Source organism: Streptomyces sp. NPDC087428, assembly GCF_044744085.1.
Taxonomy (GTDB): domain Bacteria; phylum Actinomycetota; class Actinomycetes; order Streptomycetales; family Streptomycetaceae; genus Streptomyces.
Window position 1 is genome coordinate 1 of sequence record NZ_JBIUXR010000016.1, and the last position, 224,976, is coordinate 224,976.

Annotated in this window: 191 protein-coding genes and 4 pseudogenes; 87 read left to right on the forward strand and 108 right to left on the reverse strand. The window is 70.9% G+C overall.

Annotation, left to right across the window (positions count from 1 at the left end):
- Together ACIO3R_RS30325 and ACIO3R_RS30330 are read right to left on the reverse strand one after the other, a co-directional pair.
- Positions 1 to 388, reverse strand: a 388-nt coding sequence (locus ACIO3R_RS30325; protein ID WP_402110168.1) for a transposase, incomplete at its 3' end; no start/stop codon positions are given.
- 386 nt (positions 389 to 774) lie between these two features.
- A pseudogene (locus ACIO3R_RS30330) lies at positions 775 to 876 on the reverse strand (3-hydroxyacyl-CoA dehydrogenase family protein); the annotation flags it as partial.
- Here ACIO3R_RS30330 and ACIO3R_RS30335 point away from each other — a divergent pair.
- The gene (locus ACIO3R_RS30335; protein ID WP_402110169.1) at positions 872 to 3,316 is read left to right on the forward strand and encodes a beta galactosidase jelly roll domain-containing protein; all 2,445 of its coding nucleotides are present in this window, start codon (positions 872 to 874) and stop codon (positions 3,314 to 3,316) included. The pseudogene ACIO3R_RS30330 and the gene ACIO3R_RS30335 overlap by 5 nt on opposite strands.
- Before the next feature lie 65 nt (positions 3,317 to 3,381).
- On the opposite strand, the gene ACIO3R_RS30340 is transcribed toward ACIO3R_RS30335, so the two are convergent.
- The 5 genes from ACIO3R_RS30340 to ACIO3R_RS30360 form a co-directional block, all read right to left on the reverse strand.
- Positions 3,382 to 3,876: an FBP domain-containing protein gene (locus tag ACIO3R_RS30340; RefSeq protein ID WP_385041865.1), complete on the reverse strand. Its 495-nt coding sequence runs from the start codon at positions 3,874 to 3,876 to the stop codon at positions 3,382 to 3,384.
- A gap of 50 nt (positions 3,877 to 3,926) precedes the next feature.
- Positions 3,927 to 4,436 carry an NUDIX hydrolase gene (locus tag ACIO3R_RS30345; protein ID WP_402110171.1) on the reverse strand — a complete coding sequence of 170 codons (510 nt, stop codon included), beginning with the start codon at positions 4,434 to 4,436 and terminating at the stop codon, positions 3,927 to 3,929.
- 87 nt (positions 4,437 to 4,523) lie between these two features.
- Positions 4,524 to 5,423, reverse strand: a complete 900-nt coding sequence (locus tag ACIO3R_RS30350) for a hypothetical protein (protein WP_385041869.1) — start codon at positions 5,421 to 5,423, stop codon at positions 4,524 to 4,526.
- The gene (locus tag ACIO3R_RS30355) at positions 5,420 to 6,433 is read right to left on the reverse strand and encodes an SPFH domain-containing protein (protein WP_402110173.1); all 1,014 of its coding nucleotides are present in this window, start codon (positions 6,431 to 6,433) and stop codon (positions 5,420 to 5,422) included. Before ACIO3R_RS30355 ends, ACIO3R_RS30350 begins: the two co-directional genes overlap by 4 nt.
- Positions 6,434 to 6,682: 249 nt before the next feature.
- Positions 6,683 to 7,312, reverse strand: a complete 630-nt coding sequence (locus ACIO3R_RS30360; RefSeq protein WP_385040795.1) for a TetR/AcrR family transcriptional regulator — start codon at positions 7,310 to 7,312, stop codon at positions 6,683 to 6,685.
- Positions 7,313 to 7,477: 165 nt separating this feature from the next.
- On the opposite strand from ACIO3R_RS30360, the gene ACIO3R_RS30365 reads away from it, so the two are divergent.
- Together ACIO3R_RS30365 and ACIO3R_RS30370 are read left to right on the forward strand one after the other, a co-directional pair.
- Positions 7,478 to 8,308: a phosphatase PAP2 family protein gene (locus ACIO3R_RS30365; protein WP_385040793.1), complete on the forward strand. Its 831-nt coding sequence runs from the start codon at positions 7,478 to 7,480 to the stop codon at positions 8,306 to 8,308.
- On the forward strand, positions 8,305 to 9,255 hold the full coding sequence (locus ACIO3R_RS30370; protein ID WP_385040791.1) for a hypothetical protein: 951 nt from the start codon (positions 8,305 to 8,307) through the stop codon (positions 9,253 to 9,255). The genes ACIO3R_RS30365 and ACIO3R_RS30370 overlap by 4 nt, the downstream gene beginning before the upstream one ends.
- Before the next feature lie 61 nt (positions 9,256 to 9,316).
- On the opposite strand, the gene ACIO3R_RS30375 is transcribed toward ACIO3R_RS30370, so the two are convergent.
- Together ACIO3R_RS30375 and ACIO3R_RS30380 are read right to left on the reverse strand one after the other, a co-directional pair.
- Positions 9,317 to 9,868 carry a PadR family transcriptional regulator gene (locus ACIO3R_RS30375; protein ID WP_402110176.1) on the reverse strand — a complete coding sequence of 184 codons (552 nt, stop codon included), beginning with the start codon at positions 9,866 to 9,868 and terminating at the stop codon, positions 9,317 to 9,319.
- 65 nt (positions 9,869 to 9,933) lie between these two features.
- Entirely contained in the window at positions 9,934 to 11,949 is a 2,016-nt protein-coding gene (locus tag ACIO3R_RS30380) for an FAD-dependent oxidoreductase (RefSeq protein WP_402110178.1), read from the reverse strand.
- A gap of 235 nt (positions 11,950 to 12,184) precedes the next feature.
- Here ACIO3R_RS30380 and ACIO3R_RS30385 point away from each other — a divergent pair, with 235 nt between their 5' ends.
- The gene (locus tag ACIO3R_RS30385; protein WP_385040783.1) at positions 12,185 to 12,709 is read left to right on the forward strand and encodes a DoxX family membrane protein; all 525 of its coding nucleotides are present in this window, start codon (positions 12,185 to 12,187) and stop codon (positions 12,707 to 12,709) included.
- Positions 12,710 to 12,739: 30 nt separating this feature from the next.
- Here ACIO3R_RS30385 and ACIO3R_RS30390 read toward each other — a convergent pair whose 3' ends face one another.
- Positions 12,740 to 14,386, reverse strand: coding sequence for an FAD-dependent oxidoreductase (locus ACIO3R_RS30390; protein WP_402110180.1), 1,647 nt, complete (start codon positions 14,384 to 14,386; stop codon positions 12,740 to 12,742).
- 28 nt (positions 14,387 to 14,414) lie between these two features.
- Positions 14,415 to 15,335 carry a diiron oxygenase gene (locus tag ACIO3R_RS30395; protein WP_402110181.1) on the reverse strand — a complete coding sequence of 307 codons (921 nt, stop codon included), beginning with the start codon at positions 15,333 to 15,335 and terminating at the stop codon, positions 14,415 to 14,417.
- Between the two features lie 511 nt (positions 15,336 to 15,846).
- Here ACIO3R_RS30395 and ACIO3R_RS30400 point away from each other — a divergent pair.
- Together ACIO3R_RS30400 and ACIO3R_RS30405 are read left to right on the forward strand one after the other, a co-directional pair.
- A complete protein-coding gene (locus ACIO3R_RS30400) occupies positions 15,847 to 16,380 on the forward strand; it encodes an EF-hand domain-containing protein (RefSeq protein ID WP_402110183.1) in 534 nt (177 codons plus the stop codon).
- Between the two features lie 220 nt (positions 16,381 to 16,600).
- Entirely contained in the window at positions 16,601 to 17,497 is an 897-nt protein-coding gene (locus tag ACIO3R_RS30405; protein WP_402110185.1) for a class I SAM-dependent methyltransferase, read from the forward strand.
- 42 nt (positions 17,498 to 17,539) lie between these two features.
- Here ACIO3R_RS30405 and ACIO3R_RS30410 read toward each other — a convergent pair whose 3' ends face one another.
- The 6 genes from ACIO3R_RS30410 to ACIO3R_RS30435 form a co-directional block, all read right to left on the reverse strand.
- Positions 17,540 to 18,628, reverse strand: coding sequence for an alcohol dehydrogenase catalytic domain-containing protein (locus ACIO3R_RS30410; protein ID WP_385032693.1), 1,089 nt, complete (start codon positions 18,626 to 18,628; stop codon positions 17,540 to 17,542).
- A 2-nt stretch (positions 18,629 to 18,630) separates the two neighbouring features.
- Positions 18,631 to 20,034, reverse strand: coding sequence for an aldehyde dehydrogenase family protein (locus ACIO3R_RS30415; protein WP_402110187.1), 1,404 nt, complete (start codon positions 20,032 to 20,034; stop codon positions 18,631 to 18,633).
- Positions 20,035 to 20,042: 8 nt separating this feature from the next.
- Entirely contained in the window at positions 20,043 to 20,801 is a 759-nt protein-coding gene (locus tag ACIO3R_RS30420; RefSeq protein WP_402110189.1) for a (5-formylfuran-3-yl)methyl phosphate synthase, read from the reverse strand.
- Positions 20,802 to 21,027: 226 nt separating this feature from the next.
- On the reverse strand, positions 21,028 to 22,362 hold the full coding sequence (locus ACIO3R_RS30425; RefSeq protein WP_402110191.1) for an ABC transporter substrate-binding protein: 1,335 nt from the start codon (positions 22,360 to 22,362) through the stop codon (positions 21,028 to 21,030).
- 65 nt (positions 22,363 to 22,427) lie between these two features.
- A complete protein-coding gene (locus ACIO3R_RS30430) occupies positions 22,428 to 23,408 on the reverse strand; it encodes a carbohydrate ABC transporter permease (protein ID WP_402110192.1) in 981 nt (326 codons plus the stop codon).
- A gap of 3 nt (positions 23,409 to 23,411) precedes the next feature.
- Positions 23,412 to 24,338 carry a carbohydrate ABC transporter permease gene (locus ACIO3R_RS30435; RefSeq protein WP_385032678.1) on the reverse strand — a complete coding sequence of 309 codons (927 nt, stop codon included), beginning with the start codon at positions 24,336 to 24,338 and terminating at the stop codon, positions 23,412 to 23,414.
- 272 nt (positions 24,339 to 24,610) lie between these two features.
- Here ACIO3R_RS30435 and ACIO3R_RS30440 point away from each other — a divergent pair, with 272 nt between their 5' ends.
- The gene (locus ACIO3R_RS30440) at positions 24,611 to 25,615 is read left to right on the forward strand and encodes a LacI family DNA-binding transcriptional regulator (protein ID WP_385032705.1); all 1,005 of its coding nucleotides are present in this window, start codon (positions 24,611 to 24,613) and stop codon (positions 25,613 to 25,615) included.
- Between the two features lie 67 nt (positions 25,616 to 25,682).
- Here the strand turns inward: ACIO3R_RS30440 and ACIO3R_RS30445 are convergent, their stop codons facing one another.
- A complete protein-coding gene (locus ACIO3R_RS30445; RefSeq protein WP_385032675.1) occupies positions 25,683 to 26,678 on the reverse strand; it encodes a LacI family DNA-binding transcriptional regulator in 996 nt (331 codons plus the stop codon).
- Between the two features lie 419 nt (positions 26,679 to 27,097).
- Between ACIO3R_RS30445 and ACIO3R_RS30450 the strand changes: the two genes are divergently transcribed.
- Positions 27,098 to 28,549 carry an RICIN domain-containing protein gene (locus tag ACIO3R_RS30450; protein WP_402110194.1) on the forward strand — a complete coding sequence of 484 codons (1,452 nt, stop codon included), beginning with the start codon at positions 27,098 to 27,100 and terminating at the stop codon, positions 28,547 to 28,549.
- 171 nt (positions 28,550 to 28,720) lie between these two features.
- Positions 28,721 to 30,736 carry a glycoside hydrolase gene (locus ACIO3R_RS30455; RefSeq protein WP_402110196.1) on the forward strand — a complete coding sequence of 672 codons (2,016 nt, stop codon included), beginning with the start codon at positions 28,721 to 28,723 and terminating at the stop codon, positions 30,734 to 30,736.
- A gap of 90 nt (positions 30,737 to 30,826) precedes the next feature.
- On the opposite strand, the gene ACIO3R_RS30460 is transcribed toward ACIO3R_RS30455, so the two are convergent.
- The 4 genes from ACIO3R_RS30460 to ACIO3R_RS30475 form a co-directional block, all read right to left on the reverse strand.
- Positions 30,827 to 32,578: a beta-galactosidase family protein gene (locus tag ACIO3R_RS30460; protein WP_402110198.1), complete on the reverse strand. Its 1,752-nt coding sequence runs from the start codon at positions 32,576 to 32,578 to the stop codon at positions 30,827 to 30,829.
- Positions 32,579 to 32,837: 259 nt separating this feature from the next.
- The gene (locus ACIO3R_RS30465; protein ID WP_385032914.1) at positions 32,838 to 33,743 is read right to left on the reverse strand and encodes a geranyl diphosphate 2-C-methyltransferase; all 906 of its coding nucleotides are present in this window, start codon (positions 33,741 to 33,743) and stop codon (positions 32,838 to 32,840) included.
- A gap of 16 nt (positions 33,744 to 33,759) precedes the next feature.
- Positions 33,760 to 35,067: a family 2 encapsulin nanocompartment cargo protein terpene cyclase gene (locus tag ACIO3R_RS30470; protein ID WP_402110200.1), complete on the reverse strand. Its 1,308-nt coding sequence runs from the start codon at positions 35,065 to 35,067 to the stop codon at positions 33,760 to 33,762.
- 113 nt (positions 35,068 to 35,180) lie between these two features.
- Positions 35,181 to 36,593, reverse strand: coding sequence for a family 2B encapsulin nanocompartment shell protein (locus ACIO3R_RS30475; protein ID WP_402110202.1), 1,413 nt, complete (start codon positions 36,591 to 36,593; stop codon positions 35,181 to 35,183).
- A gap of 472 nt (positions 36,594 to 37,065) precedes the next feature.
- On the opposite strand from ACIO3R_RS30475, the gene ACIO3R_RS30480 reads away from it, so the two are divergent.
- Positions 37,066 to 38,094 carry a terpene cyclase gene (locus ACIO3R_RS30480; RefSeq protein ID WP_385032905.1) on the forward strand — a complete coding sequence of 343 codons (1,029 nt, stop codon included), beginning with the start codon at positions 37,066 to 37,068 and terminating at the stop codon, positions 38,092 to 38,094.
- A gap of 40 nt (positions 38,095 to 38,134) precedes the next feature.
- Here ACIO3R_RS30480 and ACIO3R_RS30485 read toward each other — a convergent pair whose 3' ends face one another.
- From ACIO3R_RS30485 to ACIO3R_RS30510, 6 genes are all read right to left on the reverse strand, one after another.
- Positions 38,135 to 39,370 carry a cytochrome P450 gene (locus ACIO3R_RS30485; protein ID WP_402110205.1) on the reverse strand — a complete coding sequence of 412 codons (1,236 nt, stop codon included), beginning with the start codon at positions 39,368 to 39,370 and terminating at the stop codon, positions 38,135 to 38,137.
- The gene (locus ACIO3R_RS30490) at positions 39,367 to 39,975 is read right to left on the reverse strand and encodes an ATP/GTP-binding protein (protein WP_385032899.1); all 609 of its coding nucleotides are present in this window, start codon (positions 39,973 to 39,975) and stop codon (positions 39,367 to 39,369) included. Before ACIO3R_RS30490 ends, ACIO3R_RS30485 begins: the two co-directional genes overlap by 4 nt.
- Positions 39,956 to 40,324: a DUF742 domain-containing protein gene (locus tag ACIO3R_RS30495; protein ID WP_385032896.1), complete on the reverse strand. Its 369-nt coding sequence runs from the start codon at positions 40,322 to 40,324 to the stop codon at positions 39,956 to 39,958. Before ACIO3R_RS30495 ends, ACIO3R_RS30490 begins: the two co-directional genes overlap by 20 nt.
- Positions 40,321 to 40,728, reverse strand: coding sequence for a roadblock/LC7 domain-containing protein (locus tag ACIO3R_RS30500; RefSeq protein WP_363026414.1), 408 nt, complete (start codon positions 40,726 to 40,728; stop codon positions 40,321 to 40,323). The genes ACIO3R_RS30495 and ACIO3R_RS30500 overlap by 4 nt, the downstream gene beginning before the upstream one ends.
- Positions 40,725 to 42,440: an ATP-binding protein gene (locus tag ACIO3R_RS30505; RefSeq protein ID WP_402110207.1), complete on the reverse strand. Its 1,716-nt coding sequence runs from the start codon at positions 42,438 to 42,440 to the stop codon at positions 40,725 to 40,727. The genes ACIO3R_RS30500 and ACIO3R_RS30505 overlap by 4 nt, the downstream gene beginning before the upstream one ends.
- Before the next feature lie 864 nt (positions 42,441 to 43,304).
- Entirely contained in the window at positions 43,305 to 43,610 is a 306-nt protein-coding gene (locus tag ACIO3R_RS30510; protein ID WP_402110209.1) for a hypothetical protein, read from the reverse strand.
- Positions 43,611 to 43,837: 227 nt separating this feature from the next.
- Here ACIO3R_RS30510 and ACIO3R_RS30515 point away from each other — a divergent pair, with 227 nt between their 5' ends.
- Entirely contained in the window at positions 43,838 to 44,011 is a 174-nt protein-coding gene (locus ACIO3R_RS30515; protein ID WP_402110211.1) for a tyrosine-type recombinase/integrase, read from the forward strand.
- A gap of 678 nt (positions 44,012 to 44,689) precedes the next feature.
- Here ACIO3R_RS30515 and ACIO3R_RS30520 read toward each other — a convergent pair.
- A complete protein-coding gene (locus ACIO3R_RS30520) occupies positions 44,690 to 45,007 on the reverse strand; it encodes a hypothetical protein (RefSeq protein ID WP_402110362.1) in 318 nt (105 codons plus the stop codon).
- On the opposite strand from ACIO3R_RS30520, the gene ACIO3R_RS30525 reads away from it, so the two are divergent.
- From ACIO3R_RS30525 to htpG, 4 genes are all read left to right on the forward strand, one after another.
- Positions 44,972 to 45,439 carry a carboxyl transferase domain-containing protein gene (locus ACIO3R_RS30525; protein ID WP_402110212.1) on the forward strand — a complete coding sequence of 156 codons (468 nt, stop codon included), beginning with the start codon at positions 44,972 to 44,974 and terminating at the stop codon, positions 45,437 to 45,439. The genes ACIO3R_RS30520 and ACIO3R_RS30525 overlap by 36 nt on opposite strands.
- 148 nt (positions 45,440 to 45,587) lie before the next feature.
- A complete protein-coding gene (locus ACIO3R_RS30530; protein WP_402110214.1) occupies positions 45,588 to 45,824 on the forward strand; it encodes a DUF5988 family protein in 237 nt (78 codons plus the stop codon).
- 81 nt (positions 45,825 to 45,905) lie between these two features.
- Entirely contained in the window at positions 45,906 to 46,079 is a 174-nt protein-coding gene (locus ACIO3R_RS30535; RefSeq protein ID WP_402110215.1) for a hypothetical protein, read from the forward strand.
- A 174-nt stretch (positions 46,080 to 46,253) separates the two neighbouring features.
- Positions 46,254 to 48,083, forward strand: a complete 1,830-nt coding sequence (gene htpG / locus ACIO3R_RS30540) for a molecular chaperone HtpG (RefSeq protein ID WP_402110217.1) — start codon at positions 46,254 to 46,256, stop codon at positions 48,081 to 48,083.
- Positions 48,084 to 48,223: 140 nt separating this feature from the next.
- Here htpG and ACIO3R_RS30545 read toward each other — a convergent pair whose 3' ends face one another.
- The 5 genes from ACIO3R_RS30545 to ACIO3R_RS30565 all read right to left on the reverse strand — a co-directional run bounded on the left by ACIO3R_RS30545 (position 48,224) and on the right by ACIO3R_RS30565 (position 52,279).
- Positions 48,224 to 48,418 carry a hypothetical protein gene (locus ACIO3R_RS30545; RefSeq protein ID WP_402110219.1) on the reverse strand — a complete coding sequence of 65 codons (195 nt, stop codon included), beginning with the start codon at positions 48,416 to 48,418 and terminating at the stop codon, positions 48,224 to 48,226.
- A gap of 176 nt (positions 48,419 to 48,594) precedes the next feature.
- A complete protein-coding gene (locus ACIO3R_RS30550) occupies positions 48,595 to 49,257 on the reverse strand; it encodes a LuxR C-terminal-related transcriptional regulator (protein ID WP_402110221.1) in 663 nt (220 codons plus the stop codon).
- The gene (locus ACIO3R_RS30555; RefSeq protein WP_402110223.1) at positions 49,242 to 50,567 is read right to left on the reverse strand and encodes a sensor histidine kinase; all 1,326 of its coding nucleotides are present in this window, start codon (positions 50,565 to 50,567) and stop codon (positions 49,242 to 49,244) included. Before ACIO3R_RS30555 ends, ACIO3R_RS30550 begins: the two co-directional genes overlap by 16 nt.
- Positions 50,568 to 50,741: 174 nt before the next feature.
- Entirely contained in the window at positions 50,742 to 51,431 is a 690-nt protein-coding gene (locus ACIO3R_RS30560; protein ID WP_402110225.1) for a 4'-phosphopantetheinyl transferase, read from the reverse strand.
- Positions 51,428 to 52,279 (reverse strand): metallophosphoesterase family protein, encoded by an 852-nt coding sequence (locus ACIO3R_RS30565; protein WP_402110226.1) that lies wholly within the window; start codon positions 52,277 to 52,279, stop codon positions 51,428 to 51,430. Before ACIO3R_RS30565 ends, ACIO3R_RS30560 begins: the two co-directional genes overlap by 4 nt.
- Positions 52,280 to 52,509: 230 nt before the next feature.
- Between ACIO3R_RS30565 and ACIO3R_RS30570 the strand changes: the two genes are divergently transcribed.
- The gene (locus tag ACIO3R_RS30570) at positions 52,510 to 52,824 is read left to right on the forward strand and encodes a hypothetical protein (RefSeq protein ID WP_402110228.1); all 315 of its coding nucleotides are present in this window, start codon (positions 52,510 to 52,512) and stop codon (positions 52,822 to 52,824) included.
- Positions 52,825 to 52,973: 149 nt separating this feature from the next.
- On the opposite strand, the gene ACIO3R_RS30575 is transcribed toward ACIO3R_RS30570, so the two are convergent.
- The 3 genes and pseudogenes from ACIO3R_RS30575 to ACIO3R_RS30585 form a co-directional block, all read right to left on the reverse strand.
- Entirely contained in the window at positions 52,974 to 54,986 is a 2,013-nt protein-coding gene (locus tag ACIO3R_RS30575; protein WP_402110229.1) for an MMPL family transporter, read from the reverse strand.
- Positions 54,987 to 55,114: 128 nt separating this feature from the next.
- Positions 55,115 to 55,561 (reverse strand): hypothetical protein, encoded by a 447-nt coding sequence (locus ACIO3R_RS30580; protein ID WP_402110231.1) that lies wholly within the window; start codon positions 55,559 to 55,561, stop codon positions 55,115 to 55,117.
- Between the two features lie 125 nt (positions 55,562 to 55,686).
- Positions 55,687 to 56,223: pseudogene (locus ACIO3R_RS30585) on the reverse strand (dihydrofolate reductase family protein); the annotation flags it as partial.
- A 222-nt stretch (positions 56,224 to 56,445) separates the two neighbouring features.
- Between ACIO3R_RS30585 and panD the strand changes: the two are divergent.
- Genes panD through ACIO3R_RS30600 form a run of 3 tightly spaced genes read left to right on the forward strand, consistent with a single transcriptional unit; the run spans position 56,446 to position 57,962 of the window.
- Complete coding sequence (gene panD, locus ACIO3R_RS30590; RefSeq protein WP_402110232.1) at positions 56,446 to 56,871, forward strand: aspartate 1-decarboxylase; 426 nt, start codon at positions 56,446 to 56,448, stop codon at positions 56,869 to 56,871.
- Between the two features lie 30 nt (positions 56,872 to 56,901).
- A complete protein-coding gene (locus ACIO3R_RS30595; protein ID WP_385032852.1) occupies positions 56,902 to 57,264 on the forward strand; it encodes a GNAT family N-acetyltransferase in 363 nt (120 codons plus the stop codon).
- A 38-nt stretch (positions 57,265 to 57,302) separates the two neighbouring features.
- Entirely contained in the window at positions 57,303 to 57,962 is a 660-nt protein-coding gene (locus ACIO3R_RS30600; protein WP_402110233.1) for an arylsulfatase, read from the forward strand.
- 554 nt (positions 57,963 to 58,516) lie between these two features.
- On the opposite strand, the gene ACIO3R_RS30605 is transcribed toward ACIO3R_RS30600, so the two are convergent.
- From ACIO3R_RS30605 to ACIO3R_RS30615, 3 genes are all read right to left on the reverse strand, one after another.
- Positions 58,517 to 59,314, reverse strand: a complete 798-nt coding sequence (locus ACIO3R_RS30605; RefSeq protein WP_402110234.1) for a family 1 encapsulin nanocompartment shell protein — start codon at positions 59,312 to 59,314, stop codon at positions 58,517 to 58,519.
- Positions 59,314 to 60,384, reverse strand: coding sequence for a Dyp-type peroxidase (locus ACIO3R_RS30610; RefSeq protein WP_402110236.1), 1,071 nt, complete (start codon positions 60,382 to 60,384; stop codon positions 59,314 to 59,316). Before ACIO3R_RS30610 ends, ACIO3R_RS30605 begins: the two co-directional genes overlap by 1 nt.
- A 189-nt stretch (positions 60,385 to 60,573) precedes the next feature.
- Positions 60,574 to 61,329 carry an MgtC/SapB family protein gene (locus ACIO3R_RS30615; protein WP_385032840.1) on the reverse strand — a complete coding sequence of 252 codons (756 nt, stop codon included), beginning with the start codon at positions 61,327 to 61,329 and terminating at the stop codon, positions 60,574 to 60,576.
- A gap of 419 nt (positions 61,330 to 61,748) precedes the next feature.
- Here ACIO3R_RS30615 and ACIO3R_RS30620 point away from each other — a divergent pair, with 419 nt between their 5' ends.
- Positions 61,749 to 62,444 (forward strand): type 1 glutamine amidotransferase domain-containing protein, encoded by a 696-nt coding sequence (locus tag ACIO3R_RS30620; RefSeq protein ID WP_385032837.1) that lies wholly within the window; start codon positions 61,749 to 61,751, stop codon positions 62,442 to 62,444.
- A gap of 132 nt (positions 62,445 to 62,576) precedes the next feature.
- A complete protein-coding gene (locus tag ACIO3R_RS30625) occupies positions 62,577 to 64,241 on the forward strand; it encodes a sigma-70 family RNA polymerase sigma factor (RefSeq protein WP_402110238.1) in 1,665 nt (554 codons plus the stop codon).
- A 128-nt stretch (positions 64,242 to 64,369) separates the two neighbouring features.
- Here ACIO3R_RS30625 and ACIO3R_RS30630 read toward each other — a convergent pair whose 3' ends face one another.
- Positions 64,370 to 66,196, reverse strand: a complete 1,827-nt coding sequence (locus ACIO3R_RS30630) for an ABC transporter substrate-binding protein (RefSeq protein WP_385032831.1) — start codon at positions 66,194 to 66,196, stop codon at positions 64,370 to 64,372.
- A 179-nt stretch (positions 66,197 to 66,375) separates the two neighbouring features.
- Here ACIO3R_RS30630 and ACIO3R_RS30635 point away from each other — a divergent pair, with 179 nt between their 5' ends.
- The 4 genes from ACIO3R_RS30635 to ACIO3R_RS30650 are packed head-to-tail and all read left to right on the forward strand — an operon-like array spanning position 66,376 to position 72,869.
- Positions 66,376 to 68,385: a hydantoinase/oxoprolinase family protein gene (locus ACIO3R_RS30635; RefSeq protein WP_402110240.1), complete on the forward strand. Its 2,010-nt coding sequence runs from the start codon at positions 66,376 to 66,378 to the stop codon at positions 68,383 to 68,385.
- Positions 68,386 to 68,388: 3 nt separating this feature from the next.
- Positions 68,389 to 70,038: a hydantoinase B/oxoprolinase family protein gene (locus ACIO3R_RS30640; RefSeq protein ID WP_402110242.1), complete on the forward strand. Its 1,650-nt coding sequence runs from the start codon at positions 68,389 to 68,391 to the stop codon at positions 70,036 to 70,038.
- Between the two features lie 55 nt (positions 70,039 to 70,093).
- Complete coding sequence (locus ACIO3R_RS30645) at positions 70,094 to 71,434, forward strand: MFS transporter (protein WP_402110244.1); 1,341 nt, start codon at positions 70,094 to 70,096, stop codon at positions 71,432 to 71,434.
- 49 nt (positions 71,435 to 71,483) lie between these two features.
- Positions 71,484 to 72,869: an NAD(P)/FAD-dependent oxidoreductase gene (locus ACIO3R_RS30650; protein ID WP_402110246.1), complete on the forward strand. Its 1,386-nt coding sequence runs from the start codon at positions 71,484 to 71,486 to the stop codon at positions 72,867 to 72,869.
- 58 nt (positions 72,870 to 72,927) lie between these two features.
- Here ACIO3R_RS30650 and gndA read toward each other — a convergent pair whose 3' ends face one another.
- The 5 genes from gndA to ACIO3R_RS30675 form a co-directional block, all read right to left on the reverse strand.
- Positions 72,928 to 74,367 carry an NADP-dependent phosphogluconate dehydrogenase gene (gene gndA, locus ACIO3R_RS30655; protein ID WP_402110247.1) on the reverse strand — a complete coding sequence of 480 codons (1,440 nt, stop codon included), beginning with the start codon at positions 74,365 to 74,367 and terminating at the stop codon, positions 72,928 to 72,930.
- A gap of 471 nt (positions 74,368 to 74,838) precedes the next feature.
- Complete coding sequence (locus ACIO3R_RS30660; RefSeq protein ID WP_402110248.1) at positions 74,839 to 76,197, reverse strand: GH1 family beta-glucosidase; 1,359 nt, start codon at positions 76,195 to 76,197, stop codon at positions 74,839 to 74,841.
- A gap of 20 nt (positions 76,198 to 76,217) precedes the next feature.
- Positions 76,218 to 77,126 carry a carbohydrate ABC transporter permease gene (locus tag ACIO3R_RS30665; protein ID WP_402110250.1) on the reverse strand — a complete coding sequence of 303 codons (909 nt, stop codon included), beginning with the start codon at positions 77,124 to 77,126 and terminating at the stop codon, positions 76,218 to 76,220.
- On the reverse strand, positions 77,119 to 78,129 hold the full coding sequence (locus ACIO3R_RS30670; RefSeq protein WP_402110251.1) for a carbohydrate ABC transporter permease: 1,011 nt from the start codon (positions 78,127 to 78,129) through the stop codon (positions 77,119 to 77,121). The genes ACIO3R_RS30665 and ACIO3R_RS30670 overlap by 8 nt, the downstream gene beginning before the upstream one ends.
- Positions 78,130 to 78,138: 9 nt before the next feature.
- Entirely contained in the window at positions 78,139 to 79,452 is a 1,314-nt protein-coding gene (locus ACIO3R_RS30675; protein WP_402110252.1) for an ABC transporter substrate-binding protein, read from the reverse strand.
- A gap of 145 nt (positions 79,453 to 79,597) precedes the next feature.
- On the opposite strand from ACIO3R_RS30675, the gene ACIO3R_RS30680 reads away from it, so the two are divergent.
- Positions 79,598 to 80,956, forward strand: a complete 1,359-nt coding sequence (locus tag ACIO3R_RS30680; protein WP_385038454.1) for an ROK family protein — start codon at positions 79,598 to 79,600, stop codon at positions 80,954 to 80,956.
- Between the two features lie 74 nt (positions 80,957 to 81,030).
- Here the strand turns inward: ACIO3R_RS30680 and ACIO3R_RS30685 are convergent, their stop codons facing one another.
- The 3 genes from ACIO3R_RS30685 to ACIO3R_RS30695 form a co-directional block, all read right to left on the reverse strand.
- A complete protein-coding gene (locus ACIO3R_RS30685) occupies positions 81,031 to 81,594 on the reverse strand; it encodes a hypothetical protein (protein WP_402110254.1) in 564 nt (187 codons plus the stop codon).
- A 120-nt stretch (positions 81,595 to 81,714) separates the two neighbouring features.
- The gene (locus tag ACIO3R_RS30690; RefSeq protein ID WP_385038460.1) at positions 81,715 to 82,824 is read right to left on the reverse strand and encodes a LacI family DNA-binding transcriptional regulator; all 1,110 of its coding nucleotides are present in this window, start codon (positions 82,822 to 82,824) and stop codon (positions 81,715 to 81,717) included.
- Positions 82,825 to 82,832: 8 nt separating this feature from the next.
- Positions 82,833 to 85,352 (reverse strand): glycoside hydrolase family 3 C-terminal domain-containing protein, encoded by a 2,520-nt coding sequence (locus tag ACIO3R_RS30695; protein ID WP_402110257.1) that lies wholly within the window; start codon positions 85,350 to 85,352, stop codon positions 82,833 to 82,835.
- Between the two features lie 209 nt (positions 85,353 to 85,561).
- Here ACIO3R_RS30695 and ACIO3R_RS30700 point away from each other — a divergent pair, with 209 nt between their 5' ends.
- Positions 85,562 to 86,860 carry a transglycosylase family protein gene (locus tag ACIO3R_RS30700; protein WP_402110259.1) on the forward strand — a complete coding sequence of 433 codons (1,299 nt, stop codon included), beginning with the start codon at positions 85,562 to 85,564 and terminating at the stop codon, positions 86,858 to 86,860.
- Here ACIO3R_RS30700 and ACIO3R_RS30705 read toward each other — a convergent pair.
- Entirely contained in the window at positions 86,830 to 88,143 is a 1,314-nt protein-coding gene (locus tag ACIO3R_RS30705) for a DMT family transporter (protein WP_402110260.1), read from the reverse strand. The genes ACIO3R_RS30700 and ACIO3R_RS30705 overlap by 31 nt on opposite strands.
- A 223-nt stretch (positions 88,144 to 88,366) precedes the next feature.
- Between ACIO3R_RS30705 and ACIO3R_RS30710 the strand changes: the two genes are divergently transcribed.
- From ACIO3R_RS30710 to ACIO3R_RS30720, 3 genes are all read left to right on the forward strand, one after another.
- Positions 88,367 to 89,068: a (2Fe-2S)-binding protein gene (locus tag ACIO3R_RS30710; RefSeq protein ID WP_402110262.1), complete on the forward strand. Its 702-nt coding sequence runs from the start codon at positions 88,367 to 88,369 to the stop codon at positions 89,066 to 89,068.
- A 208-nt stretch (positions 89,069 to 89,276) separates the two neighbouring features.
- On the forward strand, positions 89,277 to 91,958 hold the full coding sequence (locus ACIO3R_RS30715) for a PA14 domain-containing protein (RefSeq protein WP_402110265.1): 2,682 nt from the start codon (positions 89,277 to 89,279) through the stop codon (positions 91,956 to 91,958).
- A 129-nt stretch (positions 91,959 to 92,087) separates the two neighbouring features.
- Complete coding sequence (locus ACIO3R_RS30720) at positions 92,088 to 94,439, forward strand: GH92 family glycosyl hydrolase (protein WP_402110267.1); 2,352 nt, start codon at positions 92,088 to 92,090, stop codon at positions 94,437 to 94,439.
- A 73-nt stretch (positions 94,440 to 94,512) separates the two neighbouring features.
- Here ACIO3R_RS30720 and ACIO3R_RS30725 read toward each other — a convergent pair whose 3' ends face one another.
- Complete coding sequence (locus ACIO3R_RS30725) at positions 94,513 to 94,845, reverse strand: STAS domain-containing protein (protein ID WP_385038404.1); 333 nt, start codon at positions 94,843 to 94,845, stop codon at positions 94,513 to 94,515.
- A gap of 339 nt (positions 94,846 to 95,184) precedes the next feature.
- Positions 95,185 to 95,682 carry a MarR family transcriptional regulator gene (locus tag ACIO3R_RS30730; RefSeq protein WP_363024709.1) on the reverse strand — a complete coding sequence of 166 codons (498 nt, stop codon included), beginning with the start codon at positions 95,680 to 95,682 and terminating at the stop codon, positions 95,185 to 95,187.
- Between the two features lie 80 nt (positions 95,683 to 95,762).
- Between ACIO3R_RS30730 and ACIO3R_RS30735 the strand changes: the two genes are divergently transcribed.
- A complete protein-coding gene (locus ACIO3R_RS30735; RefSeq protein WP_385038407.1) occupies positions 95,763 to 96,938 on the forward strand; it encodes a PP2C family protein-serine/threonine phosphatase in 1,176 nt (391 codons plus the stop codon).
- Between the two features lie 53 nt (positions 96,939 to 96,991).
- Here ACIO3R_RS30735 and ACIO3R_RS30740 read toward each other — a convergent pair whose 3' ends face one another.
- The 5 genes from ACIO3R_RS30740 to ACIO3R_RS30760 all read right to left on the reverse strand — a co-directional run bounded on the left by ACIO3R_RS30740 (position 96,992) and on the right by ACIO3R_RS30760 (position 101,919).
- Positions 96,992 to 97,447: an ATP-binding protein gene (locus ACIO3R_RS30740; RefSeq protein WP_385038410.1), complete on the reverse strand. Its 456-nt coding sequence runs from the start codon at positions 97,445 to 97,447 to the stop codon at positions 96,992 to 96,994.
- 102 nt (positions 97,448 to 97,549) lie between these two features.
- On the reverse strand, positions 97,550 to 97,993 hold the full coding sequence (locus ACIO3R_RS30745; protein ID WP_024492202.1) for a response regulator: 444 nt from the start codon (positions 97,991 to 97,993) through the stop codon (positions 97,550 to 97,552).
- Positions 97,990 to 99,606: a CHASE3 domain-containing protein gene (locus tag ACIO3R_RS30750; protein ID WP_385038414.1), complete on the reverse strand. Its 1,617-nt coding sequence runs from the start codon at positions 99,604 to 99,606 to the stop codon at positions 97,990 to 97,992. Before ACIO3R_RS30750 ends, ACIO3R_RS30745 begins: the two co-directional genes overlap by 4 nt.
- Positions 99,596 to 100,864, reverse strand: coding sequence for a PP2C family protein-serine/threonine phosphatase (locus ACIO3R_RS30755; RefSeq protein ID WP_402110268.1), 1,269 nt, complete (start codon positions 100,862 to 100,864; stop codon positions 99,596 to 99,598). Before ACIO3R_RS30755 ends, ACIO3R_RS30750 begins: the two co-directional genes overlap by 11 nt.
- A gap of 152 nt (positions 100,865 to 101,016) precedes the next feature.
- On the reverse strand, positions 101,017 to 101,919 hold the full coding sequence (locus ACIO3R_RS30760; protein WP_402110269.1) for an RNA polymerase sigma factor SigF: 903 nt from the start codon (positions 101,917 to 101,919) through the stop codon (positions 101,017 to 101,019).
- A 302-nt stretch (positions 101,920 to 102,221) separates the two neighbouring features.
- Between ACIO3R_RS30760 and ACIO3R_RS30765 the strand changes: the two genes are divergently transcribed.
- The gene (locus tag ACIO3R_RS30765; protein WP_402110270.1) at positions 102,222 to 103,721 is read left to right on the forward strand and encodes an SDR family NAD(P)-dependent oxidoreductase; all 1,500 of its coding nucleotides are present in this window, start codon (positions 102,222 to 102,224) and stop codon (positions 103,719 to 103,721) included.
- A 350-nt stretch (positions 103,722 to 104,071) separates the two neighbouring features.
- Complete coding sequence (locus ACIO3R_RS30770; protein WP_363024699.1) at positions 104,072 to 104,248, forward strand: hypothetical protein; 177 nt, start codon at positions 104,072 to 104,074, stop codon at positions 104,246 to 104,248.
- Between the two features lie 80 nt (positions 104,249 to 104,328).
- Here the strand turns inward: ACIO3R_RS30770 and ACIO3R_RS30775 are convergent, their stop codons facing one another.
- Positions 104,329 to 104,703, reverse strand: a complete 375-nt coding sequence (locus ACIO3R_RS30775; RefSeq protein WP_385038425.1) for a fluoride efflux transporter FluC — start codon at positions 104,701 to 104,703, stop codon at positions 104,329 to 104,331.
- Positions 104,700 to 105,170, reverse strand: coding sequence for a fluoride efflux transporter FluC (locus tag ACIO3R_RS30780; protein ID WP_385038428.1), 471 nt, complete (start codon positions 105,168 to 105,170; stop codon positions 104,700 to 104,702). The genes ACIO3R_RS30775 and ACIO3R_RS30780 overlap by 4 nt, the downstream gene beginning before the upstream one ends.
- A 200-nt stretch (positions 105,171 to 105,370) precedes the next feature.
- On the opposite strand from ACIO3R_RS30780, the gene ACIO3R_RS30785 reads away from it, so the two are divergent.
- The 10 genes from ACIO3R_RS30785 (at position 105,371) to ACIO3R_RS30830 (ending at position 115,984) form a co-directional block, all read left to right on the forward strand.
- Positions 105,371 to 106,336 (forward strand): urea transporter, encoded by a 966-nt coding sequence (locus tag ACIO3R_RS30785; protein ID WP_385038431.1) that lies wholly within the window; start codon positions 105,371 to 105,373, stop codon positions 106,334 to 106,336.
- Positions 106,337 to 106,398: 62 nt separating this feature from the next.
- Positions 106,399 to 106,704, forward strand: coding sequence for an urease subunit gamma (locus tag ACIO3R_RS30790; protein ID WP_207315632.1), 306 nt, complete (start codon positions 106,399 to 106,401; stop codon positions 106,702 to 106,704).
- Between the two features lie 5 nt (positions 106,705 to 106,709).
- Positions 106,710 to 107,564, forward strand: coding sequence for a sirohydrochlorin chelatase (locus ACIO3R_RS30795; protein ID WP_385038433.1), 855 nt, complete (start codon positions 106,710 to 106,712; stop codon positions 107,562 to 107,564).
- Positions 107,561 to 108,013 carry an urease subunit beta gene (locus ACIO3R_RS30800; RefSeq protein WP_402110271.1) on the forward strand — a complete coding sequence of 151 codons (453 nt, stop codon included), beginning with the start codon at positions 107,561 to 107,563 and terminating at the stop codon, positions 108,011 to 108,013. The genes ACIO3R_RS30795 and ACIO3R_RS30800 overlap by 4 nt, the downstream gene beginning before the upstream one ends.
- Complete coding sequence (gene ureC, locus ACIO3R_RS30805; protein ID WP_385038438.1) at positions 108,013 to 109,737, forward strand: urease subunit alpha; 1,725 nt, start codon at positions 108,013 to 108,015, stop codon at positions 109,735 to 109,737. Before ACIO3R_RS30800 ends, ureC begins: the two co-directional genes overlap by 1 nt.
- Before the next feature lie 5 nt (positions 109,738 to 109,742).
- On the forward strand, positions 109,743 to 110,489 hold the full coding sequence (locus ACIO3R_RS30810) for an urease accessory protein UreF (protein ID WP_402110272.1): 747 nt from the start codon (positions 109,743 to 109,745) through the stop codon (positions 110,487 to 110,489).
- Positions 110,490 to 110,520: 31 nt separating this feature from the next.
- Entirely contained in the window at positions 110,521 to 111,141 is a 621-nt protein-coding gene (ureG, locus tag ACIO3R_RS30815) for an urease accessory protein UreG (protein WP_385040448.1), read from the forward strand.
- Position 111,142: 1 nt separating this feature from the next.
- Complete coding sequence (locus tag ACIO3R_RS30820) at positions 111,143 to 112,102, forward strand: urease accessory protein UreD (RefSeq protein ID WP_385352375.1); 960 nt, start codon at positions 111,143 to 111,145, stop codon at positions 112,100 to 112,102.
- 35 nt (positions 112,103 to 112,137) lie between these two features.
- Positions 112,138 to 113,487 carry an ammonium transporter gene (locus ACIO3R_RS30825; RefSeq protein ID WP_385040443.1) on the forward strand — a complete coding sequence of 450 codons (1,350 nt, stop codon included), beginning with the start codon at positions 112,138 to 112,140 and terminating at the stop codon, positions 113,485 to 113,487.
- 142 nt (positions 113,488 to 113,629) lie between these two features.
- A complete protein-coding gene (locus tag ACIO3R_RS30830; protein WP_402110274.1) occupies positions 113,630 to 115,984 on the forward strand; it encodes an alpha-L-fucosidase in 2,355 nt (784 codons plus the stop codon).
- On the opposite strand, the gene ACIO3R_RS30835 is transcribed toward ACIO3R_RS30830, so the two are convergent.
- Both ACIO3R_RS30835 and ACIO3R_RS30840 read right to left on the reverse strand, forming a co-directional pair.
- Complete coding sequence (locus tag ACIO3R_RS30835) at positions 115,962 to 117,398, reverse strand: lipase maturation factor family protein (protein WP_385040437.1); 1,437 nt, start codon at positions 117,396 to 117,398, stop codon at positions 115,962 to 115,964. The genes ACIO3R_RS30830 and ACIO3R_RS30835 overlap by 23 nt on opposite strands.
- A gap of 36 nt (positions 117,399 to 117,434) precedes the next feature.
- On the reverse strand, positions 117,435 to 117,959 hold the full coding sequence (locus tag ACIO3R_RS30840) for a DUF1990 family protein (protein ID WP_385040435.1): 525 nt from the start codon (positions 117,957 to 117,959) through the stop codon (positions 117,435 to 117,437).
- 262 nt (positions 117,960 to 118,221) lie between these two features.
- Between ACIO3R_RS30840 and ACIO3R_RS30845 the strand changes: the two genes are divergently transcribed.
- Complete coding sequence (locus ACIO3R_RS30845) at positions 118,222 to 119,397, forward strand: DUF6777 domain-containing protein (protein WP_402110277.1); 1,176 nt, start codon at positions 118,222 to 118,224, stop codon at positions 119,395 to 119,397.
- Positions 119,398 to 119,612: 215 nt separating this feature from the next.
- Positions 119,613 to 120,665: a chitinase gene (locus ACIO3R_RS30850; protein WP_385040430.1), complete on the forward strand. Its 1,053-nt coding sequence runs from the start codon at positions 119,613 to 119,615 to the stop codon at positions 120,663 to 120,665.
- A 76-nt stretch (positions 120,666 to 120,741) separates the two neighbouring features.
- On the opposite strand, the gene ACIO3R_RS30855 is transcribed toward ACIO3R_RS30850, so the two are convergent.
- A complete protein-coding gene (locus ACIO3R_RS30855; RefSeq protein ID WP_385036081.1) occupies positions 120,742 to 122,109 on the reverse strand; it encodes an FAD-dependent oxidoreductase in 1,368 nt (455 codons plus the stop codon).
- Between the two features lie 275 nt (positions 122,110 to 122,384).
- Between ACIO3R_RS30855 and ACIO3R_RS30860 the strand changes: the two genes are divergently transcribed.
- The 10 genes from ACIO3R_RS30860 to ACIO3R_RS30905 all read left to right on the forward strand — a co-directional run bounded on the left by ACIO3R_RS30860 (position 122,385) and on the right by ACIO3R_RS30905 (position 133,068).
- Positions 122,385 to 124,451: a SpoIIE family protein phosphatase gene (locus ACIO3R_RS30860; RefSeq protein WP_402110278.1), complete on the forward strand. Its 2,067-nt coding sequence runs from the start codon at positions 122,385 to 122,387 to the stop codon at positions 124,449 to 124,451.
- A 144-nt stretch (positions 124,452 to 124,595) separates the two neighbouring features.
- A complete protein-coding gene (locus tag ACIO3R_RS30865; RefSeq protein WP_385036083.1) occupies positions 124,596 to 125,978 on the forward strand; it encodes a wax ester/triacylglycerol synthase family O-acyltransferase in 1,383 nt (460 codons plus the stop codon).
- A 169-nt stretch (positions 125,979 to 126,147) separates the two neighbouring features.
- A complete protein-coding gene (locus ACIO3R_RS30870) occupies positions 126,148 to 127,131 on the forward strand; it encodes an aldo/keto reductase (RefSeq protein WP_385036084.1) in 984 nt (327 codons plus the stop codon).
- A 1-nt stretch (position 127,132) separates the two neighbouring features.
- Entirely contained in the window at positions 127,133 to 127,444 is a 312-nt protein-coding gene (locus ACIO3R_RS30875; RefSeq protein ID WP_385036085.1) for an L-rhamnose mutarotase, read from the forward strand.
- Between the two features lies 1 nt (position 127,445).
- Positions 127,446 to 128,303 carry an amidohydrolase family protein gene (locus ACIO3R_RS30880; RefSeq protein WP_385036086.1) on the forward strand — a complete coding sequence of 286 codons (858 nt, stop codon included), beginning with the start codon at positions 127,446 to 127,448 and terminating at the stop codon, positions 128,301 to 128,303.
- Positions 128,304 to 128,336: 33 nt separating this feature from the next.
- Complete coding sequence (locus ACIO3R_RS30885; protein WP_402110281.1) at positions 128,337 to 129,197, forward strand: Fpg/Nei family DNA glycosylase; 861 nt, start codon at positions 128,337 to 128,339, stop codon at positions 129,195 to 129,197.
- 26 nt (positions 129,198 to 129,223) lie between these two features.
- A complete protein-coding gene (locus tag ACIO3R_RS30890; protein WP_402110282.1) occupies positions 129,224 to 129,976 on the forward strand; it encodes a LytR/AlgR family response regulator transcription factor in 753 nt (250 codons plus the stop codon).
- A 64-nt stretch (positions 129,977 to 130,040) separates the two neighbouring features.
- A complete protein-coding gene (locus tag ACIO3R_RS30895) occupies positions 130,041 to 130,403 on the forward strand; it encodes a hypothetical protein (RefSeq protein ID WP_385036089.1) in 363 nt (120 codons plus the stop codon).
- Positions 130,400 to 131,881 carry a cation acetate symporter gene (locus tag ACIO3R_RS30900; RefSeq protein WP_385036090.1) on the forward strand — a complete coding sequence of 494 codons (1,482 nt, stop codon included), beginning with the start codon at positions 130,400 to 130,402 and terminating at the stop codon, positions 131,879 to 131,881. The genes ACIO3R_RS30895 and ACIO3R_RS30900 overlap by 4 nt, the downstream gene beginning before the upstream one ends.
- Positions 131,878 to 133,068, forward strand: a complete 1,191-nt coding sequence (locus tag ACIO3R_RS30905; RefSeq protein WP_385036091.1) for a sensor histidine kinase — start codon at positions 131,878 to 131,880, stop codon at positions 133,066 to 133,068. Before ACIO3R_RS30900 ends, ACIO3R_RS30905 begins: the two co-directional genes overlap by 4 nt.
- A gap of 46 nt (positions 133,069 to 133,114) precedes the next feature.
- Here the strand turns inward: ACIO3R_RS30905 and ACIO3R_RS30910 are convergent, their stop codons facing one another.
- Positions 133,115 to 133,630, reverse strand: coding sequence for a hypothetical protein (locus ACIO3R_RS30910; protein WP_385036092.1), 516 nt, complete (start codon positions 133,628 to 133,630; stop codon positions 133,115 to 133,117).
- A gap of 124 nt (positions 133,631 to 133,754) precedes the next feature.
- Between ACIO3R_RS30910 and ACIO3R_RS30915 the strand changes: the two genes are divergently transcribed.
- On the forward strand, positions 133,755 to 133,952 hold the full coding sequence (locus ACIO3R_RS30915; protein WP_385036093.1) for a zf-HC2 domain-containing protein: 198 nt from the start codon (positions 133,755 to 133,757) through the stop codon (positions 133,950 to 133,952).
- Here the strand turns inward: ACIO3R_RS30915 and ACIO3R_RS30920 are convergent.
- Complete coding sequence (locus ACIO3R_RS30920; protein ID WP_402110285.1) at positions 133,886 to 134,455, reverse strand: sigma-70 family RNA polymerase sigma factor; 570 nt, start codon at positions 134,453 to 134,455, stop codon at positions 133,886 to 133,888. The two genes, ACIO3R_RS30915 and ACIO3R_RS30920, sit on opposite strands and share 67 nt — an antisense overlap.
- A 190-nt stretch (positions 134,456 to 134,645) precedes the next feature.
- Positions 134,646 to 135,107: a universal stress protein gene (locus tag ACIO3R_RS30925; RefSeq protein WP_385036095.1), complete on the reverse strand. Its 462-nt coding sequence runs from the start codon at positions 135,105 to 135,107 to the stop codon at positions 134,646 to 134,648.
- Between the two features lie 165 nt (positions 135,108 to 135,272).
- Here ACIO3R_RS30925 and ACIO3R_RS30930 point away from each other — a divergent pair, with 165 nt between their 5' ends.
- Positions 135,273 to 136,115, forward strand: a complete 843-nt coding sequence (locus ACIO3R_RS30930; RefSeq protein WP_385036096.1) for a polysaccharide deacetylase family protein — start codon at positions 135,273 to 135,275, stop codon at positions 136,113 to 136,115.
- A 49-nt stretch (positions 136,116 to 136,164) separates the two neighbouring features.
- Here the strand turns inward: ACIO3R_RS30930 and ACIO3R_RS30935 are convergent, their stop codons facing one another.
- On the reverse strand, positions 136,165 to 136,824 hold the full coding sequence (locus tag ACIO3R_RS30935) for a class F sortase (RefSeq protein WP_385036097.1): 660 nt from the start codon (positions 136,822 to 136,824) through the stop codon (positions 136,165 to 136,167).
- Positions 136,825 to 137,138: 314 nt separating this feature from the next.
- On the opposite strand from ACIO3R_RS30935, the gene ACIO3R_RS30940 reads away from it, so the two are divergent.
- Positions 137,139 to 137,825: a hypothetical protein gene (locus ACIO3R_RS30940; RefSeq protein WP_385036098.1), complete on the forward strand. Its 687-nt coding sequence runs from the start codon at positions 137,139 to 137,141 to the stop codon at positions 137,823 to 137,825.
- Between the two features lie 92 nt (positions 137,826 to 137,917).
- Here the strand turns inward: ACIO3R_RS30940 and ACIO3R_RS30945 are convergent, their stop codons facing one another.
- Both ACIO3R_RS30945 and ACIO3R_RS30950 read right to left on the reverse strand, forming a co-directional pair.
- A complete protein-coding gene (locus ACIO3R_RS30945) occupies positions 137,918 to 138,472 on the reverse strand; it encodes a hypothetical protein (protein ID WP_385036099.1) in 555 nt (184 codons plus the stop codon).
- A 155-nt stretch (positions 138,473 to 138,627) separates the two neighbouring features.
- The gene (locus ACIO3R_RS30950) at positions 138,628 to 139,395 is read right to left on the reverse strand and encodes a hypothetical protein (protein ID WP_402110286.1); all 768 of its coding nucleotides are present in this window, start codon (positions 139,393 to 139,395) and stop codon (positions 138,628 to 138,630) included.
- 1,297 nt (positions 139,396 to 140,692) lie between these two features.
- Here ACIO3R_RS30950 and ACIO3R_RS30955 point away from each other — a divergent pair.
- Positions 140,693 to 141,511, forward strand: a complete 819-nt coding sequence (locus tag ACIO3R_RS30955) for an SAM-dependent methyltransferase (RefSeq protein WP_402110288.1) — start codon at positions 140,693 to 140,695, stop codon at positions 141,509 to 141,511.
- The gene (locus ACIO3R_RS30960) at positions 141,508 to 143,682 is read left to right on the forward strand and encodes a putative bifunctional diguanylate cyclase/phosphodiesterase (protein WP_385036102.1); all 2,175 of its coding nucleotides are present in this window, start codon (positions 141,508 to 141,510) and stop codon (positions 143,680 to 143,682) included. Before ACIO3R_RS30955 ends, ACIO3R_RS30960 begins: the two co-directional genes overlap by 4 nt.
- 19 nt (positions 143,683 to 143,701) lie before the next feature.
- On the opposite strand, the gene ACIO3R_RS30965 is transcribed toward ACIO3R_RS30960, so the two are convergent.
- Entirely contained in the window at positions 143,702 to 144,619 is a 918-nt protein-coding gene (locus ACIO3R_RS30965; protein WP_385036103.1) for a LysR family transcriptional regulator, read from the reverse strand.
- Positions 144,620 to 144,714: 95 nt separating this feature from the next.
- Here ACIO3R_RS30965 and ACIO3R_RS30970 point away from each other — a divergent pair, with 95 nt between their 5' ends.
- Genes ACIO3R_RS30970 through ACIO3R_RS30980 form a run of 3 tightly spaced genes read left to right on the forward strand, consistent with a single transcriptional unit; the run spans position 144,715 to position 148,116 of the window.
- A complete protein-coding gene (locus ACIO3R_RS30970; RefSeq protein ID WP_402110290.1) occupies positions 144,715 to 145,422 on the forward strand; it encodes a succinate dehydrogenase in 708 nt (235 codons plus the stop codon).
- A 1-nt stretch (position 145,423) separates the two neighbouring features.
- A complete protein-coding gene (locus ACIO3R_RS30975) occupies positions 145,424 to 147,373 on the forward strand; it encodes a fumarate reductase/succinate dehydrogenase flavoprotein subunit (RefSeq protein ID WP_385036105.1) in 1,950 nt (649 codons plus the stop codon).
- Positions 147,370 to 148,116 carry a succinate dehydrogenase/fumarate reductase iron-sulfur subunit gene (locus ACIO3R_RS30980; protein WP_123464940.1) on the forward strand — a complete coding sequence of 249 codons (747 nt, stop codon included), beginning with the start codon at positions 147,370 to 147,372 and terminating at the stop codon, positions 148,114 to 148,116. Before ACIO3R_RS30975 ends, ACIO3R_RS30980 begins: the two co-directional genes overlap by 4 nt.
- 64 nt (positions 148,117 to 148,180) lie before the next feature.
- Here the strand turns inward: ACIO3R_RS30980 and ACIO3R_RS30985 are convergent, their stop codons facing one another.
- On the reverse strand, positions 148,181 to 149,950 hold the full coding sequence (locus tag ACIO3R_RS30985) for a glycosyl hydrolase family 18 protein (protein ID WP_385041326.1): 1,770 nt from the start codon (positions 149,948 to 149,950) through the stop codon (positions 148,181 to 148,183).
- Positions 149,951 to 150,199: 249 nt separating this feature from the next.
- Positions 150,200 to 152,659, reverse strand: a complete 2,460-nt coding sequence (locus ACIO3R_RS30990; protein ID WP_402110292.1) for an ABC transporter — start codon at positions 152,657 to 152,659, stop codon at positions 150,200 to 150,202.
- Between the two features lie 214 nt (positions 152,660 to 152,873).
- Here ACIO3R_RS30990 and ACIO3R_RS30995 point away from each other — a divergent pair, with 214 nt between their 5' ends.
- A complete protein-coding gene (locus tag ACIO3R_RS30995) occupies positions 152,874 to 153,362 on the forward strand; it encodes a hypothetical protein (protein ID WP_402110293.1) in 489 nt (162 codons plus the stop codon).
- A gap of 40 nt (positions 153,363 to 153,402) precedes the next feature.
- Here ACIO3R_RS30995 and ACIO3R_RS31000 read toward each other — a convergent pair whose 3' ends face one another.
- Positions 153,403 to 153,618, reverse strand: coding sequence for a dodecin (locus ACIO3R_RS31000; RefSeq protein ID WP_385352327.1), 216 nt, complete (start codon positions 153,616 to 153,618; stop codon positions 153,403 to 153,405).
- Between the two features lie 200 nt (positions 153,619 to 153,818).
- Here ACIO3R_RS31000 and ACIO3R_RS31005 point away from each other — a divergent pair, with 200 nt between their 5' ends.
- From ACIO3R_RS31005 to ACIO3R_RS31015, 3 genes are all read left to right on the forward strand, one after another.
- Positions 153,819 to 155,075, forward strand: a complete 1,257-nt coding sequence (locus ACIO3R_RS31005; RefSeq protein WP_402110294.1) for an extracellular solute-binding protein — start codon at positions 153,819 to 153,821, stop codon at positions 155,073 to 155,075.
- Positions 155,076 to 155,246: 171 nt separating this feature from the next.
- Positions 155,247 to 156,080, forward strand: coding sequence for a GNAT family N-acetyltransferase (locus tag ACIO3R_RS31010; protein ID WP_402110295.1), 834 nt, complete (start codon positions 155,247 to 155,249; stop codon positions 156,078 to 156,080).
- On the forward strand, positions 156,077 to 156,976 hold the full coding sequence (locus tag ACIO3R_RS31015) for a lysophospholipid acyltransferase family protein (protein WP_402110297.1): 900 nt from the start codon (positions 156,077 to 156,079) through the stop codon (positions 156,974 to 156,976). The genes ACIO3R_RS31010 and ACIO3R_RS31015 overlap by 4 nt, the downstream gene beginning before the upstream one ends.
- Here the strand turns inward: ACIO3R_RS31015 and egtD are convergent.
- From egtD to egtA, 4 genes are read right to left on the reverse strand one after another with little or no spacing between them, the layout of a single operon-like run.
- Positions 156,919 to 157,881 (reverse strand): L-histidine N(alpha)-methyltransferase, encoded by a 963-nt coding sequence (gene egtD / locus ACIO3R_RS31020; protein ID WP_402110299.1) that lies wholly within the window; start codon positions 157,879 to 157,881, stop codon positions 156,919 to 156,921. The two genes, ACIO3R_RS31015 and egtD, sit on opposite strands and share 58 nt — an antisense overlap.
- Entirely contained in the window at positions 157,878 to 158,633 is a 756-nt protein-coding gene (gene egtC / locus ACIO3R_RS31025) for an ergothioneine biosynthesis protein EgtC (RefSeq protein ID WP_402110301.1), read from the reverse strand. The genes egtD and egtC overlap by 4 nt, the downstream gene beginning before the upstream one ends.
- Complete coding sequence (gene egtB / locus ACIO3R_RS31030; protein WP_402110303.1) at positions 158,633 to 159,982, reverse strand: ergothioneine biosynthesis protein EgtB; 1,350 nt, start codon at positions 159,980 to 159,982, stop codon at positions 158,633 to 158,635. The genes egtC and egtB overlap by 1 nt, the downstream gene beginning before the upstream one ends.
- A complete protein-coding gene (gene egtA / locus ACIO3R_RS31035) occupies positions 159,979 to 161,295 on the reverse strand; it encodes an ergothioneine biosynthesis glutamate--cysteine ligase EgtA (protein ID WP_385041224.1) in 1,317 nt (438 codons plus the stop codon). The genes egtB and egtA overlap by 4 nt, the downstream gene beginning before the upstream one ends.
- Positions 161,296 to 161,442: 147 nt before the next feature.
- Between egtA and ACIO3R_RS31040 the strand changes: the two are divergent.
- A pseudogene (locus ACIO3R_RS31040) lies at positions 161,443 to 162,286 on the forward strand (TIGR02452 family protein).
- A 122-nt stretch (positions 162,287 to 162,408) separates the two neighbouring features.
- On the opposite strand, the gene ACIO3R_RS31045 reads toward ACIO3R_RS31040, so the two are convergent.
- Positions 162,409 to 162,876 (reverse strand): type II toxin-antitoxin system PemK/MazF family toxin, encoded by a 468-nt coding sequence (locus ACIO3R_RS31045; protein ID WP_385041230.1) that lies wholly within the window; start codon positions 162,874 to 162,876, stop codon positions 162,409 to 162,411.
- Between the two features lie 201 nt (positions 162,877 to 163,077).
- Here ACIO3R_RS31045 and ACIO3R_RS31050 point away from each other — a divergent pair, with 201 nt between their 5' ends.
- On the forward strand, positions 163,078 to 164,097 hold the full coding sequence (locus ACIO3R_RS31050; protein WP_402110305.1) for a LacI family DNA-binding transcriptional regulator: 1,020 nt from the start codon (positions 163,078 to 163,080) through the stop codon (positions 164,095 to 164,097).
- Positions 164,098 to 164,155: 58 nt separating this feature from the next.
- Entirely contained in the window at positions 164,156 to 164,434 is a 279-nt protein-coding gene (locus ACIO3R_RS31055) for a hypothetical protein (RefSeq protein ID WP_385041236.1), read from the forward strand.
- Positions 164,435 to 164,513: 79 nt separating this feature from the next.
- On the opposite strand, the gene trxA is transcribed toward ACIO3R_RS31055, so the two are convergent.
- Positions 164,514 to 164,885, reverse strand: a complete 372-nt coding sequence (gene trxA, locus ACIO3R_RS31060) for a thioredoxin (RefSeq protein ID WP_363024598.1) — start codon at positions 164,883 to 164,885, stop codon at positions 164,514 to 164,516.
- A gap of 117 nt (positions 164,886 to 165,002) precedes the next feature.
- On the opposite strand from trxA, the gene ACIO3R_RS31065 reads away from it, so the two are divergent.
- A complete protein-coding gene (locus ACIO3R_RS31065) occupies positions 165,003 to 166,445 on the forward strand; it encodes a dihydrolipoyl dehydrogenase family protein (RefSeq protein WP_402110307.1) in 1,443 nt (480 codons plus the stop codon).
- Positions 166,446 to 166,561: 116 nt separating this feature from the next.
- Here ACIO3R_RS31065 and ACIO3R_RS31070 read toward each other — a convergent pair.
- Together ACIO3R_RS31070 and ACIO3R_RS31075 are read right to left on the reverse strand one after the other, a co-directional pair.
- A pseudogene (locus ACIO3R_RS31070) lies at positions 166,562 to 167,443 on the reverse strand (family 16 glycosylhydrolase); the annotation flags it as partial.
- A 194-nt stretch (positions 167,444 to 167,637) separates the two neighbouring features.
- Complete coding sequence (locus ACIO3R_RS31075; RefSeq protein ID WP_402110309.1) at positions 167,638 to 168,231, reverse strand: histidine phosphatase family protein; 594 nt, start codon at positions 168,229 to 168,231, stop codon at positions 167,638 to 167,640.
- A 262-nt stretch (positions 168,232 to 168,493) separates the two neighbouring features.
- Between ACIO3R_RS31075 and ACIO3R_RS31080 the strand changes: the two genes are divergently transcribed.
- Both ACIO3R_RS31080 and ACIO3R_RS31085 read left to right on the forward strand, forming a co-directional pair.
- Positions 168,494 to 168,709, forward strand: coding sequence for a CbtB-domain containing protein (locus tag ACIO3R_RS31080; RefSeq protein ID WP_362964241.1), 216 nt, complete (start codon positions 168,494 to 168,496; stop codon positions 168,707 to 168,709).
- 29 nt (positions 168,710 to 168,738) lie between these two features.
- Entirely contained in the window at positions 168,739 to 169,509 is a 771-nt protein-coding gene (locus ACIO3R_RS31085; protein WP_402110310.1) for a CbtA family protein, read from the forward strand.
- A 106-nt stretch (positions 169,510 to 169,615) separates the two neighbouring features.
- Here the strand turns inward: ACIO3R_RS31085 and ACIO3R_RS31090 are convergent, their stop codons facing one another.
- Positions 169,616 to 170,122: a GNAT family N-acetyltransferase gene (locus tag ACIO3R_RS31090; RefSeq protein ID WP_385031309.1), complete on the reverse strand. Its 507-nt coding sequence runs from the start codon at positions 170,120 to 170,122 to the stop codon at positions 169,616 to 169,618.
- 111 nt (positions 170,123 to 170,233) lie between these two features.
- On the reverse strand, positions 170,234 to 170,590 hold the full coding sequence (locus tag ACIO3R_RS31095) for a tetratricopeptide repeat protein (RefSeq protein WP_385031312.1): 357 nt from the start codon (positions 170,588 to 170,590) through the stop codon (positions 170,234 to 170,236).
- A 141-nt stretch (positions 170,591 to 170,731) separates the two neighbouring features.
- On the opposite strand from ACIO3R_RS31095, the gene ACIO3R_RS31100 reads away from it, so the two are divergent.
- Both ACIO3R_RS31100 and cas2e read left to right on the forward strand, forming a co-directional pair.
- The gene (locus tag ACIO3R_RS31100) at positions 170,732 to 171,697 is read left to right on the forward strand and encodes a pirin family protein (protein WP_402110312.1); all 966 of its coding nucleotides are present in this window, start codon (positions 170,732 to 170,734) and stop codon (positions 171,695 to 171,697) included.
- Positions 171,698 to 171,741: 44 nt separating this feature from the next.
- Positions 171,742 to 171,993 (forward strand): type I-E CRISPR-associated endoribonuclease Cas2e, encoded by a 252-nt coding sequence (cas2e, locus tag ACIO3R_RS31105; protein WP_402110358.1) that lies wholly within the window; start codon positions 171,742 to 171,744, stop codon positions 171,991 to 171,993.
- A 259-nt stretch (positions 171,994 to 172,252) separates the two neighbouring features.
- On the opposite strand, the gene ACIO3R_RS31110 is transcribed toward cas2e, so the two are convergent.
- Positions 172,253 to 172,471, reverse strand: coding sequence for a ferredoxin (locus ACIO3R_RS31110; RefSeq protein WP_385031318.1), 219 nt, complete (start codon positions 172,469 to 172,471; stop codon positions 172,253 to 172,255).
- A gap of 5 nt (positions 172,472 to 172,476) precedes the next feature.
- On the reverse strand, positions 172,477 to 173,667 hold the full coding sequence (locus ACIO3R_RS31115; protein ID WP_402110313.1) for a cytochrome P450: 1,191 nt from the start codon (positions 173,665 to 173,667) through the stop codon (positions 172,477 to 172,479).
- 112 nt (positions 173,668 to 173,779) lie between these two features.
- On the opposite strand from ACIO3R_RS31115, the gene ACIO3R_RS31120 reads away from it, so the two are divergent.
- On the forward strand, positions 173,780 to 174,379 hold the full coding sequence (locus ACIO3R_RS31120; protein ID WP_385031324.1) for a TetR/AcrR family transcriptional regulator: 600 nt from the start codon (positions 173,780 to 173,782) through the stop codon (positions 174,377 to 174,379).
- A 531-nt stretch (positions 174,380 to 174,910) separates the two neighbouring features.
- Here ACIO3R_RS31120 and ACIO3R_RS31125 read toward each other — a convergent pair.
- The 15 genes from ACIO3R_RS31125 to ACIO3R_RS31195 all read right to left on the reverse strand — a co-directional run bounded on the left by ACIO3R_RS31125 (position 174,911) and on the right by ACIO3R_RS31195 (position 190,741).
- Entirely contained in the window at positions 174,911 to 175,738 is an 828-nt protein-coding gene (locus ACIO3R_RS31125; RefSeq protein WP_402110314.1) for a lipase family protein, read from the reverse strand.
- A 364-nt stretch (positions 175,739 to 176,102) separates the two neighbouring features.
- Entirely contained in the window at positions 176,103 to 176,660 is a 558-nt protein-coding gene (ssuE, locus tag ACIO3R_RS31130; protein ID WP_385031330.1) for an NADPH-dependent FMN reductase, read from the reverse strand.
- Between the two features lie 88 nt (positions 176,661 to 176,748).
- Positions 176,749 to 177,516, reverse strand: coding sequence for an alpha/beta hydrolase (locus tag ACIO3R_RS31135; RefSeq protein WP_402110316.1), 768 nt, complete (start codon positions 177,514 to 177,516; stop codon positions 176,749 to 176,751).
- A 1-nt stretch (position 177,517) separates the two neighbouring features.
- Positions 177,518 to 178,570 (reverse strand): LLM class flavin-dependent oxidoreductase, encoded by a 1,053-nt coding sequence (locus ACIO3R_RS31140; RefSeq protein WP_402110318.1) that lies wholly within the window; start codon positions 178,568 to 178,570, stop codon positions 177,518 to 177,520.
- A gap of 92 nt (positions 178,571 to 178,662) precedes the next feature.
- Positions 178,663 to 180,003, reverse strand: coding sequence for an LLM class flavin-dependent oxidoreductase (locus ACIO3R_RS31145; RefSeq protein ID WP_385031338.1), 1,341 nt, complete (start codon positions 180,001 to 180,003; stop codon positions 178,663 to 178,665).
- Between the two features lie 72 nt (positions 180,004 to 180,075).
- A complete protein-coding gene (locus ACIO3R_RS31150) occupies positions 180,076 to 180,945 on the reverse strand; it encodes an ABC transporter ATP-binding protein (protein ID WP_402110321.1) in 870 nt (289 codons plus the stop codon).
- A complete protein-coding gene (locus ACIO3R_RS31155; RefSeq protein WP_402110323.1) occupies positions 180,942 to 181,832 on the reverse strand; it encodes an ABC transporter ATP-binding protein in 891 nt (296 codons plus the stop codon). The genes ACIO3R_RS31150 and ACIO3R_RS31155 overlap by 4 nt, the downstream gene beginning before the upstream one ends.
- Positions 181,829 to 182,719 (reverse strand): ABC transporter permease, encoded by an 891-nt coding sequence (locus ACIO3R_RS31160; protein ID WP_402110325.1) that lies wholly within the window; start codon positions 182,717 to 182,719, stop codon positions 181,829 to 181,831. The genes ACIO3R_RS31155 and ACIO3R_RS31160 overlap by 4 nt, the downstream gene beginning before the upstream one ends.
- Positions 182,720 to 182,721: 2 nt before the next feature.
- Entirely contained in the window at positions 182,722 to 183,750 is a 1,029-nt protein-coding gene (locus ACIO3R_RS31165) for an ABC transporter permease (protein ID WP_385031347.1), read from the reverse strand.
- Between the two features lie 52 nt (positions 183,751 to 183,802).
- On the reverse strand, positions 183,803 to 185,377 hold the full coding sequence (locus ACIO3R_RS31170; protein ID WP_402110327.1) for an ABC transporter substrate-binding protein: 1,575 nt from the start codon (positions 185,375 to 185,377) through the stop codon (positions 183,803 to 183,805).
- Between the two features lie 555 nt (positions 185,378 to 185,932).
- Positions 185,933 to 186,796 (reverse strand): DsbA family protein, encoded by an 864-nt coding sequence (locus ACIO3R_RS31175; protein WP_402110360.1) that lies wholly within the window; start codon positions 186,794 to 186,796, stop codon positions 185,933 to 185,935.
- 53 nt (positions 186,797 to 186,849) lie between these two features.
- Positions 186,850 to 187,284 carry an RrF2 family transcriptional regulator gene (locus ACIO3R_RS31180; protein WP_402110328.1) on the reverse strand — a complete coding sequence of 145 codons (435 nt, stop codon included), beginning with the start codon at positions 187,282 to 187,284 and terminating at the stop codon, positions 186,850 to 186,852.
- Positions 187,285 to 187,405: 121 nt separating this feature from the next.
- Positions 187,406 to 188,050, reverse strand: a complete 645-nt coding sequence (locus ACIO3R_RS31185) for a response regulator (RefSeq protein ID WP_402110329.1) — start codon at positions 188,048 to 188,050, stop codon at positions 187,406 to 187,408.
- A gap of 4 nt (positions 188,051 to 188,054) precedes the next feature.
- Positions 188,055 to 189,440: a sensor histidine kinase gene (locus ACIO3R_RS31190; protein WP_402110331.1), complete on the reverse strand. Its 1,386-nt coding sequence runs from the start codon at positions 189,438 to 189,440 to the stop codon at positions 188,055 to 188,057.
- Between the two features lie 71 nt (positions 189,441 to 189,511).
- A complete protein-coding gene (locus tag ACIO3R_RS31195) occupies positions 189,512 to 190,741 on the reverse strand; it encodes a Clp protease N-terminal domain-containing protein (RefSeq protein WP_402110332.1) in 1,230 nt (409 codons plus the stop codon).
- 257 nt (positions 190,742 to 190,998) lie between these two features.
- On the opposite strand from ACIO3R_RS31195, the gene ACIO3R_RS31200 reads away from it, so the two are divergent.
- Positions 190,999 to 191,505 carry a cupin domain-containing protein gene (locus tag ACIO3R_RS31200; protein ID WP_385031365.1) on the forward strand — a complete coding sequence of 169 codons (507 nt, stop codon included), beginning with the start codon at positions 190,999 to 191,001 and terminating at the stop codon, positions 191,503 to 191,505.
- 197 nt (positions 191,506 to 191,702) lie between these two features.
- Here the strand turns inward: ACIO3R_RS31200 and ACIO3R_RS31205 are convergent, their stop codons facing one another.
- Together ACIO3R_RS31205 and ACIO3R_RS31210 are read right to left on the reverse strand one after the other, a co-directional pair.
- Complete coding sequence (locus ACIO3R_RS31205; RefSeq protein WP_402110334.1) at positions 191,703 to 194,510, reverse strand: molybdopterin-dependent oxidoreductase; 2,808 nt, start codon at positions 194,508 to 194,510, stop codon at positions 191,703 to 191,705.
- On the reverse strand, positions 194,507 to 195,331 hold the full coding sequence (locus ACIO3R_RS31210; protein WP_402110335.1) for an FAD binding domain-containing protein: 825 nt from the start codon (positions 195,329 to 195,331) through the stop codon (positions 194,507 to 194,509). The genes ACIO3R_RS31205 and ACIO3R_RS31210 overlap by 4 nt, the downstream gene beginning before the upstream one ends.
- 780 nt (positions 195,332 to 196,111) lie before the next feature.
- Between ACIO3R_RS31210 and ACIO3R_RS31215 the strand changes: the two genes are divergently transcribed.
- The 3 genes from ACIO3R_RS31215 to ACIO3R_RS31225 all read left to right on the forward strand — a co-directional run bounded on the left by ACIO3R_RS31215 (position 196,112) and on the right by ACIO3R_RS31225 (position 198,080).
- On the forward strand, positions 196,112 to 197,125 hold the full coding sequence (locus ACIO3R_RS31215; RefSeq protein WP_402110337.1) for an L-histidine N(alpha)-methyltransferase: 1,014 nt from the start codon (positions 196,112 to 196,114) through the stop codon (positions 197,123 to 197,125).
- Between the two features lie 63 nt (positions 197,126 to 197,188).
- Positions 197,189 to 197,830 carry a HemK2/MTQ2 family protein methyltransferase gene (locus ACIO3R_RS31220; RefSeq protein WP_402110339.1) on the forward strand — a complete coding sequence of 214 codons (642 nt, stop codon included), beginning with the start codon at positions 197,189 to 197,191 and terminating at the stop codon, positions 197,828 to 197,830.
- Positions 197,802 to 198,080, forward strand: a complete 279-nt coding sequence (locus ACIO3R_RS31225; RefSeq protein ID WP_402110340.1) for a CDGSH iron-sulfur domain-containing protein — start codon at positions 197,802 to 197,804, stop codon at positions 198,078 to 198,080. Before ACIO3R_RS31220 ends, ACIO3R_RS31225 begins: the two co-directional genes overlap by 29 nt.
- On the opposite strand, the gene ACIO3R_RS31230 is transcribed toward ACIO3R_RS31225, so the two are convergent.
- The 5 genes from ACIO3R_RS31230 to ACIO3R_RS31250 form a co-directional block, all read right to left on the reverse strand.
- A complete protein-coding gene (locus ACIO3R_RS31230) occupies positions 198,066 to 199,103 on the reverse strand; it encodes an iron-containing redox enzyme family protein (protein WP_385031383.1) in 1,038 nt (345 codons plus the stop codon). The genes ACIO3R_RS31225 and ACIO3R_RS31230 overlap by 15 nt on opposite strands.
- A 136-nt stretch (positions 199,104 to 199,239) precedes the next feature.
- Complete coding sequence (locus ACIO3R_RS31235; protein ID WP_402110343.1) at positions 199,240 to 202,152, reverse strand: AAA family ATPase; 2,913 nt, start codon at positions 202,150 to 202,152, stop codon at positions 199,240 to 199,242.
- A 103-nt stretch (positions 202,153 to 202,255) separates the two neighbouring features.
- The gene (locus ACIO3R_RS31240) at positions 202,256 to 202,489 is read right to left on the reverse strand and encodes a hypothetical protein (protein WP_385353611.1); all 234 of its coding nucleotides are present in this window, start codon (positions 202,487 to 202,489) and stop codon (positions 202,256 to 202,258) included.
- Positions 202,490 to 202,605: 116 nt separating this feature from the next.
- On the reverse strand, positions 202,606 to 205,707 hold the full coding sequence (locus ACIO3R_RS31245; RefSeq protein ID WP_402110345.1) for a type 2 lanthipeptide synthetase LanM family protein: 3,102 nt from the start codon (positions 205,705 to 205,707) through the stop codon (positions 202,606 to 202,608).
- Positions 205,708 to 205,936: 229 nt separating this feature from the next.
- Positions 205,937 to 206,677, reverse strand: a complete 741-nt coding sequence (locus ACIO3R_RS31250; RefSeq protein ID WP_385031398.1) for a Type 1 glutamine amidotransferase-like domain-containing protein — start codon at positions 206,675 to 206,677, stop codon at positions 205,937 to 205,939.
- 312 nt (positions 206,678 to 206,989) lie between these two features.
- Between ACIO3R_RS31250 and ACIO3R_RS31255 the strand changes: the two genes are divergently transcribed.
- The gene (locus tag ACIO3R_RS31255; RefSeq protein ID WP_402110347.1) at positions 206,990 to 207,985 is read left to right on the forward strand and encodes a LuxR C-terminal-related transcriptional regulator; all 996 of its coding nucleotides are present in this window, start codon (positions 206,990 to 206,992) and stop codon (positions 207,983 to 207,985) included.
- Between the two features lie 59 nt (positions 207,986 to 208,044).
- Here the strand turns inward: ACIO3R_RS31255 and ACIO3R_RS31260 are convergent, their stop codons facing one another.
- The gene (locus ACIO3R_RS31260) at positions 208,045 to 216,873 is read right to left on the reverse strand and encodes an amino acid adenylation domain-containing protein (RefSeq protein ID WP_402110349.1); all 8,829 of its coding nucleotides are present in this window, start codon (positions 216,871 to 216,873) and stop codon (positions 208,045 to 208,047) included.
- 395 nt (positions 216,874 to 217,268) lie between these two features.
- Here ACIO3R_RS31260 and ACIO3R_RS31265 point away from each other — a divergent pair, with 395 nt between their 5' ends.
- The 6 genes from ACIO3R_RS31265 (at position 217,269) to sbnB (ending at position 223,348) form a co-directional block, all read left to right on the forward strand.
- A complete protein-coding gene (locus ACIO3R_RS31265; RefSeq protein ID WP_385031410.1) occupies positions 217,269 to 217,739 on the forward strand; it encodes a cobalamin B12-binding domain-containing protein in 471 nt (156 codons plus the stop codon).
- A complete protein-coding gene (locus ACIO3R_RS31270) occupies positions 217,726 to 219,039 on the forward strand; it encodes a methylaspartate mutase (protein WP_402110351.1) in 1,314 nt (437 codons plus the stop codon). The genes ACIO3R_RS31265 and ACIO3R_RS31270 overlap by 14 nt, the downstream gene beginning before the upstream one ends.
- Positions 219,040 to 219,112: 73 nt before the next feature.
- The gene (locus tag ACIO3R_RS31275; protein ID WP_385031416.1) at positions 219,113 to 220,129 is read left to right on the forward strand and encodes an asparagine synthetase A; all 1,017 of its coding nucleotides are present in this window, start codon (positions 219,113 to 219,115) and stop codon (positions 220,127 to 220,129) included.
- Complete coding sequence (locus ACIO3R_RS31280) at positions 220,126 to 221,346, forward strand: glutamate synthase-related protein (RefSeq protein WP_385031420.1); 1,221 nt, start codon at positions 220,126 to 220,128, stop codon at positions 221,344 to 221,346. Before ACIO3R_RS31275 ends, ACIO3R_RS31280 begins: the two co-directional genes overlap by 4 nt.
- The gene (gene sbnA / locus ACIO3R_RS31285; RefSeq protein WP_385031423.1) at positions 221,343 to 222,290 is read left to right on the forward strand and encodes a 2,3-diaminopropionate biosynthesis protein SbnA; all 948 of its coding nucleotides are present in this window, start codon (positions 221,343 to 221,345) and stop codon (positions 222,288 to 222,290) included. The genes ACIO3R_RS31280 and sbnA overlap by 4 nt, the downstream gene beginning before the upstream one ends.
- Positions 222,291 to 222,340: 50 nt before the next feature.
- Positions 222,341 to 223,348, forward strand: coding sequence for a 2,3-diaminopropionate biosynthesis protein SbnB (sbnB, locus tag ACIO3R_RS31290; RefSeq protein WP_402110354.1), 1,008 nt, complete (start codon positions 222,341 to 222,343; stop codon positions 223,346 to 223,348).
- A 487-nt stretch (positions 223,349 to 223,835) separates the two neighbouring features.
- On the opposite strand, the gene ACIO3R_RS31295 is transcribed toward sbnB, so the two are convergent.
- Positions 223,836 to 224,976, reverse strand: a 1,141-nt coding sequence (locus ACIO3R_RS31295; protein WP_402110356.1) for an alpha/beta fold hydrolase, incomplete at its 5' end; no start/stop codon positions are given.

A 224,976-nucleotide genomic window follows, 5' to 3' on the forward strand; every position in this document is an offset into this window, starting at 1 on the left:
GGCGGTCAGCGCGGTCGCCTTCGGCGAGACGGTCGCGGAAGTCGGCCAGCACGCTGTGATGGAACCCGGGATCGTCCAGTTCCATCGCCATGGCGTACTTGAAGTCGATGCGACAGCGGACTGCCTCGGCGGCCTGCCGGTCCGACAGGCCGAGCAGGAACTGCAGCACACAGACGGTGGCCAGTTGAGCAGGCGAGAGCCCCGGGCGCCCATCCCGTGGGTACCAGTCGGCGAAGTCCTCGTCGCTCCACAGCCCATCGAGGCGGTCGCGTACCCATATCGCCGTCGTACCGCCCGGATTGCTCGCCCGCGCGATCCGCGCGGTCAGAGAAGGGACTTGCTCACCGGAACGGGGGCGAAGGGACAACGGGCACCTCGACAGCTGCATCGGTCGGCGGAACTACCCGAGCATGCCCGTTGATCATGCTGCTGCACCGAGGAATTCCAAGATCCCCGACAGAGTCAAGCTAGTCGTTTTCGGTCTCGTAAGGCGTAGGTCCGGGGTCCGAGTCGCTAGGGACTTTTCAGGGACTTTCAGCTCTGTCGGAGGGACATCCGAGGGAGCTTTCGCAGTACAAGCAGGGAAGGCTGCGACAGCGCTGAAAGGCCCAGAGCTTCGGGCCCGCCCATCCGCGCCGTCGCTCCGTAGCGCTCCGGCACGGCGTCGGATCGGCAGTAGAAGACGAGGCTCTTCGGGGCCGCGCACGGTCCTGACCTCGGGAAACGTGCCTCCACGGGCCCGGCGGCTTCAGCGCCGGGCCCGCGTACGGACTGTCAGGCGTACGGGTAGAAGCCCGAGCCCGTCTTGCGCCCGAGCCGGCCCGCGTCCACCATCCGCTGGAGCAGCGGGGGAGCGGCGTACAGGGGCTCCTTGTACAACTCCTACATGGAGTACGGCGGGACGAACTGGGGATGGACCGGCGACCCCGGCTCCGGGTTCACCTCCTACGACTACGGCGCCGCGATCTCCGAGAACCGCGCCGTCACCCCCAAGCTCGCCGTCCAGAAGGAATTCGGCTACCTGCAGAACGCCGTGAAGCCGATCGCCTCCGCCGACGCCGTCACCGCCCCGCCGGTCACCGTCACGGGCGGCGGCCCCGTCAAGGCCCAGCAGCGCCTGTCCACCGAGCACGCGGGCGACACGTCCGTATCGGGCAACGGCATGCGGCTGATCACGCTGCGGCATCCCGATTCCAACGACACCTCGACCAGCCGCGTCACCTTCCCGCTGGACCTGGCAGACCCTCCCGGACCGCCGGAGGACGCCACCTACCGGTGGAACGACTCGGACACCGGAGCGCTGAAGTTCACCGGCTCCTGGGAGCACGCCACCGGCGAATCCTGGACCGGCGGGGACTACCGGAACGACGAGACGTTCTCCGCCACGGCCGGCGACAGCGTCGAGGTCGCCTTCGACGGGCCGGCCGTGCGCTGGATCGGACCGGACTCCTCCAACCACGGCACCGCTGACGTGTACATCGACGGCGTCAAGAAGGCGACCGTCGACAGCTACGCCGCGTCCCCCGAATTCCGGCGTGTGCAGTACGAGGCGAACGGTCTCGGCGACGGATCACACACCCTCAAGATCGTCGCCACCGGCGAGAAGGGCACATCCGCCTCTCAGGGAACGTTCGTCTCCGTCGACGCCATCGACACGAACCCGAGCGCGGGAACGCCCACGGGCGACACCGCCTACCCGCGCGTCCCGCAGAAGCCGGACACCGCGATCACCGTGGACGGGCGTGACGCCGAGACCCTGGTGGCGGACTACGCCTTCGGAACGCACCGGCTCGTCTACTCCACCTCCCAGGTGCTCACCCGGCTGAACGCCGGACGCGATCTCCTCGTCCTGGACGGGGCGAAGGGCACGGACGGCGAGACCGTCCTGCGCTACCCGAACAAGCCCGAGGTCACCGCACTCGACGGCACCCCGGTGGAGAGCACCTGGGATCCGGAGCGCAAGGATCTGCGGCTCAACTACGTGCACGGCGACACCCGGACGGTACGTATCACCGGCGGCGGCAGCGAACTCACCGTCGTGATCCTTGACCGTGACGCCGTCGCGGACACCTGGCAGCTCGACGCCGGGAACAGCGATGTGCTGGTCCTCGGCCCGGAACTCGCCCGTACCGCCAGGCTCACCGGATCCCGGCTCGATCTGACGGGTGACACCCGCCGGGCCGGCCGGCTGAGGGTCTTCGCTCCCACCGGCGTGGACGTCCTCACCTGGAACGGCCGCCCGCTGCCTGCGAGCCGGGACAAGGCCGGAGCGCTCGTCGCGGATCTGCCGGGTCCCGCGGCCGTGTCGCTGCCGGCACTGAACACCTGGCGCACCGCGGCCTCGGATCCCGAACGTGCGACCGGATTCGACGATTCGGGCTGGACGAAGGCGGACCGGACCACGGCCGCGAACCCGATGCACGGGCCGGGCGCGGCATCCGGCGTCGTCCTCGACACGGACGAGTACGGATTCCACGAGGGCGACACCTGGTACCGGGGCCATTACACGCCCACCGCCGCGGGCAGCACCGTCAAGGTCACGGTGAAGACCGGCACGGCGGGTCACGCCCTCGTCTGGCTGAACGGCCGCTACCTCGGAGCCCAGGGCGACGGAACCGCCACCCACGCCGTTCCGGCGGGATTGACCGAGCCCGGCAAGCCCGCCGTGCTGGCGGTCCTCGTGCGGAACATGGGCCAGTACGAGGACTGGAGTTCCGACGGCCGGTCCAAGGGAGGACGGGGTCTGGCCGACGTCGAGGTCGCCGGAGCCGGCAAGGTCGACTGGCGGATCCAGGGCGCCGCCGGCGGGCCGAAGCCCGTCGACACCGCTCGCGGGCTCTACAACAACGGAGGCCTGTACGGAGAGCGCATGGGCTGGCATCTGCCGGGCGCACCGGAGTCGTCATGGGCGCGGACGGGCTCGCTCAAGAGCGGCCGCCCGGGTGTCCAGTGGTATCGCACCACGGTCCGGCTCGACCTGCCCAAGGGCTCGGACACGGCGGTCGGTCTGCGGATCAACGACGACGGGGGCACGGCGGACAAGTACCGTGTCCAGATCTTCGTCAACGGCTGGAACACCGGTCAGTTCGTCAACAATGTCGGTCCTCAGCGGGAGTTCGTCATCCCGTCCGGCTTCCTGAAGGCCGACGGCGACAACACCGTCGCGCTGGCGGTCACCGCCGAACAGAGCGGTGTCGGACCCGACTCGGTCGAGCTGGTGAACCAGGGCACCGTACGAGGCGGTGTCCCCGCCGGGCGGAACGCCTCACCGGACTACAAAGCGGTCTTCGGCAAGCGCACCGCGCGCGACGGCTGACCGTCGGTCCGGGCCCCGTGCCCGCCCGGCATCCGGACCGCCGGGCGGGCACGGGTGTCCGCCTCTCAGCCGAAGAGCTTGGCCACGAACGCGGAGAGGTTGGCCGTGGTGCGGGCGATCTGCTCCTCCAACGTCAGTGACTCCTTGAAGCGGGCGCCCGAGGGCACGGCCTTCTTCCCCCGCACGTAGAGCGAGCAGGCCAGGTCGGTGCACATGTACAAGCCGACCGAATTGCCCTCGCGCCCCGCCGGTCCGGCCTTGCGGGCGGTCATCAGCGAGACCCCGCTGCCCGGGTGCGTGGTCAGGCAGAGCGAGCACATGCTGCGGTGCAGAAAGCCGCGCTGCTGGGAGGGGAAGCGCAGCGTGATGCCCGCGGGCTGTCCGTCGTGCTCGGTGACGATGTAGCTGCGCCCGGGAGCGGAGAGATCACGCCAGCCGAGGAAGTCCAGGTCCTCCCACGGCAGCTCCTCGAGATCCCGGGGGAGCGGCAGGCGCTTGGCCTCCCCCTTGGAGCAATTGATGAACGATGCGCGGATGTCCTGTTCGGTCACGGCCTTCATGTGACCGACGCTAACTCTGCCTATGACCCCTAGGCAAATGAATAAATGATTTAGGGTTTCACCTTTGTATCCTCGGGCAGTACGGAGAGCCGGTGGGCCGGCGGGTGCTCGATGCCGAGGTCGGGGCGCCAGGCCGCGAGGATCTGTGCCGAGGGGTCGAACAGCGGGGTCGGCAGCGCCTCGGGCCGGACCCACTGCCAGGCGCTGATGAGATGGGGTTCGGTCACCTGCGGGCTGCCGGAGTCAACCGTGACCAGGGCGGCCATCGATACCCGGTTGATCCCGCCGACCACGTCGTGCAGCATCGCGAAGACGCCCATGTCGCGCTCGGTGACCGCGAGCCCCGTCTCCTCGCGGAGCTCCCGCACGGCCGCCGCCGCGATGGACTCGTGCGTCGGATCGACCTTCCCGCCGGGCAGCTCCCAGGTGCCGCTGTGGTGCCGGCCGAGCAGGATGCGCCCCTGTGTGTCCTGCACGATCACGCCCACGCCCAGCGCGGCCTGGGCCAGTGGCGGTTCTGAGTTGCGGGCGGGGACCTGCGACGCCGCAGCGCTGTTCATGACGCTCCTCGTGATGATCGGTGACCGGTGGTCCGGTACGGGCGTCGAGCCTACGGCGCGCCACGGGGAGGGCTGCCCCGGCGGCGGTCACACGGTCAGCCGCAGTGACGTGGGTGAGATGCCGAGCCGCACGGTCTGCCCCCACGTCAGCTCCAGCGCGTCCGCCTCCATGCCGTCACCGAAGACCACCACCCGGTCGGACTCCACGGTCAGCCGCAGCCCCTGCCCGAGTCCCAGCTCGCCCGAGACCAGCGAGGTGCCGGTGACCGGCGACGGCCAGGCCTCCCTGACGAACCAGAGCAGCCGGGAGTCCGTGGGGCCCGGCAGGGCGAGCGGGCTGCGACGCTCCTGCCACACGGAGCGCAGCCAGCCGGTGGCGCCGGTGCCGGTACCGACCAGGACCCCGGAGGAGGCCTGCGGTTCGGCGGGGGAGTCCGCCGTGTCCGGGCCGAGCCGGTAGCGGGCCGTCTGGTGTCCGGACGGGCCGAGGTAGATCTCGTTGAGGGCCAGCAGCCGCTGGGTGTCGTCGGCCACCGCCTCGACCATGGTGAGCTCGTCCGCCGTGCCGCCCGGCGTCACGGCCGCCCGCAGCAGCGCGGCCGCGTCGGCGGGCCGGTGGCGGACCAGCACTCCGGGATTGCGGCCGGGATCGGTGTCGATGCCGACGACCGGCTGGCCGGAGAGGTACTTGGCGGCGTTGGCGACCAGGCCGTCCTGGCCGACGACGACCACCACGTCCTCGGGTGCGAACAGGAACCGGTCCAGGTCCTGGCGCTCCACCCGCGACTGGCGCCACTGCAGCGGAACGGCCGCCGCCACATCGGCGAGCGCCTGCCGGCTCCGCTCGTGGCGCCGGGCGACCTCCTCGATGGACCGGCCCCGGCTCGTCAGGAAGAACGCCGCCTGGCCGTGGGTGCCGTGCCGGGCGAGCAACTCCTCGTACTCGGTGGTGCGGTGCACCAGAACAGCTCTCGGGGCCAGGCTCATGCCCGGGTCTCCGGGGTGGGCCGGCCGAGCTTGGTGAGCAGGCCGGTGAGGACATCGGGCGAGAGGGTGAGGCTGTCGATGCGCGGCAGGTTCTCCGCGAGCCGGGTGGCCGCCAGCGCGTGCAGGGTGACGGCCTCCGCCTCTCCGTGCACCCGCAGCCAGGCCGCCTGGGACTCGGCGCGGGCCGCGCCGATCTCGCGCGCCGATTCGGCCTCGGCACGGGCGAGGCGCACCTTGCGCGCCGCCTCGGCCTCGGCGCGTACGCCGTCGGCCGCCGCGTTCTCCTCCGCCTCGCGCCGGGTGTTGGTGCCGCGCTGCTCGACCAACTGCTCCTCGCGGCGCGCGAGTTCGATCTGACTGGCGAGCTCGTTCTCGGCGATGGTCCGCTCGCGCTCGACGGCCACGGCCCGCCGTTCGTACGTCGCCCGGTCGGCCTCCTGCTGGATCTGCTCGCGGGCGGGGGTGCGCAGGGCCCGCTCCACCTCGGCCTCGGGCCGGATGGCGACGACGCGTACCGCCACGACCTCGATCCCGGTCGCGGGCAGCCGGGGCTCGTCGGCCAGGCCCGCGGCGACGCGTTCGCGTACCGCGGCGACGCCGTCGACCAGCGCACCGGCCAGCGGGGTGCGGGCCAGCACGTCCAGGGTGTGCTGCTGGGCCGTCTCCGTGAGCAGCGTCGCGATCTGTTCCAGCGGTGCGCCGCGCCAGACGCCGGAGTCCGGGTCGACGGAGAAGTCCAGGCGCGCGGCCGCCTCGGCCGGATCGCTGATGCGGTACGTCACGGTGGCCTGCACGGTCACGTCCTGGAAGTCGGCCGTACGGGCGTGGAAGGCCATGGCCAGCTCACGGTCGTTGACCGGCACCTCGGAGAGCGCGGCACTGAGCGACCGGTACCAGAAGCTCAGTCCCGCTCCGTCGTGGGCGAGCCGGCCGCGCTTGTGGTGGCGGATGTGAGCGGTGGGCGCGGAACGCAGATGGCGCCAGCCGAAGCGCCTGGTGATGTCGGCCATGAGAGGACCCCCTTGTTTTCGTCATTGAGACGATAATGGGGACGATAGCGGGGATCGCACCATATCGTCAAGAGGACGAGAAGGGTTGGGTGCGCGGGGGTGACGGATACCGGCGGAGCGGGCGCACGAAAACGGGCGGCCGGTGACCTCCGAAGAAGTCACCGGCCGCCCGGACGGTGCGCCGCCCCCGTCCCCACGGTGCGGCGCGGGCGGGCCGTCGTCATCCGCTGGGACGACGGCCCACGTCTGTCAGGACCCGGACGCCGTGGCGTCCAGTCCGAGTGCGGGAAAGACCGCGCCCTCCACGAAGCGGACGAGGAAGGTCTCATCCGCGTAGGCCCCTTCGAGCAGGGGCCGGGCGCGCATCACGCCCAGCAGCTGCGCGGAGACGAACTCCACGGCGGGGTTGTCCGCCGCCACCTCGCCTCGCTCCACGCCGCGTCCGACCATGGCGTCCAGCGCCGCCAGCTCCGGCAGGATCAGCGCTTCGCGCAGCGCGCACAGCAGCTCCGGACTCTGGAGCGCGGCGTGACTCAGGGCCAGCATCAGCGGGGTGTCGCGTCCGGAACCCTCACCGATGGCCTTCGCCGCCTCGCGCAGGTCTCCCGCCAGGGTGCCCGTGTCGATCCTCGGCAGCAGTCCGCGCCGGGTGCCGTGCAGGGCGGCGACGACCAGCTCCGGCTTGGAACCCCACTGACGGTAGAGCGTCGACTTGCCGCAGCGCGACCTGGAGGCGACACCCTCCATGGTGAGTGACTCGTAGCCGCTCTCCCTGAGCATGTCGAGGACGGCCGTGTAGAGCTCCTGTGCCCGCTCCGGCGTGATCTTCGAGCGGCGTGGCGCGGGGGCCGTCTCCTGCTCGGTTTCCTGCGACGACATGCGCGTTCCCTCTCTGCGACTCTGCGACGAGGTCCATCGATACGCCAGTGTACCGATACGCAAGTGTTCCGATACGTTCGCGTATCGGTACACTGGCGTATCGATACGGCATGGACCGGTCCATGCCGCCGTAACACCGCTTCGTCAGCAAAGGGGCACCGGGTGATGTTCGCCGGTAGCAGGCCCGCAGATCGGGAGCCGGACAGTTCTGCCCGACCGCCCCTCGTCCGCGAGCTGCTTCTCGTCGTAGGACTCTTCGTGATCTACAAGTTCGGCCGCCAGGCGGCCAACGGTCACGTCGATGAGGCGTTCCACAACGCCGGACGGGTCTGGGACCTCGAACGCGCCGTGCCCCTGCCCGGCGAGGGAGCCGTACAGGGCCTGCTGCTCCACAACGAGACGCTGATCCACCTGGCGAACACCTACTACGCGACCGTGCACTTCCCGGCCACCCTGCTCTTCCTCGGCTATCTCTACTGGCGCCGCCCCCGGCACTACATCTGGTCGCGGCGCGTCCTCGCCGCACTCACCGGCGCCGCGCTCGCCCTGCACCTGGTCTTCCCGCTCGCCCCGCCGCGGCTGCTCGCCGCGACCGGGCTGGTGGACACCGGGCAGGTGTACGGGCCGACGGTGTACGGGGCGACGCCCGCCACCGACTCGATGGCGAACCAGTTCGCGGCGATGCCCTCACTGCACTTCGGCTGGGCGGTCATGGTGGGTGTCGGCCTGGTCGTCGCGACCCGCTCCCGGTGGCGCTGGCTGTGGCTGCTGCACCCGGCGATCACCCTGTTCGTCATAGTCGGCACCGCCAACCACTACTGGCTCGACTCGATCGTGGTGGCCGCACTGCTCGCGGTCGCTCTCGCCGCCCTGCGCCTCCCGCGCGCGGAACCGGTCCGGGCGCACATCCCCTGGCCGGCCGCCACCGGCTACTCCACCCCCGCACAGGCCAACGGCCGCTCCCCGTCCTACGCCCCGTCCGGAGCCGGACGATGAACGCCACCCTGATCGCCGTCGCGCTGTCCCTGGTCTCCGCCGCCGCCTACGCGTCGGCCGCGGTGGCACAGGCACGGCTCGCCGGGCGCACCGCACCCGGGACGGGGACGCTCCGGCTGCTCGGGCGCGGCGCATGGTGGTCGGCCGTCGGGCTGAACGCCGGCGGCGCGCTGCTGCACGTCGCCGCGTTGAACTACGGCCCGCTCACCCTCGTCCAGCCGCTCGGCGCCCTCACCCTGGTGGCAGCCGTCCCGCTGGGCGCCCGCGCGGCCGGACGCCGCGTCTCCACGACCGAATGGCGCGGCACCCTGCTCACCCTGCTCGGCCTCGGCGCCCTGCTGATGACCGCGGGCGGTTCCGCCCCGCACGAGACCCTCACCCTGGTCGAGGCCCTGGCCGTCGGCGCCGGAACCATGGCGGTCGTCGCGGGCCTCAGCCGGCCGGGCGCCCGCCCGGGGCTGCGGCACGCGGCGGCCTCCGGCATCACCTCCGGTGTAGCCTCCGCGCTCACCCAGACGCTGACCGTCGCCGTCACCGACCACACCACGGGCCCGCTGTTCACCTGGCGCCTGGTGGTCGTCGCCGTGCTCGTGTCGGCGTTCGCGATGGGCGGGCTGCTCCTCTCCCAGACCGCCTACCGCGGCGGCCTCGGCGCACCGCTCGCCGTCGTCACCCTCGCCAATCCGGTCGCCGCGGCGGCCATCGGCCTGGCCCTGCTCGGGGAACGCCTCCAGGGCGGGACGATCAGCCTCGTCCCGGCGCTGCTGGGCGCGGCCGCCGCGGTACGCGGAGTGTTCCTGCTCAGCCGCGCACAGGCCGGCACGGCACCCGCCGCCGCTGCGGCCACGCCCGCTCCCGCCGCACCGTCGCGCGTCGTCATCAGGAGCCCGCGCGCCCTCCGCCCGCAACACGGACACCTCCGGCGGATCAGGGCCGGCCGGTCCTGAACCGGATCCTCAGGCTCCCGCCCCGTCCTGAAGCATGAGGCGAGGCTCCCGCCCGGTCCGCCTACTCCGGCTCGGGCGCCGCCGGCACGGCGTCATCGGCCAGCGCGCGGGTCAGCCAGCCGATCCAGAAGTTCTCCAGATCGATGCCTCCCCGCAGCACCAGATGCCGCAGCCGGTCCTCGGCCGCGGTGCGCTCCGGCGGGAAGTCCCGTTCCTCGATCGCCAGGTACTCCGCGAGCTGCCGCCGGTGCAGCGCCAGATGCCGGCGCAGCTCCGCGTCCAGGCCGGGCGCTCCGACGACCGCCGCCGCCCGCATCCGCAGCAGCAGCGGGTCGCGCACCTGTCTCGGGTCCTCCGGGCGGGCCACCCAGGCGGACAGCGCCTCGCGGCCCGCCGGCAGCACCTCGTACTCCTTCTTCTGCCCCCGCGCGGACTGCGCCGGCACGAGCGCCCTGATCTGCCCGGCCTGCTCCAGCTTTCCCAGCTCCCGGTAGATCTGCTGGTGCGTGGCCGACCAGAAGTAGCCGATCGACCGGTCGAACCTGCGGGTCAGCTCCAGCCCCGAAGAAGGCTTTTCGAGCAGGGCGGTGAGGATCGCGTGCGGGAGTGACATGGGGTGCATCCTAAGGACGGCCGGGCGGGCGGGCCCGCGGCCGCGGGCCGTCGAGAGGCGCCTGCTCAGAGCGCGGCGGCGAGTTCCGTGCCCTGGCGGATCGCCCTCTTGGCGTCCAGCTCGGCCGCGACATCCGCGCCGCCGATCAGATGCGCGGGACGGCCCGCGGCGAGCAGTTCCTCGTACAGGTCCCGCCGGGGCTCCTGGCCCGCGCACAGCACCACCGTGTCCACCGGCAGCAACCGCTGCTCGCCGTCGACCGTGACATGCAGACCGGCGTCGTCGATCAGGTCGTAACCCACGCCCGCCAGCATGGTGACGCCGCGGTGCCGGAGTTCGGTGCGGTGGATCCACCCAGTGGTTCTGCCGAGCCCCGCACCGACCTTGCTCGCCTTGCGCTGGAGCAGATGGACCGTGCGCGGCGGCTCCGGGCGCTCGGCGGTGCCCAGTCCGCCCCGCTCCCGGTACTCGGTGTCGACACCCCACTGCCGGAAGAACACCTCGGGGTCCAGGCTCGCGCCGTCCCCGCCGTCGGTCAGGAACTCGGCCACGTCGAAACCGATCCCGCCCGCCCCGACGAGGGCGACGCGGTCGCCCACCGGCGCCCCGTGGCGCAGGACGTCGAGGTAGCTCACGACGCTCGGGTGGCCGACGCCCGGGATCGCGGGGGTGCGGGGAGCGACCCCGGTGGCCAGGACGATCTCGTCGAAGCCGTCGAGCTGCCCAGAGGTGGCCGGGGCACCGAGCCGGAGCTCGACCTTCTCCTCCGCCAGCCGGGTGCGGAAGTAGCGCAGCGTCTCGTTGAACTCCTCCTTGCCGGGCACCCGGCGCGCCACATCGAGCTGCCCGCCGATCTCGTCGGCCGCGTCGAAGAGCGTCACCTCGTGACCGCGCTCGGCCGCCGTCACCGCACACGCCAGCCCGGCGGGACCGGCACCGACGACCGCGATCCGCTTGCGGGTCCTCGTCGGTGACAGCGTGAGCTCCGTCTCGTGGCAGGCCCGCGGATTGACCAGACACGAGGTGACCTGGCCGCTGAAGATGTGGTCCAGGCAGGCCTGATTGCAGCCGATACAGGTGTTGATGGCGTCCGCGCGGCCCTCGCTCGCCTTCACGACGAAGTCCGGATCGGCGAGGAACGGCCGGGCCATCGACACCATGTCCGCGCGCCCCGCCGCCAGGATCTCCTCCGCGACCTCCGGGGTGTTGATCCGGTTGCTCGTCACCAGCGGCACGGAGACGGCGCCGCGCACCTTCTCGGTGACCCAGGTGAAGGCGCCGCGCGGCACCGACGTCGCGATGGTGGGGATACGGGCCTCGTGCCAGCCGATGCCGGTGTTGATGATCGTCGCCCCGGCCGCCTCGATCTCCTGGGCGAGCCGCACGACCTCCGGCAGCGACGATCCGCCGGGCACCAGGTCCAGCATCGAGAGCCGGTAGATCAGGATGAAGTCGCTGCCGACCCGCTCACGGACCCGGCGCACGATCTCGACGGGGAAGCGGATGCGGTTGTCGTAACCGCCGCCCCACCGGTCGTCGCGGTGGTTGGTCGCCGAGGCGATGAACTCATTGATCAAGTAGCCCTCGGAGCCCATGATCTCGACGCCGTCGTACCCCGCGCGCCGCGCCAGCACGGCCGCCGTGACGAAGTCCTCGACGGTCGACTCGACCTCGTCGTCGGTGAGCGCGTGCGGGGTGAACGCACTGATCGGGGCCTTGACCGCGCTCGGTGCCACCAGGCCGGGGTGGTGGGCGTAACGCCCGAAGTGCAGGATCTGCATGGCGATCCGGCCGCCCGCCGCATGCACGGCCGAGGTCACCCGCGCATGCTGCGCCGCCTCCGCCTCTGTGGTCATCTTCGCGCCCCCGGGGAACGTGCAGCCCTGTTCGTTCGGCGCGATGCCCCCGGTGACCATGAGGCCCACGCCGCCCCGGGCGCGGGCGGCGTAGAACGCGGCCATGCGCTCGAAGCCGTTCTCGACCTCCTCCAGGCCGATGTGCATCGATCCCATCAGGACCCGGTTCGGGAGGGTGGTGAACCCGAGGTCGAGCGGGCTCAGCAGATGCGGGTACGGGCTCATGCGGCGGCTCCTCGCGCAGTGTCTTCGCACCAGTTCTAGAGCACCGCGACGCCATTGTGCAACAAGTTGCACAATGGCGTACGTCGCACTGCGCCACGCGTCACGCCCCGTCCGGCCACGCGGACGGCGTAACAACGTGCCGCTCGGGGCCGCGGCGGCGCGGAGAGTGGACACGTAGCGCACCGCACCCGGGCCCCCTCGTTCGCAGCGGGCCCCGAACCCTCCCGGAGACCCCATGGGCAGCGTGAACCGTCGTGACCTCGGCCTGCTCCTGCTGCGCGTCGGAACCGGCGCGGTGCTGGCCGCGCACGGCAGCCAGAAACTGGCCGGCTGGTTCGGCGGCGGAGGCATCGAGGGAACCACCGCCGCGATGGAGGCCATGGGCTTCCACCCGCCGAAGCACAGCGCGGTCGCGGCCGGAGTCGGCGAGGCCGGCGGCGGCGTCCTGCTGGCCCTGGGCCTGGCCACACCGGCGGCCGGAGCGGCGGCCGCCGGTGCCATGGCGGGAGCCGTGGCCGTCCACGCGCCCGCCGGATTCTTCGCGCAGGGCGGCGGTTACGAGTATCCGGCCTTCCTCGGCTTCACCGCTGCGGCGATCGGCCTGATCGGCCCCGGCCGCTACTCCGTCGACCAGGCCACCTGCCACCTGTTCAACCGGCCCTGGACGGTGGCTCTGGCCTTCGCGGGCGGTGCGGTGGCGGCCGCTGCCGTCGTCGGCAAGCGGGCCAGGGCGCAGGTCCCGGCTCCGGAGGAATTCTGATCCCGCACGATCCGTCGTCGGCAGGCCCGGTCAGTCCGGCGGTCGCCGGCGGCCGCCCTTCGCCGCCGCGACCAGCGCGGGCACCGTGGCGAGTCTGACCCGTGGACGGCCCTGCTCGCGGCCGCCCGCCAGTTCGGCCCGGTCGATGGCCGCCTGGCCCCGGGCGTCGACGACGTCGAGGCCGCGCCTCCGGACGAGACGGTGGAACGCCCTGGGCGGGGGCGCGGGGGAGGGCAGCACCCCTGCGACGGCATCGTCCAGGAGAGCGCCGACGGTCTCGGCGGCGCAGGTACGGTTGGCCCCGATGCCGCCCGACGGGCCGCGCTTGATCCAGCCGACGACGTACGTGGCCGGCAGGCCCGTGACCCGGCCGCCCTCGTGCGGGACGGTACCGGTCGCCTCGTCGAAGGGCAGTCCCGGCACCGGCAGACCCCGGTACCCGATCGCCCGCAGGAACAGGCCCGCCGCGATCTCCTGCTCGCCCTCGCCCGCCGTCACCCGCACCGCCTCGACGCGGTCATGGCCGAGCACCTCCACCGGGGCCGAGTGGAAACGGAACACGATGCGCCGTCCCGCGGCCGGAGGGAGCGACCAGTCGACCGCCTCCCGGCGCGCGTTCCTCAGCAGCGCGGCCTTCTCGCCCGGTGCGGCGCCGTCGACCGCCGCACCCGTCCTCGGATCGCTGTCGTCCACGACCAGTTCCACACCCGGCAGATGGGCGAGGGCGAGCAGCTCGGAGGACGTGCAGGCCGCGTGCTCGGGGCCGCGTCGCCCCAGCAGCACGACCTCGCGCACCTTCGAGTCCCGCAGGGCCGCCAGCGCGTGATCGGCGATGTCCGTGTCCGCCAGGGCGGCCGGATCCGTGACGAGGATGCGCGCGACGTCGAGCGCGACGTTGCCGTTCCCGGCGACGACCACCCGCTCCGCCGTCAGGGCCACGGTATCCGCCGGTGCCTCGGGGTGGGCGTTGTACCAGGACACGAACGAGGTGGCCGAGATACTGGCCGGCAAGTCCTCGCCCGGCACACCGAGCCGCCGGTCGGTGGAGGCGCCGACCGCGTATATCACCGCGTCATGGTGGGCGGCGAGCTCCTGCGCGGTGAGGTCCCTGCCCACCTCGACGCCCAGGGCCATCCGCACCCGGGGGTGCGAGTGGAACCGTGCGAACGTCTCGCCGGCCTTCCTTGTCGCGGGATGGTCGGGCGCGACGCCGTACCGGACGAGTCCGCCGGCCACCGGCAGCCGGTCGACCAGGGTCACCTCGGCGTTGGTGTGCAGCAGCAGATCCTCGGCGGCGTACATCCCGGCCGGTCCGGTGCCGACGACCGCCACCCGTATCGGCGCGAAGTCGGACGGCAGGCTGCGCGGGAACGACGGCTCGCCCCAGGCATGGAAGTTCGGCCCGGCCACCGGCTCCGGCTCCCGGTCCTCGAAGTAGGCGGCATTGATCGCGGCGTACTCCTGCTGCGCCCCGAAGAGGCTGTCCACCGGGAAGACAGCGTCGACCGGGCAGGCATCCGCGCAGGCTCCGCAGTCGATGCAGGTCGCCGGGTCGACGTACAGCATCTCGGTGCTGCCGAAGGCCTGTTCCTCCGGCGTCGGGTGAATGCAGTTGACGGGGCACACGGCGACACAGGTGGCGTCGCTGCAGCAGGTCTGGGTGATGGCGTAGGTCATCTCGTCAGCTCGGGTCGGTGGGTCCGGGTCAGATCAGTGAGGCGCGCTTGTAGAAGAACAGGGCCGGCTTGGTGAGGAGCCGGGCCGAGGCGAGGAACTCCATCAGACCCGAACAGCTGGACCGCATCAGGGACTTGTGGTGCTCGTTGGTCCCGGCCTCGGCGCGGGCGCGCTCGCCGTCCAGCCCGGCGTTCGCGTAGACGTCCCGGTTCACCATGCTGGTGACGATGTAGTACGAGGCGATCGCGACCACGAGGGAGTTGATGTGCCGGCGCACCGGACCCGCGTTCCGCAGGCGCCTGCGGGTCTCGTCACGGGCGAACTTCATGTGCCGTGACTCCTCCACCACATGGATGTTGTTGATGGTGCGGACGAACGGCGCGACGCGCTCGTCCCGCATCCAGTCGCGCTGCATCACGTCGAGCACCTCCTCGGCGACGAGGATCGCGGCGTACGCGGCCTCGCCGAAGGCAAGTGTCTTGAAAGCCCTGCCCAGTTCGACCACCGCGCGGCGCGGCCGGTAGGCCGGGGCGCCGAGCTTCGCGGCGCCGCGGGCGAACATGATGGAGTGCCGGCACTCGTCGGCGACCTCGGTGAGCGCCCACTGGAACCGCGGATCGGTCGGGTCCTCCGCGTACATGTCGCGCAGCACCATCTGCTGCAGGATCATCTCGAACCAGATGCCCGTGCTGGCGACCGACGCGGCCTCCTGGCGGGTCAGCGCCTTGCGCTGGGCATCGGTCAACTCCTGCCAGTACGCGGTCCCGTAGAGCGTGCTCCACTCCGGGCTCGCACCATGGTGGTCCGTGTCCAGGGGGGTGTTCCAGTCCACCTCGGTGGCCGGGTCGTACGACAGCTTCGCGGCCGAGTCGAGCAGACGCCGGGCGACGTCCTGTTCGGCGCGCCGTTCCTGGTTCCGGTCCTCCGGGCGAACCGTGCTGCTTGCCATGCTGCGGCTCCTTGAATCGAGAGAGATCGACCCGACGCCGCCCGGCCCGTGTCTCATTCCGTGCCCACGCGATGAGACAGGTGGCCGCCGAACGCCGCCCTCGCTTGTTAGACGTCACGTCTAGCAAGCTGTTAGACGGAAGGTATAGCAAGAGCGGGCGGGGGCCTACCCCCGTGCGGGAAATCCGTACGGTCTCTCCACGCCGTGGCAGCACCGCGGCCGCGGCTCCGCTCGCCCGCACGGGTGGTCGGGCGGGCGGGCCGGTGGCTGGGGTGCCACCCCTCGCCTGCGTCGACGTGCCGTCGGTTCGCGGCACACTTCACCGCGGTGAAATGCACCCGTTCAGGTGAATCCTGATGGATGTTTCGTGCAGGGATGAGCGTCGGCCGGATAGTAAAGGGACGGCCGGAGTCCGGAGTCCGGATCGGGCCGGTAAGTGCGGTGACCGATCATTCATTGATTCCTTTTGTGCCACCCGGCAAGGCGTGGCCAAAAGAAAGGTGGCGGGGCTGTGCGCGTAGAGGCGACCCATCGGGTCAGGCTCGTCTTCACCCTGTTCGACGCCGACGGAAACGGTGTCCTCGAAGCCGACGACTTCGAACTCATGGCAAGCCGTGTCGTCGAGGCGGCACTCGATTCCGACGACGCGGCGAAGGAGGCGATGGTGGCCGCCTTCCGGCGCTACTGGTCGACCCTGCGCGCCGAACTGGACGCCGACGGCGACGGCAGGATCACCTACGACGAGTACGCCGCCTGCGTCCTGTCACCGGAGCGTTTCGACCTGACGATCAGCGAGTTCGCCGAGTCCCTCGCCGCGCTCGGCGACCCGGACGGGGACGGGCTCATCGAGCGGCCCCTCTTCATGGCGCTGATGACCGCGATCGGTTTCGGGCGCCCGAACATCGACGCACTCTTCGACGCGTTCGAACCCTCGGATGCCGATCAGGTCGAGGTCGCGACCTGGGTCATCGGCATCAAGGACTACTACAGCCCGGACAAGGCGGGAATTCCGGGTGACCACCTCGTCGGCAGCGCGGCAGTCTGAAACACGGACCCTTTCCCAAAAGGAATCCGTGACGGATTGACGTACCGCACTCGGTCGGAATCCTCCGGAATCCGCCGGAATTCGCCGGGCGGCTGGAATTCTTCAGCCGGTCGGAATTCGCTCCATCGGTGCACCGCGGGGCCGGAATGCGCATTTCTCGCTCTTCGTGGTCCCGGCTCGTCTCACGTGCGTGGTCCCCAGCTCGGCTCAAGAAGGGCACGTGGTCGGCATGGCGCAACGGGACACCGGGGTGGAGGAGGGGGTCGGCCTGACCGCCCTCCTGGTCGCCGCGGCACGGGCGATCGAGACCCACCGCGACGACTCCCTCGCGCGGGACGTCTTCGCGGAGCACTTCGTGCTCGCCGCACCGGCGTCCGCGGGCTGGCCGGTCCGTATCCAACAGGCTCCCGACGGGGACGCGAACCCGCTGTGGGGGCGGTTCGCGCGCTACTTCGGTCTGCGGACGAGGGTCCTCGACGACTACCTCCTCCGGTCGGTGCGCGCGGGCGCCCGCCAAGTGGTCCTGCTCGGAGCCGGGTTGGACTCCCGAGCGTTCCGGCTCGACTGGCCTCCCGGCTGCGTGATCTACGAGATCGACCGGGAAGGCGTGCTGGCGTTCAAGCACGGGGTGCTCGACGGGCTGTCGGCCGCCCCCAAGGCGGCACGCGTGCCCATCCCGGTCGATCTGCGCGCCGACTGGGCCGGGGCGCTGACCGACGCCGGGTTCGACACGGCCGCACCGACTGTCTGGCTCGCCGAGGGACTGCTGTTCTACCTGCCCAACGCCGCCGAGACCTACCTCATCGACACGGTGGACGGATTGAGCGCGGGAGGAAGCGCCCTGGCCTTCGAGGTCAAACTCGACAAGGACCTGCTGGAATACCGCGACAGCCCCCTCTACACCTCGACGACACAGCAGATCGGCATCGACCTGCTCAACCTGTTCGACAGAGAGCCGCGGCCCGACTCCGCCGGCCATCTGGCGGACCAGGGCTGGTCCCTATCGGTCCACACCCCCTTCGACTTCACTCGCCACCACGGACGCGGTCCGCTGCCCGAGCGGAACGACGCCCTGGCGGGCAATCGGTGGGCGTTCGCGAACAAGCCACACCCGTGACCCCGCCACCGGCCGGCCCGGTCCCTCTCCTCCGCCCCTTCCCTACGGAATCAGGACCGGTTTGACCACGCGGCCCGCGTCACAGTCGCGCTCGGCCTCATTGATGTCGACGAGCGGGTACGTCCGGATCAGCTGGTCGAAGGGGAACCGCCCGGCCTGCCACAGCCGGGTCAGCCTCGGGATCAACAGCCGCGGCACCGCGTCCCCCTCGCAGATGTGGGAGATCCTGCGACCCCGGTCCAGCGACCCCGGTTCGATCGGCAGAGCGGTGCGGAGCCGTGCCACCAGCCCGAGATGGCCGGTCGGGCGCAGGGACCGGAGCGCTTCGTCGACCAGCGGTGCGGAACCCGTGGTGTCCAGCGCGTACTGCGCGCCGCCGTCGGTCCGGCCCACGATACGGTCGGCCAGCCCGGCGGACCCGGTGCGCAGCGGGATCGCGCCGAACCACTCGGCGAGGGCCAGCCGTTCGGGGAACCGGTCGACGGCCACGGTCACCGCCCCGGCGGCGGTGGCCGCCATCACCGCGGCGAGACCCACCGCCCCGGCGCCGAAGACCGCGAGGGTGTCGCCGGGGCCGACCCGGAAGGAGTTGAGGACTGCTCCGGCGCCGGTGAGGAAGCCGCAGCCGAGCGGGCCCAGCAGTTCCAGGGGCAGCGAGGGGTCGACCCGGACGGCGTTGCGGGCCGGCACCATCGCGTACTCGGCGAACGACGACTGGCCGAACCAGCGCGGTGCCAGCCCGCCCCCGCCCACGTCCTTGAACCGCGCCGCGTGCTCCGTGCGCCCGCCGAAGAGGTTGAGCGAGGCGAAGGAGTCGCAGTAGGCGGGGGCCGCGCCCAGGCAGGTCCGGCAGTGGCCGCAGGAGTCGAAGCCCAGCACGACATGGTCACCGATGCCCAGGCCGGTGTCCGGGCCACCCGTCTCCACCACCACCCCGGCGCCCTCGTGGCCCAGCACCGCAGGCAGCGGTGAGCGCCCCGCCGAACGCCGTACCGCGAGATCGGTCCGGCACATCCCGCAGCCCGCGATCCTGACCAGGACCTCGCCCTCGGCCGGCCCCGCGTTCAGGACCACCTCCTCGACGGCGAACGGGCTCTCGTACGCACGCAGGACCGCCGCGTCGAACTTCATCGTCAGACCTCCCGCGGACGGTGCACGACGAACGGCCTGAGGTTTCCGTAGAGCCCCCACGGCCCGCCCGCGACGCCGACCCCGCTCTCCTTGACGCCCGCGAAGGGCTGGGCGAGGGACAGTTCCGCGTGGTGGTTGATCCACGCCGTTCCGCACTCCAGCCGGTCGGCCACTGCCTCGGCCCGGTCGACATCGGTCCCCCAGACCGAGCCGCCCAGCCCGTAACAGGTGTCGTTGGCCGCCTCGACGGCTTCGTCGAGGCTCCCGTACGGCAGCACCGGCAGGACGGGGCCGAACTGCTCCTCCGTCACCACCGGACTGTCGGACGGGACATCGGCCAGGATCGTCGGGGCAAAGAAATAGCCCGGCCGGTCCAGCCGGTGGCCACCGGCGACAGGCCGGCCGCCGTCCGCCAGGGCCTGGGCCGTGAGGTGCTCGACCCGGGCCAGCTGGGCGGCGTTGTTGACCGGCCCCAGCCGCGTGCCCGGGTCGAGCCCGGCTCCCACGACGGCGGACTTCGCGTACTGCGCGAGCGCCTCGGCCACGGAGGAGCAGAGCCGGGCCGGGGCGTAGACGCGCTTGACCGCCATGCAGACCTGCCCGCAGTTGCGGAACGCCGCCCAGAACAGCCGCTCCGCGATCCGCTCCACCTCCACGTCGTCCAGCAGGATGGCGGCGTCGTTGCCGCCCAGCTCCAGCGTGACCCGGGCGAGCGAGGCCGCCGCTCCCTCGGCGACGGCCCGACCGGTGGGTACCGAACCGGTGAAGGTCACATGGCGGATCCCCGGATGGGACGCGAGGCGGGAGCCGAGGGGTTCACGGCCGGTGACGACCGTCAGTACGCCCTCGGGGAGGGCGGCGGAGACGACGGACGCCAGCAACCGGGTGGCAAGGGGGGTGAACGGGGATGGTTTTAGCACCACCGTGTTGCCGGCGGCGAGCGCGGGAGCGAACTTCGCCGAGGCGAGCTGGAGGGGGAAGTTCCACGGGACGATCGCGGCGACCGGCCCGAGCGACCGCCAGCGGATCTCGCTGCGGACCGGCCGGCCGTCCGTGATCGGCCGGGGCCCGGGGGCCGGCTCCGCGAAGTGGCGCAGGCGGGCCGCCGTGCGGGCGATCTCCGCGTACGACTCGGCCAGAGGCTTCCCCTGTTCGCGGGTGAGCAGGGGTGCGAGGCCGGCCCCGGCGGCCTCCACGGCGTCGGCGGCCGCGAGCAGTGCGGTGACGCGGGCGGCGGGGTCGGTCCGCCAGCTCCGCCAGGCCTCGTGGGCCCGGCCGACAACGGCGTCCAACTCGCCCGGCTGCTGGTCGGGGGCGTCGTCGAAGGCCTCGCCCGTCGCCGGATCGATGACGGTGAAGCGCCCGCCGCGCGTGTGGGGCGCGCGGCAGGGCCGGCAGTTCGGCATACCGGCGGTCAGCCCGCGGCAGCGGGAGCGGTCGCGGCGTGCTCCCGGGCCTGCCGGTCCATCTCGGCCCGGAAGGCGGCCACCAGCTGCGGCCGGATCCTCCCGGCGTTGCGGTCGCCCCTCTCGCAGACCGCCCCGCGCACCCCCACGATGTCGGTGCCGATGCGGGTCAGCGCGCCGAGGTCCGCAGCCTTGACGCTGCCCGCGAGGGCGGCGAGCAGACCGGCCGCGTGCGCCAGCCGGACGAACTCCGCGCAGCCGTCGGGCGGAACGTGGTCGAACAACCGGGTCCCGTCCTTGACCGCGGTGTCGAGCATCACCGCGTCGGAGCCGGAGCGACGGGCGATGTCGGGCAGCGCGAGCGGGCTGACACAGCCGATCCGGTGGGCGTCGGCGTACCCCGAGGCGACGACGAACGCGTCCGGCCGGTAGTCCTTCACCGCCCGGACGACCCCTCGCATGACGTCGACAGCCTGCTCGGGCGTCGTGCATCCGTAGAGGCCGACCTTGATGTACGTGGCCCCGGAGACAGCCGCACCGAGTGCCGCCTGCGCCACCGTGCCGGGCTTGTACGGCACGTCCCCCACGGTGGCGGAGACCGGCTTGTCCGCCGGGACCACATCGCGGATCTCCCTGATGACCCAAGGGAAGTTCGCGCCGAGCGACCCCTCGTCGGGCTTCTTGACATCGACGATGTCGAGGTGCTCCGCCGCCTTCGCGCAGTCGAGGGCCTCCTCGACACCGTCCGGGGAGATGAGAAGCAACAACGTGGATTCCTTCCACCGCAGGTCCACCGGCCCAGGGGCCGGCGTGCGGAGCCGTGGATCACTTGCCGTCCGCTCATCATCGCGGCGGGCCGTCGTCCCCGGCAGGGCGTGCGGAGTCAGAACGGGTCACTGCCCCGGCCCGGCCACGCGCCGCAGGCCGCCGTCCACGCCGGTCCGGACCAGGTGCGCGGCCGCGAGACGAGATCACGGCCGCCGCACCCGTGGGCTACTTGCCGACGTTGAAACCCTGATCGCTGCCGTATTTGGCCGTCTTCTTCTGCCAGTCCTCAAGTCCCTTGCCCAGAGGCGTCGATGAGACGTACGCCTTCCCGACGGTGTCGTTGAAGACGGAGTTCGCGTACACCTGGTACGGCAGGTACGACCAGCCGGTGCCGACATCGGCGGCCGAGTCCGCGAAGATCTTGTTGGCCTTCTGGCCGTCGAAGTAGGGGAACGGGGTCTCCAGGAACGCCTTCGACTCCAGGTCGGCCTTCGTGGCGGGGAAGGCGCCCTCGGCGACGCGGGCCGAGGCGCCGGCGCCGGTGGTGGCGTACTTGATGAAGGCGTAGGCCAGTTCCTTGTTCTTGGCGGCCTTCGGCACGGCGAGGGAGCTGCCGCCGTTCTCCGCGCTGGACGTGTCGCCCTTGGTCCACTGCGGGAGCGGGGCCACCCGCCAGTCTCCCGACGCCGACGAGACGCCCGAGGTGAAGTTGGCGGGCATCCAGGCGCCTATGGCCAGGGTGGCGATGCTGCCGTCGGCGAGGCCCTTGTACCACTCGTCGCTCCAGGAACTGATCGGGGCGACCAGGTCCTCGTCGAGCAGCTTCTGCCAGGTGTTCGTGTAGGTCTTCGTGCCGGCGTCCCCGAAATTGATCGAGACGTCGGTGTCCTTGGCCTTGTAGGGCCGGCCCCCGGCCTGCCAGATGAGGCTGGTGGTGGCGCCCGCGTCGCCCGTGTCGTTCGTGATGAAGATCTTCGGGTCGGCCTTGTGCAGGGTGCGCGCGGCCTCCACGTACTCGTCCCAGGTCGTCGGGATCTTGAGGCCGTGCTTGTCGAAGACCTTCTTGTTGTAGAACAGCGCCATCGGCCCCGAGTCCATCGGCAGCGCGTAGACGGACTTGTCGTACTTCACCGCGTTCCACGGACCGGTGGTGAACGTCTTGTCGTACCCGGCGGCGCCGTAGCCGGAGAGGTCCTCCACGGATTTGCCGATCGCGAACTGGCCGAGCGCGTAGTACTCGATCTGCGCCACGTCGGGGGCACCCGAACCGGCGGCGATGGCGTTCTGCAGCGCGGTGTACTGCTTGTCGCCGGTACCTGCGTTGACGAGTTCGATGTCGACCTTGGGGTACTTCTTCTCGAAGTCGGCCGCCACCTTCTTGAGCGTGGGCTCCCAGGCCCACACGGTCACCTTGCCGCCCTTCCGCAGCGCGGACTTGACGTCCTTCTCGGTGCCGCCGTCGGTGGCCGGGTCGGACGAGCCGCAGGCCGTCGCGCCGATGGCCAGCACGCAGGCCGTGGCGACGGCACCGAGAAGCCGTCGGGTGCTGTTCGTTCTCATGGGTGGTGCTCCTGGTTCGGTGTGCGCGAAAGGGAAAGGGATGGAGCGGTGAGGAGGGGCGGAGGTCATTCCTTGACGCTGCCCGCGGCCAGGCCCGACTGCCAGTACCGCTGGAGCAGGAGGAAGATCGCGACGATCGGTACGATCGTGAGGAGTGAGCCGGTGATGATGAGGTCGAAGACCGCCTCGCCGCCGGCCGTCTGCGCCTGGGAGTTCCAGGCATTGAGGCCGAGCGTGAGCGGGTACCAGTCCGGGTCCTTGATCATGATCAGCGGCAGGAAGTAGTTGTTCCACGTCGCCACCATGGAGAACAGCAGCACGGTGACCGTTCCCGGCATCAGCAGCGGCAGCGCGACGCGGAAGAAGGTCCGCAGCTCGCCGGAGCCGTCGATGCGGGCCGCTTCGAGGAGTTCCGTGGGTACGGCCTCGGCCGCGAACACCCACATCAGGTAGAGCCCGAACGGCGAGATGAGGGAGGGGATGATGACGGCCCAGGGCGTGTTGGTCAGCCCCATGTTGCTGAACATCAGGAAGGTCGGCACCGCCAGGGCCGTGCCCGGCACGGCCACGGCACCGATGACGACCGCGAACACCGCGCGGCGTCCGGGGAAGTTGTACTTGGCCAGCGCGTAGCCTCCGAGGACGGCGAGGACGGTGGCGCCGCCCGCTCCCGCGGCCACGTACAGCAGGGTGTTCAGCAGCCAGCGGACGAAGACGCCGTCGTCGTAGGAGAGCGTGCGGGAGATGTTGTCCCAGAGGTTGAAGCCGTCTCCGAACCACAGGCCGAAGGAGTCGAGCAGGCTCTTCTGGTTCTTGGTCGAGTTGATGACCAGCCAGGCGAGCGGAAGCAGCGTGTAGACAAGGACCAGCCCGGTCAGGAAGGTCAGCCGGATGCTCGGGCGCGGGTTGAGCGGGGTGTGGGGGCGGCGTCGGCGCCGCGGAGCCCGCGGACCGGCGGCATCGGTCGTCCCCCTGGAGGCCGAGGGGCCGGAAGGGTCCGTGGGGTCGGAGGGGGTCGAGACGGTGCTGGAGACGTACGCGCTCATGGCTCAGCCCTTCCGCATGCCGCGCAGCTGGACGGTGTAGGCGATGATCGCGGTGATGACACCCATCACGATCGCCACGGTCGCTGCGTAGTTGTGCTGCTGACCGGAGAAGGACAGCGAGTAGGTGTAAAGGTTGGGTGTGAAGTCGCTCGTGATCGCGTTGGGGGCGAGCTTCTGCAGAATGCTCGGCTCGTTGAAGAGCTGGAAGCTGCCGATGATCGAAAAAATCGTCGCGATGACCAGAGCGCCGCGGATGGCGGGCAGTTTGACCGCGGTCACGAGCCGCCATTCGCCGGCTCCGTCGAGCGCGGCCGCCTCGTACAGGGACCGGGGGACGACCTTCAGCGCCGAGTAGAAGATCAGCATGTTGTAGCCGACGAACTCCCAGGTCACGATGTTCCCGATGGAGGCGAGCACGAGCGAGGGGGAGAGCGGGTCGGGCAGGGAGACGCCGAACGCGTCGTTGATGTTGCCGACCAGGCCGAACCTGGTGCCGTAGATGAAGCCCCACATGAGGCTGGCCACCACGGCGGGCACGGCGTAGGGAAGAAAGATGGCGATGCGGAAGAAGGCCTTGCCGTACAGCCTCCCGCTGTCGATCGCGAGCGCGGCCAGCAGCGCGATGCCCAGCATCACGGGCACCTGCACGGCCAGGAAGAGCCCGACCCTGGCCAGCCCCTCCCAGAACTGCGGATCGGTCAGCGCCTGACGGTAGTTGTCCAGTCCGACGAAGGAGTTGCCGCCGATCAGCCGGTCGCGGAACAGGCTGAGGTAGAGGGCGTATCCGATCGGCGCGAGGAAGACGAGCGCGAAGACCGCGACGAACGGACCGGCGAATCCCCAGCCGACGAGGGCCTCCCTGCGGAGGCGGGATCGTACGCGTGGGCGGGGTGGTGGTGCGGCCTTCGCGGGCGTCGACAAGAGCGTCATGACTGGTTCCTTGTGTCGGTGACCGACCGGTCCGGACTAGGGGAGAGGGGAGGGGCCTTCGGGCCCGAGACGGTCGGGTGGAGGCTGGCCCGATGTGAAATGTTTACGTAATCATCGGTAGCGTGATGGTGACACTCCCGCTGGGGGGCGTCAAGCACGAAGCGGTAGTGAGAGGAAGGATTCTGGTGACGGACAAGGACACGGCCGCTCTCGGGAGGACGGCCGACAGCGAGGGCCGGCGTACCGCGAAAGGGCGGCAGCGCCGCGTCTCCATGGCGGACGTCGCGCAGGCCGCCGGCGTCTCGTCGCAGACGGTCTCCCGGGTCTCCAACGGTGACCCGGCCGTCATCGACAGCACCCGGCAGAAGGTGCTGGACGCGATGAAGGAACTCGGCTACCGGCCCAACAGCGCCGCCCGCGCCCTCAAGCGCGGCGACTTCCGGACCATCGGCGTCATCACGATGAGCCTCTCCAGCACGGGCAGTGTGCGGACCCTGGAGGCCATCGCCAACTGCGCGTCCCGGGCCGGCTACGCAGTCACGCTGATCCCGCTCGACGCCCCGACCCAGGACAACGTCAGAGGAGCGTTCACGCGGCTGGGCGAGCTCGCGGTGGACGCGGTCGTCCTGATCATGGAGGTGCATCTGGTCGACACGACGTCGCTGACGCTGCCGCCCCATGTGAAGGTCGTCGTCGTGGACTCGGACGCCGGTGATCGGTTCCAGGTCGTGGACACCGATCAGCACCAGGGCGCGCGCCTGGCCGTGCGGCACCTGCTGGAGCTCGGGCACCGCACGGTCTGGCACCTGGCCGGACCCGAGGAGTCGTTCGCGGCGGGCCGTCGCGAGGCCGCCTGGGCGGCGGCACTGCGCGAGGAAGGGTGCGAGGTGCCGCCCCCGCTGCGGGGCGACTGGACCCCCGAGTCCGGCTACGAGGCGGGTCTCCGGCTGGCGGACGAGGCCGACTGCACCGCGGTGTTCGTGGCGAACGACCAGATGGCTCTGGGGGTCCTGCGGGCCCTGCACGAGCGCGGCAGGCGCGTGCCGGAGGAGATCAGCGTCGTCGGATTCGACGACATCGCGGACGCCGCCTCCTACATCCCTCCCCTGACCACGGTCCACCAGGACTTCGCCAGGGTGGGGGAGCTGTGCGTCGACGCGGTGCTGCGGGAACTCCGCGGCGGGAGCCCCGGGGGTGGTACGACGCTCGTGCCGACCCGCCTGGTGGTCCGCAGGAGCACGGCCTCGTGCCCGGCGGACGCCGTCGGGGAGGAGTGAGGGGGATCAGGGGGAGTGCCGTGGCGCAGGGCGTGCGCCTCGGGCCGAAGCGGTTGACTCCTCGTGCTCAGGAGCCCGGTCCGGCCGCTGGGGGTGCCGTGCTGGCCCGTACGACGAGGGCGGGCTCCACGGCCATCCGGTGCGGTCCGTCCGTCCTGCCGTTGATCTGGTCGAGCAGCAGGGCGACGCAGTGCCGTCCGACGACGTCGAAGTCCTGGTGCACCGTGGTCAACGGAGGGTGCAGGAACGCGGCCTCGGAGATGTCGTCGAAGCCGGCGACGCTGATGTCGCCGGGCACGTCGCGGCCGGCCTCGTGCAGCGCCCGCATCAGGCCGAGCGCCATCTGGTCGTTGGCGGCGAACACCGCGGTCACTTCCGGCCGGCCGGCCAGCTCCCGGCCCGCCCGGTACCCCGACTCCGCGGTCCAGTCCCCGTGCAGCACCTCGGGAACCGGGGCGCCCGACTCGGTGAGGGTGCGCTGCCAGGTCTCGGCGCGCCGCCGTGCGGCGAAGGAGTCGCGGGGTCCGGCGACATGCCAGACCGTACGGTGGCCGAGGCCCAGCAGGTGGGCGACCACGCTGTGAGTGCCGTGGGCCTGGTCGAAGTCGACGTTGGGGTAGCGGTGGCCGGTGTCGCCGTCCGCGACGACGACGGGCATGGTGGGGGGCAGGTGCAGTGACGGGGTGTCGAGTATCTGGGACTCGATCAGCACGATGCCGTCGACGGACTGAAGCATCAGATGCTGGAACGCCTGCCGTACGGCGGCCTCCGTCTGGGTCCGCACACCCATGAAGTTCACGGAGTAGTCGGCCTCGCGGGCGGCGTCGGCGATCGCGGCGAGCGTCCTGGCGTTGCCGTGCGCGCCGACGTCGAAACTGACGACACCCAGGGCGCCGAACCTGCCGGTCACCAGTGCGCGGGCCGCGGTGTTGGGGCGGTAGCCGAGATCGCGCATCGCGGAGAGCACCTTCTCGCGCGTGGCCGCGTCCACGTTCTCGCGGTTGTTCGCCACCCGGGAGACGGTCTGCGACGAGACGCCGGCCCTCGCTGCCACGTCCGCCATGGAGGGCCACTGGCGGGGCGGGCGCGAACGCGGCGACCTGGGTCTCTTCTCCGTCGCCATGTACGGGCCTTTCGCTGGGACTCAGGATTCTGACCGCTGCACGGCAGCAGCCTGTTCCGCCTGCATGGTGACGCAAACATAGCGGCGGGTCAAACCGGTGGGCGTTCTTGCGCAAGTCCTTGACAGGCCTGGGCGACACTCCCAAACTCTCCCCCGAAACCGCTCGTGTTTACGCGAACATGAAGGGTTGATCCACCAACGCGGCGGAGCGGCCGTCTTCCGCACCCCGGCCTGGGGGCCGCACTCGGGCCTTCTTCCGCTGCCCGTCCCGGCTCGGCCGCCGCGCCTGCTCCAGCAGGTTCTTGCCTGGCTCATGCGCGGTCCTGCTCTGTCCACCGAACAGTCAGAGGTACGCGATCATGCGACGAAAGCCCTTCGGGGTGGCAACGGCCATGGCCGTTCTGTCCGCCCTCCTGCTGTCCCTCCTCGGCGCCCTGGGCACCGCTCAGGCAGCCTCCCTCACCGTCACCAACGCCACTCAGTTCACCGATCCGAACGGCGATCCCGTGCACGCCCATGGCGGCGGGGTCGTCAAAGTGGGGCAGTACTACTACTGGTTCGGCGAGAACCGGAACGCCGACAACTCCTTCCGGTACGTCTCCGCCTACCGTTCCACCGACCTCAAGTCATGGGAGTTCCGCAACCACGTTCTGACCCAGGCCACCGATCCGGAGCTCCGGTCCGCCAACATCGAGCGGCCCAAGGTCATGTTCAACAGCGCGACCGGCCAGTTCGTGATGTGGATGCACAAGGAGGGCGCCAACGACTACTCAGAGGCGCGGGCCGCGGTCGCGGTCTCCTCGACGGTGGACGGTGACTACACCTGGCGCGGCAGCTTCCGTCCGCTGGATCACATGTCACGCGACATCACCACCTTCGTCGACACCGACGGCACCGGCTACATGGTCTCGGCGGCCAACGAGAACGCTGATCTGCACGTGTACCGGCTGACCGCGGACTACACCGCAGTGGAGTCGCAGGTGCAGAAGCTCTGGGCGGGTCAGTCGCGCGAGGCCCCGGCCATGTTCAAGCGCAACGGCGTGTACTTCCTGCTGACTTCCGGTGCCACCGGCTGGTCACCGAACCAGCAGAAGTACGGCACGGCCACCAGCGTCACGGGATCCTGGAGCGGCCTGAAGGACATCGGCGACACCACCGCGTACGGCTCGCAGACCGCCTACGTCCTGCCCGTCCAGGGCGCCTCGGGCACCTCGGGCACCTCGTACCTGTATATGGGAGACCGCTGGGGCGATTCCATGGGCGGCACCGTCGAGGACTCCCTGTACGTCTGGCTGCCGTTGACGTTTCCCACCGACGACACGATGAGCATGGAGTACTTCCCGCAGGTCGGCATCGACACAGCGGCGGGCACGGTGAAGGGCCTCGGCACCTGGGAGACCCTGTCGGCCGCGCACAGCGGGAAGTGCGCGGATGCCGCCGGCCGGTCCACCGCCGACGGCGCTGCCTTGATCCAGTGGTCATGCGATGCGAACGCCGTCAACCAGCAGTTCTGGTTCAAGGACGCCGGGAACGGCTCGGTGCGGATCATGCTGCGGCACAGCGGCAAGTGCCTCGGCGTCCGCGACGCGTCCGAGGCCGACGGCGCTGCTGTCGTCCAGTCCGGCTGCGACGAGAGTGCGGCCGCTCAGCGGTGGACCGTGACCGCGACGGGCACGACCGTACAGCTCGCCGCCCGGCACAGCGGCAAGTGCCTCGACGTCACCAACCAGTCCACCGCCGACGGCACGCCGCTTGTCCAGTGGACCTGCAACGCCGGTGACAACCAGAAGTGGCACCGCTCAGCCGCCTGACCGGCGCGGGCCCCCACCCGTCCGGCCCTCAGCGACGCACGGCACGACTGCGCGGGCGAGTTCCCGTGTTCCCGGCGCGCACCCGCACGGCGCCGGGAACACGGCCGCGCGACCTCGCGGAAGGTGCGCCGCCACCCGGCCCGTCCCCCCCCACACATCAGGGAGCAGTACGTGAATCCCACCCGCAAGCGATCCTCCGCGCGCCTCCGCGCCCCTCTTCCCCGCCCCGTCGGGTCTCTCGCCGCCGCCGGCCTCGCGGCCGCGCTCGTCGCCGCCGGACTCACCGCGCCCGCCGTCGCTGCCAGCGCCGCCGGGACCGTCACCGTCCGCCTGGACCCCAGTTACCAGCAGCCGCCGTTCCAGGGATGGGGCACCGCCCTCGGCTGGTTCGCCAACGTCACCGGCGGCTGGCCCGACGACCGGCGCGACCGGCTCGCCGACGACCTCTACGGGGCGGACGGGCTGGGGTTCACCGTCGCTCGCTACAACATCGGCGGAGGCGACAGCCCGGAGACCGCCCCCTACATGCGTCCCGGGGCAGCGGTTCCCGGATACTGGAACCGGCCGGGCGCGGAGACCCCCGACTGGTGGGACCCGGCCGAGCCCGACCACTGGAACCCGGACGCCGACGCCAACCAGCGCTGGTGGCTCGGTGCCGCCAAGGCGCGCGGCGCCGACACCTTCGAGGCGTTCTCCAACTCGGCTCCCTACTTCATGACCAGCAGCGGACGCGTGTCCGGCGCCGAGAACGGGACCCAGGACAACCTTCGGCCCGATCAGTACGAGCGGTTCTCGGCCTACCTCTCCGGCGCTCTCCAGCGCGTCCAGGACTCCACCGGCGTGGCCTTCGATTCCCTCTCGCCGGTCAACGAGCCCAACACCGACTACTGGCACGCCGGCGGCCGCCAGGAGGGATCCCACTGGGACCCCGCCTCCCAGGCGCACATGATCTCGGCCCTTCGCTCCGCCCTCGACGAGAAGGCCATGTCCACCCCGATCGCGGCCATGGACGAGACGAACCCCGACGTCTTCCGCACCGACTGGGAGGCGTACGGCCCCACCGTCCGCGACTCCGTCGGCCGGCTCAACACCCACACGTACGCAACGAACGGCCGCACCGGAGTACGCGACATCGCCAAGGGCGAGGCCACCGCGCTGTGGATGTCCGAGGTCGATGTCGGCGGGAGCGTCCCGCAGAGCTTCACCGACATGAGCCCCGCCTTCGACCTGGCCGCCCGCGTCAACGACGACATCCGGGAGCTGGAACCCCGGGCGTGGGTGCTGTGGCAGGCCGTCGAGGACTACGAGAACATGAACCCGGACCACGAGAACTCCAACTGGGGCCTGATACAGGCCGACTTCACCCCTGAGGACGCGGCGACCGAGCCGCTGCGCAAGAACAAGAAGTACTGGGCGATGGCCAACTACAGCCGCTTCGTCCGCCCGGGATCCCGCATCATCAACACCGACGACCCCCAGACCCTGGCCGCGCTGCGCCCCGGCGGGCAGGGCACCGTCGTCGTCCATACGAATCCCACCGGCGAGGAGCGTGAGGTCACCCTCGACCTCACGGGCTTCGAGAGCGTCGGCAGCGCGCCTGTCGAGCGGTACACCACGGACACCACCAAGAACCTTCAGCGCGAGAGCGACGTCACCACGGACGGGAAGGTCCTGAAGGCCACGGTCGGCGCCGGATCCGTCACGACGTTCGTGCTGCCGGGGGTCGGGGGCGTGAACACCGATGCCACGACCGCGCCCACCGGAGCGGCCCGCCAAGTGGTCAGCGACAACGGCGGGATGGCGCTCGCTGTCGCCACGGACGGCGACAAGAGCCTCCCGGTGCAGCGCACTTCCGACGCCGCGGACACCGCCCAGCAGTGGAGGTTCACCAAGTCGTCCGCGTCCGACTGGAGCAACACCGCCGGCTACCGGATCACGAACGCGAAGACGGGCAAGGCCCTTTCGGTGTCGGGCGACACGCTCACCTTCGCGACACCCGGAGGCTCGCCCCAGCAGCAGTGGATCCGATCGACCACCGGTGACGGCCACGCCACGCTGATCAACAGCGCCACCGGGAAGCTCCTGGACGTCACCGGCGTCGCCACGGACGACGGATCTCCCGTCGGGGTCTACCGGCCCACAACGGGTGCCAACCAGTCCTGGACCTTCCGCGGCACCGGCCGGTAGACCCGACGGCCGAACGGCCGGGCACCGTCCCCGAGGGCGGTGCCCGGCCGGGTCGGGAGCCGGGCCCCGCCCTGTGCCGCGCCTCCGGTCCTACTCCTCGGTCGGGCCGAGGTCGGGCGCCTGCCTGAGGTCGACGGTGCGGGAGCGTCGGGAGGCGTGCAGTTCGAGCACGGTGATCTCGTTGCTACCCGTGCGCAGCACGGGCGCGGGGACGTACAGCGACCGCTGGGGTCCCCGCGACCAGTAGCGGCCGAGCGCGAAACCGTTGATCCACGCGTTCCCCTTCCTCCAGCCGTCGAGGTGGAGGAAGGTATCGGCGGTCCCTTCGAGTTCGAAGCTTCCACGATGGAAGGCCGGACCGGTCGGCGCCGTCGTGGCGGCGGTGAACCGCAGCGCGTCCAGGGACGTCAGCGGCAGCGGCCGGCTGGTCCAGCCGGTGTGTTCCGCGCCGTCCACCAGGACCGCGCCGGGAAGCCCCTTGCGGTCATGGATGCCGGGCCCGTAGTTGACCCGGCCCTGGTTCTCCACGAGCAGGCTCAGGACGCTGCCGGCACGCGGCACGGTGAAGGCGAGGGCGTGCTCATGGTTCTCCCGCTCCAGGACCCCGACGGGCTGTCCGTCCAGGAAGACCTGGGCACGGTCACGGACCTGCTCCAACTCAAGGAGTACGGGACCGGGGGAAGGCAGGACGGTCTCGTACAGGACGAAACCGAAGTCCTGCCCGAGCTGCTCCATGGTCAGTGGTCGTTCGGACTCGACGGCGTCCCCGAGCACCGCGGCGGAGTCGAACATGCCGGCACTCGCGGTCAACGGGATCGAGTGGAGGGCGAGCTTGGCCGAGCGCGGAGGCACGGGCTCGGCGGGAACCGGCGCGTACTTGGCGATGACCTCACGGAAGGCGGTGAACTTCTCCGTGGGGTCGCCCGCCTCGTCCAGGGGAGCGTCGTAGTCGTAGGAGGTGACGGTGGGCCGGTAGGTGTGCTTGTCGTTGGCCCCGTTGGTGAAGCCGAAGTTCGTGCCCCCGTGGAACATGTAGAAGTTGACCGAGGCCCCGGTCGCGAGCAGTTCGTCGAGCTCCTGGGCCGCCTGGACCGGGTCCCGGAGCACATGGTGGCCGCCCCAGCGGTCGAACCAGCCGATCCAGAACTCGGTCGACATCAGGGGCCCGTTCGGGCGGTCGGCGCGCAGGGCGGTGAGGTTCTGGGCGGAGCGGCTGCCGAAGTTGGCCGTCGCGAGGACGCCCGGTATCGCGCCTCGTTCCAGGTCGGCCGGCTGGTCGCAGGTGAACAGCGGGACGTCCACGCCGCACCGGCGCAGTGTGCGGGCCAGGTGCTCCAGATAGGCGGTGTCCTCGCCGAAGGCTCCGTACTCGTTCTCCACCTGCACGGCGAGAACCGGGCCGCCGCGGGTGGCGAGATACGGCTGGAGCGGGGTGAGCAGCCGGGTGAAGTAGGCGTCGACCGCCGAGAGGAAGAGAGGGTCGCGGGTACGCAGCCGGATGCCGGGTTCGGCCAGGAGCCAGGAGGGCAGTCCGCCGCCTTCCCACTCGGCGCAGATGTACGGACCGGGGCGGAGCAGGACCTGAAGTCCCTCGGCGGCGGCGAGGTCGAGGAAGGCGGGCAGATCGACCTCGCCGTCCATACGGAAGACGTCCCGCTGAGGCTGATGGAGGTTCCACGGGACGTACGTCTCCACGGTGTTGAGGCCCATCAGGCGGGCTTTGCGCAGCCGGTCGGCCCACTGTTCGGGATGGACGCGGAAGTAGTGCAGCCCGCCGGACAGGAGCCGGAAGGGTTCGCCGTCCAGACGGAATCCGCTGTCGTCAATCTGAAGAACGGGCATGTGCTGCTGCTCCTGTGCTGAAGGGAGGACGCGGTGGAGGGTGGCGTGCCGGCGGGTAGACGCACCTCATAGGTATGTTTACGTAAACACTCAAGAATGGCAAGCCGTGGGTCATCCAGCGACGGAGCAACGGGGAAAGCGCTGTCGGACCAGGGCGAACCGGGCCCCGGAGACGAAGGGCGGCCGCATGCCTGCTTTGGGCGCGCGATGGCCGGGGCGGGCCCGCACTGTCGGCGGGCCCGCCCCGGCCATCAGAGGGTCAGACGCGGTCGGCTGCGATCAGGAGGTACTGGAACGAGCCGTCCCGGTAGGAGTTGATGAACGCGTCCTCGATCCCCGTCACCAGCGAAGACGTGGCCCGCAGTTCCCAGTAGGGGAGGGTGTCGGGAGTGAGGTCGACGATGGCCTGCGGCACGAGCCGGTTGTCGGCCATGGCGCGGAGGTACTCCCGGCGCGAGTGGATGTTGCACTCGAAGTGTGCGTTGATCTGCGAGACCCATTTCGACGGCTGGCCGTACCGCGGGTTCCAGCAGCCGGTGATGGTCACGTAGCGGCCGCCGACCTCCAGGACACGGGAATGTTCCGCGAACAGGTCGTGGAGGTCGACGTACATGCTCGACTCGTTGTTCCACGAGGCCGCCACCGACCCGCTCTCGAACGGCGTGGCGAGCATGTTGCAGACGCGTGCTCTGACGTGGTCCTGCAGGCCGAGTTCGCGGGACCGGCCGTTGGCGAAGTCGGCCTGCTTGGCCGACAGCGTGACGCCTTCGACCTTGCACCCGAAGCGCTGGTGGGCCATCACCATCGAGCCGCCGCGGCCGCAGCCGGCGTCCAGCAGGGTGTCCGTCCCCTTGATGTCGCCGAGGTGACCGAGGAGGTACTCGGCCTGCGCCGACTCCAGCCGGTGGAGCTCGGAGACCAGCTTCTTCTCGCCCGCGCCGTCCCCGGTGTCGCCGAGTGCGGCGGAGTCGATCTCACCGATGCCGTAGTGGTGGTGGTACAGACCGTCGACATCACCGAGGCGCAGATTCACGGGCCTGGCCTCACCGTCCCAGTAGCGGGCGATGTCTCCCTGATAGGGCGTCGCCGGGCTGGGGATGCGCAGCGAGGTGGAGCCGGCTGCGGGAGCGGAGCCGGCGGTGGCGGTGAGTTCGGCGTTGGTCACGGATGAGTCCATTCTCTTACCAGAAGTCGGGAAGGCTGTAGCGGTAGGTGTTCGACTGGTGCCAGTGGTGATTGCCGTCGACCCAGGCGGCCACGCCGCGAAGGAAGCGCAGTACCCCTGGAAGGGGCAGGTCGGCGGCGAGGGACGCGGCCGCGGTCTCGAAGTCGTGCATGAGCTCGTTGTGGATCTCGACCGACTTCAGATAGGCGTCCCGCTCGGAGAGCCCCTCGCGTTCGCGGAGCACGACGGGGAGGTTCAGGTGCAGGCCCGGCGCGTCCAGTTCCTTGGTGTACGAGTACAGGTCGTTCACGATGGTCGTGGCGTTTCCCGCCAGGGCGATGACCTTCTGCGTGTCCGGCCGGGCGTGCAGGTCCGCCGGGAGCTCGTAGCCGCCGACGGTGTCGGTGATGGTGGGGCAGGGGCGGAAGTTGTTGAACTGGCGCATCGCCAGGTACTCCCACACCTCCGGTACGTGGTCCATCTGGGCCCAGGCCGCCTCGGCGAGGTATCCCAGGTGCAGCCGGGCCATGTCGTGCCGGAGCCGGTCCGCCTGGGAGGGGCCGGCCGCCTGGACGAAGTACTCCATGGCGGAGCGGTAGGCGCGCCGGGGCGCGTCCGCGTGCAGGGACTTCGCCCAAAGCGGCTGGTACTCCGCGGCGGTGTGCAGGGCGTCCAGGGCGGTGTGCGCCAGCAGCAGCCGCTCGCCGAGGCCGATGGGCGATCCGCCGTGGTCCTCGCAGTAGCAGTCGTCCACCGCGTTCTCGGCCACCATCAGGCGGGTGGCGATCATGAGGTGATCGATGCTGGGTGCGTCCGGATGGCAACCGACCATGTAGCGGCCCACGGAGAAGCCGTCGAACTGCTCCTCCCAGTCCTCGGGATACAGGGAGACCTCGTCCAGGGCCCAGGACTTGATCCGTCGGCTGACCTCCTCGACCCGCACCGGGTCGGGCTCGGGGATCGGGTGGTGGTACAGGCCCGGGATCACCTTGCCTTCCGCGCTGCCTCCCGCCCTGCTCTCCGCCTTGCTCTCCTCCGTGGCTGCCGACGGCGCGGGGACCTTGTCCCGGAGGATCATGCGCAGGCTCGTGGTGCCGAGGCCGGTCGGCCCTCGCAGGATCCGCTCCGGCCCGGCACCCGGTGCCGGCGTCGCGGCCGGCGGTGCGGCGAGGACGGGCGGTGACGTCGTGCAGGGGGGTGGGCCGCCGGTGGCGGCCGTGATGTCGTGGGCGCGGGCCGCTGCTTCGGCGAGTACGTGCACCCCGAAGTGGGAAGCGGCCTCCGGCAGGCTCGACTGCGGAGGTGGCAGCTCGGGCGCGGGCATCCATGGCTCCTTGCTGGGGTGGGCGGTTTGACGACAGACCCGTGGGGCTCCGGGCGCGCGCGACCACCCCGCTGAGACCGGGGTGTCGCGCCACGCCGTACGGGCCGGGCCGGCTACTTGGGCCGCCGGGCGATCTGCACGTTCTCCAGCACGCCGACCGCGTCCGGCACGAGGATGGCGGCGGAGTAGTAGGCAGTGACGAGGTAGGACGTGATCGCCTTCTCGTCGAGGCTCATGAAGCGCACCGAGAGGCCGGGCTCGTACTCGTCGGGCAGCCCGGTCTGGTGCAGACCGATGACGCCCTGGTTCTCCTCGCCGGTACGCATGACAAGGATCGAGCTGGTCCGCTCCTGCGTGATGGGGATCTTGTTGCAGGGGAGGATCGGGACCCCGCGCCAGGCCGGGACCTGCTGGCCGCCGAGGTCCACGTGGTCCGGGTAGAGTCCGCGCGAGTTGAACTCTCGCCCGATCGCCGCGATCGTCCGGGGGTGCGCGAGGAAGAACTTGGACCCGCGCCGCCGGCAGAGCAGCTCGTCCAGGTCGTCCGGGGTCGGCGGGCCGGAGTGGGTCTGGATGCGCTGCTTGAAGTCGGCGTTGTGGAGCAGGCCGAACTCCCGGTTGTTGACCAGCTCGTGCTCCTGGCGCTCGCGCAGCGCCTCGATGGTGAGCCTGAGCTGTTCCTCCGTCTGGTTCATCGGGCCGTTGTAGAGGTCGGCGACCCGCGTGTGGATCCGCAGGATGGTCTGGGCGACGGAGAGTTCGTACTCGCGCGGCTTCAGTTCGTAGTCGGCGAAGGCACCGGGCAGGGCGTGCTCACCGACGTGGCCGGCCGACATCGCGATCTCGGCCTCGCCGCGATGGTTCTGCCGCTGGTGGGACCGCGATGCGAACGCGTCGAGGTGTTCCCGGAGACTCGGCGCCGCGGAGAGCACGGCCGCGAAGTCGGCACGCGACAGGGTGAGCAGCGTGCCCGAGGTCTCGGCGACGGCGGTGTGCTCCCACCGGGCGTCCTCGTCCAGCAGGGCGTGCTCTCCGAACCGGTCGCCGTCCGCGAGCACGTCCAGAGCGACCTCGTCGCCGTAAGTGCCCACGGAGGTCTGGCCGATGCGGCCGTGGGCGATCAGGTGGAGCTGATCCGCGGGCGCTCCTCGCTCGACCAGCGTCTCGCCGATCCGGAAGTCGCGTTGAACGCACCGGTCGGCGATGGCGGTCAGCACCTCGGCGTCCTCGAAGCCACGCAGGAAGGCCAGTTCACCCAGCTCCTGGGGGATCACCCGGACGTCGGCGCCGTCCTGGACGAAGTCCACCCTCCCGTCGCCGACGGTGTAGGCCAGGCGGCGGTTGACGCGATAGGCCCCGCCCTTGGTCTCCACCCAAGGGAGCATCCGCAGCAGCCAGCGAGAGGTGATCTCCTGCATCTGCGGTGCGGACTTGGTGGTGGTGGCGAGGTTGCGGGCCGCAGCCGTCCCCAGGCTGGATTGCCGGGGCAGTTCCACCTGCGTTTCCGAGGTCGAGTCAACAGTCATCGGGCAAGGGCTCCTTGGGCAGGGAGGTGACGGGAATATGCGAACACACCGAACAACAGGGCGAAAGCAGGGGATACGAACGGGAATCCGTTCAGATTCAGGGGAACAGTAATGGCCGCTTTGCCGTCCGGGCCAAGGAAATTCGCCGATATTAACTCGATGCGATGATCGTGTCCGTGTGATGTTTGACGTGGTCCCGATGGGATTCGGCCATGATTCGGTACTCCGGCCACGGGGCCTGGCTCTCAGTGGGTGAGGGTGCGTTCGCCGAGTGCGGCCGGCGGACGGGTGTCGCCTGGGGCGTAAGTGAAGAGAGCAATGCGGAGTGATCGAGCCGTAGATCATTTACGGTGGTGGCAACCTCGCCAGGCGCAGCCCGGCGTTCTTATGGGACGGCCGGGTTGGCTGTACTCGAGACGGCGGTGGCCCTGCCGTCTCTGCCGCGAGGCCATATCCTCTGAAAGGACACAACATGCCTCAGGACGTGCGGTTCGACCTTCCCTTCGAGACGCCGGTCAACCCCTATCTGGCATGGGCCCGGGAGCGGCATCTGCGGTGGGTGGTGGACAGCGGGCTGGTACGGAGCCAGGAGGGTTTCGACGAGTACGAGTCCTGGGACCTCGCGCAGGCTGCGGCGCGTACCTACCCGCACGCCTCTGCGGCGGACTTGAGCACCTTGATGAACTGGTTCTCGCTGGCCTTCCTCTTCGACGATCAGTTCGACGTCGTACGGCCGGACCGGATGGACCGAATAGCGGAGGTGGCGCGGGAACTGATCGTCACTCCGCTGCGGCCCGCGGGTACGGCGCCGCGGGTGGTGTGCCCCATCACCGCGGCCTGGGCGGAGGTCTGGGAGGGCCTCTCGCAGGGGATGACGCTGACCTGGCAGACGCGGTTCGCCGCGTCCTGGGGGCGCTTCCTGGTGGCGCACTGCGAGGAGGTGGACCTGGCGGGCCAGGGGCGTTCCGGAACGTTGGGGCTCCAGGAGTACGCCGCCTTCCGGCGCCGGACCGTCGGTATCCATCACAGCATCGACGCGGGTGAACGCAGTCGCGGATTCGAGGTGCCGCCGGCCGCGATGGCGCATCCGCTGATGGAGCGGATGCGTGACCTGGCCGCGGACACCATCGGGTTCATGAACGACGTCCACTCCTTCGAGCGCGAGCGGCGCCGGGGGGACGGGCACAACCTCATCGCCGTCCTGCACCGGGAGCGGAACTGCTCGTGGCAGGAGGCCGTCACCGAGGCGTACCGCATGACGACCCGATGCCTGGAGGAGTACCTCGCGTGCGAGGCCCGGATCCCTCGGATGTGTGACGAGCTCGGGCTCGACGCGGGCGGGCGCGCGCGGGTGCAGATGGGAGTGGAGGCCATCCAGCACTGGATCAACGGCAACTACGAGTGGGCGCTGACTTCCGGCAGGTACGCCGACAAGGAAGGCGCGGTGGCCACGGCCGAGCTGGCCGGACGTGGCTCGGTGGATGATCTGCTGACCATCTGAACGAGTGCCCGGCCGGGGGAGTCCCGGCCGGGCATCCGTGTCAGACGGGGAACTCGACCGGCAGGCGGTCCAGCCGTGACTCCCAGGTCGAGGCCGTGGAGGTCAGCTCCTGCGGCGGCACGGCCAGCCGCAGCCCGGGAAGCCGGTGGAGCAGGACGTCCACCGCTGTCTCGATGATGGCCGCGCCTATGTTCTGGGCGGGGCATTCGTGCGGGCCGGCACTGAACGCCAGGTGCGCGGCGTTGTCCCGGACCGAGACGCCGGTGTCCGGGCGGATATCCGGATCGTGGTTCCCGGCCGCGAGGCCCAGGACGAGCAGATCACCTTCCTTGACCGGGCAGCCCCCGAGCTCCACGTCGGCGGTGGCGAACCGCCCGGGGAGCACGGCGAGCGGCGGAGAGTTCCACATCACTTCCTCCACCACGGTGGACAGATTGAGCCGCCCGCTGATCAGCCCGGACAGCCAGTCGGTGTCCGTGAGGATCAGCTGGAGGGTCCTGGCCAGCACATTGCTGGTCGTGGTGTGGGCGGTGATCAGCACGAGGCGGAGGTGGTTGACGACCTCGTCCTCGTCGAGGCCGGAGTGGTGCTCGATGAGACCGGAGGTGAAGTCGGACCCGGGGCTCGTACGCTTACGGGTCGCCAGTTCACCCAGTATTGTCATGATGTGGCCGTTGTGGGTGAGGGCGTCCGCACCACCCTTGATGACCTGTTTACTGGACTCCGCCAGCGCCCTTCCGTCTCTCGCCGCCAGCCCGAATACACGGGTCAGTGCCAGCATCGGAAGGTACTCGGCGAAGTCCTCCACCAGATCGGCCCGGCCCGCCTCCGCGAACGCGTCGATCTGCTGGTTCGCGAAGTGCGTGGCGTGCCGGCGGATGCCCCGGCCGGCCACGGCATACAGGTTGTCCGTCACCGCACCGCGCAGCCGCCGGTGCGGTTCGCCGTCCTGCGAGACGCAGTCCGGGCGCCAGCCGACCATCTGCATCAGAGGCGACGCGGTATCGACTCGGCCCTCGTTGAAGTCCCGCCAGATCCGCGAGTCACGGCTGAAGTGGGAGGGGTTGTCCAGCACCCGCCGGTTCTCCCGGTAGCCGAGGACCAGCCAGGCGGGAACGTCGCCCTCCAGCAGTACGGGCGCGACCGAGCCGTGGTCCTGCCGCAGCTGCGCGTAGATGCTGTGGGGATCGGTCGCCGCGTCGGGGCCGTAGAGGCGGGTGGTGTCCCCGCCATGGACGACGGGGCAGCCGCCGGCCTGGAAGCTCTGATCGTTCATCGACCCTCCAGCGCGGCCGCCGCGTGCTCTTTCAGGTGGCGGACCAGGGTGACGAGGACCCCACGGCTGTCGGATCGGCTTCGGGCGTCGAAGGTGACGACCGGAGTGTCCGCGGGGATGTCCAGCGCGTCCCGGATCTCGTCGGCCGGGTAGGCCTGGGAGTCAGGGAAGACGTTCAGCGCGATGACGAACGGCACCTTCTGCCGCTCCATCTCCTCGATCGCCCGGAAGCTGGAATCCAGCCGCCGGGTGTCCACCAGGACGATGGCCCCGAGCGCCCCCTTGAACAGGCCGTTCCACAGGAACCAGAACCGCTCCTGTCCGGGGGTTCCGAACAGGTACAGCATCAACGTGTCGTTGAGGCTGATCCTGCCGAAGTCCAGACTGACAGTCGTCTGCGTCTTGTCGGCGACACCGATGAGGTGATCGACGTCGGCGCTGGCCTGGGTGAGCGTTTCCTCGGTGGTCAGCGGCCTGATGTCACTGACCGAGCGGACCATGGTGGTCTTGCCCGTACCGAAACCTCCGGCAATCATCACCTTCACCGAGCGGGCGCCCGCAGCCGAAAGCTGCTGCCCTGATTGGTCAAATCCTTTGGAGTCCACTGAGTACTTCCTCCAGGAGCGCGAAGTCGGGCCCCCGGCCGGCGTCATGCGCCGAGACAGGGTCGCGGGCCTCGACGCGGCCCGCCTGCAACAGGTCGGACAGCAGGACCGCGAGAACGTTGAACGGCAGGTGGAGATGGGCTCCGAGCTCGGCCACAGAATGCGGCTCACGGCAGCGCCGGATGATTTCCTCGTGCTCGTACTGCATGCCCGGTGACGCGGCGGCCCGTGAGAGCACGAGGGTCGCCACATCAAGGGTTGACGCCACATCACCCGGCTTGCTGCGCCCGCCGGTCACGACGTAGAAGCGCTCAAGACCGGACGGGTCGGTCCCACGGGGAGCACTCATCCAGAGCGCTCCTCCAGACGCGGCGTGGTGCCGAGGAGTTCACCCATTCGCCGAGCGAGGTCGTTCATCTGGTGCCCGAGAACTCCCTGGTCGAGACCTTCCCGCGCGATGACACCGAGATACGTCTCCAGGCCGGCACGGACGACGAACAGGTACCCGCCATCGACTTCGATCATCGCCAGCCGCAGCCCGCCGGCGTCCTTCTCGAAGTGCTCGGAGACCGGCCCCGCCAGCGACTGGAGCCCGGCCACCACCGCGGCGAGCCGGTCCACCTCGTCGCGGTCGTCATTGCCGAAGGAGGTGATGGCCTTGCCATCGCTGGAAGCGACGATCGCGAAATGGATCTCGCTGATGCTCTCGACGAAGTCGCGGAGCGCCCAGCTCACGTCGTTGGTGGTCGTCACTTGTTGCTCTCTTCCGTGTGGTGCTCGGCGGACGTACCACCGGTGGTCGAACCGGAGACCTTGGCGGGCTCGGGTTCCGAGGGTGTGGCGGCCGGGTGTGCTCGCGCGGCGGTGGCGAAGGCGGCCATGCCGGCGAACGAGGAGTCGGGGGGAACCATTGAGTCAGTGGTCCTCCCGGTGGGTACTGCCGACGGGGACTGGAGAGCCGGGTCGCTGCGGCGCCGGCGACGGGGCAGACCGCCCGGTGTGGTCAGTCCCTCGCTCTCGTCGGCAGGCCGGACCACGTCCGAAGCCACCGAAGCCCCCGAAGCCAACGGAGCCAACGAAGCCACCGGAGTGACGGGGGAGACCGCGGAGTTCCTCGGTGCGGGAACGGCAGGGGCCGCGACCGTGGGGGACGAAGGGCCGGGCAGCGGGCTGAAGTACTTGTGGGGGATGACGACCACGACGGAGGTACCCAGCCACGGCGAGTCGGCGAACGTGACCCGGATTCCGTAGCGGCGGGCGAGACGGCCGACGACCCGCAGCCCGACGTTGGCGTCCTCCGAGATGCCACCGAGACCCGCACCGGGCGAGGTGCCTGCCAGCGCGTGATCGGCCTCGCGCTTCTTCTCCTCGCTCAGGCCCTTGCCCAGGTCCTGGATCTGGATGCCGACGCCGTTGGGCACCTCCTTGCCCGAGATGGTGACCAGCTCGCTGGGAGGCGAATAGCGTGCGGCATTGTCGAGCAAGTGGGCGAAGAGCAGCGTCAGGTGATCCACCAGACCACCGTCCACACCGAGGTCGGGCAGCTGATCCACCTGCACACGGCGGAAGTCCTTGACCCGGCCGATGCCACCGCGCACGACGCTGCGCAGGTGCTGAGGCTCCTGCCACTGGCGGCCGGGCCGGTCGGAACCACCGAGCACGACGAGGCTGGCTGCCAGACAGTCGGCAGGGCCGACGGCCTGGTCCAGTTCCATCAGGCTCTGGGCGACAGCGGGGGACCGGTCGTGCTCGCCCTGCATTTCGTGGAGCCGCCCACGGAGCTGACTGGTCAGCACCTGGATGCGGTTGCCGACACCGATGACGGCCTGCTCGGCCGACGTGGAGCGGTTCAGCTCCTCCTCGACGCCCGTCAGCGCGGTGCGGAGCACCTTGTTGAGGACGGACTGCAGGCGGTCGTCGGCGGAGCCCTGCTGTTCCGAGACCGGCAGGATGTCGTCGATGGAATCGCCGTCCCGCAACTGCCCCAACGATGCCGGGAGTTGACTGTCGGCGAGCAGCGTCACCGCGGACAGGTATTGATCCAGTCGTTCCTGCCAGACACGATCACGCTCTTCGAGCTGGGACTCGAACGCGCCCTTCTGGTCGGACAGCTGCGTCGCGAGGGCGCTCGCCTGCCCCGCGTGATGCTCCTCACGAGCGGCGCTCTGGACGGTGAACCTCGTGCGAAGTTCGGCCAGTTGCTGCTGCGAGTCGCGCACCTGGTTGTCTTGTTCTGTTCGGTGAGCCGACTTGACCTGGCGGAGTTGCGCGCGGGCGCGCAGGAGAAGCTGCACACACAAGGCGCTGGTGGCCGTTGCCGCCGCACCGGCGACTGCCACGGCTATCCGCTCTGAGCTCATGAACGTGGCGGTGACGGTCCCGCCTCCCAGCCCCAGTGGCATCAGCCACCAGCTGTACCAGGCGATGGGGGCCCTCGCCGCCGGAAGCGGAGTGGAGTTTTCCATTGCATCCTTCGGAGCGAACGATCGGTATGAGGACACTGCACTCAGACGTACGGGATGCCCGGCAGAATCCCCCGTGCCGGGCGGCATATTCGCGGAGCATATAGGTTGCGGGGCCGGAATGATCAAACCGGCCGAGATGTGGGAGTGATGATCCCGCCACGCTCTGCCACCGCGCATAGCGGTCATAAATTGCCTTATGGGAACGGGGGTTAGGATGCCGTCCGGCCTGCCCACGGGGCGCGTTCCCGGGGTTCCGGGTGCCTTGTCGGCGGTCCGGCCGGCCGCGCCCTCGCGCAACGGCGATGACGTGTATCGCGACTGATGCGGCCCGAAATCGTCGTGCGGAAAGAGCCGTATTCGTGCGCTCGAAGGGCGCCGTAACGATCGCCGGAACTACGACTTCATGGCAGGGACGGCTGTCTTGGGCCGCGGAGGCGCCAACTGCCGCACAGCTGTCCGGCCCTGAGGCTCGCTCAGGAGAAGCGGGCGGGTTCGAGAACGGCGGTGTCCACCGTGACTGGCGGCATGCCCTCCACGGACATGCCCGTGGAGGGGAGAGGGACGGAAGCGAGCGCGCGTGTCCAGCCCGGCACCAGTGGGGCGGTGACCGCCTCGCTGGAGTGGAGCGATGTTGCTGCAAACCGTCGGCTCCGAGGCGGCTCAATGTAGGGTGAAGACTGCCCTTGACCTGCAGAAAGCGGGCAGGGAGCCGTCGTCCAGGAGTCCAGAACGCTGCATACCTTGTTCAAGTCGAAGGTCTGGCAATTTGGCGTCGCCGCAGGTCAGGGGCATCATGTGTCCCCTCAGCTCAGCAGACGGTCAGCATGCGTCCCGGACGTGTCCCCGCTTGCTGATCCGCGACCTTCAGTGTGGCGCCTGAGCATGATTCTTGGGCTGGAACGGATGGTGCGTCACATGGCCCGACAGCTCGCCCGCGGCATGGGGGCCTTCTTCGAGGACTGCGGCTGTGCCAAGCCGACCCGCTGCCCTCAGCCTTACCTGATCCGTATCCGGGACGCGCTCGGCAAGCAGCGCGAGGAGTCCGGATACGGCACGCAGGACGAGATCGTCATGATGGCGGGATGCGGTCTGAGGAACGGCGAGGCTCGGGCGGTGAACGTCAACAATGTCGTGGCGCAGGGCGTGTACCGGGTGCGCGGGCAGATCCACTCCAACACGCTGAAGCCGGCGAAGCTGAAGCACCGCAAGGTGGGGGAGTTCCGCGAGGTGTCCCTGCCCCGGTCGGTCCGGGAGGCGATCGAGCGTTACGCGACCAGGCACGGCACCACGAAGTACGGCTGCCTGCTACGCGGTCCGGGCGGCTACTTCACGGAAGGCATGGAGCGACGCCGGGTGAAGAGGCTCTTCAAAGGCCTCCCGCCGGAGGAGGTGTCGGAATGTATGGGTTCCGCCACTACTTCGCTTCGAACGCTCTCGGAAACGGCCTCCCCATCACCGACGTTGCGGAATGGATGGGCCACAAGTCCATCGAGGAGACGTACCGCACCTACCGGCACCTGATGCCAGGCAGTATCACCAAAGCCGCCCGGATCCTGGATGCCGGCCTCTGACCAGCGCCGAACGCGACGAACTGCGCCGGCTGCGCATGGGGAACCGCGAGCAGCAGCAGACGATGGAGATCCTGAAAAACGCGACGGCCTCCTTCGTGAAGGAGGGCGACCGGTGACCGCGTTGTATCGGTTGATCCACGCGGAGAAGGCGAACTATCCGGTCACGACGCTGGGCCAAGATCTTCGGCCACCTCACCCCGGCCGGGACCAGGCCGCGGCATCAACACGCCCTCGCGGCTCTGCGGACGAGTGTCCAGGAGCACGGGGAGCTTCATGACTCTGTGCCAGCGGTCGCGTCCGTCGGATCCGGGGCCGCAGACCATGGCGGCTCCCGCCTTGGACACACCTGCCGCGCCGGCCGGGGAGCAGTACGAGCCGGGGTGGACCGTGCCGACTCCACCGCTGCTGCCGGAACCTCCCGAGGACGAGTCGTCGCCGGTGGAACCGCCGCCCGTAGGGGAGCTGTCGTCGGTTCCGGTGTCGTGGTCCGGCTCGTCGGCCGGGATCTTGTAGGTGGTGTCCTTCGACGACGGGCAGTTCTGAACGAGGTCGGTGTCGGTCCACTGGCCGAGATCGAGGCCGACCGTGGTGGTCGAGGTGATCCGGTGTAATCGGCGGCCTCGGCGAGCATCGACGCGGTCGGGGACGAGGAGGCGGTTCGGGGACGCGCGCCGTCCTTCACGGGCTTGGCATCCGTCTGGCCCGCCCCGCTGTCGTCGAGCTGTCCGCCAGGCCCGCGCCGATCGTCAGAAGCAGCAGGGCTCCGAACGTCGCGCCGAGCCGGGCGAACCAGCGCCATGGCGGCAGCATCCACACGGCCACCTTGGCGGCGATCATGACAAGAAGACCAAGAGGCAGACTGAACCCGCTGAGCAGGCCCACTGAGGAGAGGACGCCGAGTGCGGCCGGTGTGGCCTTCCACCAGGGGCTGTGCGGGGCTGGGGTGTTGTACGGATTCACATGACGCTCAACAGCGAGAGCGTGGCCCCTGGTCATGGCGGGACAGTCCTCAGGTTCCGGGCGGCCCTGGCCCGCGGCAGCAGCGGCTCGATCCTCGCCCGTGGGGTGCCTGTCAGCGACACACATCGGACAGCGGGCCGACGGCCGTATCCGGCACCGTGGACCGGGCGGCAGGGGGGCGGACAGGCCGCGCGGTTCGCGCGGCTGTGCGACTCCGTGGGAGTGCCACTGCTCAGCCTCTCCGACGTACCCGGATGTCTGGCGGACGTCGCCCGGGAGCGGGGCGGCATCGTGAGGCGCGGGGCCGGGCCGCTGTACGCGCTCGCCGAAGCGGTGGTGCCGTGCGCCCCTGCCGTCCCGCAGAAGCCCTACGCCCGGGGGCGCCCGCATCGCCACGAACTCGCCCTGGAGGCGCCCAGGGTGGCCGCCCGGCCCGGACGCCCGGCCCGGACGCCGAGGCGGCAGTGAGGGGCGCCGAGCCGGCCGTCCGCAATCTGCGCGGAGGGGCTCGTCGCCGCGCCCGAAACGGGAGCAGAGCACTTCGCACACGCCTCATCGGCGAACAGGAGCGCCTCGCCGGCGGGGCCGACCCGCGGACTCGTGCTCGTAGTGATCGATGAGGTCATCGACCCGTCGCGGACCCGGGCAGCGGTGGCCGTCGCCCTCGTCGGCGCGGAATGCACGGCAGCATCCCGCGGTGAGAGCCCCGACAGGAGCTGGAGCCGCAGGTGCTGGACCCGAACGGAACGGCAATCGCTATGAACACTTCGAGGCCAGTTCCGATACGGCCCTCGTCGACGACCACGAACTGCGGGTCTACGTATGGACGCAGTGCACGTACGTGGCGGAGTGACGCGGCACGCACGCGACATGCACGGGCACGCGGCGGCCGACAAAGGAGGCAGGCGTTGAGATCGCCGCTGTCGTCGCTCAGGTGCTCACGGAGGCCGTCGGCGCAGGAGAACCGCGCTTCCTCCACGAGTCGATGAAGCGGGAGATCGTCGTTCTCGCCGAGAACGACGGCCGGACCCTGCGTGTCCCCGTGGCACCGGGCGCCACGGTGCAGGAAGGGGATCTCCTTGCGGAGGTCAACATCAACCACATGTGAATGCATGCCAGTTGTCCCCAGTACTGTCGCTGATGAAGCTGAGTCCCACCGGGGACCGGGTTCAAGCCGGCCCGACCTCGCCCGCCAGGGGTCGGGCACCGGTACGTGCGCACCTTCTCGGCCCCTGGAAGTGTGGGTGTCGCGCAGATCAACCTTTTGACCCGAAGGGAAGCCATGACCACCGAGACGCTGGAGTTTCAGGCCGAAGCACGACAGCTCCTGCAGCTGATGGTCCACTCGATCTACTCGAACAAGGAGATCTTCCTCCGCGAACTCATCTCCAACGCCTCCGACGCCCTGGACAAACGGCGCCTCGCCGCGCTCACGGACGAGAGCCTCAGGGCCGAGGACCCGCATGTCGCCATCGAGGCCGACAAGGAGGCCCGCACCCTGACCGTGCGGGACAACGGCATCGGCATGTCGCGCGACGACGTGGTGGGCCTCATCGGCACCATCGCGAAGTCAGGCACCGCCGAAGCCCTGCGCAAGCTGCGCGAGAACAAGGAGTCGGCCGAGCTCATCGGCCAGTTCGGGGTAGGTTTCTACTCCGTCTTCATGGTCGCCGACAAGGTCACCCTCCACACCCGCAAGGCCGGTGAGGCGGCGGGCGTGCGTTGGGAATCGGACGGCGACGGTACGTACACCATCGAGGCCGCCGACGACGTGCCGGAAGGCACGTCCGTGACCGTGCACCTGCGGCCCGCCGACGAAGAGGACGCGCTGCACGACTTCGCCGACGAATGGAAGATCCGGGAGATCGTCAAGCGGTACTCGGACTTCATCTCCTTCCCCATCCGGATGGGAGACGACACCCTCAACTCCATGAAGGCCCTCTGGGCGCGGCCGCGATCCGAGGTCAAGGATGAGGAGTACCGGGAGTTCTACCAGCACATCAGCCATGACTGGACGGAGCCGCTCGACATCATCCAGATGCGGGCCGAGGGCACCTTCGAGTACGAGGCCCTGCTGTTCATCCCGGCGCGCGCCCCGCACGACCTCTTCCAGCGTGATGCCCGCCACGGCATCCAGCTGTACGTCAGGCGCGTCTTCATCCTGGACGACAGCCGTGACCTCCTGCCCGGCTACCTCCGCTTCGTCAAGGGAGTCGTCGACGCCGCCGACCTGTCCCTGAACATCTCCCGCGAGATCCTCCAGCAGGACCGGCACATCCAGCTGATCCGCCGCCGCCTCACCAAGAAGATCCTTTCGACGATCAAGGACTTGATGAGGAAGGACTCCGACAAGTACCGCACGTTCTGGCGCGAGTTCGGCCCCGCCGTCAAGGAGGGCCTGCTCGACGGGACCGACGACCAGAAGGCCATCCTCGACATCGCGTCGTTCGCCTCCACCGTCGGCGACGAGCCCACCAGCCTCGCCGACTACGTCGCCCGGATGAAGGAAGGCCAGGACAAGATCTACTTCATGACCGGCGAGAGCCGCGCACAGGTCGTGAACTCCCCTCACATGGAGGCGTTCAAGGCCAAGGAGTACGAGGTCCTGCTGCTCACCGACCCGGTCGACGAGATCTGGGTAGAGGCGGTGCGGGAGTACGAGGGAAAGGAGTTCCAGTCCGTCGCTCGCGGCGCGGTCGACCTGCCCTCCGAGGAGGAACCGAGCGATGAGAAGTCCGGTGCCTACGCGGCCGTGCTCACCTGGCTCAACGAGACGCTCGACGAGGTCCAGGACGTACGTCTGACGACCCGGCTGACCAGCTCGCCGGCCTGCCTGGTCAGTGACGCGGACGGTCTCACGCCGACACTGGAGAAGATGTACAGGGCGATGGGCCAGGAGGTCCCGCCGGTCAAGCGCATCCTTGAGCTGAACCCCGAACATCCGCTGGTCAGCGGGATGAAGTCGGCGTACGAGCAGCGAGCCGCCGACCCGGATCTGGCGGAGACGGCCGAACTGCTCTACGGCACCGCGCTGCTCGCGGAAGGGGGCGATCTGGCTGACCCGGCGCGCTTCGCCAGGCTGCTTGCCGACCGCCTCAGCAGGACCGTGTGACCACCGGACGATGACGGCGAATGCCGCGAGCACATCCGTGCTCGCGGCATTCGTGTTCGACGGTCCCTGGCGGTGCCGGTCAGGCGGTGGCGCCGGGGGCTTCGGTCCCGAAATGCTGCTTCAGGACCTGCATGACCTCTTTACTCCGGTCGCTGATGAAGAAGTGCCCGCCGGCGAACACCCGCAGATCGAACGATCCGGTCGTGTGCAGAACGCACCTCGGTCATGATCGCCTCGTCGGTGCGATGAGAGATCTCGTCCCTGTGCATGTCGTCGACCGCGACGATGTCGCCGTACTTCTTGTGGAGGTGGTGCACTTCGATCACTGCGGACATGATCTTGTCTTTCCGGGGTCGGGGTCGGGGCCCGGGTCTGTGTGCAGTTGGTCAGATTGACGCTACGGAGAGTGATGTCACGGGGCAGTCGAGAGCATCGGTCCGGCGCGGGATGGACCGACATCGAACCGAGGCGCTCAGGAAGCGCTCAGGAGCTGTTCAGGACGGGGCTGCCGTTACTCGCCGTTCGGTTCCCCGGCGCCGAGGTAGGCGAGGACCGCCCGGACCCGGCGGTTGGTGTCGTCGTCGGTGACGAGGTCGAGCTTGGCGAAGATCGTGGTCGTGTACTTGCTGATGGCGCCTTCGCTCAGGAACAGCCGGGCCGCGATCGCCGTGTTGGAGAGGCCCTCGGCCATCAGGGCGAGCGCCGAGCGTTCCCGCTCGGTCAGCGTGGCGAGCGGATCGGCCCGCTTGGGCCGGCCGAGGAGTTTCGCCACGACCGTCGGATCGAGTGCCGTACCACCGCCGGCGACGCGGCCCAGCGCGTCCATGAACTGGCCGGCGTCCAGGACGCGGTCCTTGAGCTGGTAGCCGACGCCTCCGTGCCCGTCGGCGAGAAGTTCGCGCGCGTACAGCTGTTCCACGTGCTGCGAGAGGATGAGTACGGGCAGCCCCGGAATCTCCCGACGGGCCGCGAGCGCTGCCTGCAGTCCCTCGTCGGAGAACGTGGGGGGCAGCCGTACGTCCACGATCGCCACGTCCGGCCGCAGGGAGAGCAGTGCGTCGAGCGTGGCAGGCCCGGTGTCGACCGCCGCGACCACGGTGTGGCCGTGTGCCTCGACAATGCGGACCATCCCGTCGCGGAGCAGGAACAGGTCTTCGGCTACGACAACGCGCACGGCACCGCCACGATGATGTGAGTGGGTCCCCCAGCGGGGCTGTTGACTTTCAGACGGCCGCTGAAGGCCGCCATCCGACGCTCGATCCCGCGCAGCCCGGAGCCTGCCGAGGCGACGGCTCCGCCGATCCCGTCGTCGGTCACCGTCGCGGTGAGCATCTGCTGCGCATAGTTGAATTCGACGCTCACCTGAGAGGCCTTGGCGTGCTTGGCGACATTCGCGATCAGTTCCGCGACGGCGAAGTAGACCGCCGACTCGACGGGGCGCTCGACCCGGGAGGGAACCGTGCTGTATACGGAGATCTCGACCGGAGCGTCGAGAGCCAGGGCCCGGACGGCGTCCACGAGGCCGCGTTCGGCGAGCACGGGCGGGTTGATGCCACGGACGAGGGAGCGCAGCTCGGCCAGGGCGGTCACCGATGCGGTACGGGCCTCGGCGAGGATCGCCTTCGCGGCGGCAGGGTCGGTGTCGACGAGCTGCTCGGCGGCGCCCACCGACATGCCCATGGCGAGCAGCCGGGCCTGGGTCCCGTCGTGCAGATCGCGCTCGATGCGCTCCAGTTCGACCGCCTGGGTCTGGGTCAGGTCCGCCTGGATGGCCTCGAGCTCCTCCACCCGTCTGCCGAGCCACGAGCGCGGGATCGGCCCGAGGAACCGACGCGCCACGGGCCCGAAGACCCGCCAGGCGAAGGGGGCGGCCGCCAGACTCGCCACGATGAGGGCGATGCCGAATCCGATGAGATCCGGTGACAGCGTCATGTAGACCCCGCCGGCGAGACCGAGCAGCGGCAGGGTTGCGACGGGCAGCACCGTCGTACCGGCGACCAGACCCCAAAGCCCGTCCCAGTGCAACTGCGGATCATGGAATCGGGCGTGCACCCGGGCCCTGCGGCGTGCTTCCCGTTCGGACCGGTGGTACTCGTGGCCGTCCCACCAGTAACCCGTCGACATGCGGCTGACCTGCGGAATGGCGCGATACGTCACGTCGAGCCGTTCGCCGAGCCAGCGTTCCGCGCAGGCACGCGCGGCCTTGGCCAGGGGGCGGCTGGTCGGCGGGTGCACGATCCAGACGGCCACGGTGATCCACAGGATCACCATCAGGGCCTGCCCGACGGTGACCAGAGCCCGGACGATCATGGGCGCACTCATGCCGTCGGACCAGGAGCTGACCACGTGGGCGCCACCGAGTCCGACGCCCAGGCATACCGCCGGCATCAGCCAGGTCAGCCCGGCCAGTACCGCGGACCGGTACAGTCCGCGCACGATATGGACCCACCAGCGCAGTGGACCGCCTCCCGCGGGCAGTCTCATCCGCCTGAATCCTTTCGCCACGCCGTCATTCTGCCAGCCGGGAATCGGTGTACCCGACCTCTACTGGAGAACCTATGGCTCGGGCGGTACTTGCCGGTATCCCGCTACGCCCCTGGACGGGGTGGGCGTAGGCCCACCCCGTCCAGGGGCGTCGGAGCGTGATTCGGGGCCGGATCAGGAGTGGGGGATGGTCACCGCGGTGGCGACCAGCCCCTGGCGGGCGATCCACCGTCCCTCGAAGTGCGTGACCCGCCGGTTGCCCACCAGGGGCCCTTCGGCGAGCAGTTCGGCACGGAGGCGGCCGTGCGGCGCCGCCCCGGGGTCCGTACGGTCCGCGTAGATCTCGATGTCCGCCTCCTCGAAGCCGAGCCACTTCCCCGTCAGCGGGAACCAGGCTTTGTAGACGGACTCCTTCGCACTGAACAGCAGGCGGTCCCAGTGCACGTCGGGCTGCCGGGCGGCGAGGCCGGCCAGGCGTCTCTGTTCGGCGGGGAGCGCGATGCTGAGCAGGACGCCTTTCGGAAGCGGACCGGGGGGTTCGGCGTCGACACCGAGGGAGGCCAGGTCGGTGGCGCGGGCCAAGGCGGCGGCGCGGTAGCCGTTGCAGTGGGTCATGCTGCCGATCAGGCCGTCCGGCCAACCGGGGGCACCGCGTTCACCGGGCAGGATGGGCTGCGGCGGCACCCCGAGCTTCTCCATGGCGCGGCGGGCGCAGGTGCGTACGGCGGCGAACTCCCGGCGCCGCTTGACCACCGCCCGTGCGACCACCGCCTGTTCCTCGGGGAAGAGGGGGCCCTGGTCGGCTTCGTCGTCACCGTAACTCTCCACGACCACCACCGAGTCGGGGAGCAGTTCCTCGATCATCGGCCGCGTCCCTTCGCCGGGAGGATACGTCGAGGAATGCCGGGCGGATCCGGGCGGTTGCGCCACTCGCGGGGATAGCCCACCGACACCTCTTCGAAGCGGACGCCTTCGTGCCAGGTCGTGCGCGGGATGTGGAGATGGCCGTAGACCATGGCGGCCACGCGGAACCGGCGGTGCCAGTCGGCGGTCAGTTCGGTGCCGCACCACATGGCGAACTCCGGATACCACAGGACGTCCGTGGGGTGCCGGTCCAGCGGGTAGTGGTTGACGAGGACCGTGGGCAAGTCGTCGGGGAGCTCGGACAGCCGGCGTTCGGTCGCGGCCACCCGGTCCCGGCACCAGGCCTCGCGGCTCGGGTAGGGGTCGGGGTGCAGCAGGAACTCGTCGTTGCAGATGACACCGGTCTTGTGCGCGTAGGCCAGGCCCTCGTCCTTGGTGGTGCTGCCCGACGGCAGGAAGCTGTAGTCGTACAGCAGGAACAGCGGTGCCACGACGGCCGGGCCGCCGGGTCCGTCCCAGACGGGGTAGGGGTCCTCGGGGGTGACCACGCCCAAGTCGCGGCAGACTTCGACCAGATGCTCGTAGCGTGCGGCGCCGCGCAGGGTGACGGTGTCTTTCGGATGGGTCCACAGTTCATGGTTGCCGGGGGCCCAGACGACCTTGCGGAAGCGGCTCGCCAGCGTCTTGAGGGACCAGCTGATGTCGGCCACGGTCTCGGCGACGTCCCCGGCCACGATCAGCCAGTCGTCGTCGGACGCGGGCACCATGCGGTCGACCAGGGCACGGTTCTCGGCGTAACCGATGTGCAGGTCGCTGATGGCAAGCAACTGCCCGGTACCTTCGGCCATCGATGTCCCCTCGCCCTGCCCGCACACGATCGGAATCAAGAGAACACGCTTCGCCACTCCCGGACAAGGGTGTTCAAGTGGTGCCGGCGATCCCGGCTGGCGGCGCAGCTGCCGCGCGAGGAGTGGGGCTGGCCCCACCCGCGACGGGGAGTAGCGGGATATCAGGAGTGGGTGTGGCGACCTTACGTTCTTCAGCGTCGGCTGCACGCATCGGACCTCAGGAGAGCTCAATGTCACGCTCCGCGCGACTCGTCACCTCTCTTCTCGTGCTCGCCTTCCCGCTGTTGGCCATGACCGCCTGCGCCCCCGACAAGGTGGATGCCCGCTGCGCCGAAGGCACGTGCACCCTTCACGCGCGGTCAGGGACGTCGATCGCGATCCAGAACCTTGAACTGGACATCGAAGAGGTGAGCGAGACCTACGTGAAGCTCAGTTCGCACGGCGTGAGCCTCAAGCTGGCCAAGAAGCTCGACCTCCGGGTGGGAGGCCACCGACTGCACCTGGTGGGAACGCAGGGGGGAACGGCGGACATCGAGGTCGAGTAGAACGCGACCGGCGCGACCGAATCGACCACGCGGCCGGTGGACCGACCGACGCCAACGACCAACAGCCGTTCTGCTCGGGTGGCAAACACCCTCGGCAGAACGCCTGTTGGCGTGGCGGGAGGGGGCGGGCCGGGGGAGCCAACCCGCTCCTACCGGTGTGTTCGCGACGGATCGTCGGCGAACTGGTCCTTTTCCCGGCCCTGTTCAGGGAGCCGGTCCTGTGCCTGGCCGGGCACGTGCCCGCGGCCGGCGGACGTGCCGGTGGCGGGCTCCGCCGCCCTGTCCCCGTGCCCCGGCCACCACGCGGCGTGGCCGATCAGCGCGGTGAGGCTCGGGGTGAAGAACATCGCCATGACGAAGGCGGCGATCGCGATGCCGAAGGAGACGGCGAAGCCCATCTCCGTGAGCAGTGCGTTGCCCGCCAGCATCATCGTGGCGAAGGCCGCCGCCAGGACGAAGCCTGCCGCGGCCACGGTGGGACCCGCGTGCCGCAGCGCCATGCCCGCCGCCTCACGCGGGCTGCGGCCGGCCCGTGCCTCTTCGCGAAGCCTGGCGATCATGAGGATGTTGTAGTCCGTGCCGATGGCGACCACGAAGAGGTACATGATCACCGGGAGCATGAACAGCAGGCCCGAGTGGCCCTGCGCCGTCTGGAAGAGCCACACGGTGGCGCCGAGGGTGGCACCGAAGCCGAGGCCCACCGAGGCCATCAGGTACCAGGGTGCGACGACGCTGCGCAGCAGCAGCCCCAGGATGATCATGATCAGGAGTGCGGCGACGGGGAAGACGGTCCGGTAGTCGTGGGCGACCGCGGTGTCGATGTCCTTGAAGATGGAGGACAATCCGCCGACGGCCGCATCGGTGCCCTCCGGGGCGTTGGCGTGCGCGACGTCGCGCACCTCGGCCACGGTGTCGATCGCCTTGTCCGACGAAGCCTCGTACGCGAGCGTGACGGTGAAGTCCGCCGTGGTGCCGGGCTTGTTCACCGTGGACAGCCGGGCGCTCGCCACACCGTCCACGGCACCGAGCGACAGTGCGACCAGGACGAGTCCGGAGAGGGCGGCGGCCAGTGCCGGGCGGCGCTGCATGCCGCGGCCCAGAGCGGCGAAACGGGCGCCCTGCGGCTCCTGCTTCCAGGACTTGGAGGGCCAGAAGACCTTCGGGCCGATGAGGGAGACCGCGGCCGGGACCAGGGTCAGACCCGCGAGCAGGGTGGCGGTGACCGCGATGGCGAGCGCCGGGCCCATCTGCCGCAGGAAGCCGAGCGTGGAGAGCACCAGTGCGAGGAAGGCGATGATGACCGCCCCGGCGGCGCAGGCGATGGCCTCGCCGACCCGGCTCACCGCGTTGATCATGGCCTGTTTGGGTTCGTCGCCCGCACGCAGGTGTTCTCGGTAGCGGAACATCAGGAAAAGGAAGTAGTCCGTGCCGACGCCGAACAGCACGACGACGAGGATCGATGAGATCGAGCTGTTGGCCTGGAGGTCGAACAGCTTCGTCGCGTACGCGATCACTCCGTTGGCGACGACCGACACGAGGCCGATCAGGATGAGCGGGAGAATCGCCAGGATCGGCGCCCGGAAGATGATCAGCAGGGTCACCAGGATGATGGTGCCGATGCCGATCAGCGCTTCGCCGCGCTCGGACGAGTCCTGCTGGTCGAGAGCCTCCGCGGCGGGACCGCCGAGCTTGACGTCGAGCTCGGTGCCCTCGGTCAGCTTCTTGACCTCGGCACGCAACACCTCGGCCGCGTCGGCCTGTTCGGGCTGCCCGGCGGACTTGTCGTCCATCTGGACGAGGGTCATCGTGTACGTGCCGTCCTCGGACGGCGGTCCGGGCACGACCCTCTGCACCTGGTCGATCTTCTTCTTGCCCAATTCGACGGTGATCCGGGCGACGTCCTTCGTGTCGGTGGCCGTCAACCTGCCGCCGTCGGACCGCTGGTACAGCGCGGTCGCGGACGGGGTGAAGGAGCTGGGGAACGCCTTGTCCTGAATGTTCGCCGCTCTGATGGACTCGTAACTCTTGGGCAGGAAACTGCTCTCGCCGCTGTTCGACGGGAGGCCCGGTGCGGTGGCCACGATGGCCACCGTCGCGATCAGCCAGGCCACGATCGTCCAGACGGGGTGCCGGACGACGACGGTCCCGATACGTCGGAACATGGGAATGTTTCCTTTGAGGTGGGAACATGGTCACCGGCCTGCGAGCGGATTCCCGCGCTCGGCCGGACGTCTCTGGAGAACCGGAGTCTCGACGGCCCGTCTCGGGCCGTCCCGTACCGCAGGTGCCTTCAGGCCCTGGGGAAGACGGAGCGCAGTGCGGCACCCTTCAGAGTGACCGCGGCGTAGACGAGGGCCAGGGCGGAGACACCCTGCATCACGGCGAACCACGCCGGGCAGAGGCCGGGGATCAGGTCCACGGCGACGATCGCGATGGGCAGGATGATGGTGAGCGTGCTCAGACGCTCGTACGCCCGGCCCGACCCCTTGGAGACGTCGACGGCCATCCGGTGGATCAGTGCGGTGACCGCGAGCAGGATGGCGGACCGCACCCACATGAACGACGAGACCGAGTGGCCGCTGATCGCCATCACGGCGACCGTGGCGAGGATGATGGCGCTGACGGTGCCGTAGAGCACGATGCCCTTCTTCACCGTGTCGACGGCCTCCTGGACCTGCGGGGTGCCGAGCTGCGCCTCTTCGACCCTGATCTCGGTGGTCTTGGTGTTCTTTCCCATGGCTTTCTTCCTCCGTGTCGTTGTGATGCCGACGCTACGGAGTGCGCGAGGGGACGCGGTATGGGTCTGAACGTACGGGTGGGTGGGCCCAGACCCACCCCCGCCGGCATCCGGCGGGCGGCAGGGCCGCCGGGGTAGGCGGCGGGGCCGAGCACCCGTATCGCATCGGGCTGGCCGACCAGGAGAGGGGCGATGACGAGCTGGAGTTCGTCGGCAAGGCCTGCTTCGAGGAACTGTGCGTGGATGGTACCGCCGCCCTCGACCATGAGCCGTTTGACGGCGTACTCGTGGCCGAGGATGTCGAGCGCGGCCGGCCACACGGCCTCGGCGGCCACGCTCCGCACGCCGGCCAGGTCACCGAGGTTGGCGTGGGCCTCCGCGGCCGCCTCGTCGCCGACGGCCAGGACGAGCATGTCGCCACCGTGGTGCCAGAACTTCCAGCAGGGGTCGAGGTCGCCCGTTGCTGTGATGGTGACCTTCAGCGGGTACTCCGGCCGGCCGGCTGCGACCCGGGACGCCCTGCGTTCCGCCGAGTCGACGAGGAGGCGGGGGTTGTCGGCGCGGAGTGCGCCGGCGCCGACAAGGATCGCGTCGACACTGGCACGTACGGAGTCGACGCGCTCGAAATCCTCCCTGTTGGAGAGCAGGAGCCGGCCCTTGCCCGGTCGGGTGTTCGAGGTGGCCGTCGTCGTGGGGTGGAGCTCGGGAGAGCGGCCGGCCCCTTCATCGCTACCTGATGATGCATCAGGAAGTCGGCAAGTGGTCAGCATGAGTCCTGAAAAACCGAGGCGCAACTGCCTGCACTTGCGATTCGTTGTAGAGTGTGAAAACAGCACTTGACCTGCAAAAATGCAGGCAGGGAGCCTATGCTCAGGAGTACCTCAATGATGCGAACGATATTCAAGTCGAAGATCCACCGGGCCACCGTGACCCAGGCCGACCTGCACTACGTCGGTTCCGTCACCGTCGACGCCGAGCTGATGGAGGCCGCTGACCTGCTGCCCGGCGAGCTCGTGCACATCGTCGACATCGACAACGGTGCCCGGCTGGAGACGTACGTCATCGAGGGCGAACGCGGCTCCGGGGTCATCGGGATCAACGGCGCGGCCGCTCACCTCGTGCACCCCGGCGACCTGGTCATCCTGATCAGCTACGCGCAGGTCGACGACGCCGAGGCGCGCGCCCTGGTTCCGCGTATCGTCCATGTCGACGCGGGGAACCGGATCGTCGCGCTCGGCGCCGACCCCTCCGCGCCCGTGCCGGGCACCGACACCGCGCGCAGCCCGCACGCCGTGCCCGCGGCGCGCTGAAGCGACCGACCCACCGAGGGAGCACCCGCCATGACGGACCAGACCGGCCGGACCGGGCCCGACATCCGTGACGACCGGGCGGCGGGCAAGCTGTTCGCGTACGAGAACGGCACGGCTGCCGGGGTCGTCGTGTACTTCGTCATGGACGGGGCGCCGGCCGCCCTCGTCGCCGTGCACACGGTCGTCGAGCCTGGGCACGAGGGCAAGGGCATCGCAGGCTCCCTGGTCAGGGAGTTCTACGCCATGGCCGGCCGCGAGGGAGTGCCTGTCGTCCCGCTCTGCCCGTACGCGGCGGCGTGGGCGTCGCGCCACCCCGACGAAGCACCGCAGGCCCCGGCCGAACTGGTGGAGCGGGCGAAGGAACAGCTCGCGTCCCGTCCCGAGCTGTACTGACTCCTGTGCGGGCGCCGGGGGCCGGTAGCGTTCCGCCCGTGATCCTCGCTCTGCTGCACACCTCCCCGGTCCATGTGCCGGTCTTCGACGCCCTGCGCGACGCCGGCCATCCGGGGCTCGTCCTGCGCCACCTCGTGCACGAGGAACTGCTCGACCGGGCCGGAGCGATGGGGCCGGACGCGGTGACGGGCGAGATCGAGGCACTGCTCAGCGCGGCGGCCGCCGAGGGGGCCACCGCCGTGCTCTGCACCTGCTCGACGATCGGCGGGGCCGCCGAGTCCGCCGGTGCGGCGCTCGGCGTCCCGGTGCTGCGGGTCGACCGCCCGATGGCGGCGGCCGCCGCCCGTGCGGAGCGGGTGACCGTCATCGCGGCACTCGCCGCCACCCTGCGACCGACCCTCGCGCTGCTCGCCGAGGAGGCGGACCGGGCGGGCCGGGGCCCGGCGCAGGTGCGCACCGTCCTGGTCGAGGGTGCCTGGGAGTGTTTCCGGGCCGGCGAGCGCGAGGGGTACCTGGATCTGGTGGCCGCCGCGGCCGACGCGGTGACCGACGCCGACGTGATCGTGCTGGCCCAGGCCTCCATGGCCGACGCCGTCACCCGCACGGCCACCCGGATCCCGGTCCTGTCCAGCCCGCGGCCGGGGCTCGCGGCCGCGGCGGCCGCGGCCGGTTCAGTGAGCGTGGTGGATCATTCGTAGCCCGTACGTATGGACTCGCCGGGCGAGGGCAGCCGCTCCGGGAGACGGTGGAGGAGATCCACCCCGACCGTTCGGAGGCCCGATATGACCCATCCGTTCCCCGACCCCGTACCGCCCGCGCCCACCCCGGGGCCGGTTCCGGGGCCGCCCCGGCCGCTGCCGGAGCCGACGCCCGTGCCGCCGGGTCCGGGGCCGACACCGCCCGTACCCACCCCGCCGGGCCCCTCGCCCGATCCGATTCCGCAGCCGCCCGCGCCGAACCCCGAGCCGGTGCCGCCGCCGGAGCCGGAGCCCTCGCCGGTCTGACAGGCCGACGCTCCCGCCTCAGCCCCCGGCCAGCCGGTACGTCGGCGCGATCCCGTCCGCGATCAGCTCCAGGGACAGCCCTGCGAACCGACGTGGACGGGTCAGCCAGGAGGGGCCGCACGGACACGAGCGACGCGTGCGGAACCCCGGGCACACCGGCCCCGCCGCCCCGGCCGACGCACCCACCACCAGCACCGGGCACCCGTCGAGCGGCAGCAGCTCCCGGAGAGCCGGGGCTGCCGCGCGTATCAGGCGACGATCGGGACCACGGCCTCCGGAGTCAGCATCCGGAACGTGAACGACTGGTGGAAGTACAGACTGACGGTCGTCGCGTCGTGCCCCTGGTAGCCGATCGACAGGTCCTCGCCCAGGCACAGTTCGAAGTCGCCGCCCCTGGTGGACAGCAGCACCCCGCCCGCCACTGCCGGCGCCCACAGGATCTGGTCGTCCAGCAGCCGGGCGAGATGGGTGGAGACCGGATAGCCGTGGTCGGACGTCTCGGTCGCCTCCGTGAACGCGTCCGCGCCCAGCAGCAGCCGGTAGGGTCCGTCGACACCGGCCAGCCGCAGCTGGGTCAGTGCCTGGCTGACCGTGGCCGGATAGTCCCGGGCATCCGCCGGAAGCGGCAGCGGGGTGTGCGAGGAACCGTCCCGCAGACCGGTGATCCCGGCCGCCGCGTATCCGTCGATGAGGGACATGTCCTCGGCGAACGCACAGGTCCGGGCGGCGTCCTTGACGGGCTGCCAGTCACTGTCGTCGGAGCCGCGCTCGACATCGTCCAGCGCCGCCCGGGTCACCGTGAACGGCACCCGCCACTCGATGACCGGCACCGATGTGCGGGCGCGGGCCAGGACGTCGGGGGTGGGCGGGTCGATCTCCCGCAGGTGGCCGTCGCCCACGGCCGCCAGCTGCGGGCCCTCCGGCCCGCGGACGTCGACGACACGGCGGCCCGCGAGATGGCGGCTGAAGGTGCGCCGGGCCTCCTCCTCGATCTGGTCCCAGGCGGCCTGCGTGACAGGGGCGAGTGCGCGGTGGAGGTTGTTCATCACTGGACGCTTTCTTGCAGGCTGCCGATGTGCAGCGAACCGTCACGGGCACCCGGCGGGACCAGGGCCTGCGCCGCCGGCGCGGGCGCCGGCTCCGGCAGTGCCCCGGCCCCGTCGGACGAGGGCGACGGCGGCGGGGCGTCGAGGAAGTCGGCGCTGGGGGCGTGGAAGAGCGTGCCGGTGACCGCGGTCGAGAAGTCGAGGATGCGGTCGTGGGTGCCGGGAGGGCTGCCGAGGAACATGTTGCGGAGCATCTGCTCGGTGACGCCGGGATCGGCGGCGTACCCGATGAAGTACGTACCGAACTCGCCCTGCCCGAAGCTGCCGAACGGCATGTTGGCACGCAGGATGTCGCGCTCCGTGCCGTCCGGGTCCGTGATGGTGTTCAGCGCGACATGGGAGTCGGCGGGCTTGACGTCGTCGGCGAACTCGATGTCCGTGAACTTCGTCCGACCGATCACCCGCTCCTGCTCCTCGGTGCTCAGCGCGTTCCACGAGGCCAGATCGTGCAGGTACTTCTGGACGACGACGTAGCTGCCGCCCGCGAACTCCGGGTCCTCGTCACCGACCAGCGCCGCCGACCGCGCATCCGCACCGACGGGGTTCTCCGTGCCGTCGACGAAGCCCAGCAGATCCCGGTGGTCGAAGTAGCGGAACCCGTGCGTCTCGTCGACGACCTTCACCGCACCGCCGAGCCGGCCGAGCAGCTGGGAGGCCCACTCATAGCACACGTCCATCCGCTCGGCCCGGATGTGGAACAGCAGATCGCCCGGGGTGGCGGGGGCGTGGTGGCGGGGCCCGTGCAGTTCCTGGAAGGGATGGAGCGAGGCAGGCCGCGGACCCGCGAACAGCCGGCTCCACGCGTCGGAACCGAACCCGGTCACACAGACCAGACCGGCGCCGGGGAAGCGGAACCCGATGGAGCGGGCGAAGGCCGCAAGGTCCGGCAGCGCGTCGCGGACCGCGGGTTCACCACCGGGCTCGATCGTGGCGACCAGGATCAGGGCCGCGCTGGTCAGCGGTGCGACGACGGGCTGCGCCGCGGCCGCTTCCTCGGTGGTCTCTGGCATGCGGCGGCTCCATGAAGTGGCGTGGGCGACAAGGCGGTGCCCGCATGGGTGCGGGCAGCGGGACCCGCTGCCACTTACCCACACCCGCAGGAGTGCCGCACCCCGGGGCACCCGACCGGGCGACACCTCCGCCGGTCCGCCGCCCACGCTCCGGGCCGCTTCCGGCGCCCGCTCGCCGGGGCGGCGCGCTCACTCGTCCGCGAGGTCACTCCGGCTGCACGCCAGCACCCCCGTGGTGCCCGACAGCCGGGCCATCAGCGCGTCCGGATCACCTCTGCCCTGCACGTTGAGCGCGACCTCGACGGTCCGCTCGGGCGGGGGTACGGTCTCCGAGCGGCGGCGGCGCCGGAACATCCCCTCGCCGTCCGCGGCGAGCGTGGTCAGCTCGGAGATCGAGAACCCCGCCTCCGTGCAGTGTCTGACCAGCTCCCGCAGCGCGCCCACTCCCTCGGTGTAGGTGATCCGGTAGCCGATCGAGGCGTTGCGCAGCACCGGGAGGCGGTGGGCCAGCGGGCGGACGCCGTACGACACCAGGAAGTACGCGAGCGTGGCGAGCGTGGCCAGGACCGGCAGACCCGCGCCGGCCGCGCAGCCGACCGCGGCGGTCAGCCAGATCGACGCGGCCGTGGTCAGCCCCCTGACCGAACCGCGGTGCACGAAGATGACGCCACCGCCGATGAACCCGAGGCCGGAGACGATCTGCGCCGCCACCCGGGACGGGTCCAACTCGACCTGACCGGTGACCAGAACGTCCGAGAAGCCGAACTTGCTGACCAGGGTGAAGAGGGCGGCCCCGAGCCCGACGATCGTGTACGTGCGCAGCCCCGCCGCCTTCTGGCGGATCTCGCGTTCGATCCCGATCGCGCAGGAGAGACCGAACGCGATGCCGAACTGCGCCGCGTGCGTCCAGTTCTGGCCGAACGGTTCGTTGATGTCGATTGCCACAAAACCTCCGATGCCCTTGGACCTTCCGGGCAGCCGGTCCCCGGAAGGAAAGCGCCGTGGCTCCGCCGTGCCGGGCGGTGCGACGGTTGCGGCGGCGCGACGTCCACCGTACCGTTCGCCCTCGCACGGCCCGGGGCACCGCCGACGCCGTCGAGTGCGGGATTACGCCGTCCTGTTCGCGGGCCTTCTCCGCCTCCTGCGCGCACGCGGCCCCGGCTCCGCGGACACCCGCCGTCTGCCCCAATTCCGTCATCCCATCGGCTCTCCCGCTCCCTCACCGCGGCGCCCCCGCCGGGCTCCGGCAGCTGGACAGCCGTACGGTCGGCCCGAAGGCGTGGTGCGGCCCCGGCCTGATCCGGAGCCCCGCCACGCGGAAGCGTCCCGGGCGGATGACGTCAGGGCCCTGCGGAAGACGTGACATGGCAAAGATTCTTTTCGTGATGACCGGTTCCGACCACTGGACCCTCGCCGACGGCACCGTGCACCCGACCGGCTTCTGGGCGGAGGAGGCCGTCGCACCGTACGAGAGGTTCAAGGCCGCCGGGTACGAGATCGTCGTCGCCACCCCCGGCGGCGTGGTGCCGACCGTGGACCGGGGGAGCCTGGCACCCGAGTTCAACGACGGTCAGGAGAACGCCGACCGGGTGGCGGCCGTCCTCGCGTCCATGAGCGAACTCCAGCACCCGCTGAAGCTGGAGGACGTCGACCTGGCGGACTACGCGGCGGTCTTCTACCCCGGCGGGCACGGCCCGATGGAGGACCTGGCGGTGAACGCGGACTCCGGGAAGCTGCTGACCCGGGCGCTGGAGTCGGGCCTGCCCCTCGGTATCGTCTGCCACGCCCCGGCCGCCCTGCTGGCGGCCACGAACGCGGACGGCACCAACGCCTTCGCCGGCTACCGGCTCACCGGCTTCACCAACACGGAGGAGGCCCAGGCCGGCTTCGCCGACAAGGCGAAGTGGCTGCTCCAGGACCGGCTCGTGGAGATCGGCACGGACTTCCAGGAGGGCGAGCCCTGGGCCCCGTACGTGGTCGTCGACCGCAACCTGGTCACCGGTCAGAACCCGGCCTCCGCCGCCCCGCTCGCGGGCGAGCTGCTCAAGAAACTCGCCTGAGTCCCGCACAGGAACCCTGCCGGAGCACGTACCGGAGAAACTCCGGCCGGAGGAACTGATATCCGAGCCGCCCGCGGCGGTCTCCCAGTCATCGGGCATCATCAGCGGCCTACAGGACAGGGACCCAGTCACATGAGCAATCAGCACACGGTCGACCCGGTGCCACTGGTGATCGCCGCGCGCGACGGGGACGCGGGGGCGCAGGACGCGCTGGCGAGCGCGTACCTTCCGCTCGTCTACAACATCGTGGGCCGGGCGTTGAACGGTTCCGCGGACGTGGACGACGTGGTGCAGGACACCATGCTCCGTGCGCTGGACGGCCTCGGAGGTCTGCGGACCCCGGAGAGTTTCCGCTCCTGGCTGGTGGCGATCGCGATGAACCAGGTCCGCGCGCACTGGCGGGACAGCACGGCCGCGCCCGGCCCGCTGGAGGAGGCCGGGGAGACAGCCGACCCGGGGGCCGACTTCGTCGATCTGACGATGCTGCGCCTGCAACTGTCCGGACAGCGTCGGGAGACGGCGTGCGCGACGCGGTGGCTGGAGCCGGACGACCGGGGCCTGCTGTCGCTGTGGTGGCTGGAGTGCGCGGGGGAGCTGACCCGGGCCGAGGTCGCCGAGGCGCTGGAGCTCTCGCCGCAGTACGCGGCGGTCCGGGTGCAGCGGATGAAGGCGCAGCTGGAGACGGCCCGCATCGTCGTGCGGGCACTCGGCGCGCAGCCGCCGTGCCAGGAACTCCGCGGCCTCCTGGTGGCATGGGACGGCCACCCCTCGGCGCTGTGGCGCAAACGCATAGCCCGGCACGCCCGTGACTGCCTCCGGTGTGCCGGACTGTGGAGCGGCCTGCTGCCCGCGGAGGGCCTGCTCGCGGGGCTGGCCCTGATCCCCGTGTCCGCGGCACTCCTCGTGCTGTGGCCCGCCCGGGACGGGACGGCGCCCATCGCCGCCGCACACGCGCTCGACGCGACGGCGCTCGACGGCGCGGCAGCCGTCCGGCCCGGCCGCCACCGTTCCCCGGGCGGGCGGAACACGGACGGCCGGACGGCCTCCCGCGCCGCCACGCGCCGGCGCCGCCGGATCAGGCGCCGGGCCGTCGGCGGCGCCGTGGTGGTGGCGTGCATGGCCGGCGGGGGTCTGTGGTACGCGTCCCTCGGGCCGGGAACCGACACCGGGGGCGACAGCGCCTCGCGTGCGTCGGCGGATCCGATCACCGACCTCGCGGCCCCCGAGAACCGGGCCACCACCTCATCGCCGCCGTCGCCGTCGGCGTCCGTATCGCCCTCCCCCTCGCCGTCCGCGAAGAAGAGCACCCCCGCCGCCCCGGTCCGGAAACCGCGCAAGAGCGTCGCCCCGGCGCCGAAGAAGACGGCCGCCGCACCGCGTCCGTCGAGCGCCCCCGCCACACAGCCCGCCCCCGCGGGCACCACGGCCCAGGTCGTCGCCCTGGTCAACCAGGAGCGTTCGGCGGCCGGATGCGGCCCGGTCACGGAGGACGCGCAACTCACGGACGCGGCCCAGCGCCACTCCGACGACATGGCGGCCCGTGACTTCTTCGAGCACACCAACCCCGACGGCGCCGACCCCGGACAGCGCATCACCGACGCCGGGTACCGCTGGTCGACGTACGGCGAGAACATAGCCCGGGGTCAGCAGACCCCCGAATCGGTGATGGAGTCCTGGATGAACAGTCCGGGCCACCGCGCCAACATTCTCAACTGCTCCTTCAAGGACATCGGCATCGGCGTCCACAAAGGCCCCGGCGGACCGTGGTGGACACAGGACTTCGGCGCGAAGCAGTGAGCCCGGCCGGCCCGCCACCGCTTCCGGATGCCGCCGGTGACGGGCTTGCCCGACGAGCGGGAGTCCGCCGCCCGGCAGCGGGTGGAGTCGCTGCGGGACGAGCCGGAGCGACGGGAATCCGAGAGTGATCACACAGCTGTCCGACGCGGGCACTCCTGCCGCAGCCAGGGCGGCAGCCGGAACGCGGCCTCGGCGTACGGTGTCGGATGGATCGCCCGGCTGGTGCCTTCCTGAATCTGGAAGACCAGCGGCGCCTGCGCGAGCGACGGATCGGGATTCTCGTCCGGGTAGGCCGCGTTGGTCTGCCCCGCCGCTCCCAGGAAGTACGCGCCGTTGACCCCGCGGTGCACGATGCTCCGCAGGGCGTCCACCGTCTCACCCGGGCGCCCCGGGCCGGAGGTGGCACTCCAGGCTCGCGCGAGAACCTGTACCTGGTCGTAGCCGGCGCCCGCGAGGCCGTGACCGGGGATGCCGCCGTGCAGGCGCGCGTAGTTCCGGGCGAAGGAGGCTCCCCGGGCATCACCGTACCGGCCGGTGACACTGGCCCAGACGACCCCCTCGGCAGCCTCGCCCGCCGCGCCGAGATAGGCGGGAACGGATGGGGTGTAGACGTTGTAGACGAGGGTCGGCGAAGGGTCCCGTACGAAGGCGCGCTGGAACGCGGCCATCGCGGTCGGTGGATGGTTGCCCAGCATCAGCGCCGCCGGGGAGGTACGCCGCAACTGCTCAAGGACCGTCGACCAGTCGTCGTACGGCGGTCTGGTCTTGATCCGGAACTCCACGCGCCAGCCCGCGGCCTCCATCAGGTCCGCACCCCGGCTCGGCAGGATCTCGCTGTCCGCGACCTCGGGTTCGACCACGCCGATCGTGCGGTGCGCCGGCTGCCACAGGCCCGCCGCGCCCGTCTGGGCGGCGAACCTCAGGAAGCCGTGCATGTAGTTGCTGCGCCGCGGGCCTGCCTGGAACACGTTGCCGAAGACGGATGGCTCGGAGTCCACCCAGGCCGCCTGGAGGTCGCTGCTGCCGACATTCAGGTACGGGACCCCGTACTCGGCGGCACGCTCGTAGCTGGAACGCTCGTCGACGAGAAGGTACGAGCCGACCAGCGCGGACAGGTCGCGTGCGCCCGCCGCACGGAACGCCGCGTCCACCGAGACCGCGTCCTGGTTGTCGAGCGCGAAGGTCGCCAGCTCCACGGGCTGCCCCGACACCCCTCCGCGCGCGTTCAGCTCGGCCACCGCGAGTTCGGCGCCCTTCACGAGCTCCTCCCCGTCGGCGCCGTAGGCACCGAGCAGCGGAGCCATCAGGCCCACGGTCAGCGGCCGGGGAGCGAACAGGCGGGAGTCGCGGCGCGGAGCGCCCGCGAATCTGGGCGGTCCCCCACGGCCGCGTTCCAATGTGTCGAGCATGCCCACGCCCAGGGCGGACAGTTCGGCGCAGCCGCCGGGCACCGGGAGCCGCAGCAGACCGCTGTCCACGGCGAACGCCGCCGCCGCGCTGCGGCTCGGCTGACCCAGTTTGTCCAGGAGCGCCTCCACCTGCTTGCCGACGGTGCGCGGGCTGGTGCCCAGGTAGCGGGCGACGGAGGCGTTGGTGAGACCCCCCGCGAGCAGCGTGAGCACGTCGAGTTCCCGCGCGGTCAGACCGTACGGCGGTTCGCCGGTCCGCACCGCGACGGTGACCGTGACCTCCCGGCCCTCGGCCGTCAGCGGCACCGAGAGGTCAATGTGCGCCCATACACCGTCCTCAGTGATCCACACGAAGGAGACGGCGGACTTGCGGGTGGCCGGCATCAGCTCCGCCCAGCGCCTCACGCGCTGATCCATCACGAGATCACAGCCCAGCACGTCGAGGCGCTCGAAGCGGCCGGACGCGTCGAGCCGGGCCACGCCGGGGCCCAGCCGCCGCTCGTTTCCGGACACGCTGTCGGACGGCCGGGAGCGGTCCCGTGCCATGCGCACCTCCTCCTGCCGGGCGGCTCCGGCTCTTCCTACCGAGGCTGACCAGCACCGACGTACACCCTCGTCCATGGGGAGAACGACGTATTACCGCGCATCGTGGGCCATGGGAACGTCACATTTCAAGGCCGGAAATGATTTCGGGTTGTCACATTGAGTCATAGAAAGGAGGTCTCATGCGTATTGGTGTCGAATGCGGTGGCACCTTCACCGACCTGGTCGTCCTCGACGACGACGGCAGGCTGCGGGCGACCTCGAAGGTTTTCTCCACCCCGCAGGACCCGTCGCGCGCGGTGATCGAGGCGATCGACGAGCTGCCGGCCGAACTGCGTGAGGGCGCGCTGCTGCTGCACGGCAGCACGGTGGCGACCAACGCCCTTCTTGAGCGCCGCGGCCCTCGCCTGGGCCTCCTCGTCACCCGGGGATTCCGTGATCTGCTCACGCTCCAGCGTCAGGACCGTGACCGCATGTACGACCTGCGGTACGTCAAGCCCGCACCGCTGGTGCCGCGCCATCTGGTCCAGGAGATCGACGAGCGGGTTCTGGCGTCGGGCGAGATCGCCCTCGAACTCGACGAGGAGAGCGCACGGCGCGCGGTGAAGGAACTGCTTGCCCAGGACGTCACCGCCATCGCGGTGTGCCTGCTGCACTCCTACGGCAACCCCGCGCACGAACGGCGTCTGGCCGAGTTGACCGCCTCCCTGGCACCCGGGCTCCCGGTGTCCCTGTCCTGCGATGTGGCGCGCGAATTCCGCGAGTACGAGCGCACCAGCACCACCGTGGTCGACGCCTTCGTCCGGCCCGCCGTCGCCGGCTACCTGTCCCGGCTCGCCGACGAGGCCGCTCGGCGCGGCATCACCGGACTACAGGTGATGCAGTCGAACGGCGGCGCCGTGCCGGTGCCCGTGGTGACGGCCCGGCCGGTGACGATGCTGCTCTCCGGACCGGCCGCCGGAGTCAGCGCAGCCGTCGCCGTCGCCGAATCAGCGGGACTCGGGGACGTCGTCACCATGGACATGGGCGGCACCAGCACCGACGTGTCCCTCGTCGTCGACGGCGCCCCGCAGCTCACCCCGGAGGTCACCGTCGACGGGCTGCCGGTGCGCGTGCCGATGATCGACATCACGACCGTCGGCGCCGGCGGCGGCAGCGTCATCGCTGTCGACAGCGGCGGCCTGCTCACCGTCGGCCCGCGGAGCGCCGGGGCAGACCCGGGGCCCGCCTGCTACGGACGTGGCGGTCCGACGCCCACCGTCACCGACGCGAACGCCGTCCTCGGCCTGCTCGGGCCGCACCCGCGGCTTGCCGGACGGTTCCCGCTCGACCTGGACGCCGCCGCAGCCGTCTTCGCGCCGCTCGCCGCCCGGCTCGGCGTCACAGTCGGCGAGGCCGCCTGGTCGGCCTATCAGCTGGCCAACGTCGCCATGGCAGGTGCCATCCGGGTCGCGTCGGTCGAGCGCGGCCGGGACCCGCGCGGGCTGACTCTGCTCGCCTACGGGGGAGCGGGTCCGGTGCACGCAGCGGGCGTCGCCGACGAACTGGGTATGCGGCGCGTCGTGATCGCCCCGCACTCCGGGCTCGCCTCCGCCTACGGCCTGCTGGTGTCCGGATTCCGACGCGAGTTCGCCCGCACGGTCTTCGCCGCCGCCGACACGCTCGAAGACACACGTCTGCGTGAGGTCATGGCCGCCGTCACCGGCGAGGCACACGGCGAACTCGCCGGGCAGGGCGTCGACGCCACCACCGTGCACGACACCTGGACCGTCGACATGCGCTACGCCGGGCAGGGCTTCGAACTGTCGGTGCCGCTGCCCCGGACGGCGGGAGGGGACCTCGTGCGGCAGCTCGTCGCGGCCTTCCACTCCCTGCACGCTCAGCGCTTCGGGCACGCGGATCACACCGCCCCCGTGCAGGTGGTGACCCTCCGGCTGAGCGTCGGCCGGCCCCGTCCCTCGCCGGCGCTCCCCGCCGTCGAGCACCGGCCTGACGATCTCCGCCAGGAGGGCACCGTCCTGGAGTACGGCAGACCCCGTCCCACCGTCACCGTGTCACGGGGCTCCCTGTCCACCGGCACGGAACTGGCCGGACCCGCCGTCATCACCGACGCGTCCTCCACCACCTACGTGCCCAGCGGCTGGGCCGCCACCGTCGACCCGGCCACCAACCTCGTCCTCACCAGGAGCTGACCCATGCCACTCGACACAGCCCGGCTCGGTCTGATCCGGGCCGCGCTCTCCTCCATCACCCGCGAGATGGCCACCGACCTGCGCCGGGCGGCGTTCTCGTCGATCGTCCGGGAGGCCCGCGACTACTCGGTCGCGCTCACCGACGCCCGCGGGGAGGTCATCGACCAGGCCGAATGCATCCCGATCATGACCGCGGGCATATCGTTCGCGATCCGCGGCCTGGCCGACGCCGTCGACCTGTCCACGCTGACCGAGGACGACGCGCTGCTGATGAACGACCCGTTCAACGGTGGCCAGCACCTCCAGGACATCTACCTCTTCACACCCGTCTTCACCGATGGGCGACTCGTGGCGTTCGCCGCGAGCGTCGCCCACCACGTCGACATCGGCGGTGGCAGCCCCGGCCTCAACGCCACCGCGACCGAGATCTACCAGGAAGGTCTTCGCCTGCCGCTCAGCCGATTCTCCGTCTCGCGCGACTGGGGGCGCGGCGGCTTCGTCGAAGAGATGGTGCGGGCCAACGTCCGCGTTCCCGACCTCGTCATCGGCGATCTCAACGCGCAGTTCGCCGCCAACCGGACGGCCGCGACCCGCCTCAAGGAAGCCGCCGTCCGGTTCGGTACCGCCGACTGCCTCACGGCCATGGACGAGCTCAAGGACTACTCGGAGCGACGCACCCGGGCGGCGCTCGGCCGCATCCCCGACGGTGTCTACGAGTCCGTGCAGACCCTCGACGGCGCCCCCTGGGACGCCGGCACGGTCGACATCCGGGTCAGGGTCACCGTGGCGGGCGAGGAAATCCATCTGGACTTCACGGGCAGCGGGGACCAGATCGACGGCAACGTCAACTGCCCCCTGGCCTCGACCGTCTCCTCAGCCATCAGCGCCATTCGCTGCCTGCTCGACGAACCCGACATCCCCTTCAACGAGGGCTGCAACCGGCCCATCACCGTACACGCGCCGTTCGGCAGCATCCTCAACCCGAGGTCTCCCGCCGCCGTACGCAGCCGGCTCACCCCCGCCAGCCGGGTCTTCAACGCGATCATCCAGGCACTCGGGCGACAGGTTCCCCAACGAGCCGCCGCGACCGGTTTCGACACCACGACCGCGTTCACCGTCAGCCATCTCGACCGGGACACCAGCAACTACCAGGTCGTCCTGGAGATCCTCGGCGGCGGCTGGGGCGCCTGCGCCGCACACGACGGTGCCGACGCCCTCGACAACCCCATCTCCAACTGCGCGAACGCGCCCGTCGAGGCTCTGGAGTCCGACTACTCGCACTTCCGGGTCGTCGAGTACGCGCTCCATGAGCACTCCGGTGGCGCCGGCGAGCACCGAGGCGGCCTGGGCATCCGGCGTACCTACGAAGCCGTCGCCGACGGTGTCGACATCGCCGGATACGCGGACCGCCACCGCACCGGTGCACCCGGCCAGGACGGCGCGGGATCCGGACGGCCGGGCTCGTTCACCATCACCCGCGCCGACGGCTCCGTCGAGCAGCTCCCCGTCGTCTTCCACGAAAAACTGGGGGCGGGCGACCGCATCAGCGTGGTCACCGGCGGCGGAGGCGGCCACGGAGAGCCGTCCGACCGTGCCGCACACCGTCTCGAAGCGGACCACCGCGACGGTCTCGCCCCCACCCCCTCCGCTTAGCCAGGAACCCCCTTCGCCTTCGCTGCCCGCCCCGCCGCCCCGCCAGGAGTAAGCCATGAGTCAAGGAACGACCCCGGCCTCCGCCGGATCCGGGCCCGCCCTCTCCACGAGACGGCTCGCCTCGGCCCAGATCATCGGGACCACCATCGAGTGGTACGACTTCTTCATCTACGGCACCGCTTCCGCGCTCGTCTTCAACCGCGTCTTCTTCCCCGGAGTCCCGCCGCTCGTCGGCACGCTGCTCGCCCTCGCCACCTTCGGCGCGGGCTTCCTCGCCCGCCCGCTCGGCGCCGTGGTCTTCGGTCACTTCGGGGACCGGGTGGGGCGCAAGCGCACCCTCGTCGTCACGCTGCTCCTGATGGGCGGCGCCACCGTCGCGGTCGGTCTGCTGCCGTCCTACAACGTCATCGGGGTCGCAGCCCCGCTCCTCCTGCTGCTCCTGCGCATCGTGCAGGGGATGGCCGTCGGCGGAGAGTGGGGCGGCGCGGCGCTCATCGGCATCGAGCACGCCGAGCCCCGCCGCAAGACCCTCTTCGGCGCCTTCGCCCAACTCGGCTCACCGCTCGGCCTGGTCCTCGCCACCCTCGTCTTCATGGCTGTCACCACGGGCTCGGACGCCTGGCTGCACAGCTGGGGCTGGCGCCTGCCCTTCCTCGCCTCCGTCCTGCTCATCCCCATCGGCATGGTGATCCGCACGAAGATCCACGAGTCGCCGGACTTCACCGCTGCCGCCGCGGCACCGAAGCCCGCGCGCCTCCCCGTGATCGAGGTGCTGCGCGAGGACTGGCAACGCGTCCTCATCGGAGTCGGCGCGTTCGCCGGGGTCTTCGTCACCTACTACCTGCTCACCACGTTCACACTCGTCTACGCGACCGGCACGCTCGGGATGAGCACCTCCATCACGCTGCCGGCGAACCTGATCGCCGCGGTCAGCGAGGGCGCCTTCGTTCTCATCGGCGCCCTCCTGGCACCCCGCTTCAGCGCACGCAGGATCGCCGTGGTCGCCGCCATCGGACTCGTGGTCTGGGCGTGGCCGGCCTTCGCCCTGGTGGGCACCCAGAACGCGGCGCTGCTGTATCTGGGCGTAGCCGTCAGCATGGCCTTCGTCGGAGCCGGCTACGGAGTCCTCGCCGCCGAGGTCGTCCTGTTGTTCCGCCCAGAGGTTCGCTACACGGGCGCCTCCCTCAGCTACGGAATCGCCGGTTCCATCGGTGGAATAGCCCCCAGCTTCTCCACCTACCTGCTGGACCGCAGTGGCAGCACGACCCCGGTCGCCGTCCTCACCGGTGTCGTCGCCCTGGGGATGGCCGCAGCCTGCCTGGCGTTGCCCCGCCGCTCCGGGGGCGACGTCCTGTCCGGGACCCCCAGCACCGGCCCGGCCGTCTCCGCCCACTGATCAGCAGCCCCTCACCACACCCTTGACCGCACCCTCCCGGAGTTCTGCCATGTCCACCTCTGTCCCGGCCAACGGCCAGGTGTCCTTCTGGTTCAGCCAGACCGGCTTCCCCGCGCGACGCACTCCACTCGACGGTTCGATCACCGCGGATGTGTGCGTCATCGGCGCCGGATACACCGGGCTCTGGACCGCGTACCACCTCAAGAAGGCCCGGCCCGACTGGGACATCGTCGTTCTGGAGCGGGAGTTCGCGGGTTTCGGCGCCTCCGGCCGCAACGGCGGCTGGCTGTCCGGCAAGATCCCGGGTTCGCCCGCCCGGTTCGCCGAGGAGCGCGGAAAGGAGGCCGTCCTGCGCTTCCAGGCCCTGATGAATCAGGAGGTCGACGTGGTGCTCTCGACGCTGAGCCGCGAGGGAATCTCGGCGGACGCGGTGAAGAGCGGCTATCTGCGCGTCGCCCACGCGCCGGCCCAGCTGGATCGGCTCCGGGCCTCCGTCACACACGACAGGGAATGGGGCAACACCGACGAGGTGTTCCTCTCCGCAACGGAGTTGAAGAAGCGCGTCGAGGTCGCCGGTGGCCTCGGCGCGGCCTTCAACCCGAACTGCGCGCGCATCCAGCCGGCCCGGCTGGCCATCGGCCTCGCCGAGAGCGTCGTCCGTCTGGGAGTGCGCCTGTACGAGTCGACGCCCGTCACAGCGATCGCTCCCCACGAGGCGACCACACCATTCGGTTCGGTGAGCGCCCGTCACGTGCTGCGCTGTACCGAGGGCTTCACCGCTGAACTGCCCGGTGAGAAGCGCACCTGGCTGCCGATGAACTCCTCGATGCTCGTGACCGAGCCGCTGCCCCGGTCCGCCTGGCAGAGCATCGGCTGGGAGGGACAGGAACTGTTCAGCGACCAGACCCATGCCTATCTCTACGGGCAGCGCACCGCCGACGGCCGTATCGCCCTGGGCGGACGGGGTGTGCCCTACCGGTTCGGTTCCCGCGTCGACGGGGACGGCGGCACCAGCGCACGGACGGTGGCCTCGCTGGCCCGGACGCTGGCCACACTGTTCCCGGCGGCGGCCGATGTCCCCGTCGCTCACGCCTGGTCCGGTGTGCTCGCGGTACCCCGTGACTGGTGCCCCACGGTCCATCTGGACCGGGCCACCGGAATCGGCACAGCGGGCGGATACGTGGGCCAGGGTGTGACGGCCTCGCATCTCGCGGCTCGTACTCTCACCGACCTGGTCATCGGAGAGGAGACCGAACGCACCCGGCTGCCGTGGACCGGCCGCACCTCGCGGCGCTGGGAACCGGAGCCGGCCCGCTGGATCGGAGTCCATGGAATGTACGCGGTCTACCGTGCCGCGGACCGCCAGGAGACAGGGGGACGCCGCACCAGCACGTCTCCCCTCGCTCGGGTGGCGGACCTGATCTCGGGGCGCTGACCGGGGCGGTACGGGGTGGGCCCGGCGACCGCCCGGCCCACCCCGTACCGGTGGTCGGTCAGCTCTCGATTTCTGATTTGTCCGCGCCCCAGAGGGTGTGGAAGGTGCCGCCGCGGTCGACGCGGCGGTAGGTGTGTGCGCCGAAGTAGTCGCGCTGGCCCTGGGTGAGGGCGGCGGGGAGGCGTTCGGCGCGCAGGGAGTCGTAGTAGGCGAGGGTGGCGGCGAATGCCGGGGTGGGGACGCCCTGGGTGACGGCGGTGGTGATCACGGTGCGCCAGTCGTCCTGCGCGGCGGCGATCTCCTCGGCGAAGCTCTTGTCGGCGAGGAGGCTGGGCAACTGGGGCTGCACCTCGTAGGCGCTCGTGATCCTGTCGAGGAATGCGGCGCGGATGATGCAGCCGCCGCGCCAGATGGCGGCGACCTTGCCGAGGTCGATGTTCCAGTCGTATTGCTCGCTGCCGGCGGCGATCTGGTGGAAGCCCTGGGTGTAGGCGACGATCTTCGAGGCGTACAGGGCCTGTTCGACCTGGGCGGCGAAGGCTGCCGCCTCGTCCTTGCTCAGGGTGTCTGCCGTGGGGCCGGCCAGGTGGCGCGAGGCCTCGCGGAGCGCGGCGTGGCCGGAGACGGAACGGGCGAAGACGGCCTCGGCGATGGCGGAGACGGGAACGCCCAGGTCGAGGGCGATCTGCACGGTCCAGCGGCCGGTGCCCTTCTGCTCCGCCTGGTCGAGGACCACGTCCACGAAGGGTTTGCCGGTCGCCGCGTCGACGTGGGAGAGCACCTCCGCGGTGATCTCGATGAGGTAGGAGTCGAGCCGTCCGGTGTTCCAGGTGCGGAAGATGTCCGCGATCTCGGCGGGGGAGTAGCCCGCCACGTCGCGCAGCAACTGGTACGCCTCGCCGATCAGCTGCATATCGGCATACTCAATCCCGTTATGTACCATTTTGACGAAGTGCCCGGCACCGTCGGGGCCGATGTGCGTGACGCAGGGAGCCCCGTCCTTGGCCTTCGCGGAGATCTTCTCCAGCATCGGCCCGAGTGAGTCGTACGACGCGTCGCTGCCGCCCGGCATGATGCTCGGCCCGTTCAGCGCTCCCTCCTCGCCGCCGGAGATACCGGCGCCGACGAAGTGGATACCGCGCTCGCGCAGCGCCTTCTCCCGGCGTCGGGTGTCCTCGAAGTGGGCGTTGCCGCCGTCGATGACGACATCCCCCTCGTCGAGCAACGGCAGGAACTCCTGGATCACCGCGTCCGTCGGGTCGCCCGCCTTCACCATGACGACGAGGCGGCGGGGCCGTTCCAGTGCCGCGACGAACTCCTGCGGCGAGTGCGCGGCGACGAAGGACCCCTCGTCGCCGAACTCCTCGACCAGGGCATCGGTCTTCGCGGTCGTGCGGTTGTGCACCGCGACCGTGAAGCCGTTTCGGGCGAAGTTGCGGGCCAGGTTGCGGCCCATCACTGCGAGTCCGGTGACGCCGATCTGCGCGGTGCCGCTCATCTGGGTGCTCCTGCAATCTGTCGGGGGATGCCGGGGTGCTGAGATGCCGCGAGGTCCAGTATGGATACGGGACCGGCGGACAGCCTGTTCAGCGGCGGAGCCGGGCGCCGGCCGGTGCCCTGCCCCGCGCCCCGCTCATCAGGCGTCCTTCCCACTCTTGACACTCCCTGAGCGGCGGCGCAACACTGGCCATGGTTTGGAGAGCGCTCTCCCGATCGAGTTCCGCGCCCGGTCCGGGCTGCTGAACCCGTAGGTCCGCCCGCACCGTCCCATCCCCGCTGTCGGTGTGGTGCGCAAGTCCGCGGGGGTCACGGAAACCCGTGACCCCCGCGGACTCGTGGTGCGCCGGGACCGATTGCGGTGGGGACGGACGCCAGGAGCGACCGCCCGGGGGAACGAGAAACCTCCGGCCGCGGCGGTCGTCCGCCGCGGCCGGAGGAATGCCGGCCGCCGAGGGGCCGGTCGGGGGATTCAGGCGGCCTTGCCCGAGCGGCCCGCCCGCGCCTCGCGGATCAGCTCGGCGTAGCGGCGGCCGCTGCTCTTGACGGTGCGGCGCTGCGTCGCGTAGTCGACGTGGACCAGGCCGAACCGCTTGTCGTAGCCGTACGCCCACTCGAAGTTGTCCAGCAGCGACCAGGCGAAGTACCCGGCGAGCGGCGCGCCCTTGCGGACGGCCCGCGCACAGGCGGCGAGATGCTCCTCCAGGTACCGGGTGCGCTCCGGGTCGTGCACCGAACCGTCGGCCAGGACGACGTCCTGGTACGCCGAGCCGTTCTCGGTGACGTAGACGCGCCGCACGCCGTACTCCTCGCTCAGGCGCAGCAACAGCTGCTCCAGGCCCTCGGCGTGCACCTCCCAGTCCATGTGGGTGTGGCGGGAGCCGGGCAGGTAGACCTGCTTGGCGTGCGGGACGGGACCGGTCGCGTCGGCGGTGACGACCTGGCGGAAGTAGTAGTTCACGCCCAGCCAGTCGAGCGGTGCCGCGATGAGGTCCATGTCGCCCGGCCGCACCGGGAGTTCGACCCCGTAGAGGTCGACCATGTCCTGCGGGTAGCCGCGCCCGAGGATCGGGTCGAGCCACCAGCGGTTGACGTGCCCGTCGCCGCGCACCGCCGCGGCCCGGTCCGCCTCGCGGTCGGTGGCGGCCTCCACCGGGCTGAGGTTGTTGACGATGCCCACCCGGGCGTCCGGGGACGCGGCCCTGATCGCCCGCACGGCCAGGCCGTGCCCGAGGTGCAGGTGGTACGAGGCCCGGACGGCGGCGGTCAGGTCGGTGAGACCCGGCGCCATCGTGCCCTCCAGATGGCCTATCCAGGCCGAGCAGAGCGGCTCGTTGAGGGTCGCCCAGTCCTTCACCCGGTCGCCGAGCCGCTCCACGACGACCGAGGTGTACGCGGCGAAGTGCTCCGCGGTCTCCCGGATCGTCCAGCCGCCGCGGTCCTGGAGCGCCTGCGGGAGGTCCCAGTGGTAGAGCGTGGCGAACGGGGTGATCCCGGCGTCGAGGAGGCCGTCGACCAGCCGGTCGTAGAAGTCGAGCCCGGCCTTGTTGACGGGGCCGTCGCCGCCTGGGACGATCCGCGGCCAGGCGAGCGAGAAGCGGTAGGCGCCCGCCCCCACCTCCTTGATCAGGGCGATGTCCTCGGGGACCCGGTGGTAGTGGTCGCAGGCGACGTCGCCGGTGTCGTTGCCGGCCACCTTGCCCGGGATGTGGGAGAACGTGTCCCAGATCGACGGGGCCCGGCCGTCCTCCGCCACGGCCCCCTCGATCTGGTACGCGGCAGTGGCGACGCCCCAGGCGAAGTCGGCCGGCAGCGCGCTCAGGTCGTTCACGGACTTCCTTTCCGAAGCGGTCACTTGACGGCCCCCGCGGTCAGGCCCGCGACGAGGTACCGCTGAAGCAGCAGGAACCCGGCGACGATCGGGATGCTGACGACGAGCGAGGCGGCCATCACCTGGTTCCAGTACACGTCGTTCTGGGTGGCGTAGCCCTGGAGGCCGACGGCCAGGGTGCGGGTGGTGTCGTTGGTCATCACGGAGGCGAAGAGCACCTCGCCCCAGGCCGTCATGAACGCGTACACGGCGACGGCGACGATGCCCGGTACGGCGGCCGGCACGACGACCCGGAACAGGGCGCCGAGCGGCCCGCAGCCGTCCACCAGGGCGGCCTCGTCCAGATCCTTCGGGATCGAGTCGAAGTAGCCGATGAGCATCCAGATGGAGAACGGCAGCGAGAACGTCAGATACGTGAGGATCAGTCCGCCGCGCGAGCCGTACAGCGCGATGCCGGTGCTGTTCCCGATGTTGACGAAGATCAGGAACAGCGGGAGCAGGAAGAGGATGCCGGGGAACATCTGGGTGGAGAGCACCGTGACGGTGAAGACGCGCTTGCCGCGGAACTTGTAGCGGCTCACGGCGTACGCGGAGAACACCGCGATGATCACCGAGAGGACCGTCGCCGAACCCGCCACGATCAGCGAGTTGGCGAAGTACCGGGCGAGCGGGACGGTCTTCCAGATGTCGAAGTACGGCTGGACGGTCAGCCCGGACGGTATCCAGTGGAACTTCCCCGACACGTCCTGGAGCGGTTTGAGCGAGCTGCTGACCATCACGTAGACGGGGAGCAGGGCGAAGGCGGCCAGGAAGGTCAGGATGACGCGTCGGGTCCAGAGGAAGGACTGCGGCGCGGCCATCGGGGACCGCCTCCGGGCCCGGGACTTCGGCGTCCCCGGCAGCGCGGCCGACTGGGCATGGCTAGGCATCGGCGCCCTTCCTTCCGCGTGAGGTGATGAGCAGGTAGACGGCCGTCACGACCAGCAGGAAGAGCAGCAGGAGTACGGACATGGCGGATCCGGTGCCGAAGTTCCAGGTGACGAACGACGACTGGTAGATGTGGATCGAGATCAGGTCCGCGTTCTCCGGTGCCGCCTTCCCGAAGAGCACGTAAGGGGTGTTGAAGTCGTTGAACGTCCACAGGAACAGGACGAGCACCAGGACCTGGTTGACCGGGCGCAGGGCCGGCAGCGTGATCTTGCGGATCTGCTGCCAGACGCCGGCCCCGTCGATCGCGGAGGCCTCGTACAGCTCGCGCGGGATGTTCTGCAGCCCCGCCATCACGATGAGGAAGGCGAACGGCCAGCCCTTCCAGACCGAGACGACGATCAGGGCGTAGATGCTGTTGTCACCGATCAGCCAGAAGGACGGCTGGTCGGTCAGGCCGAGCTGGTCGTGGAGCACATGGTTGACCAGGCCGTTGTCCCGCTGGAACATGAACGCCCAGGTGATGACGGCCGCGTAGACCGGCAGGGCGTACGGGACGAGGAAGATCGCCCGGAGGAAGCCCCGGCCGCGGAAGTTCTCCTGCAGCATGATCGCCGCCGCGACCCCGAACAGCCAGGCCAGGCCGACGGCGAAGAACGTGAAGACACAGGTGACGAAGAACGAGTGGAGCAGCGCCTCACCGATCGGGGCGTTGACGTCGACGGCGATCCGGTAGTTGTCGAAGCCGCGCCAGGGCGCTCCGCCCCAGTTGTTGATGTAGAACTGCGTGAGCTCGCGGAAGCTCATCACGATTCCGATGATCATCGGAATCACGTGGACGAGGAGTTCGAGCAGGACGGCCGGCAGGAGCAGGAGATAGGGCAGTCCGCCCTGGCGGATCCGGTCGGGGATGCGCGGCAGTCTCCTGCGCGCACCCCCGGTGCCCCGGCTCGTCACCCTGTCCGACTTGTCCGTCCGGCTGTCGGTGGTCACGGTGGCGGTCATGAGGGAGCCTTACTGCTGCATCGTCTGCTGGGCCTTTTCGAGGCGCGCCTTGACGGATTCGGTGGTCACGGGGCGTCCGGCTGCGGCATCGGCCCACAGCTCCTTGACCGCCGTACCCACGGCCGTCTCGAACTGGGACTCGTTCGGCACCTGAGGCAGCGGGGCCGCGCTGGTGGACAGGGTGTCGCGCAGGACCTTCAGATCGGGGGCGGAGAACGCCTCGTCGGCCTGGGCGGTCTTGACCGGCGGAATCGATCCGTAGGTCTTGTTGAGCAGCTTCTGCTCGGCGTCGCTGGTCATGAACTTCACGAATTTCTTGGCGCCGTCGATGTTCTTGGTGTTCTTGAACACCGCCATGTTGATGCCGGCGACCATGGAGTTGGTGCTCTTGCCGGCGCCCGGGGTGCCGGACCCGACGGGGACCGGGGCCGCTCCCCAGTCCTCGGGCTTCATGCCCTGGGAGGCGAAGGTGGAGGCCGCGGCCTGCCAGAGCACCATCGCGGTCTTGCCCTTGGCGAAGTCCGTCAGGGACTGGTTCTGGGCGTACTCCGCGTTGCCCGGAGCGATGATCTTGTCCTTGGCCATGAAGTCGATGTACTGCTTCACCGCCGCCACGGCGCCGTCGGAGGTGAAGGTCGCCTTGCCGTCGGCGTCGAAGAAGTCCGCACCGTGCTGCTGGCCCAGGACGAAGGTCTGGTGGATGTTGTTGGAGAGGTTGGAGCCCTCGGCGCCCAGCCCCCACTTGCCGTCCTTGGAGAGCTTCTTGCCGTCCGCGACCAGCTCGTCCCAGGTGGCCGGCGGCTTGCTGATGCCCGCCTCCGCGAAGCTCTTCTTGTTGTAGTAGAGGGCGTACGCGAGCGAGTACAGCGGCACCGCGGACGGGTCCTTGTCTGCCGCGCCGGCCGAGGCGACCGCCGAGTCGACGAAGCGGTCCCGGCCGCCGATCGCGTCGAAGTTCTCCTTGTTCCAGGGGAGCAGCGCACCCGTCGCCTGAAGCGATGCCGACCAGGTGTTGCCGATGTTCAGCACGTCCGGGCCCTGGCCGGACGTGGTGGCGGCGAGGATCCGGTTGAGCAGGTCGGCCCAGGGCACGACCTCCAGCTTGACCTTGATGCCGGTCTGCTCCTCGAACTTCTTCAGCTCGGGGGTGAGGATCTTCTTGTCGGCCTCGATGCTGGGGCCCTGGTTGGACGCCCAGTAGGTGAGGGTCTTCGGCGAATCGTTGCTGCCGCCCTTGGCGGACGAACCGCCTCCGCAGCCGGTGACGCCGGCGGCGATGGAGATCGCGAGGGTGACGGCTGCTGCGGCTCTGATGGTGCGCATGCTGGATGGCCCCTTTCCGGGGAGGAAGGCCGTGTTCGGGAACCGAACGGTCTTCAGGCCTTAATTTATGACGTGATTTAAGAGGTGAGAGAAGGTCGCGTCAAGTCCCGCGGTCACGGTATGTTGCGGGAAGGGAAGGAGCCACATGGCTGAGCGCAACAGACGGACCGTGCGTGACCTGCGACGGGGCAACCGGGCGAGGGTATTGCAACGGTTGTATTTCGACGGCCCGCTGAGCCGCCAGGAGCTCGGTCCCGCCACGGGGCTGAGTTCAGGTTCCATCAGCAACGTCGTCGCGGAACTCGCCGCCGAGAGCCTCCTGGAGGAGGCCGGTGTCGTCGACTCCGACGGCGGCCGTCCCCGTACGCTGCTGCGCGTCGCGCCCGGGGGCGGGCTCCTCATCGGCATCGACATCGGCGAGACCCGGATCAGGGTGGAGCTCTTCGACCTCGCCCTCACCGAACTCGCCCGCACCGAACGGCTGCTGGCCCAGCACGGCTACGACGTCAGCCGCATCGTCGGCCATGTCCGCAGCGGGGTCGCCGATGTGCTGCGGGACGCCGGGGCCGACCCGCGGCGGCTGCTGGGAATCGGGATCGGCGTTCCGGGGATCATCGAGCGGGACGCTCCGGACGGCGCCATCGGTGACGTGGGCTCCGTCGTCCACGGCCAGACGATCGACTGGAGCGCCGTCCCCTTCGAGCAACTGCTCCGCGACGCCGTCCGGGTCCCGCCCGAGGTGCCGTTCTTCATCGACAACGGCGCCAAGACCCTCGGCCAGGCCGAGATGTGGTTCGGCGGCGGCCGCGGCGCGGGAGCCTCGGCCATCGCGCTCATCGGCTCCGGCGTCGGCGCCTGCGTGAACCACGGCGACCTGCTCGACGAGGACCGCAGCAGCATGGCCCTCGAATGGGGCCACACCACCGTCCAGCTGCGCGGACGCCGCTGCCGGTGCGGCTCGATCGGCTGCCTGGAGGCGTACGCGGGCGCAGAGGCGATGCGTGAGCGATGGCACGAGGCGGGCGGCCCGCTCGCCGCCGACGCCGACGACGAGACGGCTCTCGCCGCGCTGCTCGCCGCCGCCTACCCCGGTCCCGGTAGCGAGCCGGACCCACTGGCCGTCTCACTGCTCGACGAGACGGCCGAATGCCTGGGCGCGGCCCTGGGCGACCTGATCAACCTCTTCCTGCCCGAACGCATTCTGCTCGGGGGATGGGCGGGCCTGCTGATCGGACCGCATCTGCTGCCCGACATCCGCCGCTACGCCCAGGAGTACGCGCTCCGGCACGCCGCGGCCCGCACCACCATCGAGATGGGCCGGCTGGGCCCGGACGCGGTCACGGTCGGCGCCGCGACGCTCCCGCTGGCCGACTTCCTCGCCAGGGGCGGCAGCCGCCCGGCCCCCGAGCCCCGCCCCAGCGCCCCGGCACCGGGGTTCCGGACCGCCGCGGACGCCGTACGGAAGCGGGAGCGCCCACGGACCGCCTCGGACGCGACGGGGTGAGCCGGCCCGGGGGCGGGCCCGGACGGGGAGAGGCGGGCCGCTGCGGGGGCGTACGGGCGGGCGCCACGCACATGTCACCGCGAGGACGACGGCCGGCTCGCGGGGCGCCACGCGGCCGGCCAGGCCACGTCCCGGGCCACGGCTCCCGGGACGCCGAGATCGGCCCGCGCGCGCGAGACGTAGCGGTCCCGCGCCTGACGGAACTCCAGGTACGCCTGGTCCCAGTCCTGCTCGGCCTCGGTGGCGATGCCGCGCGCCAGGCACTCCAGCCGCCACACACAGTGGTCCAGTGTCTTGGAGGCGGTGTTCGCCTCGGTGTCGCAGAGCAGCGCGAGCGTCTCGGACAGCGCCGACCGGCGCGACTCCAGCCGGCCGAGCTCCGCGAGAACCTCGGAGGTGGGCTCCGGGGACACCGGCCCCGATGTCAGCCCGCGGGTGACGGCCAGCGTCCGGTAGCGGGCCGCCAGCTCCTTGACTGCGTGGGCGTACTCGGCGTAGGCCGTCAAACGGTGTTCGTCCCACCGCACGGCCTGCTGCCTGCGCCACCTCGTCCGCTCGTTCAGGCTGCTCATCACGTACGACATGAGCGCCCCGAGGGCGACACCCGCGAGGGGGAGTATCCGGTCGGTCAGACTCACAGGGAACCCCGATCAGGTAGCGCGGCGACCGCCCGATCCTTTCCGCGGCGACCGGCGCGGCGCAACCCCCGCCGGGGCGGAAGGCGATCAGTCCCAGCGGCCCCGGACCTCTCCGCCGGTCTACGCCGAGTCCCGCACCACCAGCGCCGGTTCGAAGATCACGGACGTCGCCGCCCCGTCAGGCTTCGCCAGCCGTTCGATCAGCAGCCGGGCCATCTCGGCGGCCATCGCCTCGACCGGCTGGCGGATCGTGGTCAGCGGCGGACGGCAGGCGGACGCCGCGCTGCTGTCGTCGAACCCGATCACCGCGACGTCCTCCGGCACCCGTTTCCCGTGTTCCCGCAGCACGTGGCAGGCGCCCACCGCCATCAGGTCGTTGGCCGCGAACACCGCGTCCACGTCGGGGTGTTCGACCAGCAGCCGTTCCATCGCGGCCTCGCCGCTCTCCTGGGTGAACTGCCCCTCGGCGATCGGGATGTACGGATGGCCCAGCCGCGTCATCGTGTCGCGGAAACCGGCCAGCCGCTCCTGCCCGGCCGGCACGTCGAGCGGCCCGGTGATGGTCGCGATGCGACGGCAGCCCCGCGCCAGCAGATGCTCGGCCGCCAGCCGCGCACCGTCCTGGTGGGCGAGGTCGACATAGCTGATCCGGACCGGGCGGGCGGGCCGCGCGTAGAGCACCGCGGGCAGCCCCGCGTCCGTCAGCAGACCGGGCAGCGGGTCCTCCGCGTGTGTCGAGACGACCAGGGCGCCGTCGGCGCTGCCCTGGCGGAGGAAGGAGACCACGTCCTCCCGGGCCCGTGACGTCTCGGCGAACATCAGCACCGGGTGCATTCCGCGCGGCCGCAGGTAGTTGACCACGCCGGTCACCACCCGGCCGAAGAACGGGTCGGCGAAGACCTGCGCGGTGAAGGAGGACCCGCTGTCGGGCTCGCCGGCCTCCGCGGGCTCCGCTCCGGCCTGCCGCGGGCTCTCCGCGGGGTCGGACTCGACGCCGGCGCCGGAGACCACCAGCGCGATGGCGTCGGTGCGCCGGGTCACCAGGGAGCGTGCCGCGCGGTTGGGCGCGTAGCCGGTGTGGGCCACCGCCCGGCGCACGGCCTCCTGGATCACCGGATCGACATTGCGTACTCCGTTGATCACCCGGGAGACGGTGGCGCGGGAGACCCCGGCCGCCCTCGCCACGTCCTCCAGGGTGGGTGTACCGGCCGCGCGCAGATCATCCGTCATGAGCGCATTTATAGCACCGACGGAGAGCGCTCTCCATCGCGATCCGCCGCCTCGGGAACGCCGGCACCGGACGAGGGCGGTGCCGCGGTCGCCGTCAGCGCCGCGGTGAGCGGCAGTTCGCCCGCCGAACGGCCGCCCAGCAGCGTGAACTCGCCGGCCTCCGTCTCCCACCCGTGCCGCTCCGCCGACCAGTGCGCCAGGGCCCGCCCGGACACCCGCACCACCGCGACCACGCTCTCCCCGGGCCTCGCCTTCACCGCCGCGTATCCGATCAGCCGGCGCACCGGCCGCTCGACCGCCGAACCGCTCCTGCCCAGATAGACCTGGACCACCTCGCGGCCGCGCCGCTGCCCCGTGTTGCGCACCCTTACCCGTACGTCGAAGGGCTCCCCGGCCCGTACCCCCGCCGGGGCCGTCAGCTCCTCGTACTCCCAGTCCGTGTAGCCCAGCCCGTGGCCGAACCAGTAGGCGGGCGCGGACCCGGAGCGCAGCCAGGCGCGGTAGCCGATGTGCGGGCCCTCCTCGTAGTGGAGGCGCCCGTCGGGCGCGGGCGCGGTGTCCAGCACCGGTACGTCGTCCTGGGCGGCGCCCCAGGTGGTCGGCAGCCGGCCGCCCGGCTCGGCCCGGCCGAACAGCACGTCCGCCAGTCCGCCCCCGGCCTCCTGCCCCGGGAACCAGGCGAGCAGCAGCGCGGGCACCCGGGTGTGCCAGGGCAGGGCGACCGGACCGCCCGCGTTCACCACGACCACCGTGCGCGGATTGGCCCGCACCACGGCCCGGACGAGCGCGTCCTGCCCCTCCGGCAGGTCCAGGCTCTCGCGGTCGTGGCCCTCCGACTCGCTCTGCTCGGTCGTGCCCACGACCACCACCGCGACCTCCGCCGCCCGTGCTGCCGCGACGGCCTCGGCGAGTGCGGCGGCCGCGTCCCCGGCGGGCGGGGCGGCGGCGAGGATCGTCGCGACCCCGGAGCGCGGCGCGAGCGAGCGCCGCGCCACCACCTCCACCTCCTCGCCCGCCGCGAGTTCGGCGCGCGCGTAGTGCTCGGGCGGTGCGACATGGACCCGGGTCGGATCGTCGCTGTCCAGCGGGAAGGTCCCGGCCAGTACCTCCCGGCCGCCGACGGACAGTGAGATCGCGCCCCAGCCACCCACCGCCCAGGTCCACACCCCGCCCACGGGAGGCCGGACCAGGGCCCGGATCTCCACGGACGCGGCTCCGTCGACCGCGACGGAGGGCTCGACGATCCGGCCGGACAGCCGGTGCTCGGCGTGGAGTTCGGCGCCGCTCGCGTCCAGCAGCCTTACGAGCACGCCCGGTTCGCCGGACCGGGGGTCGCGCGACCAGTCCCGGCCGAGCGGGCGGGGGCGGGGCGACAGCGGCAGTCCCGGCCGGCAGATCACCTTCGCGCCCTCGCCCAGCGCCTCCTGGATCCCTGTCAGCGGAGTCACCACCGAGTCGGGGAAGACCTCGGCGCTGCCGCCGCCCTGAATCCGTACCGCCGTGGCGTGCGGGCCGATGACCGCGACCGAGCGCAGTCCCGCCGGATCGAGCGGGAGGAGCTGTCCGTCGTTGCGGAGCAGCACCGAACCGGCGGCGACGGCGCGGCGCAACAGCGCACGCTGTGCGGCGGGGGTCACCGCGGGCCGCCACATGGGCCGGGGCGAGCCGAGCGCCCCCACCCGCCGCGCCAGCCGCAGCAGTCGCCGTACCTTGTCGTCGACCGCCTCCGCGGACACCAGCCCCTGCGCCAGGGCGTCGAGCAGCCCTGCCGCCCAGGGGCCCTCGGGGCCGGGCATCGCCAGGTCCTGCGCGGAGCGCGCGGTGTCCAGGAGGGTGCGCACACCTCCCCAGTCCGAGACGACGGCCCCGTCGAACCCCCAGTCGCTCTTGAGCGGGCTCTCCAGCAGCGGGGAGGCGGACATGGTGGCGCCGTCGACCTTGTTGTACGCGGACATCACGGCCCAGACCCCGGCCTCGACCGCGGCCTCGAAGGGGGCGAGATAGACCTCGTGGAGGGTCTGCTCGTCCATGCGGACATCGACGTTCAGCCGGTCCGTCTCGGCGTCGTTGGCGACGAAGTGCTTGGCGGTGGCGGCGACCCCGCCGGACTGGATGCCCCTGATGAGCGCGGCCCCCGTCCGCCCGGTGAGCAGCGGGTCCTCGGAGAAGCACTCGAAGTGCCGCCCGCCCAGGGGTGACCGGTGCAGGTTCAGGGTGGGGGCCAGGAGCACGTCCACGCCCTTGCGGCGGGCCTCGGCGGCGAGCAGCGCGCCGAGATCCGTGAGCAGCCGCTCGTCCCAGGAGGCCGCCAGTGCGGTAGGGGAGGGGAGCACGAGCGAGGTCTCGCGCTCGTCCCAGGTCTCGCCGCGCACCCCGGCCGGTCCGTCGGACAGGGTGAGGGGGCGAAGTCCGACAGCAGGTTCGGGGTACGTGCGCCAGGTGCTCTCACCGGTCAGCAGGCGTACCTTCTGCGCCGCGTCGAGCTTCTCCAGCAGCGGATCGATCTCTTCGTCCGTCATGACGGCCATGCCCCTTCAACCCCAGCGCCCTCCACGGCCGGAGAGCGCTCTCCCGAACGTGTCTGGCTCAGCGTCGCTGGCCGACGTCGACCGTGTCAATGGGGAACGGTTGCGCGGGCGTTGGAGCGGGTCACCGGTCGCGCTCTTGTCATCACCCGTTGTCAGCACATAAGTTGACCGCTTGCGACGTGTCCTACTGTCAGTGGGGGAGCCAAGTCATGGCCGCGAACGGACGGCACCGCAGATACCAGCCGAGCCGCATCAACCGTGCCTCGGTGCTGGTCACGGCGGGCGGTGCTGGGTTAGCCCTGCCGCTGATCACCGCTGCGTCGGCGGGTGCCGCGTCAGTGGATGTGTGGGAGAAGGTGGCCGCGTGCGAGTCCACCGGGAACTGGCACATCAACAACGGGAACGGCTACTTCGGCGGGTTGCAGTTCACCCGGTCGACCTGGTCGGCGTACGGCGGTGCGGACTACGCGCCACGCGCCGACCTGGCCAGCAGGGACGAGCAGATAGCCATCGCGGAGAAGGTGCTGAAGGGGCAGGGGCCGGGTGCCTGGCCGGTCTGCTCCACGCGGGCCGGACTGACGCGGGGCGGTGACTCTCCCGACGTCAGCCCGCAGAGCGAGCGGACGGTCAAGGTCGCGTCGCCGAAGCGGACGTCCACCGGCGCCAGTACCCCGGCGCCCGCCAAGGTCCGGGCGAAGCAGACCCCGGCACCCGCCACACCGACGACGGTGCCGGGCAAGCACGACTCGTACACCGTGGCGAGCGGCGACTCGCTGTCCGGGATAGCGGCGGACCGCGACCTCGGCGGCTGGCAGCGGCTCTACACCGCGAACCGCAAGGTCGTCGGTGACGACCCGGACCTGATCTTCCCCGGCCAGCGGCTGAGCCTCGACCTGGCCGGGACCCCGAGGGCGAGCACGAAGGCCGCCCCGAAGGCGGACCCGAAGCCCGCGGCCCGGCAGGCCGCGCCGAAGCGGTCGGCGCAGCCGGAGCCGAAGCGGACACCGCAGCAGTCGCACCCGAAACAGGCGGCCCAGCCCAAGCAGCAGGCCAAGCCGGCGCCGAAGAAGACGCAGACCCACAAGCCGGCGCAGACCGTGAAGCACGCCGGGATCACCGCCCCGATCGAAGCCCGTACGGGCACCCAGTACCGGCAGGCCGGTTCCTGGTCGAGCGGCTACCACACCGGCGTCGACTTCCCGGTTCCCACCGGCACCTCGGTCAAGGCGATGGCCTCCGGCACGGTCGTCACGGCGGGCTGGGGCGGGGCGTACGGATACCAGATCGTCATCCGGCACAGCGACGGCAAGTACAGCCAGTACGCGCATCTCTCGGCGCTCCACGTGCGCGCGGGACAGCATGTCGGTGCGGGCCAGCGCATCGCCCGCTCCGGCGCCACCGGCAATGTGACGGGTCCGCACCTGCACTTCGAGGTCCGCACCGGCCCCGAGTACGGCTCCGACATCGACCCGCTGGCCTACCTCAGGGCGGGCGGCGTCAAGGTCTGAAGTGTCCCGCCCTGCCCGGCGTCATCCGCCTTCACGGCTGTGGCGCCGGCAGCGGCGGGCGAGGCCGTGGACCCGGCGGGCGAACCGCCGCGTCGCGCGGCGGCGGTGTGCGGCCGCGGGACCGGGCCGAACCCGACCTGCCCCAACCGGCGCTCCGGCGGCATCCGTACAGGCCGGGACAGCGGGCCGGGAAACGATTCCGGAACCGGCCGCGCCGGCCCCGCGGGCTCGGGAAACGCGACCACGGCCGACGCCGCCCCGGCCGGCTGCCGCACGGTGCCCGCCGGGTCCGGTGAGCCGGCGGGCCCGCCGAAATCCCCTGCCCCCGCGCCGGGTACGGGAGAGGCTCCGGGCACGTCCGGCGAGGTGGTGGCCTGCGGCCTCCCGTCCGCGCTCTCCCCGGCCTCCGGTTCCCCGCTGCCTGCCGCCTCCTGACCCCGCCGGCGCTCCGCGCCCATCCGCTCCGTGGTGAGCAGGATCAGCCCGCCGGCCGCGACGGCCCCGCAGACGGCGGCGAGCAGCGCGCCCGTGGTGCCGTGCCGGAACGTCTCACCGAACAGCGTGAGGCCGACGGCCGCCGCGACCACCGGGTTCGCCACGGTCACCGTGGCGAGCGGGGCGGTCAGGCCCGCGCCCCGGTACGCGGCCTGGGACAGCAGCAGGCCGGTGGCGGCGAGGGCCGCGATCACCAGCAGGGTCGGCAGCCCGGTCCCCACCGAGCCCGAGGTCCACTCCATGGCCACGGTCTTGGTGAACACCGAGGCGATACCGAACGCCACACCGGCGGCCCCGGCCAGGACCACACTCCGCATCACCGGCCGGCGCATCGCCTTCGAGAGCAGGACGAGCGCCGCCACCGCGCCGAACGTCACCGAGCCGAGCATCAGCTGCTGCGGGCCGCCCAGGGTGTGCGCGTCGGAGCTTCCGGTGAGGGCGAGCAGACCGGCCAGTCCCACGGTCGCCATGACCGCGCCGCGCCAGGCCGTGGCCCCGGCCCTGCGGCGGACGAAGAGAGCGGCCATCGGCAGGGCGAAGACTATGGTCAGGGCGCCCAGGGGCTGTACGAGGCTCAGCGGACCGTAGGCCAGCGCCACCACGTGCAGCAGCGCTCCCACGCCGTTCAGCGCCACCGCACCCCACCAGACACGGTCGCGCAGCGGGGCGAGCGAGCGGCCGTCGGAGGCCGTGGCGACGCGCTCCTGGACGATCGCGCCGGCCGCGTAGGCGACCGCGGAGACCAGTGACAGCAGCACGGACAGCGCGAGGGAACTCATGTACACCACGATGGCCCTTCAAAGCCGCCGCGTCGTCGTCCTTGAGACGGCGATCCGGCGTACTGCTTTGGTAGTACGGCAGTGGTTACGGTGTCCTCCTCCCGACGGTAGTCCCCCCTGCGGCCGGCGTCAGAACGATCATCCCGTACGGATACGGTGAGCCGCGAGCCGTGGCACTCCTGGTGTCCGCGGCATCACGACAGGTGGCCGGGGAGCGGAGGGCGGCAGCACGATGGACGAGCCGGAAGCGGCCTCGGTGAGCGCGTTCTTCGGGCTGCGGGAGACTCCGTCGCCGGACGGCGCGCACCGCGCGCTGGCCCGCCTGTACGCGGGCGACACCGCACCGCTCACCTCCCGGATCGACACCGTCGCGGAGCGGCTCGGAACGTCCGAGCGCCGGGTCGCCGCCTCGGTCACGCAGCTGGGGCTGGCCGCACGGCTGTGGTCCACCGCGCTGGGACCGGCGGCGCTCTCGGGCCGCTTCCCCGACCTGCGGGCGGAGAACCTGCACTGGGACCCCCGTCAGCAGGCGCCCGACGACCTGTGGACGGAGTCCGCCGCGCTGCTGCCGGGCACCGCGGACCGGATCAGGGACGTCGTCCAGTACGGCCATCTGGAACCGCTCGCCGAGGCGGTCCGCCGCGACACGGCCGTCTCGTCCCGGCTCCTGTGGGGCAACGCCGGATCCGCGCTGGCCGGAGCCGTACGCCAGCTGATCAGCTGGGCGCGTACGCACGGCCGGCCGGACGTCGCCGCACGGACCCGCACCCTGGCGGCCGAACTCTTCGGCCACCCCGCTCTGCGCGGCACCGGCGCTCCGCACGGCCCGGGTTTCCGCCGGCGCACCTGCTGTCTCTACTACCGCGGTCCGGGCGGCGGCCTGTGCGGTGACTGCGTCTTCGACAGCGCCCCCGGAACGCCGCCGCGCACCTGAGCCGTGCGCGAGGAGTCCAGTCCGTCCCGCGTTTCGTGAAGTGCTCTGCGGCGTACCGCGTGGCTGGTCGCGGGCGTGCCGAAGGGTGGCGCGGCGGGGTCGCGCCGTACCCCGTTCCACGTCCATGTGCCGCTGGTCCGACCGGTGTTGCTCCCTCCGTACAGGGGATTGTCATGGACCTGGACAGCGCCGCATCCGTCGTGCTGTCATGCCAACTGCCATTCCTTCCAACGTTGTACATCCTGTTGCAACGAGCCGCCACCCTTCCTCACAAGGAGGATCCGTGCGCATCAGAAAGAAGTTGGTCCTGCTCCTCGCCGCCGTCGTCGGCGCCGCGGGACTGTCCGCCGTACCTGCCGCCTCGGCGGCCGATCAGGACCCCGGGGGCCCGGCCGACGTGCACGGGCTGAAGGGGGAGTACTACACCCAGTCCGCCCCGGGCGCCTTCGACTTCGGGGAGCTCAAGGCCACCGGGTTCGACCCGGGCATCGACTTCCCGACCCTGGAGTCGCGGCTGGCCTCGGCCACCGGACAGTCCGACGACGCCAGCGTCCGGTGGACCGGCAAGATCGTGCCGGAGAAGTCCGGAGCCCACATCTTCTCCATGATCGGGGACAACGGCTTCCGGCTCTGGATCGACGGGAAGCCGGTCATCGACCACTGGGTCGACGACTGGGAGAAGGAGCAGACCTCCCAGCCGGTCGAGCTGACCGCGGGGACCGCCTACGACTTCAAGGTCGAGTACTTCGAGCACGAGGGCGGCTCCAACCTCCACCTGAAGTGGACCGAACCGGGCGGCACCAAGGTCCCGGTGCCGCAGTCCGCCTTCCGGCTGCCCGACGACTTCGCGTACGACGGGGCCATCGCCGCCACCGTGCTCGCCGACGGCCGCACCCTCAAGCTGGACTTCGCACAGAAGCTCGGGAAGCTACCGGCCGGCCTGGTGAACCACCTGGACGCGGTGATCGGCGGGGCCGAGTGGCCGCTCGGCGCGGTCAAGGCCGACCCGAAGGACCCGCGCAGCCTGACCGTCGCCCTCAAGGAACCGGTCGTGGGCAACAAGGCAGGGGACGCCACGGGCCTGGCCGACATCCGCTACGACGGGGACGGCGCACTGGCCGGCGCGGACGGCAAGCGGGTCGGCGCCTTCTGGTCCAGCGGGCCGAACCGCTCCACGCACGAGCTGACCACGAAATGGGCCGACGAGGTGGGGCCGAAGAACGCCCTCCCCGAGTACCCGCGTCCCCAGCTCACCCGCGACAACTGGCAGAACCTCAACGGCTCCTGGGAGTTCGCCGCGGCGAAGGCGGGGGAGCTGCCCCCGGTCGGCAGGAAGCTCCGCGAGAAGATCCTCGTCCCCTACCCGGTCGAGTCCCAGCTCTCCGGGATCGAGCGGCACGAGGACCGCATGTGGTACCGCCGCACCTTCACCGTTCCGAAGAACTGGAAGGTCGGCTCCGGCAAGCGGCTCCAGCTCAACTTCGGCGCCGTTGACTGGCAGGCCGAGGTGTACGTCAACGGCAGGCGCGTCGTCGAACACAAGGGCGGCTACGACAAGTTCAGCGCCGATGTCACCGACGCGCTCAAGCCCGGCCGTACCCAGGAGCTGATCGTCGGCGTCTACGACCCGACCGACGCCAAGGACGGCGAGAACCCGCCGATGGGCAAGCAGCGCCTCGACCCGAGCGGCATCTGGTACACCCCGTCCTCCGGCATCTGGCAGACGGTGTGGATGGAGCCGGTCGCCGCCGACCACGCGGACTCGCTGAAGCTCACCCCGGACGTCCCGGGCGCGAGCGTCACCGTCGAGGCGCGCGGCGTGCGGGACGGGGTCCCGGTCACGGCGACCGCGTACGACGGCAGGCGCAAGGTGGGCACGGCCACCGGCCGGACCGGATCGGCGCTGAAGGTGCCCGTCCCGCACCCGCACCTGTGGTCCGCCGACGACCCACACCTCTACCGGCTCGACGTCACCGTCGGATCCGACCGGGTCGGCAGCTACTTCGGGATGCGGTCCATCGCCGTCGAGAAGGTGAACGGCACCCCGCGCACCGTCCTCAACGGCAAGCCGGTGTTCCTGATGGCCACCCTCGACCAGGGGTTCTGGCCGGACGGGCTGCACACCGCGCCCACCGACGAGGCACTCGCGTACGACCTGAGGATGCACAAGGAGATGGGCTTCAACTCGGTCCGCAAGCACATCAAGGTCGAACCCGACCGCTGGTTCTACTGGGCGGACAAGCTGGGCCTGATGGTCTGGCAGGACATGCCGGCCATGAACACCGTCAACCCGTCGGCCGCCGCCCGTGCGGAGTACGAGCACGAGATGAAGGAGATGATCGACGAACACTCCAGCCACCCGTCCGTCGTCATGTGGGTCACCTTCAACGAGGGCTGGGGCCAGTACGACGAGGCCCGCATCGCCGACCAGGCCAAATCCTGGGACCCGACGCGCCTGGTCAACAGCATGTCCGGGATCAACCTGGGCGTCGACGGAGGCACCGGGGACCTCATCGACGAGCACGGCTACCCGAGCCCCGCACTCCCGAAGCCGGACGGTCAACGGGCCCTGATCAGCGGTGAGTACGGCGGACTGGGGCTCGCGGTGCCGGGCCATGCCTGGGCCGTGCAGCAGTCGTACATCGCGGTCGACCCGGCCACCTACACCGACGACTACCTCGCCAAGCTCGACGAGGTGCACGCGCTCGCCTGCAAGGGGAGCAACGGCGCGGTGTACACGCAGATCTCGGACGTCGAGGGCGAGCTGAACGGGCTGCTCACCTACGACCGCAGGGTCGTCAAACCCGATGTGAAGAGGGTCCACGACGCCCAGCAGGCGCTGATCCGCGACGCGTCGCAACCGGTCGTCGCGGGCTGCCCCGCGGCCTGACCACCGGTGCCGCTCCGGCCCGTCCCGTGCGCGGGCGGGCCGGAGCGGCACCGTCCGACCCCTTGACGCGGGTCGGCGGGGAACCAAGAATGATCGCGCTCTGACAACGTTGTCCGAAGGAGTAACCCCATGCACCGGACCCCACGGCCGCGACTGCGCGGCCCGGCGGCCGCACTCGCCGCCGCCGCGCTCCTGGGCGGTGTCCTCACCGGCGGGGCCACGGCCCAGGCCGCGCCCCGGACCGACGGCCGGCTGACCGATCTGGTCAACCCGTTCATCGGCACCCAGAACGAGGGCAACACCTACCCCGGTGCCTCCGTGCCCTTCGGCATGGTGCAGCTCTCCCCGGACACCGGTCACAACACCGGTTACGACTACGGCGAGAACCACATCCGCGGCTTCTCCGCGGTCCATCTCTCCGGCGTCGGCTGCGGTCTCGGCGGCGACCTGCCGACCCTGCCCACCACCGGCGACGTCACCGAGACCGACTACGCGAAGTACGCCGCCGAGTTCAGCCACGACGACGAGAAGGCGAGCCCCGGCTACTACAAGGTCGGGCTCAGCACCGGCATCGGCGCGGAACTGACCGCGACGCAGCGCACCGGTGTGCAGCGCTACACCTTCCCGGCCACCGACAAGGCCAACGTCCTGCTCAACGCGGGCCAGTCGCTGCACAGAACACTCTCGTCCGAGGTCGAGATCCTCGACAGCCGCACCGTGCGCACCGCGATCACCGGCAGCGGCTTCTGCCAGGACACCAAGCCGTACACGGTCTACATGGTCACCCACTTCGACCGGCCGTTCACCACCTCGGGCACCTGGAACGGCGACACCGTCACCGAGGGCTCCCGGAAGTCCTCCGCCACCGACGCCCGCAACGGCGCCTGGCTCCGCTTCGACACCAGCAAGGACCGGACCGTAGAGGCCACCACGGCGCTGAGCTACGTCGACGCCAAGGGCGCCGCGCTCAACCTCCGCGCCGAGGGCGGCCGCAGCTTCGACCGCGTCGAGCGCGCGGCGCAGCGCAGCTGGGAGGACCGCCTCGAAGGCGTGAAGGCCCAGGGCGGCGGCGACGAGCTGCGCCGCACCTTCTACTCGTCCCTCTACCGGTCCTTCCTCGCGCCCAACGTCGGCAGCGACGTCGACGGCCGCTACACCGGCTGGGACCAGAAGACCCACAAGGCCAAGGGCTTCACGTACTACCAGAACTGGTCCCTCTGGGACACCTACCGGACCCAGGCCCAGCTCCTCTCGCTGCTCGCCCCGCGCGAGTCCCGCGACATGGCGATATCCGTCCTGCGGATCGACGCCGAGAGCGGCTGGCTGCCCAAGTGGGGCTACGGCACGGTCGAGACGAACATCATGACCGGCGACCCGGTCACGCCCTTCCTGACCAACGCCTACCAGCAGGGCCTGCTGAAGGGGTACGAGGAACAGGCCTACCGCGCGCTGAAGAAGAACGCGGACGGCGTGCCGGCCGCGGACTCGGCCCCGGTCGGCAGGGAAGCCAACGTCGAGTACCTGAAGGACGGCTTCGCCCCGTACATCAAGGGCCGTCAGCACGCCAAGCCCGGCGACTCGGACTACGACCACGGCGCCTCCGCGACCCTGGAGTACGCCCTCTCCGACGGAATGCTCGCCGAGATGGCCCGCGACCTCGGCCATGACGCCGACGCCGCCCGCTACGACGCCCGCGCCCAGAACTACCGGAAGATCTTCGACCCGTCGACCGGCTACTTCCGCGCCCGCGACGCCTCCGGCGCCTTCACCGGTCCCGCCGACCCGGCCGAGAGCGAGGGCTTCCACGAGGGCACGTCCTGGCAGTACCAGTGGATGGTGCCGCAGGACATCCCCGGCATGGTCGACCTGATCGGCGGCAAGGACGCCGCCAACCAGCGGCTCGACTCCTTCTTCGCGTACGACAAGCTGCTGGACGACCCCGCGAAGACCGCCCGTGAGGTGTGGGTCAACGGCCCGTACGCGTACTACAACGCCGACAAGTACAACCCGCAGAACGAGCCCGACCTCATCGCCCCGTACACCTATCTCTCCACCGGCCAGCCGTGGAAGACGACCGATGTGGTCCACGCGGCCCTGACGCTCTTCACCAACGGCCCGACCGGCATGACGGGCAATGACGACCTGGGCACCATGTCCGCCTGGATGGTGCTCTCCTCGATCGGCGTCTTCCCGGTCCAGCCGGGCACCGACACCTGGGGTCTCTCCACGCCGGCGTTCGAGCGCGTCGACATCGAGCTCGACCGCCGGTACTACCCGCGCGGCGCGCTCACGGTGAGCGCGCCCGGGGCATCGGACACCGACCGCTACATCCAGTCGGCCCGGCTCGACGGTGCGCGGCAGTCGCGCACCTACCTCACCACGGACGACATCCGCTCGGCCCGCTCGCTCTCCTTCACGGTGGGCAGCGAGCCGTCGGCCTGGGGCACCGCGCCCGAGGACGCTCCGCCCGCGCTGGGCTGACCCGGCCGGTCCGCGGCAAACGCCGGGCGCCCTTCCCCCGCACCAAGGGGGAAGGGCGCCCGGCGTTCGGGGTTCAGCGGGGCAGCGGGGAGCCGATCGCCTCCGCGACGGTCGCGAAGACCGGCAGCGCGCTGTCGAGGCCCAGCAACCCGATGAGCCGCTCCATGAACGGGGACGGCTCGGCGAGCCGCAGCCGGGGACCCAGCAGGGTCTGCCCCTGGAGCAGCACGTTGACCGTCGTCGAGTCCGCGAAACTCACGTCCGAGAGGTCGACGACGACGGGACCTTCCCCGCCCGCTGCCGCGTTCTCCAGGGCGGCCCCGAGCGGGGCGACGTTGTCGATGTCGAGATCACCGGTCACGGCGAGTACGAGCGCCCCCCGGTCCTCACGTGGGACGATTCTCATGGCTCTGCCGGCGCTGGGGGATGGGAGCACGGTCACCTCATGATGCACTGGACGGCGGGGGAGAACACCGGTTGACGCGGACGGTCCGGTGCATGTCCGTCCTGCTCGCGGCGGGTGGAGGCCAACGATAGAAGTAATAGTTGTCATTTGACAACATTCTCCGTGGGGCAACAATCTGTACTTGAACGATGAATGGACGCATCCCCTCGGGGAGTGCCTCGGAAACGCGGAAGCAGGGGCTCGATGAAGCTAGTGCCGCGTCAATCCGGGCTGGGGCGTGTCCGCAACGTCGACTCGTCCGCCCGAAGGGCAGGGCCGGCGGGACTTCGCGGACACGGCTCAGGCGCTGTCCGCGATGTCGTCACGGAGCCGGTCGGCTGTGAGGCGCTGCGCCGCGGCCGAACGGAAGGCAGCCAGCCCCCCGGCGAGCGCCGCCACGTCGGAGGGCTGCATCCGCTCCAGCACGGCGGAGAGCTCACGCGTGCGGATCGCCCGGTACTCCTCCAGCAGGGCGCGGCCCCGCCCGGTCAGCCGCAGCTCGACCTCACGGCGGCTCGTCTGGCTCGGGTCCCGCTGGACGAGGCCCATGGCCTCCATCCGGTCGCAGAGCCGGCTCACCGACGGAGCCCGCGAGCCGAGCGCCTCACCGAGCGAGCGGAGGTTGCTGCCCTCCTGCTTCTCGATGACGAGGAGAGCCCGCAGCTGAGAGGTCGACACCGTGCCCGGAGGTGCGGCTTCCTGGCCGCGGCCCCACAGCACCTCCAGCAGTTCGGATGCGGCACACACGTCCTCGGACACCCGCTCGAGGCGGTGAGGAGGGTCGGAACGGTGGCGCATCCATCCACTCTTTCATCCAGCACACCTTCCTGTCAGCCCGGCCCGGCCCCCGCGACCCGAAGAGGAATGAGCGCAAGACCGTGAACGTCCGTACCGAAATCGAGAGAGCCGTACGCGCGGCCGCACCGCACGCCCTGGTCGAGACGGTGCGCAGCGCACTCGCCGCGGCGTACGACGCCCGGTCGGTGGAACTGCTGCTGGCGGACTACGGAATGACGGTGCTCAAGCCGGTCGGCTCCACGACGGGGCGTGAACGCACCCTGTCGATGCACAACAGCCCACAGGGCCGGGCGTTCGGCAGCCAGCTCCCGCACGAGGAGCCGGCGGGCCGCGGCGGCGCCGTCGACCACCACTTCCCCGTCACCGTACGGGGCGAGCGCCTCGGCATCCTCACCGTCCGCCTCCCGGCAGGAGGCTCCACTCCGCGGACCATGGACGAGCTGACCCAGGTGGCCGACCTGCTGGGCCACGAGATCATCGTCGCCGAACGGGACACCGACCTGTACCAGGGCGCCCGCCGCATCGCCCGGCTCACCCTGGCCGCGGAGATGCAGTGGCAACTGCTCCCCGCCCGCGCGTTCACCGCGGCCGAGTACGCCATCGGCGCCCAGCTGGAGCCGGCCTACGCCATCCACGGCGACAACTTCGACTGGGCCGCGGACGGCGACCAGCTGACTGTCTCCGTGACCAACGGCATGGGCGAGGGCATCCAGGCCTCCCTGCTCACCAACCTCGCCGTGAACGCCCTGCGCAACGCCAGAAGGGCCGGCATCGGCATCGCGGACCAGGCCGCACTCGCCGACCAGGCGCTCTACGACCAGCATCGCGGCGGCGCCCATGTGTCCACCCTGCTGCTCCGCTTCGACCTCGCCACCGGAACGGTCGGCGCGGTGGACGCCGGCTCCCCGCAGCTGTGGCGGTTGCGGGGCAGGAAGGTCGCCCGCGTCGAACTGGACGCGCAGCTGCCGCTCGGCATGTTCGAGGAGTCGCGGTACGACGTCCAGCACCTCCAGCTGGCCCCCGGCGACCGGCTGCTGCTCGTCAGCGACGGGGTGTACGACACCGTCTCGCCGCTCGGTGAGGTCTACGTGGAGCGGGGCCTGGCCAGGGCGGTCCTCGCGACGCGGCTGCTGCCCGCCGCCTCGGTGCCGGGCGCCGTGCTGCGTGAACTCGCGGACTACCGCCAGTCGGATTCGCTCGACGACGCGCTGGTCGTCTGCATCGACTGGTTCGGCAGGCACGACGGCGAGGGCTGACCGCCGCGGGCCAGTGGGCCGCCGGAACCGGGGACCCGCCGGAGCGGCCCGGATCAGCTGCTGAGGGTGAACTCGGCGCGGATGCGCTTGCCCACCGGGACCCGCTCGGCCGTCAGCCGGTCGCACAGGGCCACCACGATCTCCATGCCGTGACCGCCCAGCCGGCTCGGGTCGGGGGAGTAGAAGACCGGGAGCGCGCTGCTGCTGTCGTACACGGTGACGCTGATCCGCTCGGCCGTGCCCTCCAGCTCCAGCAGGTAGGGGCCGTGGCTGTAGCGGTCGGCGTTGGTGACCAGTTCGCTCACGGCCAGCATCAGATCGTTGCGGGTGTGGGTGCCGAGCACGGCCATCCACTCGGAGACGAGCCGTGCGAGAAAACGGTCGGCCAGACTCCGCGCCAGAGAGATGCACCCGGGCTCGCCGTCGAACACCTCGGCGGCGTGCAGTGTCTCCGTGGGCGGACGGCTCATCGGTGAGTCGTCCGGCCGTGAGATGGCCTGATCGTTCATGTGCTCCAGCCAGGGCGCTGCGGGGAGGCCGTGAGGGCCCCTCTTCTCGCTGCTCGTGTACCCGCGCCGGGAGATCCCACTCCCGGCCGGTGTCAGCAGATTTTACGCACGTCCGGGAAGCCGGACCACGGTCACGAAGAACTCGTCGATCTGGCGGACCGCCGCGATGAACTGATCGAGGTCGACCGGCTTCGTGACGTAGGCGTTGGCGTGCAGTTTGTAGCTGCGCAGGATGTCCTCCTCCGCGGAGGACGTCGTCAGCACGACCACGGGGATGAGGGAGAGTTCCGGGTCCTGCTTGATCTGCTCCAGCACCTGGCGCCCGTCGTACTTGGGCAGGTTCAGGTCGAGCAGGATCAGGTCGGGGCGCGGCGCCTCGCCGTGCTCGCCGCGGCGGTAGAGGAAGTCGAGCGCCTCCTGTCCGTCACGGACCACGTGGAGGGTGTTGCGGATCTTGTTGTCCTCGAACGCCTCACGTGTCATCAGCTCGTCACCGGGGTCGTCCTCGACGAGCAGGACCTCGATGGGCTGTGCGGGATGGGTCACGCGGCATCTCCGGGGATCTCGGCGGTTGGGGCTGCGGCCTCGGCCGGGGAACCGTCGTCCCCGACCGGCAGGTTGAAGTGGATGCGGGTGCCCCGGCGGGGTTCGGGATCAATCCAGATCCGGCCGCCGTGAAACTCGATGATCTTGCGGCAGAGGGCCAGTCCGATCCCCGTGCCGTCGTACTCGTCACGGGCGTGCAGCCGTTGGAAGATCACGAAGACCTTCTCGGTGAACTCGGGTGCGATTCCGATTCCGTTGTCCGTCACGGTGAAGTGCCAGACGTCGTCCTCCCGGACACAGCCGACCGTGATCACGCACGGTTCGTCCGGACGGCGGAACTTCACGGCGTTCCCGATCAGGTTCTGCCAGATCATGGCGAGGGTCGTGCCGTCGCCGTTCACCTCGGGCAGCGGGTCCTCGCGGACGACCGTGGTGCCCGACTCCTCGACGACCAGCGTCAGATTGGCGAGCGCCCGGTCCAGGGAGCGGTCGAGGTCGACGGTGTTCCAGCTGTCGTGGACCCGGCCCACCCGGGAGAAGGTCAGCAGGTCGTTGATGAGCACCTGCATGCGCTTGGCGCCGTCGACCGCGAAGTCGATGTACTGCTTGCCGCGCGCGTCCAGTTCCGTCCCGTAACGCTTCTCCAGGAGCTGGCAGAAGGACGCGACCTTCCGCAGCGGCTCCTGGAGGTCGTGCGAGGCGACGTACGCGAACTGCTCCAGTTCCGAGTTGGAACGGCGGAGCTCCTCCGTCTGCTGGGCCAGCAGCTCTTCCCGCTCCGTGGCGGCGTCGAGCTCCTCGACCAGCCGGCACCGCATGTCCTCGACGGCAGCCGCCACCGCTCTCACGTCGGACGGGCCACGCACCTCGATCCGGCGGCGGAAGGAGCCGGACCGTACGTGCCGGGAGGCCTCGGCCAGCGCGTGGAGCGGCCGTCCCACCACCCGGTGCAGCAGCACGCTGAGGGCGATCACACACATCACGAAGCAGACCACGAGCGCGATCAGGGTCCGGTCGCGGGTGACGCGTGCGTCGTTGAGCTGGGCGCGGGCGTGGTCGCGGGCCGTGTCGAGATGCGACTGCTGTGTGGTGTAGAGCCGGCGCAGCGTGTCGAAGGCGGTCTTGCTCCCGGAGGTCCTGGCGGAAGCGCTGTTCTGCCGGCCGTCGCGGCGGACGGCGGCGATCAGCGGTTCGGCATGCTCCTTGCGCCACTGCGCGGAAGCTGCCGCGATCCGGTCCAGATCGCGGACGTACGGCTCGGCGCCGCCCATCGCGGAACGGACCCGGGCCAGCCGCAGCTCTTCGTCGCGCTTGCCCGTCGCATAGGGCTGGAGGAAGGCGGGGTCGCCGCTGAGGGCGTAGCCCCGGACTCCGGTCTCCTGGTCGAGCAGCGCGTTCTGCAACTGGAAGGAGGCGGAGCGGGCGGGCTGTATGCGGTCCACCAGTTCGGTGGTCCGGTCGGATATCCGGGCCAGCACGAGTCCGCCGATGACCAGACAGCCGCACACGACCACGACGAAGCAGGCCAGGATCAGATGGACCCAGTTCTGGACCGACAGCCGGGCCAGCCGACCCGGGAGCAGCGGGGCGTCCGCCGGTGAGTCATTGGTCATGAGGTGTCCTGTTCCAGGCGAGATGCAGCACGGCCACGTCGTCGGCGAGGCCGCCATGGGGAGCCGCCGCGTCGGCGGCGCCGTCGACCAGCGCGTCGACGAACGGGCGGGCCGGCAGCGTGGCCCGGCTCCGGGCCATCGCGAGCAGTCCGTCCTCGCCCAGCCGGGTGTCGGGGCCGGTGCGCCCCTCGAACAGGCCGTCGCTGAAGAGTACGAGACGGGCGCCGGGCCCCAGCATCAGGTCGGTGGTGATCCACTGACCGTGACCGGGCAGCAGTCCGAGTGCGATGCCGCCCTCGGGCTCCACCCACTCGACGTCCGTGCCCTGGCGCAGCAGCAGCCCCGGGTGCCCCGCCCGCACGATCCGCACGTGGTCACCGCCGGGCGGGAAGACGAGCGAGGTGACGGTCGCGAAGACATGCGGGTCGGACCGCTCGGCGACCAGGATCTCCTCGAGCAGCGCGATCTGTTCCAGCTGGTCGGTGCGGCACAGCACAGCCGTGCGCCACGCCACCCGCAGGCACACCCCCAGCGCGGCCTCCGCCGCACCGTGCCCCGACACATCACCGATCACGGCGTGCACCGTGCCGTCGGACGTCTGGACCACGTCGTAGAAGTCACCGCTGAGCAGACCGTGGGCCCGGCCGGGCTCGTAGCGGGCGACCGCCTCGAAACCGTCGTCGTTCAGCAGCGGTACCGGCAGCAGCCCGCGTTCGAGGCGGGCGTTCTCCTGGGCCATCTGCTGGTTGGCGCGCAGGGCCGCCGCCGCCCGTTCGACCTGCTTGCGCTGGAGGGCGTAGCGGACGGCGCGGGACAGGGCCTGCGGGTCGAGCCGTCCCTTGACCAGGTAGTCCTGCGCGCCGGTGGCCACCGCGTCGAGCCCGGCCTCGGCCTCGGCCAGCCCGGTCAGCACCACGATCGCGGCGTCCGGGGTGGTCTCCACGATCTGGGTGACGGCGCTCAGCCCATGCACATCGGGAAGGTGCAGGTCCAGCAGGACGCAGACGGGTGTCCGGTGCGCGCGCAGAAAGGTCAGGCCCTCGGTCAGCGTCTTGCACCACGTGAGTGCGGAGTCCAGCTCGCCGTCGGCGAGCATCTCCTCGACGAGCAGGGCGTCGCCCGCGTCGTCCTCGACCAGCAGGATGGCGGCGTTGACGTCCCACACGGAGGCCCGGCCGCCAGGCTGAGCCCCGGTCTGGGCCGGGAGAACCGCGCTGACCGGATGCCGCGCGTGGGAGCCAGTACGCGTCTCAGCCACGCCTCACCCTCTCGTCGTGATCGAGCGGGCCGCCCGCCGTCGCCTGGCAGCATATGTGAATGACGCCCGCCCAGAGAGGGCGGGCGTCATTCAGTCGCTGTGCGATGCGCGACTTGCGTTGCCGTTGTCCGGACGCGCTCGGACGTCGGGCGTCAGGCCTCGACGGACATCCCGGCACGCAACTGCTTGACGATGCGGGCCAGCAGCCGTGACACATGCATCTGCGAGACGCCGAGCTCGGCACCGATCTGGGACTGCGTCATCTCCTGGCCGAAGCGCATCCGCACGATGCTGCGCTCGCGCTCGTCGAGCTGTTCCAGCAGCGGCGCCAGCGTGTGGAGGTTCTCGACGGTCTCCATCCCCGGGTCGGTCTCGCCGATCATTTCGGCGAACGACCGCTGGTCGCTCCCGGAATCCGTCTCGGCCGAGGGGGAGTCCAGGGACCCCGCCGAATAACCGTTGGCCGCGACGAGCCCCTCGATGATCTCTTCCTCGGGCAGGTCGATGAGGTCGGCCAGCTCCTTGACGGTCGGATCGCGGTCGAGCTCCGCCGAGAGCTGTTCCTTCGCCTTCGCCAGGTCGACACGGAGTTCCTGGAGCCGCCTCGGCACGTGCACGGCCCAGGTCGTGTCCCGGAAGAAGCGCTTGATCTCCCCGACGATGTAGGGGACCGCGAAGGTGGCGAATTCGACCTCACGAGAGAGGTCGAACCGGTCGATCGCCTTGATCAGCCCGATGGTGCCCACCTGGATGATGTCCTCGGTGTCATCGCCACCGCGGTTGCGGAACCGGGAGGCGGCGTACCGCACCAGTGAGAGGTTCATCTCGATGAGGGTGTTGCGCGCGTACTGGTACTCGTGAGTGCCTTCCTCGAGGACCTGAAGCCGGTCGAGGAACAGCTTCGAAAGGGCGCGGGCGTCCTTCGGAGCCACCTTCCCGGTGTCCTCGATCCACGGCAGCTCCGAAGTCCCGGTCTCCGAACGGATTCCGGTCTGCTCGGAAAACGTGCATGTGGCACCAAGGACTGTGCCGGTCTGCTCCGTCGTGGCCGCCATGTTCTCGCCCCTCCTGCTAGCCAAGTGCTTCAGCCCTCGTGTGCCCCGCATCGGCGAGGTCATGCCGAATCAATGCGATTCATTTTTGCGCCCTCGGGGGAACCCGGCCGAGGCGCTCGAATGGAGCAGCCGCCGGAGCATGGCAAACTTGGTGGGGGCGTTCGGCCCGCAGTGCGGCGGCTTCGCGCGGAAGCCCGCGGCCGGACCTCAGTTCCGTGGATGCGAGTCCTCGTGCAGTCCGGCTCGGCGGCGCGCCACGGCCGCCGGAAGAATCCGGCGGCACAAGCAACAGAGGAACGGCAATGACGGTGACAGAGGACGGCCCCGGGCTCGGTACCGAGGAGCTCGTGCCCGGTATCGAGGAGTTCGGTCCCGGTATCGACCCGCAGCGGCTGGCCGTCTGTCTGAGTGTGCTCGACGAACTCGACGCCATCGAGGTCGACCACCCGGACGCCATCGCGGTGCGCCGCGCCACCGCCGGTGTCTACCGGACCGTGAAGCAGCGCCGCCGCCAGGAGCGCCGGGCCGCCAAGACCGCGCACGACAAGGCCGTCACCGAGGCCACCGCGACCGGGTCCGCCGAGCGCATCGACGACGAGACGCAGGGCGTCCTGCCGTCGTCCTCCGCCGCCGCGGAGATCGCGGGCGTCCTCCAGCGCCCCCGGTCCTGCTACATCTGCAAGACGCGGTACGTCGAGGTGGACGCGTTCTACCACCAGCTCTGCCAGTCGTGCGCCCGGGAGAACCGCTCCCGCCGTGACGCGCGCACCGATCTGACCGGCCGCCGCGCGCTGCTCACCGGCGGCCGCGCCAAGATCGGTATGTACATCGCGCTGCGGCTGCTGCGTGACGGCGCGCACACCACGATCACCACCCGCTTCCCCAACGACGCGATCCGCCGCTTCAAGGCGATGCCGGACAGCGACGAGTGGATCCACCGGCTGAAGATCGTCGGCATCGATCTGCGCGACCCCGCCCAGGTCGTCGCGCTCGCCGACTCGGTCGCCGCCGAGGGCCCGCTGGACATCCTGATCAACAACGCCGCGCAGACGGTGCGCCGCTCGCCGCAGGCGTACAGCGAGCTGCTCGGTGCCGAGTCGGCCCCGTTGCCCGCGGGCGAACTTCCCGCCGCCGAGGTGATCGGCACGTTCGGCAGCGGCACCGTCGACCGCGTCGCCGCGCTGCCCGCCGCCCGCAAGGAGGGGCTGAGCGCGCAGGACGTCACCGGTCTCGCGCTCGTCACCGGATCCGCGTCGCTGGAGCGCATCGCCGCCGGCACCGCCATCGACGCGGGCGGGCTCGTCCCGGACCTGCACCACACCAACAGCTGGATCCAGACAGTCGACGAGGTCGAGCCGATCGAGCTGCTGGAAGTCCAGCTCTGCAACTCGACCGCGCCGTTCATCCTGATCAGCCGGCTCCGCCGGGCGATGGCCGCGACCGCCGCCAAGCACTCCTACGTGGTCAACGTCTCCGCGATGGAAGGCGTGTTCGGCCGCGGTTACAAGGGTGCGGGCCACCCGCACACCAACATGGCCAAGGCCGCGCTGAACATGCTGACCCGCACCAGCGCCCAGGAGATGTTCGAGAAGGACGGCATCCTGATGACCGCCGTCGACACCGGCTGGATCACCGACGAGCGACCCCACCCCGACAAGATCCGGCTGGCCGAGGAGGGCTTCCACGCCCCGCTCGACCTGGTCGACGGCGCCGCCCGCGTCTACGACCCGATCGTCCGCGGTGAGGCGGGCGAGCCGCTGCACGGCTGCTTCCTCAAGGACTACGCCCCCGCGAACTGGTAGCGGCCGCGGCAGCACCCCTCCACGTAGTCGCGGACCCGGCCCGGGGACCTTCCCGGGCCGGGTCTTTTTCCGTGCGCGGTGGCTGAAAGTGACCCAGGGCACACGTTCCATCGAGCATGGATGCGCTCATTTGGTTACTCTGAGGGGAACGGACGCCACCAAGGGATCCACGAAGGTTCCTCGGCCGTCCTGGGACAGGCCTGTCAACCAGGCCGCCGTCCCGCCCCGTACCCCGGCGCCACCGCGACCGAAGCTGATCCTTCCCCTGCCCCTCACGGGCGGTCGATGTGCCGGCATGGAAGCCGGAGCGTCGGCGACGCCCGGGGTTACGCGACACAAAGGAGTGCGCGGTGACGACACCGGAACTGACGAAGCACGAGAAGCGACCGGCCGAACGGCAAGGAGACCGGGCCCGCAGGCCCGAGAAGCTCCGGAACATCGAGGTCTGGGCCAGGTCCGCACCGATCCGGCTGGCCGGCTACGAGGACGACCTCGCCGAGCCGCACATCCTGCCCGGCATCGACTGAGTGCTTCACCACCGGGCTCCGGTCCCCACCCCCGAAACGGGGCGGGGGCCGGAGCTCGGCCGTGCGGCGGGTGTTCCCGCTCAGAAGGCCGCGCGGGCCACGGCGGCCCCGGCGAACGAGAGACCGACCCCCGCGCCCACGGTGAGCAGCAGATAGCCCGCCGCCAGGCTCAGCCGGCGGGCGGAGTTCAGGGTCAGCAGTTCGTAGGAGAACGTCGACCAGGTCGACAGGGCCCCGCAGAACCCGGTGGCGAGCAGCAGATTGAGCCGGGCGCCGAGGTCCCCGTCGGTGACCGCCTCGGCGACGAAGCCGAGGAACAGGGCCGCGCCGGCGTTGGCGGCGAAAGTGCCCCACGGGAAGACGCTGTGCAGACGGAACTTCGCGTCCACCCCGAGGTAATAGCGCAAGGGCGCGCCCACGAGTCCGCCGGCGATGACGAGCAGCCAGTCGGTCATGACGCGTCACTCTGCGCGGCGTAGGAACGCCCGAAGGCGAAGTGGGCGGCGAACGCGCCCGCCGTCACGGCGGCCAGTGCGGCCACCACGGTCAGCACCAGGCAGCCGACCGCGTACCCGGGCTGATGGTTCTCGAACAGCTCCCGAACGTTGTCCGTGTAGTGCGAGAACGAGGTGAATCCACCGAGCACGCCGGTGCCGAGCAGCGGACTGATCAGCCGGGGTGCACCGGGGAAGCGCAGCTTCAAGGTGACCATCAGCACGCCCATCAGGAAACAGCCCACCGTGTTGACCAGCAGAATCGTCCAGGGGAAAGCCGAGGCGCCGGTCGGCCAGAGCCGTTCGGCGCCGTACCGGGCGACGGCTCCGGCGGCTCCGCCGACCGCGACGGCGCCCACGACCGACAGCTGCACCCCCGGGTGATGATCGGGGTGGCTGTGGTGGTGCAGCAGCATTTTTTGCGACATGTCCGTGAATCTACGGAGAGACCCGTGACGGCCGGGGCCGAGCGCGCTGACCGGACAAAGCCCCACCCGACCGGGCTAGCGGAAATGCTACCTAACGCGACATATCGCTCACTTTGTGTCTTTATGGCATGTGTAAGTACATGTCCTCCGGTCCTTCGGGCCGGGGTGGCATTTTCGCTGCCGAGCCGCTGGAGCCAACCTTGCCCCTCGCCGAGCCGGAAATCATCCGGCGGCTGGAGAAGCGTCAGCCGTTCGCATACATCCTTGCCTCGCTTCGCGGCGTCGGACAGGTCGACCTCCAACCTGCGCTGTTGACCGGCCTGCTGATCCTTGCCGCGCTCTGGGCGTCGAGCTGGGAGAACGGCCTCTTCGCGACGCTTGGCACACTGATCGCCACCGCCACCGCCTATGCCCTCCGTGTCGACCGGGGGAGCATCGCGCTCGGTCTCCAGGGATATGCGGGCTGCCTGACGGGCATCGCCCTCTATTCCTCGCTGGGCAACCATCTGTCCACCTATGTGCTGACTGTCGTCGGCGCCATCATGTGCACCCTTTTGATGGCCACCTTGGGCACCTTCCTCACCCCTTACGGGCTCACCCCTCTGACCGCGCCCTTCTGCCTGGTCTCCGGAGTGATGGTGATCGGCGCCTCGTCGTTCGCGCGGGTCTGGCACGGGGCCCCGGCCTCGTCCGTGTCCAGCACCACCAGCGGTGACACGACGATGACCTGGAGCGCCGTCTGGCACGCGTTCTTCACGAACGTGTCGCAGGTGTTCCTGATCGACAGCTGGTACGTCGGACTGATCATGCTTGTCGGCCTCGCTCTGGCCGGCCTGCGTGTCGTGCTCTACGCGGCGGCAGGCAGCGTGGTCGGCATCCTCGCCGCGTGGGCGCTGGGCGCACCGACGGCGCTGATCTCCAACGGGATCTACGGATACAACGCGGTGCTCGTGGCCATCGCCATCGGCGCGGTCTTCATGGCCAACACGGCCTGGAACGGCGTGTACGCATTGTTCGGCGCCGCGGCCAGCACCGGGCTCACGGCGTCGCTGACATCCCTCTTCAAGCCCTTCGGCGGCCACACCTTCACCTGGCCGTTCATTCTCACCACCTGGGCGCTGATGGCCGCCGTGCCGCTGCTGCCCCGCCTGCGCCGGAGCAGCTGACCGCCCCTCCGGGGCCCCGGCCCTCCGCTCTCTGCCCGTACAACCCGAGGAAGGTACTGACGATGAACCTCGCCCCTCGCGAGATCGACAAGCTGCTGGTGTACGTGGTGGCCGACCTGGCCCGCAAACGCCAGGGACGCGGCCTCAAGCTCAACTACAGCGAGTCGGTCGCGCTGATCACCGAGGCGATCCTGGAAGCCGCGCGCGACGGCAAAAGCGTCGCGGACTGCATGGAACTGGGCCGCCATGTCGTGGGTGAGCCGGACACCATGCCCGGCGTCCGGGAGATGCTCGGCCTGCTCCAGGTCGAGGCGTCCTTCGTGGACGGCACCAAGCTGGTGTCCTGCCACGACCCCATCGGGGGCTGACTCCGGTGGCCGAGGCCTGCGGCATCATCGCCGTGTGCGGCCACGAAGCCGCGTACGGGCGGGCGCTGGACGGGCTCGTGGACCCCGGAGTGAGCGTCGTGCCGAGCGGGCGCGAGCTGTTCCGCAGGATCTCCGCGCAGTTGCGCAGGGGCGAGGAGAGCGTCGTCGTGCCGATGACGTTCGGCCGCGACCCCGAACTCGTCGCGGACACCGCCCGGACCCTGCGTTCCGTTCCCGGCGGCGACCGTGCCGCGACGGTGCTCGCCGAGCCGTTCGGCACCGCTCAGCATCTCGTCGGCTGGCTGCGCGCCGCGGCGGGACGGGTGCCCGAGGACTCGGCCCTGCTGGTCACGGCTCCGTCCGGTGACCCGTTCGAGGACGCGGAGCTGTACCGGATCGCCGCACTCGTACGCCGCTACGGCCGGCACTCCCTGGTCGAGGTGGCGTTCACCGGCGGGGACCCGGACCCGGCCGGGGGCGTCCGGCGCTGCAGGCTGCTCGGCGCGGAGCGAGTGACGCTGCTTCCGGCCGGGTTCGCGCCGCCGGAGGTGCCCGAACTCTCCGCCGACACCCGGCCGCTGGTGGACCTGGCCGGTCCGCTCGTCCCCGCGTCCGCGCTGCGACGCGTACTGGCCGAGCGGGTGGCCGACGCCCGGCGGCGATGGCGCGAGCACGGCGACGACGGCATCGCGGTCGGGCTGACCGCGGCCGACAACCACGGCCACTCCCACACCCACCCACCGGGCGAGGGACACGACCACGGTCCTGGTCACCACCACGATCACGGCCCCGGACACACGCACACGCATCAGCACCCGCCCGCCCTTGGAGCGGGCCAAGTCATCAGGAGCATTGCATGACGTTCCGTCAGAAGTACCTTTACGGCAAGGACCCCATCGAGCTCAACGCGGGCCGCCGCACATTGAAGCTCACCGTGAGCAACACCGGCGACCGTGCGGTGCAGGTCGGTTCCCACTACCACTTCTTCGAGGTCAACTCGGCGCTGTCGTTCGACCGCCAGGAGACGCTCGGTATGCACCTCAACATCCCCGCCGGCACGTCTGTGCGAATCGAGCCCGGCGGCTCGCGCGAGGTCGAGCTGTGCGCGTACGGCGGCACCGGACGTCTCGTCGGCTTCAGCGGACTCCTCAACGGCAGCCTCTCCTCCCACCCGGCTCGCGTCGAGGCCGTCCGCAGGGCCATCGAACGGGGCTTCGAGGGCGCCCAGGGCACCCCCGGCTCCACCAGCGCCACCAAGGATTCCAAGGGCTCCAAGGCCACCAACGAAAAGAAGAAGGGTTCGCACTGATGCCCATCCTGCCCCGCAAGCAGTACACCGACATGTTCGGTCCGACGGTAGGCGACCGCTTCCACCTCGCCGACACCAACCTCATCGTCGAGGTCGAGAAGGACTTCAGCGAGGGCCAGTACGGCGACGAGGTCCTCTACGGCGGCGGCAAGACCATGCGCGACGGCATGGCCTCCGACCCACAGGCCACCTCGGCCCAGGGCGCACTCGACACCGTCATCACCAACGTGGTCGTCATCGACCCGATCGTGGGCGTCGTCAAGTGCGACATCGGCATCAAGGACGGCTTCATCGTCGGCATCGGCAAGTCAGGCAACCCGCAGACGCAGAACAACGTCGATCCGGACCTGGTCATCGGGCCGGGCACGGAGGCCATCGCGGGGGAGCACCTCATCGCCACCGCGGGCGCCATCGACACCCATGTCCACCTGATCGCCCCGCAACAGGCCGAGCAGGCGCTGACCAACGGCATTACCAGCCTGATCGGCGGTGGCACCGGGCCTTCGGACGGTTCCAACGGCACCACCTGCACCCCCGGCCCGTACAACATCGGCAAGATCCTCCAGGCTGCCGAGACCTTGCCGGTCAACCTCGGCATCATGGGCAAGGGCAACGGCAGCCTGCCGGAGGCCCTCAACGAGCAGGTCGTCGCCGGTGCCTGCGGGCTCAAGGTCCATGAGGACTGGGGTTCGACGCCGGCCGTCATCGACAACGCACTGAACGTCGCCGACCAGCACGACGTCCAGGTCTCCATCCACACCGACAGCCTGAACGAGGGTGGCTTCTTCGAGGACACCCGCTCCGCGATCGACGGCCGGGCCATCCACACCTTCCACAGCGAGGGCGCGGGCGGTGGCCACGCCCCCGACATCCTGCGTATCGCCGGTGAGCCGAACGTCCTGCCGTCCTCCACCAACCCGACGCTGCCGTACACGGTGAACTCGGTGGACGAGCTCCTCGACATGGTCATGGTCTGTCACCACCTCAGCCATGACATCCCCGAGGACGTGTCCTTCGCGGACAGCCGGGTCCGGGCCGAGACGATCGCCGCCGAGTCGGTACTGCACGACCTCGGCGTGATCAGCATCTTCTCCTCCGACTCCCAGGCCATGGGCCGCATCGGTGAGTCCGTCACGCGTGCCTTCCAGACCGCGCACCACTGCAAGGACAAGCTCGGCACGCTGGAGGGCGACTCGGAGCGCAACGACAACCAGCGGGTGCTGCGCTACCTCGCGAAGGTCACCATCAACCCGGCGATCGCCGCCGGCATCTCCGACCACGTGGGATCGATCGAGAAGGGCAAGCTGGCCGACATCGTGCTGTGGCCCATCCACTCCTTCGGTGCCAAGCCGAAGATGGTGATCAAGGGCGGCATCATCTCCTGGGCGCAGATGGGCGACCCCAACGCCTCGCTGCCGACCCCGCAGCCCGTCATCTACCGGCCGATGTTCGGCCAGTACGGCAAGGCGCTGCAGGCGACCCACGTCACCTTCATGTCCCAGGCGGGCATCGCCGCCGGGGTCCCGGCCGAACTGGGTCTGGAACGCAAGGTCCTGCCGGTGCGCCGCACTCGCACCATCGGCAAGCACAACATGGTCCGCAACGACGCCCTGCCGGACATCCAGGTCGACCCGGAGACGTTCAAGGTCACGCTCAACGGAAAGGTCGCCACCATCGACCCGGCCGAGAAGCTGCCCCTCAACCACCTCTACTTCCTGGTCTAGAGCTGATGTATCGCGATGAGGGTGACACCGCCTCAGACACCGTGACCGCAGTGACCGGGACGGGCACGGGCCTGGGTTCGCTGCTGGTCAGCCTCCAGCTGACCGACTCCGCGTTCCCCAGCGGCTTCTACACGCTGTCGCACAGCCTGGAAGGCTTCGCGCAGTCCGGGGCCGTAGACCCCGGCAGCCTTCCGCTGCTGCTCGAGGACCTGCTCCTGCACGGCGTCGGCCCTGCCGACGCCACGGCGCTCGCCCTCGCCCACCGCGCGACGGCCGCCGGCGACCCGGCGGCCGTCGTCCGGATCGACGAGTACCTCCTGGCCACCAAACTGGGACGGGAGATGCGTCAGGCGTCCACCCGGACCGGCCGCCAGCTCCTGGACCTCGGACAGGAGGTCTTCGGACGCTCCGAGATCAGCGACTACTTCGACCGCGTCGTACGCCGCGAGGCCCCCGGTACCCAGGCGGTCGCCGCAGGAGTCATCTACGCGGCGACCGGCGTTCCGGTCCGGCAGGCGGTCGCCGCGGACCTGTTCGCGTTCTGTGTCAGCTTCGCGGGCGCCGCCCTGCGGCTGCGGCTGACCGATCACCGTACGACGCAGACGCTGATCCGGGGCGCCACGCCCGTCATCGAGGAGGCCGTGGAGGCCGCACTGCGGCGGGAACTCGACGACGTCGGCGCCACGGTCTTCGCCTCGGACATCATGTCGGGCCGTCATGAACGGGCCGAGGCGCGGCTCTTCGCCAGCTGATATCCACCACTCGTATCACCCAGGGAGCACCATGGACGACAATGTACTGCGGGTCGGCGTCGGCGGACCCGTCGGATCCGGCAAGACCGCGCTCATCGAGGCGCTGGTCCCGATGCTGATCGAACGCGGCCACCGCCCCGCCGTCATCACCAACGACATCTACACCCAGGAAGACGCCCAGCATGTCCGCCGCACGCTGGCCGGAGTCCTGGAACCCGAGCGGGTCGTCGGTGTCGAGACGGGCGCCTGTCCGCACACCGCCGTGCGCGACGACCCCACGATGAACCTGGCGGCCGGCGCGGAGATGCTGGAGCGCTTCCCGGACACCGACACGCTGATCTACGAGTCCGGCGGCGACAACCTCACGCTGACCTTCAGCCCGGCCCTCGTGGACCTCTTCCTCTTCGTGCTGGACACCGCGGAGGGCGAGAAGATGCCCCGTAAGCGAGGCCCCGGCATCACCGAGTCGGATCTGCTCGTCATCAACAAGATCGATATCGCGAAGTACGTCCGCACGGACATCAACGTCATGGAGTCGGACGCCCACCGGGTCCGGGGCAACCGGCCCGTCGTCCTCACCGACTGTCTGACCGGCGTCGGCATCGACGACATCGCGGTCTACCTCGAATCACGCCGCAAGGTGCTGATCTGACATGCAGCTCGCCCCGTACCGGCCCCGCGCCGACCGGCTCGCCGAGGTGTACTACGCCGCGGTCCGCGTCCCCCCGGACGTGGTGGCCCTGGCCTCCGTGCCCGACACGCTCGCTCCCGGGTCCCCGGCCAAGGTCGGCATCCTCGACCTGGCCTTCGCCGTGCGGGGCGGGCGTACCGAACTCGTCGAGCGCTACCAGAAGACACCGCTGCAGATCATTCGGCCGCTGTGGATCGACCCCGCGCTGCCCGGTATGAGCTACGTCTATCTGATGGCGACCGGCGGCGGTGTGGCCCAGGCCGACCGCTACCGGATGGACTTCCGCTGCGGCCCGGACACCCAGGTCCATCTGACCACCCAGGCCGCCACCAAGATCTTCCGGATGGAGCACGACTACGCGACCCAGCAGGTGCACCTGACGGCGGAGGCCGGGAGCTACGTGGAGTACCTGCCGGACCCGCTGATCCCGTTCAAGGACGCGCGCTTCTACCAGCGCACCGAGGTCACGGTCGCCGAGGGCGCGACCGTCGTTCTCGGTGACACCCTCACCGCCGGACGGCTCGCCCGCGGTGAACGCCACGCCTACCGGGTGCTCGCCACCGACCTCCGTATCAGCCGGCCCGACGGCACGCTGCTCGCCCTCGACACCCTGCGCCTCGCCCCGGGGCCGGACGGCGAAGGAGTGCTGGGACCCGGTGTGTTCGCGGGGCACGACCATGTCGCCTCGCTCTTCGTCGTGACCGACCGCGTCCCGGTCGCCGAACTCGCCGACACCCTGCACGAGGCGCTGGCCCCCCTCGGCGTCCTGTACGGCGTGAGCGTGCTGCCCCGGGACTGCGGAGCCTGGGTGCGGCTGCTGGACGACAGCCCGATCCGGGTCGCCGCGGCCCATCAGGCCGCCTGGCAGTCCGTGCGCCGGCTGCTCACCGGCCATCCGGCCCCCGACCTGCGCAAGCCCTGACCTCCGTCCCCACGACACCCACGAGGTACCCGCCGATGAACACCGCTCCCGCGCCGATGCCGCCAGCGTACGACTCCGGTGACACCGCCTGGCTGCTCGCCGCCACCGCCATGGTGCTGCTGATGACGCCCGGCCTCGCGTTCTTCTACGGCGGCATGGTGCGCACCAAGCACGTGCTGATGATGATCAAGATGAGCTTCGCCGCGCTCGCGTTCGGCACCCTCGTCTGGTGGGTCATCGGATACACGCTGGCGTTCGGCCCCGATGTCGGAGGCGCCGGAGTCATCGGCAACCTCGACCACGTGTTCATGCGCGGCATCGACCTGACCACGCTGACCGGAGCGATCCCCACCTACGTCTACAGCACCTTCCAGATGGGCTTCGCCATCATCACGGTGGCGCTGGTCAGCGGTTCGATCGCCGACCGGGCGACGATGAGGGGCTGGCTCGTCTTCGTCGTGCTGTGGCTGCTGATCGTCTACATCCCCATCGCGCACTGGGTGTTCGACACGGACGGCTGGATCGTCAAGCACCTCGGTGCCCTCGACTTCGCCGGCGGTCTCCCGGTGGAGCTCAACTCCGGTGTGGCGGGCCTCGCCGTGGCACTCGTACTGCGGGCGCCGCGCGACTTCGCCCGCCGCGAGGAGCGCCCCAACAACATTCCGCTCGTGGTCATCGGAGTCGGGCTGCTCTGGTTCGGCTGGTTCGGCTTCAACTCCGGTTCGGCACTGAGCGACCAGGGCACCGCCGCCGCGGCCTTCATCAACACCCAGCTCGGGGCCGCGGGCGCGATGGTCACCTGGCCGCTGGTGGAGAAGTGGCGCACCGGCAGGGTCACCACGATGGGGGTCGTCTCCTCCGCCGTAGCGGGCATGGTCGCCATCACCCCGGCCTGCGGTGAGATCAACACCCTTGGCGCGGTCATCACCGGCCTCGTCGTCGGCGCGGTCTGCGCCTTCGCGATCACACTCAAGTTCCGTTTCGGCGTGGACGACACGCTCGACGTGGTAGGCGTGCACGGTGTCGGCGGCCTGATCGGCCTGATCATGGTCGGTCTGTTCGCCACCGCACGCATCAGCGGCAAGAAGGGGCTCTTCTACGGAGGCGGCTGGGGGCTGCTGGGCAAGCAGCTCGTCGCCATCGTCGCCGTGATCGCCTTCTCCTTCATCCTCACCTGGATCATCGCCAAGGCCGTGGACCTGACCGTCGGCTTCCGCGCCAAGGAGGAGTACGACAACGTTCCCGGCGAGGAGGAGGAGCGGGCGTACGACTTCCAGACCGCCGAGCGCCTCGGCGCACTGGTCTCCGGCAAGCGCGTGAGCAGCGACGACGAACTCGTCAAGCAAATCAGCAACCTGCTGCGGGCCCGCGAGCACGAGAAGTAGCCGAAGAGGGCGGGCCGGGCGTCAGATGCCCGGCCCGCCCCGCTTTCTCCCTCAAGTCATCCGATGGATGTGGGAGAGAAGTTTCGTTCTGTCTGGAAGATTGCATTGACAGGTTCACGTCCTGCTCCAATCATCGGACGTCATGACCGAACTTCCCAGGCGCCATGTACTCGGAATGACGGCAGGGGCGGCAGTCGGCGCCGCCCTGCTCACCCCCGCCACCGCCGAAGCGGCCCCGCGAACCGGGACCGCGCCCGAGACCCCGCACGGCGGTGACTGGGGAACCGTGCCCCCGGCCGTCCCCGTCCCCCTCGACGACTGGTTCGACAACGACGGCATCGACACCGCCGAAGCCCGCGGCGGCAGCTTCGACGGCTCCGGCTACACCTTCCCCGGTGAGGAACTCCCCGCAGGGGACCGGGAGATAGCCGGCACCACGTTCCGCTTCCCGGCCGCCGGCGCGGGGGCGAAGAACAACATCGTCGCCCTCGGCCAGCGCATCGACCTCCCGCCGGGCCGCTACCTGTCCGGCCTCCTCCTCACCGCGTGCAGCTACGGAGCCGCGTCCGGCAGGACCACGGTGCACTACGCCGACGGCACCACATCGGCCCCGGCCCTCGCCGGACCCGACTGGTACTCCGGCAGCGGCGACCTGACGTCCGCCTACCGCTACGCCCCCGACGGGACGAAGGACCCGCACCCGGTCTCCATCGCCGTGTCCGAGATCCCGCTCGACCCGACGAGGGAGGCCGTCGCGCTGACGCTTCCCACCACCCAGCCCGCCGAGGAGAACAAGTCGGCCCTGCACATCTTCGCGCTCTCCCTGCAACCGGCGGCCGAGGGACGGGCCCTGGCCGTACGCGACGCCCGCTCCACCACCTCGCTGCTGGACCACGGGGCCCAGAGCGTCGAGGCCACCGTCGTCAACGCGGGCACGGTGGGCATCCTCGCCGCCGACGGCCTCACCCTCTCGGTGGACGTGCCCGGGGCGCGTACCGTCGCACCAGCCCGCGTCACCCGCCTCGCCCCCGGCGACCAGGCCCGCGTCCGCATCGGCATCCGTAACAGACCGGGCACCTCGCCAGGCACCGCGCGCGACGGCAGCGTGGTCGCGCGCGGCCGGGGGCAGCAGGCGGCGACGGTCCGGCGCTCGCTCACCCTCGGGGTCCCCGACTACACCCCCACGGACGCGTCCCTCTCCACCCATCAGGCGCCGTACTGGTTCCAGGACGCGAAGTTCGGGATCTTCATCCACTGGGGCATCTACTCGGTCCCGGCCTGGGCACCGGTCGGCACGCAGTACGCCGAGTGGTACTGGAACCAGATGCAGGACCCGGCCAACCCCACCTACGCCCATCACCGCGACACCTACGGGGAGTCCTTCGCCTACGACGACTTCATCCCGCAGTTCCGCGCGGAGCGCTTCGACCCCCGCGCCTGGGTGGAGCTGTTCCGGGACGCCGGCGCGCAGTACCACGTCCTCACCTCGAAGCACCACGAGGGCTTCGCGCTCTGGGACACCAAACTCTCCGACCGCAACTCGGTGAAGATGGGCCCCAAGCGCGATGTGATCAGGGAACTCTTCGACGCCTCACGGCGCTACGCCCCCGAACTCCACCGCGGGCTGTACTTCTCCATGCCCGAGTGGTTCAACCCGGACCACCCGTGGATGGGCCACGCCCCGCGCAACCCGTACACCCTGGAGCCCGTCCCGTACACCGGCCACACGGCGGGCAAGGACTACATCACCGAGTTCCAGGGCCCGCAGATGCTGGAACTGATCGAGGGGTACGACCCCGAGATCATCTGGTGCGACATCGGCGGCGACAACGACAGCCACCGGGTCCTCGCCGAGTACTTCAACCACGCCAAGAACCGGGCCCGCCCGGTCGACGTCACCGTCAACGACCGCTCGGGGATCGGGTCGCACGACTTCACGACGCCCGAGTACACGACGTACGACCAGATCGTCACCGCCAAGTGGGAGTCCAGCCGCGGCCTCGACCCCTACAGCTACGGCTACAACGCGCAGACTCCGGACGAGAAGTACATGACGGCAGAGGAGATCGTGCACTCGCTCGTCGACATCGTCTCCAAGAACGGCAACTTCCTGCTCGACATCGGGCCGAAGGCCGACGGCACGATCCCCGACATCATGCAGCGCAGGCTGCGCGAGACGGGGCAGTGGCTGAAGACCAACGGAGAGGCGATCCACGGCACCACGTACTGGTCGCGGATGCCGCAGCTGGGGGAGGACCTGCGGTTCACCGTCCGGCCGGACAAGGCGTTCTACATCCACTCGCTGGCCCGGCCCGGCGCGACCCTCACGGTCGAGGCCCCCGTGCCGGTCCGCGGCGGTGACCGGATCACGCTGCTCGGGTACGACCGGCCGCTGCGCTGGCGCACCACCGGCGACTCGCTGGTGATCGACGTACCGGCGGCGGCCCGCAGGACCGGCGAGCACGCCTGGGTGTTCAAGATCGCCTGGTCGGGCTGACCGGGGAGGGCCCCGGCGGCACCGGGCGCATGAAGTCCCGTACGTAGGTGCGGTGCCACCAGTGCCCGGTGGCCCGCAGTTCGCGCCAGGTCGTGTACCGGTAGCGGTACACCCTGGCGCGGACGTGCGCCGGCGGGGCCCCGGGGAACGGGTTGTGCCGCAGCAGCCGCAGGGTGTCCCGGTCGTTCTCCAGCAGCCGCTCCACGAACGGGCCGAACCAGGGGCGGGCATAGGCGGGCGAGAGCGCGGCGAACCACATCATCCAGTCGAGCCGCAGATGGTACGGGGCGAACTGGCGCGGCAGCCGCCGCGGATCGCCCGGCTTCCCGCGGAAGCCGTACTCCCGCCAGACCGTGCCCGGGTGCACGACCCGCTCGTCCGTGCCCTCGACCACCACCTCCAGCCGGACCCGGCTGATGCTGCCGAACGCGCCGTACGTGTTGACCAGGTGCAGTGGGTCGAAGGAGCGGTTCATCACCTGGCGGCGCGAGACGAGATTGCGGGCGGGGCGGTAGCTGAGCGCCAGGACCAGCGTGGTGACGGCGATGACCACCACCTCGTACCAGAGGGGCGCGGCGGACTGTGCGGGCGGCTCGGCCACCGGGGACCAGTCGACGGCCGACAGGGCGAGCGCGATCGTCAGCCAGTTGAGCCACGCGAAGTTCCCCGACAGCACCAGCCACAACTGGGTGAGGACCATCAGGCCCGCGGCCGCGCTCGCCACCGGCTGTGGGGTGAAGAGCAGCACCGGGACCAGGAGTTGGGTCACGTGGTTGGCCGCCACCTCGGCCCGGTGCAGGGGCCGGGGCAACTGGTGGAAGAACCAGCTCAGCGGGCCGGGCATGGGCTGGGTCTCGTGGTGGAAGTACAGGCACGTCAGCCTGCGCCAGCACGCGTCGCCGCGGATCTTGATCATCCCGGCCCCGAACTCCACCCGGAACAGCACCCAGCGCAGCAGCCACAGCACCAGTACCGGCGGGGCGGTGCCCGCGTTGCCGAGGAAGACGGCGAGGAAGCCGGTCTCCAGCAGCAGCGACTCCCAGCCGAAGCCGTACCAGGTGTCGCCGACCTGGACGATCGACAGGTACAGCGCCCAGGGCAGCGCCCACAGCAGCATCGCCGCCCACAGCGGCAGGTGGCCGTCCACGCCGGCGATCAGCGCGACGGAGAGCGCACAGCCGGTCCACGCGACCACGGCGAAGAGGCGGTCGGAGTAGTGGAGGCGGAAGAGCCCGGGGGCGGTGCGCCAGTCCGTGCGCCGCAGGAGTTCCGGAACGGGCAGCATGCCGCGTTCACCGATCAGCGCCCGGAACTGGAGCGCGGCGGTGAGGAAGGCGGTCAGGTAGATGACGGCCAGCACCCGCTGAAAGATCAGCCGGCTGAGCCAGTACCCGTCTGCGGTGAACCACTCCATCGCCCCCAGTATCGGCCCCGCGGCGGCTCCGGCGCTTCAGTTCCGCTTCTGGCGCGCCTCCGTGACGATCCGGCGCAGGCTCCTGCCGAGCCTGCGGGCGTACCAGAGCTGGGCCACCGGTACGAGCGGACCGGCGAGCCGGGCGTACCAGCGGGCGGGCCGGCTGAACGCCATGACGGTGAACGACACCGTTCCGTCGTCCGCCAGGTCGACCACGAAGGACTCCTCGCCGCACTCGGGATGCCGGGTCAGCGTTCCGTAGGCGAATCCGATGCGCTGCGGTCCGTACTCGGTCCAGATGACCCGGCAGGGCGCGGTGAACCGGAACGGGCCGGCCCCCAGCTTCACCTGAACGGCCGTGCCGGGCTCGGCGCGTGGCGCCGACGCCGTGACGCGGGCCCCGGCGACACGGTGCATGCGGAACGCGGTGACCGCGGCGCCGGCGGCCTCGAAGTCCGCGCGGCCGTGGCCGATCCGGTCGCGGTGGTGCAGGTGGTGGTAGCCGTCGGGGAGCGGACCGAGACGGGTGGCGCCCACGTCCGGATAGGTCAGGGTGCTCATGCGGCGTGTCCTTCGTGGTCGTTGCGGTCGCGGAGCCGCTTTCGGGCGAGCACCGAGAAGAGCGCGAAATGCCCCCGTCTTGAACACGTTCAAGTGATGTCGGTGAAGACTCTAGAGTCTTTCTTGAACACGTTCAAGGCGCTGGTGCGGACGTGGTCCCGCGCGGTGCGCCCCTCCCGCGCCGCCGGCTTGCGGGGGAGGGGTAACTGCGGCACACATGAGGGGACCACTCGGGACCGGTGAACCGGCAGGAGACCTCTTCGTGCGCTCACCCCTACGCCTGCGGCACGTCGCGGGCGCCACGCTGTCCGCCGGGATCCTGCTCGCCGCGGGCTGCGCCCAGGACGCCCCCGTCGGCGGCAGCGGCACCAAGGGGACGGCCGACGTGCAGGAGGTCCTCCCGCAGCCGGCGGCGGCGCGGGGACCCGACCCCTTCACCGGCTCGACGGCGAAGCGGTCCGGCGCGGCACCGGCCCCCTCGCGCACCGGCCCCCGTGAGACGCCGGCTCCCGGCGGCCGGGCCGTCCACCGGCTCACCGGCTCCACCCCGGGCCTCTACGGCGGCGTCCGCTCCACGGCCTCCTGTGATGTCGGGAAGCAGATCCGCTTCCTCGCCGCCGACCGCGCCAAGGGTGAGGCCTTCGCGCGCGCCGTGGGCACCACCCCGGCCGGGACCGCCGACTTCCTCCTCGGCCTGACCCCGGTCCTGCTGCGCGCCGACACCCGGGTCGCCGATCACGGTTTCAGCGGTGGGTCCGCGACCACGTTCCAGTCCGTGCTCCAGGCCGGCACGGCGGTGATGGTCGACCGTCATGGGCTGCCCCGGGTGCGCTGTGCCGGCGGGAACCCGCTGACCCCGCCTGACAGTGCCCGTGAGTCGGCCGACCGGGGGGACAAGTGGGCCGGTTACGACCCGGCGCGCGTCGTTGTCGTCGCACCCACCGCACGCGAGGTCACGGCCCTGGTGATCGTCGACGTCGTGAACAGCGCCTGGATCGAGCGGACGGCAGGGGACGAGGGCGCCAGGGACCGCGCCCCGGAGGTCCCGCCGCCGTACGACCCGGGTACCGACATCACCGGGCCGCTGCCCGAGGTGCCTCCGGGGGACCCGACCACCGCGCCCACCGACTGCCCGACACCGGGCGTCCCGACGCCGCCCGGCGAGGAGGCCGCCGTGACCGGGAGCCCCTCCGGTGATCCGCCGGGTACCCCGGACGGCGGCCGGGCGGCGCCCCCGAACTGCCCCACGGACCCGCCCTCGGACGGCGCCACCGACGAGCCGTCGGGGTTCCCGCCCGAGGAGCCGACCGGTACCCCCGCGGAGCCGGAGGAGCCTCCCGGGGATTTGGTCCCGTCCATGACCCAGGAGCCGCAGACCGCCATCGAACTGCCGCGCCCGGACGGCACCGGAGGTGCTCCCGAGTCCGTCACCGGGTGAGCCCGGCGGAAGTTGGACGGCGGGGCGCGTGTCCGGCCCCGTGATTCGGAGGGGGCGTCGGCGCCACCGTGCGTATGGTCCAGACCTATTGACGGAAGGTCTGGACCACTTTAGCGTGTGCCGCGTTGTGGCGGCCGGGATGCCAGGAGCCCTGACTTGTCAGGATCATGGCATTTTCGGCTTCTCTGGTCTCCACCCCACGAAGGGAACCGGGCATGTTCGGTCGGACATCACGTCTGCTGGGGGTCGGCATCGCGGCGGCCTGTGTCGTACAGATGCTGGTCGCGGCGACGCCGAGCTCCGCGCAGGATGACACCTGCGCGGTCAAGTCGAAGCCTGCGGGCAAGGTGCTCCAGGGCTACTGGGAGAACTGGGACGGAGCGTCCAACGGGGTGCATCCGCCGCTGGGCTGGATCCCCGTCACGGACAGCCGCATCACCCAGCACGGTTACAACGTGATCAACGCGGCCTTCCCGGTGATCCTCTCCGACGGCACCGTCCTGTGGGAGGACGGGATGGACTCGACCGTCAAGGTCCCGACCCCGGCCGAGATGTGCCAGGCGAAGGCGTCCGGGCTCACCACCCTGATGTCCATCGGCGGCGCGGCGGCCGGTATCGACCTGAGCTCCAGCGCGGTGGCCGACCGGTTCGTCGACACGGTGGTGCCGATCCTCAAGAAGTACAACTTCGACGGCATCGACATCGACATCGAGACCGGCCTGAGCGGCAGCGGCAACATCAACCAGCTGTCGGCCTCGCAGTCCAACCTGATCCGCATCATCGACGGAGTGCTCGCCGAGATGCCCTCGAACTTCGGCCTGACGATGGCTCCTGAGACGGCCTACGTCACCGGCGGCAGCGTCACCTACGGCTCGATCTGGGGCGCGTACCTGCCCATCGTGAAGAAGTACGCGGACAACGGCCGGCTCTGGTGGCTGAACATGCAGTACTACAACGGCAACATGTACGGCTGCTCGGGCGACTCGTACTCCGCGGGCACCGTCGGGGGATTCACCGCGCAGACGGACTGTCTCGACAAGGGACTCGTCATCCAGGGCACCACGGTCAAGGTGCCCTACGACAAGCAGGTCCCGGGACTGCCCGCCCAGCCGGGCGCGGGTGGCGGCTACATGGCGCCGGGGCTCGTGTCCCAGGCCTGGAACCACTACGGCGGCAGCCTGAAGGGCCTGATGGACTGGTCGCTTAACTGGGACGGTTCGAAGAACTGGACGTTCGGCGACAACGTCAAGGGCCTCCAGGGGCGCTGACGGCCCCTGACGGCAACGGCCGACGGCCCCGGGGGATCTCCTGCGCGGAGAACTCCCGGGGCCGTCGGCCGTGGTGTCAGTTGGCGGGCTCGGAGGCGTCCAGCATGGCGTCGCGCTCCACGACCTTGACCCGCTCGCGCCCCTGCTCCGCACCGAGGGCGCGCTCGTGGGCGTCCAGGCGGTACCAGCCCTCGCGGGTGGTGTAGCGGACGCCGCGGTCCCGGAGGAACTCGGTGACGGCCTCCGGCTCGGGCTGCGCCGGAGCGGGCAGCCGGCCGGCGGTGTGGTCCTCCAGCAGGCAGGCGACGGTCTCGTTGGCATCGCCCTTGGTGTGGCCGATCAGGCCGATCGGACCGCGCTTGATCCAGCCGGTGACGTACACCGAGTCCATCGGCTCCTCACCGGCGAGGACCCGTCCGGCGGCGTGCGGAACGGTGCCGGAGGCCACGTCGAAGGGGAGCTTGGGGAGCTCCTGGGAGTAGTAGCCGACCGCGCGGTAGACGCTCTGCACGTCCCAGTCGTGGAAGCGGCCGGTGCCCCGCACGTTGCCGGTGCCGTCCAGCTCGGTGCGCTCGGTGCGCAGGCCGGCCACCTTGCCGTCCTCGCCGAGGATCTCGACCGGGGACTCGAAGAAGTGCAGGAAGAGCTTGTGCGGCCGGTCGCCGACGTCGCGGATCGCCCAGTTCTCCAGCGTGGAGGCGACCATGTTGGCCTGCTTGTTCCCGCGCCGGGTCTCGATCGAGCCCTGGTCGTAGTCGATGTCCTCGGGGTTGACGATGACCTCGATGTTCGGCGAGTGGTCCAGCTCGCGGAGTTCCATCGGGCTGAACTTGGCCTGGGCGGGACCGCGTCGCCCGAAGACGTGCACCTCCAGCGCCTTGTTGGCCCTGAGGCCCTCGTGGACGTTGGCGGGGATCTCCGTCGGCAGCAGTTCGTCGCCGGTCTTGGCGAGCATGCGGGCCACGTCCAGCGCCACGTTGCCGACGCCCAGGACCGCGACCTTCTCGGCCTCCAGCGGCCAGGTGCGGGCCACGTCCGGGTGGCCGTCGTACCAGGAGACGAAGTCGGCGGCGCCGTGCGAGCCCTCCAGGTCGCTGCCGGGTATGTCCAGGGCCCGGTCCGCGTCGGCGCCGGTGGAGAAGATCACGGCGTCGTAGAAGGTCCGCAGCTCGTCGAGGCCGATGTCGTTCGGGTAGTCGACATTGCCGAAGAGCCGCAGCTGCGGCTTGTCCAGGACCTTGTGCAGCGCCTGCACGATGCCCTTGATCCGGGGGTGGTCCGGGGCCACGCCGTAACGGATCAGGCCGAAGGGGGCGGGCATCCGCTCGAACAGGTCGATGGACACGCCCGGGTCGGAGGCGGCCCCGGATTTGAGCAGCGCGTCCGCTGCGTAGATTCCGGCGGGACCGGCTCCGACGATGGCTACGCGGACGGGGCGTGTCATGGAGGGCTGTTCCTTAGGACGGGCGAACAAGGACAGGGCGGGCCTTGGTAAGGCTTGGCTTAGTTCGCCCTCCGCACACGTTAGCCGCTGCCTCCGCCCGGTTTCGGGGCGGGTCGGCGTTCTGCGGGGGTATCAGGGGCTCCAGGCCGGGACTCCTTCCGCTGATCCCTTGGAATACGGCGCCTTCGGCCTGGCCGCGCAGTGTGTTCCATCGCACGTTCACCTGGTGGACAGCTCACTCGAAGAATCGGACAAATGATGGCAGAGTGACCCACATGGATGATCGGGTAGCGGGTGCCCTGTCACTCCCGGACGACTGGCCCGCCCACCCGGACCTCAGTCTCGCCCTGAACCGTATGGGCAGCTTCGACTGGGATCTCGACAGCGGCCTCATGCACATGGACCAGCCCGCCCTCGACGTGTTCGACCTGCGGGCCGACGAGTACGACAACCGGCCCGCGACGCTCGCGACGAGGGTGCCGCCGGACGAGGGCGTGCGGCTCGACGCCCTCGTCGCGCAGGCGCTCAAGAGCGGGCGGATCAACTACGGGGTGTACTTCCGCTCCCTGCGCCGCGACGGAAGCCTGCGCTGGACCCATACCCAGGGCTTCGTCCGGCGCGACGCGACCGGGCGCCCCCGCAGGATCATCGGCATCGTCAGGGACGCCACCCAGGAGCTGGCCGACGCCACCGCCCGCCGCGAGGTGGACGAGGAGCGCCGGCGCCGGACCAGCCTGGTGGAGGGGACCACGGCCGCGCTGGCCCACGCCCGTACCGTCAGGGACGTCACGGATGTGCTCAAGAACTCCCAGGGGCTGGCGCATCTGGGGGCGACGAGCCTGGTCATGGGGCTGATAGAGGCCGGCCGCATCCATCTGGTGGCGGACGGGCCGGAGGGCTCCTTCGTGCCGGGCACCCGCTACACCCGGACGGACGAGCCGTACCCGATGAGCGAGGTCGTCCGCACGCTCACCCCGCGCTTCATCGAGTCCGCCGAGGACTTCGCCACCTCGTACCCGATCCTGTGGCCCCACATCAGCCATCTCGGCATCACCTCGGCGGCCTATCTGCCGCTGATCGCCCAGGCCCGCCCCATCGGCGCGCTCGGGCTGCTCTACAGCGGCAAGGACGGCTTCACCGGCGACGAACGCAATCTGCTGGTCGCCCTCGGCAGCTCCATCGCGCAGAGCCTCCAGCGCGCCATGCTCTACGAGCAGGAGCACGACCTCGCCGAGGGGCTCCAGCAGGCCATGCTGCCGCGCCGGATTCCCGAGGTGCCGGGTGCGCAGATCGCCGTCCGGTACCGACCGGCCCGGATGGGCCGGGACATCGGCGGCGACTGGTACGACATCATCCCGCTGCCCAACGGCCGGGTGGGCGCCGTCATCGGTGACGTACAGGGGCACGACATCCACGCGGCAGCCGTCATGGGCCAGCTCCGCATCGTGCTGCGGGCCTACGCGGCCGAGGGGCACAGCCCCGCGACGGTGATGGCGCGTGCCTCGGTCTTCCTGCACGAGCTCGACACCGACCGCTTCGCCACCTGCACCTACGCCGAGGCCGACCTGACCACCGGAGTCGTCCAACTGGTCCGGGCCGGCCATGTGGACCCGCTGGTGCGGGAAGCCGACGGGAGCTGCCGCAGGGTGCCGGTCGACGGCGGGCTGCCGCTGGGGCTCTCCGCCGAGTTCGGGCGGCTGGAGTACCCGGTCAGCACGGTCGAGCTGGATCCCGGCCAGACCATGGTGCTGTTCACCGACGGCCTGGTGGAGCTGCCCGGCGCGGACCTCGACGAGGGGATGCAGCTGCTGACCGACATGATCGGGAACGGCCCGCAGGATCTCCGGCGACTGGCCGACCGGCTCTGTGAATCGGTCGACCAGCGTGGTGGCGAGGACGATGTCGCCGTTCTCCTGCTGCGGCGCAAGGCCACCCATGCCCCGCAGCCCGGCGGCCGGCTCCAGCAGCACGTCGCGCAGAACGACCCCGAGGCGCTGAGCTCGGCGCGCCACATGATCCGTGCGGCGGTGCGGGCCTGGGGTGCGAAGGACCGGGCCGACGAGGTCGAACTGGCCGCCGACGAGCTGACCACCAACGCGCTGATGCACACCGACGGCGGAGCGATCGTCACCATCCGGGTGCTCACCGGGGCGGGGCGGCGGCTCCGGGTCGATGTCGAGGACCGGTCGAGTGCGCTGCCCCGCCGCCGGGACGCGGGGGAATCGGGGGTGTCGGGCCGGGGACTGATGCTCGTGGACCAACTGGCGGACGCCTGGGGCGTCGAGTCCCGGGGGACCGGCAAGTGCGTCTGGTGCGAATTCAGTATTCCGCCACGCGACTGAGTCACCGAACGAACGCTGTTGAACGGCGGCAATGAGCGCTATCCGAAAGTAACAGTACGTAACATGACTGTACTTGACCGTAACCGACCGAGAGAGATTGACTGCGATTCCGTCAGTCTTTGTCTTCGATGACATGAGGACCCGTTGGGTACTGAGCTACTGGCACCTCTCGATCTGGCCTTCTGGCACCTCGAGTCCGATGCCCACCCCATGCATCTCGGTGCGCTGGCCGTCTTCTCCCCGGACGGGGGCCGGTCTCCCGGCGCGGACGCCCTGCTGGAGCTGCTCGGTACCCGGGCCGCCGCGATCCCCCGGCTGCGGATGCGGGTCAGGGACGTGCTGCTGCCGGTCGGCGGTGCGGCCTGGTCGGTGGACAAGGACTTCGATGTCCACCGGCACGTCAAGCGGGTGGAACTGCCCGGGGCGCAGACGTGCGACGAGGGCGCGTTCATGGCGGCGGCCACCGGGCTCGCCGGTGAGCTGATGGAGCAGCCACTGCGAAGGGGGCTGCCGCCCTGGCAGATGTACGTCATCGGCGGCGCCGCCGACGACGGCCCCTTCGCCGTCCTGGTCAAGCTCCACCACGCACTCGCCGACGGGATGCGCGCCGTCGCCATCGGGGCCGGGATCTTCGACGAGATCGCCTCCTTCGCGGGCCGCGGACGGGCCGGAGCGCCGGCCGGGCGGACCGGGCCGGTGCCGCCGCGCTCCTGGATGCCCGGCCCGCGCCAGGTCGCCGGTCTCGCGCTCGGGCGGATCGAGGGCCTCGGCCGGGCCTTCGGCGTCGGTGCCTCGCTGGTACGGGCCAGCCGCCTCGATCTGCGCGGCGCGACGGCGCTCAGCGCCAGCTCCAGCGGCACCCGGCGGCTGGCCACCGCCGATCTGGACCTCGACGCCGTGCAGCGCATCCGCCGGGCCGCGGGCGGCACGGCCAACGACGTCCTGCTCGCCGTCGTCGCCGGAGCGCTGCGCCGCTGGATGCTGGAGCGCGGCGAGCCGCTGCCCGGCGCCGATCCGCGCGCCCTGGTCCCCGTCTCCAGGCGCCGCCCGGGGGGCGCCGCCACCGGAAACCGGCTGTCCGCCTACCTGCTGGGCCTCCCCGTCTCCGAACCCGACCCCTGGGAACGGCTGCGCGCGGTACGCGGCGCCATGGACCGCAACAAGTCCGCCGGGCCGCTGCGCGGGGCCGGTGCGGTCGCCGTACTCGCCGATCAACTCCCTTCGCTGGCCCATCGCTTCGGCGCCCCGCTCGCCGGGAGCGCCGCCAGGATGCTCTTCGACGTCCTGGTCACCAGCGTGCCGCTGCCGCGCTCGGCGCTCTCGCTCGGCGGCTGCCCGCTGCGCGCGCTGTACCCCATGGCGCCGCTGGCCCGCGGTCAGTCGCTGGCCGTGGCGCTCACGACGTACGGCGGCAAGGTGCAGGTCGGGCTGGTGGCCGACGGCAAGGCGCTGCCCGATCTGGAACGGCTGGGGCGCTGCGCGGAGGACGAGGTGGCGGAGCTGCTCGCACTGCTGCCCGCCCACTGAACGGCTCGGTTCGGGATTCGGCTGCCGGGCCGAAGGGGCGAGTCCATAGATCGGACAGATTGCTGAGAAATTAGCGTAGTTCCTGACCTCCGGGGTGTTGACGTGCCCAAGTGATCCGATGAATATGTGCTGAGTGCACCAAGCGATCATCGGGGAGGGCGGCAGAAGCATGCGGCACAACAGGCTGGGAAACAGTGCGGTCGAGGTCACCGAGCTGTCCTTCGGGGCGGCCGCCATCGGCAATCTCTTCAGCGCCGTCGAACCGGCGCAGGCCGCCGCCGCCGTCGACGCCGCCTGGGACGAGGGCATCCGCTACTTCGACACCGCCCCGCACTACGGGCTGGGCCTCTCGGAGCGACGGCTCGGCGAGGCGCTGCGCGCCCGGCCCCGCGACTCGTACGCACTGTCCACCAAGGTCGGCCGGGTCCTCGACCCGCTGCCCGACGGCGGCCCCGAGGCGTCCGAAGGGCTCTCCGAGGGCTTCGCTGTGCGGGCCACCCACCGCCGCCGCTGGGACTTCAGCGCCGCCGGCATCCGTCGCAGCATCGAGGACAGCCTGGAACGGCTCGGCCTGGACCGCATCGACATCGCCTATCTGCACGACCCGGACGACCACGCCGAAGCCGCCTTCCACGAGGCCTATCCGGAACTGGAGAAGCTGCGCGCGGAGGGCGTCGTCGGCGCCATCGGGGCCGGCATGAACCAGACCGCGATGCTCACCCGCTTCGTCCGCGACACCGACGTCGACGTGGTGCTCTGCGCCGGTCGCCACACCCTCCTCGACCAGTCCGCCCTGACCGATCTGCTGCCCGCGGCCGCGGCCCGCGGCCGCAGCGTCGTCGTCGGCGGGGTCTTCAACTCCGGCCTCCTCGCCGACCCGCGCCCCGGCGCGACGTACGACTACGCCGCCGCGCCCCTGAACCTCCTGGACCGGGCCCTGCGGCTGAAGGCCGTCACCGAGGGCCACGGCGTCCCGCTGCGCGCCGCCGCACTGCACTACCCGCTCACCCACCCCGCCGTCGCCGGCGTCCTCGTCGGCACCCGCTCCCCGGAAGAGGTGCGCGACGCCGCCGCGCTGCTGCGCAGGCCGGTCCCCGACGACCTCTGGGACGAGCTGCGCGACGAGGGACTGCTGACCGAGAACGGAAACTGACATGCGTATCGCCCTGCACACCAAGGTCCGCGCGGACCGCATAGCGCAGTACGAGGCCGCGCACCGCGAGGTCCCGGCCGAGCTGACCCGTGCGATCCGCGCGGCGGGCGCCACCTCCTGGACGATCTGGCGCAGCGGAACCGAGCTGTTCCACGTCATCGAGTGCGACGACTACGCCAAGCTCCTCGCCGAACTGGAGGAACTCCCCGTCAACGTCGCCTGGCAGGCCAGGATGGACGAGCTCCTCGACGTCACGCACGACTACTCCGCGGACGGCGCCGAAGCGGGACTCCCCGTCGCCTGGGAGCTGTGAGATGACCGGCGGCCCGCGGATCGTCGACGCCCACCACCACGTCTGGGACCTCGCGGTACGCGACCAGGAGTGGATCACCGGCGAGGAACTGGCGCCCCTGCGCCGCGACTTCACCCTCGCGGACCTGGAGCCGGAGGCCCGTGCCAACGGTGTGTGCGCCACCGTGCTCGTGCAGACCGTCACCGTCGCGCAGGAGACCCCCGAGTTCCTCGCGCTCGCCGACGGCAGCGACCTGGTCGCCGGCGTCGTGGGCTGGAGCGATCTCACCGCGCCGGACATCGCGGACACCCTGGCAGCCCTTCGCGAGCTCCCCGGCGGCGACCGGCTCGTCTCGCTGCGCCACCAGGTCCAGGGCGAACCCGACCCCGCATGGCTGCTGCGCGCCGACGTCCTGCGCGGCCTGGCCGCGGTGGCCGACGCCGGGCTCGTCTACGACCTGATCGTCCAGCCGCACCAGCTGCCCGCCGCCGTCAGGGCCGCGGAACTGCTGCCCGGCCTCACCTTCGTGCTCGACCACGCGGGCAAACCGCCCATCGCCTCCGGCGGCCGGCGCCCCTGGGCGGACGACCTGCGGGCCCTCGCCGCCCTCCCCAACACCGTGTGCAAACTCTCCGGCCTGGTCACAGAGGCCGATCCGCACAACTGGACCGTCAAGGACCTGCGCCCCTACGCGGACACCGTCATCGACGCCTTCGGACCGTCCCGGCTGATGTTCGGCTCCGACTGGCCGGTGTGCCGGCTCGCCGCCACGTACACCGAGGTCGTCGAGGCCGCCCACACCCTGGTCAGCGGCCTCGGGCCCGATGAACGGGCCGCCGTCCTCGCCACCACCGCCGAGCGGGTGTACGGCCTCCGGTAGCCACCCCGGCGCCGCCTGCGGCAGGCTGGGGGCATGCCAGAACTGCCGGAAGTCGAAGCCCTGCGGGTCTTCCTCGACGAGCACCTCGTCGGCAGGGAGATCGACCGCGTCCTCCCGCTCGCCATCAGCGTCCTGAAGACGTACGACCCGCCGCTCACCGCCCTGCACGGCGGCACGGTCACCGGCGTCCGGCGGCACGGCAAGTTCCTGGACATCGCAGTCGGCCCCCTGCACCTGCTCACCCACCTCGCACGGGCCGGCTGGCTCCAGTGGAAGGACAGCTTCCCCGCCACCCCGCCGCGCCCCGCCAAGGGGCCGCTGGCGCTGCGCACCGAACTCACCGGCGGCGACGGCTTCGACCTCACCGAGGCCGGCACCACCAAGCGCCTCGCCGTCCACCTCGTCCACGACCCGGCCCAGGTGCCCGGCGTGGCCCGCCTCGGGCCCGACCCGCTCGACCCGTCCTTCGACCGGGACACGTTCGCCGCACTGCTCGAAGGGGAGCGCCGGCAGATCAAGGGCGCGCTGCGCGACCAGTCACTCATCGCCGGCATCGGCAACGCCTATAGCGACGAGATCCTGCACGTCGCGAAGATGTCACCCTTCAAACTCACCGCGCACCTCACCGACGACGAGATCACCCGGCTGCACACCGCCCTGCGCACCACCCTCGACGACGCCGTCGCCCGCTCCAGCGGCCTCGCGGCGAAGAGGCTCAAGGCCGAGAAACGCAGCGGGATGCGGGTCCACGGACGTACCGGAGAAGCCTGCCCGGTCTGCGGCGACACCGTCCGCGAGGTCTCCTTCAGCGACTCCTCGCTCCAGTACTGCCCGACCTGCCAGACCGGCGGGAAGCCGCTCGCCGACCGCAGGCTCTCCAAACTGCTCAAGTAGCCCGCCCGCGTCTACACTCCGGCCTCATGCTGCGCGTACTCGCCGTCGACGACGAAGAACCCGCCCTGGAGGAGCTCCTCTACCTCCTGCGCGCCGATCCCCGTATCCGCAGCGCCGAAGGAGCCACCGGGGCCACCGAGGCGCTGCGCCGCATCGGCGGCGCCGTCGACGCGGGGCCCGAGGACGTGGCCGCCATCGACGTCGTCTTCCTCGACATCCACATGGCGGGGCTCACCGGGCTCGACGTCGCCCAGTTGCTGGCCGGGTTCGCCGCACCCCCGCTGATCGTCTTCGTCACCGCCCACGAGGACTTCGCCGTGCAGGCCTTCGACCTCAAGGCCGTCGACTACGTCCTGAAACCGGTACGCCGCGAGCGCCTCGCCGAAGCCGTGCGCCGCGTCGCCGAACAGGTCGGGGACCGCTCCGCACCCGTCCACGACACCGCGCACGACCAGATCCCGGTCGAACTGGGCGGTGTCATCCGCTTCATCCCGATCGACGACATCGCCTACGCAGAGGCCCAGGGCGACTACGCCCGGCTGCACACCGCCACCGGCAGCCACCTGGTCCGCGTCCCCCTGACCACCCTGGAGGAACGCTGGCGGACCCGCGGCTTCGTCCGCATCCACCGCCGCCACCTCGTGGCCCTGGGCCGGATCGACGAACTGCGGCTCGACGCGGGCAGCATGAGCGTGCGCATCGGCACCGCGGAACTCGCCGTCAGCCGTCGCCACACCCGCGCGCTGCGCGATCTGCTGATGCGGCAGGGCGGCCGCTGACCAGGGGCAACCCGTGTTCGAATCCCTTCCCACCGGGGTCGGGTGCTGCGTACACTCCGGCCCCATGACCGCAGAGTCGACGCCCCGGCGTGAAGTGGTGACGGGGGAGCCCCGGCGGGTGCGTCCGCTGCCGCGCTACCGGACCCAGTCGGAGATCGACGAACAGACCGCGCTGGGCGGTGCCTACGTGCGCTCGTTGATGCGCAGCCAACTGCGCGCGGGGCTCAGCGCCTTCACCGTGCTCGCCGTCGTCGCCGGAACCCTGCCGCTGGTCTTCGCGGCCCTGCGCAGCGACGCCGTCGTCTGGGCCGTCCTCGGCTTCGCCGCCTACCCGCCGCTCACCCTGGTCGCCTGGTGGTACGTGCGCCGGGCCGAGCGCAACGAGCACGACTTCGCCCGGCTCGTGGAAGGCCGCCCCGCACAGTGAGCCGTACGTACGCGGTGGTGGCCGTCGCCGCCGTCGTATCCGCCACCGTCCTCGTCGGCGGGTTCGGGCTGCGCATCTCCCGCACCACCTCCGACTTCTACGTCGCCTCGCGCACCGTGCGGCCACGCCTCAACGCGGCCGCGATCAGCGGCGAGTACCTCTCCGCCGCCTCCTTCCTCGGCATCGCCGGACTGGTGCTCGTACACGGGCCCGACATGCTCTGGTACCCGGTGGGCTACACCGCCGGCTATCTGGTGCTGCTGGTCTTCGTCGCCGCACCGCTGCGCCGCTCCGGGGCCTACACACTGCCCGACTTCGCCGAGGGACGGCTCGAATCCCGGCAGGTGCGCCGGCTCGTCAGCGTGCTCGTCGTCGGCGCGGGGTGGCTCTACCTCGTGCCGCAGCTCCAGGGCGCCGGGCTCACCCTGAAGATCCTCACCGGCGCGCCCGGCTGGCTCGGCGACGTCCTCGTCGCCTCCGTGGTCGTCCTGGCCGTCGCCGCGGGCGGGATGCGCTCCATCACCTTCGTCCAGGTCTTCCAGTACTGGCTGAAGCTGACCGCACTCCTCGTCCCGGCAATCTTCCTGGTACTGGCCTGGCAGGGCGACGGACGGCCCCGCGTCTCCTTCGACGAGCAACTGTCCGTCTTCCGCGGCGACCACCCGCTGTACGCCACCTACGGGCTCATCGTCGCCACCTTCCTCGGCACCATGGGCCTGCCGCACGTCGTCGTCCGCTTCTACACCAGCCCCAACGGCCGCGACGCCCGCCGCACCACCGTCGCCGTCCTCGCCCTGATCGGCGTCTTCTACCTGCTGCCGCCCGTCTACGGCGCGCTCGGCCGGCTGTACGCCCCCGAGCTGATACCGGGCGGCGACGCGGACGCCGCCGTGCTGCTGCTGCCCGGCCGGGTCATCGGCGGGCTCGGCGGCGACCTGCTCGGCGCGCTCGTCGCGGGCGGCGCCTTCGCCGCGTTCCTGTCCACCGCCTCCGGACTGACCATGGCCGTCGCCGGAGTCATCACCCAGGACGTCCTGCCCTCGCGCGGTGTACGGCACTTCCGGCTCGCCACGGTCCTCGCCATCTCCGTCCCGCTCGCCGGTTCACTGATGGTCAGCCGGGTGCCGGTCGCCGACTCCGTCGGGATGGCGTTCGCGGTGTCCGCGTCCTCCTTCTGCCCGCTGCTCGTCCTCGGCATCTGGTGGCGCCGGCTCACCCCGCCGGGCGCAGTCGCCGGACTCCTCCTCGGCGGCGGCTCCGCGCTGCTCTCCGTCGCCATCACCGTCAGCGGCGCGGTGCGCCCGCCCGGCTGGCCGCACGCCCTGCTCGCCTGGCCCGCCGTCTGGTCGGTGCCCGTCGGCTTCCTCGCCATGATCCTCGTCTCACTGGCCACACCCGGCCGGATACCGGCCGGCACCAACGCCGCCATGACCCGCTTCCACCTGCCCGAAGCGCTCACCTCGGGGAGGCACCGGTGACCGGGGCCGGATACGCCGTCATCGTGCTCCTGGGCGTCCTGCTGTTCGGAGGGGGTCTGCTGACCGGACGCCGCACCGCCCGCCCCCTGCGTACCAGCGACGTCGGCACCCCCGTGGAGCACGCCACCTTCGAGACCCTGCACACCGCTTCCCTGGCCGCGCCGCCGCTGCGCGCCGGACTCACCGAGGACAGCGCCCGCAAGTCCGCCCGACGGCTGCGCTCACTGCTCGGCACCGACGCCCTGTGCCTGACCGACCGCGAGCGGATCCTGGTCTGGGACGGCGAGGGCGGCCACCACGTCGAACACGTCATGGAACAGGTGGAGGACGTGCTCGACACCGGCCGCGACACCGCCTTCCGCAGCGACTGCGACGATCTGGACTGCCCGCTGCGGTGGGCCGTCGCCGTGCCGCTCACCGTCGACCACCGGGTCCTCGGCGCCCTGATCGCCTACGCCCCGCGGGAGTCGGCGGTCCTGGCGAGGGCCGCCGGAGAGGTCGCCCGCTGGGTCTGCGTACAACTGGAGCTCGCCGAGCTCGACCGCTCGCGCACCCAGCTCATCGAGGCCGAGATCAGGGCCCTGCGCGCACAGATCTCCCCGCACTTCATCTTCAACTCACTGGCCGCCATCGCCTCGTTCGTCCGGACCGACCCCGAGCAGGCCCGCGAACTCCTCCTGGAATTCGCTGACTTCACCCGCTACTCGTTCCGCAGCCACGGAGACTTCACCACCCTCGCCGACGAACTGCACTCCATCGACCAGTACCTGGCCCTGGTCCGCGCCCGCTTCGGTGAAAGGCTCTCGGTCACCCTCCAGGTCGCCCCCGAGGTACTGCCCGTCGCCCTGCCGTTCCTCTGTCTCCAGCCCCTCGTGGAGAACGCCGTCAAACACGGGCTGGAAGGAGCGGTGACCTCCAGCCGCATCACCATCAGCGCCCTGGACGCCGGTTCCGAGGCCGAGGTCGTCATCGAGGACGACGGCATCGGCATGGACCCGGAACGGCTGCGCCACATCCTGCGCGGCGAGGGCGGCAGATCCACCGGGGTCGGCCTGCTCAACGTGGACGAACGGCTGCGCCAGGTGTACGGGGACGACTACGGGCTCGTCATCGAGACGGGCATCGGCGCCGGAATGCGGATCACGGTGAGGCTGCCGAAATACCGCGCCGGGGTGCACGGTTCCTGAAGCGCCGGGCAGTCCCTCAGCACGCGGTGCTTCCGTACCCAGGCCGTCAGTACAGGTGGATCGACAGGTGTCCCAGTGGCAGCCCCAGCTGCCAGGCCGGCGTCCACACCTGGGCCGGCGCCCCCTCCGCCTCCGGGTCCCGCGGGCCGTCGGCCGGCTCCCGGGGCAACGGGCCGATCGCGTCGAGGTCGGCCGCCAGCAGTTCGGTGTCCTCCAGCCACCGCCAGGCCGCCCGTGCCAGCGTGAGGTCCGGGTCGGGACCGCCCTGCGCCGCCTCCAGCACGTCGAGCCGCTCGCAGACCCAGCCGCGCCACGGCGTCCCGTACGCCGTCAGCAGCCGCAGTTCGTCCACCCGGGTGGCGGGGAGGGCCTCGGCCACCGCACCGTCGGAGAGGAAGACGGTGAGGGCGAGCGCATCGCGCCCCGCCCGGTACTCCAGCGTCGCCGGCTCCATCAGCTCACCGGTCCGCAGCAGTTCGTCGGCGATGTACTCCGCGTACATCCAGGCCATCGGGATCAGCAGGCCGCCGCCACTGGATCCGTCATGACGTTCCTGACGCATCCCGTCTCGCCTCATTCCGTTCTCGGTACGCCCCTACACGCAGCATTGAACCGGGGGAGCGCGCCCCGCGTGGCCAGAAGGACAGGATCCGTCGGGCCGGATCCGTCACAGACATGAGGATGCGATGACCACCGACCCCGGGGAGGGACCCCACATGAGGCAGCTGCTCGGCGCCTACGTGCTGGACGCGCTCCCGGCCCCGGAGGCGCTGGAGGTCTCCCGCCATCTCCAGAGCTGCGACCGCTGCGCCGCCGACTACGTGGCGGTGGCGGAGGCCGCGGCACTGCTCGCGCTGCTCAGCGAGGAGGACCTGCTGGAGTAGCCGGGCAGACTGCGGGACAGCAGCCGCAGCGCGTAGTAGGAACGGGACTTGACGGTGCCGGCCGGAATCCCGAGCACCTGGGCCGTCTCGCCCACGCTGAGCCCGCGGAAGTAGATCTGCACCAGCACCGCCCGGTGCTCCGGGCTGAGGGTACGCACCGCCTCGCGCACATCGAGCGCGGCGACAGCGGACTCGGCGGTGTCCTGCTCGCACGGGGCGCTCTCCAGTACCGAGTCGCCCACCTCGGCCGGCCGGGCCAGCCGTGACCTGCGTGCGTCGATCGCCAGTCGGCGTCCCACGGTGAACAGCCAGGGCCGCATCGACTCGTACGGGCTGTCGAAGGCCTCCGGGTGCTGCCAGGCCCGCACCAGGGTCTCCTGGAGCAGATCCTCGGCCCGCTGCCGGTCGCCGAAGGTCAGGCCGAGCAGAAAGTGGAACAGCGCGGGGCCGTGCTCACGCTGCAGATCCGCGAGGGCCCGCTCATCGGTAGTCGTCGTGGTCATGGTGAACGCCCTTCCCCGCGGAGGTCCCTGCCGCCTCGCTGCTGACTGGCGTATACGAGCGCATTCCGGCCCCGGGGAACAGGACAAACGCCGCCCCGTGCGACGAGCGGTCGCACGGGGCGGCGAATGGTGCGGTGAGCGGTCGGGCGGCGTCGTGAAGCGTCCGGGGCGGGGGAGGGGAGCGCCGGGCCTACGGGACGACGGTGACGGGCCAGCGGCCCGCCTTCACCAGACGGACGGCCACCGAGCCGATGAAGCGGTGCCCCGCCGACTCCGAGGCGCCCACCACCACGGCGTCCGCCTTGAGTTCGTTCGCCGCCGTCACCAGCCCGTTGTACGGATCACCGGGGAAGGTGTGGAACTCCCAGCGCACATCCCATATGTCCTTCAGCCGCTCGGTCGACTCCCGGATCTCGTTCACCAGACCCTCCGCGACCTCTCCGGTCGTATCGCTGACCGGTGCGCCGAGCGCGGCGCCCGCTGACAGCACGGGCTGTACATAGACGAGGGCGAGCATGGCCCTCTGCCGACGAGCGAGACCGGCGGCATAGGCCGCGGCGCGCATGGAGGATTCCGAACCGTCGAGGCCCGCGACGATCACTTTGGGGCCGTCTGTGCCACGTTCGAACTGGTGAGGCTGCTGGTCTGTCACGGCAGTGAGGCTATCCGCTCCCGCGGAGGCCGCCCGTCCGGGCTCCCGGCCGCCCCGGGGGCAGGGCGCCGGTTGCCGCGGACGGGCTCCCCCCATTGGGTGCAAAACCCACCGCGACCGGTGTCGTTGAGGTGGCTGGGAGCGTGGACGTGCGAGCAGTTGGTCATGAAATATGATCAGAGGCTGCCGATGCGCAGAACGCTGCTGAGGCTGGCCGCCGGGTTGGGCGCGGCCTCCGTCGTGCGCCTGGTGGCCGCGGACACCGCAGGCACTCCCTTCCGGCGCCCCACGGCGCCGTCCACCGTCGCGGCGGGGCCGCAGCGGGCTCTCCGGACCAAGCCGCTGTCCTATCGTCTGAGACCCATGACAGCGAATACTCCGCCTCGCTACCGTCCCGCGGCGCCCCCCGTCCGTACCCGGCCGTTCGAGGAGCTGCCCGACATCGGGCATGCGATGGTGCTCACCTTCGACGACGGCCCGGACCCGCTCTACACCCCGCACATCCTGGACACGCTGCGGAAGCACGACGTGCGGGCGATGTTCTTCCTCTGCGGGGAGATGGCCAACGACAACCAGGACCTGGTGCGCAGGATCTCCGACGACGGACACACGGTGGGCAACCACTCGTGGACGCACCCGCTGGTCACCAAGCTCTCCCGGGCGGGCGTCACCGACGAGCTGGGCCGTACCAGCGAGGTGATCGAGAAGATCACCGGCGCCGCACCGCTCTGGTACCGGGCTCCCTACGGGGCCTGGAACCGCAATTCCTTCGAGATCGGCGCGGCGATGGGCATGGAGCCGATGGCCTGGACCGTGGACACCCTGGACTGGACGGTGCCCGGCACCGACAGCATCGTCCGGCGGGTCAGGGAGGGGGCGGCACCCGGCGTCGTGGTGCTGTCACACGATGCGGGTGGCAACCGTTCGCAGAGCGTGGCCGCGCTGGGCCGCTATCTGCCGGAGCTGCTGGACGACGGGTACCGGCTCACGGTGCCGCAGCGCCGTTGAGCAGTGCGGCGGCCGCTGCCGGGGACGGGCCCGCCCCCGGCAGCGGCTGTCAGCGGGTGGCGACCAGCCGGGCGAAGACCACGACGTTGCCGTCGTAGCCGTTGGCCCTCGTGAATCCGCCGCCGCAGGTGATGACCCGCAGTTCCGCCTTGCCGGTGTCGCCGTACACCCGGGCGCCGGGAAAGTCGTTCTTCGCGAACACCTCGACACCGTAGACCTCGAACACGGCGACCCGGTCGTCGCTGCGGGAGATCTCGATGCGGCTGCCCTTCTTCAGCGAACCCAGGCTGTAGAAGACGGCCGGGCCCGCCATGTTGTCGACGTGGCCGACGACGACCGAGGTGCCGAGCTGACCCGGCGCGATGCCGTTCTGGTACCAGCCCGCGAGATTGGGGTCCTGCGGGGGCGGAGTCTCGATCCAGCCGTCCGGGTCCAGGTTCACATCGACGACCGGTGCGTCGACCTGGACGGAGGGGATGGCGACGCGCTCGACGGGGGCGTATGCCAGCGGCTTCACCACCGGGCCGGTCGCCGGCGCCGCGGGAACGTTCTTCTGGTGATCGACCGAGGTGGCGGCGACCGGCTGCGGCGGTCCGGGCGAGAGGTCCGCGCCGTTCCGCATCAGTGCGAGACCGGTGAGCATCACCAGGGCGAGTGCGCCCCAGGGCGAGTGTCTGATCCGTTCGGGGCGCCAGTTGTCCCGGCCCATGGTTCTCCCTTCGTCGCGACGAGGGGAACGCTAGGCGCGGGGCGGCCGGGCGGCGATCAGGGAAGGGCGAACGGGTGGTGGCCAGGTGGGCGGCTGCGTATCGGAGTAGTGCGCGGATAAAAGTTCTGACGCTCTGTGACCTGCGCATCCATCACTTTCCCGGGCGCGCACACGGTGTGTCGGATCACCGGGGTGGAGCAGCCCCGAAATGCGGTGGATCAAGGTTCTGGTGAGGGTTCGTCATGGGAGGCGTTCTCGTCGATCCATCCCGGTGCACAGAGCTCCGGGGGCGCTTCCCGCTGGAGGTTCGAACGATGCGTGCTACACGCGCTCTCGTTGTCGCCGCGACCGCCGTCGCCGCTCTCGGGCTCGGTGCCCCGATGGCAGCAGCCGGTGGAGACGTCGGGAACGGCCAGAACAACGGGAACAGCCAGAACGACTGGAACGACCCCGGCGACTGGGAGAACGGCAACGGCAACAACAACGGGAACGGGAACAACAACGGCGACGGCAACGGCAATGGCCATGGCAATAACAACGGCAACGGCAACGGCAACGGCAACGGCAACGGGAACGGGAACGGCAACGGGAACGGCCGCAACAACGGCCCGAACAACGTGACCGTCGACCCCGAGCGCGTGCACCAGGGCGCGGCCATGCAGGTCAGCGCCGAGGGCTGCGGCCGCGGCGGCAGCGTCTCGTCCAACGCCTTCCGGACCACGAGGCTCTCCGCGGGCCGGGTCGGTCACGCCAGGGTCCGGATCCTCAATGACGCGACGCCGGGTTCGTACAACCTGACAGTGCGTTGCGACGGCACCGACCGGACGGCCGGGCACCGGTTCACCGTGCTCAACAGCCGGGGCGCACAGGGCGGCTTCGGCGGCTCGATGGCCGCGAGCCCGGCGGACATGGGTGTCGGCGCGGGTCTGGTCGCCTCTGCGGTCCTCGGCGGAGGCATGTACGTCATGCGCCGCCGGAAGATGAGCCATGGGGCGGTCTGACCTCGCGGACATACCGGCCGGCCCGATAACCACGTCGCCCCGAGTCCTGTGACAGGACCCGGGGCGACATCCGTTCCGGCCGGCGGTGCCGGTCAGTGCGAACGGCTCTCCCTGCGCCGCCGCGCCACGAACACGGTGCTGGTCGCGGCGGCCACGGCGAGTGCGGTGCCTCCCACGATCATCGCGGTGTTCGGGCTGTCGATGCTGCCGCCCATGCCGCCCTGCACACCGGCCGGGGAGGCCGTCGTACGCGTGGTGCTGGTGGAGCTGGTGGTGGGCGTGCTCGTGGCCGCGCCGATCGTGAGGTTCACCTTGGCCGTGGAACTCGGCGACGTGTTGCAGGTGAAGGTCGCCTGGTAGGCCGCCGCCGGTTTGGCGTCCCAGTCGACCGTCGCCCTGGCCGTGCCGCCGCTGGGGATGGTGACGGTGTCGAACACGCCGGAGGACACCGTGGCCGTTGTCGAGCACCCCTTGGCGGCCAGCGTCACCTGGCCGCCCGGCGCGATCACCGAAGGCGTGACGGTGTATCCGGTCCCGCTGTTTGAGGGTCCCCCCGACACTGCGGCATACGCGGTCGCGGCCGGGGCGGTCAGGGCGAGTGCAGCGGCGCCGAGCAGAGCGACGGGGGCGACACGTATTGCGCGCATGGTGATTCCTCCGGGTCCCCGAGGAGCAGTCGCGGAACGGATTTCCACAAAGTGTCAGAAATGCACCTCGATGCCGCCAACGCTAGAAGTGGTGCATTTCACCCGCGATCGGGGTCCGTCCAATGGGGCACCGTTGTCCCCCGGGCGGCGCACCTCTAACCGCCCGACGCGCGGGGGAACAGATCGAGGAAGGGGGCGGCGGTGGCCGAGAGTCCCCGGCCGAAGGGTGAGTCGAAGTCCCAGATCAGGAAGAGCAGGAAGGCGATCAGGACGCTGAAGAGGCCGGCCAGCAGGAGTTCGCGGAAGGTGCGTCGGATCTGCAGGGTGAAGATCAGCCCCACGGTCACCAGTGCCCCGATGATCAGCCCGAACCACACGACACCCGGCATGGTGGCTCCGGCGCTCTGCCCGCGCGCGCTGCGGGCGTCGTCGGCCGCGGCGATCTGGTCGACCAGCGGCTGATACGCCTGCCCCTCGTGGTCCGTCTTCGGCTTGTAGTCCGTGACATCGGCGCGTACCCGGTCCAGGAGCTCCGCGCCCCGGTCGCCGAGCGTGCCGTGGTCGATCATGATCTGCCACTCGTCGTGGACGACATAGCTGACGTAGGCGTCGACATCGGCACGGATCCGGGTGCGCACCTCGGCCGGGTAGACCGATGAGCGCGCGTCGACCTCGTGGAGCGCCTGGGCCTCCTGGCGCACGTACTCCTGCGCGGCGCCGCGGCCCTCCCAGACACCCGCGATGGCGAGGCCCAGCACGATCGCGTAGACCACGCCGATCATCATCGTCATGTACTCGATGACGTCAGGGGTCTCTGACGGGTCGTCGTCCACGGGGAGCCGGCGGTTGTTGAGTACGGCGATGGTCAGCACCACGGCGCTGGCCGCGACCATGGCGAAGGTGAGAACAAGCCATTCCGACATGTGTGTCTCCGGAGGTCATCGGGAACGGGGCCGCAGCACGGCGACGGCGAACACCCCGGGGGCTGTGATCATCAGGCTGAGCGTGACCAGGGAGGTATGGCGCTCCGGCGCCTTCCGCGCCGGTCTGCGGTAGGCGGGAAGCGCCACCGGCCGGGGCGTGGGGCGTACGGAGGGGGACGGAGAAGGAGAGGGGGACGGGGAGGGGGAGGGAGGCGGAGGGGGCGGAGGTGCTTGCTCGGGTTCGGGCGGCGCGGGTGGCGCGGGTGGCGCGGGTGGCGCAGGGGGCGCCGGCGGGGGAGGGGGCGGCTGTGGTGGAGGCGGCGAAGGCGGACGGGGTGGTGGCGGAGCAGGGGGTGGCGGCGGTGGTGGGGTCGGGTGGGGCTTCGGCCCGGCATGGCAGCTGCCGTCACCACTGCTGGCGACCGCCGAACCGCCCCCGTCGTCGCCGATCGAGGCGTACGCACAGTTGTCGGCCAGCGCGGGCGCCGGGGCGGTCAACAGCCAGATGAGTGCGACGGCTGCGGAGAGCCGGCCCATGAGTGATCCGTACACGACGGGGAGCATGTTCCGGGCCGCAGGGCGGCACGCCGCACATCCGCCGGATTCCCCTGATGGTGGGGACCTGAAGCACTGGGTGTTTGCGGCCGGGGAAAATTCTGCGGACGCATTGAACAAAAAGGACCCCGGCGGACGTACCCATGCGCATGAGCGACGCGATCTCACCTCGCAACTACCTTGCGAATCATGGGAGTTGACATGAACATCCGGCGGGGCGTGCCGCTCGCGGCGGCTGTGACAACCCTGCCGGCGCCGACCGCGGTGTGTGGTGACGGAGGGGGGTGAGTCGTCGGGGTGCTGAACCGCGGCGGGGATTCACTCCCTTCCGATTCGGCAAGGCCACCGCGACTCCGCCGAGGCGGAATTGCGAAGGCGACCGCACGAAAGCCTGGGCTTCGGTACCCGCCGGCAATACCGCGGCCGCGCCGGGCGGCAGTCGGGCGGCAGCGCCGGCCCGACGGGATCAACGGCCCTGCTGTCGGGGGTACATGGTGGGAGGTGTCCCGCAATGCCGGATCGGCCGGTACGCCAAAGTAGTTCTATTGCGAACTTTCTCCGGGGGTGCCGATGCCCGAATGTCACACGCAGCGACGGAACGGTTGCAGTTGCCACGGGTGTGACCAATAACGGACCGCTAATTTCCGTTTCCGCTCGCTCTCCTGGCGGCCGATCAGTAGCCTCTGGTCAACACTGACCATGAACATGGCCGGATCGCCGTGGCGACTTGTTGGAGACATCGATGGAGCGTCCCGCCTGGGCACCGCAAGGCATAGATATTTCGGTGCCGAGCGTGTCCCGAATGTATGACTTCTATCTGGGCGGCTCGCACAATTTCGAGGTGGACCGGGAAGCGGCCCGCAAGGCCATGGAGTTCATGCCGGGACTTCCCAAGATCATGCAGGCGAACCGGGCCTTTATGCGCCGGGCGGTGCGCTACGCACTCGGTGAGGGGATCTCCCAGTTCCTGGACATCGGCTCCGGGATACCGACCTTCGGCAATGTCCACGAGGTCGCGCAGGGGATCGACCCGGCGGCCCGGGTGGCGTACGTCGACCACGATCCGGTCGCCGTCGCACACAGCCAGGCCGTACTCGAGGGAAATTCCGGAGCGGTGATCGCCACCGCCGATCTGCGCCGCCCGCAGGAGATCAGGGACAACCCGGAGATCTCCGAACTCCTCGACCTGGACCGGCCGGTGGCGCTGCTGCTCGTGGCCGTACTCCACTTCATCGAGGACTCCGACGACCCGCAGACGGCTGTCGCGGAGCTGCGCGACATCCTGGCCCCGGGCAGCCTCATCGTCATCACCCACGCCTCGTACGAGGGTGTCCCGCTGACGAAGGAGGAAGCCGGCGGCGCGGTCGGGGTGTACAAGAATATCCGCAATCCGCTGGTCATGCGCTCGCGCGACGAGGTCAGCCGGTTCTTCGACGGATACGAGATGGTCGCCCCGGGCCTTGTGGCGATGCCGAACTGGCGTCCCGACTCCCCGGTCGTGCAGGCCAATGAAGACCCATATGCCTTTTCTGGCTTCGCAGGAGTGGGACGCAAGGCGTGAGCATTCCCGCCCAGTCGTCCGGAGCACCGGACGCGGAGCCCGACGGCCCCGAGGACCGGCTCCGGCGATTCGCCACGATCTGGAGCCGGGCCATCTTCCCGTCGACGGCCACTTCCCTGACCCGGCCGGAGTTCGAACAGCATCTGCTCCCGCTGGCCCGCACGCTCAGCGACACGCTGCACGCCCGCCCGTTCGACGCCGCGTCGGCGACCGCGGTGGGTGGCGCGCTCGTCGCTGCGCACTGCACGGATCCGGACGCGCTCAGCTCCACGCTCGGCGTCGTCGACTCCTACCTCGTCCTGTACTGCGGAAGCAACGGACCGGTGGCGCTGGCGACCGAGGACAGCCGGTCCCGCTGTGCCCGGATCCAGCACGCCGTCGCGGGCGGCTTCTCCCAGGCACTGCGTGAGCGGACCCTCGCCGAGCAGGAGGCCATCGCCCGCTCGGCGCTCTCCGCGCGCTCGGACGCCGAACAGGCGCTGCATGCGACCGAGGCGCGGTTCAGGGCCGTCTTCAAGGACGCCGCCATCGGCATCGGGATCGCCGACCTCGACGGCAACGTGCTGGAGGTCAACGACACGCTCACCCGGATGTTCGGCGGGCTCGACCACCACGTGCGCAGCCACCGCGTCAACGAGTGGGTCCACCCCGAGGACTCCCCGAAGGTCTGGACGTACTACAACGAGCTGGTGAGCGGCGAGCGCGAGCACTACCGGGTCGAGAAGGCGTTCTACCGCAACGACGGCACCGTCCTGTGGACCAATCTGACGGTGTCCCTGCTGCGCGACGCCGAGGGCCGGCCGGAGTACCAGCTGGCGTTGATGGAGGACACCACCGAGCGCAGGCTGCTGAATCTGCGTCTGCGGTACGAGGCCACACACGACGCGCTCACCGGCCTGCCGAACCGGACGCTTTTTTTCGAGCGTCTCGAGAAAGCGCTCTCGGCCGGTGACGGCAACCGTTTCGGCCTCTGCTACCTGGATCTGGACGGCTTCAAGGCGATCAACGACAGCTTGGGGCACGCCTCGGGCGACCGGCTGCTCGTCGAGGTCGCGGACCGGCTGCAGAGCTGTGCGACCGCGCCCGGCGAGATGGTGGCGCGGCTCGGCGGCGACGAGTTCGTGGCCCTGACGACCGGTCCCGACACGGCCTCCGAGGTCGACGAGCTCGCCTGCCGGATTCTCGGGGCGCTCGCCACGCCGATCCGCCTCGACGGGCGTGAGCTGACCGTCCGGGGGTCCATCGGGGTCGTCGAGGGCCCGGCCGGTGAACGCAGCGCCGCCGAGGTGCTGCGCAGCGCCGACATCACCATGTACCGGGCCAAGTCCGCGGGCGGCAACCGCTTCGAGCTGGCCGACGCGGAGGCGGACGCCCGTGCCATCACCCGGCACGGGCTGACCACGGCGCTGCCGGCCGCGCTGGACCGCGGCGAGTTCTTCATCGAGTACCAGCCGCTGGTGCATCTCGGGGACGGTTCGGTGCACGGGGCGGAGGCGCTCGTGCGCTGGTGCCACCCGCAGCACGGCGTACTGGGCCCCGACCGGTTCATCGCGCTCGCCGAGCACACCGGGCTGATCGTCCCGCTCGGCCGCTGGGTGCTGGAGGAGTCGGTACGGCAGGCCAACTTCTGGCAGGAGCGGCACACCGACGGCGGCCCCCTGCGGATCAACGTCAACCTCTCGCCGGCCCAGCTGCACCACCCGCGCCTGGTCAGCGAGACCGTCGACGTCCTTGAGCGGTCCGGCCTGGAGCCCGCGGCGCTGTGTCTCGAGGTCACCGAGTCGGCGCTCATCGGCGCCGACGACGACCTGCTGAAGCCGCTGCGCCAACTGGCCGACATGGGCATCGGCATAGCACTCGACGACTTCGGCACCGGGTACTCGAACCTGGCGAACCTGCGGCGGCTGCCGGTGAGTGTGCTGAAGCTGGACCGCTCCTTCACCCAGGGGATGCAGCACCATCCGGCCGATCCCGTGGACCTGAAGATCGTCGAGGGGATCGTGTCGCTCGCGCACAGCCTGGGCCTCGCGGTGACGGTCGAGGGCGTGGAGACGGGCGCCCAGGCCGAGCAGTTGCGGGAGCTCGGCTGTGACACGGCCCAGGGCTGGTACTACGCGCGTCCAGGGGCCCCGGACCGGATCCACTCGCTGCTGCTGGCCGACGCCGTGTGAGCCGGGTGACGCGTTGCCCTCACCCCGGTCCGGGGCTTGAGGGCAGCGCGTCCGCCCGGCTCGCCAGCAGCACGCGCTGCAATTCGCGCGCCGCGCGTGGCGGCGCCACGTCACTGCGGTGCGCGAGCGCGATCGTGCGGCGCAGCCCCGGCTTCGCCAGCGGCGTCGTCCGCAGGTCGTGGCCCGCCCGGGTCGCCACCATGCTCGGGACGACGGCGATGCCGAGACCGGCCCGTACGAAACCGAGCACCGCGTCCATCTCGCCGCCCTCCACGGTGAACGACGGCTCGAAGCCCTCGGCCCGGCAGGCGGCCACCGTCAGCTCCCGCAGGTCGTAGCCGTGCCGGAACATCACCAGGGGTTCGCCCTCCAGATCCGCGATCCGGACGCTCCCGCCCCGGCCGGGGCGCGGGCCGTCCGCCGACGAGACCACCACCAGATCCTCCTGGAGCAGCTCGACCGTGGTCAGGGCCGGCGACGCCGCGGGGAGCGGAAGCACCACCAGGGCCAGATCGAGGGCGCCGCGCGCCAGCTCCCGTACCAGGTCGTGCGAACCGCCCTCCTCCAGCAGCAGCTGGATGCCCGGGTGCAGGTCGTGGAAGGCGCGCAGCACGTCGGGCAGCAGCCCCGTGCACACGCTGGGCGTCGCCCCGAGCCGGACCCGGCCGCGGCGCAGCTGAGCCAGCTCCTGGACCTCGTGGCGGGCGGTGTCCGCGTCGGCCAGGATGCGCCGCGCCAGCGGCAGCAGCGCCTCGCCCGCGTCCGTCAGCGTGATGTTCCCGCGGGCCCGGCTGAACAGCTCGGCCCCGAGCTCGTTCTCCAGGGCCCTGATCTGTTGCGAGAGGGAGGGCTGCGACACATGTACGTCCTCCGCGGCGCGGGTGAAGTGCCGGGCCTCGGCGACAGCGACGAAGTACATGAGCTGCTGGAACTGCATACACGCAGCATAGCTCGACCGATAGCCAGTGCCTATGGATATCAGCTGCTCCATGTCTTGGACTGATCGGGGCCTTCGGCCCTAGCGTCGTGTCCATGGCATTGGCAACACGGACGGACCGACGGCCGTCCATGACGCGTACGCTCTGGGACTCGTCCGTCGGCAAGAAGACGATCATGGCCGTGAGCGGCCTGATCATGCTCCTCTACTTGGTCGTCCACATGGTCGGCAATCTGAAGATCTTCTTCGGGTCGGACGAGTTCAACGGCTACGCGCACTGGCTGCGCGTGATGGGCGAGCCGTTCCTGCACCACGAGTGGGCGCTGTGGATCGTCCGGCTGGTGCTCGTCGCCGCCGTGGTGCTGCACGCCGTCTCCGCGTACCAGCTCAGCCGGCGCGACCTCCGGGCCCGGCCCAGCAAGTACGTGCACAAGAAGCCGCGCGCCGGCTATGCCACGAACACGATGCGCTACGGCGGCATCATCCTCGCGTTGTTCATCGTCTGGCACATCCTGGACCTGACCACCGGCACCGTGCACTCCGGCGGCTTCCAGTCCGGACACCCGTACCAGAACGTCATCGACACCTTCTCCACCTGGTACGGCAACGTCATCTACATCGTCGCCATGCTCGCCATGGGGCTGCACGTGCAGCACGGGTTCTGGAGCGCGGCACAGACCCTCGGCGCGGGCCGCGCGACCCGCGAGCGTGCCCTGAAGACCGTCGCCAACGCGCTCGCACTGGTGCTGACGCTGGGCTTCGTCTCCGTACCCGTCGCCGTCATGACCGGAGTGGTGAGCTGACATGAACGACTACACGGACTACGCGACCGGCGAGCCCCTCGCCGACACCCGCGCCCCCGGCGGCCCCGTCGCCGAACGCTGGGACACCCGCCGCTTCGAGGCGAAACTGGTCAACCCGGCCAACCGCCGCAAGCACACCGTCATCGTCGTCGGCACCGGCCTGGCCGGCGGCTCCGCCGGTGCCACGCTGGCCGAACAGGGCTACCACGTCGTCCAGTTCTGCTTCCAGGACTCGCCCCGCCGGGCCCACTCGGTGGCCGCCCAGGGCGGCATCAACGCGGCGAAGAACTACCGCAACGACGGCGACTCGGTCCACCGGCTCTTCTACGACACCGTCAAGGGCGGCGACTTCCGCGCCCGCGAGTCCAACGTGCACCGGCTCGCCCAGATCTCCGTCGAGATCATCGACCAGTGCGTGGCCCAGGGCGTCCCCTTCGCCCGCGAGTACGGCGGCCTCCTCGACAACCGATCCTTCGGTGGCGTCCAGGTCTCCCGCACGTTCTACGCCCGCGGCCAGACGGGGCAGCAACTGCTCCTCGGCGCCTACCAGGCCCTGTCCCGGCAGATCGCCGCGGGCAACGTCGAACTGCACCCCCGTACCGAGATGCTCGACCTGATCGTCGTCGACGGCAAGGCCCGCGGCATCATCGCCCGCGACCTGGTCACCGGGAAGATCGACACGTACTTCGCCGACGCGGTCGTGCTGGCCAGCGGCGGCTACGGCAACGTCTTCTACCTGTCGACCAACGCCATGAACTCCAACGCCACCGCCATCTGGCGCGCCCACCGGCGCGGCGCGTACTTCGCCAACCCGTGCTTCACCCAGATCCACCCCACCTGCATCCCGCGCACCGGCGAGCACCAGTCCAAGCTGACGCTGATGAGTGAGTCGCTGCGCAATGACGGACGCATCTGGGTACCGAAGGCCAAGGGCGACACCCGCCCCGCCAACGAGATCCCCGAGGACGAGCGCGACTACTACCTGGAGCGCGTCTATCCCGCCTTCGGGAACCTCGTGCCCCGCGACATCGCCTCCCGCGCCGCGAAGAACGTCTGCGACGAGGGCCGCGGAGTCGGTCCCGGCGGGCAGGGCGTCTACCTGGACTTCGCCGAGGCCGTCCAGCGGATGGGCCGGGCGAAGGTCGAGGAGAAGTACGGCAACCTCTTCGACATGTACGCGCAGATCACCGCGGAGAACCCGTACGAGACACCGATGCGGATCTACCCCGCCGTGCACTACACGATGGGCGGACTCTGGGTCGACTACGACCTCCAGACCACGATCCCCGGCCTGTTCGCGATCGGTGAGGCGAACTTCTCCGACCACGGGGCCAACCGGCTCGGCGCCTCCGCGCTGATGCAGGGGCTCGCCGACGGCTACTTCGTCCTGCCGTCGACCATCAACGACTACCTGGCCCGCAACCCGCACCACGAAGCGGTCGACGCCTCGCACCCCGAGGTGGAGGAGGCCGTCGCCGACACCGAGGACCGGCTCAGTCTGCTGCTGGCGGTCGACGGCGACCGGACCCCCGACTCCTTCCACCGGGAGATCGGTGAACTCATGTGGGAGTACTGCGGTATGGCCCGCACGGAGGAGGGACTGCGCAAGGCGCTCGTCCGGCTCCCGGAGATCCGCGAGGAGTTCTGGCGCCGCATCAAGGTCCCCGGTACCGGCGAGGAGTTCAACCAGTCGCTGGAGAAGGCCAACCGCATCGTCGACTACCTGGAGCTCGCCGAGCTGATGTGCCTCGACGCACTGCACCGGGCGGAGTCCTGCGGGGGCCACTTCCGTGCGGAGTCGCAGACCCCGGACGGCGAGGCCGCCCGGCGCGACGAGGAATTCTCCTACGCCGCGGCCTGGGAGTTCACCGCCACCGGGGACGCTCCCGTCCTGCACAAGGAAGACCTCGTCTTCGAGTACGTCCACCCCACTCAGCGGAGCTACGCATGAAGCTCACCCTGCGCGTCTGGCGCCAGAAGAACGCCGACGCCCCCGGCGCCATGTCCACCTACCGGGTGGAGGGCATCTCGCAGGACATGTCGTTCCTGGAGATGCTCGACACCCTCAACGAGGAACTCATCCTCGCCGGCGACGACCCCGTCGCCTTCGACCACGACTGCCGCGAGGGCATCTGCGGCGCGTGCAGTCTGGTGATCAACGGGGACGCCCACGGCCCGGAGCGCACCACCACCTGCCAGCTCCACATGCGGTCCTTCGAGGACGGCGACACCATCGACATCGAGCCCTGGCGGGCCTCGGCCTTCCCGGTCGTCAAGGACCTGGTCGTGGACCGCTCTGCGTTCGACCGGATCATCCAGGCCGGCGGCTACATCTCCGCCCCGACCGGTACGGCGCCGGACGCGCACGCCACGCCCGTGCCCAAGCCCGATGCCGACTTCGCCTTCGAGCACGCCGAGTGCATCGGCTGCGGTGCCTGCGTGGCGGCCTGCCCGAACGGCTCGGCGATGCTGTTCACCTCGGCGAAGGTCAACCACCTGAACGTCCTGCCGCAGGGCGCCCCGGAGCGCGAGACCAGGGTCCTGGACATGGTGGGGCAGATGGACAGCGAGGGCTTCGGCGGCTGCACCCTCACGGGGGAGTGCGCCACGGCCTGCCCGAAGGGCATCCCGCTGCCGTCGATCTCCGCGATGAACAAGGAGTGGCTGCGGGCTACCCGCAAGGTCCACCGCTGAGCCGGATGAGCCCCGGCTCCGGAGGCCGCCCGCCTCCGGAGCCGGGGCTCCGTCGTCCCGTGGGTCAGGAGGTCACGGAGAGGTCGTCACCGTAGACCGTGCCCTGCCCGTACCAGCCGTGCAGATAGACCGTCACCGTGCCGTTCGACCCGGTGGTGAAGGCCACCGACTGCTTGGCGTAACTACTGGACGAACCCCAGGTGTTCGCCGTCGCGCCGCCCTTCACACCGAGGTAGCCGTAGCTGCCCTGCACCCAACCGCTCAGCGTGTACTTGGTGTTGGGGGACAGGGTGAGCGTCTGCGTGCACTCGCCGGTCTGTGAGGCGGTGGCCGCCGCCGCGAGCGCGTGCGTACCGCCGTGCACCGGGGTGGAGACGACCGAGCCGCCGGACTCACAGGTCCAGGGGCCGAGCGAACCCGTCTCGAAGTCGCCGTTCACCAGCGATCCGGTGCCGCCGCCCGGTCCGGAGACCGTCAGCGTGAAGGTCGCCGCGTGGCTGAGCGTGCCCGCCGCACCGGTCACATTGACCTTGTACGTGCCGGGCGCCGCCGAGGCCGAGGCGGTGACTGTCAGCTTCGACGTCCCGCCCGCGGTGACCGACGTCGGGCTGAGCGCGGCCGTCACGCCGGCCGGTGCCCCGCTCGTCGTCAGCGCGACGGTCTTGGCGCTGCCGGAGGTGACCGCGGTGCTCACGGTCGCCGTGGCCGACCCGCCGGGGGCGACCGTCGCCGAACCGGGTGCGACGGCCACCGAGTAGTCGTCCGTCACCGGGCCCGTGCCGCCACCGGTGGTGAAGGGCGCGAACGTGTGGCTGAAGTACCAGGTGTCCTGCGCGATCCCGGAGCAGGTGTCACTGCCCCCGGTGCCGGGGCAGCCGCCGTTGTCACGTTGCAGTGCCCAGAACGACAGGGTGCTGACGCCCTTGGAGACGGCCCAGTTGTAGACCGCCGTGGCGTCGGCCGTGGTGAACGTCTCGGCCGGGCCGTAGTCGTCGATGCCGGGCATCTCGATGATGCCGGTCATGCCCCACAGCTGCGCGTCGGTCTTCGACGGGTACAGATCGGCCAACTGGCCCTTGAGACCGGTGATCGAGGTCTGGGTGTCCTGCGCCATGTTGTGCGAGGCGCCGTCGTAGTAGTCGAACGTCATGAGGTTCACGACATCGACCTTGGCGCCGTTGGACACCGCGTTCTCCAGCACCGCGAGCCCGCTCTCGGCGAGACCGCTCGTGGTGGTGGGCAGGGTGTAAGAGATCTGCACCGAGCGGCCGTTGGCGGCGGCCCAGTCCTGCACCTTCTTGATCGCCTTGTTGCGGCGGTCCACCCCGGCGCTGTTCTCCAGCGAGTTGTCCTCGATGTCCATGTCGAGGCGCGACACGTCGTAGGTCGTGATGACCTTCTCGTACGCCGCGGCGATGGAGTCGACGCTCGTGCAGCTGTCGGCGATCTCGGTGCCGCCGTTGTCGGCGGCGTACCCGCCGAACGACGGGATGACATCGCCGCCGCGCGACCGGATGGTCGTGAAGTCGGCGCCGTACTCGGACTGGGCGATGGGCGTGCTCGAATCGCCGTTCCAGTACGGGGTGCAGGAACCGCGGGCCTCGGTCTGGACGAAGGCCATGGTCAGGTACTTGGCACCGGACGCCTGCGAGAGGGCGGCCGGACTGTCTCCGTTGTACGCCTCGAAGTACGGGGCGAAGACATGGGCGGGCAGGGGAGTGGCGGCGGTCGCGGCGGCCTGCGCGCCGGCGCCTGATCCGAGGACCAGACCGGCGGACGCGACGGCCGTGGCCAGCGCGCTCAGGACGGCGGCGACTGTTCTTGGACGTCTCATGGGGTAGCTCCCAGCGGAGTGAGACAACGGGCGGATCGCACGGCTCTGCCGCACCCGGTGAGGGGCGCGGCCCGTTCCTGTGAATCCCGGCCGGGAGGTCACGTACCACACGGCAGGTGCGGCCGTGAGGCATGCCCATAATTGGTCTGGACCAGCTAACTGTCAACGTTCTTTACTGTTTCATTTCTCTTTGCTTGCCCGAATCGGCAACCGGCCGGGCAAATAGGGGAGTTGGGGAGAAAAGAACGGTCAGGCGAGGTGAAGCGATGTCCGGAGGTATGCCGCCGTCCGGCTTTCCTCCGCCCGAGCCACCTCCGCGGGTGTCCCCGTCGCCACGATCCGGCCGCCCCGGTCGCCGCCGCCGGGACCGAGGTCGATCACCCAGTCGGCGCCCGCGACCACGGCCATGTCGTGCTCGACGACCACCACGGTGCTGCCCGCGTCGACCAGCCCGTGCAACTGCCGCATCAGCACCTCGACATCGGCCGGATGCAGCCCGGTCGTCGGCTCGTCGAGCAGATAGAGGGTGTGGCCCCGGCGGGCTCGTTGCAGCTCCGCGGCCAGCTTGATCCGCTGCGCCTCGCCGCCCGACAGCTCCGTCGCCGGCTGCCCGAGCCGCAGATAGCCGAGTCCCACGTCGAGCAGGGTCCGCAGGCTGCGTTCGGCGGCCGGTGTGCCGGCGAAGAAGCCGGCCGCCGACTCCACCGTGAGATCCAGCACCTGGGCGATGTTCAGCCCGCGCAGGGTGACTTCGAGCGTCTGCGGGTTGTACCGCGCGCCGTGGCAGTCCGGGCAGGGCGCGTACGTACTGGGCAGGAACAGCAGCTCCACGGACACGAACCCCTCACCCTGGCAGGTCTCGCACCGCCCGCCCGCCACGTTGAAGGAGAACCGCCCGGCCCGGTAGCCGCGCTCGACCGCCGTACCGGTGGCGGCGAACAGCTTGCGCACGACGTCGAAGAGTCCGGTGTACGTGGCCAGGTTGGAACGGGGGGTACGTCCGATGGGCTTCTGGTCGACCTGGACGAGGCGGTCCACCGCCTCCAGCCCCTCGGCCGAGGCGCACCCGGCCGCAGGCCGCTCCCGCTGCCGCTCCCGCTGCCGTTCCCGGGACGGCTCCTGGATCTGCTCCGCCTCGGCCGGGGCCCGCCGGTCCGCCAGGACATCCGCCAGCACCTGCCCCACCAGCGTCGACTTGCCCGAGCCCGACACTCCCGTGACAGCGGTGAACACCCCGAGCGGGAAGGCGGCGTCGACGCCGCGCACGTTGTGCCGCTCCACGCCGTGCAGCCGCAGCCATCCGGAAGGCGTGCGCACCTCGCGCGCCGCAACGGGCGCGTCGTCGAAGAGGAAGCGCCGCGTCGCCGACTCCGCGACATCGGCGAGCCCGGCCGGCGGACCGCTGTGCAGCACCCGCCCGCCGTGCTCACCGGCCAGCGGCCCCACGTCGACCAGCCAGTCGGCCCGCCGCACCACATCCATCTGGTGCTCCACGACGAAGACCGTGTTCCCGGCCTCCTTCAGCCGGCCCAGCACCGCGAGCAGCGACTCGGTGTCCGCCGGGTGCAGGCCGGCGGACGGCTCGTCCAGGACGTACACGACACCGAAGAGCCCCGATCGCAACTGCGTGGCCAGCCGCAGCCGTTGCAGCTCGCCGGAGGAGAGCGTCGGAGCCGTCCGGTCCAGGCTGAGGTAGCCGAGCCCCAGTTCGGTGACCGGCTCGATCCGGGCCAGCAGATCGGCCGTCAGGACCCGGGCGGTGTCGCCGCCGCCGGCCGCCGACAGCACCTCCGCGAGCCCGGTCAGCGGGAGCCCCGCCAGCTCCGCGATCGTACGGCCGGCGAAGGTCACGGCCATGGCCTCGGGGCGCAGCCGGCCGCCGTCGCAGACGGGACACGGCTCACTGGTCAGAAAACGCTCGGCCTTCGCCCGCAGGGCCCGGCTCCTGGAGTCGGCGAACGTATGCATCACATAGCGACGCGCGCTCATGTACGTACCCTGGTAGGGGCGTTGGATCCGGCCCGCGTCGCGCACCGGATGGACGGTCACCACCGGCTGCTCGTCGGTGAACAGGATCCACTCCCGGTCGGCCGGGTCCAGCTCACGCCACGGCCGGTCGACGTCGTGGCCGAGCGCGTCCAGCACGTCCCGCAGGTTCTTGCCCTGCCACGCCCCGGGCCAGGCGGCGATCGCGCCCTCCCTGATCGACAGCGAAGGGTCGGGTACGAGGAGTTCCTCGCTGGTGCGGTGGACCCGGCCCAGACCGTGGCACCGCGGACAGGCCCCCGCGGCGGTGTTCGGAGAGAACGCGTCGGAGTCCAGGCGCTCCGCGCCCGCCGGATACGTCCCGGCACGGGAGAAGAGCATCCGCAGCGAGTTCGACAGCGTGGTCACCGTTCCCACGGACGACCGGGCGCCGGGCGCCGACCTGCGCTGCTCCAGCGAGACGGCCGGCGGCAGCCCGGTGATCTCGTCCACCGCGGGTGCGCCGACCTGGTGGATCAGCCGCCGGGCGTACGGGGCGACGGACTCGAAGTAGCGGCGCTGGGCCTCCGCGTAGATCGTCCCGAAGGCCAGCGAGGACTTCCCGGAGCCGGAGACACCGGTGAAGACGGTGAGGGTGTCGCGCGGGATGTCGACCCGGACGTCCTGGAGATTGTGCTCGCGGGCGCCGCGGACCCTGACGTACGGATCGTGGGGGGTGGGCATGGGGGCGGGGCTCCATACGGTTCGGGACGGGCGTGCGGGCCGACGGGCAGGCAGGCGTGCGGGCCGGTTGGGACAAACAGTCCGATTCTAGGTGTCGGCGCGTTGCCGGGCCCTCCGAGGCCGATCGGTCAACGGTCCGATCGGGTCAACGGTCCGTGCCGGCCTGTGCCGTGCCGGTTCGCCGAAGGCCGCGCCTCCTTGGTTTGCTGGGCCCATGAGAGACGATGCCCGGCCCCTGGCCGTATTCGACCTGGACGGCACACTCGCGGACACCGCGCACCGTCAGCACTTCCTGGAGGGGGCGCGGCGCGACTGGGCCGGCTTCTTCTCCGCCGCCGTGGACGATCCCCCGCTCACCGAGGGCGTACGGCTGGCACTGAGCAGCGCCGAGGAGTGCGAGGTCACCTATCTCACCGGCCGGCCCGAACGCTGCCGCAAGGACACCGTTGCCTGGCTGGCGCGGCACGGCCTGCCGGAGGGGCGCCTGCGGATGCGGCGCAACGACGACCGCCGGCCGGCCCGCCGGACGAAGCTGGAGATCCTGGAGCGGCTGGGCCGGGAGCGTGAGGTGCGGATGCTGGTCGACGACGACGAGCTGGTCTGCGACGCGGCGGAACTGGCCGGGTTCACCGTGGTGCGCGCCCGCTGGACGCAGGTGTCGCCCGCCCTGAGGGACGCGCAGCAGCGCGAAGGGCGTACCTGACCCGGCCGGGCCCCGCGGCCCTTGTCGTCGGCCCTGGCTGTCAGCCCTTGTCGTCGAGCCGGAAGCCGACTTTCAGGCCGACCTGATAGTGCTCGATCTGGCCATCCTTGATCTGGCCACGCACCTGTGTGATCTCGAACCAGTCGAGATTGTGCAACGTTTCCGAAGCCCTCGCGACCCCGTTGCGGATGGCCGCATCGATGCCCTCATGGGAGGTTCCTACGATCTCCGTGACGCGATACGTATGGTTTGACATCTTATGTCTCCTCTCGCCTCTACCAAGGTGCCCCACCTTGGCGGGGTTCGCGAGAGTTCGCGGGGCGGGCGGCCGTCCGGAACCGGCCTTGACCAAAGTATTGGTCCATACCAAAATCCAGCCACGCCCGTGCGAGCGCAGCCCGCAGTCCCCCACACCGGGTCCTGATTTTTTCGTGCCGTTTCGCAGAAGGTGACCCCGTGAAGAACCGCATGCTCGTAGGAGCTGTTGCCCTGATATCCGTTGCCGCACTGGGCGGGTGCGGTGTGATCCCGGGTTCGGGGGGCTCGGGCAGCAAGAAAGTCACGATCTGGCTGATGAAGGACAGTGTTACGCCCGACTTCCTGGACCGCTTCAAGAAGTCGTACGAAGAGGCGCACTCGTCGGTCGAACTGGAGTTCAGGATTCAGAGCTGGAGTGGCATCGGGCCGAAGGTCATCGACGCCCTCGGCGGCAAGGACACCCCCGATGTCATCGAGGTCGGCAACACCCAGGTCGCCCAGTACGCGGAGAGCGGCGGACTGCGCGATCTCACCCTGGAATCGATGCGTGACCTCGGCAGCGAGGACTGGCTGCCCGGTCTCGCCGAGCCGGGCAGCATCGGCGGCGTCCAGTACGGAATCCCCTGGTACGCGGCCAACCGTGTGGTGATCTACAACAAGGACCTCTTCGAGGAGGCGGGCATCACCTCTCCGCCGAAGACGCGTGCGCAGTGGCTCGCGGACAGCGAGAAGCTGAACCACGACGGCAATCAGGGCATGTATCTTCCGGGCCAGAACTGGTATGTACTCGCCGGTTTCATCTGGGACGAGGGCGGCGAACTCGCGAACGAGAAGGGCGGCGACTGGCAGGGCGCCCTCAACAGTGCGGCGGCTCTCAAGGGCATGGAGTTCTACCAGGAACTCCAGGCGCTCGGCGACGGGCCCAAGGACGCGGACGAGGAAAAGCCCTCGCAGGGCAATGTGTTCGCCCAGGGGAATGTCGCACAGATCATTTCCACCCCCAGTACCGCGACGCTGATCGAGAAGGCGAATCCCGAACTCAAGGGCAAGCTCGGGTACTTCCCGATCCCGGGCAAGACCTCGAAGGCTCCCGGTTCCGTATTCACCGGCGGATCCGATCTGATCGTTCCGGAGAAGGCGCACCAGCGGACCGCCGGCATCGACGTGATCAAGGAACTCGCCGGCGCCAAGTGGCAGGAGGCGCTGGCCAAGACCATGAGCTACGTGCCCAACAAGACCACCCTGGCCCATGTCATCGAGGGCGAGGAGAGCACCGCCGCGATGGCCGAGGGAGCCGCCCAGGGCCACGCCACCCCCAACTCTTCGCAGTGGGCGGCGGTGGAGGCCGACAACCCGATCAAGCCGTACATGACGGCCGTCCTGCAGGGCGGTGACCCGGCGAAGGAGGCGAAGACCGCCTCGGAGAAGATCACGGCGGCGCTCTCGGGCAGCTGACGGCGCGGTCGGCGGCACGGCGCGCACCGCGGGATTCAGCCGTCGCACATCCCGGCTCTCCATGGCGGTCACGTCGAATCCAGCCGGTCACGGAAGAAGTAAGGAGCCGGGCCGCCGTACTGCTGCGGCGGCCCGGCAGCCGCCCTTGCCGACCCGTCCCCGGAGACCGTCATGCATGCGCTGCCCACCGCTTCCCCCGCCTCCTCCGCCGTCCCCCTCGCCGCCGTCCCGCCCCTCCCGGCGCAGCAGACGGCGCGGTCCGCCGCCCCGCCGCGCTACCGGGTCTCCCTCGCCGCGGACCAGGCGGAGGTGCGCGCCGCCCAGCGACTGCGCCACCAGGTCTTCGCCACCGAGTTCGGCGCCCGGCTGGAGGGCCCGGAACCGGGGCTGGACAGCGACGCGTTCGACGCGTACTGCGACCACCTCCTGGTCCGGGAGGTGGCCACCGGCGACGTCGTCGCCACCTACCGTCTCCTGCCGCCGGAGCGGGCCCGGATCGCCGGGCGCCTCTACGCCGAGGGCGAGTTCGACCTCGCCCGGCTCGCCCCGATCCGCGACGACCTGGTCGAGGTCGGCCGCTCCTGTGTCCACCCGGCCCACCGCGACGGCGCGGTCATCGCCCTGATCTGGGCCGGCCTGGCCCGCTACATGGAGCGCAGCGGACACAACTGGCTGGCCGGCTGCTGCTCGATACCCCTCTCCGACGGCGGTACGGCGGCAGCACGCGCCTGGGAGACCGTACGGAACAAGCACCTCGCCCCCGAGGACTACTGGGTCTCCCCACACCGCCTCTGGCAGGCCCCGGCCGCGCTCCCGGGCGGCCCCGGCGGACTCTCCGCGCTCCCGCCCCTGCTGCGCGGCTATCTGCGCCTCGGCGCCCGGATCTGCGGGGCGCCCGCCCACGACCCCGAATTCAACGTCGCCGATCTGTACGTCCTGCTGTCGCTGCGCGGCACCGACCCGCGCTATCTGCGCCACTTCCTCTCGCTCGCCCCGCAGCAGTGAGCCACTGGCTGCCCGCCTCCCCCTGCACCCCGGCCGGCTGCGCCGGTCATGGGGGCCCGTCCCGGCATCCGGTCCCGGCGGCGGCCCTGCTGCTGGCCGGATGTGCACTGACCCTGGCCGGGGCGCTGTGCGCCCCGCTCGTGCTGTCGCTGCTCGGCAGGGGCCCGCGGGAGCGGCTGATCCGGTGCTGGGCGTACGGGGTGGTGCGGGCGTTCGGGGTGCGGGTCCGCGTCATCGGGCCGCCGCCCGCCCACGGTGGACGTCCGGCCATGCGGGGTGCGCTCGGCCACTCCGACGCCGTGTACGGGGGCGGCCGGGGCGTGCTCGTCGTCGCGAACCATGTCTCGTGGCTGGACATCCCGCTGGTCGCGACCGTGTGCCCCGGCCGGATGCTGGCCAAGGGGGACATCCGGCGATGGCCGCTGCTCGGCCCGCTGGCGGCGCTCGGCGGCACCCTGTTCGTCGAGCGCGAGCGGCTGCGGGCGCTGCCCGCCACTGTGCGCGCCGTCGCCTCGGCGTTGCGGGGCGGGTCACGGGTCGTCGTCTTCCCGGAGGGCAGTACGTGGTGCGGCCGCGGGCCGGGCGGCCGGTTCCGGCCCGCGGTGTTCCAGGCCGCGATCGATGCCGGGGCCGCGGTCCAGCCGCTGTGCATCCGCTACCGTGCCGGACCGCCGGGGAACCTTACCCCGGCGGGCGCCGCCGCGTTCGTCGGCGACGATCCGCTGACCGCCTCGCTGTGGCGGGTGGTGACGGCGGCCGGGCTGACCGCCGAGATCCGCGTGCTGCCGCGGATCCCGGCGGACAGCCGGACCGGCCGCCGGGCGCTGGCCCGGCTGGCTCAGTCCACCGTGGCGAGCGACAGCGCGAACCTGCCCGCCGCATCGGTCCACCACTGAGCCAGCCGCAGTCCGGCCCGGTCGAGTTCGTCCCGTACGCCCTCCTCGCGGAACTTCGCGGACACCTCGGTCCGCAGTTCCTCACCCGCCTCGAACGGCACCACCAGATCCAGTTCCGGAATCTTCACGGTGAGATCCCGCCGGGCCCGCAGCCGCATCTCGATCCACTCCCGCGCGGGATTCCACCGGGCCACGTGCTCGAAGTCGGCGGGCTCGAAGTCCGCACCCAGCTCCCGGTCGACGACCGACAGCACGTTCCGGTTGAACGCCGCCGTCACCCCTGCGGCGTCGTCGTACGCCGCCACCAGCACCTCCTCGTCCTTCACCAGATCCGTGCCGAGCAGCAGGCTGTCACCGGGGGAGAGCAGCGACCGTACCGACGCCAGGAAGGCGGCCCGCTCCTGCGGCAGCAGATTGCCGATGGTGCCGCCCAGGAACGCGACCAGCCGCGGCCCCGGGGTCTCCGGCAGCGACAGCGCGCCGGTGAAGTCGGCGATGAGCGCGTGCACGGACAGGCCGGGCCGCTCCTTCAGCAGCGCCTCCGCCGCCCCGCGCAGCGCGCTCTCGCTCACGTCGACCGGCACATAGGTGTGCAGCCGGGGCAGGGCGTCGAGCAGGTGCCGGGTCTTCTCCGAGGAGCCAGAGCCCAGTTCCACCAGGGTCCGGGCGCCGGACGCGGTAGCGATCGCGTCCGCCCGGTCGATCAGGATCTCCCGCTCGGCACGCGTCGGGTAGTACTCGGGCAGCCGGGTGATCTCCTCGAACAGCTCGCTGCCGCGGGCGTCGTAGAACCACTTGGGCGGCAGCGTCTTCGGCTGCCGGGTCAGGCCGTGCAGCACATCGGCGCGCAGCGCGGCGTCCGTCGCGTCCACCGGCAGGGTGCGGGTCAGCAGAAAAGGACTCACTCGGTGGGCTCCTTGAGCGGGGTCAGCAGAACATCGGCGCGGGTCGCCGTCAGCAGCGTGCGGTCGGGGACCTCGCGCCAGCGCGGATCGTCGTCGAAGGGCTCCGAGGCCACGACCACGTGCCGGCCGGGCTCGGACAGGTGCCACAGGCTGTCGCCCCAGGCCGTCGCCACGATGGTGGAGCCGTCCGTGAGCAGCAGGTTGAGCCGGGAACCGGGCGCCGCCTCTGCGACCTCCAGCACGGTGTCGGCCACGGCCTGCGGGAGCGCGTCGCCCGCCGCGAGCCGGTGCTGCACCAGGGCCCAGATCAGTGCCGAGTCGCAGCGGGCGGAGAGCCTCAGCAGCTCGGCCGCGGGCAGTGTCGCCGCGAGCGGCGCCATCGATCCGGGCCAGCCCTTCACCACCCCGTTGTGGCTGAACAGCACCGCGCCCTCGGCGAACGGCGCGGCCGCGGCCTCGCCGTCCGGATCGAACTCCGTGGCATCGCGGACCGCGGCGAGCACGGCACGGCTGCGCACCACTCTGGCGAGATCGGCGAAGGTCCGGTCGCCCCAGACGGGCCCCGGCCGGCGGTAGCGTCCGGGGACCGGGTCCCCGTCCGCGTACCAGCCGACGCCGAAGCCGTCAGCGTTGACCGTCCCGTGCCGCTGCCGGCGTGGCTCCCAGGACTGGCGCACCAGTGAGTGCGCGGGGCGCGTCAGCACCTCGCCCAGGGGCACCGACGGTCCCAGGTAGGCGATATGACGGCACATCAGGCATCCCTCGCGGTGCGGAAACCCGAGAAGATCTGCCGCCGGACCGGCAGGTCCCAGTTGCGGAACGTACCCCGGCAGGCCACCGCGTCCACCGCGAACGACCCACCGCGCAGCACCTTGTGCCCGGGACCGAAGAACACCTCCGAGTACTCGCGGTACGGGAACGGCGCGAAGCCCGGGTAGGGCAGGAAGTCGCTCGACGTCCACTCCCACACATCGCCGATCAACTGCCCCGCGCCGGACGGCGACCGCCCGGCGGCGTACGCCCCGGCGGGGGCGGGCCGCAGATGGCGCTGGCCCAGGTTGGCGCGCTCCGGCGTCGGGTCCTCGTCGCCCCACGGATAGCGCCGGGAGCGACCGGCGGTCGGGTCGTGGCGGGCCGCCTTCTCCCACTCGGCCTCGGTGGGAAGCCTGCGTCCGGCCCAGCGGGCGTACGCGTCCGCCTCGTACCAGCTGACATGCAGCACCGGCTCGTCCGCCGGCACCGGCTCGGTCACGCCGAAGCGGCGGCGCAGCCACTGACCGGCGTCCCGGTGCCAGAACAGGGGCGCCGTCAGCTCGTGCTCACGGACCATCGCCCACCCCTCGGGCGCCCACCAGCGCTGCTCGGTGTAGCCGCCGTCCTCGATGAAAGCCCGGTACGCGCCACAGGTGACCGGGGCGGTGTCGATGAGGAATCCGGGCACCTCACGCCGGTGCGCGGGGCGTTCGTTGTCCAGAGCCCATGGCTCGGTGGAGGTTCCCATGGTGAACGGGCCTCCCGGAACCGGTACTTCGTCCGGAAGGGTGGCCGCGTCGGTGGCCCTCGGCGGCTCCGGGGCGCTGAGCGCGGCGGGCCCGGACCGCAGCTGATGAGTGATCAGCATGGTTTCGTCGTGCTGCTGTTCGTGCTGGGCGATCATGCCGAAGGCGAATCCGGACCGCAGCAGCGGGCGGCCGCCGAGCGGTGCGGAACCCAGCACGTCCAGGGCCCGGCCGCGCACCTCGGCGGCGTACGACCTGGCCTCGGCGGGGGCCAGCAGTGGCAGCGACGGGCGGCTGGCGCGCGGGTGCTCGAAGGCGTCGTACAGTCCGTCGATGTCCGGGCGCATCGCCTCCCGCCCGCCGACGTCGCGCAGCAGCCACAGCTCTTCCTGATTGCCGATGTGCGCGAGGTCCCAGACCAGGGGCGACATCAACGGTGAATGCTGGGCGGTGAGTTCATGGTCGTCCACGCTGTCGGTGAGGAGCGTGGTGCGTTCACGTGCGGCGAGGAGCGCGGCGACAGCGCGCTCACGGAGCGCCTCTGCGTCCGGTGCGTCCTGGCTCCGCGTCGCGTCCGGTGAGGGTGCGGGGGAGTCGGTCATGAGGGGGTCCCCTTCGGGTCGTACCAGCCGTCCGCCCGGTCCGGTGCGAGCAGCGCCCGGAGATCGTCGGCGGGACATCGGCCGCGTGTGACGTAGCGGTCGTGGAAATCCGCCACCGCGTCCTGCACCTTGCGCGTCGCGCCCATCCTGGGCAGCGCCTCCAGGGCCAGCTCGAAGCACACGGCGGCCGCGGCCCCCAGCTCTGGATGGGTGAGTCCGTCACGGGCGGCGGCGAGCCAGAGCGGATTGCGTGGAGCGGCCAGCGGCCCCGCGGTCTCGGCCAGCGGCTTGACGGTGCGGTACACGGTCTCGGCGGCCTCCGGGTCGTCGAACAGGGCAGTGGTGACCGCGAGCGGCACCAGCCACCCGTCGTCACCGGACTGCGCGTCGATCATGCGCAGCTCCAGGTGTCCGCGCGGACGGGCCGGCGGGAACAGCGTGGTGACGTGGTAGTCGAGGTCGGCCAGGACGGGGCGCCGCGGCGCCCCGGACCGGATCCAGTCGCGGAGGCTGAGCCCCTCGGGCACGGGCCACGGCCCCGCCTCGCCGCGGATGCACATGACCGGCGTGTCGAGGACGTGCGAGGCCCAGGCGTCACGGGGCGGCAGCTGACCGGCGGGGGCGAGCGTGCGATGCGGGTCGAGGCCGGCCCACAGGGACTGACGCGTCGACCGCCATGGCGTCGGCCTGCCCTGCTGGAAGGGCGAGTTGGCGAACGCCGCCACCAGCACCGCACCCAGCAGATGGGCCAGCTGCCAGCGCCGCCCGTAACCGAGCGGGCCGGGCTCCTCCTCACCGGCGTCCAGGCAGACCTGGACGGACGCGGTCGTGCACATCATGGCGCGGCCGGCCGGTCCCCACCTGTCGAGCGAGGCCTCCATGGCGTCGTAGCGGGGTTCGCGCAGCAGTCTGCGCGGCGTTTGCCAGGGATCGACGCCGAGTCCGACCGGAGCGAGATCCAGCCGGTCGAGCGCGGCACGGACGGCCACGAGGTCGTCGGCGGTGTCGTTGACGCACGCCATGAGGGAATCGGCGGGGCGCGAACTGAGCTCCAGCTGGCCGCCGGGTTCGAAGGTGACGGCGGCGTTCAGGGGCAGTGCCCGGACGGCCGCCGCGGCCGCTTCGAGACGGTGGTGCGGGACGGGCGTGCGTGGATGATCACGATCGTGCAGGAGCCATTCGAGCTCCACTCCCACGATGCGCGGCGGTCCCGTCTTGAAGCAGATGCCACGCAGTAAATCCTCCGCCTCGCCCTCGTCGAGGGGCGGGCCGTGATCGGGCGGACCGTGGCCGCCGGATGCGTCGGGTGACATGCCGGGCCTCCTTTTCCGGTGCGTCCGTCCTACCCAAACCCCTGCCGGGAGTTCACACAAGAGTGCCCCTGCGCGTCGGAAAACCGGTTGCGTCCGAGCCGCGGGGGCATCGATCATGCCCCGTATGCACCATAAGGGGGAGGGCCGGTGAGCGCCCGGCTGCGCGGCATCGCGCGAGAGACCAGAGTCCATCGTCGAGGCGGGCTTCTACCGCACGCCGCAGGGGCGTGAGGTGAGCATCGAACGGGCACTGGCAGCCGCCCTCTCGGGTACCAGGCTGTACGGCCCCGAGCCGGTGCCGGTGGCGTCGCTGGACCGCGACCGCACCCCGGTCATCGAGGTGACCGGCGAGAGCAGCCTGCAGGCGGCCGCCCGGATGGCGGGCGAACGGCCGGGCAAGGTCGCCGTCCTGAACTACGCCTCGGCCCGCAACCCCGGTGGTGGATACCTGAACGGGGCCCAGGCGCAGGAGGAGGCCCTGTGCCGCGGCTCCGCGCTCTACGCCACGTTGCGGCGGGCCCCGGAGTACTACGCGCACCACCGCGCCGAACGCAGCGCCTTCTACACCGACCGGGTCATTCACTCACCGGGCGTGCCGGTCTTCCGCGACGACCGCGGCCGGCTGCTCGACACCCCGTACACGGCCGGATTCCTCACCTCGCCCGCCCCCAACGCCGGCGTGATCCGCCGCACCGCCCCCGGCTCCGCGCACCTCGTCGCCGCCGCGCTCGCCGCACGGGCCGAACGGGTGCTGGAGGTCGCGGCGGTGCGCGGATACCGCAGGCTGGTGCTGGGTGCCTGGGGCTGCGGGGTGTTCCAGAACGATCCGATGGAGGTGGCGGGCGTGTTCCGCGCGCTGCTCACCGACGGCGGCCGGTTCGCGGGGCACTTCGAGCAGCTCGTCTTCGGCATTCTCGACCGCGACGGGGATTCGCCCACGAGGGCCGCATTCGATCACGTGTTCGGGGAAACGGCTCAACCCTCACCCTGACGTTGAGCCATAGGCTTCGACCTCATCCGGCCCGGCCCGCCTGAGCCGTTCGGGCCGGCGGCCGAGCGGCCCGGCACGGTCGCACGGGGGCGCCCATGGACGTGACGAGCCGCGGAAGGCCGTCACTTCCAGCCGTAGAGCTCCCGCAGCCGATCGGCGACCAGGTCGAACCTGTCCCGGTCCAGGGCACACGCCTCACGCCGCATCCCGTCCTCGTGCACCCGCAGCACCCGGTCCAGATCGACCCAGGAGGGGCGCCCCGAGCTGTCCCAGGGCCCGGCGCCCAGTGCCACCCACTCGCGGTCCTGGTCGTGCTGCTTGCTGGAGAGCTGTACGGCGAGCAGGGTGCCCGCCCCCTCACGTGCCACGACGAGGACGGGGCGGTCCTTGCCCCGCCCGTCGTTCTCCTCGAACGGCACCCACGTCCAGACGATTTCGCCGGGGTCGGGATCACCGTCCCGGTTGGGGGCGTACGCGGCGCGGACCGGGCCCACGTCGTGCGGGTCGGCCTGGGAAGTGGCGCCCGGACCACTGCGGCCGGGGAAGTCGGTCGAGCCGTCGTTGATGTCGCTGCGGTGCTGGATGGTCATCGCAACACCGTAGAACCTGCACGGCCCCACGCGTGGAGCGGGTCCGCGAAACGGGCCGCCGGACGGCATCGGCCGACCGGCACCCGAGCGGACCGCGCCGGACCGTCCGGCCCGGTGCGCACCTCGGGCCGAGGTTCGCACCGGCCGCACGGGGGCCGGAGCACACCCGTACCGAACAGGTCTGTAAGACTGCCCGACGCGATGATTCAGTTACCCGAGCAGCCCGCCGAAGGCCCCGTCCCGACCAGCGCCGATGTGGCACGGCTCGCCGGGGTCTCCCGGGCCACCGTGTCGTACGTACTGAACAACAACGCGGCCGTACGGATCAGTGATCCCACCCGCCGCCGGGTGCGGGAAGCGGCTGCCGAACTCGGCTACGTACCGCACGCGGCCGCCCGGAGCCTGCGCGCCGGACACTCCCGCATGGTGCTGCTGCCCACCGGGAGATTCCCCTCCGGACCACTGCACCAGCGCTTCCTGCACGAGCTGGAATCCGGACTGCGCCGCCTCGACTACACCGTGGTCCAGTACGGCTCCCTCGGACTCGACGCCGACGACGCGGCCCGCGCCTGGGCCGAGCTCCGGCCCGTCGCCGTCATCGTGCCCGGCTCCGTCCCCCTCGCCCCGCAGGGCACAGCCGTACTCCGGCGCTCCGGCGCCAAGGCGGTGATCACGCTCGGACCGCGGCCGGTGGCGGGCACCCACGCCCTGATCATGGACCAGCGCAGGGTCGGCGGCTGCGCGGTCCGCCATCTGCTGGAGCGCGGCCGGCGCCGCATCGGCGTGGTGATGCCAGAGGAACCGGGCCTGGCGCTGTTCGCCGAACCCAGACTCGCCGGTGCCCGGCAGGCCGCCGACGGCGCGGCCCGGATCGAGCCGCTGCCGCTGCGCCACGACGAGGAGTCGGCCGCCGCGCTCGCCGCCCGCTGGCGCGGGCTCGGCCTGGACGCCGTCTTCGCCTACGACGACAACTACGCGATGCTCCTGATGCGGGCGCTGCAGGACACCGGCATCGAGGTCCCCGCGGAAACCGCGGTAGTGGGCGCGGAGGACCTGATGCTGGGGAGGCTGCTGAGGCCCAGGCTCAGCAGCGTACGGATGGAACTGGACACGGTGCAGCCGCTCGCCGACCTGGTCGACCGCCTGGTGCGGCACCCCGGGAAGGAACCCGAGCGGCACGACCTGCTGCGCGCACGGGCCGTCCACCGGGAATCGAGCTGAACCGTCCCGCCAGCGCGGCAACGTGCGCCGCGGACCTCCCGTGCCTAGCGTCATGACCATGAGCCATCCGCAGAGTTACGAGATCCTGCTGGTCCCCGAGTTCACCGACAGCAAGGGCGCCGACATCGGCACCTCCGGCGTCGGGCAGGCCATCCGGTCCGCGGTCGTGGACGCGACCGGGGCGACGGGCGAGACCGGCTACCCCCGCTACGCCGGCGAAGGCATGGTGGCGGACATCGACCCGGCGACGCACACCGTCGAGGCACTCCTGGTCGACGGCTCGGAAATCGACTACGGACTCTCGGTCCGGATCTCGGAGAAGCACACGGACGGCTGAGGCCGCCCCGCGGCAACGCAGCGGGGTCCGGCCGTCAACGGCCGGACCCCGCTGTGCGTCCCGCGCCTCCGCGGGACGTCTACTTCTGGTTCTTCTGCTCGTCCTCGATGGACTTGCGGACCTCGTCCATGTCCAGCTTCCGGGCCTGGCCGATGACATCCTCCAGCGCTGCCTCTGGCAGCGCGCCCGGCTGCGAGAAGACCGCCACGTTGTCCCGGACGATCATGAGCGTCGGGATCGACCGGATCTCGAAGGCCGCGGCCAGCTCCTGCTGCGCCTCCGTGTCGACCTTGGCGAAGACCAGGTCGGCGTGACGCTCGGACGCCGAGTCGTAGACCGGCGCGAACTGTCGGCACGGGCCGCACCAGGAAGCCCAGAAGTCGATCAGGACGAACTCGTTCTCGCTGACGACCTGATCGAAGTTTTCCTTGGTGAGCTCTACGGTGCTCATGCTCTGCTACCTCTTCCTGTGCCCGTGCGGACGTGTCCCCGGACAACGGTGCCTGTGCTTGCACTATTCCGCCTGCCCATGTGGCCGTCGCGCACACCCACGACCAAAATGGTCCTCATGACACATGCTGTGGAGCCTGTCGAGTACGACGTCGTGGTCATCGGTGCAGGTCCGGTGGGTGAGAACGTGGCGGACCGGGCCCGGTCCGCCGGGCTGAGCACCGCGATCGTGGAGTCCGAGCTCATCGGCGGTGAGTGTTCGTACTGGGCCTGTATGCCGAGCAAGGCCCTGCTGCGCCCGGTCGTCGCCCGCGCCGACGCCCGCCGCGTCCCCGGCCTCAGCGGATCCGTGCAGGGCCCGCTGGACACCGCGGCCGTCCTCGCCCACCGGGACACGTACGCCTCGCACTGGAAGGACGACGGGCAGGTCGCCTGGCTGGAGAACATCGGCGCGGACATCTACCGGGGCACCGGCCGGCTGACCGGGACGAAGGCGGTCTCCGTCACGGCACCCGACGGCACGGAACACCGGCTCACCGCCCGGCACGCCGTCGCCGTCTGCACCGGCAGCCGGGCCGTGGTACCCGACCTGCCCGGAGTCGCAGACGCCCGTCCCTGGACGAGCCGTGAGGCGACCAGCGCCAAGGAGGTGCCCGGCAGGCTCGTCGTCGTCGGCGGCGGAGTGGTCGGTGTGGAGATGGCCACGGTGTGGGGCGCCCTGGGCGCCGAGGTCACCATGCTGGTCCGCGGCACGGGGCTGCTGCCCCGGATGGAGCCGTTCGCCGGTGAGCTGATCGCGCAGGCGCTGACCGACGCCGGGACCGACGTCCGGTTCGGTGTCTCGGCCACCTCCGTACGGCGCCCGGCCCCGGACGGGCCCGTCACCGTCGAACTGGACAACGGCGAGAGCATCGAGGCCGACGAGATCCTCTTCGCCACCGGCCGTGCCCCGCGCACCGACGACCTGGGGCTGGAGACGGTGCACCTCAAGCCCGGCTCCTGGCTCACCGTGGACGACAGCTGCCGGGTGGAGGGAACCGGCTGGCTCTATGCCGTCGGTGACGTCAACCACCGGGCGCTCCTGACCCACCAGGGCAAGTACCAGGCCCGCATCGCCGGAGCGGCGATCGCCGCCCGCGCCCAGGGCGTCCCGCTGCTGGAGACGGACCGCTGGGGCGCCCACGCGGCCACCGCCGATCACGCCGCCGTGCCCCAGGTCGTCTTCACCGACCCGGAGGCCGCGTCGGTCGGCCTCACCCTCGCCGAGGCGGAGCAGGCGGGCCACCGGGTCCGGGCCGTCGACCACGACCTCGCGGCGGTGGCGGGCTCCGGTCTGTACGCGGACGGCTACCGGGGCCGTGCCCGCATGATCGTCGACCTCGACCGGGAGATCCTGCTCGGCGTCACCTTCGTGGGCCCCGGCATCGGCGAGCTGCTGCACTCGGCGACGATCGCGGTCGTGGCGGAGGTACCGATCGAGCGGCTCTGGCACGCGGTCCCCGCCTACCCGACGATCAGCGAGATCTGGCTGCGGCTCCTGGAGACGTACCGGGGGCCGTAGGGCTCATGGACGGTCCGGGACGCGGCCCGTCCGTCCGTGTCGCTGCCGCCGGGCCACGTGGTCCCGCCGGGCCGACCGCCCGGCGGGACCACACGTGCTCAGGCCGGGGGCCGGCTGTCGCTGGTGGTGACGCGTACGTGGTCGACGACGAGTTGCTGGGGGAAGGTGGTGTTGTTGTCGGGGTCGCCGGGCCAGTAGCCGCCGACGGCGAGGTTGAGGATGAGGAAGAAGGGCTTGTTGAAGGCCCAGGTGTTGCCGCCGGTGTCGGCGGGGGTGCGGTGCTGGTAGACGTTGCCGTCGACGGACCAGGTGACGGAGTTGGGGGCCCAGTCGATGGCGAAGGTGTGGAAGGCGTCGGCGAAGGCCTGGCCGCCGGGCAGGGTGTATCCGGCGCCGATGCCGGCGGAGCCGGAGTAGCCGGGTCCGTGCAGGGTGCCGTGGACGGTGCCGGGCTCGAAGCCGACGTTCTCCATGATGTCGATCTCACCGGAGTTGGGCCAGCCGACCTGTCCGATGTCGTCGCCGAGCATCCAGAACGCGGGCCACATGCCCTGGCCGCGCGGGATCTTCATCCGGGCCTCGACATGACCGTAGGTCTGGGTGAACTTGCCCGAGGTGTTCAGCCGGGCCGACGTGTACTCGCAGGTGCCGTACCAGCACTGGTAGTTGTTCGGGTTCTCCTTGCGGGCGGTGATGACCAGATGACCCTGGCCGTCCAGCGCGGCGTTGCTGTTGCCCGCCGTGTAGTACTGCCGCTCGTGGTTGTTGACGTTGTCACCGGTCTCGATCTGCCACTTGCCGCCGTCCACGGCGGAGCCGGCTGCACCGTCGAAGTCGTCGGTGAAGGACGCGGCGGCGGACGACTGGGTGGTGCCCGATTCCTGCGCGGAGACGGGCGCCGCGGGGGCGCCGGAGGCGAAGCCGGAGGTCGCCGAGACGAGGGCGAGCACCGACAGTGCGGAGACCAGGAGGCGCCTGGTCAGGTGGGGGGAACTCATGGAATTTCCTTTCCGTACAGGACGGAGGAAAAGTGACTAGCCATGCATATGACAAGTGGGGGCATGGTGGCCACGTGGGGGAGTTGGGGCCTTAGTTCACTACGTGATTTAAGAAGTGAACCAAGAGCGTGTCAAGGCTCCGTACGGACCACAGTTCTTGCACGCACCGAATCCGCGCTGCTCCTATACGTTCGTCAGCTCGCCGGCTCCGGTATGAGCGGCCGGCCGCAGCGCAGGTTCCACCGCCCCGACCTGCCGCTGAGCTCCGTGACCGTCAGCGGGGCCACGTCGAGGCGCCAGAAGGCCTGCGGCGGGAGATCCAGTGCGCGAACGGCCGCGGCGCGGATCACGGCAGGCTCGGCCACACCCAGCACCCGGCCGTCGTCACTGCCGTCGGGGGAGTCGAGCGTGTCGAGCCACGCGCCCACTCGGGCGCACAGCTCCAGCAGCGACTCGCCCCCGTGCGGAGCGGCCGACGGATCCGCCAGCCAGGCCGCCACCCCCTCGGGCTCCCGCGCGCTCACCTCGGAGAGCCGTGCGCCGGACCAACGGCCCATCTCCCAGTCCCGGAGCGCGTGTTCGACCCCGGCCCGGAGGCCGAGTGCGTCCGCGGTGGCGGCGCAGCGCAGTGACGGACCCCGCAGACACCGGCCCGTGGCCGGCACCGCGTCCGCGACTGCTGCGGCCTGCCGGAGCCCGGAGTCGTCAAGCGGCGCGTCACCGGCGAACCTGGCCTCGCGCAGCGGGGCGTTCATCGCCGGTGAGATCAACATCACCCGTACTGTCATTACCGCTCTCAACTCCCCGAACTGTGGCCACTTGGCCAAGCACACCATGGCATCCGGGCCCCCGGGTGCCCCGGACGGCACCATGGCGGCGCCCACGCCCAGGCGGTATGGTCGCGACGACATGACGAGGGTGTGACGGAAGTCCGGTGAAAGTCCGGCACGGTCGCGCCACTGTGAACCCGTACCTGTGCGGGAAGTCAGACCCAGCACCTTCGTCTCAGGTACCACGATCGGGACGCGTGTTCCCACAGGAGGTTCTGCCATGGCACAGACTGCTGCCCCCGCCACCGGCGCACCCGCCATCACCCCCATCTCGCTGAAGGCCATCGCCCCGTGGGCGGTCTTCTTCGGCATCGTCATGCTGATCCTGCTGTACTTCGTCGGCGCCGAACAGGGCGCCACCTCCGTCATCTCGGGTGCGGGCGTGCACGAGTGGGTCCACGACGGCCGTCACCTGCTCGGTTTCCCCTGCCACTGACCCACCGGGCTGATCCAGGGGAATCCCTCATGAACTCCATATCTGTCAGAGCCATCCTGGTCCGCGGCATGCTCGCGGGCCTCATCGCGGGCGCGCTCGCGATGATCGTCGCCTACTGCCTCGGCGAGTCCCGCGTGGACGCGGCCATCGCCCTCGAGGAGGCGCACAGCCACGAGCACGGCGGCGAGGAACTCGTCAGCCGCTCCCTCCAGTCCACCGCGGGCCTCGCCACCGGTGTACTCGTCTTCGGGGTGGCCATCGGTGGAATCGCCGCACTCGTCTTCTGCTACGCGCTCGGCCGGACGGGCCGGTTCGGCCCGCGGGCCACGGCGGCGCTGATCGCGGGCGCGGCCCTGCTGACCGTGTACGTCGTGCCGTTCCTGAAGTACCCGGCCAATCCGCCGGCGGTCGGCGATCCCGACACCATCGGCAAACGCACCGGGCTGTTCTTCCTGATGGTCGCCCTCAGCGTGCTGCTGGCCGTCGCCGCGGTCATCCTCGGCAAGCGGCTGGCGCCCCGCCTGGGCGCCTGGAACGCGACGATCGCCGCAGCGGCCGGCTATGTGCTGCTGATCGGCCTCGCGTACGCCTTCCTGCCCTCGTTCAACGAGGTGGGAAGGGACTTCCCGGCCACTCTGCTGTGGCAGTTCAGGCTGGCCACGCTCGCGGTTCAGTTCACGCTCTGGACCGCCTTCGGGCTGGTCTTCGGCTACCTCACCGAACGGCTGCTCGCGCCGAGGGCCGAGGCGGCCGCGGCCGGAAACGGAACGGCGAAGCGAGCCGTCACCGCAGCGGGCTGACCGACGCGGACACACGGCCACGGCCGCCTCGGCCACGCGGTCCGGGCCGGAGCGCGGCGGAACCCGCAGGGCGATTCCCTGCGGGTTCCGCCGTCTCCGGCCCGGTTCACTCCTCGGCGGGCCCGTCCCAGTCCACCCGGTAGTGCTTCAGCCGGGAATCCTGCCCCACGAGGCGCATGCCCGCGGCGGTCATGACGTGCTGGGACGCGATGTTGTCGAGGTCGGAGTCCCCGTGCACGCAGGCGACGCCCCGGGCACGCGCGAACCGCAGCAGCGCGCGGAGCGCCTCGGAGGCGTACCCCATGCCCCGGACCGACGGTACGAGTCCGTACCCGATCACGACGTGCCCGTTCTCGTCGGGTACTCCGTGGAACCCCAGCCCGCCGATCACCGGCCCGTCCTCGCCGAGCCGTATCTCGTACGAGCCGAACGGACTCGGATCCCCGCTCTCCGCAAAGGTGTTGAGCAAGCGCGTGGCCGCCGCCTGCTCGCCGGGAGACGGGTACCCCGCCGCCCAGCGGACGCCGTCCGGCGGCCGGCCCGCCACCACGTGCTCGGCGTCGGAGGCGCTCATCGGACGGAGCAGGAGGCGCGGGGTGCTGAGGACGGTCATGAGTCAGGTGACTATCACGCGGTACGGGCGGGCCGCACCCGGATATCCTCCGGCCGAGGCCCGCCTGTACCGAACGTTCACAGGTCTCCGGTGATCCCCGGTGACCTGCGACTACTCGCCGCCGGCCGGGGTGAAGTCCCCGGACAGCGCGGCCGCCACCCGCAGGTGCGTGGCCGCCTCCGTCGGTTGCCCCTGCCGCTCCAGCGTGCGGCCGAGCATCAGCCGTGCGTAGTACTCGACGGGATCGAGCTCCAGCACGGCGCGCAGCTCCGTCTCGGCCCGGCCGAGCCGCGCCGAGTGGTAGTACGCCCTCGCCAGCAGCAACCGCGGCGCGACCTGCTCCGGCGCCTCCTCGACGAGTCCGCCCAGAATCCGGGCCGCGACCATGTACTCCTTCGACTCGAAGAAGAACCGCGCACGCTCCCACCGCTCGGCGGCGGTACCGAACTCGTAGTAGGTGTCGCTCATTCGTCCTCCTCGGTCGAGGCTCGCCGCGGGCCGGTCCCGTACGCGTCTCATCCCACAACACACCGAGATGGTTTAACATTCCACTAAATATTCGGCGTGGGTGACACCCGCCCGGACCCCCACGGGAATAGGTTGAGCGCCATGAGCAATCTCGATCGCCAGGCAGCACTCTCCGTCTGTGGAGGGCGCGGCTTCGTCGTCGCCGAACCGGTACGTGAACTCCTCACCCCGCGCCGCGTGAAGCTCGGGGAGTCCACCGAAGTGCGCAGACTGCTGCCCAATCTGGGCCGTCGCATGGTCGGGGCATGGGCCTTCGTCGATCACTACGGCCCCGACGACATCACCGACGAGCCCGGCATGCAGGTGCCGCCCCACCCCCACATGGGCCTGCAGACAGTCAGCTGGCTGCACGAGGGCGAGGTCCTGCACCGCGACAGCCTCGGCAGCCTGGCCACGATCCGCCCGTACGAACTCGGCCTGATGACCTCGGGCCGGGCGATCAGCCACTCCGAGGAGAGCCCCCGATCGCATGCCGCGCTGCTGCACGGCGCCCAGCTGTGGGTCGCGCTCCCGGATGCCCACCGCGACATCGAGCCGCACTTCCAGCACCACTCCGACCTGCCGACGGTCACCGCCCCGGGCCTCACCGCCACCGTGATCCTCGGCGACCTCGACGGCGCTACCTCGCCCGGCACCACGTACACGCCGATCGTCGGCGCGGACCTGGCGCTGAGCCGCGGCGCCGAGGCGCGTCTCCCGCTCGACCCCGACTTCGAGTACGCGGTGCTGTCGATGTCCGGTGAGGCGGAGGTCGACGGCGTGCCTGTTCTGCCCGGCTCGATGCTCTACCTCGGCTGCGGCCGCACGGAACTCCCGTTGCGCGCGGAATCGGACGCCGGGCTGATGCTCGTGGGCGGTGAGCCCTTCGAGGAGGAGATCCTCATGTGGTGGAACTTCGTGGGCAGAACCCAGGACGACATCGAGCGGGCCCGAGAGGAGTGGATGAACGGCGATCGGTTCGGCACCGTACGGGGTTATGACGGCGCGCCACTCCCCGCTCCGGCGTTGCCCCCGGTGCCTTTGAAGGCCCGGGGGCGGGTGCGCTGACCTGTGCGTGTACCGGCACTGGGCCGTCCTCGTCCCGGATCGTCATCTCAGCCGCCGCCGTACCCGACCACCTACGCGGCGCCCTCACCCGCTGGCTCCTCGAAGTCACACCCGAGCTGTACGTAGGTACTGTCTCAGCCCGCGTCCGCGACGAACTCTGGACAGCCGTTGCCGCCTGCGCCGGCGACGGTGTGGAAGTCCTTGCCCACCCTGCCGACAATGAGCAAGACTTCCAACTACGCACAGTGGGTAGACGTCGCCGTGCAGGGAGGTGCTCTCCGCGCGAGCAGACGTGAAGTGGCTGTCGCCTCGGGCTTTCCGGCTGTGGCGCAACGTCGGGCTCGGCGGGATGCTGCAGACCGGGCCGGAAGACGAGGCGTGGCGGGGCCGGTGTTCCGGCCGGGGCGGGGCGTTCGCCGACCTGCTGTACTCCAGCGGTCTGCGTCGCCGCAGGACAGCACCCTGTTCACCAGCGAACTCCCCGACCTGGGGCAACCGCCTGCCCCTTCGGCTGAGCCGCCCGCGGAAGCGTGTCAACCGCCCCGCGGGGGCTGGTCAGTCGTTGTGGGGGCCGATGACGGAGGCCCCGTCGTGCACGGTGATCGCCATGGCCGGGCAGATGTCGGCCGCGTCCAGGACTCGTTCGTCCGGCTCGATGTCCTCGGCCCGCACTCGGGCGCGCTCGCCGTCCAGGGCGAACACCTCCGGGACCGTTCCGGCGCACATCCCCGAACCCTGGCAGAGCTGGGGGTCGACGCGTACGTTCCAGGCCACGGCGCTCACCACTCCACCGGCATGACGCGTGGACCGCGCACCAGCATCTCGGACTTCCAGGTGACATCGCCCGCCAGGCGCAGCTCCGGGAAGTGGGCGATGAGGGCGGACAGCGCCTCCTGGAGTTCCAGCCGGGCCAACGGGGCGCCCAGGCAGTGGTGGACTCCATGGCCGAATCCGAGGTGCTGGCTGCCCTCCCGGGCGATGTCGAGCACGCCCGGGGCGGTGAACCGCAGCGCGTCGCGGTTGGCGGCGCCCACGGCGACCAGGACCGGGCTGCCCGCGCGGACGAGTGTTCCGCCGACCTCGACGTCCTCGGTGGCGTACCGGGGCTGACCGGCCCCGCTGCCCAGGGGCACGAAGCGGAGCAGCTCCTCCACGGCGTGCGGTACGAGCTCCGGCTCGGCCCTGAGCCTGGCCAGCTGGTCCGGGTGGTCGAGGAGCGTGAGGACGAAGTTGGGGATCTGGGACGCGGTGGTCTCGTGCCCCGCGACCAGAATGGCCACACAGAGATCGATGAGTTCGAGCTCCGAGAGCCGGTCGCCGTCGTCGCGGGCCTCGATGAGGGCCGTCATCAGGTCGTCCTGCGGTTCCTGGCGGTGGCTGTCGATCAACCCGGCCATGTAGGAACGCAGTTCGGTGCGGCTGGCCTCGAACTCCTCGGCGGTGAGTGAGCTGGTCGACAGCGCGTCGTCGCTCCACACGCGGAACCGCGGCCGGTCCTCGGTGGGCACGCCCAGCATCCGGCAGATCACGGCGACCGGCAGCGGCAGCGCGAACAGGTCGACCAGGTCGGCGGGCGGCCCGGCCTTCTTCATCTCGTCGAGGAGGCCGGCGGTCAGCTCCCGGACCTGGGGGCGGAGCTTCTCGACCTGGCGGACGGTGAACGCCTTGGCGACCAGGGAGCGCAGCCGGGTGTGGTCCGGCGGGTCCATGCCGAGGATCCCGCCGTCGCGCTGCCCCTCGGACTGGCGGGGCTCGTCGTGCGAGGCGGCCGCCGCGCGGCTGAAGCGCTGGTCACCGAGGACCAGCCGGGCATCGGCATAGCGGGTGACCAGCCAGGCCGGTTCTCCGTACGGCAACTGGACCCGTAAAAGGCCCGCTTGGTCGCGGACGCGCTCGTAGGCATCGGAGAGCTGGAGTCCGTCGGGGGTGTTGAAGGGGTAGGCAAGGGGCGCGATATCTGTGGTCGTCACTGCGGCCTCCCGGATGTAAGCAGCTGCTTACAACGGTAGGAGCGTCCTTTGCGAGCAGTCAACGACGCTTTACAGCCGTTATCCTGACGGGCCGTCCGAGAGGAATGCCACCATGGAACCCGGTTCCGTCCCGCCGTCCGAGGAGCGCCCCAGGAATGCCCTGGCCACCCGTCGCCGCCTGCTGGAGGCGGCCCGTGACCTGTTCGCGGAACGGGGTTACGAGGGGACGACGGTCCGGAGCATCGCCGCGCTGGCCGGGGTCAACCAGGCCCTGCTGTTCCGGTATTTCGGCTCGAAACGGGGTTTGCTGACGGAAGTCGTCGCGCTCGGCGGGCTGGAGCAGTTGCGGGTGACGCCGCCCGAGGAGCTTTTCGAGGCCGCCCTGCGTTCGCTGCTGACCCGGAGCGCGGAGGGGGCGGAGGACCGTTCCCTGGAGGTCTATCTGCGCTCGGTCGGACGGGGCGACGAGGCGGCCGGAACCCTGCGGGAGCTGGGGGAGGAGTACCGGAGTGCGCTGGCTGGACTCTCCGGTGCCCCGGACGCGGTGCTGCGGGCGGATCTCGCCATGGCCTGGCTGCTGGGGATCGGACTGATGCGCACGGTCGTCGCCCGGGAGCCGCTGTCCGGTGCCGAACCGGACGATGTCTGCCGCCTCGTCCTCGGCACGCTCAGCCATCTGTGGTCGGCGAAGCCGGGCGACGGCGAGGCGTAGGAAGGACCCTTGTCATGGAGACGGCCTCGCCGAAGCTGCCCGAGCCTCACCCCGGAGCAGAGCCGGCGTGCCGCCGACTACGTGGAGCTGGTCCGGGGTGAGTTGGGCGTACGGCTGCCGGTCGGCTGCCTCACCGTCGTGCCCGACAACTCGCTGAGTTCCACGGCTGCACAGCCGGCGAGGACGGCGGCGCCCGGCCGGGCCCGCACAGGACCTCGCCCGGCTCCGTACGGCACGCAAGCCAAGCGACGTCCGTCGGCGGCGCAACAGCCCCAGCAGACGATGAGGTAGAGGACCCATGACCGGTCCAGGTCAACCCGCGTGGGTCGCGCACGAGCACCAGACCCGTGCCGAATTGATCGCCAACCTAGCCAGCGCGCGACGGATCATCTGAGGTGAGTCTGTCTCCGGAGCGGACTCCCGTCACGACTCGCAGGTAGTCGGGCCGTCCGGGCCGACTGCCGGAGATGATCCCGGGCCGTGGGGAATCCGAATGGCCGGGGAACCGCTGGCGGCCGGCGGCGCGGGTGTTCAGCTGGTCGCGGTGAGGTTCTTCTCCAGCGGGGTGATGTAGTTGGGCAGGTGGTGGTCCTTGATGGCGTCGGTCTCGGGGGCGAACAGGTCGGCGCCCACACCCTTGGCCCGGTCCCGCAGCATCGCGGCCATGGGCATGGCCTGGTGGAGCCGGCCGTCGGCGTCGATGTAGCGGAGCGCGTCGACGTGGGTGTAGGCGGGCTCGGGCGGGAGGTGCGGGACGATGTCGTTGTTGTTGACGAAGCGGTAACAGCGGTCGGTGAAAGCCTTGTTGTGTGCGCCGGCGAGCAGCCGGTCGCAGGTGCGGGGCTGGCCGAAGGTGTACACGCCGTCCGCGAGCAGCCGCGGCTCCTCGAAGTACAGGCGGGCGCCGGCCAGCATCGCCAGTGCCGCGCCGAGGCTGTGGCCGGTGAACCAGACGCTCTGCCCCTGGGTGCGCAGGTCCAGGACGGTGTCGCGGACCTGGGGGTAGACGGACTGGAGGGCCTGGTGGAAGCCGTAGTGGACGAAGCCCTTGTTCCCCGGTCCGGGAACGGGCGGTGTGCTGACGTCGGTGAGCCAGTCACGGATCTTGGCGACCTCGGTGCCCCGGAAACCCGTGACGATCATGCGGTCGCTGGCCATGACGTACGCCTGGGTGTCCTCGATCGGGAACGGCATCCTGTGCGTCGACTCGAAGTACCGCATCTCGTCGAATCCCCATGCGCGGGCCTGGGCCTCGATGCCGTCCCGGTCCAGCGAGGCCAGCCCGGCCGCCCTGCCCATCCAATAGGCATGCGCGGGGCTGTAGCCGGTCGTCGAGTGGTCCAGGCCGGGAATGGTCATCGGTGTCCTTCGTGAAATCGGCTGTGGTCGCCCAGCAACCTAGCTCCGCGGCTGAACACCGGGGGCCGGCAGCGCCCGCGACCACCCGAACGGACGTAACACCGCCGGGGCGGGCCGGGCGGCTCGCGGATCGCCGTCCGATTCTCGCGGCGGGCGCACTCGCTCCCTGACGTCATGAGGTTCACGCTCCTCGGGTAGCCACTGGACTCGTGAATGGACGCCACCGAGCTCGTGTATCCGGTCGGTGCCGGAACTCGCTGGTCGCTGTAAGGGGCCCGCCGCAACAGGTCGCCGCCCGCCGCGGCGATCAGCGGGTGCCCGAGACCGACGCGGCCCCGTCGCCCGCTGATCGCCGCGCGTCCGCTCACTCCGCCGTTGCGAGGAGCGCGGTGCGGGCTCCCAGCGCGGCGGAGAAGCGGTCGGTCACCTCGGCGAGGGCCTCGGCGGAGCCCGGGGCCACGGTCAACGCACCGTCCTGGCCGACGGTGATGTCCTTGTCGAGGGTGAACCACCCCGGCACGATGTGCGCGGCGCCCATGGAGCTCAGCACGGGGCGCAGCGCGTAGTCGATCGCCAGGACGTGGGCCAGGCTGCCGCCGGTGGCCAGCGGCAGCACGGTCTTGCCGGTCAGCGCGTACTGGGGGAGCAGATCGAGCAGCGATTTGAGCAGCCCCGAGTAGGCGGCCTTGTAGACCGGGGTGCCGATCACCACCCCGTCCGCCTGAGCGAACAGCTCGGTGGCCGCGACGATCGCCGGATGGCCGAACTGCGCGCCGAGCAGCGCGTCCGCGGGCAGGGTACGGACCTCCAGCGAGGTCACCTCGTGCCCCTGGTCCCTCAGCCGGTCGTCCAGGTCACGCAGGAGCCGTGCGGTTCGGGAGGTGGAGGAGGGGCTTCCGGAGACGGACAGGACGGTGGCCATGCGGGCACCTTTCGGTTCGGGGTTTCGGGCGGGCAGGACGGCGGGGCCGACGGGACACGGTTTCGGGCCGTGCGACCGGCGGCGGTACTCACCACGCACTGGACTCCACCGCGATCACGGGGGTCAGTTCGTCGCGCAGTGTCTCCAGGAACGTGATGATCTCGGCCGCCACCGAGCGGTGCTGGAGGTCGTTCAGGACATCGTGATGGGCATCCCGGACCACCGAGAGGCGGGCCCGGGACAGGGACTTCGCCGTACGGGCCACGGCATCCCGGTCGGCGAGCGGATCGGCGTCGCCGAGGAGGATCAGCGCCGGGACGCCCACGTCGCCGCCGTACGCCGCCGTGAGCAGAGCGTCCGGCACCGCGGCCCGGAGGGAGCCCCGCCGAACGCCGGCGTCCTCGGTGAGCGTGCTCCGGTGCGCGGGACAGGAGGTGCGTACGTCGAGTTCCTCGTCCCAGGTGCCGCTCCCGGTGGCCATGTGCCCCGGGAGCCCGGCGAGAACGACGGCCTCCGGCCGCCAGACGGCAGGGGTCCCCTCCCGGCCGAGCAGTGCGGCGACCGCGGCCGCGCCGGTGTCGGCCCCCACGACCACGACGGGGCGGACGACACCGTCCTGCGCCGCGGTCCCTTCGAGCGCCGCGACGAGCTGTGCACCGAATCCGGTCAGCGAGCCGGTCAGGTCCTCGGCGTCGATCTCCGGTGCGTCGATGACCCGGACCCGGTACGCGTCGGCGGCGAGACGCCTGCCGAACCGGGCGTAGGCCGCCCGGGTCTCTCCGCGGCCGGGTACCACGAGGACGGTGCCGCGGACGCGTAGGCCCTCCGGGCCGAAGTGGTCGCTGTACTCGGGCATTTCAGACTCCTGTGGGTTCGGTGGCGGGTTCGGCTGTGGGTTGGGGGGCGGCCCGGGGCCTCCAGCCGAGGGCCGGTGCCACCTCGGTCGCGATGAGTTCGAGGGCCCGGATCGCGGCACCGTGGTCGGGGACCGCGGGATTGAACTGGGTGATCAGATCCGTGGCGACAGGCAGGACCTTCTCCTGCCGGAGTGCGGTGACGATCTCCTCGGGAGCACCGTGGAACGAGTGGAAGCGCCGCAGCGCCTCCTCCACGCCCAGCCCCTTGGGGAAGGAGCCGCTCTCCGCCATCCGCAGGGCGGCCCGGTGGACGTCGTCACCGATCTGCCGGAGCGCCGTGCGCTTGTCCTTGGCGGGGAAGATGAACCGGGACAGGCCGACCCGTGGCCGGCGGGGCCGGTCCCACGCGGCGAGGTACGCGTCCGCCCAGGGGCGCTGCACCTCGTCCGTGGGCGCGTCGAAACCGTAGGCCGCCCGGTTGAGGAGCAGGTTCGAGCCCCCGGCCGCGGCGTACGCCGCACCGCCGCCGCTGAAGACGCCCTGCCAGATCCGGTCGCCGAAGCCCACGGCAGTCGGCTGGATACGGAAGCCGGGCGCCCCCACTTCCTCGTTGGCCAGGGCTGTGCGCAGAACCTGGAGGTTCGCACTGGTCAGCTCACGCCTGCGCTCGAAGTCCTTGCCGAGGGCGGCGTACTCGGCGGCGGCGGCCCCACTGCCCACGCCGATCTCGACGCGTCCGCCGCTGAGCAGGTCGACGGTGGCGACATCCTCGGCGAGGCGGACCGGGTCCTCCAGCGGGAGGATCGTGATGGCGGTGCCGAGCCGTATCCGGGTGGTCCGCGCCGCGGCGTGCGCCAGGAAGGGCCACGGCGAGGACAGGCCGCCTCCGCCCTGGGTGACGTGGTGCTGGGCGACCCAGCCGACGTCGAAGCCGAGTTCGTCGGCGGCGACGAAGAGTTCCTGGGCGTCGCGGTACGTCTGGGCCAGGTCGTCGCCCCTGCCCTGGACATGGGTGAGGAAGCCGAGTCTGAAGCGCGGTGTCTCGTCGGTCATGAGGTGAATGCCTTTCAGCGGTCGGGCGGTGATCGACAGCCGTCGGCGGCCGGGCGGTGGGGCGGCCCGGAGCTCAGGGCCGCCCGGCGTACTCAGTCGCGTACGAGCTCGCGCTCGAGCGTGTGCCGGTTGGCGGCGAACGGCAGGCCGAGATTGCCGCGCAGGGTGTCGGCCTCGTACTCCGTGCGGAACAGACCGCGCTTCTGCAGGAGCGGCACCACGCCGTCGACGAAGAGGCTGAGATCGTCGTTGTTCCGGAAGGCGAGATTGATGCCGTCGAAGGTACCGGCGTCGAACCACTGCTCGATGGTGTCGGCGACGGTCTCCGGGGCGCCGACGAACGGTGAGCGGCGGAACGCGCCGACCGACTCGGCGACCTGGCGCAGCGTCAGGTTCTCCGCGCGGGCGCGCTCGATGATCTTCGCGGCGCCCGTACGGCCGCCCTTCTCCGCGAGGTGGGAGACGTCCGGGAAGGGCGCGTCCAGGTCGTGGCCGGCGAAGTCGTACGCCCCGAAGGAGCGGCCCAGGAGCGCGAGGTTGCTCTCGAAGTCGTTGTCCTCCTCGAAGATCTCCCGTTCGCGGTTCCTGGCGTCCCGGTCGGTCGCGCCGACGATCGGGCCGCCGTGGATGAACACCTTGATGTGGTCGGGATTGCGGCCGTGGGCCGCGGTGCGCAGCTTGATGTCGGCGTAGTACTCCTGTGCCTGTTCCAGGGAGCCGCCCGGGGCGTAGATGCCCTCGGCCACCCGCGCGGCGAGATCGCGCCCCTCGGGCGAGACCCCGGCCTGGAAGATGACCGGCTGGCCCTGGGGCGATCGGGAGATGTTGAGCGGTCCTGCGATCTTGAAGTGCTCACCGGTGTGGTCGAGCGCGTGCAGCCGGGCCGGATCGAGGAAGACGTCGCGTTCCACGTCGGCCGGGAAGGCGTCGTCCTCGTAGGAGTCCCACAGACCCCTGGCGACCTGGACGAACTCCAGCGCCCGGCCGTACCGCGTCGTGTAGTCCAGGTGCTCGTCCAGCCCGTAGTTCTTGGACGTGCCGGTGTCGAAGCTGGTCACCACGTTCCATCCGGCCCGCCCACCGCTGATGTGGTCGAGGGAGGCGAAGCGGCGGGCGAGGTTGAACGGCGAGTTGTACGTCGAGCTCGCCGTTCCGACCAGGCCTATGTGCTTGGTGTGGGTGGCCACCGCGGAGAGCAGCGTGAGGGGCTCCAGCCGGTTGAGGTAGTGCGACGGGTAGGTGCTGTTGATGAACTGGCTGTCGACGACGAAGAGCGCGTCGAAGAGTGCGTGCTCGGCCGCCTGGGCCTGCTGGATGTAGTAGTTGATGTCGATGCTGGCGTTCTTGGCGACGCGCGGGTCCTTCCACAGACCGTGCTGCCCGGGGCCTCCGACGCCGTAGGGGTGCAGTGCGAGGTGGATCGTGCGGGACATGGCTGTTCCTCTCGAGATGTTCGTGGAGTTGGCGGAGTTGTTGGGGGCCTGGCCGTACGGGCGCCGCCGTGCTCAGACGTTCAGCAGCGCGCGCAGCGCCTCGCGCTCCGACCGGTCGGCCGCGCCCGTGCGCAGGGTCGGCGCCGAGCTGACGAGCAGTCGGGTGTACGCGTGCCGGGGGTGGTTGATGACGTCGGGGGAGGCGCCGACCTCGACGAGTTCGCCCTGGTACAGCACCGCGATGCGGTCCGCGGTCCCCGCCACGGACCCGAGGTCGTGGGAGATGAGGACGAGGGCCACGCCGGTGGCCCGTAGCTCCTTGAGGATCTCCAGGACCTTGACGCGGTTGGCCGAGTCCAGCGCACTGACCGGCTCGTCGAGGATGACCAGCCGGGGCTCGGTGACCAGCGCCCTGGCCACGGAGACTCGTTGGCGCTGACCGCCGGAGAGCTCGCCGGGCAACCGCTCCAGCAGTTCCGCGGAAAGGTGGACGCGGTCCAGGAACGACCGGGCCCGCGCGGTTGCCTCCTTGCGCGGTACGCCCTGGACGAGCAGGGGTTCGGTCAGGGAGTCCTCGACGGTGAGATCCGGGTCGAGGCTGCGCAGCGGGTCCTGGAAGACGTACTGCACGACACCGCGGCGGCGCAGGGCGCGCCACTGACGGCGGCCGTAGGCGCTCACGTCCGCCCCGTCGATGAGGACCGATCCGGCCGAGGCCGGAACCAGGCCGAGAACGGCGCGGGCAAGGGTGGACTTGCCCGATCCCGTCTCGCCGATGACCCCCACGGTCTCGCCGGGTGCGACGCTCAGCGAGACCCCGTGCAGGGCGCGGCGGCGCCGGCGGCCCCGTCCGTAGCGCACGTCCAGTCCGCTGACATCGAGCACCGGCCCGGCGTCCCCCGCACGACCGGCTGCTGCCGCTTGCGTGAACTCGTCGGTCACGACGCCTCCTTCGGGGCGAGGAACTTCTCCAGGCCGTACTGGTCGTGCTCGGCGATGAGCAGCCGGGTGTACTCGTGCTGCGGGTCGTGGAGCACCGCCCGTGTCGGGCCGTGCTCCACCACGTCGCCCTGCTTCATCACGAGGACCTCGTCGCACAGCTGGGCGACGACGGCCAGGTCGTGGGAGACGACCACGAGCGCCAGTCCGGTCCGCTCCCGCAGCTCGGCGAGCAGATCGAGGATCTCGGCCTGGACGGTGACGTCGAGGGCCGTGGTGGCCTCGTCGGCGATGAGGGTGCGTGGTTCGACGGCGATGGCCGCCGCGATCAGGACGCGCTGGAGCATGCCTCCCGACAGCTCGTAGGTGTACTGGCCGTAGACCAGCTCCGGGTCGCGCAGGCGCACCGCCCGCAGCAGTTCGACGGCGCGGTGCCGTGCCTCGCGCCGCTTCAGCCCCTGCTTGGCCCGCAGGACCTCGGCGATCTGGGCGCCCACGCGGATCGAAGGGTTGAGGTAGGACGCCGGGTCCTGGAAGACCGCGCCGATCGTGGCGCCGCGCAGGGCCGTCCACTGCCGGGACGTGAGGGTCGCGATGTCGGTGCCGGCGATCTCGATCGAGCCGCCGGAGACCTCGAAGTGCGCGGGCAGGATGCCCAGCGCGGCCCGGCAGGTGAGCGTCTTGCCGCTGCCGGACTCCCCGACGATGCCGACCGCCTTGCCGGGAGTGAGGTCGAAGGTGACGCCGTGCACGATCTCCCGGTCGGTGACGCGGTCGCTGATGCGTACGTCGCGGAGGGAGAGCACCGGCGCGGTCGCCGGGCCGGGCAGGGCGGCGGTGACGGCGGGCTCGGCCTGCCCGGGAGCGATGTGCTGGGACAGGGTCGTCACAGGGAACCTCCGGTGGGGACGGGACCGCTCTTGGCGAGGCGGTTGGCGCGGGCCTTGCGGTTGTTGACCAGGGCCCGGCCGGCCTCGCCGGAGACATCGCGGATGGCGTCGGCGAGGAGGTTGCAGGCCCAGACGGTGACCATGATCAGCAGGGCGGGCGCCAGCGGTGCCCACGGCTGGTGGCTGAGGTAGCCCAGGTCGGAGGCGAGCAGCCCGCCCCAGGTGGGCGCCGGAGGCTGGACGCCGATGCCGAGGAACGTCAGGCTCGACACGATGACGAAGCCGACACCGATGGTCTGTGCGAGTGCGATCGCGATCGGCGGGAGCACCTTGACCCAGACGTGACGGCGCACGACCCAGCCGACCGAGGCACCGGAGATGATCGCGGCCTCCACGTACGGGGAGCGGGCGACGGCCAGCGTCGCCGCGCGGGACACCCGGTAGAAGAGAGGCGAGACCAGCGCTCCGGTGACGAGCATGGCCTGGGTGAGGCCGTTGCCCAGCAGGGCGATCACGGCGATGGCGAACAGCAGGAACGGCAGGGCCACGAGGGTGTCGGCCAGGCGGAGGGTGAACCACTCGAAGGCCCGGCCGAGACAGACCGACAGGATGCCCGGCACGGCGCCGACGACCAGGGCCGTGAGCGCGACCTCCAGCGAGCCGAGCACGCTGACGCGCGAGCCGTCCAGCAGCCGGCTGAGCACGTCACGGCCGAGGTAGTCGGTGCCCAGCCAGTGGGCGCCCGAGACATCAGCGAGCGGGTTGTCGCTGGTGGCCAGGGGATTCTGCGGAGCGATCCACGGTCCGAGTACCGCAAGCAGTGCGATCACCACGAGGATGACGACGGCGATCCGGCCGGACACGAGTGCGAGCACGCGGCGCACCATGGTCACACCCCCCGCTGCGATGCCGGCATGACGCGTGCCAGCACCAGATTGATGATCAGGTTGAAGGAGACGACCAGCACGATCGACACCACGAGGACGCCCTGCACCGCGGGTACGTCACCGGCCTGGGCGGAGTCGTTGGCGAATCTGCCGAAGCCCTGGAGGCCGAAGATCCACTCCGTGACGACGGAGGCGCCGACCAGTGCGGGGAACTTCTGCCCGAGTGTGGCGAGCGCGGGCCCGAGACCGTTGCGCAGCACATGGCCGAAGAAGATCCGCCGGGGGCTCAGCCCCCGTACCACCGCGCCGGTCACATAGTTCTCGTCGTAGGCCGAGATGAGGCTGGTACGCAGCTGGCGGGCGACGTCGGCGATGACGTCGAAACTCAGCGCGAGCGCGGGGAGGGTGATGTGGGCGAGCCAGCGGCCGAATCCCTGCTCCGCCGGGATGTAGCCGGCCGACGGGAACAGATGGAGTCCGACCGCGAGGACCGCGACCAGCACGATGCCGACGACGAACGCCGGCATCACCGAGATCACGGTGACGAACCCCGTGATCGCGCGGTCGACGAGGGTGGTGCGCCGGAGGGCGGCCAGGGTGCCGAGACCGAACCCGGCCACCACCCCGATGATCAGCGCGAACGTGGCGACCGACAGGCTCACACCCAGGCCGAGGCCGATCAGGGTGGAGATGTCGGCCCCGTTGACCCAGCTGGTGCCGAGCTGTCCGTGCAGAACGCCGGTGAACCAGTCCCAGTACTGGGACAGGAAGGGCTTGTCGAGGCCCCACTGTGCCTCGATCCGGTGGATCGCCTCGGGGGTCGCCTCCTCGCCCAGCTGGATACGCGCCGGGCTGAGGCCGCTCAGCGACCGCAGGGCGAACGTCACGAACGTCGCGACCAGGAACACGGGTACGAAGATCGCGACCGACCGGCCGAGGGCGGCCAGGACCCGGCCCGCCGCGTGCCGGGCCCTGGCCGCGGCGAGCCCGCGACGGCGGGCAGGAGCCACCGGTGGAGCGCTCGTCGTCATGGGGCTTGCCCCTCTCTTCGTCGAATGCATGTCAGTTGCCTTGTGTGACGGCTCAGTCGGAGCCGTTGACGGTCACGCCGGTCCAGTCGATGTGGGCCGGGTTCTTCGGCAGTCCGGAGATCTGCTTGCTCTTGGCGAAGAGGTTCGGCGCGGAGTAGGTGAAGACCAGCGCCTTGCTCCCGAGGCCGGCCCTGGTCGCCTCCTGAAGGGTCTCGGTGTACTTCGGCGAGTCCAGCGGCGTCCGGCGGACCTTGGCCACGGCCTCCTCGAAACCGTCCGGCTCGTACGGTGTGCTGAGGTTGAGCGGACCGTTGGGGCCGAAGTGGGCCGTGAGGGTCTGCACGGCGGAGTCGCGGCCCGTGGTCGAGTACAGCGAGAACGTCAGGTTCTTGGCGAAGAACGGGGTGGCCCAGTTCTTGTCGATCTTGATCGTCGCCTTGATGCCCACCGCGGCCAGCTGCGACTGCACGATCTCGGCCTGCGGGTCCTCGGCCGGGACGACCAGGCTGAGCTTGATGTCGCCGGCCTTGTGACCCGCGTCGGCCAGCAGTTGCCTGGCCTTGTCCGGGTCGAAGGAGTAGGCGTTCTCCGACTTCGGGTCGTAGGCGACGTATCCCTTCGGGAAGGGCTGGTTGGTCACCTCGCCGTAGCCGAAGGTGAGCTTGTCGACGAATTCCTTGCGGTTGACCGCGTAGCGGACGGCGTCGACGACCCGGTCGTCGTCGAACGGGGCCTTGTTGACGTTGAGGCTGATGTTGGAGGCGTTGAAGCCCGGCTGGGAGAAGACGTCCAGCCCGGCCTTCTTGGCGGCGTCCGCCTGGCTCGGATCGAGGTCCGCGAAGTTGTAGACACCGGTCTGCAGGCCGGAGACGACCGTCGAGGCGTCGGGGGCGGAGCTCAGCTCGACGTCGTCGATGTGGATGTTCTTCGCGTCCCAGTAGCCGGGGTTCTTCGTCAGGACGGCCTTGGTGCCGGGGACCAGCTGCTTGACGATGAACGGCCCCGCCCCGACCGGGTTCTGGTCCAGCCCGGCCGGGTCCTCGGCCGCCTTGGGGCTGGCGATCTGCAGGACGCGCTCGCCGAGCAGTTGCGGTATCTGGTAGTCGACCTGGCTGAGGTGGAGAACCGCGTCCAGTCCGTTGGCGTCCACGGACTTGATGGACGTCAGGTCGCCGAAGAGCGCGGAGTTCTTCTGCTTCTTGGCCCGTTCGACGGCGGCCTTGACCGCGGTGGCGTCGACCGGCTCGCCGTCGCTGAACTTCAGACCAGGGCGTACGTGAAAGGTGATTTGGTCGCCGGTGGCGTTGTACTTCCAGCTCTCGGCGAGGTCGGGCACGGCCTTTCCGGACTCGTCGGTCCGCGTCAACGAGGCGTATACCAGGGCGAGGTGGCGGAACTGGGCCCCGCTGCCGGAGACCACCGGATCCCAGTGGGCGGGGAAGTAGGAAGAGGCCCACTTCAGCGTGGCGCTGCCGGCGGAGGCGGAGACGTCGCCGCCGCAGGCGCTCAGGGCAGGGGTGAGGAGAGCGACGAAGGCGGTTCCCAGGGCCGCGGACCGAAGGCCGCCGGCGCGTCGGGCCGGCCGGACGGGGTGTCCGGGGCGGAGCGTCGTGAGTCGAGGGGACATCTCATTCTCTCTGTGACGGTCCCGTCCTGTTCCGGCCCGGATCAGGACGGGAGGTCGGGGAAGGGGAGGCGGCTCGGCGCCTGCGCCGGACCACTGGCCGGCACATGGGCGTGCGGACAGGGGTGGCTGGGCAGGCCTTCGGGCACGCGGGCAGGCTGACCTCGGCCAGGGGCGGGCAGCGGGGAAGGGGGGAGGACCCGGCCGTGCGTGAGACGGCGCTCCATGAGGAGCGCCGGAGCTCAGGGGCGGGCCGGGGCGCGGGATCCGGTGCGCGACGTTGCGCTGCGGAGCACAAGTGCGGAAGTGCGGGGGACAGGCGCGGCTCGGCGCGACAGCGGGCAGTCAGTGCTGCCGGCGGGCGTCAGGCGGGGCCTGTGGATCGGAGCGGTGGCCGATCAGCGACAGAGTGCGCTGGAGGTGCGCCGAAGATCCACGTATCGGCACACCACACCGGGGTGCGTCGTGAACATGGTGCATATCCTGCTGGCAGCTGTCGGCGTCTGTCAATGGACACCAATTGGTGTCTCATTCGGTGGAACGGTCTCTGACCGCAGATCAGAGCCCTGCGGAGGACCGGGGACGGGTAGCCGGGTGCACCCCGGCCTCCCCGGGATGCAGCCACAGCGGCCCGTTCCCGGTATCCACCCGGACCGCGTCCGAGGGCGGCCGGCCCCCTTCCGTGAGCAGCTCCGCCTCCGGTCCGGTCAGGCTCCGATGACGCTCCAGAGCCTCGGCAGGGGAGAGCGGCACGGAGGTCTCCAGCAGCCCGGGGCAGAGCTCCTCGACGGCCGCCGCGTACGCCGCGAAGGGCCGCCAGCCGGGCACCACCCGGTACCCGGCGGGGGAGCGGAACAGAAGGGTCGGGAGCGCGTACCGGAACCCGTCGTCGGGGGTCGGCCTGGCAGCACCGGGGTGGGGCGATCCGTCGCGCACGGACAGCACCTCGGGCACCGGGCGGCGCGCCTCCGCCCGGTCGGCCCGTACCCGTTCGAGCACTTCGCCCGACGCCGCGTCGGACATCAGCCGCCCCGGATCCAGGCCGGGCACACCTCGCACCGCGGAGAGCGCGAGCGCGCCGGTGTCCGCCGGCTCCCCGAGCACGAACGCGGTCTCCCGCAGCCGCCGCAGCACCCGTTCGGCCACGCCGTCGCCTTGGAGCTCCGCGGCCTTGGCGACGAGCGAGGAGGGCCAGGAGCTCGCCGCGACCCGGCTCAGCCGGACCGCCCGGGGCGCCAGGGTGTGCGAGCTGATCTCCTCCACGTAGCTCGCGTACCAGGCCGTCTCCGCCGCCGGGTCGGGCGGCGGATCGTCGTCGACGTCGAAGAGGATGGCGTACGACCGCCGCCAGCGGACCCGGCCTGCCAGGGCCGCCCGCAGGCGGCGGAAGACGGGCTCCGACCCCCAGGCCCAGGGGCACATCGGATCGGTGTACTCCACCACCTCCACCACGGGCGGCGGTTGCGGCGCGCCCGTCACGAGACGCCGACCCCGGACTGCCGCTCCAGCGCGCCCACGGGCAGCAGGGAGGCCAGGGTGAGACCGCCCAGGACCGCCGTCGCCTCCGCCTCGACCCGCCGCCACACACCGGGCAGGCCCACAGCCGGGCCGGGGTAGTCGAGCGCGGCCAGGGGCTCGCCGCGCAAGGTGATCACTTCGCCGTCGACGGCACGCACGATGTCCAGCAGGGCGATCTCGCCGGCCGGTCTGCCGAGCCAGTAACCGCCCTCGCAGCCGCGCTGGCTGCGCACCAGGCCGGCCCTGCGCAACTCGCCCACGACGGACTTCAGGAACCGGAACGGGATCTCCTGTGAGGAAGCGATGGACTCACAGGTGAGTGGACGGCCAGGCTCACGGGCGAGCTCCAGGAGGGCCCGCGTGGCGTAGTCCGCCTTCGCGGAGATATGCATGCCCACATCATGCCCGACGACCGTTCCACGACAAGGGCGTCACGGAGTTCTGCCGTGGGCTCGCCTTTCGCATGTCCCTTTGCTGCGGACCGCGGCCTTTGTCCGTGCGGCCTGCCGGGCGTCAGCCGAGCAGCCCCGCCTCCTGCGCCAGCACCGCCGCCTGGACCCGGTTGGTGCAGTCGGCGCGGGTGAGGATGCTGCTGACGTGGGCCTTGACCGTGCCGGAGCTCAGATGGAGCTGTGCGGCGATCTCGGCGTTGGAGAGGCCGGTGCCCAGCAGTCGCAGGACGTTCCGTTCAGCCGGTGTCAGGTCCGCGATCCGACGTGATGCGACGTCGCTGCCGTGGCCCAACCGGGTCCGGAACTCGACGAGTTGGCGGGCGACCTGCGGGGCGAGGACGGGCTCACCGGCTGCGGCGCGGCGTACGGCGTCGATGAGGTCGCGGGGGCCGGTGTCCTTGAGGAGGTAGCCGTGGGCTCCGGCGCGCAGGGCGCTGGTGACGGTCGCTTCCTCGCCGAAGGCCGTCAGCATCACCGCTCGGGTGCGGGGCGAGTGCCGGGCGATCTCGGCGACGGCGGTGATGCCGTCCCCGGGCATACGGATGTCGAGGAGGGCGACGTCGACGGGGTGGGCGCGGCAGGCTTCGACGGCCTCACGGGCGTTCTCTGCCTCGGCCACGATGCGGACCTCGTCGTCGTTCTCCAGGATGAGGCGGACCCCGGCGCGCATCAGCGCCTCGTTGTCGGCAATCAGGACTCGGATCACCGGTTCAGTGTAGAGCCGCCATGATCAGCAGGGCGATGGTGCCGCCGATCGTCGGCAGCAACACCAGCAGAGCCGCGCAGCCGCCCCCCAGGAGGCGGGGCCACGTGAGGACCTCCGCGGACAGCGGGGGCCGGGAGCCCGCCCCGCCGGACACCTGACCGGACGAAATGGCGTACACGGGAGCCGAGTCGGGCCGGACGGGTATACGGGCGGAGAGGACGAAGCCGCCCTCCGGGCGCGGTCCGGCGTGGAGAGCGCCCCCGAGCAGGCTGATCCTCTCCTGGAGGCCGACGAGTCCACTGCGGTTCCCGTCCCCGGGCGGACAGGGCACCGGCGGGGCGTCGTTGACGACGGCGACGGCTACCGTGTCCCCTTCGTCCTGGAACGTCACACGGACCGGCGCGCCGGACGCGTGCTTCAGCGCGTTGGTGAGTCCTTCGCGGGTCACGCGGTGGACGGCCTGCCGGGTGCGGGCGTCCGCGTCGGTCGGCCCGGTCGCGTTCCAGTGCAGTTCGGCGTCGGCCCCCGCGTTCCGGGAATCCGCGACCAGGGCCGAGAGATCTTCGCGACTGCCCCGCTCACCGCTGTCCTCGCCGGAGTGGTGACGGAGGACGCCGAGGATGCCGCGCAGCTCGTCCATGGCCGTTCCGGCGGTGATGCGCAGAAGTTCGGCCTGGGAGGCCAGCGGGGGCGCCTGTCGTTCGGCGGCGAGCTGGAGGGCTCCGGCGTGCACCGAGATGAGACCGATGCGGTGGCCGAGCAGATCGTGCATCTCGGCGGCGATGCGCGCCCGTTCCTCCATGCGGGCCGCCTCGTCGGTGAGGAAGCGGGTCTGTTCGAGGTAGGCGTTGCGTTCCCGCAGCAGCCCCGTCAGCGGGCGGCGATGCCCCAGCAGCATGCCGGACAGCGCGGGCAGCAGGAGGAACAGAGCAGCCACGCCGGCGCCGGCGACCAGGTACGGCATCGTCGGGAGTCCGCTGAAGGACTGGGCGGCGATCGACATGAGCACGGCGCCGGCACTGCTCGCCCCGATCACTGCCCAGGCGCGTCGTACGGGGGCGATGCGGCGCACCGCCGACCACACGACGCACGGCACCACGACCATCGCCCACACGTTGTCCCCGGCGATCACCGGCACGCAGCCCAGCACCGTGAGAGCCGGGTACATCCGCCGCGCGGGCACGAGGAGTGCCGCCCACACTCCCAGGAGTGCCGCCGTCACCGGGTGGGCCGGCGGAATCAGCGGAACCGGCGCCAGCGAGCACAGCAGGACCAGGCCGGCGAGTACGCACTCGGTCACGACCGTCCGCCGGGGGGCGGCGCGCACCGCCTCCCGGATCGCGGCGGCCTCGCGGCGCACCCGTGTGCACGGTCGCACTGCCGGACTCATGTTTCCTCCCTGTGGGCGCCGTTCTCGACGGCTGCTCTCGTCGTGCGCGTCGGCGGACCACTGCGGCTGCGTCAGGACGCCTGTGCCGCTCCGCCCGGGACCCGGAGCTCCGGCTCCGCCCGCAGCCCGACGACGTCCGCCCCGCTCTCGGTCAGCACACGCTCGATCTCCGCCGCGGACTCCGCGTCCGTTCCCTTGTCCAGCAGCGCGGCCAGCAGGTGGGTCGTACCGACCGTGGGCGAGCCCTGAGCGGAGGCGGTGAGCTGGGTGACGTGCAGGAGCCGCCGTTCGAAGTCGGCGTGGCCAGGGACCTCCCGGGGCTCCTCCTCCGCGTCCCCGGTGGTGGGGAGCAGTACCCGGGTGACAGCATCCTGCCGTACGCCGTGCCGGCGCAGGAGTGCGGCCCCCTGGTTCGCTCCCGTCAGCTTCTCGGGCAGCTCACGCCCCGCGACGGTCAACGACCGTTCCAGCGCCAGGATCCCCAGCAGCACATCGACGGGTTCCATCTCCGATGCCCCGCGCCGCGCCGCCCCCCGTGGTGCCTCCGTGCGCACCGCACCCACGACTGCGGAACCGAACCCGGCGCCGCCCCCGAATATCCAGGCGGTGAACTTCCGGGTCAGCGGATTGCCGTTCTTCCCGAACGTCCCCGCGTTGCGCAGGATCAACACCGATCCGGGCTCCGGTACTTCGTCCTTTCCCCGCAACGCGTCGAGCGCCATCGAGGCAGCCGGAACGTCCACCTTCTCCAGCGCCATGGCCTCGCGGGCACGCGTATCGGGCAGCCCGACCAGTGCGCGCGCCACGTGCCGGACGCGCACGGAAGCGGTGCCCTCCTCCCGTGCGGCTTCCAGCGCCTTGCGTAGACAGGTCCGCAACGCGCCTGTCATCGGAGGGAGTTCAAGACCTTCCTGCCCCTGCCCCTGCTCCTCCTTCTGCTTCCGGTTCTGCCGGCGCAGCCTCTTGGCCTCCTCCAGCCGGACCTCCCGCCAGAAGGCGCCGATCTCCCGCTCGTCGTCCGGGCTTCCCGCCGTGCCGTCACCCGCGTCCTCACTGACCCACACGGACGTCCCCCGGCACCCGATCGAACCGCCGAGCGAGCCGGAAGCCCTTATTCCGGGTGCGATCGCGGAACCTGCGGCCGAGTCACCCGACACCAGCGCGTACAGCACGCTTTCCGTACCGACATCCTCGCGTTCCTGCTTGTCCACCGCGCGCATCGCCTCCAGCAAGAGCTTGACGACGTCCCTCTCGAACTCGGTGGTCACGTCGGCGTCGCGGTCGGACGTTCGCTGATCCATCGGGCTGCCTTTCTCTCCGTGGTGTTACCTGCGGAGAAGGACGCTAGCCCGCGTTCTCCGGCTCCGCGTCGGCCGACCGGCCATGCTTCCGGTCCGATCGGCCGGCTCGCACGACCTGAGGCGACTACGGCGGTGCCACCACGACACGGGCCGGGGGTCCGCACCCACATCCGCCCACATTGCGGCAACATTGCCGCAGGTGAAGGGCAATGGACACCTCTTGACATCCTTTTCTGTGCCGCTCTACCGTCCCTGCCATGAGTGAGCCGCTGACGACCCCCGGTGAAGGCTTTCACCCTCACCTCCACGACGCCCCGGACCAGTCGGCCGCGCCACTGCGCAGCCGGGTGCACCACATCCGTGCGGACGCCCTGGACGGCGACACCGCCCAGACGGGAGGCATGCGCAGGTTCGCCGCCGTCAGCGGAAAGACCGTCGGAGCGGAGAAGCTGTGGATGGGCCAGACCCACGTGGCCCCCGCGACCTCCTCCTCCGACCACCACCACGGTGAGTCCGAGACCGCCATCCATGTGGTCAGCGGACACCCCGAGTTCGTCTTCCTGGACGACTCGGGCGGCGAACCGGAGGAGGTACGGCTGCGCACCTCGCCCGGCGACTACATCTTCGTCCCGCCCTTCGTGCCGCACCGGGAGGAGAACCCCGACCCGACGGAGGAGGCCGTGGTCGTCATCGCCCGCAGCACGCAGGAGGCGATCGTCGTCAACCTTCCCCGGCTGTACGCGCTCGGAGACCCCCAGGCCTGACGGCCGCACTGCTCGGTGGCGCTGCCTTGCAGGTGGGCGCGGTCCTCGGATCACTGCTGCCCGGTACTCCCGCCTCCGGTCAGGTCCGGACCGTTCAGCAGGAACACACTCGCCGGCACCGGAGCGACCAGGCTCCGCGTCCGCGCGTGAATCGAGAAGGCCGGCGCCTGTCCGGAGTCTCCGGGACACTTCACCGCCTATGCCCCAGGTGTTTCGGCCGGTGAGGTCCGAGCGCGGGCCCGCTGCGCAATGGCCAGCCAGACGCGGTCGCGGGTCAGGGGCAGTTCGGTGAACCGGACGCCGGTGGCGTCGCGCAGTGCGTTGGCAAAGGCGGGGGCTACCGGGATGAACGGGCTCTCGCTCATCGACTTGGCGCCGAGCGGGCCGATCGTGTCGTCGGTCTCCGCGAAGTGGACCTCGGTGCGCGGCACGTCGGCGTGCTGGGGCAGGCGGTAGTTCCGGAAGGCGTCTGTGGTCACCTCGCCCCGTTCGTCGAGCCGTACGCGCTCGAAGAGCGTGGCCCCCAGTGCCTGGGCGACTCCACCCTCGACCTGGCCGCGGCACTGAACGGGATTCATCACCTTGCCGGCGTCAGCGGCATGGACGCTGCGCAGGATCCTCATCTCGCCGGTGTCCGGGTCGACAGCGATGCGGAACCAGTGGGCATTGAAGGCCACCGAACGCGGGCTGCCGCTCCAGTGTCCCCGCGCGGAGACAGCCTCCGGTGCGCAGTCGGTGTGGGCCGCTTGACGGAGCTCTTCCAGTGTGAGGGTCCGGCCCGCGCAGTCGACGGTCTCGGAGCCGAGTACGCACATGTGTCCGGCCACCCCCGTGTACCGGGCCGCGAAGCTCCGCAGCCGGTCGGCGAGCTCTTCCGCCGCGAGCAGCACTGCCTTGCCGGCCACGAACGTGCCGGTCGAACCGAACGCGCCGGTGTCGTGGCGGACGGCGTCGGTGTCGGAGTGCCGGATGGTGATCCGGTCCACGGTGGTGTGGAGCGCGTCGGCGGCGATCTGCCTGTGCACGGTAGTGGTGCCGTTGCCGAACTCGGCTGTGCCGACGGCCAGGTCGTACGTTCCGTCCAGGCGCAGACTGATGGCCGCGTCGGCGTGGTGGCCCCCTGGTGGACCGGTGGCGACCATGGCCAGGGCTGCGCCCTGCCCGGTAACCCATCCCTCCGGTGTGCCGTCGGCGCTGTGGTCCCCGGCCACGGCTCCGCGGATCACGGCCAGACACTGGTCGAGGCCGTAGGAAGCGATGTGCAGGTCCTCTTCCTCCTCACCGATCGGGCTCAGCACGTGCTCGTCGGGCCTGATGATGTTCCTTTCCCGCAGGATCAGCGGGTCCATGCCGAGACGCCGGGCCAGTTCGTCCATCACCGACTCAAGGGCGAACGTCACCTGACTGAGCCCGTACCCCCGAAAGGCGCCCGCCGGGACGACGTTGGTGTAGACCGAGAACGCGTCGACCCTCTTGTGCGGTGCGCGGTACATGGCGAACGACTCTCCGACGCCGGTGCACAACACGGCAGGACCGTGGTTGCCGTAGGCGCCGGTGTTGGAGACCACCCGCATCTGGATGGCGGTCAGCGTGCCGTCCTGGCGGGCACCGATCCTGACGCCGATGGTGAACGGGTGGCGGGTGGTCGCCCCGTGGAACTGCTCGGCGCGCGTGTACTCCAGCTTCACCGGGCGGCGCAGTCTCAGCGCGGCCAGCGTGACGATGTCCTCGGTGAGCATCTCCTGTTTGCCGCCGAAGCTGCCTCCCACGAGCCCCGCGACGACGCGGACCTCGTCCTCGGGCAGCCCGTACAGAGCACAGATCGCGCGGCGTGTCAGGAAGGGCGTCTGGGTGGAGGAGCGGATCGTCAGGCGCTCACCGGCACCGTCCTCCTTCGGCTCGAAGTACGCGACACAGCCATGCGTCTCCAGGCTTGCGTGCTGCACCCGCTGCGTGCGGAAGGTCTCCTCGTACACGACGGCGGCCTCCGCGAAACCGTCGTCGACGCAGCCGATTTCACCGTGTACCTCAGCGGCTACGTTGTTCTCGACGCGGGCGATCCGCGTCTCGGGGCCCTTGCCGGCGTGCAGGACGGGAGCGCCGGGTGCCATCGCCTCCTCCGCGTCCATGACGTAGGGGAGCCGGCTGTACTCCACCCTGATCCGGCGGCAGCCCTCCTCGGCGTCCCGCTCGCTGTCCGCGACGACTGCGGCCACGCGCTGGCCGGCGAATCGGACGGTGTCGTCGAGGACGCGTGTGTCGTCGGGGTCCACGCCGGGGCGCTCGTGGCGGGCCGAGGAGTACAGGGTCGCGGGCGCGTCCTCGTGGGTCAGGACGGCTCGCACGCCCGGCACCCGAAGTGCCTCGGAGGTGTCGATGGACACGATCCGGGCGTGTGGGTGCGGGGAGCGAAGCAACTTCATGTGGAGCAGACCGGGCACCTTGACGTCGAAGGTGTAGCGGGCGGTGCCGGTCACCACGTCCGGGCCCGCGGGCGCACCCGGACTCCTGCCCACCGCCTCACCCGAACGCGGGCGTTCGATGTGCTGTACGCCCCGCACGGCGTCCTCGATGGCACGGTAGCCGGTGCAGCGGCAGAGGTTGCCCTTGAAGGCGCGCGGCAGGTCGTCCAGCTTGCCGTCGTCGTCCTCGGTACCGTGCTCGGCCTCCAGCGCGGCCGTCGTCATCAGGAAACCGGCCGTGCAGAAACCGCACTGGAAGCCCTGGGCGTCCAGGAACCTCTTCTGCACCGGGTGGAGTTCGCCATCGGGGGCCGCCAAGCCTTCAACGGTCGTCACGCTGCGGCCCGCGGCGCGCACCGCCGGGTACAGACAACTGTGCACCGGCTCGCCGTCCACCTGAACCGTGCAGGCGCCGCAGTCCCCGGCATCACAGCCCTTCTTCACCCCGAACCAGCCGCACTCGCGCAGATACGTCCGCAGACACTGGCCGGGACGGGGCGCCGAGTCGAAGGGCTGATCGTTCACACGGATACCGAAGCTCACCGCACACCCCCTCGCGTGAGTTCGTCATGGACCTGCCCGGCGAATCGCAGGACCATGTGCCGCCGCCACTCAGGAAGCCCGTGGACGTCGTCGAACCAGTCGGATTCACCCACGGCCGCCGTGATGACCGCCCGTAACTCGGCCGGCCCGCAGGGCAGCGCGAAGCTGAGGCGGAAGGGGCGTCGGGTCGCGGCCGTGATGGTGAGGGACAGGACGCCCTCCTCTGGATCCAGTGCCCCGATGACGAGAGCGCCAGAGCGTCCGAGCCCGTGGAGCGACGCTTGCCGGAACGCCGTACGCGACTTCAGCGCTCGCGCGGGGAGCGTCACCGCACGCACCAGTTCGCCCTCGCCGAGATCCGTTCGGCCCGCGCCGGTCACGAAGTCGACGACCTGCACGCTGCGCCGGGTGCCGTTCTGCGCCTGGAGCAGACATGCGCCGTCGAGCGCGGCGGTCAGGGAGATCATGGGCCCCGCGGGCAGAGCCAGGCACAGGTTCCCGCCGACGGTCGCCATGTTCCAGATCTTGAACGAGGCCAGGAACGCCCGGCAGCACTGGTCGAAGAGAGGAGCGGCTTCGGCGTCGAGCGTCCGGCCGAAGCGTGACAGTTGCGTGATCGTGCACGTGGCCGCGATCTCCACCGATCCGTCGGGCAGCACCTGGACAGGCTCCCAGCCCATCCGGCTCAGATCCACCAGCCGACGCAGGTGTGGCTGGGGCTCCGAGAAGAGGTACGTTCCGCCGCCGAGCCAGGCGTCGCCCGCGCGCCAGGGTTCGTGACGACCCGCGTCGCGTACGTCGAGAACCGTGTTCAGGTCCATGGGCTGCTTCTCATCTCGCAGGGGGGAGGGGGAATGGGCAGGCCTTCACGAGGATGTGGACGAATTCATCGAGATCCTGGAACCGTTCCCATTCTGCCGAAGTGGCCTCTGCGGTGACGCTGGGAGTAATGAATAAGCAATTGAACATCGTCACATAAAAGAACTCTGTGCGTGCCTGTGGAGGTTCGCTTCCCCCGCGTGCAGCTAGTGGAATTGAACGCCGAACGGATCGAGAATTCAACAGGATGCCCCCGATACCTACACCGACATGCCTCGTGGTCCGGAGCCGGACCGTTCCCCTGCGTGGCAACAACCGTCGAAGTCGCCGCCCCGTCCGGGGACGGCTCACACCTTCTGCGCCGCGCTGCCCGGCGCACTGTGCGACGCACCGGCATTTGCCGGTCGATCTGGTCCGTCTCGTCGGTTGTCCCGCCGAACTGGGAGCCCCTTCAGGCCATGACGGTACTGCGCCAAGACCCACTTCGGCGGGCCGTACCCGGTACCACGTTGTTGAAGGCGATCACTGCTGAGCGGTCGCGGCAGTCCGTCGGGCTGGAGGGGCTTGGCTGAAATTCGGTCGCGCTGTCATATGCAATTGCTGACGGGCCGGAGAAGTTATGGGGATTGTCGGTTTGCCTGCTATGGCGTAGTGGCAGGCTCCACGGGGCGACCGGAGTGTCAGCCGCCTTCACGTTCCGTCTGATCGACGCACGCAGGACAGGTAGTGGGGTTGGGGCCACCGTCTGGGGAGGCGGGGCCCGAGGAGTCAGGAGAGGCATCATGACGCTGAGCCGGGTCGATATTGTGGCGGTTGACGAAGGGGCGGCCTTCTGGGACGACCGGTCGGCCCTTCTGACCGGTCTACGGGAGAATCCACCGCGGGTTCCCGCTCACTTCGGGTACGACGCGCTCGGATCGGACTTGTTCGAGTTGATCACCGAGTTACCCGACTACTACCTCACCCGGGTCGAGTACGGGCTGCTGGAGCGCCATGCCGGGGAGATGGCCGACCTGATCGGGTGCGGGCTGATCGCGGAGCTGGGCAGCGGGAGTGCGAAGAAGACCCGTCTGCTGTTGGCGGCTTGTGCCGACCGCCGTTCGACGTCCTATCTGCCGATTGATGTCAGCCGCGAGATGCTCGAGGCCAGTGGGCGCGACCTGACCGCCGAGCTGCCCGGCCTGCGGGTGCAGGGGCTGTGGGGCCGGTACGAGGCAGGGTTGGCCTGGCTGAGGAACAGCAAACCCGAGCCGGTGACGATCTCGTTCCTCGGGAGCAATCTCGGCAATATGCCCCTTGAGGAGCGCGACAGGCTGCTCTCCGAAATCGTCAGCACGCTTGGGCCCGGTGACGGCTTCCTGGTCTCGGTCGATCTCCTGAAGCCGGCCCGGATACTCGAAGCCGCTTACAACGATCCGGTCGGCCGGTCTGCCTTCACACGGTTCCGGCTCAATCATCTGGACCATCTCAACCGGCGCTTCGGCGGCACCTTCGACCCGCGGAATTTCTCTGCGCGGGCGCACTTCGATTCCGATACCGGCACCGTCGACGCGCGTGTTTACGCGAACGAGGAACATTCCGTCGCGCTTCACGATCTGGATCTTGAGCTGAACCTGCGGCGCGGTGACTCGCTCAACGTGGGCCTGTCCCACAAGTTCCAGCGTGAGCAGCTCGTGGCCGACGTCATCGCACGCGGTCTTGAACTGCGCGCACAGTGGGTCGACGAGGAATGGCAGTACGGCATCTTTCTCTTCACACGCTCCCAGGACCGTAGTGAGGCAGGCGATGAGCTCTGACATCGGAGAGGCCGATTCCCACGATGCACGGATCGCGCCGTGTGGTTACTGAGACCTCCCGGTGTGTACCGGCCCCAGACAGATACGTGGTTGTTGGTCCAGGCGCTGTATCACGCCGGAATTCCCTCTGGCGCACGGGTTCTGGACATGTGCACCGGAACCGGTGCGTTGGCCATCGCCGCGGCGGGCGTCGGAGCCGGACACGTCACGGCGGTGGATATCTCGCGCCGTGCCACGCTGGCGACCCGGTTCAACGCCCGGGTACGCGGGCTCCCGGTCCGGGTCGAACGCCGGGACGCGCTGTCATTTCCCGCCGCCCGGCAGTTCGACGTCATACTCGCCAACCCACCGTATGTACCGGCCCCTCAAGGAACTCTTCCCCGGAGCGGACCGAGCAGGGCGTGGGACGCCGCGCGTGACGGACGGGCCCTGCTCGATCCGCTGTGCGTCAACGCCGCCGGGATGCTCTCCAGCGGCGGCATGCTGTTGGTCGTCCATTCCGCCGTGTGCGGGGTGGAGACCACCGTGGACCTGCTGCACAGGGGAGGGCTGAAGGCCGCCGTGGTGGCCCGGCGGACAGTGCCGTTCGGCCCCGTCATGAACCGTCGGGTCCCGTTTCTGGAGGAGCAGGGATTCATCAGGGCGGGCCAACGTCACGAGGAACTGGTGGTGATCCGTGGAGACCGGCGGAACGACCCAACCTAGTGCGGTTCCGGGCACGGCTACCGGAACGCCCGACCGGAGACGGGTCACCCTGGTTCCCGGTGGCCCGCTCCTCGTCGAAGGCCCCGTCGAGGTGGTGACCAGTGACGACGAGGTCGTCGTCTCGGACCGTTTCGTGGTGGCCCTCTGCGTATGCCGACGCAGTCGGCGGCACCCGTTCTGTGACACCAGCCACCGCCGACGCGTCCGCCAGGATTCCGACGACCAGACCCTGGAATCAGAACCCGGCTGACTGCTCGGGCAGCGCCCGGCGCAGCGATGTCCTGCGGCTGCGCCAAGCACCGAGCAGGTGCGCGGCCAGCCTGCCCTCCAGCAGCTCGGTGGCCGCGATCCCGAACACCACGTCCCCGGCAAGCCGGGGCTCCCGCCGGAGCAGGTCGCCGATGACATCACGACGCAGTACCTGTTCATGCACGGCGTCGGCTTCGATGTGCTCGGTGAAGAAGAGCGTGCACTCCGGCCCCGCACCCAGCCGGTCCAGCGCCTGGGCGATCCGCTGTGCGCTCGGCGCGGTGGTGATCTCGGCCGCCGCGAAGTGACCGACCAGCGCGCCGCGCAGCCTCCGGTGCAGTCCGCACATCGACATCAGGTTCACGATCGCGATCGCGGGTGCGGGAACGTCATCCACGTAGTGCAGGTACGCGGGAGAGAGCCCGGCACCGACCAGGAGGTCGACGAACAGCTGGGAGTGGGCTCTCTCGGCACGGCCGCCGCCGAACTCGTCGAACTCGACCGCCACCAAGGAGGCCTTGGCCTGTCCCTGAAGACGGGGAATCACCCAGGCGTGCGGGTCGGCCTCCTTCAGGTGATACACCGAACGGTGCGCGAAATACTCACGCATCTGTTCCCAGTCCGCGGAGTCCCGGAGATAGTGCGAGACCCCGTCACCGGGCACCGTCTCGACCAGCAACCCGTCCAGTACGGCCGAGACATCGTCACCACCCTCGGCGTCCGCACGCAGCGCCGTCAGGAAGACGTGCTCCATCGCGGCCCGCAGCCGAAGCAGCTCCGGATCCCACTCCCACAGCGGGTCGACACCGTCAAAGCCCCGATAGTGCAGCTCATAACAGGTGTGCAGGGCCAGCGTCAGATCCTCGCCGTACGGATCGATCCGATCCACGGCATCCAGGGGGAACGGCTCCGAGGCCGGACGCTTCGTCAGCGCGGTGACCACGGTCTCGGACAGCGGTCCCCGGGGAACCGGTAACGCGTGGGCGAGAGGCTGCGTATCTCTGGTGGTGGCGCTGGGGGTCATCGGCTCTCCAACTGGATCGAACGCGTGGATGCCATGCTCACGGGCGGTGAAGGCATTTTCGCCCACTTGGGCCCTCGCCGCCAGACACCCTCCGTCCGCGCCGGGCTCTTGCCGGAGTGGGGGCTTCTCCCAGCCCTCACGCCTTCGGCAGCCGGGTCGACCGCGCACACAGGTCCGCGCGGTCGGCCGCGCCCGTCTTGTTCATCAGGCTGGCGATGTGCTTCTCGACCGTGCGGGGCGAGATGAACAGCCGGTCGGCGATGTCCTTGTTGCTCAGCCGGTCGGCGAGGAGCCGGAACGCCTCGTACTCCCGCACGGTGATGCCGAGGGCCCGCAGCTGTTCGGGGATGCCGTCCGTGCCGCTGCGGTGCTGGTGCACGGGGGCACCGAGGCGTCGAAGGGCGGCCCGGCAGGCGTTCGTGACGGCGGGCACCCCCTGCTCGTGGAAGTGGTGTTCGGCCCGCCTGAGCCAGGCGACCGGCTCACCCCAGCCGTCCTCGTGCGCCGCGTCCGCGACCAGCCGCAGGCCCAGGTGCAGGGCGGCCGGGTACACGGCGGCATCGCGCAGCGCCGTTTCTATGCGCTCGGCCGCCCGTTCGCCCTGCCCCTCCCGGCCGAGCAGGACGGCATCCGCGAGCGTGACGAACTGGCGGTTCCACCGCATCCGCCCGACTGCCGTGGCGGCGACCTCCTCGTGCCGGGCGCGGTCCGCGTCACCGGCCAGCACGTCCAGCAGCAGCCCCACCCCGTGGGTGCCGCTGAGGTGGTAGGTGCTCGGGTTGTGCCGCTCCAGCGCCGACACCGCCCCCAGCTCGGCCCGTGCCAGGTCCCGGTTCTCCTCCATCAGGGCGCAGAAGGCGCGGGCCATGCCCAGGGTGAGCGGCTCCTCCTGCGAGCCCGTCCCCTCCCATTCGGCGAATGAGCCGAGGGCGGCCTCCATCGCGCGCCGGTCGCCCTGGTGCGCCTCCAGTGACGCCAGTGACATCAGGAGGTACCGGACGGCCGGGGCGAGCCCGAGCCTGCGCACGATCGTCAGGCACTCGGTGGCGGCGTCCCGCGTCGCCTCGCGGGCGCCCCGCATCACCCCGTCCAGGACGAGGATGCCGTCCACGGTGTGCACGATGTTGATCGAGCCAAGCCGCAGGGCCTCCTCCCGGGCGGACACCAGCCCGGTGGTGTCCCCCTCCGCCAGCCAGTCGTTGCCGCCGATACGGGTCGCCGCGTACATCCGCCGCAGGGGGAGCTGGTGCCGCTCCGCCGTCGACAGGGCCTTCTCGAGCATGGCGCGGGACTCGTGCGGGTCCCGCTCGCGGGCCACGGTCGCCAGCAGCTCCCACGCCTGGCAGGCGACCGAGGGCAGTCCGTAGCGGTCGGCGGCGTCGGCCGCGGAGCGGGCGAGCTCCTCCGCGTGCTGGATACGGTCGGTGCCGGGAGTGTCCAGCGCGAGATAGGCGGCGGTGACGTCGACGGCCGCTGCCGCAGCACCGTCCGGACTCGCCCCCAGCACCTCGCGGGCCCGGTCGATCTGCCGGTTCCCGTCGCTCCAGCGCCCCGCCGTGTGCGCCACCTTGGCCAGCCGGGTGTGCAGGACTGCCAGACGTGACGCGCCCAGCCCGGCGCTGTCCAGGGCGTGCAGATGCTCGACCAGTCCGAAGGCCCGGTCGAAGTCGCCGGACTCGGCCAGCGCGGGCAGCAGGTGCTCCAGCGCACCCGCCCGCTCCTGCGGGTCGCCGGCCCGCGCCAGCAGGGTTTCCGCCTGACTGAGCAAGGTCACCGCCGAACCGAGCGCGCCCGCCGTCAGGGCCCGCCGCCCCGCCTCCGTGAACAGCTTGCCGGCCGCCGCGTCCTCGCCGGCCTCCGACCGCAGCCCCGCCGCGAGGGCGCACCACTCGCCGGGTAACTGCGGGTGCAGTTTCTCCACCGCCTCCGCGCCCTGGCGGGCCAGCTCTGTCCGCTGGCCGGGCGTCAGGCGGGTGAACAGCGCTTCCACGGTGGGTGAATGGCGAAAGGAGTACCAGTCGGGAGCGGGCTCGTCCGGCACCACCAGGCGAGCGGCGACACCGGCGTGCAGATGGCTCAGCAGCGCCCGGTCGTCGACTCCCGTCATCTGCTGGAGCACGGTCAGCGGGAACCGTCTGCCCAGTACGGCCGCCGCCGACAGCAGCGTCAGGCCCTCCGTACCCAGCCGCTCGATGCGGCGCAGGATTCCCCGGGCCAGAGCGGAGGAGACATCGCCGCGCGGATCACCGACCGTTCGCCAGCCGTCCGGTCCCTGCACCAGGGTGCCCGCGCCGATCATCGACTGGAGCAGCTCCTCGACCAGGTAGGGGCTGCCCGCGCTGCCCTCCCACAACCGCTCCAGCACCTGCGTGGGCACTTCCCCGGGGGAGGCGCCCAACTGACCCGCCACCAGTTCGTGCACCTGGGGGCGGGTCAGCGGCGGCAGTTCCACGACCGAGGCCGCGCCGCGCCGGCGGGCCGACTGCGCGAGATCCAGAGCGTCGCTGAAGTCCGTGCGGATGGTGGCGAGGAGCAGGACCGGGCTGTACTCCAGGTTGTCCACGAGATATTCCAGGACCCCCAGCGTCTCGGGGTCGGCGTCGTGCAGATCCTCCAGCACCAGGAGCCGGCCCCGGCCGCGGTCGGTGGCCATGAGCAGCCGCAGCACGGCCTCACCCAGAATGACCATCGAACTGCTGTCGCCGGCACCGGTGTTCCAGTCGGGTATCAGCCGTCCCAGCACCGGTCTGTACGGTCCCAGGGACAGTTCGTCCAGCGGTTCACCCGTGCGGAACAGCGACATCAGCGCCTCGGTCAGCGGCCGGAACGGCACCACGGGGCCGGTGGTGCTGCTGCGTCCCCGCAGCACGCCCATCCCGATCCCGAGCGCGCTGCCCACTGCCTCGGCCGCCAGCCGGGACTTGCCGGCCCCGGCTTCGCCCACCACGAAGACCACACCGCCGCGCCCTTGCTGGGCCTCGGACAACGCACGCTCGAGCAGCCCCAGTTGGGTATCCCGGCCGATGAGGGAAGGTGCTTGGGAGCGCATGATCTCGAAGCATAAATCAGATTGTCCGTAACCGTAGGGGGGCCGTCCAGATTCCGATTCCGCCCGGCCGGCCGAGCCCGCCGGGGGCCTGGCCCGGGGGCGGCTACTGGGGCGAGGACACCGAGGTGTCGATCGAGCTCAGCGTGATGACGATTCCGCTGGTGAGGACCATTCCGGCCAGGATGCGCGCGCGAGCGCAGGCGCGGTTGCGGCCCGAGAGGGTGATGCCGCCGACCGCGTCCTGTTCGTCGACGGCAGGTGCGAGGGCCTCGGTGCCGGCGTCGGCGGCGGTGTTGGCGGTGTTGGCGGACGCGGCGCGGCTGGAGTGCTGGTTCATGGGGAGAGTCCCTTCGTGTGGAAGTGCGCGGGTGCGGGGGTGGAGGAGAGCTGAGACGACTGGAGAGCGGAGAGGAGCGGCATGACGGACGGGACTTCTAGAACACGATCTGTCCCTCAACAGATGGGCATGGGGCTCGGACAGGAGTGCTCCAGCAGGAGCGCGGACGGGACACGGGCGGGGGAGTAGAGACGGAGCAGGCCGTAGCCGATGCCGGCGAGGCCCGTCAGCATTCCGGGAGAGGGCACCTGGTCGGGGGTGGCGCAGCGGTGCTGCTGCGCCTCGACGGTCGCGAGTACCCGGCCGGCGGTACGGGTCAGAGCGGCGGACGCCGTGGCGTCGCCCCGGTTGGCCAGGACCGACAGCGCCTCCAGGGCGCCGAAGGCACCGTGGCCCGCGCTGAGGTCGGGGCCGTCGCCGAGGGCGGCCAGCCGGGCGGCGAGGTCGCCGCGCCCCGGCAGATGCGCGGTGGCGGCGGCGATCCCGGGCAGACCGGTCGTCCACGACGGGCCGTGCGCGGCGGCGTCGGGCGTGGCGTTGGCCGAGCGCAGCAGCCCGGCCGCCACCTCCGGGTGTCCCTTTCCGTCCGCCCGGTGGTCCGCGTGGTGCCACAGCGCCCAGCCGATGCCCGCGACGCCCTCGGCGAACTCCGCGGTGCAACTGCTCTGGGCCACCGCGGCGGCCAGGGTGTCCGCCACCGCGTCGGCCAGTTCCAGGGCCCGCCGGGCGCCCGTCGCCTCGTGGGCGGCGACCGCCGCCGCCAGGGCGCCGGCGATACCGTCCGCGAACCCGGGGTCCGGGCAGGCCACCACCGCGTGTTCGAGTGCGGTGAGCGCGTCGGGCAGCGAGTCCGCCAGGTCGGCGTCGAGGAGAGCCGACAGCCGTACCAGGCCGTACAGGATGCCGCCGAGCCCGTTGTACGCTCCCGGTCCGACCGCGGCGCACAGTTCGGGGTCGGTGGCCAGCATCTTCAGCAGGGCCGGCAGCGGCCGTACCGCCTCGTGGGCGAGCGCCGTGTAGCGGTCGGCCCCCGCGAGCAGTCCGGCCTGGGCCAGGAAGAGCGCGACTCCGGTGTATCCCTGGGCGAGTCCGGCACCCATCGGGAGGACCGACCAGTGCTCGCCCGGCAGGCACTCCAGGCCGAGCCAGTTGGCCCGGCCGTCGGACCGCACGGCGCGGGCGGCGATCTCGTCGGCTATCCCGCAGGCCGCGGCGAGCAGCCGTGACGGCTCCGGCACCACGGCCGGCATGGGAGCCGGCACCAGCTCGGAGCGCGGCCTGACCAGCGGGGAGCCCGCCTCGCGTACGGCCAGCGCGGCCGAGACGATCCATTCCTGGTCCCGGCAGTCGACCTCGTCCATCCGGGCGACCTTGGCGCGGACCGCGCTCAGGCTCTCCACCGGCAGCAGGTCCGGCAGCCAGGTCCCACCGGCCGTCCGCACCCCCGTCCCGGACGGCCGGTGGACGAAGAGGGGGATGTCCCCGCGCCACAGGTCCTCGGTCTCGTGCTCCACCAGCCGGCCGCGCGCCGGGTCGTGCGCCGACTCGGTCCACAGCACCGCGAACGCGGCGTCCCGGGCGAGCGCGTCGCCGAGCAGCGCCGGGTGGGTGGACTCCTCCAGCAGGGTCGAGTACAGCCGGGTGGAGCGCACGATCAGCCGTGCCGGGCTCTCCGCGTGCCGCTCCAGCAGAGCGCCCGGCGCGGTGAGTTCCGCGCCGTGCGCGCGGATCGCGGCGTATGTGGTGCGGAAGCCGTCCAGCAGCGCGGCGCGGTGGTCGGCGCCCCGGAAGTGGTGCCCGTCGGGCAGCGGCTGGTTCTGTGCGGCCGGGCTGGTCACCGGACCCCGTACGACGCGCATGGTGTCCAGTCCGCTGTTCTCCCAGCGCAGGCCCTCGCTCGGGTACGTGCCTTCCTCGGTGCGGCCCAGGGCGGAGATGTCCAGTGCGCCGTGCTCACCGATCAGCAGATAGGGCAGCAGGCACGTCCGGTACACGGAAGCCTGGAGGGCGTCGGCGGCCGGGTCGGCCTCGGCCGTGGTGGCCTGCGGAAGCCCGGTGTGCAACAGGGTTTCGGCGTCTACGAGCACCGGCTGGCCACCGGAGGCGATGAGGTTCTCGTAGTGCATGTCCGCGCCGTCCACCGCGTACAGCAGAGCCAGCAGGGCGCCTTGACGCCGGTAGAAGGCGTCCGCCTCCGTCACCGAGCCGCACAAGCGGTGCTCGATGAACTCCAGCCAGCCGTGCTCCTGCCGCCGCACCGTGCGCGGGGTACGCAGCTCAAGGCCGTCGACCCGGCCGGTGAGCCAGCGGGTCAGGTCGTCCAGCAGGGCGTGCTGCCCCAGCGGACGCGGCTTGTACACCGCCCGTGAGCCGTCCGCGAACTCCAGCACCGCCACCGAGCGCCCACCGCGGTGGGCGTCGCCCCGGCCCAGTTCGATGCGGGTGAGCGGGCCCGGGTCGCGTCCGTCGAGGAGGACGGTCACCAGTTCCTCGCGGTCGGCGTGCAGCCGCAGGCCCAGTTCGGCGACCGCGTCGGCCGCGTCCAGTGCGGTCCGGCCCAGCATTCTGGCCAGCACCGGATAGGCGGTGAACAGCTTCCGCAGGCCGTCCGCGCTGCTGTTGGCGGCGAGGAAGGAGGCGAAACGATCGCGGGGCGTGGCCCCGGGGAGCCGTCCGGCGCGCCGGGCGCCGTCCAGTTCGCGGACAAGGGTGCGGGCCGCCTGGCGGGCCATCCGGCTCAGCAGCCATTGCTCGAACGCGGCGCGCAGCATGTTCCGTTCCGCTGCCGGAAGCGGCGCCAGCCGCCGGTCGAGGGTGTCGGAGGCCGGCACCACCAGCGGCGCCAGGACCGGTGCGAACACCTCGGGCCCGGTCGCGTCGCCACCCGGCTCCGGCTGTGCGGCGCCGTGGGCACGGTCCAGGGCCTCTTCGACGTATCCGGCCCAGCGCGGAGTGCCGGCGCGGTCCGCCAGATCTTCCGGCGCCTCGCCGGCGAGGGCCCACACGGCACGTTCGTCGAGACCGAGGTGGGCCAGCCGCGCCGCGAAGCCCGCTGTGTCCCCTACGGCCCATGGGGCACGGCCGGCCGTGGCGGTCACGGGTGACGCCACGGGGCGGCCGGGGGCGCCGACGCGCTCGGCGAGGGAGAGCGCGGGGGCCCACCAGGCGAGCGGCAGGTGCGCGCTTCGGAGCATCGTGGGTGCAGCTGATTCGGTCACAGGAGGAACGTCGCAGACACCGTATGACGCCTGCATGGGGGTGCATCCCTCATATTCTCCGACGGGCCCGCCGGAAGGTGGGGCTCCGCGCCGGCGAACCCGTGCGCACGCGGCCCGTGTTCCCGGCGGCGGCGGACGAACCCACAGGTCACGGCCCATGCCCCGGGCCCGTCCTCCACCTGGGCCGCCGGAACCCCCACCCCGGCTGACGCCGCCCGCACGGAGGGAGTCATGACCGGGCCGGCGGCAGCAGGCGTGGCTCCAGGCGTTCCTCCCGCACCCCGTCACCCTCGCGCGTCACCAGATAGGCGCCCTTGCCCGCCGACTCCGTGACCGCCTCCACGAGACGGGTGCCGTGGTAGACGAGCCCCACTCCGTCGTCGGTGCAGTGCGCCGTCCCCAGGGTGCCGTCCGCGACCAGCCGGTGGATCAGCGGACGGCGGCCGGGATCGGAGTCGTAATGGACACCGTTGCCGTACGGCAGGAAGCCGAGCGCGTCCACCACCGGCCGCAGATCCGGCCCGTACGAATCGGTCGCGCCGCCCTCGAACCAGCAGATCGATCCGGCGCTCACCCCGCTCAGCACGACCCCTGCCTGCCAGGCGCGCCGCAGCGCCCCGTCCAGGCCGTGCACCCGCCACACCGCCAGGAGATTCGCCACCGACCCGCCCATGACCCACACGACGTCGTGGTCGAGGAGCGTGCCTTCCACGTCGTCCACGTTCGGCATGGGGAACAGGTGCAGCGGCGTCAGATCGAATCCCGCCACCCTGGCCGCCTCGTGCATGCGCGCGGTGACGTGCTCCGCGTCCCCCACCGCCGTGCCCAGGTAGAGGATGCGCGGACGCCGGCCGTTCACCCCTGACAGATCGACCGCGTGGTGGACCAGGGAGTCGAAAAGCACCCGAGCACGGGCACCGACGCGATGCCCTCCGGAGGTGGCCAGGATGGTCGGCTGCGAGGCGGGCATGCGCGCGATCGTAACCCCTGCCGCGAACGGGTGACTGCCCAACGACGCCGGAGACCGTGTCATGACGCGGACGGTATCGGGCCGCCCGCCCTCCGCTGCGCCCCGCCCGTTCCGGCCGCACGTTGCGGGGAGCATCCGCCACAACGTGGGTGGTCGGCCCGCATCCGCCGCCGCCCGGCCTCCCGTGTACTGATGTCCGGCCGGCGGAATCCCGCAGCGGCACGGACCCTTCCGCACCGGCCCGTGGAGCGCCGTCCGACTCGATGCGTGACCAACTGGTGCCGTACGGCCGAGACAACAGGAGTGAAGGACATGCTGACCTCTCTGGGTATCGACTCCCTCGCACGGAGCGTCTATCTCGCCATGGTCGACCTGCCCGGCGCCGGAGTCAGCGAGTTGGCGGAGCAGTTGAAGGAGGCGGAGGACACGGTCCGGGAGCGGCTGGAGCGGCTGTCCGCCCTCCTGCTCGTGGTCCCCGGCGACACCGCCACCGGCTGGCAGCCGGTCGACCCCGGGGTGGGCCTGACAGCGATGCTCGCCCGGCAGCAGGACGAACTCGCCCTCCACCGGCTCCAGGTGGAGGACAGCCGGCTGGAGGTGACCAGGCTGCTGTCCGAGCACGCCCGCGGCGGCCGGGACAGCATGCCGGGCGTCGAGTGGCTGGCCGGTGCGGACGCCGTGTGGCGGCGCGTCGCGGAACTCGCCGAAGGGTGCGAGCAGGAGTGGCTGGCCGTCGGTCCCACCGAGCGGCTCGCCGTGCCCGCCGCCGAGTCCGCCCGGCCCATCGACGAGATCCTGCGCCGGCGCGGCACGGTGGCCCGCACCATCGTCCTGGAGAGCGTCCGCAACGATCCCGAGACGATGGGCCGGGTACGGGGGAACGACGACAGCATCGGTTCGATTCGTACGCTGCCGTCGCTGCCCGCGTGGATGATCCTCTGCGACCGCACCCACACCGTGGTGCCGGTCGTGAGCGCCCGGTCCGTCGCCGGCGCGATGGTGTGCGGCGTCGAGTCGGTCACCGAGGCGTTCGCCGCCCTGTTCAGCCGCCTCTGGAAGGAGGCGCTGCCGCTGACCGAGGCACGCCCGCGTACCCGTGGCGGTCTCTCCCTCCAGGAGCAGCACGTGCTCAGACTCTGGGCACAGGGGCTCACCGACGCCGCCGCCGCCCGCAGGATGGACGTCTCGCTGCGCACGGTGCGCCGGCTCTCCGAGAAGCTGACCGACCGCTTCGGTGCGCAGAGCCGCTTCCAGCTCGGCGCCCTGGCCATCGCCCAGGGCGGCATCCGGGTCGAGGACATGGTCTGACACGGTCCGTGCCCGACCGTACGCCCCCACCGCGGCCTTCGCGGTGAAGGCGTACGCCGTCATCCGGCCGGCGCGAACTGTGCGTTGATCGCCGCCATCATCAGGTCCGCGATGTTCTGCGCCAGTTCGGCGGGCGTCGGGTGGTCGAACACCGCCCGTACCGGTACGTCGACCCGCAACGCCTTCCGCAGCCGTGACGCGACCTGAGTGGCGAGCAGCGAATGGCCGCCCAGCTGGAAGAAGTTGTCGTGGACGCCGATGCGTTCGATGCCCAGGAGCTCCGCCCAGACGGCCGTGATGTGCCGTTCGACGGTGTTGCGCGGCGCCGTGTAGGACGTTCCGAGGTCCGGCCGCCTGCCGTCGGGGACCGGCAGTGCCGCCCGGTCCACCTTGCCGTTGGCGGTCAGCGGCAGCCGCACCAGCACCATGAACGCCGCCGGGACCATGTAGTCGGGCAGGTGGCGCCCGAGGTGCGCGTGCAGTTCCGTGATGCTCGGGGCGTCCGGTCCCGCGGCCACCAGGTAGGCCACCAGCCGCTTGTCGCCGGGTACATCCTCCCGGACGGTCACGGCGACCTCGCCGACACCGGGATGGGTGATCAGGTTGGCCTCCACCTCACCCAGTTCGATGCGGTTGCCGCGGATCTTGACCTGGTGGTCGATCCTGCGCAGGAACTCCAGCTGCCCGTCCGGCCGCCACCGGACCAGGTCGCCGGTGCGGTAGACCCGGCCGCCCACCTCCTCGTCCTCGAAGGGGACGAACCGCTCCCGCGTCAGATCGGGGCGCCCCAGGTATCCGCGCGCCACCTGTACGCCACCGACGAGGAGTTCACCGGGAACGCCGACCGGCTGCGGAGTGCCGTGCTGGTTCACCACGAAGCACCGGGTGTTGGCGACCGGCCGGCCGATCGGCGGAACGGTGTCCCCGGGGGCGCACACCGTGGAGGTGGCGACGACCGTGGACTCCGTGGGGCCGTAGTTGTTGACCACGCGGAACGGCAGCCGGGTGTGCGGTGGCAGCCGCAGCCGGTCGCCGCCGGTCAGTACGTAGTCGAGGGTGCTGTCCGGGCTCCAGTGGAGCGCCGACAGTGACTCCAGCATCGGTGTGGACAGGAACGTGGCGTGGACGCTCTGCTCGCTCAGCCAGTCGCGCAGCAGCTGCGGGGTGAGCCGGACCCTCTCGGTGGTGACGCAGCAGGTCGCACCCCGGGTGAGGCCGAGCCACAGCTCCCACGCCGCCGCGTCGAACGCGATCCCCGCGAGCAGCGCGATCCGCTGCCCCGGCTCGAGACCGTACTCGCTCGCCGTCCAGTGGACCAGGTTGATCACGCTGTGGTGCTCGACCTGGACACCCTTGGGCCGGCCGGTGGACCCGCTGGTGTAGATGAGGTAGGCCAGGTTGTGCGGGGCGGCGGCCGGCTCCGGGTCGGTGACCGGCTCGCCGTCCAGCGGGCCCCCTTCGGCGTCGCACGTGTCGAGCAGCAGCAGGGGGACGCCGGAGGGGATCCGGTCCGCGTGCGCGGCGTGGGTGAGGACGACCGGGGTCTGCGTGTCCCGCACCATGTACGCCAGCCGCTCGACGGGGTACTCCGGGTCCAGCGGCACGTACGCCGCCCCGGCCTTCAGCACCGCCAGCTCCGCCGTCACCAGATCGGCGCCGCGGCCCAGGCACACCGCCACCGGCATGTCCGGCCGGGCCCCGTACCGGGTTCGCAGGTGGTGGGCGAGCCGGTTGGCGCGCGCGTTCAGTTCGCCGTACGTCAGCGCGCCCTGCGGCCACTCGACGGCCACGGTGTCCGGCTGCCGGGCCGCCCGCTCCTCGAAGAGGCCGTGCAGGGTGGCCGTGTCCGGATACGCGGCGGCGGTGTCGTTCCACTCGACGAGTGACGTCCGCCGCTCGGCAGGGGGAAGCATGCACAGCTGCGACAGCCGGGCGGCGGGGGCGCCGGCCACCGCGGCCAGCAGCGTGCCCAAGTGGCCGGCCAGCCGGCCGACGGTGTCCCGCTCGAAGAGGTCGGTGCGGTACTCCAGGGTCCCGCGCAGGCCACCGGCCGGGCCTTCGGACATCATCAGACTCAGGTCGAACTTGGCATCCGGCAGCGTCACCACGAACGGCTCCACGTCCAGCCCCGGCAGGCTCCACGTGTGGCCGTCCGGCACGTTCTGCAGGGCGAACAGGATCTGGAACAGCGGGTTGCGCGACGGATCGCGGTCGGGCGCCAGCTCCTCCACCAGGCGCTCGAAGGGAAGATCCTGGTGGTCGTACGCGCCGAGCGCGGTGTCCCTGACCCGGTCGATGAGTTCGGTGAAGGCGGGGTCGCCGGACAGATCGGTGCGCATCACCAGGGTGTTGACGAAGAAGCCGATCAGATCCTCGGTCTCGGCCCGGTTGCGGCCGGCGATCGGGCTGCCGACCGCGATGTCGTCCTGCATGCTGTACTTCGCCAGAAGCACCTGGAACACCGCCAGGAGCACCATGTACAGGCTCGCGTCGTTCGCCGTCGCCGCCGCCCGCAGCCGCGTGGCGACCTCGGCCGGCACCTCGAACGACACGGTGGAGCCGCCCTCGGGCCGACCCGCCGGACGGCGGTGGTCGCTCGGCAGCTCCAGCGGCTCCAGCCCGGTGAGCCGGTCCCGCCAGTACGCCAGTTGTCCTTCCAGCACGTCACCGGTCAGCCGCTCCCGTTGCCACACGGAGAAGTCCGCGTACTGAATGGGTAGTTCGGGCAGACCGGTCGGCGCCATTGCCGACAACGCCGCCCGGTAGCCCTCGCGCAGCTCCCGCGCCATGACTCCCTCCGACCATCCGTCGGCGATGATGTGGTGCACCGTCAGCAGGAGGAACGCCTCGTTGTCGGTGAGCCGCACCTGGTGGGCGCGCAGCAGCGGACCCGTCGCCAGGTCGAACGGCCGGGCCGCCTCGGCCTCCGCGAACCGCCGTGCCGCCGCGTGCCGTTCCTCCGGATCGGCAACATGGCGCAGGTCGTGGACGGTTGCTCCCACCGGTGCCGGCGGGTCGATGAGCTGCCCCGGTTCGCCGTCCTCGGAGACGAACCGGGTCCGCAGGATTTCGTGCCGTGCCACCAGGGCGGTGAGTGCCGCGTCCAGCGCCGTCACATCCAGTACGCCACGGACGTGCAGCGCGAACGGTACGACGTACTCGGCGCGTCCCGGCTCCAGCTGATCCAGGAACCACAGCCTCTGCTGGGCGGAGCTCAGCGGCAGCGGACCGCCGGTCCGGGCGGCGGGCGTGATGCGATCCGCGCCGTCCGGGTCGAGCTCCGCCACGACGGCCGCCAGCGCGGCGACCGTCGGCGCCGCGAACAGGGCCCGTACCGGCACCTCCACGCCGAGCACCGTCCGCAGCCGCGAGGTGACCTGGGTGGCCAGCAGCGAGTGGCCTCCCAACTCGAAGAAGTTGTCGTCGACACCGGTGACGTCGGTGCCCAGCACCTCCGACCAGGCCGCTGCCACCGCGCGTTCGGCCGGTGTGCGCGGCGCGACGTCGTCCTCGTGCGAGCGGGGGCCGGGTGCGGGCAGCGCACGCCGGTCCACTTTGCCGTTCGGGGTGAGCGGCAGCCGGTCCAGCACCACGAAGGCGGACGGCACCATGGAGGCGGGCAGTTCGCGGCGCAGCCGGCCGCGCAGCTCCTCGACGGTCGGTGCCTGCCCGTCCGGTACGACGTACGCCACCAGGCGCTTGTCACCCGGGACGTCCTCGCGCAGGACGACGGTCGCGGCCGTGACGTCGGGGCCGGCCAGCAGCACCGACTCGATCTCGCCCGGTTCGATGCGGTGGCCCCGCAGCTTCACCTGGTCGTCGAGCCGTCCCAGGAACTCCAGCTGCCCGTCGGGCAGCCACCGCACCCTGTCCCCCGTGCGGTAGACCCGCCGGGGTGCGCCGTCGACGTCCACCGTGACGAACCGCTCCGCCGTCTGCTGCGGCAACCCCTGGTAGCCGCGTGCCAACCCGGCACCACCGACCAGGAGTTCGCCAGGGATACCGATCGGGAGCGGCTGGTCGTGCCGGTCCACCACGTAGACGACGGTGTTGCGCACCGGCCGGCCGATCGGCGGCACCGGTACCCCCGGTTCCACCTCTGCGGACGTCGTGACCACGGTCGATTCGGTCGGCCCGTAGTTGTTGACGACGCGGAACGGCAGCCGCAGCCCGGCCGGCAGCCGGAGTGAGTCACCGCCGGTGAGCACATAGGCCAGCGAGGTCGGCTCCGACCAGTCGAGTGCGGCCAGCGCCTCCAGCATGGGCGTGGAGAGGAACGTGCCGTGCACCCGCCGCTCGGCCAGCCAGCGCTGGAGCAGCTCCGGTGTGCGCCGCACCGTGTCGTCGGGGACGCACACGGTGGCACCGGATGCCAGCGCGGGCCACAGCTCCCACGCCGCCGCGTCGAAGCCGATACCGGCGAGATGGGCGACCCGGCGGCCCGACGCCGCGCCGAAGCTCTCCACCGTCCAGTGGATCAGGTTGACCAGGCTGCGGTGCTCGATCTGTACGCCCTTGGGGCGGCCGGTGGAGCCGCTGGTGTAGATCAGATAGGCCAGGTCGTGCGCGGTGGCGGCGGGCTCCGGGTCGTGCGCCGCCAGCTCCTGGATCCGCGGCCAGTCGCGGTCGGTGAGGAAGCGGTGGGGCGTGCGGGGCAGCCGGGCCGTGTGCGTGGAGTCGGTCACCACGTGCGCCGCTCCGGAGTCCTCGATCATGAACGCGAGACGGTCGGCCGGAAGCTCCGGGTCCAGAGGCAGGTACGCGGCACCCGACTTGAGCGCCGCGAGCAGTGCGGTGATCTGGTCGGGCCCGCGCTCCAGGAGGACGGCGACCACCCGGCCGGGCCCGGCGCCGAGTGACCGCAGGTGCCCGGCGAGCCGGTTGGCGCGCTCGTTCAGCTCCCGATACGTCAGCCCTCCGGTCTCCGACAGCACCGCCGCCGTTCCGGGCAGTCGCGCGGCGCGCTCCTCGACGAGCCGGTGCGCCGTCATGTCGGTGTCCGGGGAGAGGGACGCCACCCCGGACCACTCGGTCAGCACGCGCCGGCGCTCGGCACCGGCCAGCACCCCCAGCTCCGACAGCCGCTGTCCCCGGCCCGAGACCGCCGCTTCGAGCAGCGTGGTGAAGTGACCGGCCAGCCGCCTGGCCGTCGTGTGTTCGAACAGGTCCACGGCGAACACGAGGTTCCCGTCGAGCGAACCGTCGGACCGTTCGGTGAGGAACAGTGTCAGGTCGAACTTGGCCTCCTCCGCCCGTACCGCGAACGGCTCGACCTTGAGCCCCGGCAGCTCCCACGCGTTCCCGTCCGGTGTGTTCTGGAGTACGAACATGGTCTGGAACAGCGGGGTGCGCGACAGGTCCCGCTCCGGCGCCAGTTCCTCCACCAGCCGTTCGAACGGCAGATCCTGGTGGTCGTACGCGCCGAGCGCGGTGTCCCTGACCCGGTCGAGCAGGGCACCGAAGCTCGGATCGCCGGACAGGTCGGTGCGCATCACGAGGGTGTTCACGAAGAAGCCGATCAGCTCCTCCGTCTCGGCCCGGCCGCGGCCCGCGACGGGGCTGCCGACCGTGATGTCCTCCTGCCCGCTGTACTCCGCCATGAGCAGCTGGAACACCGCCAGCAGCGACATGAACAGGCTCGCGCCGTGCCCCGCCCCCATCCGCCGGGCCGCGTCGACCACGTCGGCGGGCACGGTGAATGCGACCGCGTCACCGCGGCCGGACCGCTCGGCCGGGCGGCGGTGGTCGGCCGGCAGCTCCAGCGGCTGGAGGCCGGCGAGCCGGTCGCGCCAGTACGCCACCTGTCCGTCCAGCGCCGGCCCGTCCAGAGCCTCACGCTGCCAGGCCGCGAAGTCCGCGTACTGGAGCTCCAGCGGTACGAGCTCCGCCTCACGGCCCGCGACCGCTGCCCCGTACAGCTCCCGTAGCTCCCGCGCCAGGACGCCCTCCGACCAGCCGTCGGAGACGATGTGGTGCAGGGCGATCAGCAGCAGCCACTCCTCCTCGGCGACACGCACCGCCACCGCCCGCAGCAGCGGCCCCGCCGCCAGGTCGAACGGCGTTCCCGCCGCCTCGTGAAGGATGGCGAGCGCCGCGTCGCCACCGAGGCCCCGTGCGTCGCGCACGTCCACGGACACTTCTCGCGGCGCTTCGACGATCTGGACCGGACGCCCCGTACCGTCCGCCACGAAGCGGGTCCGCAGGATCTCGTGCCGGGCCACCAGCGCCGTCAGAGCGGCTCCGAACACCTCCGGTGCGAAGCGGCCCGTGACCCGCAGCCCGGCCGGGACGACGTACTCCGCCCGTCCCGGATCCAACTGGTCCAGGAACCAGAGCCGTTGCTGGGCGAACGACAGCGGAAGCCGACCCGTCGACCGGTCCGCGCGCGTCATCGCCGTCACCGTGCCCGGGGTGAGCGCGTCGACGGCGGCCGCCAGCAGCGCCGGGGTCCGCGCCCCGAACAGGGTGCGGTGGGACACCTCCACGCCCAGGTCCCGGCGCAGCCGGGAGACGACCCGGGCGGCCAGCAGAGAGTGCCCGCCCAGCTCGAAGAAGTCGTCGTCGACGCCCACCGGGTCCACGCCCAGCAAGTCGGCCCAGATGCCGGTGACCGCCACCTGCGTCGGTGTGCCGGGCGCCGTGTACGCCACGGACAGCTCCGGGCGGTGGCCCTGCGGCGCGGGCAGCGCCTTGCGGTCCACCTTGCCGTTCGGCGTCAGGGGAAGCCGCTCCAACGTCACGTACCGGGCGGGCACCATGTGCTCCGGCAGATCCCGCGCCAGGGCCCGGCGCAGATCGGGCACCGCCGGACCGGCCTCGCCCGCCGGCACCAGGTACGCCACCAGGCGCTTGTCGCCCGGGACGTCCTCACGGACCACGACGGTCGCCGCCGCCACGCCCGGCCGGGCGAGCAGGGCGTTCTCGATCTCGCCCAACTCCACCCGGTGGCCGCGCAGTTTGACCTGGTCATCGATCCGGCCGAGGTAGACCAGCCGCCCGTCCGGCAGCCACTTCACCAGGTCCCCGGTGCGGTACACCCGGGCGTCCGGATCCGTCGAGAACGGGTGCGGCACGAACCGCTCCGCCGTCAGATCGGGCCGCCCCAGATAGCCGAGGGCCACGTTCACGCCGCCGATCAGCAACTCGCCCGGCACGCCGACCGGCTGGACCTCGCCGTGTGCGCCGACCACGAACACCTCGGTGTTGTCGATCGCACGGCCCATCGGCACGTGGTCCGCCGCCGGGTCCACCGACACCGTCCGGCTGACCACGTTGCCCACGGTCGCCTCGGTCGGCCCGTACTCGTTGACGACGGCGGTGTCGTCCGCTCCGCTCGCCAGCACCCGGTGCGTCAACGCCGGCGTCAGGTCCTCGCCGCCCGCCACCACCGTCGTGATGCGGTGCCGCACCCCGTCCCGCTCCAGCCGGGCGGTCAGCAGCTCCAGATGGGAGGGGGTCGCCTTCAGGAAGCTGACCCGCGCACCCGCCGCCACGAGATCCACGGCCGCGTCGAAGACCGTCTGCCCCGGACCGGGACTCGGGATCACCAGGCGCAGCCCCTGCAGCAGCGGCAGGAACAGCGCGGTGACCGTCAGGTCGAACGCCGCCGACGAGCACAGCAGCGAGCCGATCCCGGCACCGGGCGCGGCCGGGTAGTTGCGGTCGCACCAGTGCAGGTAGTTGACGACGCCCCGGTGCGCCACACGGACGCCCTTGGGACGGCCCGTCGAGCCCGAGGTGTAGATGACGTAGGCCAGGTCGCCGGGACCTGACTCGACTCCGGGGTCCGAGCCGTCGCCGTCCGGCCAACCGCCGTCGGTGAGCAGCAGTTCGGATCCCGCCTCGAACAGACCGGCGTGTGCGGACTCGGTGATCACCACGGGCGCCGCACTGTCACCGACCATGTAGCGCAGCCGCTCGGCCGGATAGGACGGGTCCAACGGCACATAAGCCGCACCGGACTTGAGTACCCCGAGCAGGGCACACACCAGATCCGGGCCGTGGTCCAGGCACACCGCGACCAGCGCGCCCGGTCCGACGCCCCGCTCGCGGAGGTGGCGCGCGAGCCTGTTCGCCCGCTCGTCCAGCGCGCGGTGGGTCAGCAGCCGCCCGCCGTGCTCCAGGGCGACCGCGTCCGGCTGCCGGGCGGCCCGCTCCCCGACCAGCCCGTGGACGGTCGACGTGTCCGGGAACGCGGACCTGCGGCCGTTCCACTCCGTGAGAATCCGTGTCCGCTCCGTCGCCGTCAGCATCTCCAGCGCGGCCTGCCGCGTCCGGGGCGCCTCGGCGGCGGACCGGGTGAGGACGACGAAGTGGCCGGCCAGGCGCTCCGCCGTGGCCCGGTCGAACAGATCCGTGCGGTAGCCCAGCACTCCGCGCAGCGCGTCCCCGTCGGCTGCGAGCTCCAGGACGACCTGCGCCCCGGGCGTGAGCACGTCCGGCGTCCCGCCCGCCGGGTGCCACGCGAACCGCGGGGCACCGTCCAGCGCACCGCCGGCCGCCTCCGCGAGCCGCGCGTACGGCAGGCCGCGGCGGGCTCGTACAGCCGTCGCGACGTGCGTCAGCGCGTCCTCGAACGGCGGGTCGCCGTCCGGGCCTCGTACGGCCCGCGCCTGTCCGTCGTCGTCCCGCACCACCACCGGGACATCACCCCGGCCCGCGTACCGTGCGAGCAGCGTCTGGAACACCGTCAGCAGGACCGTGGAAAGCTCCGTCCCCCGCTCGTGCGCCATCGCGGACAGCGCCTCTGCCGTCACGGCGGGTACGTCGAAGAGGATCCGGTCCGAGGGACCCGGCCCGTCGTCCGCCGGACGCCGGTCCGCCGGCAGCTCCAGGGGCTCCAGGCCCGCCAGCGCGTGCCGCCACTCCTCCACCTGGTGATCAGCCACCGTTCACTCCCCATCGTCAGCACGTTGTCAGCGGTACAAGCAGTTCGTGCGGTACAGGCGGCCACAGCACTTCCGAGGCGGCACCGTGACCACCGGCGCCCGAAGGATGTCCGCGGTGAGCACGTTAGGAGGCGTGCGCGGGCGCCCCCAGTGGGCACAAGTGACGCCGCGGAGGCTGGCCACAAGTGCCCAGTGCCGCGACGGAACGCCGCTGGCCACGATGGACGACGTCACTCGCCGACAGCCCGGACGCCCGAAGCCGGCTCCCGAAGCGCCGCCGAACGCTCCCCATGCGAAAGGGACGTGGGGGACTCGGCCGGGGCGGGGCCTGCCGCGGGTGACCGGCCCGATCGCAACGATCGCGGCCGCCTACGGTGTCGAGAGGAAAGCCGGTCGTGTACCTGCGTCACCAGCCCCCGGAGAGCCCGCCCCACGTGGTCCTGAGCACCATCCCCTCGGACGCGCACACCTGGAACCTGCTGTTCCTCCAGCTCATGCTGGAGGAACAGGGATGGGAGGTCACCAACCTCGGGGCCTGCGTCCCGGTCGACGTCCTGGTCACCGAGTCCGCCGCGCGGCTCCCCGGCCTCATCGTCGTGAGCACCGTCAACGGCCACGGTGCCGAGGAGGCCCCGGCCCTGGCCCGAGCGGTGCGTGCCGTGCCCGCCCTGGCCCGGGTACCGCTCGTCATCGGCGGCAAGCTCGACACCGAGGGGTCCACCGGCCCCGACGCCCATCCGGCGCTCACCGAGGCCGGCTTCGACGCTGTCCTGACCGGGCCGAACGCCGTACCGCGGCTGCTTGCCCTGCTCGACTCCCTGTCGCAGCGCGGGCAAGGAAGGGCCTACGCCGATGCCGCCCGCTGACCCCGCCGCCGGCAGCGCGACACCGCTCACCGGACCCGCCCCCGGTGGCGCCTTCCACCGCTTCATGGACGAGGCCGCACGCTCCGGCACGCTCGTCGTCCAGCCCCGCATGGGGTTCGCGGACCCCGCCAGGATGCGCGCCGGGCTGCTCGCCACCCGTGGCGCCGCCGCCACCACCGTCGGCACCCTCACCCTCGACAGCTTCACCCGTGTCGGGGACTACGCGGCCGCCGCCCGCGCCGTTGCCCACGGGTACCCGCTCAACGGCTACCCGCTCGTGAGCATGCCCGTCGCCACGACCACCGGGCTGCTCGACCGCGTCAGAGGCGAGGACTTCCCCGTCCAGGTACGGCACGGCTCCGCGCAGCCCGGCCGCATCGTCGAGGCACTGATCGACGCCGGACTCGACGCCACGGAGGGCGGGCCCGTCTCCTACTGCCTGCCCTACGGGCGCACCCCGCTGGCCACGTCCGTACAGGCGTGGCGCGAGGCGTGCCGCACGCTCGCCGCACTCCGGGCGTCCGGCGTCGAACCGCACCTGGAGAGTTTCGGCGGCTGCATGCTGGGCCAGCTCTGCCCGCCCTCGCTGCTCATCGCCCTCTCCGTACTGGAGGGAATGTTCTTCCGGCAGCACGGTCTGCGCAGCGTCTCCCTGAGCTACGCCCAGCAGACCAGCGCGGAGCAGGACGAGGAGGCTGTTCACGCTCTGCGCGCCCTGGCCGCCGTCCACCTCCCGGACACCTCCTGGCACGTGGTCGTCTACGCCTACATGGGGGTCTACCCGGAGACCAGGTCCGGCGCGCTGTCCCTCGTGTCGGACGCCGCCCGGCTCGCGGTGCGGACCGGAGCCGCGCGCCTCATCGTCAAGACGGCCGCCGAGGCCGCCCGCATTCCGTCGATCGACGAGAACGTCACGGCGCTGGAGACGGCCACGACCGCCGCGCACTCCGTGCGGCGCACCGCGCCACCGCCGTCCACCGGCATCGAGGAGGAGGCCCGTGCTCTCGTCGAGGCCGTCCTCGGGCTGCACGCCGACCTCGGCCAGGCGCTGATCCGGGCCTTCGCCCGTGGCTACCTCGACGTCCCCTTCTGCCTGCACCCCGACAACGCGGGCCGCACCCGCAGCGTCATCACCGAGCAGGGCCGGCTGGAGTGGTCCCGTACCGGATCGCTGCCGCTCGGCCCCACCACCACCGTGCACCGCTCCCGCCGCCTGACCTCGTCGGGGCTGATGGCCGCGCTGCATCACGTCAAGAACCGCTACGACGCTCCCGCCGCCTCGCTCGCGCGGGCGAGCTGACCACGCGTCACCCTCCCCCTCCCAAGGCCCCTTTCGGGCCGGTGAACCGTACGTCGACCGGACAAGGACCGACATGACACTCCAGATCGACCACCCCCTGGCGTTCGCCGCCGCTCCCGCCCTGCCCTCGCCGCTGGAACACCTGCGCGACCCGCGCACCAGGGCGGCCCTGCGCATCCAGCAGGCCCTGGTCGCGGGTGCCCGCGCCTATCTGCGTGCCGACGACGCGGTGGAAATGGCCCACCCGATCATCGGCCCCGTCACCGACCCCGGCTCGCGTGGCGCCAAGCAGGTCGACATCGACTTCTACGGACACAGCTACAAGCTGATGACCAGCGCCATCCTCTACAAGCAGGCGTCCCTGCTGGCGTACGACCGCATCTTCCTCGTCGCGCCCAACGTCCGTCTGGAACCCGTGGAGACTAGCACGACCCGCCGTCACCTCGCCGAGTTCCGGCAGATCGACGTCGAGTACGCGGGCGCTGACCGCGACGGCGCCATGGACATCGCCGAGGGTCTCGTCCGTCACGCGGTCACCACCGTCGCCGACGAGTGCGGCGCCGAACTGGCCGTACTGGACCGCGACCCCGAGACGCTGCGCCGGTTCGTCGCCCGGCCGTTCGCCCGCGTGCCGCACGGAGAGGTCGTCGAGCGGCTGCGCCGCGACGGCTACCCGCAGGCCGCCGGCACGGAGATCGAGTGGGAGGCGGAGGAGCGCATCTCCCGCCAGGCCGACGCCCCGTTCTTCGTCGTCGGCTACCCCAAGGGCTCTCGCGGCTTCTACGACAAGGAGAGCCCGGCCGAGCCCGGCACCCTGCTCAACTTCGACCTGATCGCACCCGAGTCCTGCGGTGAACTGTGCAGCGGCAGCGAGCGCGAGAGCGACTACGCCGCCCTGGTCACCCGGATGCGGGAGACCGGTGAGAACCCCGCCAAGTACGCCTGGTACCTCGACGTCGCCCGTCACGGCATCCCCCGGAGCGCGGGCTTCGGAATCGGGCTGGAACGCCTGACCCGCTGGGTCGCCGGCCTCGACTCCGTTTGGCAGGCCACCGCCTTCCCGAAGCTCGCGGGGGTCGTGTCCCCGTGACCTACCTGACCGCACCCGGCCTGCCGGAAGACGACATCCGCGCCCGTGCCCGCGACGGAGCCGCCGCCGTCTTCCCGCCGCTCGACAGCTACGGCACCGCCGTCTTCGGGGCAACCCGCGAACCGGGCGACGACATCGACACCCTGCGCCTGGCCCCGCCCGTCTTCATGCCCGGCCGCCTCGCCGAGCTCATCGACCTCGGCCGCGAACCCCTCTACTCCGACGTCCGCCTCACCACCGCCCTCGGCGGCTTCGACTCCCCGCTGCCGGTGTACGTGTCGGCCCTCGGCTCCACCCGCGTCGCCGGCACCAGCCTCGCCCTCAGCCGCCAGGCCGGACGCCTCGGCATCCCCATGGTCATCGGCGAGAACGTCGCCCCGATGAACGGCTTCCGCAGCAGCGGCGACGACCACCGCAAGGGACTGCTGGAACGCATCCTCGCCTACTGCGAGGAACTGCCCGACGGCGTCGGCGGACTCTGCGTCCAGCAGAGCACCGAGGACGCCGACTCCGAGGTCTGGAACCACGTCTACAGCGAACCCGCTGTTTCCGGACTCCTCGCCTCCGGCCGCCTCGGTTTCGAGATGAAGGTCGGTCAGGGCGCCAAGCCAGGCCTCGGCGGCCTCACCATGATCAGTGAGGCGGTCGCCGCCGACCTCGACGGCCAGTACGCCGTCGAACGCCTGACGGACGACGGAGCGGTCCTGCGCTGCTCCAGCCCCGGCACGTTCACCGACGAGATCTTCCGCCGCCAGATCCAGCTCATGCGCAACAACTACCCGCGCGCCCGCTGCTGGGTGAAGCTCTTCCCCGGCAGGGACGTCGGCGACGCGGCCGCCATCGCCTGGGAAGCGGGCGCCCACGCCGTCACCGTCGACGGAGCCGAGGGCGGCACCGGGTGGGCCCCCACCGGCTTTCTGGGCCATGTCGGACTGCCGCTGGCCGAGTGCCTGCGCCGCGTCGAACCCGCCGGCCGCACCCTGCTCGCCAGCGGACGCGTCTGGGACGGCATCCGTGCCGTGAAACTCCTCGCCCTGGGCGCCCGCGCCGTCGGCCTGGGCCGCGCCGCGCTCGTCGCCGCCGACGAGGACCCGGTACACGGACTCGAACGCCTCCTGGACGCCATGGCCCTGGAGATGCGCATGGCCGTCAGCTCCCTTGGCAGGTACGCGGCGGACGAGACCGGCCCCGAGGACCTGTGGAGGCCCGAGTCATGATCTACGAGCACACGTACGAGATGGTCACCGACGACCTCTTCGTCCGCCTGCCACGGATGGCGCCGGGTACCGAGGTCTTCCTCAAGATCGAGGGGCTCAACCCGGCCGGCTCCGTCAAGCTCAAGACGGCACTGAGCCTCGTCCAGGACGCCGAGCAGCGCGGTGTACTCACCCGCGGGGCCCGGATCATCGAGTCGTCCTCCGGAAACCTCGGCATCGCACTCAGCTCCATCTGCGCCACCAAGGGGTACCCCTTCACCTGCGTGGTCGACCCCAACACCAACGCGGCCAGCATCGACCACATGCGCGCACTCGGCGCCGAGGTCGTCGTCGTGGACACGGTCGACGCCAACGGCGGCTTCCTCCAGTCCCGCATCGCCCACATAAGGCGCCGCGTCGAGGCCGACCCCGCCATGGTGTGGCTCAACCAGTACGCCAACCCGGCGAACCCCCGCGCCCACTACGAGCAGACCGCGTGCGCCCTGCTCAAGGAGCTCCAGAAGATCGACTACCTGTTCGTCGGCGCGGGCTCCACCGGCACGTTCGTCGGCTGCTCCCGGTATCTGCGCGAGTTCTCCCCGGACACCCGGATCGTCGCCGTGGACGCCGTCGGCTCCATCATCTTCGGCGCCCCGCCAGGACGCCGCGTGATCCCCGGACTCGGTGCCAGCCGCGTCCCCGAGCTCTTCGAACCCGGTCTCGCCGACGACGTCGTGCTCGTCGCCGAGGAGGACGCGGTCCACGAGTGCCGGCTGCTCGCCCGCACGCACGGCCTGCTGGTCGGCGGTTCCACCGGATCCGTCCTGGCCGCGATCCGCCAGTACGCCGACGCGTTTCCCGCCGGCTCCCGCATCGCCGCGATCTCACCCGACCTGGGCGAGCGCTATCTCGGCACCGTCTACAACGACGCCTGGGTGGGAGAACACCTCGGCGTTCTCGCGTGACCACCGCCTCCGCCTCCGCCTCCGCGCCCCTCCCGCGAAAGGGAATGCCGATGTCTGCGTTTCATGTGATCGACGGTGCCGTCGCCCGAGACGTCATCACCTCCGCGCCGTCCGACATCGTGGAGATCGTGCGGGACACCTACCTCCGGCACAGCCGCGGCGACACCGTGAACCCCAACAGCTACTTCCTGCGCTTCCCCGAGAACCCCGGCGCCCGCATCATCGCCCTCCCCGCCCACCTGGGCGGCGACGCACCGGTCTCCGGCCTGAAGTGGATCGCCAGCTACCCGGAGAACGTGCGGCAGAACCTGCCCCGCGCCTCCGCGGTCCTGCTCCTCAACGACGCGGACACCGGCTACCCGTTCGCCTGCCTGGAGGCGTCGAGCATCAGCGCCGCCCGTACGGCAGCCTCCGCCGCACTCGCCGTGGAGACCCTGGCCCCCGACGACGCGCCCCGCACGGTGCTCTTCGTCGGCGCCGGCGTGATCGGGCGCACGGTCTCCGACTTCCTCGCGGCCCGCGGACTCAACGTCCGCGAGTGTCTCGTCCACGACCATGTGGACGCGTACGCCGAGAAGTTCGCCGGTTACGCGGCCGAGGCCCACGGGTGGCGGGCCAGGGCCGTCTCCGACGTCGACGCGGCCCTGGCCACCGCCGACCTGGTGGTCCTGGCGACCACGGCGCCGGCGCCGTGGCTGGCGGACGGCCAGCCCCTGCTGCCGGACCAGCTCATCCTGAACCTGTCCCTGCGGGACATCCACCCCACGGTCATGATCAAGTGCCACAACGTCCTCGACGACATCGACCACTGCCTCACCGCCCAGACCTCACCCCACCTCACCGAGACGGAGTACGGCAGCCGCGACTTCATCGACGGCACCCTCGCTGACGTCCTGCGCGGCAAGACCGTCCTCGACCGGGACCGCCCCACCATCTTCTCCCCGTTCGGTCTCGGCGTCCTCGACCTGGCGGTCGGCTGCCACATCTACCGGACCGCGCTGGAAAGCGGCCGCGCGACCGAAGTTCCAGGCTTCTTCCCGGAGCTGACGCGCTGGTGACCTGACCTGACCTGACCTGACCGCCGCACGCCGATGTCCTTCGCCCCGGCCCCGGGCGCCCTCCGCAGTACGCGGAGTGAGCCCGGGGCCGGGGCGTTCCGGCATGTGCGGCGAGCAGGACACGCACCCGGGTGCGCGGGGGAGCCCTGGCCACGGGACCGGTGGGCAAGCCGGCGGAGTGGTGAGGGAGGGCGGGCGGCCGGTGGCTGGCATCACCGCGTACGTGGGACGAGGCCAGAGGCCGTTGGAGCTGATGCGCCGGAGAAGCGGTGTTGTCGTGTCGGTGCCTGAGGCGCTCACACACGATGAGGGGGTTTGCCACACACGACGAGGGGGCCTGCCACATGCGGCAGGCCCCGAACCGAAGGCCGTCGGTCCCTGAGGAAGGGGCCTTCTGACGAAAAAGGCTCCTGACGAAAGGGCCCTTGACGCAACGGAAGCCGCCCCCCGCGGCAGCGGAGGGCGGCTTCTGGCTGAGTGATACCCGTCAGGCCGGCAGCAGCAGCGCCGACTCCCGGCCGAAGCCGGGCGTCACGGCCTCTCGCACCGCGGCGACCAGCACGGACAACTGCTCCTCGCCCTTGACCATCTCCATGTGGCGACCCGGCATCGGACGGATGTCCAGACCCGTCGAGTAGAGCGCGCGCCAGTGCGCGACGTACCGCGCCTGCGGCACCTCGTCGCCGCTGCCTTCGCGTACGGTCTCGCTGACGAACAGCGTCGCCGGCGCCGTCGAGCCCTCGGGCCGGTAGGCGGCGAGGGACTGCACCTCGGCCTCCAACACCGGATAGGGCAGCCACTCGTCGAGGGTGACCGCGGTCTCCTCGATGTTCATGTCCGGGGCCAGGCGCTTCATCTCCCCTTCGGTGCGGGCGCGTTGGGCACCGGTCTCACCCTGCCCCCGCTGCCACAGGGCGTTCACCCGGCGGTACACCTCCGCGTGCCGCTGGAACCGTTCCTGCTGGTCGTCCCCGGTCGTCGCCGGCTCCAACAGGAGTAGTGCTGCCACCCCCTGCGGGTCCCGCACCCCCATCGCGTGCGCGATCACAGCGCCGGTCGACCATCCCAGAATCGTGCACGGTCCCTCGGGCTGCACCCGGCGGATCTCCCGCCAGTAGCGTTCCGCGATGGCCTCGAAGCCGACCAGCGGCGACTCGCCCGCGTTCAGTCCCGGCGCCTGGATGCCGTACACGGTGAACGCCCCGGCCAGGCGCTGAGCGAGCGCCCGGTACGGATGCGTGCTCCCACCGCCGGGGTGTACGCAGAACAGCCGGGGCAGGGCGGGGTCGGCTTCGGCCGAGAGCAGTACGACCAGTCCGTCGGCCGCGGTCTCCTGGGTGTCCAGTACGGCGGCAAGCTCGGCCACCGTGGGATGCCGCATGATCTGCTGAACGGCGATCCGCAGGCCGGCCTCCCGGATCCGGGAGGTCACACGCACCGCACTGATGGACTGCCCGCCCAGCTCGAAGAAGTTGTCGTGGATGCCGATGGTGGTGATGCCGAGGATGTCTGTCCAGATGGTGGTGATGAGGTGTTCGGTGGTGGTGCGGGGGGCGGTGTAGGTGTGGTTGAGGTCGGGGCGGTGGTGGTTGGGTGTGGGGAGGGCTTTGGTGTCGATTTTGCCGTTG

What these genes read in the sequence shown, in the direction of transcription:
- ACIO3R_RS30625 (WP_402110238.1), top strand. Translation starts at nt 62,577, where the DNA reads ATGAGCAATCAGCACACGGTCGACCCGGTGCCACTGGTGATCGCCGCG.
- ACIO3R_RS30975 (WP_385036105.1), top strand. Translation starts at nt 145,424, where the DNA reads ATGAACGACTACACGGACTACGCGACCGGCGAGCCCCTCGCCGACACC.
- ACIO3R_RS30970 (WP_402110290.1), top strand. Translation starts at nt 144,715, where the DNA reads ATGGCATTGGCAACACGGACGGACCGACGGCCGTCCATGACGCGTACG.
- ACIO3R_RS30605 (WP_402110234.1), bottom strand. Translation starts at nt 59,314, where the DNA reads ATGAACAACCTCCACCGCGCACTCGCCCCTGTCACGCAGGCCGCCTGG.
- ACIO3R_RS30725 (WP_385038404.1), bottom strand. Translation starts at nt 94,845, where the DNA reads ATGAGAATCGTCCCACGTGAGGACCGGGGGGCGCTCGTACTCGCCGTG.
- ACIO3R_RS31135 (WP_402110316.1), bottom strand. Translation starts at nt 177,516, where the DNA reads ATGCCCGAGTACAGCGACCACTTCGGCCCGGAGGGCCTACGCGTCCGC.
- ACIO3R_RS30700 (WP_402110259.1), top strand. Translation starts at nt 85,562, where the DNA reads ATGGCCGCGAACGGACGGCACCGCAGATACCAGCCGAGCCGCATCAAC.
- ACIO3R_RS30710 (WP_402110262.1), top strand. Translation starts at nt 88,367, where the DNA reads ATGGACGAGCCGGAAGCGGCCTCGGTGAGCGCGTTCTTCGGGCTGCGG.
- ACIO3R_RS31200 (WP_385031365.1), top strand. Translation starts at nt 190,999, where the DNA reads ATGAGTGAGCCGCTGACGACCCCCGGTGAAGGCTTTCACCCTCACCTC.
- ACIO3R_RS30885 (WP_402110281.1), top strand. Translation starts at nt 128,337, where the DNA reads ATGCCAGAACTGCCGGAAGTCGAAGCCCTGCGGGTCTTCCTCGACGAG.
- ACIO3R_RS31080 (WP_362964241.1), top strand. Translation starts at nt 168,494, where the DNA reads ATGGCACAGACTGCTGCCCCCGCCACCGGCGCACCCGCCATCACCCCC.
- ACIO3R_RS31255 (WP_402110347.1), top strand. Translation starts at nt 206,990, where the DNA reads ATGCTGACCTCTCTGGGTATCGACTCCCTCGCACGGAGCGTCTATCTC.
- ACIO3R_RS31235 (WP_402110343.1), bottom strand. Translation starts at nt 202,152, where the DNA reads ATGCGCTCCCAAGCACCTTCCCTCATCGGCCGGGATACCCAACTGGGG.
- ACIO3R_RS30840 (WP_385040435.1), bottom strand. Translation starts at nt 117,959, where the DNA reads ATGAGCACCCTGACCTATCCGGACGTGGGCGCCACCCGTCTCGGTCCG.
- ACIO3R_RS31055 (WP_385041236.1), top strand. Translation starts at nt 164,156, where the DNA reads ATGAGCCATCCGCAGAGTTACGAGATCCTGCTGGTCCCCGAGTTCACC.
- ACIO3R_RS30870 (WP_385036084.1), top strand. Translation starts at nt 126,148, where the DNA reads ATGCGGCACAACAGGCTGGGAAACAGTGCGGTCGAGGTCACCGAGCTG.
- ACIO3R_RS31160 (WP_402110325.1), bottom strand. Translation starts at nt 182,719, where the DNA reads ATGGTGCGCCGCGTGCTCGCACTCGTGTCCGGCCGGATCGCCGTCGTC.
- ACIO3R_RS30730 (WP_363024709.1), bottom strand. Translation starts at nt 95,682, where the DNA reads ATGCGCCACCGTTCCGACCCTCCTCACCGCCTCGAGCGGGTGTCCGAG.
- ACIO3R_RS30435 (WP_385032678.1), bottom strand. Translation starts at nt 24,338, where the DNA reads ATGACGCTCTTGTCGACGCCCGCGAAGGCCGCACCACCACCCCGCCCA.
- ACIO3R_RS31095 (WP_385031312.1), bottom strand. Translation starts at nt 170,590, where the DNA reads ATGAGCGACACCTACTACGAGTTCGGTACCGCCGCCGAGCGGTGGGAG.
- ACIO3R_RS30340 (WP_385041865.1), bottom strand. Translation starts at nt 3,876, where the DNA reads ATGAAGGCCGTGACCGAACAGGACATCCGCGCATCGTTCATCAATTGC.
- ACIO3R_RS30830 (WP_402110274.1), top strand. Translation starts at nt 113,630, where the DNA reads ATGACCGAACTTCCCAGGCGCCATGTACTCGGAATGACGGCAGGGGCG.
- ACIO3R_RS30635 (WP_402110240.1), top strand. Translation starts at nt 66,376, where the DNA reads ATGCGTATTGGTGTCGAATGCGGTGGCACCTTCACCGACCTGGTCGTC.
- ACIO3R_RS30390 (WP_402110180.1), bottom strand. Translation starts at nt 14,386, where the DNA reads ATGACCTACGCCATCACCCAGACCTGCTGCAGCGACGCCACCTGTGTC.
- gndA (WP_402110247.1), bottom strand. Translation starts at nt 74,367, where the DNA reads ATGAGCGGCACCGCGCAGATCGGCGTCACCGGACTCGCAGTGATGGGC.
- ACIO3R_RS30665 (WP_402110250.1), bottom strand. Translation starts at nt 77,126, where the DNA reads ATGCCTAGCCATGCCCAGTCGGCCGCGCTGCCGGGGACGCCGAAGTCC.
- htpG (WP_402110217.1), top strand. Translation starts at nt 46,254, where the DNA reads ATGACCACCGAGACGCTGGAGTTTCAGGCCGAAGCACGACAGCTCCTG.
- ACIO3R_RS30760 (WP_402110269.1), bottom strand. Translation starts at nt 101,919, where the DNA reads ATGGCGGCCACGACGGAGCAGACCGGCACAGTCCTTGGTGCCACATGC.
- ACIO3R_RS31010 (WP_402110295.1), top strand. Translation starts at nt 155,247, where the DNA reads ATGCATGCGCTGCCCACCGCTTCCCCCGCCTCCTCCGCCGTCCCCCTC.
- ACIO3R_RS30430 (WP_402110192.1), bottom strand. Translation starts at nt 23,408, where the DNA reads ATGAGCGCGTACGTCTCCAGCACCGTCTCGACCCCCTCCGACCCCACG.
- sbnA (WP_385031423.1), top strand. Translation starts at nt 221,343, where the DNA reads ATGATCTACGAGCACACGTACGAGATGGTCACCGACGACCTCTTCGTC.
- ACIO3R_RS31065 (WP_402110307.1), top strand. Translation starts at nt 165,003, where the DNA reads ATGACACATGCTGTGGAGCCTGTCGAGTACGACGTCGTGGTCATCGGT.
- egtC (WP_402110301.1), bottom strand. Translation starts at nt 158,633, where the DNA reads ATGTGCCGTCATATCGCCTACCTGGGACCGTCGGTGCCCCTGGGCGAG.
- ACIO3R_RS30560 (WP_402110225.1), bottom strand. Translation starts at nt 51,431, where the DNA reads ATGATCGAGGAACTGCTCCCCGACTCGGTGGTGGTCGTGGAGAGTTAC.
- ACIO3R_RS30495 (WP_385032896.1), bottom strand. Translation starts at nt 40,324, where the DNA reads ATGAGTGCTCCCCGTGGGACCGACCCGTCCGGTCTTGAGCGCTTCTAC.
- ACIO3R_RS30875 (WP_385036085.1), top strand. Translation starts at nt 127,133, where the DNA reads ATGCGTATCGCCCTGCACACCAAGGTCCGCGCGGACCGCATAGCGCAG.
- ACIO3R_RS30385 (WP_385040783.1), top strand. Translation starts at nt 12,185, where the DNA reads ATGGGCAGCGTGAACCGTCGTGACCTCGGCCTGCTCCTGCTGCGCGTC.
- ACIO3R_RS30935 (WP_385036097.1), bottom strand. Translation starts at nt 136,824, where the DNA reads ATGGGCCGGGACAACTGGCGCCCCGAACGGATCAGACACTCGCCCTGG.
- ACIO3R_RS30595 (WP_385032852.1), top strand. Translation starts at nt 56,902, where the DNA reads ATGACGGACCAGACCGGCCGGACCGGGCCCGACATCCGTGACGACCGG.
- ACIO3R_RS30365 (WP_385040793.1), top strand. Translation starts at nt 7,478, where the DNA reads ATGTTCGCCGGTAGCAGGCCCGCAGATCGGGAGCCGGACAGTTCTGCC.
- ACIO3R_RS30650 (WP_402110246.1), top strand. Translation starts at nt 71,484, where the DNA reads ATGTCCACCTCTGTCCCGGCCAACGGCCAGGTGTCCTTCTGGTTCAGC.
- ACIO3R_RS30445 (WP_385032675.1), bottom strand. Translation starts at nt 26,678, where the DNA reads ATGGCGGACGTGGCAGCGAGGGCCGGCGTCTCGTCGCAGACCGTCTCC.
- ACIO3R_RS30485 (WP_402110205.1), bottom strand. Translation starts at nt 39,370, where the DNA reads ATGAACGATCAGAGCTTCCAGGCCGGCGGCTGCCCCGTCGTCCATGGC.
- ACIO3R_RS31050 (WP_402110305.1), top strand. Translation starts at nt 163,078, where the DNA reads ATGATTCAGTTACCCGAGCAGCCCGCCGAAGGCCCCGTCCCGACCAGC.
- ACIO3R_RS30545 (WP_402110219.1), bottom strand. Translation starts at nt 48,418, where the DNA reads ATGTCCGCAGTGATCGAAGTGCACCACCTCCACAAGAAGTACGGCGAC.
- ACIO3R_RS30850 (WP_385040430.1), top strand. Translation starts at nt 119,613, where the DNA reads ATGTTCGGTCGGACATCACGTCTGCTGGGGGTCGGCATCGCGGCGGCC.
- ACIO3R_RS31145 (WP_385031338.1), bottom strand. Translation starts at nt 180,003, where the DNA reads ATGTCCCGCACGATCCACCTCGCACTGCACCCCTACGGCGTCGGAGGC.
- ACIO3R_RS31270 (WP_402110351.1), top strand. Translation starts at nt 217,726, where the DNA reads ATGCCGCCCGCTGACCCCGCCGCCGGCAGCGCGACACCGCTCACCGGA.
- ACIO3R_RS31230 (WP_385031383.1), bottom strand. Translation starts at nt 199,103, where the DNA reads ATGACCCCCAGCGCCACCACCAGAGATACGCAGCCTCTCGCCCACGCG.
- ACIO3R_RS30690 (WP_385038460.1), bottom strand. Translation starts at nt 82,824, where the DNA reads ATGACGGATGATCTGCGCGCGGCCGGTACACCCACCCTGGAGGACGTG.
- ACIO3R_RS30380 (WP_402110178.1), bottom strand. Translation starts at nt 11,949, where the DNA reads ATGAGCCCGTACCCGCATCTGCTGAGCCCGCTCGACCTCGGGTTCACC.
- ACIO3R_RS30620 (WP_385032837.1), top strand. Translation starts at nt 61,749, where the DNA reads ATGGCAAAGATTCTTTTCGTGATGACCGGTTCCGACCACTGGACCCTC.
- ACIO3R_RS30765 (WP_402110270.1), top strand. Translation starts at nt 102,222, where the DNA reads ATGACGGTGACAGAGGACGGCCCCGGGCTCGGTACCGAGGAGCTCGTG.
- ACIO3R_RS31190 (WP_402110331.1), bottom strand. Translation starts at nt 189,440, where the DNA reads ATGAGTCCGGCAGTGCGACCGTGCACACGGGTGCGCCGCGAGGCCGCC.
- ACIO3R_RS31275 (WP_385031416.1), top strand. Translation starts at nt 219,113, where the DNA reads ATGACACTCCAGATCGACCACCCCCTGGCGTTCGCCGCCGCTCCCGCC.
- ACIO3R_RS31250 (WP_385031398.1), bottom strand. Translation starts at nt 206,677, where the DNA reads ATGCCCGCCTCGCAGCCGACCATCCTGGCCACCTCCGGAGGGCATCGC.
- ACIO3R_RS30610 (WP_402110236.1), bottom strand. Translation starts at nt 60,384, where the DNA reads ATGCCAGAGACCACCGAGGAAGCGGCCGCGGCGCAGCCCGTCGTCGCA.
- ACIO3R_RS30345 (WP_402110171.1), bottom strand. Translation starts at nt 4,436, where the DNA reads ATGAACAGCGCTGCGGCGTCGCAGGTCCCCGCCCGCAACTCAGAACCG.
- ACIO3R_RS30910 (WP_385036092.1), bottom strand. Translation starts at nt 133,630, where the DNA reads ATGCGTCAGGAACGTCATGACGGATCCAGTGGCGGCGGCCTGCTGATC.
- ACIO3R_RS31100 (WP_402110312.1), top strand. Translation starts at nt 170,732, where the DNA reads ATGAGCAATCTCGATCGCCAGGCAGCACTCTCCGTCTGTGGAGGGCGC.
- ACIO3R_RS30940 (WP_385036098.1), top strand. Translation starts at nt 137,139, where the DNA reads ATGCGTGCTACACGCGCTCTCGTTGTCGCCGCGACCGCCGTCGCCGCT.
- ACIO3R_RS30565 (WP_402110226.1), bottom strand. Translation starts at nt 52,279, where the DNA reads ATGGCCGAAGGTACCGGGCAGTTGCTTGCCATCAGCGACCTGCACATC.
- ACIO3R_RS30570 (WP_402110228.1), top strand. Translation starts at nt 52,510, where the DNA reads ATGTCACGCTCCGCGCGACTCGTCACCTCTCTTCTCGTGCTCGCCTTC.
- ACIO3R_RS31085 (WP_402110310.1), top strand. Translation starts at nt 168,739, where the DNA reads ATGAACTCCATATCTGTCAGAGCCATCCTGGTCCGCGGCATGCTCGCG.
- ACIO3R_RS30820 (WP_385352375.1), top strand. Translation starts at nt 111,143, where the DNA reads ATGCAGCTCGCCCCGTACCGGCCCCGCGCCGACCGGCTCGCCGAGGTG.
- ACIO3R_RS30395 (WP_402110181.1), bottom strand. Translation starts at nt 15,335, where the DNA reads ATGGCAAGCAGCACGGTTCGCCCGGAGGACCGGAACCAGGAACGGCGC.
- ACIO3R_RS30775 (WP_385038425.1), bottom strand. Translation starts at nt 104,703, where the DNA reads ATGACCGACTGGCTGCTCGTCATCGCCGGCGGACTCGTGGGCGCGCCC.
- ACIO3R_RS30715 (WP_402110265.1), top strand. Translation starts at nt 89,277, where the DNA reads ATGCCAACTGCCATTCCTTCCAACGTTGTACATCCTGTTGCAACGAGC.
- ACIO3R_RS31180 (WP_402110328.1), bottom strand. Translation starts at nt 187,284, where the DNA reads ATGCATATCTCCGCGAAGGCGGACTACGCCACGCGGGCCCTCCTGGAG.
- ACIO3R_RS30790 (WP_207315632.1), top strand. Translation starts at nt 106,399, where the DNA reads ATGAACCTCGCCCCTCGCGAGATCGACAAGCTGCTGGTGTACGTGGTG.
- ACIO3R_RS30695 (WP_402110257.1), bottom strand. Translation starts at nt 85,352, where the DNA reads ATGGCCGTCATGACGGACGAAGAGATCGATCCGCTGCTGGAGAAGCTC.
- ACIO3R_RS31125 (WP_402110314.1), bottom strand. Translation starts at nt 175,738, where the DNA reads ATGACCATTCCCGGCCTGGACCACTCGACGACCGGCTACAGCCCCGCG.
- ACIO3R_RS30680 (WP_385038454.1), top strand. Translation starts at nt 79,598, where the DNA reads ATGGCTGAGCGCAACAGACGGACCGTGCGTGACCTGCGACGGGGCAAC.
- ACIO3R_RS31195 (WP_402110332.1), bottom strand. Translation starts at nt 190,741, where the DNA reads ATGGATCAGCGAACGTCCGACCGCGACGCCGACGTGACCACCGAGTTC.
- ACIO3R_RS30520 (WP_402110362.1), bottom strand. Translation starts at nt 45,007, where the DNA reads ATGACCAGGGGCCACGCTCTCGCTGTTGAGCGTCATGTGAATCCGTAC.
- ACIO3R_RS30630 (WP_385032831.1), bottom strand. Translation starts at nt 66,196, where the DNA reads ATGGCACGGGACCGCTCCCGGCCGTCCGACAGCGTGTCCGGAAACGAG.
- ssuE (WP_385031330.1), bottom strand. Translation starts at nt 176,660, where the DNA reads ATGGCCACCGTCCTGTCCGTCTCCGGAAGCCCCTCCTCCACCTCCCGA.
- ACIO3R_RS30440 (WP_385032705.1), top strand. Translation starts at nt 24,611, where the DNA reads ATGGCGGACGTCGCGCAGGCCGCCGGCGTCTCGTCGCAGACGGTCTCC.
- ACIO3R_RS31215 (WP_402110337.1), top strand. Translation starts at nt 196,112, where the DNA reads ATGACGCTGAGCCGGGTCGATATTGTGGCGGTTGACGAAGGGGCGGCC.
- ACIO3R_RS30955 (WP_402110288.1), top strand. Translation starts at nt 140,693, where the DNA reads ATGGAGCGTCCCGCCTGGGCACCGCAAGGCATAGATATTTCGGTGCCG.
- ACIO3R_RS30575 (WP_402110229.1), bottom strand. Translation starts at nt 54,986, where the DNA reads ATGTTCCGACGTATCGGGACCGTCGTCGTCCGGCACCCCGTCTGGACG.
- ACIO3R_RS30580 (WP_402110231.1), bottom strand. Translation starts at nt 55,561, where the DNA reads ATGGGAAAGAACACCAAGACCACCGAGATCAGGGTCGAAGAGGCGCAG.
- ACIO3R_RS30985 (WP_385041326.1), bottom strand. Translation starts at nt 149,950, where the DNA reads ATGAGACGTCCAAGAACAGTCGCCGCCGTCCTGAGCGCGCTGGCCACG.
- ACIO3R_RS30780 (WP_385038428.1), bottom strand. Translation starts at nt 105,170, where the DNA reads ATGTCGCAAAAAATGCTGCTGCACCACCACAGCCACCCCGATCATCAC.
- ACIO3R_RS30965 (WP_385036103.1), bottom strand. Translation starts at nt 144,619, where the DNA reads ATGCAGTTCCAGCAGCTCATGTACTTCGTCGCTGTCGCCGAGGCCCGG.
- ACIO3R_RS30350 (WP_385041869.1), bottom strand. Translation starts at nt 5,423, where the DNA reads ATGAGCCTGGCCCCGAGAGCTGTTCTGGTGCACCGCACCACCGAGTAC.
- ACIO3R_RS30915 (WP_385036093.1), top strand. Translation starts at nt 133,755, where the DNA reads ATGACCACCGACCCCGGGGAGGGACCCCACATGAGGCAGCTGCTCGGC.
- ACIO3R_RS31240 (WP_385353611.1), bottom strand. Translation starts at nt 202,489, where the DNA reads ATGAACCAGCACTCCAGCCGCGCCGCGTCCGCCAACACCGCCAACACC.
- egtB (WP_402110303.1), bottom strand. Translation starts at nt 159,982, where the DNA reads ATGACCGACTCCCCCGCACCCTCACCGGACGCGACGCGGAGCCAGGAC.
- ACIO3R_RS30750 (WP_385038414.1), bottom strand. Translation starts at nt 99,606, where the DNA reads ATGACCAATGACTCACCGGCGGACGCCCCGCTGCTCCCGGGTCGGCTG.
- ACIO3R_RS30480 (WP_385032905.1), top strand. Translation starts at nt 37,066, where the DNA reads ATGCCTCAGGACGTGCGGTTCGACCTTCCCTTCGAGACGCCGGTCAAC.
- ACIO3R_RS30530 (WP_402110214.1), top strand. Translation starts at nt 45,588, where the DNA reads ATGAGGTCATCGACCCGTCGCGGACCCGGGCAGCGGTGGCCGTCGCCC.
- ureC (WP_385038438.1), top strand. Translation starts at nt 108,013, where the DNA reads ATGCCCATCCTGCCCCGCAAGCAGTACACCGACATGTTCGGTCCGACG.
- ACIO3R_RS30825 (WP_385040443.1), top strand. Translation starts at nt 112,138, where the DNA reads ATGAACACCGCTCCCGCGCCGATGCCGCCAGCGTACGACTCCGGTGAC.
- ACIO3R_RS31045 (WP_385041230.1), bottom strand. Translation starts at nt 162,876, where the DNA reads ATGACCATCCAGCACCGCAGCGACATCAACGACGGCTCGACCGACTTC.
- ACIO3R_RS30640 (WP_402110242.1), top strand. Translation starts at nt 68,389, where the DNA reads ATGCCACTCGACACAGCCCGGCTCGGTCTGATCCGGGCCGCGCTCTCC.
- ACIO3R_RS30410 (WP_385032693.1), bottom strand. Translation starts at nt 18,628, where the DNA reads ATGAAGTTCGACGCGGCGGTCCTGCGTGCGTACGAGAGCCCGTTCGCC.
- ACIO3R_RS31075 (WP_402110309.1), bottom strand. Translation starts at nt 168,231, where the DNA reads ATGACAGTACGGGTGATGTTGATCTCACCGGCGATGAACGCCCCGCTG.
- ACIO3R_RS30425 (WP_402110191.1), bottom strand. Translation starts at nt 22,362, where the DNA reads ATGAGAACGAACAGCACCCGACGGCTTCTCGGTGCCGTCGCCACGGCC.
- ureG (WP_385040448.1), top strand. Translation starts at nt 110,521, where the DNA reads ATGGACGACAATGTACTGCGGGTCGGCGTCGGCGGACCCGTCGGATCC.
- ACIO3R_RS31170 (WP_402110327.1), bottom strand. Translation starts at nt 185,377, where the DNA reads ATGTCCCCTCGACTCACGACGCTCCGCCCCGGACACCCCGTCCGGCCG.
- ACIO3R_RS31175 (WP_402110360.1), bottom strand. Translation starts at nt 186,796, where the DNA reads ATGTGCCCCTGGGCCTGGGGGTCGGAGCCCGTCTTCCGCCGCCTGCGG.
- ACIO3R_RS30450 (WP_402110194.1), top strand. Translation starts at nt 27,098, where the DNA reads ATGCGACGAAAGCCCTTCGGGGTGGCAACGGCCATGGCCGTTCTGTCC.
- egtA (WP_385041224.1), bottom strand. Translation starts at nt 161,295, where the DNA reads ATGTCACCCGACGCATCCGGCGGCCACGGTCCGCCCGATCACGGCCCG.
- ACIO3R_RS30860 (WP_402110278.1), top strand. Translation starts at nt 122,385, where the DNA reads ATGGATGATCGGGTAGCGGGTGCCCTGTCACTCCCGGACGACTGGCCC.
- ACIO3R_RS30515 (WP_402110211.1), top strand. Translation starts at nt 43,838, where the DNA reads ATGTATGGGTTCCGCCACTACTTCGCTTCGAACGCTCTCGGAAACGGC.
- ACIO3R_RS30415 (WP_402110187.1), bottom strand. Translation starts at nt 20,034, where the DNA reads ATGCCGAACTGCCGGCCCTGCCGCGCGCCCCACACGCGCGGCGGGCGC.
- ACIO3R_RS30645 (WP_402110244.1), top strand. Translation starts at nt 70,094, where the DNA reads ATGAGTCAAGGAACGACCCCGGCCTCCGCCGGATCCGGGCCCGCCCTC.
- ACIO3R_RS30460 (WP_402110198.1), bottom strand. Translation starts at nt 32,578, where the DNA reads ATGCCCGTTCTTCAGATTGACGACAGCGGATTCCGTCTGGACGGCGAA.
- ACIO3R_RS30920 (WP_402110285.1), bottom strand. Translation starts at nt 134,455, where the DNA reads ATGACCACGACGACTACCGATGAGCGGGCCCTCGCGGATCTGCAGCGT.
- ACIO3R_RS31210 (WP_402110335.1), bottom strand. Translation starts at nt 195,331, where the DNA reads ATGGACCTGAACACGGTTCTCGACGTACGCGACGCGGGTCGTCACGAA.
- ACIO3R_RS30355 (WP_402110173.1), bottom strand. Translation starts at nt 6,433, where the DNA reads ATGGCCGACATCACCAGGCGCTTCGGCTGGCGCCATCTGCGTTCCGCG.
- ACIO3R_RS31120 (WP_385031324.1), top strand. Translation starts at nt 173,780, where the DNA reads ATGGAACCCGGTTCCGTCCCGCCGTCCGAGGAGCGCCCCAGGAATGCC.
- ACIO3R_RS30375 (WP_402110176.1), bottom strand. Translation starts at nt 9,868, where the DNA reads ATGTCACTCCCGCACGCGATCCTCACCGCCCTGCTCGAAAAGCCTTCT.
- ACIO3R_RS30855 (WP_385036081.1), bottom strand. Translation starts at nt 122,109, where the DNA reads ATGACACGCCCCGTCCGCGTAGCCATCGTCGGAGCCGGTCCCGCCGGA.
- ACIO3R_RS30990 (WP_402110292.1), bottom strand. Translation starts at nt 152,659, where the DNA reads ATGCCCACCCCCCACGATCCGTACGTCAGGGTCCGCGGCGCCCGCGAG.
- sbnB (WP_402110354.1), top strand. Translation starts at nt 222,341, where the DNA reads ATGTCTGCGTTTCATGTGATCGACGGTGCCGTCGCCCGAGACGTCATC.
- ACIO3R_RS31140 (WP_402110318.1), bottom strand. Translation starts at nt 178,570, where the DNA reads ATGACCGACGAGACACCGCGCTTCAGACTCGGCTTCCTCACCCATGTC.
- ACIO3R_RS30890 (WP_402110282.1), top strand. Translation starts at nt 129,224, where the DNA reads ATGCTGCGCGTACTCGCCGTCGACGACGAAGAACCCGCCCTGGAGGAG.
- ACIO3R_RS30810 (WP_402110272.1), top strand. Translation starts at nt 109,743, where the DNA reads ATGTATCGCGATGAGGGTGACACCGCCTCAGACACCGTGACCGCAGTG.
- trxA (WP_363024598.1), bottom strand. Translation starts at nt 164,885, where the DNA reads ATGAGCACCGTAGAGCTCACCAAGGAAAACTTCGATCAGGTCGTCAGC.
- ACIO3R_RS30720 (WP_402110267.1), top strand. Translation starts at nt 92,088, where the DNA reads ATGCACCGGACCCCACGGCCGCGACTGCGCGGCCCGGCGGCCGCACTC.
- ACIO3R_RS30980 (WP_123464940.1), top strand. Translation starts at nt 147,370, where the DNA reads ATGAAGCTCACCCTGCGCGTCTGGCGCCAGAAGAACGCCGACGCCCCC.
- ACIO3R_RS30525 (WP_402110212.1), top strand. Translation starts at nt 44,972, where the DNA reads ATGACGCTCAACAGCGAGAGCGTGGCCCCTGGTCATGGCGGGACAGTC.
- panD (WP_402110232.1), top strand. Translation starts at nt 56,446, where the DNA reads ATGATGCGAACGATATTCAAGTCGAAGATCCACCGGGCCACCGTGACC.
- ACIO3R_RS30370 (WP_385040791.1), top strand. Translation starts at nt 8,305, where the DNA reads ATGAACGCCACCCTGATCGCCGTCGCGCTGTCCCTGGTCTCCGCCGCC.
- ACIO3R_RS30995 (WP_402110293.1), top strand. Translation starts at nt 152,874, where the DNA reads ATGAGAGACGATGCCCGGCCCCTGGCCGTATTCGACCTGGACGGCACA.
- ACIO3R_RS30675 (WP_402110252.1), bottom strand. Translation starts at nt 79,452, where the DNA reads ATGCGCACCATCAGAGCCGCAGCAGCCGTCACCCTCGCGATCTCCATC.
- ACIO3R_RS30670 (WP_402110251.1), bottom strand. Translation starts at nt 78,129, where the DNA reads ATGACCGCCACCGTGACCACCGACAGCCGGACGGACAAGTCGGACAGG.
- ACIO3R_RS30505 (WP_402110207.1), bottom strand. Translation starts at nt 42,440, where the DNA reads ATGGAAAACTCCACTCCGCTTCCGGCGGCGAGGGCCCCCATCGCCTGG.
- ACIO3R_RS30895 (WP_385036089.1), top strand. Translation starts at nt 130,041, where the DNA reads ATGACCGCAGAGTCGACGCCCCGGCGTGAAGTGGTGACGGGGGAGCCC.
- ACIO3R_RS30880 (WP_385036086.1), top strand. Translation starts at nt 127,446, where the DNA reads ATGACCGGCGGCCCGCGGATCGTCGACGCCCACCACCACGTCTGGGAC.
- ACIO3R_RS31000 (WP_385352327.1), bottom strand. Translation starts at nt 153,618, where the DNA reads ATGTCAAACCATACGTATCGCGTCACGGAGATCGTAGGAACCTCCCAT.
- ACIO3R_RS30555 (WP_402110223.1), bottom strand. Translation starts at nt 50,567, where the DNA reads ATGAGACTGCCCGCGGGAGGCGGTCCACTGCGCTGGTGGGTCCATATC.
- ACIO3R_RS31165 (WP_385031347.1), bottom strand. Translation starts at nt 183,750, where the DNA reads ATGACGACGAGCGCTCCACCGGTGGCTCCTGCCCGCCGTCGCGGGCTC.
- ACIO3R_RS30800 (WP_402110271.1), top strand. Translation starts at nt 107,561, where the DNA reads ATGACGTTCCGTCAGAAGTACCTTTACGGCAAGGACCCCATCGAGCTC.
- ACIO3R_RS30950 (WP_402110286.1), bottom strand. Translation starts at nt 139,395, where the DNA reads ATGTCGGAATGGCTTGTTCTCACCTTCGCCATGGTCGCGGCCAGCGCC.
- ACIO3R_RS30470 (WP_402110200.1), bottom strand. Translation starts at nt 35,067, where the DNA reads ATGCCCGCGCCCGAGCTGCCACCTCCGCAGTCGAGCCTGCCGGAGGCC.
- ACIO3R_RS30360 (WP_385040795.1), bottom strand. Translation starts at nt 7,312, where the DNA reads ATGTCGTCGCAGGAAACCGAGCAGGAGACGGCCCCCGCGCCACGCCGC.
- ACIO3R_RS30740 (WP_385038410.1), bottom strand. Translation starts at nt 97,447, where the DNA reads ATGAACGATCAGGCCATCTCACGGCCGGACGACTCACCGATGAGCCGT.
- ACIO3R_RS30475 (WP_402110202.1), bottom strand. Translation starts at nt 36,593, where the DNA reads ATGACTGTTGACTCGACCTCGGAAACGCAGGTGGAACTGCCCCGGCAA.
- ACIO3R_RS31090 (WP_385031309.1), bottom strand. Translation starts at nt 170,122, where the DNA reads ATGACCGTCCTCAGCACCCCGCGCCTCCTGCTCCGTCCGATGAGCGCC.
- ACIO3R_RS30945 (WP_385036099.1), bottom strand. Translation starts at nt 138,472, where the DNA reads ATGCGCGCAATACGTGTCGCCCCCGTCGCTCTGCTCGGCGCCGCTGCA.
- ACIO3R_RS30930 (WP_385036096.1), top strand. Translation starts at nt 135,273, where the DNA reads ATGAAATATGATCAGAGGCTGCCGATGCGCAGAACGCTGCTGAGGCTG.
- ACIO3R_RS30835 (WP_385040437.1), bottom strand. Translation starts at nt 117,398, where the DNA reads ATGGAGTGGTTCACCGCAGACGGGTACTGGCTCAGCCGGCTGATCTTT.